Source organism: Stenotrophomonas sp. YJH_SMC_131, from assembly GCF_059367975.1.
In genome coordinates, this window is record NZ_JCAFRJ010000004.1 from 112766 (window position 1) to 336512 (window position 223747).

Genomic DNA, 223747 nt, shown 5'->3' on the forward strand with positions numbered 1-223747 from the left:
TGATCGTCTGCTGGCGTAGGACGCGGGCGCCGGGACCACCGGAGCAGGCCCGGACCCGCCGATTCCATGGCGCCGTAGTCAGTGGATTGCATCATGGCTGTACTCGCGAATGGGTCAAGGAGAGGAATGCCTGCACGGCACGGGTAGACGCCTCTATTGCACCCGCCAGATAGCCCGGGTTGGACGGAGACCATTCACTGCCGGCCCCGAACAATCGCCCCGCCCAAGGCGTGCCTCCGGGTGATAGGTCGGGAATGCAGCCATGCCCGGCGGTCTGGGCGGCGCAGGCCGGCGTAGCGGTGAAAGGCTCGGCGCTCCAGTCCTGGACGGCGTCGGCGAGCGGCTCACGTGCAGCATCGCCAAACAGGCGCGCAAGCTGGCTTCTGCAGCGATGCTTGAGCTCCTCGGCCGGGATACGCGCCCTTTCAGCAGCAGGCAGTGCAAAGAAGCCGAAGAGTGCTGCGTGGCTGTCCGAAGACGCATCATGGATCTCTCCCAGCGGGCCAACCAGGCTGCGTGCCTCGCCTGAAAGGCCGCGATCCCGCCAGAAATTGCTGGGATACACCGCGAGGTACTTGGCGTGTGCAGCCATATGCGTGCCGGTGGACTGCCACGCGTGGTGAGCATCGGCGGGAAGCGGAGGATCGAATGTCAGTGTGGCCACCGCCAAGCGCGGAGGTAGTGCCAGTAGAACACCTCGCGCATGCCACGTGACCGGCACGCCGTTCCTGATTGCGGAGACAATAACCCCATCGGCTTCGGCACGGATCTGAGCGACACGTGTCCCGAGGTGAATCCTCTCCGTCTGGACGGCCGAACCGACAGCCTGAAGCAACTGCCCCATGCCGCCTACGATGCGGAACGATGGCGGCATCGCGGCCATGCCGGCGAAGCGTGCAGTCGGTTCGTGGACGGCACGCTCGAACAGCATGTCGCCGTCCTCTTCCTGGGGGACGACGGGCAGCCCAAGCTGTTGTACCAACATCGCCAGTTCACGCTGGAACCCGGGCCATAGCCAAGTCGCGCCAAGGTCGAAGCCGCCGTTCCCGCCTACGCGACCCCGCAGAGCAGGCTCAAACGCATGGATGCGCCCACCGATGCGTGGGCGGCCTTCAAGCACGGCATAGTCAGTGACGCCTGCCGCTTCCAGCAGTCGAGCGGCATGCAGGCCCGCAAGGCCAGCGCCAACGATGATCACGTCCAAGTTGGTCATGAGAGTGCCTCTGCAGCCGTAAGGTGCGGACGCTCCACAACTGTTCCCTGTTTGACGTAGACAGTGACGCCATGAGCTCCCGCCACCATCGATGCGAGGCAGCGGCTGGCATCAGGCCCACCTGCCCTTAACCAGGTGCCAGCTTCAGCGATTCGTGTCCGGCTATCGACGGTAACCTGCAGCTCGCCATCCAGCACCAGGATTTCAGCGGGGGCCTGCGTCTGAGGAAACAGCGGCCGGCTGGGCTCCACCTGCTCGATACGAACGCGCTCTTCCGGGCTCTCGAATACCCTGCACAATCGACGATCGGTAAGGTGTTCCCATACCTGGGCGGCATTCGTGTCCAGCCTCAGGGTCGCCGTCTCGTTCGCACTCATCTGCCGCAGCTTGACCAGTATCAAGCATCCATTCCGGCTGGCCGGTGCATGCCGTGAACCGGGAGGGTTGCGCAGGTAGGTGCCCGCCGGGCAATCGCCAAGCTCATCGGAGAAGACGCCTTCCAGCACAAGAATCTCCTCGCCGCCAGGATGAGCGTGCGACGGAAATGTCGAACCAGGAGCGTATCGCACCAGGCTGGTTGCCCTGGCCTTCTCCGCACCAATGCGATCAAGCATGACGCGCTGCACCCCGGCCTGTGGCGAGTCAACCCAGATGTAATCATCGGGAGTCACTAACACGATGGAATTGAAGTCGGCATTGATCAGCATGGCTTGGGTCAGGCAAGGGGTTGGCGGAATCGGGGCAACAGCACGGCCCCGGGAGGGTTCCCGGGGCCGTGATTCAGTGTTTTTTAGTCAGACAACGCTGTAGATACGCACGTCCGGATCTGCGGACAGCAGCGGACCAAGTTCGCGTACGACATCGTTCTGGAACATTGCGCTTGCCAGGTAGGCTTTTGCGCCCTGCTCGCTGTCGAAGCCATGCAGCACCTGAACGTCTTCCTTGCGGACAAGGAGATCTTTGGACGTTGCGCCGGGGATAGTGGACAGGAACGGGCCTTTGTACTTGGTGTACACCTCCGCAGCTGCTCCACGGTTGGATTCAGCAATGGTGAGGGTGATTTGCAGATAGACCATGGTGGTTCTCCTGGGGAATGGACCGCTTCAGCCCGCGAGCAGTTGGTCGCGCGCCTCGAGAACGCGCGCCGAATACGTCAGTGCAGCTCCAGCGTTGAGGGCGATAGCCACGCCAAGCGCCTCACTGATTTCTTCAAGCGATGCGCCATGGTCCACGGCCTTCTTGGTGTGCACCGTGATGCAACCGTCGCAGCGGGTGGTCACAGCCACTGCCAGGGCGATCAACTCATGGATCTTCGGTTCAAGATGGCCGCTCTTTGTTGCAGCGCCATCGATCGTTCCCAGACCACGCAGTACATCCGGGTTGACCTTGCCAAACTCCCCGACCTTCTCAATCAGGGACTCACGATAGTTGTTCCAGTCATTCATCATGTCTAAGCACTCTTGCGGTCGGATCCCGCCAGGCCCGCTGCATCGCAATGGGCCTGGCAAAGTTCAAGGTGAGATCAGTTGCGGCCAGCCATCACGCCGCCGTCCACGTCCCAGATGGCGCCGGTAACCCAGCCAGCCTTCTCGGACAGCAAGAACGCGACAACTTCGGCGACATCCTGCGGCGTACCAACACGACCGATCGGGTGGAAGCTGTTGAAACCCTGCAGGGCACTGTGGACCTGGTCCTTGGGGATGAAGCCTTCGTAGATCGGGGTCTGGACCACTGCCGGCGAGACCGCATTGACGCGGATCTTCTGGGGAGCCAGCTCCATGGCCAGGTGCTGGGTCAACGAGTGCAAGCCAGCCTTCGCCATCGAGTAGGCCGAGGACGGCGTCGCGGCGATCGCCTGGCGCGCCCACATCGAACCGATGTTGACGATGGAGCCGGCGAAGTTCTTCGCGATCATGTTGGCCGCAACCTTCTGCGTGATGAAGAAGAAGGCCTTGTTCAGCTGCATGTACTGGTCATAGTCTGCATCGGTGTGCTCCAAGAACGGCTTGGGGAAGAACACACCCGCCGCGTTCACCAGCAGGTCCACATCGGAGTGAGAATTTTCGATGTCTGCAATGAGGCCTTTGAGCCCGCCTTCGGACGTCAGATCGGCGGTGAGGGCGCTTACTGCACCGAACGCAGACAACTCTGCACGCGCTTCCTCGGTTTTGTCGGAGCGGTGACCCACGATGACCGCGCGACCGCCGCCTTCCAGCACCTTGCGCGCAGTCTCCTTGCCCATACCGCTGGTGCCACCGACGACCAGGACCTTGTTGCCTTCGAAGATATTTTTCATGTGATTTTCCAATGTAAGTAGGTGCGCGGCGAATGCCTCGCGTTAGGGGTTCAACGGATGTCTAGAGCAACCAAGAAGCGGGAAACCATGTTGTAGGCCGCGACCGTCGCGACCGCTTCCACAGCCTGGCGCTCCCCCAAGCTCTGCTTGAGCGCCTCAATGACTGTGGCTTCCACCACCACACCTCGCGTCGACTGGTCAGTGAGCTCAATCAGGAGCCTTTCCAATGAGGAAAACTCTGCCCGGGGCTCGGGGTGCTGGAGTGCATTGGCCTTCGCTTCCGTGCCGCCTGCCTGCAGGTAAACCGGGTAATGCACATCCCACTCAAACGAAGCGCCGTTCAGGACCGCGACGCGGAGCATGATCAACTCGAGGTATTCGAGCTTGAGTTCAAACTCGGCACGCACGCGGCGCATCAGGCCGTTCCAGCCTTCCGCCAGAGGGGCGCTGCGCAGCAGGAGGCGATCAATGCCGATAAGACGGCCGTCCGGGCGGCGCGCCTGGATCTCGGCCAGCAGGCTCGCGGGAACTGGGTCTCCGTCCTTCCAGGGGGTAATGCGCGGGCTGTTCATGTGGCGGTTGACTGCCGTGGGTTGCGGGAAGATGGGGAGGATCTTCCGCTCACGTCCCGCCGCCCTCAAATGGTTTATTCTTTAGGTGACGCAAAGAAAAACTATCCCGCGATGAAAACCCACCTGAACTTCACCGCGTTACGGGCAGTCGAGGCCGCTGCAAGACATCAGAGCTTCAGTGGCGCAGCCGCGGAGCTGCACGTGACCCCCGCCGCGATAGGCCAACTTGTGCGGAGCTTGGAAGAGTCACTGGCCGTCGAGCTGTTCGTGCGGGAGCGCAGTGGCAGCCGGCGACTGACGCCCACAGATGCAGCAGAGAGGGCGCTGCCGGATATCCGCGCAGGCTTGGACCGACTTACGCTCGGGCTGTCGCGTCTACAGGAGAGTGCCAGAGGCGGCTTGCTGACAGTGACCACCAGCCCTGCGTTCGCGTCGAAATGGCTGTTGCCACGATTGGAGCGGTTCCAGGCCGCATGCCCTGAAACCGACGTCCGTCTCCACACCGGTCTCAACCTAGTGGATTTCGAACAGGACGCCATCGACATTGGCGTCCGCTATGGCAAGGGACAGTGGCCCGGACTGACCGCTGACAAACTCATGGATGAGGAGATTTTCCCGGTCTGCTCTGCGGGCTGGCTTGAGGCGCACGGGCCCCTGCTGCAACCAGCGCAGCTTGCAGGCCTGCCACTGATTCATGATCTGTCAGTCGATAGCAGAACGGGCTTCATGACGTGGAGTGAATGGCTTCACCGTGCCGCTGCGGACAACGTGGATGCCATACGCGGCATGCAGGTCAACAACTCAGCAGCAGTACTACAGGCAGCGGTGGAAGGAAGGGGTATCGCATTGGCGCGTAGCGTCATGGCGCGCGAGGATGTCACCAGTGGCCGCCTTGTAAGGCTGTTTCCGGAGATTTCTGTTGCCGCGACACTGGCCTACTACATCGTCTATCGCCCTGAGTGTGCATCGCTTCCCAAGGTCATGACGTTCCGGCAGTGGCTGCACTCCGAGGCCCAGGCTTCGGCCTTGGACCAGTAGCCTTCAGTGGCCCAGTAGATGTCCGCTTCCGGCCAGAAGCGGCCGTGCCTGCGTGAATTTATTGGGCATCCCAACTGTACGCTAGGATGCGCCCACTGCCAGGAGTGCGCGCGCGCCTGCCTTGCGCGAAAGCGTGCAGGCGGCAGGCCCGGACCAGCGCGTCTCAGCGAACCGATGCTTGCGGAGCTGGACCAAGCCTCTGGCACTCGGCAGCTGAATCAATACTCAATCAGCGACTTCAGGCGCTTGCGATGTGCTCTCAGTTGGCTGCCAATGACGTTCGATCCTGTCCTGCGCGCCGCCATTTTTGCGTATTTAAGGAAGCTTCGGCCATTCTTGGGCGCGTACTCGGAATAACGATTTAAGAGATTCTTGCGCCGCTGCACGAGTAGAGCGACGCCTCCGTCGGTTCTCTTGGCATCCCGAAACTGTTTAACCCCTCTTCGCATCTTGACATAGAAGCGGGAGATGCCTGAGGCTCGCAGAAAAACTTGAGCGCCGTCATAGGTGAGGCCTAGATACGGGAGCGGCACGGGCCCTTTTCCTGCATCGAAATGACTTTTGACCGTCTTAGTGTCTTGAATTGTAAGCGCCAGTGCAGCCAACTCTGATTCAACCAGCTTACAAATAGCTTCAACATCCGCGCCCGGCACAATTACCAAGATGTCGTCGCAATACCTTCGGTACAACCCTCCAAGACCTTCGATCACCGCTTTCACCTTTTCGTCGAAGGGGAGCATGTAGATATTGGATAGGGCAGCACTGATTGGCGACCCTTGAGGTATTCCTCGATCTTTCGCGTTCACTTCGATCAGATTTCCACCACGGATAGCATTTCGGAATGCGGTAGCGTCACATAGCCGATCAAGACGCCCTAGGCTTGTGCGACTCAAGTCAAGCGCCCGTCTTGCGGCTATAAGCTCGACTGAGGCGTGCCTAGTTAAGGACTTGAACACCGCAAAGTGGTCACCGGGCAGGCTTTGGAAGCCCATCAAAGATGCCCACTGATCCCGAAGCAGCCGGTGATTCAATGAACCAAAAAAGTCCCTGACGTCAAATCCGAGCGCGGTACACGGGCGATGGCAATCGATCCACTCAAACGCTTCTTGCGCGAAATCGACATTGGACTTCTTGAGTGCACGAAAGGCGATGACGTTCTCGCTGAGGCCTCGAGCCTTCAGCTCAACCTCTAGGCGCTCTGTCAACAGAAAGTTGTAGTAGGCGTAAATCGCGGCATCCGCATGAGCCGCGTACCTTATCTCCCGGACCTTCTTGCTTTTCTTTACTAAACCGGGTCCGATCCGCTTGAACTTGTTCCTGACATTGTCATGGCGGATAAAGGGATAAAAAGAGTGTTGCCTAACTGCCTCCGGGTCGCACACAAGCTGCTTGCACGCTAGGCGAGAGAGAGGGGTGTCGAAGTGCACGTACTTCCTGTGCACATATGCAGCTTCGAGAGCTGACTTTGGGATTTCCTTACCCATGCTGAACTGACCTGTTTTCTACAGGGCGGGGCAGGCTGCGGCGACCTTTACCCCCCCTGATTGGTACTGCACAGGTTCCATCTATGGAGACCCTACCCACGCGGCCGGTAACCGCGCTTAACCGCATAGACACAAGATTGTTGTGTAGCCACGTTTCGGAGGAACTTATGGTCACGATTGCGGTCGAACTGATGTCGAGCCTTGTCGCTCACCTCGTCCGGGTGGCGGTCGCAGCATGCTGCGGTCGCTCTCCTGGCGTGCTAAGCACTCCCCCATTCGCAGAAAACTGAATGGGCGTCACATTTTTAGCACTTCATCGACTGGGAATCAACCAGCCGCTTATGCACTGACCAAAGTAAGGCTTCGAGCAAGACCGTCATGCTGTGATATGGGTCCAGCTTGGCAGCGTACGCGCCAGTCTCACGGACGCTGACGAGGAGCCTGAAACAGGTCATGGGCAGTTGTTCGTAGCTCTTCGTGAGTGGCTTGGTGGGGTCGAGAGTGGACGCCAGCACCCGTGGTGGCACCCTCCTGCGTCGGCGCGTCCGCTTTCGGCCAGTAGCGGACATTGTGCAGAAGACCATTGAACGTGGCTGGCGGCATGCGAAGAGCACGAGTGCCGAAATGCCGTTCTCGAAGCACGGCGGAGCATGCACCAGGAGTACACTGATCTGGCCTTCAGATCAGCCCTGGTCTAAACCAAGCTCGCCAGAAGAAGCGGCTCAAGCAGCAGTTAGAAGGTGCACCAGCACTCGCTGATCGCGACGGTGCTTTCGACGACATGGTGGCCGAGCATTATCGCACTCAGCAACCTTCACGTTGGCCCAAGGGGATTACTGCGCTGCACCTTTGCCCGGGCCCCGGTAGCGCGACAGCCAGTAGGCATACGACATCGGCAGCACCTGGGAAGGCTGCGCTTCGCCGAGTTCAAGCGCCATCTGATAGGCGTAATGCGGATTAGCGAGATGCGCCCGGGCAATCAGCACCAGATCCATATGGCCCTCAGCAACCGCTTGCTCTGCCATCTGCGGATCATCGATGCACCAACTCGCAGCAACCGGCATCTGAGTATCCTGTTTGACCCGACCAGCTACCGGAACAAAGAAGCCTGGGCCCCAAGGGGCCTTACCCTTCATCGTTGAGAAGCCGATGCTGGCGTCGATCAGATCCAGCCCGACATCGCGCATTTTGCGCACCAGATCGATAGCTTCCGGGTAGAAGCTCTCGTCGTGCCCATCGAACTCAACGACGCCGAAGCGCGCGGTCAGCGGCAAATGCTCAGGCCATACCTCACGCACCGCCTGCAGCGTTTCCAGCAGGAACCTACCGCGATTTTCAGCAGTGCCGCCGTACTGATCGATGCGCTCGTTGGCGACGGGTGCGAAGAAGCTCTGGGCCAGATACCCGTGTGCAAAGTGTAGTTCCAGCCACTGGAATTCTGCCGACAATGCACGCTTGGCCGCCGCTACGAAGCCTGCTTGCACCTGGGCGATGTCCTTCAGCGTCATCGCCTGCGGCACCTTGGACAAGCCACCGCCAAAGGCGATGGCCGAGGGCGCAAGGGTGGGCCAGCTCCGGCGGTCGTCCTCGGGGATGTGATCATCACCCTCCCAAGGCTTGTTTGCGCTGGCCTTGCGACCCGCATGGGCGATCTGGATGCCTGCAACCGCTCCGGCGGACTTGATGGCCGACGCGACTCGCGCCATGCCTTCCACCTGACCGTCTTCCCAAAGGCCCGTGCAACCTGGGGTAATGCGCCCCTCCGGGGATACGCCAGTGGCCTCAACAATGACTAGGCCAGCACCGCCGCGTGCAAGGCCGGCGTAGTGAACTACGTGCCAGTCGTTCACATACCCCTCGTGAGCACTGACGGAGTCCCGCCGCATCCACTGGCACAGCCAATCTAATCTGAAGCAAGGATCGCAGCGGACCGGTCAGGCCCGGAATCTAACCAACGCATCCGTAGATCCCACCAGCCGCTGAACGGTTACCGCCGAATCCACCGTCACTCAACTTGTTAGCAACCGGGGCGGAGCGGAGTTCATTTCCTTGCCGATGCGCGAGGATCGCTGCATTGTATTGCGATTGCACCACGTTCGGCGCACAGCATTGCAGTTGCACCGACTTAGGTGCATAGCATTGCTGTTGCACCAACTTCTCTGCATTGCGTTGATGGACATCCATGTCCGCTGCATAGCCCTACGCAGCAACATGGTGCGGATGGACTCGCAAGCTGATATGTATCAATGACTTACCATTTCGTCCTCCGGTGCGTGCAACAATCCCCATGATCGCATTGACCTAACCGGCCCTTGGGCCGGTTTCGGATTCCAAGGTGGACACATGTTCACCCCCGAAGGCCATCAGCTTGAGCCATGCGACATGGCCTGGTGGTCCCTGACCTGCAACATTGCGCGCGAATGGCGGCTGATGATGGCTGAGGCGTCTCCCCGAGCTGCAGCTGCCCGGAAGGCGTCAACTGCGGCGAAATCTAGTGTCATCTACCTAGCCGAAGCCCTCAGAATTCGCCGAGAACGGCAGTTCGGCGTGGGCGCGCTCGGTTCCGACGCCGGGGCATCCAATGTTCGAACGAGGCGATCTTTCCGTCAGATGTCGACAACGATCATGATGTCAGCGATTGACGTCGACCACGATGCCGTCAGGTTTGCTCAGCAATCCGTGCCGCAGCTCGCCGTGTTTTTGCCGTGTCGCTTGGCTTCATACAGTGCCTGGTCCGCTCTTGCGAGCCACTCTTCAGCACTGGTCGTCGTGGGCGCGGCGGCAATGCCGATGCTCACGCTCAGGTCCAGCATTGTGGCATCACTGCCCGTATCAGCGTGGAGCAGGCTCCTGATCTTCTCTGCCAGCAGCATGGCCTCAGCCGGCGTCTGCCCAGCGAGCAGAAGCGCGAACTCATCTCCGCCCAGGCGTCCCGGTGTGTCGCCAGGGCGTGACACGCTGCGCAGGACCGCGGCGATACGACGCAGTGCTTCATCGCCAGTGCGATGGCCCAAGGTATCGTTGATGCGCTTGAAATCATCCACGTCCAGCATCAGCAGGCAATCCCTGCGGCCCAGAGCGCGCCCCGCTTCGATCATCTGCTGAGCGCGGTGCATGAGATAGCCGCGATTGGCCAGTTCCACCAGTGGATCCATTCGGCTGAGTCGCTGCAACTGCCGATTCTGTGACCTGACCCGGCGCGCAAGACGCCAACTCAGTGCACTCAATCCGATCCCGTAGACAAACAGGAACGGAAGGCTGAGCAGGAATGTTCGGGAAGAAGTGGCCGGCTGCCAGGGCGTGCCCATAGCAAGCCATGCAGCAAGGAAACCGAGCAGAAGCGCAGCCGTGGCCTTCAGCGCCAGCCGTGTACCGCCGGCCGCGATCTTGTCTGCCACCAGCAGCGCAGCGAAGAGCGCGCTGGGCACAGCGCTGACAGCCATGAAGGCGATCCATGCCCCGCCCAGCAGCGAGTCGACAACCATGCAACGGAATTGCACGACAGCGGGCCGGGCGGCGTGCCGTGTCAGCAGCTGTGCAATGGCCGGCCAGACCAGCGCATTGACCAGAAGAAACACACATGCCGACCTGCCCATGCCGCGCTCCAGACCCACCGATGCAATGGGCAGCGCAGCAAGCGAGGCGCCCACGAAGCGCATCCACCCAATCCGGCGGGCAGCCCCCAGGCCCTCAACCGCAACCTCGTCCGAATCAGTGAAGAATGGCATCGCTTCCCTCACCCGTGTCCATGATGTCCCCAGGCGCCCTTTGCTCCTGCGCAGTCTGTCCCCTTGCTGTCAACGGCAGGTCAACGCAGGCTGCGGCGGCTTGTATCGCTCCCGCCCGAGGTGACAGCGCCCGACCTCAGCGACCCCTCAATCTCGCCGGTGCAGTGCGATACGGACAAACCGCGGCGTTCCTCCAGCCAGGCGGACAGCATGGGCAGCGGCATCGGTGGCGCGAAGAAGTAGCCCTGGAAAGATTCGCAGCCCAGCGAGATCAACAGGTCGCGTTGCTCCGCCGTCTCGACCCCTTCCGCCAGCGCGCTCATGTCCATCACCTGGGAGATCTCAACAATCTTGCCCAGCAGACGTTGAGCACTCTCCTGGGTGGCGACCTCCTGCACGAACTGCCTGTCGATCTTCAGCTTGCGAATGGGCAGGGTCCGCAGTGTGGACAGGGACGAATAGCCCGTGCCGAAATCATCCAGTGCCCAGGTCACGCCCAGTGCCTCAAGATCAAGCATTCGGTCGATCATCTCTGCCGTATCAGTGGATAGTGCGGATTCGGTGAGTTCCAGTTCCAGCAAGGCTGGGTTGATTCCGCTTTGATTGACCAGCTTGGCTACCGAGGGGACGAATGCCTCACCCAAGAGTTGAACCGGACTGATGTTTACGGCCACCCGCATGCCACGCGTATGGACGTGCCCGGACCATCCATCGAGCAGTTCGCAGGCCTGTCGAAGTACCTCCAGCCCTATCTCGTTGATCAATGCGCTTTCTTCGGCCAGCGGTATGAACGAGTCTGGCGATAACAGGCCCGCCGACGGATGCCGCCAGCGAACCAGTGCTTCAACGCCGATCACGTCGGCGTCGACATGCACCTGTGGCTGGTAGTGAACCTCTATCTCACCGTTGCGCACTGCGCGTCCGAGCTCACGCTCCAGGCGCAGGCGCTTGCCGATATCCAGTCGGTAGATGCCGAAGATCGCCGCCAGAAGCACCATGGAGATCGCTGTGTTGAAGCGTGCGCCCCAGTGGCGAACCTCTACTGGCGGTGAGATGCCAGGTGCAATTCGATCGAGTGCCCCCAGCGCAAACGCTGCAAACATTGCCAGGCAAAGCAACGGAAAGACCAGGGAGCCATAGCGTTCGCGCGCTTCGAATGTGAAAGCAGCACCTGCGGCCAAGGGCAGAAGGAACAGGTGAACCGAACGTGGCACGCCTGCAATGGGCGCATCAATGGCCGCAATCGCACACACAGCTGCCAGCACTCCGTGGGCGACGATCAGAATTGATGTGCCGTCACTGCGCTTGCTTCGTAGCAGCGCGAGGATGCCGACGGCTATCAAGCCAACAAACACAATGGATAGTTCGGCCCGACCGAAGTACAGGTAACAGGATGTCCAGGCCAGGCCCAGGCAGATGCAGGAGATTCCTGCGAGGGACAGTATGGCCGACACCTTGTCGCGGCGAGCTGCGCCTTTGAATTTCAGGACCCCAAGCCCAGCGTGTACCGCGCCATCCCTCATCACCAGAGGCTCCTCTGACTGCCCATCCACTAGCCTGAATCCGCCCGTGCTTGGCAATGGCAGCTCAGCCTTTGGAGGGCGTCACGTGCTGGAGCGAGGCGGCATGCCGGAGAATATCAAAGCAACGCAGGACACCCAAATGTCGGTTATTTGGCGCATGCCGCAGCATGTAGGGCAGCAGTGCAGTACACCTGACGGCCCTGCCAGGCGCGGTCACCTGGCAATCAGCTGTCAGTGGCGCCTTGATACGCCTAGCCTGCTGGCCAGCTCACCTTCACCTCAAGCCCGCCCAGTTTCTGAGAGGTGCCCAGTGTCACGCCCGCGCCGTGGGCATCGGCCACCTCCCTGACAATGGACAGCCCCAACCCGCTGCCCTGCACCCGGCTCCCCAGCGTTCGGTAGAAGCGGTCAAAGACGCGATCGCGCTCTTCCTTGGCGATGCCGGGACCGCTGTCGGCGACGATGAGAAACACCCTGCCCTCCTCCTGCATCACGCAGACATTCATGCGACCGCCGACGGGGGTGTAACGCACGGCGTTCTCCAGCAGGTTGCGAACCAGCGCGCTCAGCGCGGCCTCATCACCCCTGATCTCCGCGCTGTCCAGCTTCAGTTCGATGTACTGTCGATTTACGGAAAGGATAGGACGCAGCGCATCCACCTCCATGCCGACCAAGCCATCCAGGCTCAGGCGCACCGAAGTCAATCGGGATACGGCTTCTGCGCGGTTGAGTGTGAGCAGCTGCGAAGCAAGGCGCTCCAGCCGCGCCACTGAGTCGCTGACCATCTCCTGTGCGCGAACCCTTCCTGCATCATCCGGCGCCATGCGTGCATTGTCTGCATGCACTTTCAGCGCACTGATCGGTGTGCGCAACTCGTGTGCGGCATCGGCTACAAACCGCCGCTCACGCGCCAGTGCCTCGTTCAATCGCCCAAGCAGACCGTTCACTGCCTGCACCAGTCCTCGCGCCTCGCGCGGCACGTCAGCCGCGTCCAGTGGCGACATGCGCTCGGGATCACGCCTGCCGATCTGGTCCGAGACGCTCTGCAGCGAGCGGGTCACGTAATTGACGCTCCACCAGATCACCAGCGCCATCAGTGGCAGCGCCAGCAACAACGGCAGCAAGGTGCCTCCTGCAATATCTTCGGCCAACTCTTCGCGGATGTCCGACCGCTCGCCAGACTGGAACCATCGGCCCCCACGGGTCTGCAGCGTGAAGGTGCGCCATTGTTCGCCGTCGATCACGGGACTGGCGTACCCGGCCACCAATGAAGCCAGTGGCCGGGTGGGAGCACTATCCGAGCGGAGCAACAGGCGCTGCTTCGCGTCCCACACCTGGAAGGCAAGCTTGCTCTCGTAGGCATGTCCATCGCTGAACGCAAGCGCGTCGCCCACGCCTTCAGCGTGCCCGTGCCAACCATGCAGCACAATGGGGTCGCCCGGAAACGCAGTCAGATCACTTAGCGGCTCATCTACCAGGCCCATCAGTACCCGCGTGGACTGCACCAGCCGGGCATCGAACATTTCCCCCGCTTCCTGTAGGCCGGCGCGATAGCTGAAGAATCCAGCCACGGCCATCAGAACCGCCAGGGTACTCAGCAGGGTCAGCAGCAGGGTGCGTCGCATCGACCTCATGCATCCGGCTCCGGCGACTGCCCCAGCGCATACCCGATGCCTCGCACGGTACGCACGATCGCAGGGTCGACCTTGCGCCGCAGCTGATGCACATGAACGTCCACCGCGTTGCTGGCGACGTCCTCATCCCAGCCGTAGAGGTGCTTCTGGATCGTTTCTCGCGCCATTGGCCGCCCGTTCTGCTCCATCAACAATCTCAGCAGCGAGAACTCGCGGCGGGTCAGATCCAGCGTCCGTCCTTTCCATCGCGCCTCCAGCGTCGCCGGATCAAGATGGAGGTCACCGGCGTCCAGCGTGGGATGCGAACGTCCGCTGCTGCGCCTGACGAGCGCGCGGACGCGTGCCAGCAGCTCGGCGGTATCGAAGGGCTTCCCGAGGTAGTCATCTGCTCCAACGTCCAGCCCGAGCGTACGGTCGGCCGGGCGTTCACGGGCACTGAGGACCAGAATCGGCACCGGGTTTGCCGCCGCCCGAAGGCGGCGGATCACTTCGATGCCGTCTACCCGTGGCAGACCCAGATCGAGCACCACCAGATCAAAATCCCCATCCTGCGCAGCCAGGAGTGCGGCCGTACCGTCTTCCACCCAGTCCACGGCGAAGGCGCCCCGTCGAAGTGCGGTCCGGATGCCTTCACCCAGGGAGCGGTCGTCTTCGACGAGGAGGATGCGCATGAAGGCAGTGTCCAGTCGCGGACTTCACTTTGCAAGATGGCCCATCACATCGTGCAGCTTGGCTTCGATCTCATGCCGGCGGCCGGCATCGGCCACATCCCTTCCTGGCCGGGCTGGTGCTGCCAGTGCCTTCTGCAGCGCCGCCTGTGCTGGGCCCCACTCCTTCTGATCGCGCAGGAAGTCGCCGTAGAAATAGTTGGCATCGATACCATTGGGGTCGATATCCAGCCCCTTCTTCAGCATCTGCCGCGCCTGATCGTCATCCCCGAAGCCCAGCGGCCACCCCGGAACCTGGTAGTAGAGCGCGCCCAGACTGGTATACGCCGCACCATCCAGGGCCCGGGGATCCAGTTTCAGCGCGGCCTCGAAATCGGCGCGGGCCTGCTTGACCAGGCTGAGTGCGCCCATGCCACCTTTTTCGCCCGCAAGGCTGGACAGCACGATGCCCTCCCAGATCAGCGCACCGGCATCCCTGGGGGCCGCTTGCCGGGCTTGCGCGGCCTGCTTGGACAGGGCCATGAACGCCGCCTCGCGCTGCGGCTTGGGCGTCTGGTAGTTGATCTGGGCCCAGCGGTCACGGATCTGCGCCACCGGCACTGATGGTTCGGCAGCCACAGCGACCCCGATCAATACGGCGGCGGCAATAAGAATGAGATAGAACATGGTCTTACCCTGCGTGCGCTTCATGGGAGGTGTCCTTGCTGGGAGGGGATGCGGAAGAACTCGCTGCGGTGGTGCCACTGCTGGCGTGGCGCCTGACGATGGGTAACTGTTTGCGGAGGCTACGGTCCACCAGCTCGGGCAGCAGGCCGTTCAACCGGGCGAACAGCCGCTCTGGCCAGCCAATCTGCAAGCGCGGATTGCCAGAGCGCAGTGCCTGCAACAAGGCCGTCGCGACCTTCTCGGCCGAGTCGTGGGAAACGCCCAGTTCAGCGTTCATGGCATCCACGGCGCCGCTGTTGAAATCGGTGCGGGTGGCGCGTGGTGAGAGGTACTGGAACTTGACTGTGCTGCCGGCATACTCGCGGCCCAGTCCTTCGACCAGGCCGCGCAATCCGAACTTGCTGGCGCTGTAAGCGGCAAAACCCGGGAAGGCCAGGCTGCCGAACGTCGAGCCGAGAACGGCCACGCTGGCGTGCGACTGCCGCTCCAACAAGGGCAACAAGGCGCGGATCAGCAGCATGGAGCCAACCAGGTTGGTCTGCATCAGCTGCTCCAACGCCTGTTCGGTCTGCGCGCCGAACAGTCCGAAGGCGGCGCTTGCATGGCCTACGACCAGCACCGAAGGCGGCCTGGATAGCGCATCGATTTTCGCCAGCAACGTGCCGCGGCCCGCCGCCGTGCCGATATCGGCAACGACCGGTATGACACCCCCTTCCGGCAACGTGTCGGTGAGCGCCTGCAGCCGATCGCGGCCCCGCCCCACCGCCACGACCTGCGCGCCCTCGCCCACCAGGCCGCCGCAGAGCAACCTTCCGATTCCGCCGCTGGCTCCGGTCAGAACGACCGTACGTCCACGCAGGTCCATCAGGCCGCCTCCGCCATACGCGCACCGCCACTGCGCAGGGTGCGGAAGATATCGCCGTACAGCACGTAGAAGCGGCGTGCCGCGTGGACAACGGCCTGCTGGTCGCCGGGATCATCCAGCCTGTCCATCAGCGATTTGAAGAAGCCGACATGCTCGATATCGAGATCGCCATGCGAAAGCAGATAGCTGAAGGCGTTGCGCGGAAGATCCAACGACGTCTGCAGGGTGTTTGCAGCCTGCGTTGCCAGCGCCACACTGGTGCCCTCCAGCACCAGTACCATGCCAAAGAAGCCCACAGGGTTCCCGCGCTGGATGGTGTCGTAGGCGTAGCTGACCATGAGTTCGGTGGCCAGTGCGGGTTCGGATGTTGCAGCAGCGGACCGATCACCACCGGCAGCTGCAATATCGTCCAGTACCCATTCCTGGTGGCCCATCTCTTCTTCGATGTACTCACCGATCGCGGTCCGCAGCCATTCCAGGCGCGCAGGCAGGCGCGAGCCACAGGCCATCAGCAGCGGTACCGTGTGGCGCACGTGGTGGTACGCCTGCTGCAGGAACGCCAAATAGTCGTCGCGGTCGATGCGGCCCGCCAGTGCATCGCTGATGATGGGAATCTCCAGCAGCGACTGGCGCTCGCTGGCGGTCTGGGCAAGAAGGTGATCGTGGAAGCTCATGCAGGGTCTCCGATGGTGCTGAACGCAGGGCGCCGGTAGGCGGCGTCGATCTCTGCCTGGTAGTGGGCGAGGATGGCCTCGCGACGAATGCGACCATTGGCGGTCAACAGGCCGGCGTTCGCACTGAATGGCGCGACGGTGACGTAGCGCGCGATGCGCGCGTAGTCGGGCAGGCCGGCGTTGATGGTGGACAGCGCCGCGTCGAGCGCGCCGGAGCCCTGCTGCGCGATGCGCGGAACCAGCAATGCCAGGTTGTCGGCCTGCCCTTCCCCCCAGACCAGGGCCTGCGCGATGGCCGGGTGCGAAAGCAGTTCGCTCTCCACCCATTCGGGCGACACGTTGCGGCCAAACGCCGTGATGAAGACGTTCTTGCGCCGCCCAGTCACATGCACGAAGCCGTCGGCATCGATGTGTCCCAGATCACCGGTGTGGATCGGCCCCTCCGGCAGCGACTCGTCGCCCAGATAGCCCAGTGCACGCGCGCCGGACACCACGATTTCTCCGTCCACGATCTGCACCCTCACGTGTGGAAGGGGCCGCCCCACCGTGCCATCGCGCTGGGCACCAGGACGATTCAGGCACACCACCGACCCACACTCGGTCAGGCCGTAGCCTTCGAACACCGGCAACCCCAGGTGCCGTGCCCGCGACAGAAGACCGGGAGAAACCCGGCCTCCCCCAACGGCCAGGTATCGCAGTGATGCTGGCAGTTCAGCGCCCTGCTCTGCCGCCATGACCAGGGCCAGAAGCAGCTGCGGCACGAGGATGATGCTCTCGGGGCGGTAACGATTGAGGCAGCTCAGCAGCATGGGGATATCCAGCCCTGCTGCGCCGGTGTAACCGATCTCCTGCAGGGACGGCAGCGCGATCTCGGCGCCCGACAACAACGCCGCATACAATCCTGCGACGTTCTCCAGGAGCGTCGACAGCGGCATCAGGCACAGATGCCGGCGTGGTGCGATGTCACCTGCGGCGTCTGCCAATGACGCGGCGGTGGCCATCAACGTTCCGGCAGAAAGGCATACGCCGCGCGGGCGCCCTGTGCTGCCCGAGGTGTAGGTCACGCAGGCCGTGCCAAGCGGCAGGGTACTGCCAGCAGGAGCGTCCAGGCCTAAGCCGTGCGCACTCAGTGTCGGCAACGCCATTGGTGCGGCCGTGATCCCGCACGGCGGCGGCGCGCCCTCCGCCAGCACCAGCAGCTGGGCACCGCTGGTCTGCAGTGCGTGCTGCACTTGTTCATCCGAGAAGAAGGTGGGCAACGGTACGTGCACCACTTCGGCAATGCGAAGGGCCAGGTCGAGCACCACCCAGTCGGGGCCGTTGTCCAGGCGACTGGCAACGCAGGTGATACCTGTCCGCTGCAGCCACTGTGTCAGTTCCATTACGCGAGACCGCAGCTCGGACGCACTCATCGTCCCCTGAGCGGTCAGCACTGGCTGGCTATGCTGCTGCAGCAGGCGCAGGACGTGCTGTGCATCAACACTCATCCGGCCACCCCCACGGAACTGGCCGTATCCATTGGGTCTATCGAGCAGGCCTTTCCGCTAAGAAAGGCGATGCCTTCGCGGGTATCGCCGCACATCACGCGCGGTTGCGATTCATAGTAGCGGCCCCAGTCGCCCGCGCTGTCGCCCATGCGCTCGGCACGCGCGGGCACCAGTTCGAGCGGTGCCAGATGCAGACGGACGAACGCGTTGCGCAGCTGTTGCGTCGCCACGAACATCACCCAATCCACATCGGCGGCGCGCAGGACCCAGGCCAGCTGCACGATCAACTCGCGTGCGATGCCCGCCGTCGTGGCCGCAAAGTGGCCCACCTCGACGATCTGTGCTCGTTGAGGCGCACTGGAAAGATGCTGCGCCAGCACGGCCTCGACGGGCGCATCCAGATAGTGCTCCACAAACAGCGGGCCACTGTCTGCGTGTCGAAGCCCGACTGCCGCCACCAGTGCGCCCTGCGAATCGCGGTAGGCCAGCAGCTGTGGCATGAACTCGCGGATCTCCGCGCCGAAGCGCTGACGATAGGTCTCGGCGATGAAGGACTGCACCTGACCACGCAGCGGATGATCAGGCCCGATGAGGGTTGCTTCGGCGAATCTGCCCGGATGCGGGGCCATGGGAATCGGCGCTGGGATCATGTCCATGGGACAGCATCCTGAAGCGCACCGATTAAGGCAGAATTAGGCCGTTGTTAGCCGATTGTTAGTCATTTGATCGGATTTCGTTTTCAGGCTCGGCTGCTAACCGGTCTCTTGATCTAGAGAACCAACGCGAGCGTCAGTGCGACGACCAGGGCCAGCGTCACCAGGAAGGAGCCGAGTACAAAGCCAAATGCCTGGAGGTACCCTGTGCCGTTCAGTGCTACGAAGGTGCGCGTGCGCGCCCACAAGTACCATGCAACTGCCAGCGCTCCGATCCCCACACCCCAGCCATGCGCAATGTCTCCACCAGCAGAGCCCACTGCCTGCGAAACTGCAAGCAGAATCACAAATGGGCACGCAATGAACGCCTGTATCGAAAAAGGCTCCCGCAGCGTGTCGCGGTTGACGGGCAGGCGCTGTCGCCACAGCGTGCTTAGCGCCGCCCCCAGGGCGAAGATGCAGAAGGCAGCTGAACGGGTGAGCAGCAGCCCCTGCTCACTCCCAAACAGCAGCTTGCCTACGGGTCCTGATACCGCGAGGGGGGCGGTGCGCGTAGACATTTCCAATGCGTGCGCCAGCACCACTGACAGAATCAACATCAGCACAGGGCTGATGGCATCGGCGAATCGTTGTTCCGGATCTTTGGAGAACTCTCGGCGCGTGTAGTGCGCTACCTCGCCCGGCTGCACCAGCACCCTCCACAGGGTTCGCGGGTAGAACACCAGCCACCCTACGAGTTCATAGAGGAACTCCTCAAGCGATCGCAGCAGTCTGATGAGATCCATAAGAGCCCCGGGTCAAATGGTTGAAGGTGAGCTTACTCTCCCTGCCGCCCGGGGCCGAATGGAGTTCAGCTGTCGGCCAAACCATTGCGGTAAGCCTTGCTGAGTCGAGTCTCCGCCAGGACATTCGCACCGGCGCCAACGGGTGAAGTCAATTTGAGGATTCTTAACAATTTATCCTGTACGCTGGCCGCACTTGGCTCCTCTTGGGCGCGAATCCTTCGCCTCCGTGTCTAGCCCCTGACCGGCACGACACATGACCTATCCAGCTGCTTTTCGGATCCTGAGGATCCGTCCTTTGCTGCGCCTCAACGGAACGATCGAGCGCGTCGAGACGCTTCAGGCCAAGTGCGGCGCATGTGGGGACGAGTCACGCATGTTTCGGGGATGCGGACTTGTCGATGTAGCGGACTTGTCGATGTAGATGGTGGCGTCGAACTGACTTGCCCAGCCTGTAAGGTGACAGAGACATTGTCTACCGACAGAGCCTGGAACCTCTGGGGGAAGCAGATGAAAAGAGACAGGATCTTGGCGCTGGCGGGGTTGACACCCGAAGATCTAGATTTGACCTAGATCCTGAATCACCGCCTGGTTCTCGCGCAGAACAGTCGCCAAAAGTCGGCCGTCGGCCACCTTGCGTCCTACTTGCCCATTGAGCCAGGCCGCTTGAATCTTGCCAGATGCCAGTACATCGGCAGGAACAAAGCTATCCGGTCTGCCAACCAAGGGCTCTCCAGGGGACGCCAATCCGCCGTCAAGTGGCTGGACTACCGCTGGTCGGTCGTTGCTGCTCTTGGCGTAAGCGGTGGCCATCAGTTGCTGCTCTTGGCGTAAGCGGTGGCCATCATTCGCCTATGTTGGGGCGACCAGCCACCGACCAAGATCTCAGAGCCAAGCTGGCCGAACCAGCCCCACTCCCCTACCCCGCACCCGATCCACGACGCGCCCTCCAACGGCCCCGGGCTGGATCCGAACACCCTCATCGCCCTGCTGCACAGTATCGGCTCGGGCGCCGCCTCCGATGGCCAGCCGTGGCCGGAACGCCATCAGATGCCCGGCCGACGCATCGCCCTGGCAGATACCGATTGCTCTCTGGCGGGCCTTCGGGTGGTGCTGGAGATCCTGCTGGCCGCACAGCGCGCCCGCGAGAACGGCGAGCTGGAGCAGTATGTTGGCCCTCGCGTCATGGAGGGCCTGATCATGGCCGGAATCGGCCTTACCGCACACGCAAGTACCCGACTGCATCCGGAGGGCTGAGTGGCGTGGTGCCGCTGGGCGGCCAACGCGCTCTGTCTTGTGGTGGTGGTTGCGGCACAGGCGCTGTGGCCTGCGACGCCGGTGCCCTCGCCCGTCGCGTTCCAAGGCATCAACGACGATCGATTTTCACAGCTGCGCCGCCAGGCGATGCAGTTCGTGGACTCTCGGCCACGGCAGGGCTTCCAGTTCGTCGAGCGGCGCCGAGATGCCGAGTTCCAGGTTCATTGCCGGGGCATACCCGTGCTGTGGCTGGAGGGGCGCTCGCACCATCTGCTGTTGCAGGTCTCACTGGACGCGGAGCAGCGGGCGCCCGCCGTTCTGCAGCTTGGCACGCTACTTCAATGGCAGCTGGAGCCGGTGGGCTATCTGGAGCAGGTGCTGGCTGACGTGCCGGAACCTGTTCTGTTGGATCGTGTGCTGCAGATTCTTGCTAGTGATGTGCCTGATGGGGCGCGATGTGGCGTGCCGTAGTCGAGCATGGCTCGACTCTACAGGGCTGCGGGCAGCGAGGGTTAGGGCTCCAGCCCTGCCGCTCGTCACCTGCGAGCCAGGCATTGGCCCAGTGATCATGCGGGTCACCTCCCGGCATCGATCCAGCCCGCATCGCGCGCACGCGCAAGATCTTCTGGCGTATCGATATCCAGGGCCAGTTCCGGTGCCTGCACGACATGCACCGTATCGACAGGAAGTTGCCGCAGGCGCGCTCCGAAGCCGCGGTCACCGGCTGCACCGACAGGGGTGAACCAGGCGCGCGGCACGACTGCGGGAACGCCAAGCGCATTTCCGTGGCGGGTGCCCGCGCACGTTGACGCTGCGGCGCGGGCACCGGAAAGCAGCGCCTGCAGATGCGAGCGCTCGATTGCGGGCTGGTCGCATGCCACGACCATCACCGCGGTCACCGTGGGCAGCAGGTGTGCGCCGGCAACCTGCAGACTGCTCGCCAGGCCGCGTTCCCAGTGGGGATTGGTTACCGGCGTGGCATCCAGCCCGGCAATGCTGGATGTCACTGCCTGTGCGTTCGCGCCCACCACGACCAGGACCTGCGCTGGCGCGAGCTCCAGCGCTAGCCGCACTACGCGATGTAACAGGGTCTCGCCCTGCCGGGTCAGAAGCTGCTTGGGCTGGCCAAGTCGGGTGCTCCCGCCGGCAGCAAGCACGATGACCGCATGCGCGTCAGTCACCTGCCGTCCGCGCTTCGCCATTGCTGCAGCTGCGCGGCGATGCTGAGCGAAATCGCCTCCGGCCCTCGGCCGCCGATGTTCAGGCCGACCGGTGACCGAAGTCTCGGGGAAAGGCGGTGGCGCTGATCCGGTGTCAGCAGCTTGAACAGGTCCTCGCGCCTTCGCCGCGGACCCAGCAGTCCAATGAACGCGACGTTGGTATCAGCCAGGGCCACCAGCGTCTCCCGGTCCAGTTCGAAATCGTGATGCATCACCAGTGCCGCGTCGCAACGGTCGCCATGAAGGGCCTCGGCCGGGCTGGTCTGAAGATGCGCATCCGCGCACTGCCCGGCTGAGGCCCAGCGCGCTCGCCGTTCGGCTACGCTGACCCGCCACCCCAGGCCGCGCAGCAGCGGAACCAGGAAGGGCGTTTCGGGACCGCCCCCCAACACCAGGGCCCGCGGAAGCCGGGGCAACGGCAAACGCCACGCACCCTCGCCAAAGGGCTGCGTACCCTCCATCGGATGCAGCTGCCACGCCTGCTCGCGATGGCCCGCACGGAAAACGACCTGCCCCGACGTGCGAAGGTCGCGCTGGAGTGACACGCCCTCGCGCAGCCAAGCCTCAATGACGTCGTCGAGGCCGGCCATGGCACGCAACGGCAGCAGCGCAATCCGAAGCCGGCCGCGGCAGCCGAGCGCGGACCCGCTCAACAGGTCGTCGTCACTGCGGGTGTCGATCTCGATCCAGTCGACCCGCCCTGCCGCGCTCACCTGCTCCGCGCGTCGCGCGAGCTCGGGCTCCAGGCATCCGCCGCTCAGCCAGCCGACCTGGCCGCCGTTGCAGAACAGCACCATGTCGCCGGCACCGGCGTAGGTGGAGCCATCGGTTTCCAGCACCAGCGCGAGCACGGCGTGCTCCCCCGCACGCACGCGCGTCAAGGCCGTCTCGAGCACGCCGCGCGGGCTGCCTTCGGCGAGGAAGCCCGGCGCTGCGGACAGGTCCTCGGCAAGATCGCCGGGCTCCCCTCCGCCTGCGGCGGAGACCTCCAGAGTGGGCGAGGCTACGGGTCGGTCCATGCGCAACGTCAGCCTATGTCGGGCAAGCCGGGCAACAGCTTGTCCAGGGTGATGGGATAGCTGCGCACGCGCACGCCGGTTGCGTTGTAGATCGCATTGGCGATCGCGGCGCCAACCCCGCAGATGCCCAGTTCACCCACACCCTTGGCCTTCATCGGCGAGATCACCGGATCCAGCGTGTCGAGGAAGACCACTTCCTGGTACGGAATGTCGGCGTGCACGGGAACCTCGTAGCCGGCCAGGTCGTGGTTGATGAACAAACCAAGCCGTTTGTCGACCACCAGCTCCTCCATCAGGGTCGCGCCCGCACCCATCACCATCCCGCCGATGACCTGGCTGCGTGCAGACAGCGGATTGAGGATGCGGCCGCCATCGCATACGGCAAGCATGCGGCGAATGCGCGTCTCTCCAGTGTAGGCATGCACGGCGACCTCGCAGAAATGTCCTGCATAGGTGCCGACGTCGTAGCCTTGTTTGAAGTCGCCGAAGGCAATGCCGTCCTCCGCCGACAGGGTTCCCGCCTCCGCCAGCGTGATGGTCCGCCCATCCGCCTGGATGCGGCCATTGGCGAAGTCTGCGGTGTCGCCGTCGAAGCCGAGTTTCTCGCCCACCTTGCGGCGCAGGCTGACGCACGCCGCGTACACGCCCGCGGTGGAGCTTGCCGCGCCCCACTGGCCGCCGGAACCGGCGGAGGCGGGATGACGGGAGTCACCGAGGGTGACCTGGACCTGGTCCAGCGGCACGCCCATGGTCTCGGCTGCCGTCTGCGCGATGATCGTGTAGGAGCCGGTGCCGATGTCGGTCATGTCGGTCTCGACAATCACCCCGCCCTGGCCGTCAAGCCGGACCCGCGCCGCCGACTTCATCGTCGGTGCGCCGCGATAGCCCGCGGACACGCCCATGCCGACCAGCCAATGCCCTTCCCTGACCTGCGCCGGCTTGGCATTGCGCTTGTTCCAGTTGAAGCGCTCCGCGCCTTCGCGCAGGCAGCGCACCAGGTTGCGGTCGGAGAACTTCTTGGACGGATCGCCGGGCACGACCTCGGGCTCGTTGAGGATGCGGAACGCGATCGGATCGAGGCCCAGCTTCTCGGCCATTTCGTCCATCGCCACTTCCAGCGCCATGTGGCCCGGTGCTTCACCCGGTGCGCGCATCGCATTGCCTTCGGGCATGTCGAGCGTGGCGATGTAGTTGGCCACCAGGCGGTTGGCGCCTGCATAGAGCTTGGGCGTCTGCAGGGTGCCGTTTTCGCCATCCTCGCCGTTGATGTTGCCCGACCAGTTCTCATGGGCGATGGCGGAGATCCGGCCATCCTTTCCGCAGCCGATCCGCACGCGCTGGAGGGTGGCGTGCCGGTGCGTGGTGTTGTTGGGCATCAACGGGCGTTGCAGCGCGATCTTCACCGGTCGCCCGACCTGCTTGGCCGACAACGCGGCCAGCACCGCGTCGGCGCGGATGAACAGCTTGCCGCCGAAGCCGCCGCCGATATAGGGCGAGTCCACCCGCACCTTGGCAGGGTCGATGCCGAGGATCGCCGCCATGCCCTGCCTGGCCCAGTCGATCATCTGGTTCGCCGTCCACAGCGTGAGCGTGTCACCCTCCCAGGCGGCGATGGTGGCGTGCGGCTCCATCATCGAATGACTTTCGTCGGAGGTGTGATAAGTCTCGTCGAGCTTGACCGCGGCGCTCGCGTAGGCGGTGTCGAAATCGCCCAGCGCCTGCCGGTCGGGCTTGCCGTCACGCCCCTTTGCCAGCGGCGCGGTCGGTGCCAGGGCCGGGAAATCGAAGCGGCCCTTGCTGCGCTCGTAGCGGGTGCGGATCAGCGCCGCGGCGGCGCGGGCTTGCTCGAAGGTCTCTGCCACCACGCAGGCGATGGCCTGGTGGTAGTGGGCCACTTCGGGTCCGCCGAACAACGGCGCGTTGTTCCAGTTCGATTTGCCGACCGGCTTGGTTTCCGGTGCGGTGATGACCGCCAGTACGCCGGGCGCGGCACGTGCGCGGGAGGCATCCATCGAAATGATGCGCCCCTTGCCGATACCCGCACCGACGATGTAGCCGTAGGCCTGGTTCGGCGCCACGTCGTGGCGCTCGTAGGCATAGGGGGCGGTGCCGGTGGTCTTGCGCGGACCGTCGATGCGCGGCGTCGGTTTGCCGACGACCTTGGCCTTGTCGAACAGGTTGTCGCCGGCGGGGGCGTTGAATTCAAGGGGCATCAGCGCTCTCCTTCCACCAGCACGGCCGCGAGGGTGCGCTCGGCGAGCGCGATCTTGAATGCGTTCTCCGGCGTCGGACGGGCGCCGGCGAACACCTGCCCGGTCGCGGCCTTTACGCCGTCGCGCAGCAGCGGTTCGGCTGCCTCGACGCGCCACGGCTTCGGCGCAACCCCACCGAAGGCGAACCGCGCCGACCCGTCTCGCTGCACGACCGCAGCGACCGACACCAGTGCGAACGCATAGGACGCGCGGTCACGTACCTTGTGGTACACGTGCCGACCGCCCAGGGGCTTCGGCAGCGTGACGTGGGTGATCAGCTCACCGCGCTGCAGCACGTTGTCCTGCTGCGGCCTGTCGCCGGGGGAACGATGGAAATCGGCAATCGGGATGCTGCGCGTACTGCCGTCACCGCTGACGGTCTGGATCGAGGCGTCCAGCACCCGCAGGGCCACCGCCATGTCGCCCGGATAGGTCGCGATGCAGCTGTCCGATGTGCCGATCACGCCCATCTGCCGGGAGAACCCCTCGAGTGCGCCGCAGCCCGACCCGGGCAGGCGCTTGTTGCAGGGCAGATGGGGATCGTAGAAATACGGGCAGCGCGTGCGCTGCAGCAGGTTGCCGCCGGTGGTGGCTTTGTTGCGCAGCTGCCCGGAGGCGCCTGCCACGATCGCGCGGGTCAGCACCGCGTAGTCGCGGCGCACGCGCTCATGCGAGGCCAGCGCGGTATTGGTGACCAGCGTGCCGATGCGCAGGCCGCCCTCGTCGGTGGGTTCGATCCTGTCCAGGCCGATGTCCTGCACATCGACCAGGTGCGCTGGCGTCTCGACCTCCAGCTTCATCAGGTCGAGCAGGTTGGTCCCTCCGGCCAGGAACTTCGCGCCCTCGATACCGGCGACGGCCTTGGCGGCCTCGGCCGGGGATTTCGCGCGTTCGTAACTGAAGGCCCTCATGCGCGCCTCCCTGCAGGGGTCACGCCTGCAACCTCTTCCATCGCCTCGGCAATGTTGGAATAGGCCCCGCAGCGGCAGAGGTTGCCGCTCATGCGTTCGCGCATCTCCATGTTGGTGGCCCGGGGCCGTGCGCTGACGTCTGCCTGCACATGACTGGGGACACCCCGCTTGATCTCGTCCAGTACCGCCACCGCCGAGCAGATCTGCCCCGGCGTGCAGTACCCGCACTGGTAGCCGTCATGCTTGATGAAGGCGGCCTGCATCGGATGCAGGTCATCGGGGGTTCCGAGCCCTTCGATGGTGGTGATGGCATCGCCCTGGTGCTGCACCGCCAGGCTGAGGCAGGCATTGATGCGCTCACCGTTGACCAGCACGGTACAGGCACCGCATTGACCGTGGTCGCAGCCCTTCTTGGTCCCGGTCAGCTTCAGATGTTCGCGCAGGGCATCGAGCAGCGTAGTCCGCGTGTCGAGCTCAAGCTCCCGCCGCTTGCCGTTGACGGTCAACGCCACCGTGCTGATGACCGGCGGCCTGGGCGGCGGGGGCGTCGCCAGTTCGGCGGCGAGCGATGACGCCCCCGGTGCGGCGGACATTGCCACGGTCGTGACGCCGCCGGCGATCACCTGGCGACGCGTCAACTTCATTCCTTCATCACAACTTGGCACAGTGACCTCCTGGCGTTCGGGAAAATCCCGTGGCTGGATGGACGCGCTCACACTACCCAAGGGGCACTATGCCCATCTGCGGGGTACAGGCCTGTGAAGTCGGCGACATGTACGATCCGACCAATGCAGGCAACCGCGACTTTTACTCTTCAGCGCGGCACTCTTGAGCCATGCGTATGCTTCACTGGATGGCTCACAGTTCTGTTTATCCCTCACGGCGCTGGCTTCGAGGGTTCGGGCTCGTGGATAGAGCCCTCCAACAATGCCACGTAGGTATCCAGCCTGGTGCGAAGGCCGATCAGCATCCAGCCCAGCAGGTACAGCAGCACCATGGCGAAGATAAGCAGTGCGCCTAGCAATCCAACATCGAAAGCGCCCGCCCAGTCGCCCCATTTCCATCCGCGGAACTGCAGGTAGAGGGCAATCAACAGCGGGAATGGTCCAAGCCGCTGCAGCCCGCCATACATCATGCCCATGCGCTCAATCATGTTTGTGCGCAGGTGACTGACGTACTTGAGGCGCCGCTCGCGCTGGACGCGCGGGAATCCGCGAAGCTCGGTCACCACCGCTTGCCAGTGCGCGAAATCGCCATCCATCTCCCGCGCGTGCGAGAGCCGAGGCTGACTGAACTGGCGAATGCCCCTGCGGGCGGCCAGGACGCCCCCGACAATGAACCCTCCAATTTCGATTGCCAGGCAGGCAACAACCACCTGGAGCACTACGCCGACAGGCAGCCATCGATCCGGAAGCTGGCCTGTGAGAATGCCGACGATCGCCGCACCCATGCCGATGCGGAACGCCCACGTCTCCACCCTGCCCGCCTTCGGGTAGATGCTGTGCTCAACCAAACCCTGCACCCGCTGATAGAGCCAGTGGAATGTCAGTTCCTGCGAATCGGTCGTTGCCGGCGGATCGACGCCGCCCCCTGCCTGCATGTCCATTGCGCCCCTGCCCCGGCCGGCGCAGATGCCGGCCGCCCCATCGTACCTGAGCGCGCTTCGGAAGGCGCCTCAGCGGGAATCACATACCCAGTTCCGACAACCCCGGATGATCGTCCGGGCGAAGCCCCAACGGCCAATGGAACTTGCGGTCGCTTTCCTTGATCGGCAGGTCGTTGATGCACGAGAAGCGGCGCTGCATCAGGCCATCCTCTCCGAATTCCCAGTTTTCGTTGCCATAGGAACGGAACCAGTTGCCGGAGTCGTCGTGCCATTCGTAGGCATAGCGGACCGCAATGCGGTTTTCGGTAAAAGCCCAGAGCTCCTTGATCAGGCGGTACTCGAGTTCCTTGTTCCATTTGCGTGCCAGGAACTGCCGGGCTTCCTCCCGGCCGTTGGTGAATTCGGCACGGTTACGCCACTGGGTGTCGAGCGAATAGGCAAGCGACACCTTGTCGGCATCGCGGGAATTCCAGCCATCCTCGGCAAGACGCACCTTCTGCATGGCCGATTCAAGGGTGAACGGAGGAAGCGGCGGACGGGGCTGTTCTGCGGACACGGGGAGACCTCCAATCGAAATGGATATACGGGTTGCTTCAAAGGATCTGGCGTACCCAGACGCTAACGCTTGGCCTGTTCCAACAACAGCTTCGCGACATCCTTCGCGGTGTCTGCGGCGCTGTAATCACCCATCACGCGCGACAGGGTGATGGCGCCTTCCATCAGGATCAGCAGCTGACGGGCCAGGTCCGCCGGCTGCTCCACATCCAGTTGTTCGGTAAGTTCCCGCGTGTAATCGAGCAGCTTCTGCTTGTGATTCCGCGCGATTTCCCGGATCGGATCGGCAGGGTCGCCGACCTCCCCTGCGGTATTGATGAAGGCGCAACCGCGATAGCCCTCGGACTGGAACCAGTTCTTGAGCACGGTGAACATGCCGAGGATGCGTGCTTCCGGGCTGTCCGCCTTCTCGCACTCCTGCCGGAACCAGGCGAGCCAGCGCACGTCGCGCGCCTTCAATGCAGCGGCGGCCACGTCGTCCTTGTTCTCGAAGTGGCGGTAGATGCTCTTCCGCGCCACGCCCGAGGTCTTCACCAGAAGGTCCATGCCGGTGGCGTGGATCCCGTTCTGGTAGATCAGCGCCTCGGCCGTGGCCAGGATCTTCTGTTGGGTGTCGGTGGTGAGCTTGCTCATGGCTGCAAGGTAGAACGGTCGTTCTACCTTGTCAACAGGCGATCGCGAGCGATTGGTGTGCGCACATCCATGCAAGACGATCTATCAAGAAATCCGGACACTTCATCACCCGGACGCCTGATTGCAGGCGCAAAGTACGTCTCACCACCCACCCATGAGAGTTTCCGCATGAACACCTTCGCCCGTACCCTGGCCGTTGCCGCCCTTGCCCTCTCGGTCCAGGCCGGCCTGTCCGCGCAGGCCGCCGAACCAGCCAAGCCGGCTCCGGTCACCGCCATCGCGCGCACTGCCAGCTACATCACCACCGCCGACGGCGTGCAGCTGTACTACAAGGACTGGGGCCCGAAGGACGGCCCGGTCGTGACCTTCAGCCATGGCTGGCCGTTGAATTCGGACAGCTGGGAGTCGCAGATGATCTTCCTGGCCAACCATGGCTACCGCGTCATCGCGCATGACCGTCGCGGCCACGGGCGCTCCAGCCAGCCGTGGGACGGCAACGACATGGATCACTACGCCGATGACCTGGCCACGGTGATCAACACACTGGACCTGCACGATGTGACCCTGGTGGGCTTCTCCACCGGTGGTGGCGAAGTGGCGCGCTACATCGGCCGGCATGGCACCGGCCGGGTCAAGAAGGCCGTGCTGATCAGCTCGGTGCCGCCGTTCATGCTGAAAACCGCCGACAACCCCAACGGCCTGCCGATCGAAGTGTTCGATGGCATCCGCAAGGCACAGATGGATAACCGCGCGCAGCTGTACCGGGACATTCCGTCGGGCCCGTTCTATGGCTTCAACCGCCCCGGTGCGAAGGTGTCGCAGGGGCTGATCGATGCGTGGTGGGCGCAGGGCATGCAGGGCGGCCACAAGAACACCTACGATTCGATCGCCGCGTTCTCGGCCACCGATTTCCGCGCCGACCTGAAGAAGTTCGATGTCCCCACCCTGGTGATCCACGGTGACGACGACCAGATCGTGCCGATCGATATCTCTGGCCGCCAGTCAGCGAAACTGATCAAGGGTGCCAGGCTGATTGTCTACCCGGGTGCGCCGCATGGCCTGACCGACACCCACAAGGACAAGGTCAATCAGGATCTGCTGACGTTCCTGCAGGAAAAGTGAGTGGCCAGGGCTCCGGCGCGGTGCCGGAGCCCTTCTGTTGCCTGGCGCCCACCTTCATGGACGCGCCGCGGTCGGCATCTGGAATGTGAACACGGTGCCGTCGCTCTCACTCGACTGCACGTCCAGTGTGCCGCCGTGGGACTTGGCAATTTCCGATGCAATGTAGATGCCCAGGCCAAGCCCTGGCCTGGGCAGCTCGCCCTGCTCACGCGAAAACGGGCTGAAAATCGTCCCCAGCCGCTCAGGCGCAATGCAGCCGGCGTTATGCACATCCAGCGTGAGGCGATGGGATGCGGCCTGAACCCTCAGCGTGACTGGGGCGGAGCGCTCGCCGTGCTGGGCTGCGTTGGTCAGCAGGTTGGCCAGCAGCTGCGACAGCCTGCCGGTGTCGCAGACCACGCCACCTTCGATCCGCATCTGGACGTTGATGTCCTGCCGACCGGTAGCGATCGCCACTTCTTCTGCAACCTGTTCAAGCGCCGCCTGCAAGGTGTGGCTTTCCTGGAGCGAGACCGGAATGCCTCCTCCCAGCCGCCCCCTGGCGAAATCAAGCACATCACCGATGAGGCCATCCATCCGGGTGACGCCGGCGGCGATGTGCGCGAGCATCCGCTGCTGGCGCTCGGAAGTTGCCTCACGTTCCAGTGAATCGGCGGCCACGCTGATGGCCTGCAGCGGGCTGCGGAGGTCATGGCCCAGCACCGCGATGAACTGATCGCGCAGATCGGAAACACGCTGTGCCGTTGAAAGGGCTGTCTCTGCCTCCAGCAGCTGATCCTCTTTGTCGAGGTAGTTGCCAACGAGGTCGGCAAGCAGCTCCATGGATCGTTGGACATGCGCCTCATCGAAGTTGCCCGGCGACGAATCAATGGCACACAGGGTGCCGAAGAAACTGCCATCCGGCCGATGGATCGGCACGGAGGCGTAACTCTCCAGCCCATAGATCCTGGGCGTATGGTGTTTGGAATACAGCGGATGTGCACTGGCGTGCGCGAACACCACGGAGGTCGATGACTGCCTGATCTCGTCACAGAGGGTGGTTTCGAGGACCAGCTGCCCGCCCGGAACGAGCCCGAACCCCAGGGTGTCCAGGGTGGCGCAGGCGGTCCACGTGGTTTCTGTCACCCGGGCAATCGCGGTGAATCTTGAGCCTGTGATATGGGCGACGGTTTCAAGGATGCGCGGCACCGCTTCAATACGGCCGATCTCAGCGATGTCATTCAGCAGGTGGGGATCGGTCAGTGTGTGCATGTAGTGGCAGTCGGGCGCAGTGGTGCATCATCCCATGAATTCAGCCATGAACACTCAGTCCGCCCCGCCCCGTGCGTTGCGCCGCAGCGATTGCGGCGGCTGGCCGAAGGCGCGCAGGAAGGCACGTCGCATGCGTTCGGTATCACCGAAGCCCGTTTCAGTCGCCACTTCATCCATCGTGTAGCGGCTCTGCTCGATCAACACGCGAGCGGCCTCCACCCGCAGGCCCTCCACTGCCTTGGCGGGGGATTGCCCGGTTTCCTCGCGGAACGCGCGACTGAACTGGCGGGTGCTCAGATGCGCGGCCTGCGCCAGTTCTTCAACCGACAAGGTGGCGCGCAGATTGCGGCGTGCAAAGGTCAGCGCGTTCTGGATGCGATCAGACCGGGCATCCAGCTCGAGCAGCACCGAATGCTGGGACTGCCCGCCTCCGCGCCGATGGTAGATCACCAGCTTCCGGGCCACCGCCCTGCACAGATCCGCACCGAAGTCCTGCTCGATCATGCCAAGCGCCAGGTCCAGCCCCGCGCTCATGCCGGCGGAGGTCCAGATCGGGCCATCGGTGATGAAGATGCGATCCTCCTCCACCTGCGCGGCGGGAAAGCGCTGCCTGAGCGCACGTGCGTGGAACCAGTGCGTAGTGGCGCGGCGCCCGTCCAGCAACCCCGCTTCGCCGAGAAGGAACGCGCCGGTGCACACCGACGCGGTCCTGCGCGTGCGTGCGGCCGCGTGACGGATCGGATCGATCAGCGCGCCGCTGGACGGGGCTGGCTCCAGCAGGCCGGCCACGATCATGGTATCCAGCGGCTGCTGCGCAAGCGGCGCTGTCTGCATGGCCATGCCAAGCGAGCTGGGCACCAGCCCGCCCTGTTCGGACAGCATGTGCAGATCGTAAAGGCGCGCGTCTTCGGTGGCATTGGCCAGTTCGAAGGCGGACGCCGCGGCGATCGCCATGGTCTGGAATCCGGCGGGCAGGACAAATCCAACACTGGGCATGACGGTTTTTCAGGGGTGGCCGTAAACGAGGTATATACGACATTTACGACACGTACAAGCCGGCCTAGATTTCCCCTGACCCCGGCGACGTTCGCCGGTTCGGACTGACCTCTGTGAACGACCCTACCCATCACGGCACCGCACTCATCACTGGCGCATCGTCCGGCATCGGGGCGATCTATGCCGATCGCCTGGCCCACGCCGGCCATGACCTGATCCTGGTCGCGCGACGCGCCGACCGCCTGCGCCAACTGGCCGAAGCGCTGGCCCGCAGCACCGGCCGCACGGTGGACATCGTCGCCGCGGACCTGACCACCTCCGACGGGCGTGCCGAAGTTGAAAAGGTCATTCAAGGCCGAGCGGATATCCAGGTGCTGGTCAACAATGCCGGTATCGGCGCTACGGCGCCCCTGCTGCAGTCGGATATCGGCGAGATGGAGCGCATGATCACGCTCAACGTGAACGCCGCGATGCGCCTGGCCTACGCCGCAGCGCCGGTGTTTGTGGCACGTGGCCGGGGCACGATCATCAACATCGCCTCCATCGTCGCGCTGGCACCGGAGCTGCTCAACGGGGTCTACGCGGGAAGCAAGGCGTTCGTGCTGGCGTTCTCGCAGTCGCTCCACCATGAGCTGGCCGACAAGGGCGTGCGCGTCCAGGTCGTCCTGCCGGGTGCCACCGCGACGGACTTCTGGCACCTTTCCGGCCTGCCGGTGGAGCACCTGCCACAGGGCATCGTGATGAGCGCCGAAGACATGGTGGATGCGTCCCTGGCCGGGCTGGCGCAGGGTGAGCTTGTGACCATTCCCGCGCTTCCGGACATCGCTGAGTGGGACGCCTTCGAGCACGCACGCAAGGCGATGGCACCGGGCCTTTCGCTCGCGCAGCCGGCGCCGCGCTATGTGAGCGGCGCCTGATCGGCGAACGGCTTGCAGCTGCCCGGCGTGGTGGAGTGCGATAGCCGGGGATGACGTCGCTACAGCGCCAGTTCCCTGGCAAGGAACGGCGCCGTCCTGCTGTCCTTGGCGCGGGCCACCTGGCGTGGCGTACCCTTCGCCACGATGGTTCCACCTGCGCCGCCTGCGCCCGGGCCGACGTCAATCACCCAGTCGGCCTGTGCGACAGAACGCATGTCGTGCTCGATCATCACCACGGTGTTTCCCGCGTCCACCAGCCGCTGCAACTGCACCAGCAGCCTGTCTGCGTCCAACGCATGCAGGCCGGTGGTGGGTTCGTCCAGTACATAGAGCGTGCGGCCGCGTTGGCTGCGCTGCAGCTCGGTCGCCAGCTTGATGCGTTGCGCCTCGCCCCCTGAAAGCTCCGTGGCCGGCTGGCCGAGCCTGAGATAGCCCAGGCCGATCTCCTGCAGCAGCTGCAGCGGCCGCGCGATGGCTTCCTCACCGGCGAAAAATGCCTGTGCCTGGTCGACCGTCATCTGCAGGACTTCGGCAATGTTGCGGCCGTTCCACAACACCTTCAGCGTGGCCTCGTTGTAGCGGGCGCCATGGCAGGCGGGGCATGGCGCATAGACACTGGGCATGAACAGCAGTTCGACGCATACGAAACCCTCGCCTTCGCAGGTCTCGCACCGGCCCTTGGCTACGTTGAACGAGAAGCGACCTGCATCGAAGCGGCGGCGTCGCGCGTCGGGGGTCGCGGCGAACAGCTTGCGGACGTGATCGAACAGGCCGGTATAGGTGGCCAGGTTGGAGCGTGGCGTGCGGCCGATCGGTTTCTGGTCCACCTGCACCACGCGCTGGATGGCATCCACGGCTCCGGCAAGCTGGCCCCGCGTCGCTTCGATCACGGTTGGCCCGTCCTCGGGCGTACTGTCGGCGCTGTCGTCCACGGGCTCGTGCCCCAGGTGCAGCAGCATCAGCTCGGGCAGCGCCTGCGCCATCAGGCTGGACTTGCCCGATCCGGAAATGCCGGTCACTGCGGTCAGCACTCCCAGCGGCAGCTGCGCGTCCACGCCCTGCAGGTTGTGGCGGTGGATGCCCTTCAGCTCCAGCCAGCGGTCGGCGCTGCGTTGCCGGCTGGCAGGCGCAGGCACCTGGTCGAACAGGTACCGCGCGGTGCGCGAGTCCTCGATGCGGCGCAGGCCGTCGGGCTCGCCACTGTAGAGAACGCGCCCGCCGTGCTCGCCCGCTTGCGGTCCCACGTCCACCAGCCACTGTGCACGTCGCATCAGCTCCAGATCGTGTTCAACGACGAACACCGAGTTGCCGCCATCGCGCAGCCGGTCCAGCGCGTCGTACAGCGCTTGGCTGTCGGCCGGATGCAGGCCGGCCGAGGGCTCATCGAGCACGTACAGCACACCAAACAGCAACGAGCTGAGCTGTGTGGCCAGCCGCAGGCGCTGCAGTTCGCCGGCCGACAGGGTGGGCGTGGCGCGATCCAGCGAGAGATACCCCAGGCCCAGCTCGCGCAGCTGCCGTACCCGCGCCATGACCCCACCCGCCAGTCGCTGCGCGGCCAGGCGTTTTTCCTCCGACAGGGCCGAGGTCAGCCGCACATCGGGCGCGCCCTCGTGGGTCGCACGGCCAGTGGCTGCGCGCTTGGCGCGATCGCGGGGCGTCGCACTCCTGCGGGTGCGTGCGCCGTGGCTGTGTGCACTGAAGTCGCCCTGCGCGATGGGCTCGAGCAGCCCGGCCAGTTGATCCAGCGGCAGCCGCATGAATTCACCGATGTCCACACCGGCAAAGGTGACCGAAAGCGCTTCGGGCTTCAGTCGCTTGCCCTGGCAGGCGGGGCACAGCTTGCCTTCCATGTAGCGCGAGACACGCTTGCGCATCAGCGCGCTCTGAGTGTTGGCGAAGGTGTGCAGCACGTAGCGACGGGCGCCGGTGTAGGTGCCCATGTAACTGGGCTCCAGCTTGCGCTTGAGTGCGGCACGCGTCTCGGCAGGCGTGAAGCCGGCATAGACGGGCACGGTCGGCGTGTCCTCGGTGAACAGGATCCACTCCCGGTCCTTCTTCGGCAGCTTCTTCCACGGCACGTCGATGTCGTAGCCCAGGGTGACCAGGATGTCGCGCAGGTTCTGGCCATGCCAGGCCGGCGGCCAGGAGGCGATGGCGCGCTCGCGGATGCTCAGCGACGGGTCCGGCACCATCAGCGCTTCGGTCACTTCGTAGACGTGGCCCAGCCCATGGCAGGTGCTGCAGGCCCCCTGCGGCGTATTGGGCGAGAAGTCCTCGGCGTACAGCATGGGCTGGTGGGCCGGGTACGCGCCTGCACGCGAATACATCATGCGTACCAGGCTGGACAGCGTGGTCACGCTGCCCACCGATGAACGTGCGTTGCTGGCACCGCGCTGCTGCTGCAGGGCCACCGCCGGCGGCAGGCCGTCGATGGCATCCACGTCGGGCACGCCCGCCTGGTCGATCAGGCGGCGCGCATACGGTGCGACGGATTCGAAGTAGCGCCGCTGGGCCTCGGCGAAGACCGTGCCGAACGCCAGCGAGGATTTGCCCGAACCCGATACCCCGGAGAACACCACCAGCGCATTGCGTGGAATGGAGACGTCGACGTTCTTCAGGTTGTGCTCGCGTGCGCCGCGGACCTCGATGCAGCCGCTGGCCGCGGCTGCGCATGACGACTCGCCAAAGGGGGTGTTGGACATCTTCGCGATCCTGCTGCCAATCAGTGGAATACGTGCATGCGCACACGGGCGGTTATTGTCGCTGTTGCAGGGTGAATGGAGTGAGGGGATGTGTGATTGCGTGCAGCGTCGGAACACCAGGTGGCCGACGCCAACCGCGCCACGCGGCTGATTGTTAACCTGCATTGGCTGAAGGCTTGACGCCACGTTGCCGCACCCTTGATGCAGCCGCTCACAGTGCGGCTCCTATGCTGGGCCCGCCACTACGGCAGTGGGACCCAACCTGGAGATTCACCATGCAACGCGATCAGAAAGACCTGCCCCACCCGGACCCGGAAGCACAGCGCACCGATCCGGTCAGCCCGCTTCAGGCCAAGCTGCATAACCATCGCAATCATGAAGAGGCGTTGCAGGAGACGTTCCCGGCCAGTGACCCGATCTCGCCCTTCGTCGCAGCCCCGACGCCCGACGAGCAGGCCGCGCGCCTGGGTGAGCGGGTCAAACTGCCAGACCGCGAAACGGATGAGGAGGCCGGCGGAGGGGAGCAGTGATCCGGCGCGGCTTTGCACGCGTCGCGGCGGCCACGGCGCGGTTGTCCGGCAGTCTTGGGGCATTCGTCGCGGCACTGGGGGTGATCATCGCCTGGGCCGCCAGCGGGCCGGCCTTCCACTTCAATGACACCTGGCAGCTGGTGGTCAACACGGGCACCACCATCGTGACGTTCCTGATGGTATTCCTGATCCAGCATACCCAGAACGCTGACACCGCTGCGCTGCACATCAAGCTGGATGAGCTGATCCGGGTCAGCAAGGACGCCAACCAGGAGCTGCTGAACCTGGAATCGATGGAGCCGGCCCATCTTGAAGAGATACGCCAGCGCTACGAGGCACTGGCGAAGACCGCTGCAGACATCAAGTCCAAGAAGGAGCGCTGCATGCCCTGCGAAGCGGATGCAACCGCCGAAGCCTGAGGTCACCGCTGCGGCGGCGGCCTACAGCGCCGCCGGTGTGAGGCCCTGCCTGGCGGGGCCCTCCAGCAGGGCCCCGGTGGCGGAAAAGCGGCTGCCGTGGCACGGGCAGTCCCATGTGCGTTCATGGCCATTCCATTGGACGACGCACTTGAGGTGCGGGCACAGCGCCGACATTGCGTGCAGCTGGCCATCATCATCGCGGTAGATCGCGGTGCGCTCTCCGCCCACGTCCAGCAGCGCACCGCACCCGCGGCCCAGCTCGCTGGGAGCGCGCGACCCCGCGGTTTCAAGGCGATCGCCCACCATGTGCCGCGCAACCGTGGCGTTGGTGCGGGCCCAGCCTGCAGCCGAGCGCAGCGGAGTAAAGCGCATGGGGCTGAGCAGCTGCTCGATCTCGCTGGTCGTTCCCGTGATTCCCTCCGTGATCGCGCGCGCGGCCACGCCCGCCCAGGTCAATCCGTCCGGCCCATAGCCGGTAGCGACCCATACATTGTCGTGCGCGCTGCTGCCGATGTAGGGCAGCTGATCCGCGGCCCGGAACTGCTGCGCGGACCAGCACAGCGGCTCGCCCTGCACGCTGAAGTTGCGACGCGCGTCGGCGACCAGATGCTGGGCCGGATCCATCGCCGGGGTTTCGCCAGTGCGATGTGTCTCCCCGACCAGCACCAGCCAGTCGCGGCCATCAGCGCCATGCACCCCGCGCAGCGAGCGGTGCCGGTCGGCGATCCAGTGAATGCCTGCCGCTGGCGGATTGGCCACCGGTACCGCTACGCCGTATTCGCGGTACACCTCCATTTCGGCCTGCACCAGGTTGAATCCTGCTGGCGAGTGGGTGGCCAGCACAAAGTGCCTGGCATGAATGCGGGCACCAGGGGCCGTCGCCACTCCGGCTGAAGCCTCGATGCGGGTGATCCGGGTCCAGTCGTGGATGCGCACGCGGCCCACCAGATGACGGGCCAGTTCCCTGCAGAACGCCGCCGGATGCAACTGCGCCTGGTCGGGAACGCGGAAAGCGTGGGCCAAGGTGAACGGCAGCCCGGATTGGCGGTGCTCGCAATGCAGGCCAACGCGTTGGTAGGCCTGCAGCTCGCGTTCGAACTGCGCCGTGGCCTCGCGCGAACGCTCCTGCACGCCGTACTGCATGGCCACGCGCTCGAAGCCACAGTGCAGATCGTAGCGGTGGACCAGTGTTTCGATGGAACGCAGCGCGTGTTGCCGCCACTGCACGACACGACGTGCCGTGTCACCGCCCCAACGCGCGATCAGGTCTGCCATCCGGGACACGGGAGCGTAAAGATTGCCGGTTGACATCACCGTGTTGCGCCCGCCGATGGGGCCGGCATCCACCACCACCACATCCAGGCCGCTGTCGGCCAAGCGGGCGGCGGTCAACAGGCCGGTCATGCCTGCACCGACCACGAGCACGTCCGCGCGCGTGGCCCCGGCGAGAGGGCGGAAGCCGTGCGGATCGGAGTCAGCTGACCATAAGCTGGCGCGCGGGGACGGGTCGGCCATGAAAAGGATCCTTGCAGATTCATCGGAGAGCCTTCCCTGATACGCCCTGCCGGGTGAAACGACGGTGGCGTGCCCGTGCAGGAAATCCTCACGTGCGTGGCGGTGCCGCGGTGAGGATCAAGACGGGGTGAGTGCCGCATGGACACGATGCCTGCGTCGCCTGTGCGAACCGCGACCCTCTGCTTGCAGCGTGGTTGCTAACGTGGCTGCATGGAGGGCCAGGCAGTGAGCACGCACCTGGAAATCGACCTGATGATCGCGCAACTGGAGGAAATGCTGCCCACCTGGGCGGCGTTCTATCCCGAGCCGCAGTTCATCCGCATGCTCGCCGAGGCGCTGGACTACATCGCTGCCAGTGCTGACCCGGATGCCCGCCTGTACTGCGTGATGCGCACCGGGCACCTCGATTTGTGCAGCGGCGAGATCCCCTGGGCGGCGCGGTATGGAGACCGCTAGGCCGATCGATCACGCCGCGACGGCATAGGGTTCCACCAACCTGGCCAGGACATCCATCGCCGTCTCGGTTGGCGCATCGTCACCGGTCCGCTGGGCGAACCCTGACCAGTCTGCGCGGGCAAGACTCTTCAACTGCTCGGGTTGCGTCGGCAGCCAGCGCATCGGCCAGAACGGGAGACGCCGGTTGCCTACCCTGCCGCGCTGCAGTTCGATCAGTCCCGTGTGGCTTGTAGCACCGAGTACCCGCGAGTACGCCACATTCAAGCCATCTTCGGGTCCTTCCATGTACTGCAGGAAACGGGCGCCATCGAACAGCAGTACGCCGGTAACGCCGGCATTCCGGTTGAAGCGGGAGGCATCATCGACCAGGTCGTCCAGCTTCCCGCTGCGCAGGCCCAAAGGATCACCCGCAACGGCCGGGCCCGCTTCACTTATGTATGCGACTGCCCTGATCGGCATTGGCTGCTCCTGTAGCGAATCCCCCCAGATTCCGTATCGCAAGCATAGGCCAACCGCGCCGACGATATGTTCCGGCCCTGTGTATTCTGCGAATCAGTTGGGTTCGGGCTGACAGACGGTACGCAGCACGGGCCTGGCCTACGGGTCTGCCCGGGCCCATCGGGCGAGATTCTGCTTCACTTCCGCGATGCCGGCCCAAGGGTCCTTGCGGCGACGTCTGAGCTTTGCGGGCACGTCCTTGATCGTGAAGGCGTCGGCGCGCTTGAGTTTCGCCAGATCACCCCAGGCGATCGGCAGTGCCACCGGTGCGCCCGGCCGGGCGCGCAACGAATAGGACGCGACCGCCGTTGCACCGCGCCCATTGCGCAGATAGTCGACGAAGATCCGCTTGTTGCGCAGGCTCTTGGTGGCGGTTGCCAGGAACCGCTGCGGTTCGGACTGTGCCAATGCATCGGCGAAACCCTTCGCAAAACGCTTGGTCAGGTCCCAATCGCACCCTGGGTTGAGCGGCACGACCACGTGCAGGCCCTTGCCGCCGGAGACTCGCAGGAACGATTCCAGCTCCAGCTGCGCCAGCAGTTTCCGGATGTCGGTTGCCGCTTTCTTGACTTCGGCAAAGGGCACATCCGGTCCGGGATCCAGATCGAACACCACCCGGTCGGCCCTGTCGGGCGCCTCGGCGTGGCTGCCCCAAGGGTGGAACTCCAACGCGTTGAACTGCACCAGTTCCAGCAGGCTGGCTGCGTCCCGCACCACCAGGTAATGGGCGTTGATGCCGCTTTCCTCCTTCAGCCTTACCGGATCGACCAGCGCCAGCCCGGCCGTATGGTGTTTCTGGAAGAAGCAGGGCTTTGCGGTGCCACTGGGGCAGCGGATGATCGACAGCGGACGATCCACCACCTCGGGCAGGAGGTGCTCCATCACTGCTGCGTAGTAATCCCACACGTCCTGCTTGGTGTAGCCGTCGCCGGGAAACAGGATCTTGCCTGGGGACGACAGCACGGGGGGCGCGCGATCCGTTGCCGGCGCCCTTTCCACCCGGCGCCCACGCCGCGCGGGCGCTTGCGACCGCGCAGCGGCCGGGGCCGCTCCGGCGCGATCGGAATCGGCGAGGTCGGCGATATCCTTGTCCGCCCGCACCGCCTTCAGCGACGCCTGGCGCAACAGTTGCTGCCCACCGATTCCGCGGTAGAAGACCTCCACCACGAAACGCGGTTCGAACCAGGTCGCAGCGCGCAGATCGGTGTCTTGCGTGGGCACGTACGCGGTTGGCTTGCGGCTGCCGCCGCCCTTGATGCGCTTGCTGATGTCGCCAATCAGTTCATCCGAGAACCCGGACCCGACGCGCCCTGCGTAGAGCCAGCCATGCGTTGCGTCTGGCCGGGCCAGCAGCAGCGAACCAAAGCCGGTGCGGCTGCCTTTGGGTGCGGTGTAGCCCACCACCGCGAACTCGTCGCTGGCCAGCTGCTTCGTCTTGCGCCAGTCCTCGCTGCGGCCGCTGTGGTAGCTGCGATCGGCGCGCTTGGAGATGATGCCCTCGAAGTGCTGCTCACCGGCCAAGCGGTAGGCCTCCTCACCATCTCCCTGCACATGCGAACTGAAGGCCAATGGGCTGCCCTGCCCCTCCAGCACCGATTGCAGCAAGGCCTTGCGCTCAAGCAGGGGCGCATCGGCCACATCCACGCCATCAAGATGCAGCAGATCGAACAGCGCATACGTCAGGACGCCTTGCTTCTCGCCGGAAAGCGTGGCCTGCAGCAGGTTGAAGTCTTCCTTGGTGCCGGCGCCGGCGATCAGCTCGCCGTCCAGTGCCGCCGAAGTCAGGCCCAGGGCCGCGATCGCATCACGTATTTCGGGAAGTTTGGCGGTCCATTCCAGCGCGTTCCGTGACCACAGCTGCACGCTGCCCTCAGCCACCGTAGCAAGGATGCGGTACCCGTCCCATTTGATCTCATGCACCCACTGCCCGCCCTGGGGCGGCGCTTCGCCCAGCTTGGCCAACTGCGGCTCAAACGGCCCGGACGGCGCTGCCGCCCTTTTCGCCTTGCTGAGCGCCAGGGCCTTCTTCGCCCAGTTCTTTCGCCGGGCGCGTCTGGCAGGTACCGCCGTCAGCCGCTTCTTCGCGGCCTTGCCAGCGCCGGCACGCTTCAGATCCTCCGGTGGCGCTTCAGCGACGTCCCCCAGCAGATCGTCTGCCTCGATATCGCTGGCAAATCCGTCGTCGTCCTTGAACAGCAGCCACTGTGGCTGGCGCGCGGGCTTTCCCGACCGGACCAGATGCCAGCCGCCTTTCAACTTGGTACCGAACAGCTCGAAGCGCAGATGGCCCTTGGCGAGCTGGGCTTCCGGATCGCCCTGCGTGGCCCATACACCGTGGTCAAACTGGGCGACATGGCCGCCGCCGTACTGGCCCTTGGGAATATCACCCTCGAACGCCGCGTAGTCCACCGGGTGGTCTTCCACTTCCACCGCCATGCGCTTGACCTTCGGGTCGTAACTGGGGCCTTTGGGCACCGCCCAGCTCTTCAGCGCATCGCCAACCTGCAGGCGGAAGTCATAGTGCCTGCGGCTGGCATGATGCAGCTGCACCACGAAAATGGCGCGCTGGCCTTTCGGCAGCGCCTTGCCCGGCTCGGGCTCCTTGGTCTGGTCAAAACGACGCTTGCGGCGATACTCGACCAGGGACATGGCCAGCTCCGCGCTATTTGCCCAGGTGCTTCCGGACAGCAACCGCCGTGGGCCCGACTGCCGCGACGGCCGCGCGAAGTTCGTCGGCGGACACGCCCAGCGTCGTGGTCCAGTACCGCAGTTCGTAATCCTCATTGACGTTGATGCGGTCCCGGTCCGGGCTGCCGGCGTTGTTCTTGTCATCGCTCATGGGAGTCTCCAGCGTGATCGGGGGTGAACTGACCGTACCGGCCATTCCATGGGCACGGAGCGATGCCACTGTGAAGCCATGGCGAAGGCCGCCGGCACGGCGTCCTGCCGATGCGCGAAAGACGCTGCTTCGTGAAGGCAGCGCGCAGGGTCCGCGTGGGAATTCACATGCCGCCTTCACTCCTTCCCCGCCTGATCGCAACCGGACGGGACCTACTCTCAGCACTCCATTCACAGCGGAGCCCAGCATGGCTATCAAGACGGCGGAAGATCTGTTCATCCACGAGCTCTCGGACATCTACAGCGCCGAGAAGCAGCTGACCAAGGCGCTTCCGCGCCTGGCCCGTGCGGCCGATAATCCGGATCTGGCCGCAGCGTTCGAAACGCACCTGGAAGAAACCCAGGGGCAGATCGAGCGCATCGACCAGGTGGTCGAGGTGCTCGGCATCCGCCTGAAGCGCATCAAGTGCGCGGCGATGGAAGGCCTGGTCGAGGAAGGCAAGGAGGTGATCGACAGCATCGACAAGGGGCCGGTGCGCGATGCTGCCCTGATCGGTGGCGCGCAGAAGGTCGAGCATTATGAAATAGCCTCCTACGGCACCATCGCCGCGCTGGCCAAGCAGCTGGGCTACAAGGATGCCCTGCCGTTGCTGCTGGAGACGCTGGAGGAAGAAAAGGCGACCGATGAGAAGCTGACCCTGCTGGCCAAGGGCGGCGGCAATGCCAAGGCCGCGCAGGCCGCCTGAGTCGAATCGCATGCCCCTCGGCCGCCATGGAAGGCGGCCTCAGGGTGGGTAGAGCACCTGATCGTTTGGGCAGAAGAACGTGCGTCGCCGCGTCGTACCCATGTACAGCTTGCTGATGGGGCCACCGCAGAGCGGGCACACCTTTCGCGTATGCACCTGCCAGTGCTTCTTCAATTCGAAGCGCCGTTTCCATTCCAGGAAGTCGAAGCTGTAGGCACGGGCCTGGTTGATCAGGGCGGTGAGCTTGCGCGGTGGCAGGTCGCCCAGTCGCGTGGCCGGATGCACGCGGATGCGGAACAGCACCTCATTCTTGATGATATTGCCGACGCCCGCGAAGATCGTCTGGTCCAGAAGCGCATCACAGACCAGGGTGTCCGGCAGTGCCTTCAGCTTGCGCCGGGCCAGTTTTGGATCCCAGGCGTCGTTCATCACGTCCGCCCGCCAGTCGTAGACGTCGTCCAACGGCTGGTCGATCAGTCGGACGGAACACGCGTAGAAATTCAGTTCCCCGTTGTCGAATGCCAGCGACACCCGTGCAGGAGCTGGCTTCCGTTCGTCGATGCGCCAGCTGCCGAACATCATCAGATGGATGCGCAGCGTGTTGTGGCTGAACTCCAGCAGGAAGTGCTTGCCCCAGCTGCGAACCGCCTTGACCCTGCGTCCCTGCAGCGGTGACAGGTCGATGCGGCTGTTGCCGGAGACGCCGCGCACGACGTGACCCTTGAAGCGGCTGGCGGCTTCGCGCAGCAGGACAATGGACGGGCCCTCAGGCATGCGCGTTCTCCTGCAGCAGTGCCTGCAGGTGCAGGGCGTTGCCGGTCGCGTGGCCCAGCGCGGTGTTGTCCAGTACGCACCAGGCGCGGCGCTGCGCAGCGGCTTCACGCTGCAGGTGCTGGGCCAGCCCCGCCAGCGCCTGTTCGCTGTAGGGGCTGCGATAGATCTGCGGCTGCCCGTGCCAGCGCCAGTAGCTCCACGTGCGGTCACCGCCCGGGACAGCTGCTGCCGGTACCCGGGCCGGGTCAGCCGCGACCCGTGCGATGCCATGGTCGCTCAGCAGCGTATCGACCTCCGCAGTGAACCAGCTGGGATGGCGCGGTTCGCAGCCGACATCAACCGAGGTGCGTGCGCGCAGTCCGTGCAGGAATGCCTTTACGGTTGCCGGCTCATACGCCAGGCTGGGCGGCAGCTGGAGCAGCAGCGGCCCCAGCCGGTCCCCCAGCGCGATCACGCCATCAAGGAACAGCGCCAGCGGCTGCATCGCGTCGCGCAGCCGGCGTTCATGGCTGATCACGCGCGGCAGTTTCACCGCGAAGCGGAAACCCGCGGGCACGCTCGCCGCCCACCGGGCGTAGGTCGCCGCCTGGTGGGGGCGGTAGAACGAGGAATTGATCTCGACCATCGGCAGGCGGGTGGCATAGCGCTGCAGTACGCTGTCGCCTGCGCCGAACGCCGCCTGCGCCGCGCGCGACAGCGACCAGCCTGCGCAGCCGATCCGTACATGTCCTGGCGTGCCCGGGGCGCCGGCTGCGCTCATCGTGCTACCGGTCCGTCCGGCTCCAGCAACCGGCCATCGCCGGCGCCTGGCGGCGCCTGCGCCACCGATTGCAGTCGATCAAGCGCACTGGTGCCAGGAGCGAGCGCGGAGGCGCTGCGCACGAAGCCGGTCCAGTCGGAGATCGCGATCTTTCCCAGCGCCAGCTCATCCACGCGCACGCTGTGCATGCGCCAGTGCGGGAACTGACGCCGCCCCACCCTGCCCCGGTTGAGTTCGACCAGACCGTTGTGGCTGCCGGCCGCCAGGATGCGGGTGTACGCCGCGCTGACACCGGACTCCGGGCCTTCGAGGTATTGCAGGAAGCGCGTGCCGTCGAACAGGAGGACGCCGGTCACATCAACCGACTCGTTGAACAGCATCGCGTCCGCGACAAGCTGCTGCAGCCGTTCTGCAGTCAGGTTTCGGGTGGCTTCACTTACATATGCAATGGCACGAAGAGGCATGACAGCACCGGGTTGTTGCAGATGGCTCTACCTTAGCGGTGCGGATCAAACGCGCGGTGACACCGGCGTGGAGGCGGCGTTGAACCTGTACGTGCCAACGCCGCGCTGCGTTGACACCCGGCTCGAGCACCACGACCGGCATGCCGTGTCTTCCGCCGATGGATTTGCTTTCGTGGAGAATGCATGAGGAAGCGCGTGCCTGCGCATGACATCACGTTGGCGGTGGTGCCACCGCCGTCTAGCGGCGGATCTGGAAGATGGTCGCTGCCGCCAATCGGGCGGCTCACTCCAAGGAGACTTTCCATGGCCAACCAGAACCAGAACCAGGGCAGCAGCAACCGCGGCTTCGCTTCGATGGACGAAGACAAGCAGCGCGAGATCGCCGCCAAGGGCGGCCGCGCCGCGCATGAGTCGGGCAGCGCCCATGAATTCAGCTCTGAAGAAGCGCGCGAAGCCGGTCGCAAGGGCGGCGAAGCGGTGAGCCAGGATCGCCAGCACATGGCCGACATCGGCCGCGAAGGCGGCCAGAACAGCCATGGCGGCGGCAACCAGGGTGGCAACCAGGGCGGTCGGCAGCAGCAGCAGGAACGTGGTGGCAACAACAACCGCGGTGGCCAGCAGCGTTGATCGAGACTGACCGGTTGCACCCCATGTGGGCGGACAGCGTGTCCGCCCACTTTTTTTTACGCGAAACGTGGGGCGGAGGCCCGCCCCGGCCTGTCCCGCGTCAAGGCTCCCGTGGCGGCAGGTCGAGCGCACCGGCGCCCGGCCCGGCGCCCAGTTCGGCACCGGTTGTCGGCCGTGCTTCGGGATCGGAAAGCGTTCGCAGGGTCATGGCCTGCACCGCCGCCTGCTCGCGTGGGTCCAGGCCCACCGTGGCGCTGCCGTCACCGCCGTCCACAGCGGTCTGGGCCTCGCGGTCGCTGACCCGCTCCCACAGCTCGCCGCTGTTCCAGCTGCCCAGCAGGTCATCGGCACCGTCGCCCTGCGACATGTCCATGTACAGGTCGGTAAAGGCGGGGTCACCCGGCTGCTTGCCCGGTGGGAAGTTGGGCTGGATGCTGTGCAATGCCTTTTCGAAGGACTTCTGGTGGGCGATTTCGCGCGTCATCAGGAAGCGCAGTGCGTCCTTGATGCCTGGATCATCGGTCACCGTGATCAGTCGTTCGTAGACCAGCTTGGCGCGGGCTTCGGCGGCGATGTTCGAGCGCAGGTCGGCGGTGGGCTCCCCGATCGAATCGACGTAGGCCGCCGTCCACGGCACCCCGCTGGAATTGACCAGCGCCGGGCCGCCCCCATACAGGATCTGTTCGGTATGGCTGGTGCTGTTCTGGCCCAGCAGCCGCATGTCCTCGACTTCGGCAAGACCCTCGGACTGGATGGCCTTCGGGCCGCGGTTGAGCATGGCGATGATGGTGCCGATGATCTCCAGGTGGCTGATCTCTTCGGTGGCAATGTCCATCAGCAGGTCCTTGCGGCCCGGATCGCATTCACCGAGTCCCTGGGTGAAGTAACGCATTGCAGCCGCCAGTTCGCCTTGGGGACCGCCAAACTGTTCCAGCATGAGGCTGGCAAGCTGCGGGTTGGATTCGCGCACGCGCACGGTGTACATCAGCTTCTTGTGGTGAAAGAACATGGGACTGTCTCCTGTGTATGGCAGGCGGGACCGGGATCAACGCTTGGCTTGGGCGCCAGGCGTTTCGTCACGGTTGAGGAAGGCGCCGACCAGGCTGTCCTGGTGCTCTTCCAGCCAGCGCGCCATGGCGATCTCTTCCTGCAGGATCTGGCCGCACACGGCCGCGATATCCGGCGCGGCGGCCCGCTCGGCCGCGATCACCAGTGCCCGGTAGGTGGCGATCTCGGTGTTCTCGAAGCCAAAGGAGATGCCGATGCTCTTGACGACCTCGTCCTCCATCAGGGTGTTGCCGGCGGCGTGGATCGCTGCGGTAATGCTCGCGAACAGCCCCTTGGCGGTGGGCACGCTTCCGCCGAGCGCTTCAATGCACTCGCGCAGTGAGGCGGCCTGCTGCTGCGTCTCCAGCACGTGCTGGCCGATGCGTGCGGCAAGATGGGGATAGTTCTGGATGCGCGAAGCCATGGCCTTCATCATGGTCTCCGCCTCCTGCTCCATGGCGTAGGCATCCTGCAGCCATTTCAGCAGGCGCTCGCTGCGGACGGTGTTCTGGTCTGCCATCACGGTCTCCGGTAGTGGGGCGACATGCCTCCGGAGACCATGGTGGCGAGGCAGCAATCACTGCCTCGTCGGCCGGCGTGAGCCGGCGGGCGTGCGCGCTGCACCTGGCGCTGATGCGGTCATAACATCCGCGGGTGACTGGCAACGCCGACCGTACGGTCAGGCGGGCATCGCGCCGGACACTACAGCGCTGCCGGCGTCGCGACGGGGGCTTGCTGCGGGTGCGCGCGCGCCTGCGGACGCCTTCAACGCCTGGATCACCCGGTGCTGCGCACGGTGCGCGCCACCTTCCACGCCCACGACGTAGACAAAGCGGCCATCGAACTTGGCCTGGGCACCCTCCAGCACGTCATCCTCCTGCAGGGCGCGCTTGAGCGACTTCATCCATGCCCGTTCGGGGGTGCGATCCAGCTCCACGACGATCGCAGCGCCGCCGCAATCCAGGGACATGCACTCCACGCGCAATGCGCAGGGGGCGGTGGGGTCGGTGGCGGATCGAGGCATGGTCATGGCTCCAGTGCTGGGGGACGGCGGCAGTATCCATGGCCGCCGCCAACGCGCCGTCAAAAAAGGCGCACCGCCTTCCACGCCGCATCGACGGCATGGAGCACCTGCGCGGGGCGGCTTCGCGCTGGGCTGACACGGCCCACGCGCGCCGTTGATGCAATACAGCACACACTGCAGTTCCCAAGGCAACACAGGCATGCGCGCATGCAATCGGAAATGGACCAGCGCAGGTGCAACCTGCTGCTGGTTGAAGACCAGCTCGACCTGGCTGCACTGATGGAACAGGCGCTGGAAGACGGCGGCGGCCGGGTGACCCACGCCTACAGCGTGTTCGATGCGCTGGGGCTGCTGGATACGCAACGTTTCGATGGCGCGGTTCTGGATGTGGAGCTCCGCGATGGCGTGGTGTTCCCCGTGGCCGATCGACTGGCGGAACTCGGCATTCCCTACCTGTTCGTCTCTGCGGTCTATGACCAGCTGGTGCCGCTGCGCCACCGCCGCGCAACCTTCGTGGCCAAGCCGTTCCACATCGACCAGTTGCAGGAAGCCGTCCAGCAGGTCGTGGGAGACGCCTGCGCGCCCCCTGCCACGCATTGAGCGGCAGACGCCGGGATTACGCCAGGTGTGGGGCTACCACCTGCCCCAGCTGGCGCAGCGCACCACCGCGGGAGAGCCCGCTCCAGTTGCCACGAGCGACGCTGCGGATGTCGGCAGGGTCGGTCCAGAGCAGCCGCATCGACCAATAGGGAAAGAACCGGCCGGACACCCTGCCCCGGCCCAGCTCAAGCAGTTCGCAATGGCTGCGGGCACCGAGGATACGGCTGTACACCACGTTGATGCTGTCTTCCGGCCCCTCGATGTACTGGAGGAAGCGGTGCCCATCGTAAAGAAGCACACCCGTCACGCCTGCTTCGAAGTTGAAGCGGGCAGCGGCCCTGGCGAGGTCGTCCACAGGGTCCATGGAAAGCCCCGGTATCGCCTCACTTGCGTAAGCGATTGCGCGGAGGGGCACGTTGATTCCTTCTGACGCAGGAAGTGTCCTGCCCTTCCATGATGCTGCCCTTGCCGTAGAGCCAAATGAGGCGGTTCACAACCTGCCTCGCTCCATCCTCTCCCCTGCGGCACACTGCAGTAACAGGTTTCCGGCTCAGGCGGCCTTTGCGTAGGGCTCGACAATCAGCAGCAGCTTGTCCATCGCCGTGGCATCGGCCTGTCCGGTCGCTGCCCGCTGGATGAAGCTGGTCCAGTCGGCACAGGCGATCTCGCGCAGCTCATCTGCAGTGACGGACAGGCAACGCATGGGCCAGAACGGCAGCCGCCGCTGGCCGACACGCCCCCGCGCAAGTTCGATCAGGTGGATGTGACTGCTGGCGCCGGCGACACGGGAGAAGGCCACATCCAGTCCATCGGCAGGGCCCTCCATGTACTGCAGGAAGCGTTCGCCGTCGAACAGCAGCACCCCGGTCACCCCTGCGCCCCGATTGAAGCGCGCGGCATCGTCCATCAGCGCTTTCAGACGTTCCGGCGAGAATCCACTGACGGCCTCGCTGACGTAGGCGATGGCTCGATTCGGCATGGTGCCACTCCTGCTCTTCCAGCGCTTCACTCTAGGACGGGCATCGTGGCGAAACCGTAAACGCCAGCCGGGAAAACATCACATCATGCCCAATTCAGCGTGGTTTCCGAGGCGCTTCCAGGTACCGCCATCCGCCGATCTGCCGCCGTGGCAGGGCGCGCACCCTCCATTCCGGCCAGGTAGGCCGAGAACCCTCCGGTCGCGCGTCCCACCAGGCGGGCACTGGTCATGACGATGGGAGCACCGGCCCACCTTACGTCAGCGCCGAGGCGTTGCAGCCTCCTCACCAGTGCAACATCCTCTCCACAGCGCAGGGGAGCAAATCCCCCTGCCGCCAGATAGGCCTGGGCGGAGACGCCGAAATTGGCACCGTGGATGCGCCCATGATCGTCGCCCCACTGCTGCCGTTTCTGGAACGCGCGTCGCAGGCGCTTCTCCGTCCTGGAGGTGGTTGCTATGTCCACCAGTCCGCAGAAGGCGTCGCACCGGCCCTCAAGCTGGGCAACCAGCCATTCGGGAGGTACCTCGCTGTCGGCATCGGTGCTCGCCAGCCATCTCGCACCGCGTCCGAGCAGCTCAGCGGCGGCCGCTGCCCTGGCAACGCCGACGCAGCGTGCTTCCAGGCGCACCGTATCGACCCGCTGCTGCTGGCAGATGGACGCGGTGGCATCCGAGCAGCTGTCCAGTGCAACCACCACCTGCACTGCTTCGCCGTGCAGCTCGGGATGCAGGGCTGCCCTTCGGATCGATTGCAGGCAGCGCTCCACGCTGGCTGCCTCGTCATGGGCCGGAACCAGGATGCCGATCATCGCAGGCCCTCGTTGCGGGCCAGCGATAGTGCGCTGCGCGTCCAGCCCTGCAGCACGAAGTCCGCATCACGATAGTGGAAGGCTTCGTGCAGGCCTTGGCCAAGGCACCGATGCACGACGTCGGTGCGACTTGCGCGCCCCTGGAACGAAGGCAACCAATGGCAGGCGACCAGCAGTCCGTCGTCGCGAAGGGCCGAATCGATGCCGGCGCGCAGCTCGTGCAGCGCTGCTGCACCCAGGTAGTAGCCCATTTCCCCGCAGACGATCAGGTCGAAGCGGCCCGGCGGCCATTGCTCGGGATGGCTGGCGCAATGGACCTGCACATGCGGCAGGTGGGCCAGATTGCGGCGGGCCCGGAACGCTGCGCGTGGGCTGATGTCGGTGGCCAGCAGGCGCTCGCAGCGGGCGGCCAAGGCCTCGGTCAGCACGCCGTTGGAGCATCCCAGCTCCCAGCCCCGAGTGAACTGGCGCTGGCTCAGGCTGGCCAGCAGCAGCGCACGCTTGCGTTCTTCATACCACCGGCTGCGATAGCCGAAGGGATCCTCCTGCTCATGCAGTTCATCGAAGTACGGTTGCGCGCTCATGCCAGGAATACCTCGTAGTTCCGGAAGAATCGGGTCAGTACATGTGCGGGCAGCACCGGCGGGCTGTTCAGTTCCGGCACCTCGCCGGTCTGGGTCCGGAAGTGCGCGATGGCGTTTCGTTTTGCGGCGGCCACTGCTGAAATGTCGATCAGCCTGGGAACCTCCCACGCCATATGTGCGCAGGCGGGGTCAAGCCAGTGCCAGCCCCACACCGGGTACTCCAGGCGTCGGCAGCCCACTGCCCGCACCGCCCTGCAGGCAGCACGCCCTGCGGCTTCATGATCGGGATGCCCATCAAAGCGCCAGGGTGCCAGGACCAGGTCGCTCGGCTGGAGGTGCTGCTGCAGCCAGTCTTCCAGGCCCTGTTCGTGCGCACTGACCGCGCCGTCGGCGATGCCGAGATGAAACGCGGATCCAGGGCGGATACCGAGTTCGCCCAGCGCTGCGGCAAGCTCGGCGCGTCGCGCCGAGCGCAGGCGTTCTGGCGTCCACCAGTGCTCGTCCGGATAGCACGCTTCGCCATCGGTCACGGCGACGACGCGTACCTCCATGCCCTGCTCCGCAGCGTGACGGAGCAGTCCACCACAGCCGAGGATCTCGTCGTCTGGATGGGGTGCGACCACCACGACGCGATCACGGCCGGCGCACAGGGCATTGGCCGATGTTGCCGGCCGCTGCCACAGCCAATCGCAGCGCAGCCATGCCTGCTCCTGCGTTCCTTCCCCCTGCAGGGGTGTCCTGGCTACAGCGCCCATGTCGCCTCCTGGCTCGCCCGCTGGCCGCCCAGCCATTCCCAATCGCGATCTGCGTGGTTCTGCCGAAGGAACACGGTCAGGTCCGCGCAGCGACGGGCGTGGGCATCTTCCAGGCACATCGGCGCCGGGCCCAGTGCGCGCCCCGCCAGATCCAGGACACGCGTCGCCGCGCGCTCGACCACGCAGCGCAGGCGCACGACCTCTTCGCGGTGCGCCGATTCCGGCGCGGCGTCGATGCGTGCCGCCACTTCGCGAAGCAGCGCCGCCGCCGGGCCCAAGGCGAGGTCCACTTCACCCAGTAATCGCGCGCGATTTCCCTCGGTGCAGGCTGGCCGCATGCGCTCGGCCAAGGCGGCCGCCGCGCCGAACCAGACTGCCGCGATGCCCGCACCGCCGTGCCAGAAACCCGGTCGCTGCAGGTACTCATCGCGCGTTCCCAGAAGCGCCATCGGTGCGCCGTCGAACCGCACCGTGGTGGACGGAACGCCGGCCATGCCAACGGCCGGCCAGGGCTCATCTGCAAGCGTGCGCCAGTGTTTCGCCGCGACCTGGCACAGCCACACGCCCTGCGCGTTGCGGACGGTTACCAATGCCGCATCCACCCACGCGCTGCCGGAACACCAGGGCTTGTCACCATGGAGCTGGCCGTGGGCATCGAAGCGGAGTGTGTTGGCTGGACCTTCCGCGGCCCAGACCGCCAGTAGCTGGCCTTCAGCCAGTTCGGGCGCGTTCAGTTCGGCGATGATCGCCTGGGCGTCGTAGTGCGCCTCAAGCACTTTGGCCAGGCACAGGTCTTCCGCCCCCCATGCCGCCAGCGCCTGCCACCGCCGCAGCGTGCGGCCGCTTCCGGGCAATGGCAGGTCGGGCCGCTGGACCACTACCTCGCGAGCGCGGCCCTCCAGCGGGGACGGCGACGTCACATGCTGCATGAAGGAGCCTGAAATGGAGAGACATGTCGAACGTAGGCGGCAAGCGGTCACATCGCTGTCTGGGAGGCGTAGCCGGCGCATGAATTCTCTGCGCGATGATCCTCACGCGCTCGCTTGCCCGCGCTGCCGTCGTGCGCGCAGGCACTGCCGCAGCTCCCACAACCATGGCAGCACGACCACGCCCAGCGCCGGCAGCAGGACCAGCCACCAGACGCCCGGTGCTGCAGGCTTCACGTCGAGCGACCACCGGGGGTGGACCTGCCAGCCCACCCAGCCCAGCAGGACCCACGGCGCGGCATCGAGCACGCTGTGCGCATGCTGCTCTGCCGGGCTGATGCGTCGTCTGCCGTCCGCGCTGACGGTGTCGAAGTAGCCGGCGATTGCGTGCGCGAGGACCAGAAGTGCCAGAAACGTGACGAGCGACAGCGTGTTTTCCAGCAGGAGCCATGCGAGCACCCCGCTGCCGATCAGCAGCAACTGCACCCCATGCAACAGGCTTTCGCGCATCGCGGAGGTGTGTGGAAGGTCGGTCCGCCGGTGAAAATGGAAGTCCAGCCAGCCGGCAGCCAGCCACAGTGCGTAGACACCGGCGGCAATCGCGCTCATGGCAGCATGCTCAGGGTGTCAGCACGATCTTGCGGCAGTCGTCATCCTTGGCATCGAATATCGCGTAGCCCTGCGCAGCGTCGGCCAGGCGCATCCGGTGCGAGATGATGTCACCCGGATCCAGCTTTCCTTCCATGATTGCGTCGAGCAGTTCCGGCATCAGCCCCTGCACATGGGTCTGGCCCATCTTGAATGTCAGTCCTTTGTCGAACGCATCACCCAGCAGAAAACCATGGATGAAGCCGGCATAGACGCCTGGAATGCTGACCACGCCGCCACGGCGCGTTGCCGCGATGCATTGCCGTATCGCCACGCCACTGCTGCCTTCCAGCTTTACAGCGGTCAACGCTGACTCCAGCGCACTGCCCTCGGCCTCGAAGCCTACGGCCTCGATGCAGGCGTCTACGCCCCGCCCACTGGTCTGGGTAAGGATGTAATCGGCCGGGTCTTCGATCTCCTTGAAGTCGATGGGGGTCACGCCGTAAGCACGGCGTGCATAGTCCAGGCGGTAACGGAGGTGGTCGACCATGAAGATGGTCTCTGCTCCCAGCAGCCGGCAACAGGCCGCGCTCATCAGCCCAACCGGACCGGCGCCGAAGATGGCCACCGTCGAGCCGGGCTTCACACCCGCGTTCAGCGCGGCCTGATAGCCGGTCGGGAGAATGTCAGACAGGAACAGCACCTGCTCATCGGCCACGCCTTCCGGAATGCGCAACGGGCCCACGTTGGCCTTCGGCACGCGTACGAATTCGGCTTGGCCACCGGCTACGCCGCCATACAGATGGCTGTATCCGAACAAAGCAGCTGGAGGCAGCAGCCCTTTCTGGTTCAGCGCCGCGCCCTTGCCAGGATTGGTGGTCTCGCATGCGGCATATTCGGCCAGCCTGCAGTGGAAACACTCGCCACAGGCGATCACGAAGGGAATCACCACGCGATCGCCCGGCTTCACCTGGGTCACGCCGCTGCCGACCTCTTCCACCACGCCCATGAATTCGTGGCCCAGTACATCGCCATCGTGCAGATCAGGAATCTTGCCGCGGTAGAGGTGCAGGTCTGAACCGCAGATGGCGGTGGCGGTCACCCGCAGTATCAGATCGTCATCCGCCGCCAGTACCGGGTCGGGCACAGTCTCGACGCGCACAACCCTGCGGCCGTGATAGGTCAATGCCTGCATCGTGCTGCTCCAGGAGCTCGGGCCTTCAGCATCGCAAGGCCGCCATCCGGCTGCAGTGACATCCCGGTGTGCGCGGCGTTCATTCTGCAGCGTCGTGGCGTTAACCCGGCGCGGCGCAGGCTTCACTCTCTCGCCGCAGGAGCTGCCCATGAACGACAAACTGCCCTTCAATCCAACGACGGATGTGGACGATCAGTCAAAGGCGCACACGCCGGACAAACGGCGCAATGATCGAGCCAGATGGAAGGAGCACGACATGCCCGACGACGGCGATGGCCCCAAGGCGGTACCGGAGGACTACGAGCGCCCTGATCCCGATCCGACGGGGAAGCGTTGAGTCCGCCTCACATTCCGGATGCGCAGCAATCACGAGGCATGGCTCTTTGTCGGCGCAAGCTTCATGGACGGTCTTTGGAGCAGCCTCAACGAGGTCTTGCATGTGGAAACGCAACGGTCTCTCGCTGGTGCTGCTTGCGCTCACGTTGGTGTTCATTGTGGGGCAGGCAGTTGCGGGGCATCACGTGCACAACCAGGAACTGGTCGAGCACGGACGCATGCCGATCGATTTCTCGCACTACCTGGCTACCGGGCACTTCGTCAGCGCTACGTTCGAGAACTGGGAGAGCGAATTCCTGCAGATGGGGATGTACGTTCTGCTGACGGTCAGCCTGCGCCAGCGCGGTTCGGCCGAATCGCGGCCGCTGGACCCCGCGCAGGAACAGAATCGCATCGAACCCGGCCGCACGCCCTGGCCGGTCAGGCGCGGTGGCCTGTGGAAGGTTCTTTACGGTCATTCGCTGGCGATTGCGTTCGGGCTGTTGTTCCTGTTCAGCTTTACGCTGCATGCATTGGGAAGCTGGCGCGCCGAGGAGGCCGAACAGCAGTTGAAGGGATTGCCGCCACCAGGCTTTGTGGAGCACCTCGCCAGCAGCACATTCTGGTTCGAATCCATGCAGAACTGGCAAAGCGAGTTCCTGGCCGTGCTGTCTCTGGTGGTGCTGACGATCTTCCTGCGCCAGAAAGATTCGCCGCAGTCCAAGCCGGTCGAGGCGCCGCATACCCAGACAGGAGATTGAACCATGGCAGATGATCCGTCGACGGCCTTGCTGATCATCGACATGTTCAGCCGTTTCGATTTCCCGGGCGCGCAGGAGCTGGCGCCCGCGGCAGAGCGGGCGGCCCGGCAGATCCGGCGCCTGAGGGATCACTTCGACGAACGCGGGTGGCCGGTCATCTACGCCAATGACAATTTCTCGGATTGGAAGCGCGATTTCCGCCAGCAGGTGGAACAGTGCCGGCGCGACGGCGGTCCGGCGGGACGAATTGCCAGCCTTCTCTCGCCCTTGCCCGGTCATTACTTCGTGCTCAAGCCCAAGCACTCGGCGTTCCTGGCCAGTCCCTTGCCGATTCTGCTGGCCAAACTGGGCGTGCGCCGCCTGTGCCTGAGTGGCATGACGGCCGATTCGTGCGTTCTGGCCACCGCGCTGGATGCCAACGCCAGAGAGTTCGACGTCGTGCTGGCATCGGAGGTCGTGGCGGGGCTGCCATCCCGGAAGCGGCGCGCACTGGCGCTGCTGGCTGATTCGGGTGCAGCCCGGATCGCGCGGCTTTCTTCGCTTGTCTCTGGGCAGGAAGCAGGAGGGCGCTGAAGGCAGCTCAGGCCCGGTCGGCTATACCCTGTACGCCGGCATGACCGGCGCAATGTGCACAGCAGAAGATCTGGCCATTTCCTTCAACGCCATGCCCAATGACGGCGCATTTGCAGTGTGCGCAGCGGGGTGCGAATGCGTGGATCGCGCACTCGAACGAATCGAACGTGCCGCTGCGCCCGCCCTGCTGCAGGGTAAAGCTCTTGTCGTAGTTGTTGCCGCAGACATCACAGGTAGCCATGGGGCACCTCGTGCTGTGGAAGGAACATGCAGTGTGGCGAGCGCGAATGTCGGTGGCCGTGAATGCACCGTGTCGCGAGGGTGTAGGACGTCCGCATCGTCGCCAAGCGGGCGCGGCGTGCTTCATTGGTCATTGCCGGGCTCGGCACTGTTGCCACGTGGTGTGCCGCGACCACAGGGAAACGCCGTGCGCAGCCCTTCGACAACCAGTGGCGACGCATCCTGCTGCAATCGCTCGCGGGGCAGTTGCCGGAGATGGGAAGACACATGGTCGACCAGTTCATGCGGAAGGATCTGGCGCTGCCCGCACCACTGTCCGCGGCTGGCATCGGCGACGCCCAGGATATAGCCGCTGGCGCGAGCGCTGGACAGGCTCCGGCACTGTTCGCCGTCGCAGAACCCGTCATCGCCTTTCCCCTGCAGGAGGGTAATGAGTTCCGTGCCGCTGACAAGCCAGGTCCGTACCGGCTGCATTGTTCCGGCCAAAGCGGACCCAGCCAGCGCGCAGAGGCCAAGTGCGAGGAGCCGACGCATGACGCGGCGCGCCTGGGGTTGGTGATGTCTCTTCATGTTGAGGCCCTGGCTGTTGCTTTCATGGACGCCACGCGGCAGAGGTCAAAGCCGATCAAGCTGCTTGCGCGGACGAAACTCCGGGTCGTCCTCGGCTTCCAGCATGGCCTCCACCAATGTTTCGAAGGGCTCGGTGGCGGCATCCAGGTCTGCGGATGACAGGAATCCGGATTCCCCGGGGCCGGCCAGCCCAATCGCAGCAACCGTCTCCTGCTCACCTTCCTCGGCCCAGAGATAGTCGTGGATCAGTGCCACGCCTTCGTCGCCCCCCTTCAGGAAGTCGGCGGCGCCTCGTGCCACGGCAAGAAACGCGATGAGATCGTAAAGGCTCTCCGAATACGTCAGCGATCCTGCGACAAAGTGCGTAGCAGTGCGGTCATAGGCGGCAATCTGGATATTCCCGGCCTGTGCAGAGGCAAGGAAAGCCTTCAATGCGGCGCGATTGTCGGGGTAGCGGGCCAACAGCGCCTGGCAATCCGCGAGCAGGTGGTCCAACGCCTCGTCGCTGCACGAGGCAAGGTATTGACCGTTTTCCATGCGCCACTGCCCGGAGATGCCTCGCCAGTCGGACCAACGGGATGATGAAGGCACGGGCGCTGCCAGCCATCTGGAAAGATCGTGGTGGGAAATCTTCAGGCGGAGCAGTGCTGAATAGGGCTCTGACAAGGCGATCCTCCACTGTGTCTGCGTACAGTTGGCTTGTAGCAGACAACGCATGACCCGCCAACATCTGGCGGCTGCCGCAGGGCGGTGCCGGACTATCGCCCAGCCGTCGACCCTCTCACCACGCACCTTCCCGTCATCACCAGCCTGCGCACGGGCAGCTCCGGCATGCGCAGGCGTTCCAGCAACAGCGACATCGCAGCGCGCCCCATGTCTTCAACCGGCTGCTCGACCACGGTAATGCCAGGTTCGACCAGCTCGGTCCAGCGCTCGTTGTCGAACCCTGCCAGCGCCAGCTCTCCTGGAATGGCGAGACCGGCGCTGCGTGCCGCCTTCAATGCACCCATGAGCAGCAGGCTGTTGCTGGTGACCAGCGCGTCGGGACGCGAAGGGCCGGCCAGCCATTGGTCGACCGTTGCGATGGCGGCCTCGGCCGTTGGCTCGACTTCACGGTAATCCGGCTCCAATCCGTGCGTGCGCATCGCAGCAAGATAGCCGTCGCGGCGCTCGGCCGCCGTGGTGCTGGTGCTGCCGAACAGGCCGCCGATGCGGCGATAGCCACGCTCGACGAGATGCTCGACTAGGGCGCCCATCGCCGCGGGATTGTCCAGCACCACGCTGTCGATCGACCCGCTGGCCGCGGCGCGGTCCACCAGTACCGTCGGGAAGTCCAGCGTGAGCCGTTCCAGCCGCCCCACCGTGGTCCGTGTGGGCGCAAAGATCAGTCCACTGATGCGCTCCTCGTGCATCAACTGCAGGTACAGCGCCTCGCGCTCGGGGTCTTCGTCGGTGTTGCAGAGCGTGACGCGCAGGCCTTCGCGATAGGCGACCTCCTCCACCGCACGGATAAGCGCAGTGAAGAACGGGTTGCGGATATCCGCAACGATCAACCCGATGATGCCGGTGTGCCGGGAGCGCAGCCGCCTTGCCTGCAGGTTCGGCCGATAGCCGGTCTGGCGGATCGCCACCTCGACCCGGCCGCGAACCTCTTCGCTGACCGGGCCGCCCCCGAGCACCCGCGACACGGTGGACTTGGATACCCCCGCTACACGCGCGACGTCATTGATGCTGATACTCATTGGAAACGTTCCCGGAAAAGTGCGCCTGCCATGGCCCGGCGGCTGTTCAGGACAATGCTAACGCCAAAGAGCTATTGGCATTTTGTGCAGTGCACATTGAAATAGGCGGTGGGAACGTTCCCAATATGCCCAGCCATCCTTTTGCCGGAGCCGCCCTTTGTCGCCCCAGACCTTCCCCTCCCCCGTCAGCCGGGAACTGATCCGCCTGGACGCGCGGGCGCAGGACAAGACCGATGCGATCGCCCAGGTCGCGCAGATGCTGGTCGCGGCCGGCTGCGTGGCGCCGGGGTACGAGGCCAGCATGGGACGGCGCGAAGCGCTGGCCAACACCTTCCTCGGCCATGGCGTGGCAATCCCGCACGGGCTTGGCGAGGACCGCCATCTGGTGCGCCGCGATGGCATTGCCGTGCTGCAGTTGCCGGAAGGCGTGGAATGGAATCCGGGGCAGGTCACCCGTCTGGTGGTTGGCATCGCTGCCCAGTCCGATACCCACATTACCCTGCTGCGCCGCCTGACCCGGCTGATCCAGGATGAGGCAACGCTGCAGCGCCTGTTTGCGACCACCGATGCGGGTGAGATCGTCAACGCGCTGACCGGCGACATTGCGATCACGACCGCCCAGGTACCGGCCACCGATCTGGCCGAGCGCTTTGACTGGACCATTGCCTACCCCAGCGGCCTGCACGCGCGCCCGGCCACGCGCTGGGCAGAGACGGCGCGCCGCTTTGCGGCCCGCGCCCAGGTGCGTGCCGGCGACCAGGCAGCGGACGCCAAGAGTCTGGTCGCGCTGCTGCAACTTGGCCTGCGTCATGGCGATGCCGTCAGCGTGTCTGCCGAGGGGGCGGATGCCCCTGCCCTGCTGACCGCGCTGCGCAGGGTCATGGAGGACCTGGTGGCACAGGAAAAGGCCGACGCCGAACGCGCAGCACAACGCAAGGCCACGCCGGTGGCAGGCTGGAATCCGCCCGAGGCACAGGCTGCCATCGTCGGCATCGGTGCCAGCCCTGGGCTGGCAATCGGCCCGGTGCATGTATTGGCCAGCACGCAGGCCGAGGTCGCCGATCGCCCGGCCCCGCTCGGCGAAGGCGGGGCGCGTCTGCAGGACGCGCTCGCACGTACCCGCCAGCAGTTGGCCGCGCTGCAGGATGACACCCAGCGCCGGCTTGGCGCCTCGGACGCCGCCATCTTCAAGGCCCATGCCGCGCTGTTGGACGACACCGACCTGATTACCCGTACCTGCCAGCTGATGGTCGAAGGCCATGGCGTCGCATGGTCCTGGCACCAGGCCATCGAACACATCGCCTCGGGCCTGGCCGCGCTGGGCAACCCGGTGCTGGCCGGGCGCGCCGCCGACCTGCGTGACGTTGGCCGCCGAGTGCTGGCGCAGCTTGATCCGTCGGCCGCCGGTGGCGGCCTGGCCGACCTGCCCGCGCACCCGTGCATCCTGATCGCGGCGGACCTGTCGCCGTCCGACACGGCCAACCTCGACACTACCCGCGTGATTGGCCTGGCCACCGCGCAGGGCGGGCCGACCTCGCACACCGCCATCCTCTCGCGCACCCTCGGCCTGCCGGCGCTGGTCGCCGGGGGGGGCGAGCTGCTCGCGATCAGCGCCGGTCGCGAGGCGATCATCGACGGCAGCAGCGGGCGGCTCTACCTGTCTCCGTCCGAGGCCGACCTCGCCTCGGCGCGCGCGTGGATCGCCGAACAGCAGCAGATCCGCGAGCGTGAAGCGGCGCAACGCGCGCAGCCGGCACAGACGCCGGACGGCCACCGCATCGACATCGGCGCCAACGTCAACCTGCCCGAGCAGGTGCCGCTGGCACTGGAGCAAGGCGCGGAAGGCGTCGGCCTGATGCGCACCGAATTCCTGTTCCTTGAACGTGGCAGTACGCCCAGCGAGGATGAGCAGTACACCACGTATGTGGCGATGGCCAAGGCACTCGGCGGCCGCCCACTGATCGTGCGTGCGCTCGATATCGGTGGCGACAAGCAGGTGGCGCACCTGGAGCTGCCGCATGAAGAAAACCCGTTCCTGGGCGTGCGCGGCGCGCGCCTGCTGCTGCGCCGGCCGGACCTGCTGGAACCGCAGCTGCGTGCGCTGTACCGCGCGGCGAAAGACGGCGCGCGCCTGTCCATCATGTTCCCGATGATCACCTCGGTGAGCGAGCTGGTCGCACTGCGCGCCATCTGCGAGCGCCAGCGCGCAGCACTGCAGGCGCCCGGGGTACCGATCGGCATCATGATCGAAGTGCCGGCCGCTGCGGCGCAGAGCGATGTGCTGGCCCGCCACGCCGACTTCTTCTCGATCGGTACCAACGACCTGACCCAGTACGTGCTGGCGATCGACCGCCAGAATCCGGAGCTGGCCGCCGAGGCCGACAGCCTGCATCCGGCCGTGCTGCGCGCGATCCGCGCCACGGTGGAAGGCGCACGATTGCATGGGCGCTGGGTGGGCGTCTGTGGCGGGCTGGCCGGCGATCCGTTCGGCGCACTGCTGTTGGCCGGCCTGGGCGTGGACGAACTGTCGATGACCCCGAACGACATCCCGGCCGTGAAAGCACGCCTGCGTGGCAGCGCGCTGGCCGATCTGCGAACGCTGGCTGCGACGGCGCTGGACTGCGAAACCGCTGAGCAGGTGCGTGCCCTCGATGGAGTGCGCGCATGAGCGCCCGCGCCGTCACCATTACCCTGAACCCGGCAATCGACCAGACCGTGCGGCTGGCGCACCTGCAACCGGGTCACGTGCATCGCGCCCGCAGTTCCCGCGACGACGCCGGCGGCAAAGGCATCAACGTGGCCGCCTGCCTGGCAGACTGGGGCGTGCCGACCACTGCGCTGGGCGTGCTCGGCGATGGCAACGACGGCGTGTTCAGCGCACTGTTTTCCGATCGGGGCATCGCAGACGCGTGTCTGCGCATTCCGGGCCGTACCCGCACCAACATCAAGCTGGTGGAAGATGCCAACGGCGAGACCACCGACATCAACCTGCCCGGCCTGTCACTGTGCGACGCCGATCTGGACGCGGTATCGCGCCGACTCGACGCACTGCTCCAGCCGCAGCTGCCGGTGGTGCTGTCCGGCAGCCTTCCGTCCGGGCTGCAAGCCGATGCATGGGCCCGACTGCAGGCGCAGGTGCGCGCCGCCGGCGCGCGCGTACTGCTGGATACCAGTGGCGACGCGCTTGCCGCCGCGTTGAGTGGTGCACAGGGTGCACTGCCCTACGCGGTCAAGCCCAACCGCCATGAACTGGAGGCCTGGGCCGGCACGCCGCTGCTGGATCGCAGCGCCCTGCGCGCCGCGGGCCGGGCCCTGGTCGAGCGCGGAGTTGCACTCGTAGCGATCTCGATGGGCGCCGACGGCGCGCTGTTCATTGATCGCAGCGGCGCCCTGGTTGCACGGCCGGCGCGACTGGCGCAGGGCAGTACGGTCGGTGCCGGCGACGCCATGGTCGCCGGCATCGCCGCCGCCTTGTTGGAGCCCTCCCCCGACCTGGCCGGTTGTGCGCGACTGGCCACGGCGTTCTCGATGAGCTGGCTGGAGAGTGGCGACGCGCGACGGCTGGACCCGGCGCAGGTGCGCGCGTGGACCGGCGATGTACTGATCGAGCGGTTGGATTGAAACCCCTGCAGAGGGGGCTGCGGCTGGCCTTGGGCCACCGATGGCCCCTGCTGCAAGGACGAACCCGAAGAATTCCAGGAGTTGCCATGCAAGCTTCCACCGTAGTCATCGCCGCTGGCGAACGCAGCATCGAGGCCGTTCTTGCCGCCGAAGCGCTGCGCCGCGCCGCACGCCAGCAAAGGGTCGAATTGGCGATCGAAATCCGCAGCAATCAGGGCGTGACCGGGGCACTGTCCGACGCGCAGGCTGCCGCCGCAACGCAGCTGCTGCTGGTGGGTGACGGCGAGGCGGACAGCGCCCGCTTCGGCAATGCCCAGATCGTGCGCGCCGGCCTCGGTGAAGTGCTGGACGACCCGCTCGCCGTGCTGGCGCAGCTCGCCGCAGCATCGGCCCCCCTTTCCAGGGATGACGCGGGCAAGCGCATCGTCGCCGTCACCTCCTGCCCGACCGGCATCGCCCACACGTTCATGGCGGCCGAAGGCCTGCAGCAGGCGGCCAAGGCACTGGGCCACGCGATCCGGGTGGAAACCCAGGGCTCGGTCGGCGCGCAGGATGCGTTGAGCGACGGCGAAATCGCTGCCGCCGACCTGGTGCTGATCGCCGCCGACCGCGAAGTCGATCTGTCGCGCTTTGCTGGCAAACGCCTGTTCAGGAGCGGCACCAAGCCGGCGATCAATGACGGCCAGAACCTGATCCGCAAGGCGCTGGCCGAGGCTGGCGTGCAGACCGGCACGGTGGCTTCAGGTCGCACCACCGAGAAGGCCAGGGTCACCGGCCCCTACAAGCACCTGATGACCGGCGTGTCGTTCATGCTGCCGTTCGTCACTGCCGGCGGCCTGCTGATCGCACTGGCGTTCGCGCTCGGCGGCATCTATGCCTTCGACGATGCACACAAGGGCACGCTGGCCTGGTCGCTGTTCCAGATCGGCGCCAAGTCCGGCTTCATGCTGATGGTGCCGGCACTGGCCGGCTACATCGCCTACTCCATCGCCGATCGCCCGGGCATCGCCCCGGGCATGATCGGGGGATTGGTGGCAGTCAACATGGATGCGGGCTTCATCGGCGGCATCCTGGCCGGTTTCATCGCCGGCTACGGCGTGCATTGGATCAACCGTGCGCTGCGGCTGCCGCGCAGCCTGGAAGGCCTCAAGCCGGTGCTGATCCTGCCGGTGCTGGGCACGCTGCTGGTCGGCCTGTTGATGATGTATGTAATCGGTACGCCGGTGGCTGGGCTGCTGGCCTGGCTGACCGACTGGCTGCGCGGCATGCAAGGCAGCAGCGCGATCCTGCTTGGCCTGCTGCTGGGCGGCATGATGGCGGTGGACATGGGCGGACCCGTCAACAAGGCGTCCTACGCCTTCTCCACCGCATTGATTTCCAGCCAGGTCTACACGCCGATGGCGGCGACGATGATTGGCGGCATGACGCCGCCGCTGGGTATCGCACTGGCGACATGGCTGTTCAGTAGCCGCTTCACTGCCGAGGAGCGTGGCACGGCCGGTGCCGCTGGCGTGCTTGGCCTCAGTTTCGTGACCGAAGGCGCGATCCCCTATGCCGCGCGTGATCCGCTGCGCACCATTCCGGCGCTGATCCTTGGTTCTGCCGTGGCCGGTGCGATTTCGATGGCCGCAGGCGTCGAACTGAAGGTGCCGCATGGCGGCGTGTTCGTGCTGCCGATCCCGAACGCAGTCACCCACCTTGGCATCTACCTGCTGGCACTCGTGGCCGGCGTGGCCGTCACCGCGGTCGCGCTGCGCGTGCTCAAGAAGCCGGTCACGGCTCCCACCCTGTAAAAGGAACCCGCCCATGACCTCCCCTTCCCGCCGCCTGCTGCCGACAGTGATCCTGCTGGCCCTGCCATCACTGGCCGCAGCGGCCGACGCGAGCGACGTCTTCGCTCCGAAGCTCGCCTACACCGGCGAAGCGGCCGCCACGCTCGACGGTGGCAAGCGCAGCGGCACGGCCTATGCCGGCCAACTGATGTTCGGTGCCGACGTGGACCTGGACGCGGCGTTTGGCTGGCGAGGTGCGACGGTCAAGGCCTACGGCATCAACCGCCATGGCACCAATCTCGCCAACAGCAGTACGGGCAACAGCACCTCGGTGCAGGAAATCTACGGCGGCCAGGGCACGCGCCTGGCCAACCTGACCCTCGAACAGAAGTTCTTCAACGACCGGTTGGTGCTGGAAGCAGGGCGCAGCGTCGCCAACATCCATCACCTGGGTTCGGACCTGTGCCGGTACTTCCAGGGCAACTCGGCCTGTGGCAACCCGACCTACGTATTCCGCACCAGCAGTTTCACCTGGTGGCCGGTGTCGAGCTGGATGGCCGATGCCACGGCCTGGGTGACGCCCGATGTCTATGTCCGCGTCGGCGCCTACCAGGTTGATCCCAGCCAGGCCGAGGATGGCCAGCATGGCCTGAAGTGGAATACGAACCAGGCCACCGGCTGGATCGTGCCCTACACGATCGGCTGGCGCAGCCCTGCTTCGGCACGACTGAAAGCCCGCTACGAACTCGGTGGTTGGCAGGACAACTCGACCTATCGCGATCCGCTGCGCGATGCCAACGGCATTCCCGCGCTGCTCAGTGGCCAGGAATACGCGACGCGTCACGGTCGCTCAGGCGCGTTCGCCCGCTTCGAGCAGCAACTCACCAGTGATGGTGCCGGCCGCGGCCTGACCCTTTTCGGTGCGGCGCTCAAGGGCACCTCCGGCCAGTTGATCGAGGATCATTTCCTGCAGGCCGGCCTGGTGCAGAAAGGCACGTTCGCCCGGCGGCCGCAGGACAGCATCGCTTTCGTCGTGACCCAGCAGAAGTACAGCAGCATCGCGCTGGAAGACCTGCGCCTCGCCCGCGCCGCAGCCGGTGGCAGCGGCACCCCGCACGGGAGCCAGGTGATGATGGAGCTGAGCTATGGCATCCAGCTCACCCCGCAGCTTCGTGTTGCACCGAACCTGCACTACATCGTGCACCCCGACCAGTTCAATGAGCCCGCACGCCAGCATGACCTGCCGGATGCGCTGATCGCCGGCATGCGGATCGACTGGAACCTGTAGGAAATGTCAGGTGGTCCTGGCGCGCGGCCGGTGTCAGGCACCGGGTCCACGGCCGGTCCGGGCGGCGTACCGACCGCCCGGCACCCGGGTGATCGACTGCCCTGGCCGGGGTTTCAGGTGCTGTCCGCCGCCCACGCCAGTTCGAATGTCAACGCGAGGCGCTGGCCGGGCTCCAGCCGGTGCGGTGCCAGGGTGTAGCCATCTGGCGGGCCGCTCTGCGGTTCGACACAGGTGGCGTGCGGCGTACCATCGTAGACCACCCAGTGGTCGTGGTCCGACCTCAGCCGCAGGTGCTGGCCTTCGCGTATCAGCGTGACGTCACCGTCGGCGATGAAGCAGTCATCCCAGGGGCCGGTGGTGGGCTCCACGCGGGGCAGCGTGGCAATACCTTCCCTGTCCCGCGGATACATCGAGCGAGGACTGAACAGCAGTCGTTCCGGCTTCCGGAACCAGGGGTGCCAGCCCAGCACCGCCGGCATCGCCTGGCCGCCGGCCTGGACCGAGAGGTCCATCTGCAGGCTGTGAGCCTGCAACTGCAGGTCCAGCACGGCAGCGCCACCGAAAGGCCAGTAGCCGTCGCTCGGCAGCTCCAGCGACAACCGGGCTGCCGCCGCGTCCAAGCGGTCGATCCGCCAGGGTCGCGAGAAACCCACCCCATGGATGGCGTGCCCGTCGAAGTTGAGCGGCAGCCGATGCGGCCTGCCGTCAAAATGGAACTGTCCACGGCGGATGCGCCCGGCCCACGGTACCATCGGGTAGCAGCCCCACGCGATCGCCGCCGGGCCTGCCTGCTGCGCATCCACCAGCCATTCCACGCCCTGGTAGCGCAGGTGCGCCACGCGCCCGCCCGCCCCTGCGGCGAACGCAACCTCCAGTTCGCCGCACCTCAGCCAGTGCAGCTCGCCGGCTGGCAGCGGAGCCAGCGCATCATCCACCGGTAGCATCCGCTCAGGCCCCATACGGGTTGATCGTGCGGATGCTTCCGTCCGGCTCCATGTGCAGCGGCGTGCACTTGGCCGAGCGCAGGTGGGTGATGCCGCCGGACATCAGTGCATCGTGATAGAACAGGTACCACTGTCCTTCGAACTGGCAGATGGAGTGGTGGGTGGTCCAACCGACCACGGGGGTGAGGATCACGCCAGCGTAGGTGAACGGTCCATACGGGCTGTCGCCGATGGCGTAGCACAGCTGGTGGGTGTTGCCAGTGGAGTACGACAGGTAGTAGCGACCCTGGTACCTGTGCAGCCACGGACCTTCGAAGAAGCGGCGCGCATGGTCGTCCGCGCGCAGCGGCTGGCCATGCTCATCCAGGATCTGCACTTCGCGGGTGGGTTCGGCCAGCTCGGTCATGCCGGCATCCAGGCGGCCCACGCGCGGGCCCAGCGCCGGTGCGCTGCCCTCGGGCTCCTCGTGGGCCTCGCTGTACTGGTTGTCACGATACTTCTGCAGCTGCCCGCCCCATATGCCGCCGAAGTACAGGTAGTGGCTGCCATCCTCGTCTTCGAACACGGCCGGGTCGATCGAGTACGCACCCTTGATCGGCTCCGGCTGGGGCACGAACGGGCCCTCCGGCCGCGCACCGATCGCCACGCCGATGCGGAACCGGCCCTCGGCATCCTTGGCCGGGAAGTAGAGGTAGTAGCGGCCATCACGGCAGGCGGCATCGGGGGCCCACATCTGTTTCCGGGCCCAGGGCACATCGCGCACATGCAACGCCATGCCGCAATCGACGGCCGTGCCGTCGGGCGTATCCATCTTCAGCACATGATAATCCTGCATGCCGAAGTGGCCACCTTCGTCGTCGAATGGCTGGCCGCCGTCGATGTCGTGCGACGGATAGATGTACAGGCGCCCCTCGAACACATGCGCCGAAGGGTCGGCGGTATAGATGTGGGTCACCAGCGGTTGCGAAATGGCGTGCGCGGTGAGCTGCGCAAGACGGGCTTCGCTGGCCTGGCCGTCTTCGCCGGCAGAGAGGTCGATCATGGTCGTCATCTTGGAGTTACACGGAGGCGTCGGCGGAACGGCGACGCAGGTGGAGGTCCTGCTCGATGCGGGTTTCGGTGCGCTTGTCGATCCTGTAGAAGACCAGCAGCGCCACGGCGAGCAGGAAAGGAAGGGAGCAGTAGACGCTTACGGTCAGGCGGATGCCCTGCACCACGGCCTCAGGCTGCTGCGCCAGGCCGGCCTGGTAGCCGTAGTGGGCGAGGATCGCGGCGACCAGCGCGCCGCCCACGCTGAGGCCGATCTTCAGCCCGCACAGCATCGCCGAGAAGATGATCGCGGTTGCCCGCCGATGGTTCTTCCACTCCGAGTAGTCCGCGACGTCGGCGATCATCGCCCACAGCAACGGGATGGTGATGCCGTAGCAGAAGCCATGCAGCATGAAGGCGCCGAACGCCACCGCCACCGCCGTGGGTGGAAACAGGTAGAAGGCAAGCAGGAACAGGGTCGAGACAAATAGGGCGCCACCGAAGACGTCGCGCTTGCCGAAGCGGTCCGCCAGCCGTCGCGATGCGCCGATACCCAGGATCATGCAGAGGATGCCGCACGCGTTGAACAGGCTGAACGCCGAGGTGGCCGCGTCCTTCGGCCAGGTGAACGCCGCGAAGCCGGCGCTGGCCAGCGCAGCATTCAACGCGCTGACCAGGCCGTTGAACCCCGAGTTTTCAAGGAAGCCGGCCAGCGCCGCTTCACTCATGTAGTACTGGAAGTAGTAGATGTAGGTACCGCCTTTCAATGCCAGGTTGATGAACACCAGCACGGTCAGGGCCAGCATCACCTGCCACGGGCGGTTGTGCAGCAGGTCCGACAGGTCCTGCACTATGCCGCCGGTCTGTTCACGCGTCGGCACGATGCGTTCGCGGGTGGTGGCGAACGTGATCAGGAAGAACGCCGTGCCGATGATGGCGAATGCGGTCATGACCTGCTCGAAGCCGCGCACCCGGTCGCCGTCACCCAGGATCAGCACCAGCGGCATCAGCAGCACCTGGATGATGAACTGCGCGATCATCACGGCCACGAAGCGGTAGGCCGAAAGGCTGTTGCGCTGGGCCATGCTGCCGGTCAGCACGCCGCTCAGCGCCGAGTACGGCAGGTTGTTCGCTGCGTACACGCACACCAGCAGCGCGTAGGTGGCCAGTGCATAGATCACCTTTCCGCGCTCGCCCAGGTCCGGCGTGCTGAACGCCAGCAGGGACAGTACGCCAAAAGGAATGGCCGTCCACAGGATCCACGGCCGGAAGCGGCCCCAACGGGTGGTCGTCCGGTCAGCCGCGATGCCGATCAACGGCGTGAACACGAACGCACCCAGCAGGCCCACCACGAAGATGATCGTGGCCGCGGTCGCAGCTGGCAGGCGGTAGACGTCGGTGTAGAAGAACGCCAGGTAGGTGATCAGGGTCTGGAAGATCAGGTTGGCGGCGAGATCGCCCAGGCTGTAGCCGAGCTTCTCGCGTACCGATAGCGCGTGTTCAGTGCTTGCCATGCAGCGGACGTCCTGGAAAAGGGATCTGGGCGGAGGGAAATCGATGCCGGCGAGAGCGATCAGTCATGCGCGGACACCACCGTGAACCTGCCCTGCGCGCGTGCATCGGCACTGGACGCCCCCACCCTGACCTCGTAGGCACCGGGCCGCACCTCATACGCGGCGCGCGCTTCGTCATAGTGGCGCAGGGCCTGCGCTGCCTCCAGGGTGAACGTCACCGTGCGGTGTTCGCCCGGGGCCAGATGGATCCGCTGGAAGCCACGCAGCTCCTGCACGGCATCGCCGCTGCCAGCGTGCTCGCGCCGCACGTACAGCTGCACCACTTCGTCACCGCTGCGCGTGCCTGCGTTGGTCACATCGACCGCAACGCCCAGGCGGCCATCGGCCCGGAGCCTGGCTGCATCGAGGCGGAGCGTTCCATAGTCGAACCGCGTATACGACAGGCCGTGACCGAACGGATAAAGTGGCGTGCCGCGGAAGTAGCGATAGGTGCGGCCCTCCATGGCGTAGTCGTCGAATGCCGGCAACGCTTCGCTGGCCTTGTAGAACGTCACTGGCAACCGGCCGGCGGGATTGATGTCGCCGAACAGCGCCTGGCCGACGGCGGTGCCGCCGCGCTGCCCGGGGTACCAGCTCATCAGGATCGCCGGCAGATGCGACTGCGCCCAGTCCACGGCAATGGCCGAGCCGCCGGTGAGCACCATCACCACCGGCTTGCCGGTAGCGTGCAGGGCCTCCAGCAGGGTGCGCTGCGGCGCGGGCAACCGCAGGTCGGTACGGTCGCCACCGGCAAAGCCTGGATAGTTGACCGTCATTTCCTCGCCTTCGACATCGCCGGTAAGGCCACCGACGAACACCACCACATCGGCTTCGCGTGCGGCATCGAGCGCTTCATCGAACGGCGCCTTGGCGCCGGGCATGCGCCAGCCCAGGCGCACGCCGGCATCGCGCTCGTCGTCGTAGTACTCCAGCGTCAGCGCGTAGGCACGCCCGGCCTGCAGCTCCAGTTCGATGCCCTCGGCATGCAGGCGATCTGTGTTCACCCAGTGATCGATCACGCGCTTCCCGTCCAGGTACAGGCGGTAGCCATCATCGCCGGCCACCTCCAGCCGGTAGCGGCCGGACACGGGTGGCAGCAGTTGGCCGCTCCAGCGGATGCTGAAGCGGTCGTTCGGGATCCCCTGCCCCGGTGCCGCTTCGCCGCGTGCCAGCAGGTTGTCGGTCGGCGAGCCGCGGTCCCAGCGGAAGCCGATCTGCGCGTCGGTACGCACCAGGGCCGGCGTACCGGACAGGTCGGGCGTGCGGAAGTACTCGCCACGCAGGCCACGCTCGGGCGAGTCCGCCGAAGGCCGCAGGAAGGTCGGCTCGATCAACGGCGTGGCACCGGGATCGTCGCGGCCCTCCACCAGGTCCACGCCGCGGGCATAGCGAACCTCGACGCCCTTGGCCGCCTCGCGTATGCCCTGCAGGATCGTGACCGGCGCGGCCGGTGTGCCGAAGTAGTTGCCGAGCAGCGCCATGGTGTCGTCGGCAGTGGGTCCGACCACGGCAATGCGCTTGATGTCGCGTGACAGCGGCAGGATGCCGTCGTTCTTCAGCAGCACCAGCGACGCCTGCGCGGCCTTGAGCGCCAGCGCATCATGGGCCGGGGCCTGGTTCACCGAGGCCGGAATGCGCGCCCAGCGCACCCGCTCCGGCGGGTCGAACATGCCCAGGCGCATCCGTGCGGTGAACAGACGGGTCACCGCATCGTCGATCTCCGCTTCGCTGATCAAACCCTGACGCACGGCCGACGGAAGCGTGGCGTACTCCTGGCCGCATTCCAGCTCGGTGCCATTCCTGACCGCCAGCGCCGCAGCGGCTTCGCGCGTGGTCACGATATGGTGGTGCTTCCAGATGTCGACGATGGCCCAGCAGTCCGAGACCACGTAGCCCTTGAAGCCCCAGTCGCGTCGCAGCACATCGCGCAGCAGGAAACGGCTGGCACTGGCGGACTCGCCGTACACGCGGTTGTAGGCGCCCATCACAGCATCGACGTCGCCCTCCTTGACCAGCGCCTCGAATGCCGGCAGGTAGGTGTCATACAGGTCGCGCCGGCTGGGCCGTGCATCGAAGTGATGGCGGTCGGCCTCCGGCCCGCTGTGCACGGCCAGATGCTTGGCGGTGGCGTCCAGCTTGCGGTAGACGGGGTCGTCGCCCTGCAGGCCACGTACGAAGGCCACGCCCATGCGCGCGGTGAGGTACGGGTCCTCGCCATAGGTTTCCTGTCCGCGGCCCCAGCGCGGGTCGCGGAAGATGTTGACGTTCGGCGACCAGAAGGTCAGCCCCTGGTAACGGCCGTGCGCGCCTTCGCGGAGGAACTGGTGGTGCTTTGCGCGGGCCTCATCGCTGATCGTCGTGGCCACCTGCCCCATCAACGGCACATCGAAGGTCGCGGCCAGGCCGATCGCCTGCGGAAAGACCGTGGCCTGCCCTGCCCGTGCCACGCCATGCAGTCCCTCATTCCACCAGTCGTAGGCGGGCACACCCAGGCGTTCGATTGCCGGCGCGGCGTTCTGCATCTGCGCGGCTTTCTCTTCCAGCGTCATCTGCGCGACGAGTGAGGCAGCCCGTTGCTCGAAGCTGGCCGAAACGTCCAGCCAGGGCCGCGGCGCGGCTGCGGATGCGGCCGCCGCGATGCAGGTCAGAACGAACACAGTGAGCCCGCGGCGCAACGTGCGGCGACGGGCGTTGGACGACAGCGACAGCCTCATTTGCTTCTCCCGGTGCGCTCATCGCGCGCGAAGGGACCCAGCAGTGCGCCTACGAAGCCGCCCGCCCGGTCCGTGCTCAGAACGGTGCCATCCACCTTGCCTGCAAGCAGTTGCCAGCCCTGCCCGTCGCCGGTATCGAACGAGAACGCGTAGTCGCCCTCGTTGCCGTCGATCTTCAGGCGCAACGCGTCCGGTGCCCGCACCTCGCGGGTCGCCACGATGCGCGTACTGCCACCGCCATCACGAACTTCCAGGAAGAGCGAAAGTCGCTCGTCCGGAAGGCTGCGAACGCCAAGGAAGTACCAGTACGCCTCGCTCTGGAACGCCGCCAGGCCGGCCGCCACGCCAGGCCCCGGCCGGCTCATCGCGGCGCTCGCCTCGAAGCGCAGGTGCTGCTGGCGTCGGCCAAGGAACGCGGGATTGCGCAGCGTGTCCAGATCCTCGGCAAGCGGGTGCACGGCCAGCATTCCCGGGCGCGTGGCCAGGTCGGCCCAGGCGTGCTTGGGCACCCGCACGCGCAGCCACTGGCGATCGAGCCTCGGTCCATCGAAGTTGTCGCGCTCGACGAAGTTGCCGGTCGAGGGGGCCTGGGATGCCTCGCCCTGCATCCACGACGGCGCCTTGACCACGTAGGGGATGGGCTGGTCGGCCGGCAGGATCCGTGGCCAGCCGTCCTGCCAGCGCACCGGCAGCAGATAGGTCTCGCGCCCGGTGTTGTAGTGCCGCGTCTGATAGTTGCGGCTGGCCAGGAACACCGCCCACCACGAACCGTCCGGGCCTTCGACCAGGTCGGCATGGCCGGCATTGGTGATCGGTAGCGGTCGGTCGTCGGGCAGCTCGCGCTGGGTCAGGATCGGATTGCCCGCGTAGGGGTCATACGGGCCCCACACGGCGCGGCTGCGCAGCACCACCTGGGAGTGCTGCGGCCCGGTGCCCCCTTCGGCATCGGACAGGTAATACCAGCCCTGGCGCTTGTAGATGTGGGGTCCTTCGATCCAGATCGGGTTCTTCGCCGGCTCCACGCCCGCGTCGACCAGCACCCGGCGCGGCCCGACCGGCTTGAAGGCAGCCAGATCGATCTGCTGCATCCAGATGGCGCGGTGCCCGTCGTAGCGCGGCGGGCCGGGCGGTGCATCGTTGTTGACCAGGTACACCTTGCCGTCGTCATCGAAGAACAGTGATGGATCGATGCCATCGATGCCGGGCAGCCAGTGCGGATCGGACCACGGACCGGCCGGGTCGCGCGCGGTGGCAATGAAGTTGCCGCCACTGTCGGTGGCCGTGGTCACCACGTAGAAGACCCCATCGTGGTATTCGATGGTGGGCGCGAAGATGCCGCGCGAGACGCTCAGTCCGTCGAAATCCAGCTGCGTGGCGCGGTCGATCACGTTGCCGATCTGCTTCCAGTGAACCAGGTCGGCACTCTCGAACACCGGAATGCCCGGGAAATAGGTGAAGCTGGAATTGACCAGGTAGAACCGGCCGTTCGCGCTCACGATGCTGGGATCGGCATGGAAGCCGGCCAGCACCGGATTGCGGTAGTGGCCGGCCGGCAGCGGCGTGTCGAAGGCCGCGTCGTGGCCGCGGTATTCGAACCAGTCGAAGTACACCGGCGGTGCGTCCGGCGGCGCGCTGGCCGGGCTGGTTGCGGCCGACAGCAGGAGTGCCGCCGCCAGCAGGTGGCGCGCCATCGACCTCAGGCCGGCCCTGTCGCGGACCGGAGGGGACTGCTTGGACAACGTCATCATCGTCGCGTCTCGGCTTCGGCAATGGGAAGTTCGAACGGGCCTGCCGGTGCCCCGCTGCGGTCGCGTAGCGTGCACACCGGGCCATCGGCCCAGCAATAGCGGACATGCGTTGCGTGCGTCGACAGCGGGCCGCGCAGCAGGATCCGGCGCCCATCCAGTTCGGCGTCGCCGTAGTCGCAGTGGCGGGTATCACCCCTGGTCCCGCACAGTTCAAAACCAATCGGACGCAGCGCGCCGGTCGCGGTGAGCACGCCTTCGACATCCTCGAACGCAATGGCCACGCCAGCGGGCGTCCGCACGGCCGTTACCGCTCGCGGACCCGACGGCGCCACGTCCTGCTTGCCGTACACCACGTGGCGCGCCACGCGCGCCAGGCGGCGCCCGAGCTCCTGCTTGTTCGGCGGATGGATGTCGTAGGCGTCGCCGATGTCGATGGCAATGGCGAGCCCGCTCCGCGCATCCTCGGCGGCGACGCGCCGCTGCGCCTCACGCACCTGCGCCCAACCGCTGGCGGCGGGCACCACCGGCGGCTGGCCGTAGCCGGCCAGCTGCACCAGCAGCAGTTGCGTGCGCGCACCGAACTGCCGCCGCCAGTCCTCGCGCAGCGCACGCAACCGCATCGCATACGCCGCACCATCGCTGGTGTTCGATTCACCTTGATACCAGAGCATGCCGCGCAGCCCGAAGCCCCCGAGCGGTGCGATCATCCCGTTGTACAGCGTCGACAGCCCGGTGGCGGCCTGCCATGGCGCGAAAGGCGGCGCCTGCTGGCCCGCCGCCACCCGGTATTTCCAGAGGCCCTGCAGTGCCACGCGCTCGCCGTTGTCGAACTGCAGGCCGTATGCCGTTGAGGGGCCGGCCAGGCCGCCTTCGCCGTAGGTGTCCAGCACGTTGACCGCAATGCTGTTGGATCCCGCCTTCAACAGGCCACTCGGCAACGGATAGCGCCTCTGGCCGGCGCCGTACTGGCTGCCGACGGCGACCCCGTTCACCCAGGTCACGTCCACCTCGTCGGCCGATGCCAGCTCCAGGGTCGCGCCGCGTGCAGCCTGTTCAGCGCTCAGCACCACCTGCGTGCGATACCAGACCATGCCGTTGTAATCGGCAAGCGCGGGCTCGTTCCACCGCTCCCATGCGCCCAGTGTGGCCGGTGCGTGCGACCATGCGCGGTCATCGGTATCCGCGCGCCAAGGTGCGTCGCCCGGCAGCGCCCCTTCGCGCGTCTCCCACCAGTGCTGCCAGTGGCGGCCCCAGGCTGCGCGTGCCTCCAGCGGATCACGGGCAGAGCGCGCGAGAATATCGAGGGCCTCGTCCATGCCACCTTGCCCGCGCAGGGCATCGGTACTGGTCCAGGCCTCGATCCGCGAGCCGCCCCACGCTGCCTGGATCAGCCCCATCGGTACGGCAACCGTGCGCTGCAGTTCGCGGGCGAAATAGAAGCAGGCTGCAGAGAAACCGCGCACCGAATCGGGCGTTGCCCGCGTCCATCCAGGGTCACCCTTGAAGCTCTCCTGCGCCTGCACGGCCGCGTCCTTCGGCACGCTGAACAGCCGGATCCGTGGCAGCGTGGCCGAGGCGATCTCGCTGGCTGCGTTGAGCGAGCGCCAGACCGGCAGCTCCATGTTCGACTGCCCCGCGCACAACCAGACGTCGCCGACCAGAAGATCCCGCGCCGTCTCACGCCGGGTCCCGGCGGTTGCCTCGAGGGTGTACGGGCCGCCTGCGGCGATGGCGGGGAACATGGCCTGCCAGCGGCCTGCCCTATCGGCCTGTGTGGCCACCGCCTGGCCCGCGAAGATGGCCGATACCGCCTGCCCAGGGCTTGCCTGGCCCCAGACGGTGATCGGCCGGTCGCGCTGCAGGACCGCATGGTCCTGGAACAGCGGGTGCAGCAAACCCGTCGTTTCGCCGGCCGCCACCGGTGCGGCAAGCCACGCCAGCACCATCAACGCCGCCGCGCGCGCGGACCATCCGAACCGGTTCATCGCCCATCTCCGGGTGCGAAAGGAAACTGCAACGCCTGGTAGTACGACAACGGCTGTGGCGGTGGCCGTTCTCCCGCCGGCAGCGGTCGGCCGCTGACTGACTGGAAGTACGCCACACTGGCATCGCGCCACCACTGCGCTTCCTCGCGCTGGATCTGCAGGAACGCCGCCACCTGCTGGTGCCGCTGCGGATCGATCCGATCGCGCAGGCCCGCCCAGGTCGCCTGCATCGACTGCACCTGGCGCACACCCCGCGAATAGCGCCCGACCAGTTCGTCCCACAGCGTCCTGCCCGAGCGCATGCGGCGGTCCCACGGCACGTGATGGAACCACAGCAGCAGCGACTCGGGCACCCGCGCCGGATCGCCATAAACCCCGGCAACCGGCGGGAAGTACTGCCCCACGGCGTTGCTTCCGCTTGCGCTGCGGTCAAAACCGATGCCGTTGCGGTCTGCACGGTGGTAGTAGACCGACGTCCAGTCCGCACGCGGGCCGCCGTCCACCCAGGGGCCGGGACCGTAGTGATGGCCGCGTGCCATGAGGTGATGCAACCCAAGCGGCGTCATGTAGTCCACTGCCGCCTCGCGCGAGTCCATCATCATCCGCACGATCGGGCCGGTCACCTGCGGGTCGGGCGAGAAGGTCAGCGCGGCCCAGTCCTCGGCAATGCCGCGCGCGGACTGCTGCGGATTCCATGCCAGTCGCCCGAACGCGTACCAGTTGGCCTGGTCGAAATGCGAGCCGCTCCAGGTGCGGTCTACGCCAATGTTCGCAACGCCGGCGATGCCGGTCAGTGCATGACCTTCCAACGAGCCGTCGATCACGCGGGCGACCGTGGAGCCCTCGCCACGTGCATGGGTGTCGGCCTGCAGCACTTCTTCGTAAAGCGTTCCCAGGTACACCAGGTGCGTCGCAAAACCCAGGTACTCCTTGGTGATCTGCAGTTCCATCATCAGCGGCGTGCGTGGCATGGCGCCGAACAGCGGATGGAACGGCTCGCGCGGCTGGAAGTCGATGGGACCGTTCTTCACCTGCACGATCACGTTGGGGCGGAAGGCACCGTCCAGCCCGACAAACTCGCTGTACGCCTGCTTGGCGCGATCTTCGGGAACCTGGTGCGAGTACACGAAGGCGCGCCACATCACTACGCCGTTGTAGGGCGCCAGTGCCTCGGCCAGCAGGTTGGCGCCGTCGGCATGGGAACGACCGTAATCCTGCGGGCCGGGTTGCCCCTCCGAGTTCGCCTTGACCAGGAAACCGCCGAAATCCGGAATGCGCGCATGGATCTCATCGACCTTGTCGCGCCACCAGCGCCGCACAGCCGGATCCAGCGGATCAGCCGTTGCCAGGCCGCCAAGCTCGATGGGCGCACTGAAGCGCGCGCTCAGGTAGACCCGGATGCCATAGGGCCGGAACAGGTCGGCCAGCGCGGCGGCCTTGGCCAGATAGGCCGGCGACAGGCTCAGCGCACTGGCATTGACGTTGTTGAGGACGGTGCCGTTGATGCCGAGCGAGGCGTTGGCACGGGCGTAGTCGGTGTAGCGCGGGTCACGCCACTGCGGCAACGTCTGCCAGTCCCACAGCGAGCTGCCTGCATAGCCACGCTCGACGTAACGATCCAGGTCGTCCCAATGGTTGAGCACACGCAGTGCGACCTGCGGCGACTCATGCACATCCAGCGCCTGCAGTGGGGTGCCACGCTGCATCAGCCGCAGCAGATGGAACATGCCATACAGCACGCCGACATCCTGGCGTGCCGCCACAAGCAGCACATCGCGCGCCTCGATCCGGACCCGGCGGATCAGGAAGCCCTCGTCGCCCAACGTGGCGATCTCGTTGCCGTACGCGGCGACGAGTGTCGAAGATTGCGGCGTGCCCAGCACCAGGGCACGCTCGGTACTGATTGCCGTTCGCATTGGCGGCGACGCTCCCAGCAATCCAGGGAGGCTGCGCGCAAGCTCGTCGCGGGTGGCGCGCTGCATTGGCGTGCGATCCGGGGCCACCACTTCGGCCAGTTGCCGCCGGTAATCGGCAGCGACCGTTGCGGCAACCGGCTGGTAGCGCATCCACAGCGCATAGCCATCCTCCGCCCGTGCCCCGCCAACACAGGCCAGCAGCACGAGCAGGGCCCACAGGTGCGTGCCGACAGCGCGCAACAACGGCGTTAACATGCGCCTTTGTAGACTACGTCCGGGCCCGGGGCAGCGCATCATCGTCCTTCGCACCCGCGCGGCAGCGCCACCAAGAACAAAGGGATCGTGCATTGGACAAGCCGAAGAAATCGGTTCGCCGCAGAACCGCAGGCGTGACGATCGACGAGGTTGCGGCCCTTGCCGGCGTTTCGCCGATGACCGTGTCGCGGGTAATCAACCAGGGCAAGGTGCGCGACGTCACCCGCGAGCGCGTGCTGCGCGCCGTGCGTGAGCTGGGCTATACGCCCAATCTTGCCGCCAGTTCGCTGGCCGCTGCACAGCACACGCGCATTGCGCTGATCTACACCAACCCCAGCGGCGCCTACCTGCGCGAACTGCTGGTGGGCCTGCTGCGCGTTGCCTCCAGTTCCGCCATCCAGCTGGTCATCGACTACTGGGACAACCTGGATGCCGAATCCGAACGCAGGGCGGCGCGTGCGCTCGCCGGACGCGTCGACGGGGTGATCCTGCCGCCGCCGCTGTGCGAATCGCAGGCCGCCGTAAGCGAACTGGTCAAGGCTGGCATTCCGGTGGTGGCCATCGCATCGGGTCGCCTGAGCGAGGCCCTGTCCTGCGTCCGCATCGACGATTTCAGTGCGGGCAGGGAAATGACCGATCACCTGCTCCGGCAGGGACACACCCGCATCGGTTTCATCCGTGGGCGCGATGACCTGAGCGCAAGTGCACTCCGCTACGACGGCTTCGTCACCGCCCTGCGCGAGGCCGGGCTGGCGGTGGAGCCCGGCCTGGTCCAGCACGGTGACTACACCTACCGGTCCGGCCTGGCCGCGGCCGAGAAGCTGCTGTCCCAGCGCCGGCCACCGACCGCGATTTTCGCCAGCAACGACGACATGGGCGCCGCCGCCATCTCCGTGGCGCATCGGCGCGGGCTGGAAGTGCCACGCGACCTGTCGGTGGTGGGTTTCGATGACACCTCGGCCGCCACCACCGTGTGGCCGGAACTGACCACGATCCACCAGCCCATCGCCTCGATGGCCAACGCGGCCATCGACATCCTGCTGCGCACCATCCGCCGGCCTGCGGGGGACGCAACGGTGCTGCGCGAACATGTGATGCCGCATCGGCTGATCGCACGCGGTTCGGTAGCCGCACCGCCCACGCGCCGGTAGCGAAGGCCCCGCCCTCATGCCTGCGCCTGCGCAGTAGGCGGCAGGGTGCCGGTCAGGCCGGCAGCAATCATGCGCCGCATCCAAGGGCGACCTCGGCTTCGTTCAGTGCGCCCAGCGCGACGCGTGACACGGAGATCGTCATCGCATCAGCCGTCACCACCGACCACGGTCGGTCGATCGCGTCCAGCTTTGCACCCGCCTTGGCCAGGCACTTCAGCGGCACGCCAACGCGCTTCCACTGGCCTTGTGGAAGGGCCGCCAGCGACGGCCCGATGGCGATGCGTGCCGAGCAGCCCACGCCGCAACCGACCGACAGCCACGCCTCACCCTCCGGCGCAGCGTCCACGCGCAGCGTGGTCAGCAGCATCAGGTCACCGTTGGATTCGCGCTGCAGGTCCAGCGCCGTGTGCGACTGCAGTGCAGCAACGGCCTCGCCCTTGCCCGACCAGGCCAGGCGTCGCCCATCCTCCTGCGCCAGATGATCCACGCCGGTGATCTTCAGCCGATCATCGGGCAACGCGTCCGGCACGCGGGTCACGGTCAGGCCCTGGCCTGCGGCCTGCTCAAGGCGCAGCGCCATGCCGGGGCCTGCATCACCGCGCGCGAAGAACACGCCGGTCGCGCCCTCGTTGCCGGTCACGCCCGATGCCTCCGGCAGCGCGGCCAGGTCGCCGTTGTCGGCGTAGGTCAGGCCGAAGCCGAACGCAAACAACGGATCGTAGTCCTTCTGGCCGACGTTGTTGGCGTACTGGGTGGCGGTGCGCGGCCAGCTGAAACTGAGCTTGCCCTTGAAATCGTGCTGCACCCCGCCATCGCTTCCGCGCAGCAGTACATCGGCAATGCCGGCGCCTTCCGAGCCCGGCAGCCACGCGGCCACGAAGGCATCGGCGGCATTGATTTCCCGGTTCACCCAGAGCGGCCGCCCGCTCAGGAAGACCGCGACGACCGGTATGCCATCGGCCTTGAGTCGCTTGAGCAGCGCCAGATCCGTTTCGTTGCCCGGCTTGTAGGCCAAGGTGGGCCGGTCCCCCTGGAACTCGGCATAGGGGTCTTCGCCAAACACCACCACCGCCACGTCGGGTTTCACTGCATAGCGACCGTCAACGGCAAGCACGGCTTCACCACCGGCCGCCCTGGCCTGGCGCGCGATGCCCTCGTAGATGGAGTCCGCATTGGGGAAGTCCTTGCGCGTGGTGCCGGTGCCCTGCCAGTTGAGCGTCCAGCCACCGGCCTGCTTGCCGACATCGTTGGCGCCGTCGCCGGCCACGAGGATCCGCTGCTTCGGCGACAGCGGCAGGACGCCGTTCTGGTTCTTCAGCAGGACCAGCGATTCGCGCACGGCCTGCCGGGCCACCGCGCGATGTGCCGGCGCGCCGATCAGTGCGAACTGCCCGCCAACGGCCCGCGTGGACGGCCTGCCGGCCTCGAACAACCCCAGGCGGAACTTGACCCGCAGGATCCGGTGCACCGCATCGTCCAGGCGCTGCGGCGTTATCCGGCCGTCCTTCACCGCAGCCAGCGTCGTCTCGTAGAAGCCTTTCCAGCTGTCCGAGGCCATCGCCATGTCCAGGCCCGCGTTGATCGTGGCCGGGCAGTCCGTGGTGGTGCAGCCCTTGACCTGGCCATGACCATTCCAGTCGCCCACCACGAAGCCACCGAAGTTCATGCGTCCCTTGAGCACATCGGTGAGGTAGTGCCGGTGCCCGTGCATCTTTTCACCGTTGACGCTGTTGAACGATGCCATCGCGGTCTGCGCGCCGGCGGCGATGGCCGGCGGGTATCCGGCGGCGTGGATGCGCACCAGGTCCGGCTCACTGATGCGGGTGTCGCCCTGGTCCTTGCCGTCGGTGGTGCCGCCATCACCGAGAAAGTGCTTCACCGAGGCGATCACATGGCGGCCATCGAGGAACTCCGGTGTTCCCACCCTGCCCTGCAATCCCTCCACCATGGCGCCGGCATAGCTGGTCACCACCTCGGGCGATTCCGAGTAGCCCTCGTAGCTGCGGCCCCAGCGATCATCCTGGGGTACCGCAACGGTCGGCGCGAACGTCCACTCCATGCCGGTGACGCGGGTTTCCAGCGCGGTGATGCCACCGATCTGCCGCAGCAGCTCCGGATTGCGTGTGGCGCCCAGCCCGATGTTGTGCGGGAACAACGTGGCGCCAATGATGTTGCTCTGCCCATGCACGGCATCGATGCCGAACAGCAGCGGGATGGCCTTGCCGCCATTCGACGTGTCCATGGACGCGTCGTAGAAGGCGTCTGCCAGCGCCAGCCACTCGGCTGGCGACGCATCGTAGCGGCCACCGGGGTCGGAATTGCCACCGGCCAGGATCGAACCAAGGCGGTAGCGCCGCACGTCATCGGGGGTGAGGCTGGCAATGTCGCCCTGCACGAGCTGGCCGACCTTTTCCTCCACCGTCATGCCGGCCATCAGGTCGGTGATCCGCTTCTCCAGAGCAGGATCCGCGGCCAGTGGCCAGGTGACCTGCGGCCACGGGTCGCTGGCGGCTCCCGCAGTGGCGGCGGGCCGGTCCTGGCCGTGGCAGCCCAGCAACGCCAGCGTCAGCACGGCGACCAGCACGCCGCTGCGGGATACGGAGGTCTGCGATGTCATGGCGCTCATCCTTCCATCTGCTCCAGTTCCTTGCCCTTGGTCTCGTGCACATGCCGGACCACGAAAATCACCGAGATGATCGCCGCCACCAGGTAGATGCCGTAGGTGGCCGCCAGCCCGGCCGCGGCCAGCAGCATCGGGAACGTCACCGTGACCACGAAGTTGGAGGTCCATTGCGCTGCGCCGGCGACCGCCAGTGCCGAACCGCGGATCTGGTTCGGAAACATCTCGCCCAGCATCACCCACATCACCGGCCCCCACGACAGGTTGAAGAACACGACATAGGCATTGGCCGCCACCAGCGCCAGCGTGCCCATGCGCCCGGGTAGCTGCAGATGCCCGTCGGCCAGTGAACCACTTGCAAACGCGACCACCACCAGTGCAAGCGACAGCGACATCCCGGCCGAGCCGAACCACAGCAGGGGCTTGCGGCCGATCCGGTCGATCAGCAGCACCGTGACCACGCAGGCGCCGATGCTCAGCGCGCCGGACAGCACGTTGATCAGCAGCGCGTCGTTTTCGGAAAAGCCGACCGCCTGCCACAGCACGGCGCCGTAGTAGAACACCACGTTGATGCCGACCAGCTGCTGGAAGCAGGCCAGTCCGACGCCGACCCACACAATCGGGCGGATCCGCCCGGTCGCCCGGCTCTTCAGATCGGACAGGCGCGGGCGATGGTGGTCGTTGGACAGCGAGGCATCGATCTCTTCGAGCGTGGCGCGGGCCTTGTCGTTGCCGAGCAGCCGGGTCAGCACGCGCAGCGCGTCGTCCTTGCGCCGCTTCACCACCAGGTAGCGCGGGCTCTCAGGAATGGTCAGCAACAGCAGCAGGAACACCAGCGATGGCGCGGCCTGCATCCAGAACATCCAGCGCCAGGCAGCCTGCCCGGCCCACAGCGGCTCGGTCGACGCGCCCGCTGCGGCCGCCAGCAGGTAGTTGGACAGGAAGGCAGCGGTGAGCCCGGTGATGATCGCGATCTGCTGCACCGTGGCCAGGCGGCCGCGATAGCGGGCCGGAGCGACCTCAGCAATGTAGGCCGGCGAGATTACGCTCGCCGCGCCTACCGCGAACCCACCCATCACCCGCGCCGCAATGAACCAGCCCGACGAGGCCGCCGCCCCGGCACCGAGTGCCGACAGCAGGAACATCACCGCCGACAGGATCAGCACGTTGCGACGGCCGAGGCGGTCGGCCAGGCGGCCGGCACTGAACGCGCCCACCGCACAGCCCAGCAGCATCGACGCGATCTCGAACCCCTGCATCCATTCACCGGACCGGAACGCCTGGTGCAGGCCGTCCTGGGTGCCGTTGATCACGCCGCTGTCGAAGCCGAACAGAAAACCGCCAATCGTCGCTACCACGCTGATCAGTACGATCAGCCGGGTGTTCTCACCGCTGCCTGCTGCCTGGTTCATTCCCGTCCCCTCGAGTGCACCGTTGCCGCGCTCAGCGCAGCAGGTACTGGTTGAGCAGGTTTTCGTAACGCTCCTGCTTGCCGCTGGCCTGGTGCGGTTCGCCGAGGCGGGCGGCCAGGCCCGCCAGGTCCGGCAGGCTGAGCGCGCCACGCTCGAACTCCTGGCCGGCGCCGCTGTCGAAACTCGCGTAGCGCTCCTTGCGCCATTGCTCCCAGGGCGACTCGGTCAGCAGTGCATGGGCAACCTCCAGCCCGCGTGCGAACGCATCCATGCCGCCGATATGGGCAATGAACAGATCCTCAAGGTCGGTCGACTCACGGCGCACTTTGGCATCGAAGTTCAACCCGCCCTCCAGCCCGCTCTGGCGCAGCACGACCAGCATCGCACCCACCGTGTCGTACAGATCGCTGGGGAACTGATCGGTGTCCCAGCCGTTCTGCGCGTTGCCGCGGTTGGCATCGATGCTGCCGAGCAGGCCATGGTCGGACGCAACCTGCAGGTCGTGCTCGAAGGTGTGCCCGGACAACGTGGCGTGGTTGGCTTCGATGTTGAGCTTGAAGTCCTTGTCCAGCCCATGCTCCTTCAGGAAGCCCACCACCGTGGCACTGTCGAAGTCGTACTGGTGTTTCATCGGCTCCATCGGCTTGGGCTCGATCAGGAAGTTGCCCTTCAGGCCGATGCTGCGGCCGTAGTCGCGGGCCATGGTGAGGAAGCGCGCGAAATGTTCGATCTCGCGCTTCATCTGGGTATTGGCCAGCGACGCATAACCTTCGCGTCCGCCCCAGAACACGTAGTGCTCGCCGCCGAGTTCGACCGTGGCCTCCAGCGCGGCCTTGACCTGCACCGCTGCGCGCGCGACCACCGCGAAGTCGGGGTTGGTCGATGCGCCGTTCATGTAGCGCGGGTGCGAGAACAGGTTGGCCGTGCCCCACAGCAGCTTGACGCCGGTGGCCTCCTGGCGCGCCTTGGCCAGGGCCACCATATGCGAGAGGTTCTTCTGGTACTGGCCGATGTCGTCGGCATCCGGCGCCAGGTCGATATCATGGAAGCACCAGTACGGCACGCCCAGCTTGGTGAAGAACTCGAACGCCGCGTCCACCTTCGCTTCGGCCGTGGCCAGTGGCGAGGCTGCCTCCCACGGGAACTGCCGGGTACCCGGGCCGAACGGATCGTGCCCGGCATTGCAGAAGGTGTGCCAGTAGCACACGGCGAAGCGCAGATGCTCCTGCATGGTCTTGCCACCGATGACCCGGTTTGCATCGTAGACCTTGAAGGCAAGCGGATTGTCCGAGCCCTTGCCCTCGAACGGAATGCGGCCGACGCCGGGGAAGTACTCCTTGGCGCCGATGAAGGGCTGCGTGCTCATGGTGCGTGCTCCTGTCGTTGTACGGGGTGTCGTGGAGGAGCCATCAGCCGCGCTGCAGCGGCGTGATGGCATCAAGATGGCTGAGGAAGCGTGCGTAGGCCCGTGCATAGGCATCGCTGCGGGCCGGATCCGGCCGTGCGGACAGCGCGGGATCGACGGTGACGTGGCGCGCGGTGATGTCGCTGATCGAGGTGGCGTCTCCCTGCGCCCGGGCGAGCGCCCACAGCGCCTGCAGTGCCGCACCAAACGCCGCGCCTTCGGCCTGCACCGGGACGTCCACCGGCAGGCCGAACACATCAGCCACCAGCTGACGCCAGGCCGCGCTGTTGCTGCCGCCGCCGGTGAGCACGATGCGATCGAACTGCATGCCCGCGCGGACGAAGGCGTCGTAGCCGTACTTCAGGCTGTAGGTCGCGCCCTCCATGGCGGCGCGGTAGAGGTGCGCCGGGGTGAAATTGGCGATGTCCAGGCCTGCCAGCACGCCCTTGCCCAGCGGCAGGTCGGGGGTACGTTCGCCATTGAGGAACGGCAGCATCACCAGCCCCCCTGCGCCCGGCGGCGTCGCGTGGAGGTGCGCATCGCCGTCGCGGGTGCTGAAACCGAAGGCGCTGGCCACGCGTTCGGTGGCCACGGTGCAGTTCATGGTGCAGATCAGCGGCAGCCAGCCCCCCGTGGACGAGCAGAACGCCGCCCACGCGCCGTCCGGATCGATCACCGGCGAGCCGGAATAGGCGAACAGCGTTCCGGAGGTTCCCAGGCTCATCGCCAGCCGCCCTTCCGTGACGCAGCCGGTGCCGATTGCCGCCATCATGTTGTCGCCGCCACCTACGGCAATCTTCACGGCCGCCGGCAGCCCCAACTCGGCCGCTGCCTTCGGCGCGATATCGAACAGGGCATCGGGTGCTGCGATCGGCGGCAGGCAGGCGGCAAGATCACGATCAGGATCGGTGGCGCGCAGCAGTTCCTGCGACCAGGTGCGTGTGCGCACGTCCAGCCAGCCGGTTCCGGACGCATCGCCAAGCTCGCAGAACCGCTGCCCGGTCAACACGAAATTCAGGTAGTCGTGTGGCAGCAGGATGGTCGCCAGCCGCGCATAGGCGTCGGCACGGTGGATCCGGGTCCAGGGCAGCTTGGACGCTGTGTAGCCGGCCAGGATCGGGTTGCCCGCCAGCGCGATGGTCCGTTGGAACCCGCCCACGGCGTCCATGATCTGGATGCATTCGGCCGAGGTGCTGGTGTCGCACCACAGCTTGGCCGGCGCCAGTACCTCGCCAGCATCATCAACCGGCACGAACCCATGCTGCTGCCCCGATACCGCCAGTGCGACGATGCGAGCGCGCAGCGAGGGGCCGATCCTGGCAAAGCAGTCGCGCAGGGCCGACACCCAGTCGGCAGGCGCCTGTTCACGGCTGCCGTCGGCACCGCTGTCCAGCGCGAGCGGCACGCTGGCCGAGGCCACCACCGCCTGCGTCCGCGGGTCATAGACCAGCACCTTCAGGCTCTGCGTCCCTGCATCGATCCCTGCAACCAGACCCATCGAAACCGCCTCCGATCAAAAAGGTAGCGCTAACATTCCGTGGACTCAAAAAGGGGGCGTGGTGTCCGGCCCCCTCGTTGCCACCGCGCGCGTCATCGCCAGCGGTGTTGCCGCACTGTAACCAGCTGCAGCGGAAAAAGCGTGCTGCAACGCAAAACCCTGCTACGCGCTTGCTGCCGTCGAACGCCACACGTCCACGCCGGACCTGCAGTACTGCGCGATGAACTCCGCCTGCGCCGGCATCTGCGCGGCAGCCTGCTGCACGGGCTGTTGGATGCCCTTCAACAGGGTGCGCAGATCGGCGTCGCTCACGGCCCGCGCCAGCGGGTGGGCGGGACCGGGCGCGATGCCCTGCCCGAGCAGCACGCTGGTCCAGGATTCCACGCGGAAAACCTCGCCGGGGTCCTGCCACGCATGTGCACGCTCGCGCCACGCGCTCAGCCGCTGCTGCAGCGATTCGGGCACGCGCATTTCGCGACACGCCTTCCACATCGGTTCGGTGCGCTGCGTTGCGTGGTAGTGCAGGATGATGAAGTCGCGCACGTGCTCCATTTCCTGGCGGCTGACATCGTTGTACAGCTTCACCAGCGACGCACTGATGCCGTCGAACGGGAACAGCTGGATCAGGCGCACTACCGCGCTGATCGTCAGATGGATGCTGGTCGACTCCAGCGGTTCGATGAAGCCGCTGGCCAGCCCGAGCGACACCACGTTCCTGTTCCAGGCCTTCAGCCGACGCCCGCTGCGGAACGGCACCTTCCATGGATCGCGCAAGGGTGGAGCCCCGGCATCGCGCAGCAGCTTCGCTGCGGCCTCGTCATCGGACAGGTGGCGGCTGTCATACACCAGCCCGCAGCCAACGCGGTGCTGCAGCGCGATGTGCCAGCGCCACCCCGCTTCGTGGGCGATCGCCCGGGTATAGGGCACCGGCGGCGCCACCGCTTCGGTCTGCACCGCCACGGCACGGTCGCACGGCAGCCATTCGTGCCAGTCCTCGTAGCCGGTGCCCAGCGTCTGCTCGATCAGCAGGCCACGGAAGCCGGTGCAGTCGATGAACAGATCGCCCTCGATCACCTGGCCGTCGTCCAGTACCAGCGCCTGCACCGAACCGTCGTGCGCGTGCTGCCTGACCTGGGCGATCCTGCCTTCGATCCGGCGCAGGCCGTGGGCCTCGGCCCTGCGGCGCAGGAACCGCGCATACAGGCTGGCATCGAAATGATACGCATAGCTGGCCTGCGGCTGGGTGTGCAGCGAGAAGCGGTCGCCATGCGATGCGATGCTCTCCAGGCTGAAGTCGCCCAGCTCCGAGGGCATGCCGCGGCGCAGGCTGTCCAGCCAGAAGTGATGGAAGGGTGCCGCCCAGGTGCCGTGGCCGATGGTGCCGAACGGATGGAAGAAGCGATCCCCCGGCAGGCGCCAGTTCTCGAACGAGATCGACAGCTTGAAGGTGCCGGCCACCGCGCGCAGGAACTCCTGCTCGTCAATCTGCAGGAAGCGATGGAAGGTGCGGATCGGCGGCACGGTGGACTCACCGACGCCGACCGTGCCGATCTGCTCGGACTCGACCAGCGTGATCTGCAGCTGGTCACGGAACTGATGCGCCAGCGCGCAGCCGGCCAGCCATCCCGCCGTACCGCCACCGGCAATGACCACCTTGCGGATGCGCTCTGCAGGCGTGCTCTGGGTATCCAACACGGTGCCCTCTCTCAACGGTTGAGCCTGCCCAGCAGCATCGCGCGCATGCGGCGGGCGCGCTGCTCGTCGAACGGTGCCAGATCCCCGCGCGCCGTCTCAGGCAGGTGCTGACCGGCGCGCTCGCCGGGGCCGAATACGTAGTAACGGAAGAGCCCTTCCCAGGCCTGCTTCTCACGCGCTGGCAGGTCGCGCACGGACCACATCGCGTGCTGCAGCGCCGCCAGCGGCGACCCCAGCCAGGCCGGTGAGCTTCGCCACCAGTAGTTCACCAGCACGTTGAACGGTTCCAGGCTGCGTACATGGTGCCACCACATGCTGGGAATGAAGATCGCATCGCCGGGCCCAAGTACCGCGCTGCGTGCATGCGCCAGCGCCTCGCGGAAACGTGGATGCCGATCGAAGTCGGGGCGCTCGAAGTCCACCACGCTGACCACCTGTCCGCCCGGCGTGGGATCGAGCGGGCCCGGATACAGGTTGTCGACCTGGGCGGGCGGGAACAGCGTGAACTCGCGCTGCCCCACCGCACAGCAGGCGAGGTTGTCGGGTGTGTCGAAATGGCACGAGGCCGTCACCCGGTTGCCGATCCAGATGCTGGCGGTGGCGTCGATGCCCTGCTTCGCCAGCCCGGCATCGTTGGCCTGCGCGAATGCCGGCAGCAGTGCCCGCGTGATCGGCAGCGAGGCCACGTAATAGGTTGGCGGCCGCGGCGCATGCAGCGTCGCGGCGATCTCTTCCAGCACCTGGGCGAGCACGCCACGCCGCACTTCGAAATTCAGCCGGGTGAAGTCCGCGCTGTAGAACGGGCGGCCCGCGATCTCGGCGCCGCCGAACGAGTACTGGATGGGCGCACCCGCATCGACGCTGCACAGGTACGCCATCGCGTCACGCACGCCGCCCAGTCCGGCCTGGACCAGTGGCCAACCGCTGGCGATGCCGCGCAGTACGACCGGCTCACCGGCCTCCACCAGGGCGGCCAATTGCAAGGCAGCAGGATCGATGCCTTCCAGGATCCGTATCGGCAGGCGGGCTTGCACCGGTCAGTTCCTGACCGCCTGCGCGGTGCCGTCCTGGACGCGGAGACGGCGCTGCTTCTCGGCGATCAGGCGGCGCATGTTATGCAGCGACGCAAGCATCAGGTACGCACCTTCCAGGTAACCGGCGCGGTTCAACGCCGCCAGGCGTGAACTGTCCAGCGCCGCCAGTCGCTCGCGGTCGATGCCGTGCAATCCGCTCACGCCCACGCGGTGATGCGGCGCGAGCTGCACATCAAGCGTGACCGGCTGGATGAGGCCACAGTCGTCGAGCATCGTGAACATGCCGGCCGCGAAGGCACTGCCCTCGTGGATGCCGCGCAGCACGCCAGCGATGTGGTCCAGGTAAGGCGTGTTTCCACCCTGCGGCAGGAACACCGGCTCACCGGCGCCGGAGGTGACACGCGGATGGTCCAGGTCGACGTGCATCACCGCGTCCTGGGTGAGCAGGCCGTCCACGTAGTGCTCCTGGAAGCCGATCAGGAACGGCCCTTTTGCGGCCGCGCCGGGCAGGTAGGAGGCATTCCAGCGTCCGTCCTGCAGGTACAGGTTCTCGTGCTGCTCGAAACCCAGCAGGGCCACGGACTGCCACGCCCCGGTCCCGGCCTCCCGGCGCAGGAAGATCGGATACTCGCGCTGCAGTTCGGCGAACTCGCTGGGATAGGCCGGCACCATGCCCACCGCATCGCCGAACTGCGGCCCGAATCCGATGGCGACCTTCAGGTCCCGATGCGCGATGTTGTTGAGCATTTCATAGCGGGCCATCGAGGTATCCAGTCCAGTGCGGGGTGGCTGGCCAGCAGGGTAGCGCAGGCGCGGCAGGTGCGGCGACACCGTCCCGGCACGGCACCGCTGGCGGGCAGCGGTACCGTGCCGGACGCATCGGCAACCAGGCTCAGAACTTGTAGCGGACGCCCAGCATGTAGCGCGGGCTCTGGTCGGCCAGCTTGACGATCATCTGCGAGGTGCGCGAGCGCCACCGCACATCCTCGCCGGTCAGGTTGATCGCCTCCAGGCTGAAGGACCAGTGGTCATCCAGCGCGTAGTTGACGCTGAGATCCCACTGCTCGTACGGCTCCACGTAGTACGGATTGCGGCTGGAGCCCTGGTTGGCCAGGATCAGGTACTGGTCGCGCCAGTTCCATGCCAGGCGCACCGACCACCCGTACTTCTCGTACATCAGCATGGCGTTGGCAGTGTCGCTCAGGCCGGTGAGCGAGAACTGGTCGATACCCGGATCGCCGCCATTGTTGTAGCCGACATCACCTTTGACCACGGTGTAGTTGGCCAGCACGCCGAAGCCGGTGTCACCGAAGAAGTACTGGCCGCCCAGTTCCCAGCCATGCAGCTTGGACTTGTTCTGGTTGATCGGGCGATTGACGTTGAACTGGTACAGCGGGTCGTTGGCCTGCCCATACAGATCGTAGGCCGCTTCGGTGGCCAGTACCTGCGCATCGGTGCCGTTGTAGGCGCCCAGGCCAGCTGGATTGTTGCGCAGCAGCGCCAGTGCGGTGAACAGCGAGGTGTCGTTGGCTGAGCAGGCGGCCGCATTGGCCGGCCCGACCTGGGCCACGCAGGCGCCGCTGGTCAGGAAGTCCAACGCCGCCCGCGCATCCGGCCCGGAGGTCGGGTCGGTGAGGCTGTACAGGCTTTCCTGGACGACCGTGTTGCCGATGAAGTTGCTGACCGACTTGTTCCAGTAGGTCAATGACACATAGCTGGCGTCGGCGAAGTACCACTCCAGCCCCAGGTCGAGGTTGTCCGATTCCAGCGGCTTCAAGCTCGGGTTCTGCGAATTGCCGCTGGCGCGCGACGAGGGATCGATCAGCACCGAGCCGAACGGCTGCTGGGCACCGGGCCCTGCATACAGGTTGCCGTACGGCGCTCGGGCAATGCTCTTGCCGAACGAAACGCGACCCTTCAGTTCCTCGGTGAGGTCGATGCTGAAATCAAGGTTGGGCAGGATGTAGCTGTACCTGGCCTTCTCGGTGAAGGGCTGCTGCTCATCGGACAGCACGATGCGGAAATCGTTGTTGGCCTGCCACTCGATGGACTCGGGAACGGCAATGACCGAGGTCGACACCACGTCGGTGGTTTCATAGCGCACGCCCAGGCGGGTATTGGTGCGCATGCCGCCCAGCTCCCCGTCCAGCTCCACCTGGAAGTACGCCGCCTTGGTCTTCTCTTCCACGAAGTTGTCGGCCGCGCGTTGCGGATCCACGCCCAGGCCGACGCCGTACTCGCGCGACGCCCATTGCGCGAGCTGCCCGGCATTGCCGCGCCAGGCCGGCCAGCTGTTGGCACTGTAGTCATCGAACAGGCCGACGATGCTGACCGGCTGCAGCAGGTCCATCAGGCCGGCGGCAGTATCCCGGTCCACGTTGGCCACGCCCCAGTCGCCCAGTGTCGAATAGGCCTCGGCGGCCTGGATGCGGTGGGTGGTGGACTTGTTCGTATCCACGCCGAACTGGAAGCGGCCGTGGTCGAAGTTCCATTCGCCGTCGACACGCGCCTGCTTGATCTTGCTGATCTGGGTCTGCGCGTTGACGCGCAGCACCTGGGTGCCGATCTCGCCTTCCTGGAAGCCCGGATTGACCACGCCATTGGTCCCGGCGATCGCATCGGCAGTACTGGGATACCAGACCTGGGTGCCGACCGGCAGGCCATTGTTGAAGTTCAACTCCTGTACCCAGGAGCCACCGCAATGCGGGCCACGGGTGCAGTTGTTGGTGCCGGCAATGCTCATGAAGATGGAGCCGCCGCCGGTCAGTGGGTCATTGGGGCGGCTTTCATTCTTCGAATTGTGCGCATCGAAGCTGAGCTTGAAACGGTCGCTGACATTCCAGACCGCGTTGAAGCCCAGCGAGCCCAGCTTGTACTCCTGCATGCTGCGCTGCTGTTCCAGCCCGAAGTCCTTGGTGCCGGCGATCTCGCGGATGTAGACCGGGGTGGCGACCGCACCGGAGGTGTCGAACTGGACATTGGTGTAGTTGCTGTTCTGCAGCCACATGCCCTGCTCGCCACGATTCTCGGTGATCTCGTTGGTCGAGTAGGTGTAATCCATGGTCAGGGTCAGGCTGTCCGTCGGTGCGAACTGCAGCACGGCCTGCCCATTGACTCGCTCGCGCTCGAATTCGGAGAACGCGTAGCGCAGGTCGTTGGGCCGCGCATAGAGCTGGCCGACGGCCGGGGCGTTCACCACGGTCGGGTTGCCCGGCATCGACCCCGTCCAGGGCTGCACGTTCCAGTAGTTCTCCGTGGCCTGCACCGAGCCGCCCTTGCGCTTCTGCTGGCTCGCGCTGAGGCTGACGCCAAAGGTCTTTTCCGGATTGCTGTAACTGAAGATGCCCGACAGCTCCGGCGTCAGGTCGTTGTCGAACGGCTGGCTCTGGTCGGAGACCAGCTTTGCCCCGGCATTGGCCACGATGCCGGCGTGGTCGAGCGGGCGCGAGGTCAGGATGTTGATCGTCGCGCCGATGCCACCGCTGGGCACCTGTGCCTGGCTGGTCTTGTAGACCTCGATGCCATTGATGGCCTCGGCGGCCAGCTGCGCGAAATTGAAGGCGCGAGTGCCGCCGTCGACACCGCCGATGGCCACCTGCCCGGAGGCACCGAATGCATCGGCGCCGGGCATCTGGCGACCATTGAGCGTGACCATGTTGAACTGCGGACCAAAGCCACGCGCGGTCACCTGCGCGCCCTCGCCGTCACGGCGCTCGATGGAGATGCCGGTGATGCGCTGCAACGACTCGGCAAGATTGGTATCGGGGAACTTGCCGATGTCCTCGGCGCTGATCGCGTCGACCACGCCCGCCGAGTCGCGCTTGATGTCCATGGCCTGGCTCAGGCTGTTGCGTATGCCCGTGACCTGCACTGCATCGAGCTGGGTGGGCTGCGACTGGCTCTGCGGCTGCTGCCCGGTTGCCGTTGCTGCGTCCTGCGCAAACGCAGGATTGATGACCAGGGCGCCACCCACGAAGGTGAACATGGCCCGGGACCGGAACTTCGCCAACGCGCGGCTCATGAACCGGACCTCGGGCCCGGGGTGCCTCGGAAACTGCAAGTGCTCATGAAAGTCCCCTCTGACATACGATCGAATGGATGTACCGCCCCCTCCCAGGGGCACGCACGGGCGTGGCCCGCATTCCAAACCGAACAGCACGGCTGCTGGAGCACGCCGCGACTTACACTTGCTTTTCAAGCCTGCCAGGACAAACACGCGGCAAAGAAGGCAGCCCCTGGACCCTGGATCCCCGTCCGACTGGTAGCGCTACCATCGCGTTGCAGCGGAGAGTAATCACCCGGGTTCGCGCTTGTCACCATGCAGCGCAGCAAATCGGCAGCGCGCGTAGCGGCGCTGGAATCACCCCGCTACTGATGACCGGGCTGCTGCTGCATCCGGTCACCGCTCACCCGCCGCAGGAAAGATGCCCGCGCCTGCGGGTCATCCAGAAAGGAACGCACCGTGAACGCTCTCCAGCGCATCGCCGCCGCAGTCGGCTCGCCGTACTCGTTCCGTCCGGCTCCGCCGTTTCCGCGGCCAACGCCGTGATCGTGGACGGAGCAGATGAGCCGCTCACCGTGGTGCTACGCAGGGGCTACCACTCCGGTCCCAGCAGCTTCATCACTTCGGCCTCCAGTTTCTGCGCGGCCTCGTCCTGGGAGGCGACCTTGATGCACAGCCCCGACTGCGCCGGCCCGGGCATCAGCTGGTATCGGTTGATGGTGCCGCCCCCGTCGCCGTCCAGCGCCACGCGCGCCACCACCGTGCGCCCATTGGCGTGGAAGGTCCAGTCCTGGTAATCAAACATGCTTCAGTATCCCGGCGGCCAAGGGGTCATCCCACCTTAGGCGGCACGACAGTGAAGAAGGCTCCAGGAAGTTGTTCAGAGCGCGTGGACATGATGATGGCAGCACCTACTGCAGTGCCCGCGCCAATTGCAGGACATCGGCGAAGAAGGACGCGTAGTCGTCCTGTGGGGCGTGGTGGCTCTCGCGCCGATGGATCAGGCGCACTGCGACGACGCGTTGTTCCGGAACGATCATCAGGTATTGGCCCAGGTAGCCGTTGGCGGCAAAGCCGACGACCGGTCCCCGTGTGATGTCGTAGAGATCGGCGAGCTTCAGGCCGCGCGCGGCGATCTGGCTGGCGTAACGCTGCGGCCCGTCCGCACCCAACCGTTCGGTGAGGAATGCGATCAACTGCCCCCGGCTGTCGAACGTGCGCCCCGCGCTGGCCTGCACGGCGCGGCGCACGTCATCGTCAACGCCGTGCCCGGCCAGCAGGTCATCCAGCCGGGGTTTGAGCTGATAGCGTTCCCACGCTGGTATCCGCCACCACAACAGGCCCACGTCAGGCGAACGGGCACTTTCAGCAGTGATCAATGCCACTGACCGTTCACTCAACAGTCGTTTGCCATCCGGCGCCACGCCTCCATCCAGCAACAGTTGCCCGATGGCGGCAAGATCGGCGGCACGAAGGGACAGGCCCGCCATTCCCAGCGGAGTGCCTGCCTCATCCTTCATCCAGGTGTGGTGGGCAATGCCCAGCGGCTTGAACAGGCGCGCATCCAGGTAGGCATCCAGCGGCTCGCCCGCCAGGCGCTCGACAATGCCGGGCAGCAGGTTGGTGGCCTTGTTGTTGTAGGAAAACACGGCGCCCGGGTCGTCACTCAGCTCGGCTGCCAGTGCCAGTTTGACCAGGTCCGGGGCCCCTTCCAGTTCGGCGCCCGCGTTGGCCACGTTCTGCAGGCCGGAGGTGTGGTCCAGCAGCATGCGCACGGTGATGCGGCTCTTCCTGCCCTGTTTCCATTCCGGATAGATCTGGCTGACCGGTACGTCGATCGAAGCCAGCTTCCCTTCGTCCAGCAGCAACGCAATGCCCAGCGCGACGACGGACTTGGTTGCCGACATCAGGTGCACGGATTCCTGCGCTGGGGCGGGCTTCAGCTCAAGCAGCGTGTCCCGGTCGTGCATCACGAGCACCGCATCGGTATGCGAAGCACGCGCGTTGCGCTCGATCGTGGCGAGGGCGTCGGCACGCGGCGTCGCATGGGTGGGCCCCGCGATGCCGATCACGAGGGCCAGGGCGCAGGACAACCAGCAGGACGTTGGCATTGCGTTCTCTTCCAGTGAGTGTGCCCGCAGTTTGACTACACATGTAGTCAAACTGCAGTGCCTGAAGTCATACCGCGCTTGATTGCCCATCCGCACTGGACGCCGGGTTCGTCACTAACCCGCCCGGCCCCCCAGCAGTCGCCATGCCAGTGCGCACGGTATGATGCGGCGATCCCGGAACCTGCGATGATTGCAGCGGCCGCCCATCCGCTGATCGCGTGCGCCAGGAGCACCTGCGCCGGGGTCGCTGCCGGTGCCGCTGAAGCCCCCACTCCATGCTCGCCCCCCATTCCCCCCTCGTGATCTGGGCAGCGGTCGCCGTTGCCACCATCGGCCTGCTGTTCCGTCCCTTCCGCATCCCCGAGTATGTGTGGGCGCTGGGTGCTGCCGCCCTGTTGCCGCTGCTGGGCGCGGTATCGCTGCAGACCGCATGGGGCGCGGTAGCCGAAGGCCGCGACGTCTACCTGTTCCTGGTCGGCATGATGGTGCTGGCCGAACTGGCGCGGCGCGAAGGCCTGTTCGATTGGCTGGCGTTGTACGCGGTGCGGCATGCGGGCGGATCGGGGCGACGCCTGTTCGACCTGGTGTTCCTGGTCGGCACGCTGGTGACGGTGTTCCTGTCCAACGATGCAACGGCCGTGGTGCTGACACCGGCGGTCTACGCGGCCTGCAAGGCGGCGCGCGCCAATCCCCTGCCCTACCTGTTCGTCTGCGCCTTCATTGCCAATGCTGCCAGCTTCGTGCTGCCCATCTCCAACCCGGCCAACCTGGTGGTGTACGGCCAGCACATGCCGCCACTGCTGCAGTGGCTGGCGCAGTTCGCGCTGCCGTCGGCGGCGGCGATTGGTGCCACCTACCTGGTGCTGCGCTGGGTACACCGGCGCGAAATCGCGCAGCCGCTGGTCGCCGCACCGGAACATCGCCCGCTGACCGAGGGTGGCCGACTGAGTGCATTGGGCGTGCTGTTCACCGGCAGCGTACTGCTGGTGACGTCCGCGCTGAACGGACCGCTGGGCCTGGCCACGTTCTGCGCCGGCGCGCTGAGCGTGGCGGTCGTGGTGATACGCCAGCGCCATAGCCCGCTGCCGCTGCTGCGGCATGTCGCCTGGGGCGTGCTGCCGCTGGTGGCCGGTCTGTTCGTGCTGGTGGAGGCGGTGGCGCAGACCGGCGTCATCCAGACTGCGGCAAGCGCGCTGCAGGCCATGGCGCAGGCTTCTCCCCACCAGGCCAGCTGGCTGGCCGGTGGCGCCGCTGCACTGCTGAGCAACGTAGCCAACAATCTGCCGGTCGGCCTGGCCGCCGGTTCGCTGGGCCAGATGGCTGAACTGCCCGCACAGACCCGTGCCGCACTGCTGATCGGCGTGGACCTGGGCCCGAACCTGTCGGTGACCGGCTCACTGGCCACGATGCTGTGGCTGGTGGCGCTGCGCCGCGAGGGCGAGCATGTCAGCGCGCTCGACTTCCTGCGCGTCGGCGCGCTGGTGATGCCGCCTGCACTCATCGCTGCGTTGTTGCTGCTGTGACCAGAATGCAGGCGGCGGCCCGGCCCTAGAAGGCCAGCTGCAGACGGGTATTGAAGGTGGTGCCTTCATCCCTGCCCGCAGCACTGCCGCTGCGGTGGCGGGTCTGCCAACGCACGGCTTCGAACATCACCCGGCTGAAATCGTTGAGGTACCAGTTCGCGCCCAGTGTCCACGCGTGACCGGTACCACCACTGGGCAGTTCGGCATAGTCCACGTCCTCATAGCGGCCCTTCAGCTCCCACGCACCGCTGCCGCCGCGCGTCACCGGATCGGCCACCTTCACCTTGCCCCACGTGCCGGCCTTGCCCGAGTAGGACGGCAGCGCGCCCGCCAGGAACCAGCCGGCCGAGATCGCCCACGCTTCGTGGTCGCGATCATAGCGCCCGCTGGCATCGGCCCCGCGCAGGCTTCGCGTACCCCACTCGCCGGTTGCCCACGCCGGGCCGAAGAAGCCGGCCAGTTCCGCGCCGTAGGCGGTGCTGCGCTCGGCGCCCACCAGCGTGCCCGGTGTGATCCTGACCAGATCGTTGAAATGCCCCGCGATGGCCGAACTGCGCACCACGCCGCTGGCCCCGGCGGGAATCTTCTCGTGGAAGGCCCATGCGCCCAGATGCACCGTGGCGTCGGCGGTGTCCAGCGGATTCCAGTGGACGCGGGTGGCCCAGGTCTGGCTGTCGTTGTCGGTGCCGGCGTTGTTGAGGTCGTTGCCGGCCACCGACAGGCTGGCATGCCAGCCCCTTCCATACACCCGCTCGGTGAGCCCGATACCAAACAGGCCGCGCTGCGGCAGCAGCAGCGTGCCGACCACGTTGCGTTCCTGGAACGGCGTGTTGGACGTGCTGCTTGAGCCATCGATACCGCGATCGTTCAAGCGGTTGCCGATCGTGAGATCGGCCGGCAGGCCGAACAGCGTGTGGTCCAGCGTGGCGTAGACCGACTTCCACGCCACCGCGTTGTCGGCGAAGTCGCCCTCCACGACCCAGCCCAGGGTGCCGTAGCGCCCCTCGGCCCCCAGGCGCACCGAACGGACCTCGGTACCCGAAACGTTGCGGCCGGCGACCGCCGAACCGTCGGTGCTGGAGGCATCGACGAACAGGCGGCCACGGGGGCGGAACACCGTCGTGCCGTCGGCACTGCTGAACTCCGGTGCACCCTTGGCCCAGGAGACCTTCGGCAGCCTGGACTGGCTGGTTTCCAGTGCGGCCACCCGCGTTTCCAGCGCAGGCGCGGGCGGCGTTGACGGTGCCCCCGCACTGCCCTGCCCGCCCTCGACGGCGCGGAGGCGTGCTTCCAGTTGCTGGATCTGCAGTGCCTGCTGCTGCACCAGGCGTGACAGCTCGGCCTGGCTCAGCGGCGCGGGCAGCGACGACGTGGACTGTGCGTCGGCATGGCCACTGGCCAACAGCAGGCCGAGCGCGACCGACAGCGCTGCCCGCGGCAGCACGTTGGAATGGTTCATGGGCTCTCTCCGGCCAGCCGGCCCCCTGGCCTGGCGCTGGCCCGTTGCGGTGGTGCGGGGGAAGATCGGGGAAGGAAGCGCGCGCCGCCGGATCGGCCCGGCGGCGCGGCAGGCGGGCTCAGCCCGTCCGGGTCAGCTGGTGGCCTGTGCCTGGGCGTTGGGACGCCAGGTGATCAGCTTGTTCTCGACCACGTCCAGCAGCGCGTCGATGACCAGCACGAAGGCGGCCAGGATGATGATGCCGGCGAACACGCCCACAGCGTTGAAGTTGCCTTCTGCCTGCGCGATCAGGTAGCCCAGGCCCGCCGAGGCGCCGAGGTATTCGCCGATGATCGCACCGACCACGGCAAAGCCGACCGAAGTACGCAGCGAAGACAGGATCCAGCTCGCCGCTGCGGGGAAGTAGACATGGCGCAGCAGGTCACTGCGGCTCGCCCCCAGGATGCGGGCATTGGCCAGCACCACCGGATTCACCTCGCGCACGCCCTGCATGGCATTGAAGAACGTGGTGAAGAACACCAGCGTGACCGCCAGCGCCACCTTCGACCACAGCCCCAGGCCCAGCCACAGCACGAAAATCGGCGCCAGCACCACGCGCGGAATCGCGTTGAAGCCCTTGATGAAGGGATCGAGGATGCGTGCCGAGCGGCGGCTCAGGCCGAGCCAGACGCCGCCGGCCACACCCAGGCCGGTGCCGATGATGTAGCCCAGCGCGGTTTCGGTCAGCGTGATGTAGACATGCTGATAGAACGACGTATCGGACAGCCAGGTCCAGGCCTGCTGCACGATGGCGGTTGGCGATGGGAAGAAGAACGGATCGATCACGCCCAGCGCGATGCCGCCTTCCCAGCCACCGAACACGGCGACCACCAGCGCGAGCTGGATGAACTTGTCAGTCTTGGCGTGCATAGCTCTTCTCCACTTCGCCGCGCAGGCATGCCCAGATGTCGCGGTACAGGTCGGTGAAACGGTCATCCAGCTTGATTTCGGCCACGTTCCTCGGCCGTTCCAGATCCACATCGAAACTGCGCACCACGCGGCTGGCCGGGCCGGAGGACAGCACCACCACGCGGTCGCCCAGGGCGATCGCTTCTTCCAGATCGTGGGTGATCAGGATCACCGAGCGCCGGTCTTCCTGCCACAACCTCAGCAGCTCGTTCTGCATGAGGTGGCGGGTATGGATGTCCAGCGCCGAGAACGGCTCATCCATCAGGATCACCTTCGGCTCGACGATCAACGCCTGGGCCATCTGCACGCGCTTGCGCTGGCCACCGGACAGCTGGTGCGGGTAGCGATGCTCGAAGCCGGCCAGGCCGACCTTGGCCAGCCACGCGTTGGCCTTGGCCTTGCGTTCGGCCTCGGGCACACCACGGAAGCGCAGGCCGAGTTCAACATTCTGGTACGCGGTCTTCCACGGCAGCAGCGCGTCCTGCTGGAACAGGTAGCCGACCGACTCCTGCACGCCGCTGACGGCACGGCCATCGATGCTGACCTGGCCCGACGACGGCTTCAGCAGGCCCGCCACGGAATTGAGGATGGTGCTCTTGCCGCAGCCGGTGGGTCCGACGATGGCAAGGAACTCGCCGTCACCCACCTGGATGTCGACATCGCGTACGGCGGTGAATTCGCCGAAGGACATGGTCACCTTGTTGATGGCGACCATGGTCTGTGCAGGCTCCAGCTGCGGCGCGCCATTGAACTGGCGCACGGTGGCATTGAGGGCCATGGTTTACCTCCGCTTACGGTTGGGCAGCCGGCGCCGCAGCGTTGGCACGCTCGACGAAGGCATTGGTATAGGTCCGGGACAGATCGATATCGGCCTTGGCGACATCCGTGTTGAACTCACGCAGCACCTTCAGCGGTGTTTCCAGATCGGCAGGCGTGAAGTGACCGTCCCGGGTGAAGATCGCGCGCGCGTTCTCCACCGCGCGGGCATAGGTGGCGCGGTCACCGGAGACGTAGCTGTCCGGCAGCGCGGCCACGATGTCTTCAGCACTGTTGTCGGCGATGAACTTCAAGGCCATCTGCTCGGCGCGGGCGATCTTCTCGGCCGCTTCGGGACGCGTGTCCAGGAAGCTCTGGTTGGCGTACATCACCGAGGTCGGGTACAGGCCGCCATAGACCTGGCGGGCGCCGTCGTCGCTGCGCGCGTCGAGGATGATCCTGCCGACCTTGCGCTCGGTGATCAGGGTGGCGGCAGGATCATAGTTGACGAGCAGGTCGATCTTGCCCTGCTCGAGCGCGGCCACCGCTGCGGCGCCCGAGCCGACGCCGATCAACGAGATGCTGTCGGCCGGAATATCGTGCTGGGCGAGGAAGTGACGGACGAAGAAGTCGGACGAGGAGCCCGGCGCGGTGATCCCGACCTTCTGGCCCTTGATGGTCTCCGGGCGCGCCGGATCGAAGGTGGCATCCTCGCGGCCGGCCATCACCAGGCCGGAGTTGCGCGAGAGCAGTACGAAGGCCACCACGTCCTTGCCCTTGGCCTGCATCTGGATGGTGTGGTCGTAGAAGCCGACGGCCACGTCGGTGGAATTGGCCACCAGCGCCTGCAATACCTTGGAGCCGCCCTGGGCGAAGTTCTCGGTCTTCACCTGCAGGCCGACGTCCTTGAAGTACCCCTTGGCGTCGGCGATGAAGAACGGCAGGTTGTTGAGGTTGTAGGAGCCGACGCTGATGCGTACCGGGGCATTGTCGCCACCGCCGGCGGATGCGCCTTCGCTGCGCCCGCTGTTGCTGCATCCGGCCGCGGCCAGACCGGCCGCGCACAGCGCGGCCAAGAAGAACTGCTTGTACATCATCCCTCCCAGGAGTGAAGCATCTACGTTGTAATGGCGGGCATGCGCGTCTACGCAGGCCCGTCCGGGTTCAGATCATGCCGCTGACGTCCATTGGCGGGCTTGGGTGGCACTGGCCGTGGCGGGCGCGGGCGCGGGCGAAGTCGCGTACACGCGCCCCTCGAACAAGCGGCGTGCGGTGCGGACCACGCTGGCAATCACCGGCGAATCGCCCGAGCTGCGACTGAGGCCCACCTCCAGGGCCCCACTCGGATGTTCGAGGGTAATGCTGCCGGGAACGGACCGGCATCCGACCAAAGTGTGGGCCAGCGTGCCCGGCGTGACGGCGGCGGTGGCCAGGCCGACCGCACCGGTAATGGCCAGTGCGGTGTGGCATTGGTGCGGCATGAAATAGCGCACCTGCAGATCGCCGCCCTGTTGCGGCGCCGACAGCAGCACCGGCTTGGGAATGACCTTGTTGCCGGCGTCGGCGATGCCCATGCGGGCGCCCGCCTCGATGCGCAGCGCTTCCAGCCGGCGCATGAACGCCGCGTCCGCGTTCAGTTCGGCGGGCGAGGCATCACCGCGCACGCCCAGGTCTTCGGCACGCACCAGCATCATCGGCATGGCGCAGTCCACCAGGCTGGCCGGCACGCCATTGATGGTTTCCTGCGCATGCCCGCTGGGCAGCAGCTTGCCGGTGCGGGCGCCTGCCGCATCAAGGAAGGAGAGCCTGACCGGCGCGGCTGCGCCCGGCGCGCCGGCAATGCGCGTATCACCGCGGTAGGCCACAGTGCCGCCCGGCGTTTCCACCGTGGCGATGATCAGCTTGCCGGTGTTGACGTTGTGGATGCGCACCTCGGTCTGCGGATCCTGCGCCTGCACCAGCCCACGCTCGATGGCATACGGGCCCACGGCCGCCAGCATGTTGCCGCAGTTGGGCGAGGTATCCACCACCTGCTGCTCCACCCGGACCTGGGCGAACAGGTAGTCCACGTCGGCGTCCGCCCGGCTCGAGCGGTCGATGATCGCCACCTTGCTGGTCAGTGCGTTGCCACCGCCGATGCCGTCGATCTGCAACGGATGGCCCGAGCCCATCACTTCCAGCAGCAGGCGATCCCGTTCGGCGGTGTCCGCCGGCAGGTCGCTGGCCAGGAAGAACGGGCCCTTGGAGGTGCCGCCGCGCATGAGCACGCAGGGAATGCTGAGCAGATCGTTGGACATACGTGTGCTAGATTGATGCGTATAGGGGATGAATGACCCCTCTGTGATTCGATACTGGCATGACCCTAATTGATCTGTGAATTGCTGATTTTTGGATGATTGATACCCAATGAGCATCAATTGCGAAATCCTGGATCTACGCGCGTTCCTGCTGGTATCGGAGACACGCAGCTTCCATCGCGCCGCTGAAATCCTGCACGTCTCCCAGCCGGCGCTCAGCCGACGGATACAGAAGCTGGAGCAGGCCGTGGGTTCGCCGCTGCTGGAGCGCACCACGCGCAGCGTCAGTACCACCGCTGTCGGCGAGAACCTGCTGCCACTGGTGCGCCGCATGCTGGAGGAATTCGATGGCTCGCTGTTCTCGCTGCGCGGCCGCGAAGACACCCGCGGCGCCACCGTGACCATCGCGTGCCTGCCGACGGCGGCGTTCTACTTCCTGCCCAGCGTGATGGCGCGTTTCCACGAAGCACACCCGAACGTGCGCTTCCGCATTCTGGATATCCCGGCCACGGAGGGTCTGCAGGCAGTGGAACGTGGTGAAGTCGAGTTCGGCATCAACTTCATGGGCGCCAACGATCCGAATCTCGACTTCGACGTGCTGGCCGAGGACCCCTTCGTCCTCGCCTGCCGGCGCGATCATCCGCTGGCCCGCAAGCGCAAAGTGGAATGGGCTGATCTGGCCGAGCACCAGCTGATCACCGTGCATCGCACCAGCGGTAACCGCACGCTGCTGGACGGCGCGCTGGCGCGCGAGAACCTCAAGTTGAGCTGGCACTACGAGGTGACGCACCTGTCGACGTCACTGGGCATGGTCGAGGCCGGCATCGGCGTGTCGGTGCTACCGAAGATGGCCACGCCGGACGGGGATCACCCCACCCTGGTGACGCGCGCGATCGGCAACCCGGTGGTGTCGCGCACGATCGGCATCGTCCGCCGACGGGGTGCCCTGCTCTCGCCCACCGCAGAGCGATTCCTTCAGATGCTGATGAGCCAGTGGCGTGGGGAGGCGTGAGCAACCGCGCGGTTCACGCGCTTGTGCTGTCCTGACTCCAGGCGAATGTGCTGCTGCCACCCATCAATCGGGCCGTCTGCATCGACCATTCCTGCAGAAGCTGCCGCGCGCCTGATTCGCCACCTCGCCCGATTGCCTCCAGCATCCTGTCCAGTCTTCCGCGGATCGCGCTGGACACCGGCAGTGCGAGCAGATTCTTCAGTGCAGCGTCTGCGGCCGGGAAATCGCCCAGGCGAATGGTGGACAGGTACTTCACCCATTGGCAGTAATCGCCCTCGAAACCGGCCTCTTCAACATACATCAGAAGGTCCGCAGCTGTTCTCACCCCTTCGAGCATTGCGAGGTGAGCCTCGTGCGTGCCGCGGAAAAAGTCCTTTGGATCTTCCGGGCAAGCGACCCTCTGGCCGAGAGACATATGCAGGTGTGGCAGGCCGTCATAGACCGGAAGTGCGAAGGTCCATACATAGATGGAGGACGGCGCTGGGTCCATGGCAAACCCGGAGATCACATCGCGTGTGTACGAAACAATCAGAAAGTTACCAACCACCCGCAACCCAGCCTTCCTGGCGTTCCGTTTCATTGTCCACAGATCAATGGATCTCATGCGTGCGCCCGACGGTTGGCGACGGCATAGGACTTTCAATGTTCAACTGGATGCCCTGCACCATTCGCCTTCCGTCGCGCAGGACAACAAGGGCTCGATCCAGATCGCGCCTTGCAATGGAAATCGATCTCAGACCAAGCGATTGAGCGACCTCGCACTGCGAAAAGAAGATGTCATAGGTCTCCATCAACTCGGCATGAAACAGCTGATTGGGGGCGCTGTCGATCACCCTGGAGAGGTCCGTCATGAAATTCCATGCATCCACGACCTCGCCGGGGTCGACCTCCCGCCCTGAATCTACAGACGAGATCAGCGAGTCGAGGTCAATGACGGACTCTCCTTCCCAGTCCAGGACTCGGCCGCGCGCGGCAACCTGACCCTCCAGCCCTTCCTTGCTGCTATCGCAGACAGGCCTTCCATTGCTGGACATCACCCGATCATGGTCACCTGATACCCAGGCAAACCAGATGATCCGCATCCCCCCTGCAACGCCGACCGGATATATCGCTTCCACTATCGATTCCTGCTCAGATGGTTCCATCCATCCCGGGCTCTCACGGGAGGTGCAGCCGCTCCGATGGTAACGCCAAACTCGATTGCCGATGACCTGCGGAGCCTCCAGCGACCGGCACTACCAGGTCAATCAACCTGCGGTTTCCAGTCCCTTCCCCGCCGCATCCATCCGCAGCGAGGCCAGGTAGCGACAGTACTTGCCCACGAAGACGCCAGTGAACCCGCCGGTCAGCAGCAGGTAGGCGGCGCTGAAGCCGGCACTGGCGGTCAGCGTCGGCGACACCGCAAATGCGACCTCGAAGCCGTACTTCACCAGGAAGGTGACCAGCAGCAGCGGCAGCAGGCTGAAGTCCGCGCTGCGCCAGAGCTTGCCGGTGCTGCGGTCCAGCGTCAGCTTCAATCGACTCAACAGCAGCCAGGCAAGCGCGGCCCCCGTGGCGATGCCGGCCAGCCACTCGCTCCAGGCGATCAGCGACGCGCCGAAACGATGGCTGATCGACCACGCACCCCAGACGGCAAACAGGCCGGGCACGATCGCCAGCTTCTGCAGCGAGGTCTGGGCCGGCTTCATGGCGGCAATGCCACGGGTGACCAGGAAGGCCAGGAGCAGCCAGACCCAGATCGGCGTCTGCGAGGCGAGTTGCTGGAGCATGTTCATGAGCGGTCCCCCTGGTGAGTGGTGGCTGAGTGGTGGCGAGGTGTCCTCGCCTTGGCGCTCACTATTCGCTTCCGCCCGGGTTGCAGCCAGTGACAGCTGTCAGCCATCGCCGGTTACGCCGTGGCGAGCACGCCCTGGCCTGACCCGGCCGGGGCGGGCCGGGCCGGGCACATGCTGTTGACGGCCCTGCCCTATGCTGGGGGCCTCATTGGAGACCTGCCAGGTACGAACCATGACGAAGCTGCACACCCTGATACTGACCGGCGGCCTGCTTGTGCTGAGCCCGCTGGCCTCGGCAGAGACCGTGAATCTGACCAACAGTGCCGAGGGTGCCAACCGCGATGCCGGCATCACTGCGGTCAAGAAGAAGCTGCAGGACGCGTGTACCGAGCGCAAGGGCTCGGCCGACACCGCCTCGTTCGAGGTGGTCTTCGAGAAGACCAACCCGAACCCGAGCGTGCCCAAGCCCTACTACGTGGACGGAAAGATGAAGTGCGACCTGCCGGGCTGAGGCGATTCAACCATCGGTGCCGGAAATGCGCCGCCGGTACTGCGCCACCCACTCCAGCGACGGCGCAACGCCGCCGAACGGGAAGAAATGCGGGCTGACCTGGCCATGGGCGCGGGTCAGCCCCTTCACCAGGCAATCGACGAACACCTCCGGCCCTGCCGTGCCGAGCAGCCGGCCGATCGAGATGCCATACCGGGCCAGCATCGATGCACTGGCGCCCACGCCGCACATCGCGGCGTAGCGCAGCAGGCGAGAGACGCTGGCCGGGCCCGGCACGCCGACCAGCACCGGGACGCTGATGCCACGCGCGCGCAGTGCATCCAGCCAGGCCAGCACGGCATCGGCATCGAAGGCGAACTGGGTGACGATCAAGGGGGCCATGCCGCGCGCTTCGATGCTCTGGCATTTACGCTCAAGCGCCTGCCAGCGTTCGTCACTGCTCATTACCGGATGCCCTTCCGGGTGTCCGCCGATACCAACGACCTTGATCCCGGAGTGCTCCAGAAGACCGGTCTGGATGATCGAAGCACTGTCGGCAAACGGTCCGGCGGGCGTGGCCAGGTCGCCCGCGATCAGCAGGCAACGCGCGACCCCGGCGTCGCCGGCCGCACGCTCCAGGAAGCGCGCAAGCGATGCGGCTGACCGGATGCGGCGGGCAGAGAGATGCGGCATCGGCTCGAATCCGAGCGCGCGCACGGTGCGCACGGCGGCCAGGCGGGCGTCGTCATCCTCGCTGGCCAGCCAGGGAATGGAGATGACCGTACCGCGCGGGATCCGATCCGCCTCGGCGCGCAGCGCAGGCATGGCCTTCGCGCTGACTTCCAGTGAAAAGGCGTTGATGAAGGCTTCCGCCCGCGGTGACAGGCCTGCCGACATCAACGCGCTCCGCCCACATTGCCGGCAAGCGGCGAGCTGTTGCGGGCCAGTTCGATGAAGGCCTGCAGGTAGTCGATACCGGTATCGGCCTCGCGCGCACCCAGGTAGATCTGCTTGGGGATGCCCTTGGCGCCCAGCCGTACGGGCACCACGTCCATGCGCGTGGCGTACTCCTCCACCAGCCAGCGCGGCATGGCAGCCACGCCGCGGCCGCTGGCCACCATCTGCATCATGATGTCGGTGGTTTCGATGGCCTTGTGGCGCCGCGGGGTGATGCCGGCCGGCAGCAGGAACTGGTTGTAGATGTCCAGGCGCTCGAACGGCACCGGGTAGCTGATCAGCACTTCCTGGCCGAGCTGGCGCGGCTTTACGTGGTCCACCTTGGCCAGGGCGTGGTTGCTGGCGACCACCAGCACCTGCTCGTAATCGAACACGGGGATGAACTTCAGGCCCGGCTTCAGCAGTGGATCGGGCGTGACCAGCAGGTCGATCTCGTAACCGAACAATGCGCCGATGCCACCGAACTGGAACTTCTGCTTGACGTCCACATCCACGTCCGGCCACGCCGCCAGGTAGGGAGAGACGATCTTCAGCAGCCACTGGTAGCACGGATGGCATTCCATGCCGATGCGCAGCGCGCCGCGCTCGCCCTGCGCGAACTGGCCCAACCGCTCCTCGGCCAGGTCCAGCTGCGGCAGTACCCGGTTGGCGACCGCCAGCAGGTACTGCCCGGCCTGGGTCAGGCGCAGGCTGCGGCCTTCGCGCAGCCAGACATCGGTGCCCAGCTGCTGCTCCAGCTTTTTCATGCTGTGGCTGAGCGCCGACTGGGTCAGGTTGAGCACCCCGGCGGCCGCGGTGAGCGAGCCCTGCTGTTCGACCTGCTGCACGATGCTGAGGTGGATCCGTTCCAACATGACGATGAATCTCATTCATGGATTGGTGAAGTAATACCATTTTACGTCATGAAAGGGCATGGCTAGGATCGGGTCATGCCTTCGGTTGCCTGCCAGCCTGCTGACCCAGCCGGCCTGCAGGGCTGCGCACCTGCAGATGCCCGAAGGCGCTCCCCTCCCCCGCTGATAGCGAACAGATGACCCGCCCCCTCCGTATCGTCGCCGTTTCCGGCGGACTGCAACGCCCCTCCCGGGCCGCCGCCCTGGCCGAGCATCTGCTGGACCTGATCGGCGAGGACATCCACAGCGAACAGCAGCTGATCGAACTCGGTGAGCTGGCACCGCAGCTGGCCGGTGCGCTGTGGCGCTCGCAGCTGCCCGAGGCCGTGGAGCGGCAGCTGGTTGCGGTTGAACAGGCCGACGTCCTGGTGGTGGCCACGCCGGTCTACCGCGGCTCCTACACCGGCCTGTTCAAGCACTTCTTCGACTTCATCGACCAGGATGCGCTGGTCGACACCCCGATCCTGCTGGCCGCCACCGGCGGCAGCGAGCGCCACGCCCTTGTGATCGACCACCAGCTGCGCCCGCTCTTCAGCTTCTTCCAGGCCCGCACCCTGCCCCTGGGCGTCTACGCCACCGACCGCGATTTCGCCGAGGGCCGCGTGCACAACGACGCACTGATCCAGCGTGCGCGACTGGCCGTGCAGCGGGCGATGCCCCTGCTGGCGCTGTCCCATCGCGCCGCGCCTCCCGCTACCGCAGAGGCCACCGCAACGCTTTGAATGCCAGACGCCGCCGACCTGCATCTGGATGTCACCCCGCAACCCGGAACGCCGCCATGACGACCGATACCTTCACCTTCAGCATCACGCACATCCCCTTCAACGAGGATTACCAGCCGGCCGAGGGCACGCGCATCACCACCAACTTCGCCAACCTGGCCCGTGGCGCGTCGCGGCGGGAGAACCTGCGCAACACGATCAGCATGATCAACAACCGCTTCAACGACCTGGCACATTGGGACAACCCGAATGCGGACCGCTATGCGGTCGAGCTGGACATCATCACCGTGGAGATGCACATCGACGGCGCCGACGGCAGCGATCCGTTCCCGTTGATCGAAGTGCTGCGGCCGACCATCGTCGATACGCAGACCGGCGTGCGTAGCGAGGGCATCGTTGGCAACAACTTCTCGTCCTACGTGCGCGACTACGACTTCAGCGTCGTGCTGCCGGCCAGCAACGAGGGCAAGGACACCTTCGGCATTCCGGAGGGCTTTGGCGACCTGCACGGCAAGCTGTTCCAGCACTTCCTGCGCTCGGACGCCTACCGCGCCAACTTCAGCAAGGGGCCGGTGATCTGCATCAGTGTTTCCAGCAGCAGGACCTACCACCGCACCGAGAACCATCACCCGATTCTGGGCGTGGAATACCGCCAGGGTGAGTTCTCCCCCACCGACCAGTACTTCGACAAGATGGGCCTGCAGGTGCGCTATTTCATGCCACCGGGCAGCGTCGCGCCGCTGGCGTTCTACTTCCAGGGCGACCTGCTGGGCGATTACTCGAACCTGGAACTGATCGGCACCATCAGCACCATGGAAGCCTTCCAGAAGATCTACCGCCCGGAGATCTACAACGCCAATTCCGTGGCCGGCAAGGTCTACCAGCCCAGTCTAAAGCACCAGGACTACTCCTCCACCCGCATCGTCTACGACCGCGAAGAGCGCAGCCAGCTGGCGGTCAAGCAGGGCAGGTTCACCGAAGAGCACTTCATCAAGCCGTACCGCGCCGTGCTTGAGCAGTGGGCCGCCCGCTGATCCATCGATTTACCAACCGCCCCAGGACACACGACACAATGCCGACGAAGACGCTGCTCCCCACCTCCACTGCAGGCAGCCTGCCCAAACCCTCCTGGCTGGCAGAGCCCGAAACACTCTGGTCACCCTGGAAGCTGCAGGACGAAGCGCTGCTTGAAGGCAAGCAGGACGCCCTTCGCCTGTCCCTGCAGGAACAGCAGCACGCCGGCATTGATATCGTCAGCGACGGCGAGCAGACCCGGCAGCATTTCGTCACCACCTTCATCGAGCATCTCAGCGGCGTCGACTTCGAGAAGCGCGAAACCGTGCGCATCCGCAACCGCTACGACGCCAGCGTGCCGACCGTGGTTGGCGCGGTGAGCCGCCCGAAGCCGGTGTTCGTGGAGGATGCGAAGTTCCTGCGCCGCCAGACCACGCAGCCGATCAAGTGGGCGCTGCCGGGCCCGATGACGATGATCGACACGCTGTACGACGCGCACTACAGGAGCCGCGAAAAGCTGGCCTGGGAGTTCGCGAAGATCCTCAATGAGGAAGCGAAGGAACTGGAGGCCGCCGGCGTTGACATCATCCAGTTCGATGAGCCGGCCTTCAATGTGTTCTTCGACGAGGTGAACGACTGGGGCGTGGCCGCCCTGGAGCGTGCGATCGAAGGGCTGAAGTGCGAGACGGCGGTGCACATCTGCTACGGCTACGGCATCAAGGCCAACACCGACTGGAAGCAGACGCTGGGTTCGGAATGGCGCCAGTACGAGGAGTCGTTCCCGAAGCTGCAGACCTCCAGCCTCGACATCATCTCGCTGGAATGCCACAACTCCCATGTGCCGATCGACCTGATCGAGCTGGTGCGCGGCAAGAAGGTGATGGTCGGTGCCATCGACGTGGCCTCCACCACGGTGGAAACCCCGGAGGACGTGGCCAACACCCTGCGCAGGGCGCTGCAGTTCGTGGACGCCGACAAGCTCTACCCGAGCACCAACTGTGGCATGGCGCCACTGGCGCGCGACGTGGCCAGGGGCAAGCTGCGCGCACTCAGCGCGGGAGCGAGGATCGTTCGCGAAGAACTCTCGGCATAACCCTGGCTGGGGAGGAATTGTCGTTCGAATGTCGGTTTGACGGAGCCTGGCCGGGTATCGACCAGGCTCCACCCCGCCCCTGCACTTCCGGTCGGGTCTTCATCGCGGGCTGTCGCGGCGCCAGTGCCTGCTTGATCCGTACCACCTCCCCCGCCCCGGCCTCGGCCAGGCGGCGGGCCTGCTGCCGTTGTTCCCGCGAAAGCGCGGGCGACGGCGCAGCGCCTGCTTCCGGCGCTACGTCCACCAGGCGCGCCACTGCCTCGCGCAGCCGCAGCTGTGGGAAGAGCCGCGCAGCACACCAGCGCTCGGCGTAGCGCCTGGCCTGCCGCACATTCGTGGCGGCCACCACCTTGGTCTGGGACATCCTGCGTGCATCCAGGTAGACCCGGAAGCCAAGTTCGGCATGCGGCACGATGTTGGCCACCGAGCGCCCGTTCCACCACAGGTCCCAGCGCTCGCCGCTCCGTACCCAGCCGGAGGGCCGGGTGACCGTCATGAACTCTGGAAGATCGAAGGGAGGACTCATGTCGGGAAGGATACGAGCGCCCGTCGCACCGGCTGAGATCCGCACCGTGCGCTTGTTCGAGACCATGAATCGTTAAGGCGCGCTTGCTTCCGCTACGCCTGCTCCGCACCGCCGGGCTACGGGAACAAGAACTAAAGTGACGCGTCACGCTCGATGATGCTTTCGATCCAGTCGATGTAGCGGGACACACGCACGTTGTAGACCACCTGCCCATAGAAACCCGCTTCCAGCGCATGCTCGGGTACGGCGGTGATCCAGGAACCGAGGCCCACCAGCTGCCAGGCCCCATCTTTCTCGATCACCAGCGGGCCGCCGCTGTCGCCGTTGCCGAGCACGCCTTCAAGGGGAAGGCCCTGCGGAGGCGGATCAAACCGGTACCAGAGATAGCGCGTGTTGCCGCCTGTGATCGCGTTGCAGGCCCGCCGCAGCGTTGTACGATGCGGCCCGCCGGGCATCAGGCCAGTCGCACCATTGCCGGTGGCGCCTCTCCCTATCAGGGCGGCGACCTGCGTGACCTCGTCGGCGCCCCGGTAGAGTGCGACCGGCGGCACATCGCTCACCGGTGCGGCAAGTCTGATCAACGCAATGTCATCCGATGCTGCCAGGAACGCGTGGATTTTCGACGCGCTCCCGGTTGCCATCGCTTCCTTGCCCAGCGCCTCGGGCATCTTCCGGTAGCCGGGGTGCAGGAAGACACGCTCGACGCCGTAGCCGTTCCCATTGATGGTGATGGTGGCGCCCCTCCCTTCCATCGGCGCGGCATGCGCGGCGGTCAGCACCCAGCGCGGCGCGATCAGGACGCCGTGCCCCTCGCCCGGCATGTCGGCCAGCGCGGGGAAGGCCGATGCATCGATCTGATACCGGGCGTCGTCCACATCATCACGGATGACCACGGCACCGGCAGTGAACGGGAGCGTGGCCAATGCCAGGAAAATCCAGCGGTTCATGGTTGCTTGCATCCCAGCAGTTCAATCCCAACAGCCTAGGGCATGGCCCTGCCATACGGGGAGATCGTGCGACCGATCCCCGGCGATTGCCGACGAATGCGGGGAAACGGGAGTTGAAGCCAGGCGGGCCATGCCCTACCTGCGGCCGCGATAGGGTTCGCAGCCCACGCCATCATTGTCACGATCGAGGTGCGGGCCATAGCCCGGATCACCACGCCGTACCGGCGCCGCCCCGGCGGCGCGGGCCTCCGCGCAGTTGGCAAACACCCGGGAACTGCGCGCGGGCGCGGGGGCGAAACTGCTGCGCGGAGTGTCGACGTATCGAGGTGCCGCTGGAGCGCCTCGATGACAGTGATACTCACCCGTTTTCCGGTTGGTGTGGCACCCCTGCTTGTCGAGCCCGCCCGGATGCGCGAGCGCATTGGCGGACAGTGCCAGTGCGAGCATGCCGGATGCAGTCAATACGCTGGAAACGCGGCGTCGTGTGTCCATGCCTTCCCCCTGTCAGGCACTCCTCTGCCGAGGGGAAGGCTAGCATGGTGTCTCGACCGCCAGGCTTGACGCTGCAGCGGCTGCCACTCAACGCAGGTAGTGCTTCAGGAACAGCCAGGTGATCAGCGTCGGCAAGATCAACAAGAAGAAGCTGCGCGTGCTGCACGCCCCGGAGGCAGGCGCCGGCAGTCGCTGATCCCTGAGCGGCCACGGGCTCTGCGCCAATGCGGGGAAATCAATGCACCCGCGCTCCTGTTCCGTCGGTTCCGCCGCATACATCGTGGCTGGCGCCGATCCTCCCTCGCCCCTCGCTCCTACAGTGGATTCGCGGCGACGCACGGCCTGCACCCCCGATGGCAACGCCGCCGCCCCCACTTTTCGAGCCCACAGGAGCGAGACATGGCATGCCTTTCCCGGACTATCGCTGGCACAGCGGCAATGCGCCCAGCCCCCTCCACGCAGGTTGAACGGAGGGGTGCACCATGAACCAGGTCTACGTCGCAGTCTGGGATGGAGCCCACTATCTGGTCGTCCGCAAACGGGTGCTCAACAGCTGGTGGGGCAGCAATTCCGTGGTCGTACTTTCTGCCGAGGCGATGGCCGCTGTGCTGGCCATCCGCAACGCGTCCGGCGGTGGCACAGAGCAGGACTGGGATCTGGTGAAGAAGCTGCTTTCCGGCGCCTGGCGCGCCGCAGGGTCAGTCGCCTACCGCGGCGAACGCACGCTGCCCCGCACCATGGACGCACTGGACCGGGCGCTTGAAAGCGCCGAACGCACGCATCCGCAAACCGATGACATCGCCATGGAGACGCTGGCCGCTCTGCAGAGCCTGTTCCGCGAGGACGCAAGAACCCCTCCCCCGTTCAGCGCTGCGCGAGCAACCTTGCGGGAGCTCTCCATCGCGTTGCCGCCGCCCACCCGGGGTGCGCCGAACTGGGCCGCTGCGTTGATACTGGCACAACGCCTGGTGGCGGAAGTCGGGGCGTGGTCGGATGGCCTGCCCCCGGCGCTGGTGAACCAGGCGGGGCAATGGGCCCTGCCCGGCGGCGGCCGCCTGAACAACGAACGCAAGGAGCGCGCCGCGCGCCGCGAGTTCGAGGAGGAGCTTGGCATCTGGCTTGGGCAGGGACGCGCCGCATGCGATCTGCGTGCCCGGCTGTTTCCGGATGGGGGAGGCAGCTTCTCCCTGGTTCGCTTCCGCACCACGGCCGAGGAGCTTCTGCGGATGGCGCAGGAGGCCGAGAACAACGTCCAGGCCAGTGCCAGCAGCCCTGCGCGCCCCCAGTCCTGCCTGGTGACCGACTGGGAGGTGGCGAGCATCGGACGGGTACCGGTGACCGAACTGCGCAACATCCTGGGAGCAAGGGTGGAGGTTCCGGGCGCAGGAACACCGGAGGTTGACGAGGCCCTGGCCGGCGCCAGGCCCGGTAGCCAGGAGATCGACTGGTACCGGGAGATCGCCGCTCTGCTGTCACCCGCCTGAGCCTCCAGCGCGAACCCATGTGATCCCCTGCAAGCCCAGCGAGGCCCACCATGAAAGAGAGCACGCCCGAGCGCGAGGCCCGGCGCCACATCAGCAAGCAGCTCACCGCGCAGATCAACAACGCGCAGGCGTATCCCGACGTCCGCTCGGTCGTGGTGAAGGCCCTGTCGGACATCAAGGACCAGCTGCGCAGCCTGTCCAGCAAGGTACGGCGCGACTACAGCCTGAAGCCCGACGAGCCGCTGATGTTCTTCTACGTCAAGGGCGGCAACGCACTGGACGCACTGCTTGAACGCCCGGCCCAGCCGCCACCGACGCTGTTCGATTTCGGCCGGTCCGACTGGGATACGCAGGTGGTGATCAATCCCTGGATTCCGATCCCGGCCCAGGACGCCCTGCACGGCGGCGTGGAGGACATCGTGATCGAGGTGATGCTCGGCGCCGGCCTCAACATCGCATTGGAGATCAGTGTCTTCCCACCCAACCAGAATCCGCTGGCCGGCCAAGTGGTGGATCTTGCACCGGTGGACATCCATGTGCCGCCCGGCCAGCAGTGCCTGGTGACCTGTGACACTCCGCAGGCGTTCCGGAAGGTCTACCAGCGTGACCGCGCGGGCCTGCATCTGTTCACCAGCGAACCGCTGAAGGGCATCGGCACCTCCACGGCCTTGGCCAGCCCGTCCGTGCTGCCCCCGCCGCAGCCGCCACTGCCCGTGCAGCCGCCCCCTGCCCCTCCGCCGCCACCCGGCATCATCCTCAACGACGGCATCAAGCCGTTCGTGCTGTACCGCATGGGCTACACCTGGCACGCGCGATGGGTGAAGGATCCGAAGGCGCCTGCCGGCGACGACCCGGTGACGCCACGGCCGATCCTGATGGAACTGATCGATGTGACCACGCCGCGCCGCGATACCGTGGAGGCCGTGACAGTGTGGTCGGACATCATCCGCAACCATCTGGTGATTGCCGAGGATGCCGGCGCGGAAGAGCGCTGGCGGCTGCCCCTGCCCAGCATGGAGTACCACCTGTGGGAAGGACTGACCATGCTGTGCGAGATCGCCGCCTATCCGGGCTGGCCGGGTGCGGACAAGCTGGAGAAGCGTCGCCGCAATGTGCAGCGCATCCACGACTGGTACCGCGACCAGCAGGGCGACCTGGCGACGTTCGGCAGGGTGATCGATGGCATCTCGGCCGCGCCGGTGTTCGCCGATGACAGGGACTGCATGCAGCAGGTCGATGCCTGCATGCGTGAGGTCAAAATGCGCATGCAGGCGTCATCTTCGGGATTCGATCACGGCGCCCTGTCGGCCACCCACACGCATCGCCTGCGGCAGGGGCGGCAGTGGGTCGCGCAGCGGGTCGCAACGCTGCTGCAACGCCTGCAGACATCTGCCGCATCCTGTGGCTACAGCGACGATCTGGCGTTGATCGGGACGCTGGCACAGAACCCCTACCTGGATGTCACCCAGGTACCGATCTCCGACGTCGACTGCGCGATGATCATCCGCACCGACCCTGCAACGCTGCGCAGGGCGACGGCGGCCAACTGCTTGAATGCGCTTGCCGAGGATCTCGGCGCGCACATGACCATCGAGGATTCCCTGCACTCGACCGTACGTGCGACGGGTATCAGTTACGAGCGAACGCTGGTGATCTTCGATGCGCGGCGTTCGCCGTCGGCGCGCGTGGCCAAGGCGATCCTGACATTCACCACGGCTGGCCCGGTCGGTTGCCCGTTCCGGGACAGCCCCGACGGTTCCGGGCAGGCCATCGCGCCGTTGCTGGACATGGACAACCAGCGCAAGGTGGCAGCCTCGATCGTCCAGGGTTTCGTGCAACGGGCGAATCTGTCCAGGCAGCACGAGATGATCCGGGTGCTGTTGCCGCAGGGGGAATGATCCTCCATCAGCGCAGCGCGGGCGGCGGGTTCCGATCAGGTCCGATCAGTCCCTGCCCTCCAGGATCCATGCCTCCAGCGCCTGCGTGTCCCGCATGTCCCCCGCGTAGCGGCGATCCGGCACGTAGGGCTCGTTCGAACCGCGCCCGCGACCGCGGTAGACCTTCATGGGCACCGAAATCCGGCTCAGCCCACTGGGCAATGGCTGAGGCCTGATATCCATGTAGACACTGAGGGCGCCGTCCATCTGGGCGACGAAGCCGGGATTGTGCGGGTCAACCACCCCGGGATGGCTGTCGCGCAGGGCCGCGTCAGCAGCCTCCAGATCCATCAACAGCGTGCTCGGCCAATCTGTGGCAGAGCCTTGGGTGCCTGCTGCCACTACCGCACCGACCAGCAACGATGCGAGCGCCATCGATTCACCTCTCTACTGGATTGCGTTCCAGGCTGGCAGCTTTCAGGTCTGTCGTGCCGCGCCCGCCGCAACGGGCGCGGCGCCACTTCAATGCAGGGGCACCTTCAGCACCGAAGGCGCGTTGGCCGGTGAGCTGAAGGTCACCGCACCGCCCAGCTGGCTGATGCCTGCATAGCGCAGGTCCACGGTATCGACCACCAGGGTCAGGCGGCTGCCGGCCGGGAGGTTCCAGCTGCTGGCTTCCAGGCGGAGATCGATTGTTTTCGGCTGGCCGGGCGTGGCCCCGCGCAGGGTGTAGGGCTTGTGGCTGACCAGCTGGCCGTTGCCCAGCGCGTCTTCGGCATACAGGTAGGCATACAGCGTGGTATTGGCGCGGCTGGGCGTCACCGTCACCCGCACCTCCGGTGCGCCATCCAGGCGACGTGCGCTCCAGTAGATCGGGCCCTGCCAGACGCCGGCGGCGTTGCGGCCGACTAACGGTACATAGGCGCCGGGCGGCAGGTTGATCATCTGCAGTGCACCGGAGGCCATCACCACGCCGGAATTGGCAGCCGTCAGCAGCCCGCTGCCGATGCGGTAGCTCCAGCCGGTAGCGCCACCGTTCTCCGCCAGGCCGCCGGTGGGCAGCAGCAAACCGGAGGGTGCGGTCAGGCCGTAGCTGACGGCGCCCGCATTGGTGGCCTGCCAGTCCGGATAGCGGCTCCAGCTGCCCTTCTGCGACTTCAGCTGCACCGCTGCCTGGCGATCGATGCCATTGTCCACGCCCTTCAGGTAGTGGTCGAACCAGTCGCCCACGGCGGCATAGACCTCATTGGGAATGCCGAACGCACCGAAGGCCTCGTTGAGGGCATGGTCGCCGTGGCGCAACTGCAGCTGCTTGGGCCCCTTCAGGCGGTTGAAGAAATCGACCAGCTGGCCCGGCGGGAACAGGCTGTCATTGAAGGCATTGGCGAGGAATACCGCCGGCTGGTTGGCGTTGATCTCTTCAAGGCCGCTGGCCGGGCTGCGCTGTGCGGCCACCGGCAGCAGCGAGTCCACCGCCCCTTGGTAATTGCCGACCAGCACATTGCGGTTGATGGTGGCCAGCTCCGCGCCGGGGCGGCCGGTCGCCAGGCCCGCCGCCACCAGCAGGGCGATGCCCTGGGCGCTGGGTGTGTCATGGCTGTACAGCGACGCCTGCAGGTCGGCCCAGCCACTGAGTGCGGCAACGGCCTTGATGCGGGGATCGCGCGCCGCCGCCAGCAGGCTGGTGCCGGCGCCATAGGAGATGCCCGAGACCCCGATCCTGGCCGGATCGGCGCGGGTGTTGTCCAGCGCCCAGTCGATCAGCGCGCTGACATCCTCGACCGTGGCGGGCCCGGCGATGTCGATGCTGCCACCCGACTCCCAGAAGCCGCGCGAGCTGTAGCTGATGACCACATAGCCGCGCTGCGCCAGCGACTGTGCCACGCCCACGTACTCCACGCTGGGCACCGCCCAGCTGCTGGGCATGACCAGCAGCGGATAGCGCCCGCTGCCGGCATCCTGCGGTTCGATGACGAAGGCCCCGAGAGGCGTGCCATCCCAGCTGGGAATGGTGCGATGGGTGGTCTTGACCGTGGCGGCCCAGGCGGTGGGCGCCAGGCCGGTCAGCAGGATCAACAGCAGCAAAAGCTTGCGCATCGTCGTCTCTCCCCCTCGGTGGTGGTGCAACGGGTCGGACCGTACCAGTGCGAATGGTGGCTGGCACCTTGCGACGCAGCATGGCGCAAAGCGCACCTTGGTATGCTTCGCGGCACTGCGGTCCTCCGCAGGCTCCCATCAATGCAAGGATGCCCCCCCGATGCGCAGTCGGCACGGCGCGGCAGGAGGTGGAGGCCTGGAACCGCTGGTCGGCCTGGGCGGCGCGCTGGGTTCAGCATGCGCCGAAGTCGCCGGCAGCCCACCTGATGACTGCACGGATTCCGCTCAACCTGGCCTGGAGCTACCGCGGAAATGGTTACGCCAACACCGTCAATGCCGAAGACTGGGCTCAGTTCCATGAGTACAACGCGGCTTCGCAGGCCTACCTGCAATCGCATGAGGGCGTTGCCGGCGGCGACCCGTTCTGGCACGAGATGAGCGTGCTGATCGCGCTGCGCGAGGGCGCGGATGACGAAGAACTACTGACGCTCGTCGACCGTGCAGCGAAGGCCTTCCCCGACTACGAGCCGCTGCACTTCATTGCCCTGCAGCACTTCACGCCGGCCTGGGGCGGCAGCGCACAGAAGATGGAAGCCTTCGCACGGCGCTCGATGGCCAGTATCCCGAAGAAAAAGCGGGCCATGCGCTACGCACGGCTGTACTGGTCAGCCACCGCGTATTCGGCCGATCACTTCCGCGCGGCGACACCCGATTGGCCGCTGATGCGCTAGGGGCTGGACGAAATCGCACAGCGCTACCCGACCATCGACAATCTGGAGACCATTACACGCTACGCCTGTTGGGCGCGTGACGGCGATGCCCTGGATCGGTGGAATCGCCTGTACTTGAGCCGAAGTGGTTTCAGCGAGGCGGTCATTGCGGACTCGAGCGAGCAAAGCAGGGCCGCCTGCCTGGCGCCGGATGCTGGGCAAGAGGCTTCCTTGTAGAGCCAATCGGTGCGGAACCGGGCCGCGGAGGATGCGCGGTCCAGCATGCACTTCACACCTGCAGGGTGCTTAGCACGTACGCATGTCAGCCACGGACCGCGTGATCTGACACATCACCAGTGCTTGCACCCGGTCACAGCTTCGCGTTCTCGTCGTTGACCAAAAGACGACAGCTTGTGACGCTTGCGACACCGCGCGGCCCTCCGGGCCTCCTCATCGCGGCCTCGCTCTACTGCACTCCGCATCACCCGTATCCGCAACGCCTTCACATGACACAGGCCCGGCCTGGTCGTGGCGGGCAGCTGCGTCCTGAACTCTTTGCTGGAGAATCGCAATGCGCCTTGCAAGCTTCGTCTTTGCCTTCGTCCTCAGCGCCTTTGCCGGCGCAGCCCAGGCCCAGGTAGTCACCCTCAACAAGGGCGGCTTCGTGCTCACCTACGACTGCGGCATCCACAGCGCCACCCGTTACGAGTACACGCTCACCGCCGATACCGGTTCGGCCGCACGGCCGTCCAGCTTCTACAAGGACCCGGACCTGCCGGCCGGTTGCTTGGGCCAGACCAGCACCGCGTCCTACGCCAGCATCAAATCCGGCTATGACCGTGGCCATCTGGTCACGTCCAACCACATGGATTACGACGCGACCTACATCCGTCGCGCCAACTACATGACCAACATCGTGCCGCAGGTGTCCAGCTTCAACCAGGGCATCTGGGTGAAGGCCGAGAACGTGGCCGAGTGCTACCGCGACATCGCGCCGGTGGACGTCTACGGTGGCGTGGTCTACGGCGATGCCGCCAACGATTATTTCCTGGCCAGCCATGGCATTCCGACGCCGGAGTTCTTCTGGAAGACGATCATCACCCGCGACCCTAACACCGGAACCGCCAAGGCGATCAGCTGGATCATCCCCAACGAGGCCAACCTGGGCAGCCTGGACAACTACCTGGTGACGATTGCGGATCTGGAGGAACTGCTGGGCGCCAGCTACGTGGCGATCAACGCGCCGGCCTCGCTGAAAAACATGCTGCCGGCCACCACCTGGCCGCAGCCGGCCGGGTGTGACCTGGGCTGATCGGGGGGCAGAGGAACGTCACGATGCCTGTGCGCGCAGCCATCGTGACGCCAGCACTCTGGCCAGCAGGAACTGCACTGCGGCGCCGACGACGGTGGCAACGACAGGCCCGCGACCTGTCGTCGGCGCCCCAGCGGACAGCGCTCGCAGAAGATAAGCCATGCTGGCCAGGATGATCAGCAGCGCCGTGGCAAGCAGGATCAGCGACACCACCATCGTGCGCGCCGTCGATGCGGGTTCCGGCGACGGCGCGCCGGCCCATAGGCCGGCAAACGTGGCCAGCGCGCAGGCCACCAGCAGGATCAGGCTCGCAATCTGCAGCTGCGCGGCGCCGTCGGCAACGGGCATGATGAACTCGCCGGGCGAGAATCCCACCGGCAGCTGCGCCACCAGGATGGGAAGCAGGCAGCTGCCGGCCACCAGCGTCACCGCGCCGGCGATGCTGGCACTGATGAGGTGATGGTGCCCGCCCTCGGCAGGAATGCGCCGCTGCATCAGCAGCGCCGGCACCAAGGCCAGCAGCGTGAGGACCAGTGCATGCGCAAGCGGCATCAGACTGATGGCTGCGACGCTGTAGACTGGAAACGGCAACTGCGCCATCGGAATGCGCATGGCGCGATCCAGCACGACGAGCAACCCGAAAAAGGCGATCGAAGCGATCACCGGGTGGCGGATCCGCAGCGCGCCGCGACGCCCGAACAGCAGCATCGACACCAGTACCGCCGCTCCGGCAGACAGACTCAGGTGGAAACCGAGCTCAGCCAGCGCGTAGCCGATTTCACCTGAGGCCTCGGGCGGGCCCAGACGGCGCCCGAATTCGACCAGGCGGAGGGCTACGGGCAGATACAGACAGAGCACGTAAAGCTTGGCGGCCATCGCGAACTGGATGGGGTACGCACTGAAGAATGATCGCAATCGGTTCAAGGCGTATTCCCGTGCAGGCGCTGGGCGGGCTGACCTGGCAGTCTAGCGTTCCTGTGGCCCGCGTGCCCCGCCCGACCCGCTATGGGAAAATGGCGGGCACGTCGCCCCTTTGGCTGTTCCCGGAGTAGTAGATGTCCCGTTTCCCCTTCGATGCCGTGCTGTTCGACTGCGACGGCGTACTGGTCGATTCCGAGCCGCTGGTGGCCCGTGTGCTCTCGGAAATGCTGACCGCACGCGGCTGGCCGCTGACCCCGGCGCAGGCGGGCGAGGTCTTCCTCGGTCAATCCGTGGCTCATCTGGCCGGGCTGATCGCAGAGCGCACCGGCAAGCCGTTCACCGAGCAATGGCTGGAGGAATTCCGCCAGCAGCGCAACCGTGCGCTGGAGCAGGACCTTGAGGCGATCCAGGGGGCGCCCGAGGCCGTGCGTGCGATTGCCGCGGCCACCGGCGGGCGGATTGCCTGCGCCTCCGGTGCCGACCTGTTCAAGGTGAAGCTGCAGCTGGGCAAGGTCGGCATCCTTGATGCCTTCGGTGCCCATGTGTTCAGTGGCCAGGACATGCCGAACACCAAGCCTCACCCGGATGTCTATCTGGCCGCCGCCGCAGCGCTGGGCGTGGACCCGAAGCGCTGCGCGGTGATCGAAGACACCGTGACCGGCGCCACCGCCGGCGTCGCGGCAGGTGCGACCGTGTTTGGTTTCAGCGAGGGCGGCCCGCACCACAGCACGCCGGAGGCCCTGCGCGCTGCGGGCGCGAAGGTGATCTTCCAGCGCATGGAGCAGCTGCCGGCAGTGCTGGCGGCCTACGCCGCCGACGCAGCCGCCTGAGGCGGCCTCAGCCCGCAGCGCCCAGCGCGGCGCCGCGGCGTTTCCCGGCGTAATGCAGCACGAACAGGTACAGGCCGGTGAACAGCTGCAGGAACAGTGGCGGCAGCGGCGAATAGGTGATCCACGCTGCAGGCTCGCCCTGCCCCAGCCCGCGGACGACGAAGTTGGCGATCACCGCCAGGGTGAAGACGATCGAGGTCCAGCGATGTACGGGCCGCGCCCAGCCACCGCGGCTCATTGACGGCGCCTCGCTTCGGAGCGCGCTTCGATCATCTTCCAGCCATTGCCGGACGGGTCGCGGAACCCCGCATCGATGGCGCCGTAGCGTTCGACCGGCGCCTGGGTGAACTCCACGCCCTGCGCCAGCCATTGCGTGTAGCGCGCCTGGCAGTCATCCACGGCCAGCACCAGCGGCGGCATTGCGCCCTTGGCCACCAGCTGCTGCAGCGCCTGCGCGGTGGCCGCATCGTGGGTGGGCGGACCGGGCACGAACAGGCCCAGCTGGAATCCGTCCTGGCCGGGGCTGCGCACCGTCAGCCAGCGGTAGCTGCCATTGCGCACGTCGGTATGCACTTCGAAGCCGAGCGTGCCGACGTAGAACGCGAGCGCCTCATCCTGGTCGCGCACATACAGGCCGACCGTGTTCACAGTGTTTGTCATGGGACCTCCCTCAGGTGGGATCCACGTTAGCAACCGCCTCGCGGCGGCGCTTCTCCAAAACTGCGATGTTCAGGTCCGGTCGCTGCGCGGCACGTGCGTGGCATTCCGGCACGCTGGCCGGCGTCGCCTCGCCGGCGCGCTCGCGCTGGCGCACATTGCCCGGGCTGTCGCCGGTGATGTCACGGAAGATGCGCCCGAACGTGCCCAGGCTGCTCCAGCCGGTCTGCGCGGCGATCTCGGTGACCGGCAGCTCGGTGTCACGCAGCATCGCCACGGCCCGTTCGATGCGGCGGCTGAGCAGGTAGCGGTGCGGCGGCAGGCCGAATGCCTGCTTGAACGAACGCGCGAAATGCGCAGGCGATACCGCACTGACCTCGGCCAGGCGGGCCACCGGCCAGTCCTCGTGACTGGCGTGGTCCATCCGGTCCTTGGCACGCAGCAGGCGCCGCAACAGTTCCGGGCTCTGGTTCATGGCGTCACCGCGTGTGCCAGATGATGTCGCGACGCACGCCTGGCCTGCGCGGCCTGCTCGCCCAGCCAGTCACCGAATGCGATGACCTTGGTGCTGCGGCTGCGCGCCGTCGGTGCCACGAACCAGAAACCACGCCCGTCGCTGGCCACACCGGGATGTGCCTGCACCAGGCGCCCACTGTCCAGTTCGGCCTGGAACAGGATCGGCGAGCCGATGGCGATGCCCTGCCCGGCAATGGCAGCACCGACATCCAGATGCTCCATCGCAAAGGGGGTGACGAAGCTCTCCGGGTCCGGTGGCGGAACAGCACCATGTGCGGAAAACCACAGTGCCCACCAGTCAGGCCTGCCGAGCAGTGGAACCTCCAACGCCCGCCGACCGAGCCCGTCTGCCGCCGGCAGCAGCGCTGGCGCGCACAGCGGAGTGAAAATGCTGGGGAACAGGGGCGTGGCCTGCAGCCCGGGCCACGCACCATGCCCGTTGCGGATGGCGGCATCGAAACGCCCGGCGGCCAGGTCCTGCGGCTCTGCCGACAGGTCCAGTTCCAGCACGATGCTTGGATGGCGCGCGCGGAAACTGCCCAGGCGCGGCGTCAACCAGCTGGTGCCCAGCGTCGGTAGAACGGACAGGCGCAGTCGTGCCGCATCCATGTCAGCGGCGCGCATGAAACTGGCGCGCAGCGCGTCGAAGGCCCGGGTGGCCTCCACTGCGACGCTCGCACCGGCGGCGGTCAATTCCACATGCTGGGCGTGGCGCAGGAACAGGCAGGTACCGGTCTGGGCCTCCAGCCGGCGCACGTGGTAACTCACCGATGCCGCACTGGTGTCGAGCTCATCGGCGGCGCGGGCGAAGCTGCCCAGCCGTGCCGCCGCCTCGAAGGCGCGGATGGCGACAAGCGATGGCAGCTGGCGTTGGGTCACCATAAGTGTGGCTTAGCCTGAGCCCCGATTTCCGCGTGGTCAATCCCCCTCGCACGCGCAACGATGGAGGCACCTCCGGCACGGGATAACGCACATGGATCGACGGCAGTTCCTGGCCACCCTGGCCGCCACGGCCGCCACGGCCGCCACGGCCGCCACGGCAGCGTCCACCGCCCTGCCCTCCGGGTGGGCCCTGGCCAGCCCCAGCGCAGACTGGAAATGGTTGCAGGGCAACTGGCAGGTCCGGCACCAACGCCTGAAGGAGCGCCTGGTGGGCGATACCCGCTGGGACGCCTTCACCGGCGCCAGCGCGGTCTGGCTCACCCTGGGCGGGCTCGGCACCATCGATGACAACGTCATGGCACTGCCTTCGGGCCCCTACAGGGGCTTGGGCGTGCGTGCCTTCGATCCGGTGTCTTCCACCTGGTCGATCTGGTGGATCGATGGGCGCACCCCTGCCCATATCGAAGCGCCCGTGCGCGGCGCCTTCGCAGGCGATGGCGGCAGCTTCCGTGGTCGCGATGACTTCAAGGGACGCCCCATCGAGGTCTGGTTCCGCTGGCATGACATCCACGGCGATGAGCCGTGGTGGGAGCAGGCGTTCTCCGACGATGCCGGTGCCCATTGGGAAGTGAACTGGCGCAACTGGTTCCGCCGCACTGCTGCGATCCCCACTCCGCTTCCGAAGCTGCCGGATGCACCGGGCGATTTTGATTTCCTGGTGGGCCATTGGAACGTGCGCCATCGCCGCCTGCGCGCTCGGCTGGCAGGCAGCGATGCGTGGGACGCCTTCAACGGCACCCTGCACAACTGGCCGGTACTGGGCGGATTCGGCAACGTGGGCGACAACCTGATGGACGTGCCTGGAGCACCGCTGCGCGGCATGGGCATCCGCGCCTGGAATGCGGCCGAGCGGCACTGGCTCAGCTGGTGGCTGGATGGCCGCGCGCCGACCCGGATCGGCGAGCCACTGCGTGGGGGATTCGAGGCCGGTGTCGGCCGCTTCTTCGGCGAGGACCAGCACGAGGGACGGGCGATCCAGACGCGGGTGATCTGGTCACGCATCACCCCGCGTTCGGCGCGCTGGGAACAGGCGGCCTCCGCCGATGGTGGACGCAGTTGGGAAACTAACTGGGTCAGCGACTTCGAGCGACAGGCATGAAGGCGCTGCTGGCCGTGATGCTGCTGGCATCGGCATTGCCCGTGCCCTCCCCGCCCGTGGTGCTGCGGATCATCGGTCCCGCCGAGCGCTTCGCCCCCGGCATTGCCTCCACACAGCATGACGAGATCCGGCTGACCCTGAGTCCGGACGGCAATACCGCCCTGTGGTTCAGCCGCAACCGGCCGGGGGGGCCTGGGGGCTACGACATCTGGATCTCGCACCGCGAAGGTGACCGCTGGCGGCCGGCCACGCCAGTGCCGTTCAACACGCCGGGGCGCGACTTCGATCCCGCATTTTCCGCAGATGGGCGCGTGGTGTATTTCTGCTCGGACCGCGCAGGCGGCCAGGGCGGTGACGATCTGTATCGGGTCAGCATGGGGAGCGACGGTCGATTCGGGGAGCCAGTCAATCTTGGCCCCGCAGTGAACAGCGCGGCCGATGAGTTCGCGCCGATGCTCTCGCCCGACGGTCGTACGCTGTTGTTCTCCAGCGATCGTGCGGGCGGTGCTGGCGGCCATGACCTCTACAGCGCGGCGATGATCGGCGGCGTCGCGCAGCCGGCACGGCCGCTGGCGGGAGACCTCAATACCGCAGCGCAGGAGTTCGATGCCACCTTCCTGGGCGACGGCCGAACGGTGGTATTTGCCCGCGCCCAGGACTTCGGCAGTGCACCGGTGCGCCAGTTCATTGCCTACGAACGTGGAGGCCGCTATGACGCAGGGCATGCTTTGCCATCGCCCGTGAACGCGCCCAGCGGCGACAGCTACGGCGCGATGCTGGATGGCTCGCGCCGCGACACGCTGACCTACTCGGCGCGACGCGCCGGTGGTGAGGGACTGGACCTGTACCGCGTCCGCTACCGGATGATGCCGCCCTGAAGGCAGTGGGTGTCGATTTCCCACGCGCCCGTTCGTCGAGAGGTTGAGTACCCCAGGAGAAAATGCAGATGCCTTCCCAACAGTCCCTTGCCTGCGCCTGCGGCCAGGTCCGCCTGACCACCACCGGCAGCCCCATCGCCAGCGTCGAATGCTGCTGCGACAGCTGCCGCAGGGCCGGCGTCCGGATGCAGGCGATGCCCGGCGTACCGCAGGTGCTGGGGCCTCAGGGCCAGACGCATTTCGTAATGCAGCGCAAGGATCGCGTCCGCATCGATGCCGGGCATTCCCGGCTGCACGCGTGGCGGTTGTCCAGCACGGCCGGCAGCCGCCGCGTCGTGGCGGGCTGCTGCAATACGCCGCTCTTCCTGGAGTTCAGCGGTGGCCATTGGCTGAGCCTGTATGGGCTGTTGTGGCCGGACGCGATACGCCCCGCCGTGGAGATGCGGACGATGGTCAACGATCTTCCCGACGCGTCTGTCCTTCCCGGCGACGTGCCCAACCTGAAGACCCACTCGCTGCGGTTCCATGCCCGGCTGTTGAAGGCGTGGATCTCCATGGGCTTCCGCAGCCCACGCATCGAGATCACGGGAGACAGCCATGCCTGAGCCCGAGCGGATCGAGATCGAGAGCATCACCACGCCCGGGCACATCCAGCGCGTGGATCGCGCCAAGTACATGGCCATGCGCGCGGCCCTGCTGCGTGCCTTGCCCAGGCAACCTCCCGGGATGACGGTGGCGCAGGCGAAGCAGGCGCTGTTGCCGCACCTGCCCGCATCGCTGTTTCCGCAAGGCGCCACGGCCGGTTGGTGGCTGAAAGCCGTGCAGCTGGACCTGGAGGCCAAGGGCGTGATCGAGCGTCTTCCAGGCACGCCATTGCGCCTGTTCAAGCACGTGCCGGCCGGCTGATCAGCGCTGCGCCGGCAGCTCCAGCCGATGCTTGCGGCACAGCCGATACACGGTTACCCGCGAGATCTGCATCTGCCGCGCGCACTCGGAGACGTTGTAGCCGGTCTGCCGCAGCGTCTGCAGCAGCACATCACGTTCGGCCTGGCCGCGGGCATCGTGCAGCATCGCCCCCGGCGGCGCATGCACGGGCCCTCCCAGTTCGAGGTCACGCTCGCTGATCAGCTCGCCTTCGGCCATGATCGCCGCCCGCTGCACCCGGTTCAGCAGTTCGCGCACGTTGCCGGGCCATTCGAAACGCCGCATCGCCTGCAGCGCAGCGGGTGCAAAGCCACGTGCACGCACGCTGTGGCGCAGGCGGAAGCAGCGCAGGAAATGCTCGGCCAGCAGCTGCACATCAGCGCCGCGCTCGCGCAGCGGTGGCATCACCAGGCGCAGCACGTTGAGGCGATAGTAGAGATCGCTGCGGAACCGCCCCTGCGCCACCGCGTGCTCCAGTTCCACATGGGTGGCAGCCAGTACACGCACGTCCGCCCGCAGCGGCTGGCTGCTGCCGACCCGCTCGAACGTACCTTCCTGCAGCACGCGCAACAGGCTGGTCTGCGCTTCGGCCGGCAGGTCGCCCACCTCGTCAAGGAACACGGTGCCGCCGGATGCGGCTTCGAATACGCCGATCTGGCGCTTGTCGGCACCGGTGAACGAGCCACGCTCGTGGCCGAACAGCTCCGACTGCACCAGGTTCGCAGGGATGGCACCGCAGTTGACCGCGATGAACGGCTTGCCTGCACGGCCGGACAACGCGTGCAGTGCATGTGCAGCCAACTCCTTGCCGGTGCCGGTCTCGCCGGTGACCAGCACCGGCAGATCGACCGGCGCGAACTTGTGCAGTACGGTGCGCACCGCATGCAGCGCAGGACTCTCGCCGATCAATGCGCGCGGCCCCTGCCCGCTGCACACTTCGTCGGCAGACGTATCCTCCGCGTCGAACTGCTGGCGCATCGCCGCCACCAGGTCCTGCAGGCCGAAAGGCAGCGTGAACCGCGAGATGCAACGCTGCAACAAGGGCAGCCACGCGGCAGGCGTGGGCCCTGCGCCAGGCGGCAGCACCGCCAGCCACGTCAGATGCGCGTGCTGTTCGATCCACGGCGCCAGCAATTGCAGGGCCGGTGCATCCAGATGGCGAAGATCCAGCACGGCGAGCAGCCGGTCGCGCCCGCGCAGGCCGATGGCCATCGCCGGGTCGGGATGGATGCGACGCACGTACCAGCCTGCGGCCGCCAGCGCGCTGCGCTCGTTCGCCAGCGGCTCGCCGAACCAGAGCACGCATCGTGACGCAGAAGCCTCCGGGACCGCTGCCATGCTTCCCCCAGCATCCGGACACCGTCGGCGGACTGTCAGGCAATCACCGGCGTGCCGCCCCTCCGCCGGGACCTCTACGGCCACCGCGGCGGCCTTTGTTGCGCGGATCCTAGCGCTGCGCTAAACGGCGGCGCAATGAGCGGCGCGTCAAGAAGGCACTGGCTGAAGCGGCATCGTTACAGTCCGCGGCGGCACCTGTAACACCCATGCGACAGTCGGGCGCCTGCCTTGCCCTACGGCGCTTGGCGCTGCGCAATCCCAACATTTTTCCCACGCCGCTGTAACGACGCGGCAGCAACGCCCCACACCCGCCAGTGCCCACCCCCCTGGCTGCCAAGCCTTTCAGGGTTGGCACGGTTGATGCGTGGTTCCGCCGCACCCATCACGGGAGATCGGCATGGACGGCATCACCCCCATTCGCGGCCTGCTGGCAATGCTGGCCGTGGCCCTGCTGTCGGGCGCCGCGGGCGCCTCTGCCTCCGGTGCCCGCCAGGGCGTGAAGGCACAACCGGGCGAAATCGTCCTGTTGCGGGATGTGGCCGCGCGGCCGGCCTATCGCATGGCGCCCCCGGGCATGGCGCTGATCGCCGACCCGAAACCACAGCGCGAGATTGCGACGGCGCTCGGTGCGGGTACCCCGGCAAACGCGATGGACGAGCTGAGCGATGAGGACTATGCCGGCATGGGGGCGGGGCACACGGCTGCGACCGCGACCCCCACGGGCACCACCGTCGGACGGGTCGCCCAGCAGGCCCTGGGCGGCACGCCGGGACGCAGCAGTGACGGCATGCTCGGCAGCAGCCTCGGTGGCGCACTGGGTGGCCCACTGGGCGCGGTCGGGAACAGCACCCGCGGCATCGGCGATACCGTGCGCGGCGCGCTCGCCCAGTTCCCGTTGCAGGGCCCGGCCCCGGCAGGTGGCAAGTGAAGCGGGCACGTTGGCTGCTGCTGGTCCTGTTTGCCACGCCGTTGATGGCGCAGGCCGACGACTACAGCGGCATGCTCGCCTACCTCGACGTGGCCCGCATCGACGGTCACGCCCTGGCGGGTGCAAACGGCGCCATCGCGTTGAACCAGGCGGCCGGTGACCTCAACCTGCAGGCCAACCTGCATGGCATCGCCACCGGCGAACGCGCCGACGTGTTGATCGGCAACCGGCAACTGCGGGCCGGCAACCGCGTGCTGAGCGCACCGGCGCACGCCACCGCCGTCATCGACGGCAACGCGCTGGCCGGTGCCAGCGGCATCGCATCCATCAACCAGGCCAGCGGCATCGCCAACACGACGCTCAACGTCGTCAGCGCGACGCTGGCCAGACAGGGCATACGCGAATCCGACGATACGGCCTTGGCCGCCGAAGGTTCCGCGTTGGCAGGGGGGCGGGACGACGCCGGTCGCGGCGTCGCGACCGGCACCCGCAGCGCCGGTGTCACCAGCACCGCGCTGCGGGGATTCGACGGGGTCCTGCAACTCAATCAGATCGCGGGCAGCGGCAACGACACGGCCAATGTGCTGGGCCTGGTCGTGCAGGACCGCCCGTGACAACCACCCAACCGATGCACCACCCGATGAGAGAGAGGGCACCATGAAAGCGACCGTCAAACGGACCATGCTCGCCATGGCGATTGCCACTGCCTCGACCGCCGCTGCGGCCAATGGCTGGGACAACCAGAACGCCAACGCGAACATCAACCACAACCACACCGTCAGCGAAACCCGCAACGACACCCACAACCACACCGACAACGACGTACGCAACCGCACCGTCAACGTCAATGTTCAGAAGCACAGCACCATCCAGGCCGACGAGCGCAAGGAAAAGAACAACCACGGCGTCGACGTGAACCTGGAGAAGGACCTGCGCCTCAGCACCGACGTCAATTTCTCCGGCGACCCCACCATCACCGGCGACATCGACCTCGACTCGGCGGCCATTGCGGTGATCGACAACCGCCAGTCGATCAGCAACAACGCCACCAGCAACAGCCTGGTCACCAACAGTGCGTCCATCGGTGACAGCGTGGGTGCCGGCGCCTCCGGCAACCTCGGCTTCAACGTGGTATCGGGGGACAACAACGCCCAGGACAATGCCGCGTCATTGTCCGCTGCCGATGCGTCCTTCAGCTTCGGCATGGCCGACGCCGAGGTGTTCGTCAACCAGGCCGGCTTCGGCAACGCGACCATGAACTCCGGCGTCACCAATGCCGCAGGTCTCGGTGGCAATGCCTTCGGCGGTGCGTCAGGCAACATCGGTGTCAACATTGCTTCGGGCAACAACAACGAGCAGAAGAACGCGCTCGCGGCCTCGGTCGCAACCACGGCGGTGGCGCAGTCGAGCATCAGCTCCAACCAGGTCTCCACCGGCAACACGGTCAGCAATGCCGGCTTCGTGCAGTCCTACACCGATACCGTGCAGGTCGGCCTGCATGGCGGCGTCAGCGGCCTGACGTGGGGCTATGGCGCCGGCACCTACCGCGGCACCGGCAATGCCTACCAGATGGCCAACTATTACCTGGATACGTGGAACGGCGCACTGCCGCACCCGGGTGGCAACAGTACCGGCCACATCGACCTGGACAACCAGATCCAGAACGCCACGATGAACCCCAACCGGCCGGGGGTGGGCGGCCTGGGCTTCGATACGCGTGAAAGCGGCACCAGCCAGTTCGTCGAACTGGGCGTGGCCGATCTGTACGCCAGCCTGAGCGGCACGGTCAGCACCACGCGCTGGGTGAACGTCAACGCCACCAACACGTCGGCCTTGTCCGGCAGTGCCTTCTCCGGCGCCTCCGGCAACATCGGCGTGAACGTGGCGGCGGGCACCGGCAACCTGCAGGCCAACAGCCTGGCCCTGGCCGTAGCCCAGCCCAGCACCGGCGGTGGTGGCGGCAACGGCGAGTAAGTGCACCACCCCGGCCGTCCGCCAATGGCCGGGTTCCCGGGAGCCCCTGTTCCTCCTCCCCCTTGGGGCAGGGGCTCCCTCCTGCTGCTGGAGAACGTGATGATCGGCCACCGTCTCTCGATATGCCTGCTGGCCTGCCTGCTGTTGCTGGGCGGTGCATCGGCGCGGGCGGGCGACGTCGGCTTCGCCAGCGTGCTACCCAATGGCGCACTGCTGCAGCAGAAGGTGGAAAGCATGCAGGAACGGCGCTACCGCAACGTGGTGCGCCAGCACACCGATTACAGCTGCGGGGCGGCCGCACTGGCAACCATCCTGCGCCATGCCTATCACCTGCAGACCGACGAAGCGACGGTGATCGAAGGAATGATGGGGGTGTCCGATCCAGCACTGGTGGCCGAGCGTGGTTTCTCGCTGCTCGACATCAAGCGCTACGTGGAATCGCTGGGCATGCGCGGGCGCGGCTATCGTATCGATGAAACACGCCTGCGCACGCTTCGCGTTCCCGGTCTTGTGCTGATGGACGTGCGCGGCTTCCGCCACTTCGTGGTGCTCAAGCAGGTGCGCGACGGTGTGGTCGAGGTGGCTGATCCCATCCTCGGCAACCGCAGCCTGGCGCTGCCTGAATTCCTCGCTGCGTGGCCATCGCGTGCCGTCTTCGTGGTGATCGGCAGCGATTTCGATCGCAACACGGTTCTGCTGCAACCCAGCGAACGGCCCAGTGCCCGCGCGCTCTACGCGCGACAGGGGCCGATCACCGATGCCGAACTGGTCGACTTCGGCTTCAGCCACGCCGACCTGTTCTGAAGGAGGTTCCGCCATGTTCCGTCACCGCCTGTTGATGGTCCTGCTGCTGGCCTGCCCCGCCCTGCCCCTGCAGGCGGCGGACGCGGCGCCCGGGCGCGGCCTGAAGGAAATCCCGGATCCCGAACTGAACCTGATGCGGGGCCGTTACACCGTGGGCGGCAATACTGTCGCCTGGTTCGGGGTGACGATGGTCTCGCAGTGGCAGGCCAGCAACGGAAGCGTGTTGCAGGGTGCGTTGACCCTGGGCATGGACTTCCGCGGCGGGGGCAGCCCGAAACTGAGCTTCCAGCCCAGCGTGCACGTCACCGCCGCAGATGCGCCGCTGCCGGACACGCAGGGTCGCCGCATCGACAGCAGCGGCCTGGCCAACGCCAGCGGCGTGGTGCAAAGCGTGCAGGTGGCCGGCGATGGCAACGTCGCCCGCAATGCGACCACGCTGGTGGTACGCAATGGCGCGGTGCCGGCCCTGCCGGGTGACGGTGCCCATTCGATCAGCGCACAGGCCGAAGGCGTCTCGGCCTCCGCGGTGCTCGACGGCAACCAGGCACGCCTGCTGTTGCAGGTAGATGGCCAGGGCCTGGTCCAGCAATGGATACGCAACGGCAGCGTCGGCCAGGGCATCGCCCTGGCCGGTGACGGCCAGATCGCCAGCAACCAGCTGCGGCTGGAGCTGGTGCGGGATACCGCGGGCGGCAACCTGCCGTTGAGCCAGAACGTGGCCCAGGCGATTGCGATGAACCGCGGCATGGGGCCGGGCCGGTAGTACCACGGCACGGCGTTGGGGGAAGCGTTCCACAACGCAGGACACGAACATGCACACCCTGATGAGGATCACCCCGTTGGCGCTGGCGGCGCTGGCGGGCACCGCCTTCGCCGCGCCACCCGCGGCGGATGATGGCGCCGACGTGCAGGCGCTGGCCAACCAGCTGGAGCAGCTCAAATCCAACTACGCGCAGGAAGTGCGGCGGCTGCGCGAACTGGACATGCAGGTGCAGGCGATGCAGGCGCGCCTGAGTGGGAAGGTTGGCCCGATGGCCCCGTCTACGGCTGCGCCCGTCGAGCATGGCTCGCCCCTGCAGACGTCACCGGGCAGCGAAGGCTATGCCAGCAGTGCCGCCGAGGCGCAGCAGGCAAAGCAGGAATCGCGGCGCAGCGTGGATGATGTGAAACAGCAGCAGTCGGCGCTGTTCTCGCGCCGCTTCACCGTCGAGAACAGCCTCACCTACGCCCGCTACGACCGCAAGCAGCTCACCCTCAATGGCTTCCTGGCGCTGGATGCGATCTTCCTCGGCAACATCGCCATCGAGAACGTCGAGTCCGATTCGCTCACCTACAATCTGGCCGCGCGCTGGGGCGTCAGCCCGAACCTGACGCTCAACCTGGACGTGCCATACCTGGCGCGGCGCACCGTCTACCAGAAGGGCGGTGCCGGCGGTGCGGCGGCCGCGATCGCGCAGGAAGAGACCAATGGCAACGGCCTGGGCGATATCGGCCTGAGTGCGAATTACCGCTTGTTCGGCGAGCGCGGCTGGCGCCCGGAAGCCGTACTCACCGCCGGAGTGACCGCGCCCACCGGGCGTGCGCCTTACGGCCTGGACTGGAAAGTGATCGAGCGCGATGACGATGACTACATCCGCTTCGCCGTGCCCAAGGAACAACCGACCGGCAATGGCGTGTGGCAGGCCAACGTCGGGCTGTCGATGGTCAAGACAGCCGATCCGGCGATCCTGTTCGCCAACCTCGGCTACGTGCATTCGTTCCCGCGTGGTTTCAGTGACATCGACAGCAACCCCGACACGGTCAACCCAGGTGACGTGAAGCTCGGCGGCTCGGTCTACTTCGGCGCCGGCGTGGCCTTTGCGTTCAACGAGCGCACCAGTCTCAGCCTGTCCTTCAGCGACCGCATCAGCGCCCGCGCTTCCACCCGTTTCCAGGGCGGGAAGTGGATGAAAGTGATTGGCAGCGACGCCAACGCGGCGTCACTGAATCTGGGTGTGACGTATGCGCTCAACCAGCACACCACGCTGGTGACCCTGCTGGGCATCGGGCTGACCCCGGATGCACCGGACTTCACGCTGGCGTTCAAGATCCCTTACATGCTCTGACCCGCCCGATCCGGCGACGCTGTGGCCGACAGCCCCTCGCCGCCGGATCGCGCTGCCCACGCGCAGGCCCTGTGTGTGCTCCAGGGCAACGCGCCAGCGCTGGCGACGACGGCGATGATCATCAGTTCCGCCGTATTCACGCCGCACCTTCACGGTGATCCCACCGCATTCTCCGTCGATTCCGCCAATCCGGCGGCGGCGCCATTTCCTACTCTGGCCCCACGGTGAAGCCCAGGCCGCTGCAGGCAACGCACCGTGACACTGGATACCACGCACTTCCACCCTTTCGCAGGAGCAGGACATGGCATTTCCAACCGCGGTAAACGACCAGATCACCGATTCGGTCACCCAGGCCAACACCAAGGTGCTGGGCGACGCGCCCGCCGTGGCAGTGGGCAATCTGTACCAGGCCACCGCACAGGCGCTGGCCAATGCCGCCCACAACGCCACCAACGCGCAGCAGCAGTCCTACGTCACCGCGCAGTCGGCCACCACCATGGGCGTGGCCACTCTGTACTCGATCGATACCGCCACCACGGCGGTAGCGAGCAAGGAAATCCTCAGCACCCGCGTCCGCGGCCTGGGCTCCTGATCTGTCGTTCCATCGCTGACCCGCCAACCTCAAGGAGATCGACATGGCATTCCCGACCGCTGTAAACGACCAGATCACCGATTCGGTCACCCAGGCCAACACCAAGGTGCTGGGCGACGCGCCCGCCGTGGCCATGGGCAATCTGTACCAGGCCACTGCGCAGGCGCTGGCCAACGCCGCCCACAACGCCACCAATGCGCAGCAGCAGTCCTATGTGACGGCGCAGGCGGCCACCACCATGGGCGTGGCCACGCTGTACTCGATCGACACCGCCACCACCGGCGTGGCCACCAAGCAGATCCTCGGCGCGTGATGCGCCGGCAGGCAAGGAGCTGAGCCATGGCATTTCCCACGGCCGTCAACGACCAGATCACCGACTCGGTCAGCCAGGCCAACCTGCAGGTGCTGGGCGTGGCGCCTGCCACGGCAATGGGCACGCTGTACCAGGCCACCGCGCAGGCGCTGGCCAATGCCGCCCACAACGCGACGCTCGCCCAGCAGCAGATGTATGTCACGGCGCAGGCCGCGACCACGATGGGCGTCGCGCTGCTCTACGCCGTCGATACCGGCGCCACCGGCGCCGCCACCCGGAAGATTCTCGGCTGATTCCATTGAGTGCCGGCAATCTCCGTTCCTGTAGTGCTGTCCACCCTAGGAGCTTCCACCATGGCATTTCCCACCGCCGTCAACAGCCAGATCACCGATTCGGTCTCGCAGGTCAACACCAAGGTGCTTGGCGATGCGCCGGCCATCGCAATGGGCAACCTGTTCGTGGCCACCAGCCAGGCGCTGTCCAACGCCGCGCACAACGCCACCAACAACCAGCAGCAGTCCTACGTGACCATGCAGGCGTCGACCACCCAGGGGGTGTCCACGCTGTATGCGATCGACACCGCCTCCAACGGCGTGGCCACCCGCGAAATCCTGGGCCTGCGCTGACGTGTCGGCCCGGCGTGACGCCAACCACCGCGCCCCCGCCCAGGGCGGCGTCACGTCGGGCCCCTGATCGATGGCCGCATCGCCCGCCACCGGCTACCTGCTGGCAACCACCAGCGCCGGATCCGGTGTGGCGATCGCCCTTGCCCCCTCGTTCGCGATGTCCGCCACCTACCTGGCGATGGCCGACAGCCTCGGCCTGGCAATGCAGAACGCGGTGGCCAACCAGCAACGCGGCCAGGTGACCGCCGGCGCAAGCCTGGCCCAGGTCCTGGCCCTGATCATCCAGAAGGGAGCCGTTCCGTCATGAGCAGTGAGAACACCGTCAACAGCCAGATCGTCGACAGCGTCAGCGCCGCCTCGACGTTGCTGGTAGCCCAGGGTCCGGCGCAGTCCTTCAGCATGCTGGACATGGTGATGCTGGAGACGCTGGGCACCGCCATGCACAACGCCGTCGCGCGCCAGCAGGGTGCAGGCATGGTCAGCAACGCAGCGGTCACCGCCACCTGCGCGAAGATGATCAACGCTCCCTGGCCGGTGCCGCCACCCGCTCCGGAACCCCCTCCGCCGCCACCACCGCAGGTCATCCCCCTGCCCGGCCCGGTGCCGGCGCCCCCTTCGCCTGCGGCGGTGATCGCCGCGGCCACCGCAGAAGGAAAGACCGCCATCAGCGTCCTGCAGGCACAGACCCACGGTGCCACTGCCGACGCTGCGGCCGCTACCAGCAGCCTGCATGCACTCCAAACGCTTGCAGGCAATGCGGCAGCGCCCGCGCCCGGTCCTGCGCCCGACCCCGCGTCCGGTCCGGATCCGGACGCAGGTCCCGCCCAGGATCCCGCGCCAGACTCCTCTTCCCCTTCCCCTTCCCCGGCAGACGACGCTGACGCCGGGGCCTGACAGACTGCAGGCCGCCTGCGGCCCCACCCGCCCATCAAGGAGCCCGTATGGACCCGAGCAACGTCAACGCCCAGATCATCGATGTGATCAACCAGGTGCAGACGGCCACCATGTCAGCGACCGTCGTGACGACCAGTGGTGCCGGCAAGGCCTACCAGTCGGTGGCCCAGTCTGCGGCGATCGCCGTACAGGATGCCGCCGACGCCCTGCGCAATGTCTCAACCATCGCGACCACCGCGGCCGGCGTGGCCATGGCCCAGTACCTGGCGACGGGGGACGAAAAGTATGCAAGGGTGCTCACGCAGGCGCAGAACATGATGCAGGGGGCCACCGCCGACTTCAACCGCGTCGGCAATGCCGCTGCGACCGTCCTCAAGGAATTTCCGGCCCAGTGAGGCCGCCAGGAGATCCACGCATGAGCATTTTCATTGCCGGTCGTTCCATCCCCCAGGCCAACCTGATCAGTCAATCCTGCAGGCATGTCCTTCAGTTCATCGACGGCGGCGAGCACTGGTTGAAGTGGGCCATGGAATCGCATGAGCACCGCTACGCCTTCTCCGACGAGGGCACGATGCTCGATGGGGTGCAACAGGGCCTGCACGGTTCGCGCATGACATGGTTGCCGCGCACCGGGTTGCAGATCGGCCCGGTCAAGCTGCTCAGCCTTGGTGCCAGCGACCTCGGTGCCCTGCGCAACATGGAGTTTGATGACGAGACACGCCTGTCGCACAACGAGGCACAGCGAGTGCTGGAAAAACACCGGCTGCTGACCAACGCCGAGCTCGGCGCCTCGCGCGCGTTCCTGGCTTCGATCGGCGCGGCCGACGCACCCCTGCTGCAGCAGCTGGACTTTCGCGAATCGGTGGCGCTCCACCAGCTGGCCGGTGAGGTGGGCATGTCCGCCGCAGGGCGCGACGACCTGGCCGACGCTGCCGGCTTCGCGCTGCTGCACGCGCGCAGGCCCATCGAGTTTGCCGACTACTTCCGCTTCTACCAGCGGGTGAGCACAGGAGGTGGCAGCCGCGAACATCGGCTGACGCGTGCCACCCGTGCGTTGCAGCAGGTGCTGCCGATCCTGTTCGGCTTCCTGGACGGGCCGCAGCTGCCACAGTTGCCGTCGCCAGAGCAGGTGCGCGAGGCGATCGACGCAAGCCTGGCCGCGCACCGGCAGATCGGCTATGCCCGCATCTCGCTGGCCGCCCAGCAGATGGCGGCCTGCTTCGACGACGAACCCGAACTGCTGCAGGATGACAGCCGGTTGCGCGAGGCCGCGCGGTGGCAGCTGCGCGATGCGCAGGAATTCCTCAACGAACATCCGGTTTCCCGTGGCCGGCTGGGCCAGGACGGTGCCAGCGTGCAGTTCGCGATCGATGGTTCCAGAGCGAAGGCGCTGATACAGGTGGAGGACAATGTGATCACCCTGCAGGATTACCGCCGAACCCGCCGCCACCTGGGCGATGAAGCGCGGGTGGATTATCAGAAGGATGCAGTGTGAACCCGGCTCCGGCGCCAGATGGCGATGGCGTGCAGGCAGCAACAGAGGCCTTTGCTTCGGCAGCCGGCGCGGCCGTTGCTGCCGGACGCCTGGCGGCCCGGCAACAGGCGCAGAAGATCCTGGCCGATGCCCAGGCGGCATTGCGCCACATCCTGGGGGAGCGCAGTGACGGTGTTCCCCCCTCATCCCCAGCAGGAGCACCGACGATGACCTTCCCGACCCCGCTTCCCGGCAAGCCCACTCCCGCCCATCCGGCGGGCAGAACCCCGATGGAGATCGCCCAGGAACTGGCGGACGCCGCAATGGCTGCCAGTGAAGAAGGCATCCGCGCCGCGATGAAGGTTTCGCAACGCGCGGTCGAGGCCGCCGCCGAGGCCGCGCGACGCGCGGACGAAGCGGCCGAACATGCCGTGCAGCGCGCTGCGGAAGCCAACGCGCGCTGACGCCGCATCTGCCATCCCAACGCCCCGGGCAGGCCCGCGCCTGCACCGGGGCAATGTTTTTACTGGTGCGGGCTTCGCCGGTAGCTGCGCGGGCTGACCCCTACCGCGCGCCGGAAGCTCTTTTCGAAGTGGCTCAGGTCACCGAAGCCGACCTGCAGTGCGACATCGGTAATGCGCAGGCGCTGCCCATCCCGCAGCAGCTGCTTGGCGTGCTCGATGCGCAGTTGCTGCAGCAGCAGCTTGAACGTCGTGCCCAGCTCGCTGCGGAACAGGAATCCCAGGTGTGACTGGCTCACATGGGCCTGACGGGCAAGGTCGCCCAGCGTGAGCGGCTCTGCGGCATGGTCCTTCAGGTAGGCCAGGGCGCGTTTCAGACCGTCGTGCAGGCCTTCATGCGCTGCCCGCGGCGTATCCGGCTGCGCGGGCGCAGGACCGACGGTCTGCTCAACCGCGGGCAGCCGTTGCGGGGCGCGCCCGGCATCGCTGGCAACGTGGCCTGCAGCCAGATCCGGCGCGTGGCGTGCAAGATCCTCACGACGGATGCATCGGCCACCGGTCATCACCGCCAGCCGGACCACCACCCGCTCCATTTCCAGCAGATTGCCGGGCCAGTCGTGCGCGCACAGGGCTTCCAGCACATCGTCGCCCAGCACGCGGGGATTGAATCCATGCAGCTCCAGCGAACGCGCCGCCAGCGCGCCGATGTCCTCCACCCGTTCGCGCAGCGGTGGAATATCCACGGTCAGGAACTCCAGCCCAGCCAGCAGGGCGCGCGAGAACTGCTTCTCTCTCACCCGTTGTTCCAGGTCCGCGCTGGTCGACGCGATCACCCGTATCGGGCCGGCCGCCAGCGCGTCAGCTTGAGCGGCAGGCAGCCCACGCATGCGATGTGACAGCTGCCCCTGCAGCGGCACCGGCAGTTCGTCGACTTCGTGGAAGTACAGCGTCCCGCCCTGTGCGCGCGCGAACCAGTCGCTGGCTTCGCCCAGCGGGTGAACACAGTTCACTTCCACAAACGGGCCCTGCCGGGAAGGGCCGCCACTGTGCAGGGCGGCGGCCAGCTCCATCTTCTCGGTACCAAACTCGCCGCGCAGCAGGACCGGCAACGGGCTGGCCGCCGCGCGCTCCACGAATTCATCCATCTGCTTCAGCGCCTCGCCGGCGCCGACCAGCAACAGCGGCCGGCTCAATGCCTGTTCGGCCCAGGCCTTGGCTTCGTAGCGCTTGATCAGATGCGCGCAACGCTGGGCAAACTGCTCCCCCAGCGCCAGGGCACTGCCATCCAGCCGGCCCTTCTCGCCCTCCAGGTGCAGCTCACCCAACACCTCGCCGCCATAGCGGATGGGAACCCGCTGCAAGGAAACCTCTTGCCCGGACGCAGCTGGCAACCCCGCAGCTGCCCCTGCCACCGCACCACGCAACCGCACGTGGCCACCCCGCATCACCTTGTGCTGGGACAGCTCCTTCACGAACGCGCCCAGCAGCTCGGGCAATGACGGATAGGGCCGATAAGCGCGCTGCAGCATCTCACTGACTTGCCTGTGCATCGAAACTCCCCTTTGGAATGGCGACCCGATGCATCTGCAACGGGCGATCTCGCGATGCAGGCCCTCCGGCATCATCGCGGGATGCTGCGACGTCCACGCCGCATGCCGTACCCGCTGGTCGCACCGCTGGTGCCGTGCACGCTGCCCGCTCCCGCAGTGCCGGGAACTGCCATCGCTGCTGGAGGTCGGCAAGGCGGACGTCGTCCAGGCCGGGGGCGTGCGCCACAGGGCGGCACTGCCTGTGACGCGGCGCTCCCTGTGTTCCGGCCATCGCGTCCCTGGATTATGGGAAACGAGTTTCCAAAAAATAAGCATGATAATGACGTGAATATCCGCACCGGATATTTGTCGCCCGCGTTTCCGTGCACCGCGCACCGCAAAGCAGGTGAAGGCAAGGCGCCGGGATTCCATCCACGCTGATGATCAACGCGTCTGAGCGAACCAGGGACGGGCACGTATTGCGCCGCCGTGACGGCTGCACCGCCTGCTCGCCCAGGCCCGCAGGCCACCGCGCCTACCTGCCGCGGCGCCGCCCCCGATCAATGACCCATCGACCAGCAGAAGATTGCGCACCACGCACGGGTGGCATGCCTTCCGCTGCACCTGGCCTGTCGGCATACTCGCGCTCCCGACCGCAGCACGATCAAGGAGATCGACCGCATGGACCGCACCCCGCCACCCGTGCCCCCCAGGAACTACCTGATGTGGGCCATCCTGAGCATCATCGCCGGCTTCTGGCCGTTCGGCATCGTCGCCACCGTCTACGCCAACCGCAGCACGTCACTGGTCGCCAGCGGCCAGATCGGCGCGGCCACCGAGGCTTCGCGCAAGGCGCTGCGCTGGATGATCGCCTCCTTCCTCACCCTGCCACTGTGCCTGGCACTGATGATCGGCTATGCCCTGATCGCGCGCGGCATGGCCTGAAAGCCTGCCGTCGCCGTCGCGCCATGATGAATGGCAGGCGCGCGCGGCGGTGGCGGCGGCCCATCCCGCTCCTCTATAGTCAGTCCAGCTCGGCAGGCATGGTGCCTGCCCTCGAATCACAGGGAGTTGGACATGGGTCTGGTACAGGCGGTGAAGGGTGCGGTGGGTGGTGTGCTGGCCGACCAGTGGAAGGACTTCTACACCGTGCCCACGGGCCTGCCCTCGACGGCGGCCCTGTTCGCGGCGGTACCGCGCGGCACCAATGCCGGCCGCGGCTCCAATACCAGCGGCTCGTCCAACATCATCACCAACGGCTCGAAGATCATCGTGCCGGAGGGCTACGGCCTGCTGCTGTTCCAGGACGGCGCGATCACCGCGTTCGTCGCCGAACCGGGTGGCTACGAGTGGCGTTCGGACGATCTGAACTCGCAGTCGATCTTCGCCGGCGACGGCCTGGTCAGCACGTTCATCAAGCAGAGCTGGGAGCGCTTCAAGTTCGGCGGCCAGCCGGGTTCGCAGCAGGCGGCGTATTTCGTGTCGCTGAAGGAACTGCCGGACAACCGCTTCGGTACCCAGTCGGAAATCTACTGGGACGACGGCTTCCTCAACACCCAGGTGGGTGCGGTCACGCGCGGCTCCTACACGCTGAAGATCGTCGACCCGATCCTGTTCGTGAAGAACTTCGTGCCGGCCAGCTACCTGCAGCCGGGCCAGGTGTTCGACTTCACCGACCTGGACAACGCCGCCGCCAGCCAGCTGTTCAATGAAGTGGTCGGTTCGCTGGCCCCGGCCTTCAGCCTGTACACGAACGACCCGGGCAAGGGCAACCGCATCACCAAGCTGCAGCAGGATTCGCTGGGCTTTGCACAGAGCCTGTCTGCCGCCGTCGAGCAGGGCTACCAGTGGAAGTCCGACCGCGGCCTGGCCATCGTCAAGACCGCCATCGTCTCGATCGAGTACGACGCCAACACCCGCGAACTGCTGAAGACCGTGCAGCGCGCCGATGCCCTGTCGGGTTCGCGCGGCAATTCCAACCTGCAGGCCAGCGTCGCCCAAGGCATCCAGTCGGCCGGCGAGAACGGCGGAGCGGCTGGCCTGGTCGGTGTCGGCATGGCCTCGGGCATGTTCGGTGTCGGCGGCATGCAGCAGCCGGTCGCCCCGGCTGCCGACGACCCGGTGGCCAAGCTGAAGAAGGCCAAGGAAATGCTGGATCTGGGCCTGATCACCCAGGGCGACTATGACGCCCTGAAGGCCAAGGCACTGGGCCTGTAACAGCAGGACGCACAACGAACATGTCCGATCCCCGAAACGGCCCGCCGCCGCTGCCCGGATCCGCGCCCGCGACGCCGCCGCCCTTGCCGGCGGCGTCGTTGGATGGGCCCGGTTCGCCGCAGGACGTCCCTCCCCTGCCCGGCAGCTTCCCGCTGGACACCTCGAAACTGCCACAGGCCATCCGTGATGAAGTGGAAGCGCCCGACCCGGTGGCCATCGATACGTCGGCCAGCGAGCTGAAGGACGGCCTCAACCGCTGCCCGAAGTGCGGTGCCACCGACATCCGGCCCAAGGCCGGCACCGACATCCTGGTCTGCCTGTACTGCCGTCACGAATGGCGTGGCGCACGCGTCGAGGAAGAGTTCGGCCTGGGCGAGGCCATCGACCAGCTGCGCGGTACGGTCATTGCCTCTGGCGCACGTGACGTCGACGCCGACACCTCGGCACTGATGACGTTCAAATGCACCGGGTGCGGTGCTGAAGTCACGGTCAATACCGAGAGTACGATGACGGCGCGCTGCCACTGGTGCCGCCATGTGTTCGGCGTCAACGAGCAGATCGCCAACGGCGCGGTGCCCGATGCAGTGCTGCCCTTCCATATCAGGAAGGACGATGCGGTCGCGCGCATCCGCCAGTTCGTCGACAAGCGCCGCATGTTCGCGCTGAAGGCATTCAAGGACCAGTTCACCCCGGAAAACGTGGTGGGCGTGTTCCTGCCCTACATGATCGTCGACAGCAATGTCAGCGCGGCCGTGGCCGGCAAGGGTGAGATCCAGACCCGGCAGTACACCGTGGGCAGCGAGAAGAACAAGCGCACCCTGTACGACGCCGATGTCTACCAGGTCGAGCGCCAGGTCGACTTCACGGTCGATGACCTGCCACTGGAATCCTCGGCCGAGCGCGGGAATCTCGATACCCGCGCCAACACCAACAACATCATCAACACCATCCTGCCGTTCGATACCAAGAACGCGGTGAAATGGAACGCCTCGTACCTGGCCGGCTTCACCTCCGAAAAGCGCAACCTGGATGTGGAAAAGCTGCGGCCGCGGCTGGAAGACCAGCTGCTGTCGATCGCCCGCGCACAGGTGGAAGGTTCGGTGAAGCGCTACAACCGTGGCGTGCGCTGGGAACAGGAGCAGCTGGAGGTGCATGGCACCCGCTGGGTGTCGATGTACCTGCCGGTGTGGTTGTACTCCTACCACCAGCCCGGCAAGAACGGCGGCATGCTGCACTACATCGCGGTGAACGGCCGTACCGGCGAAACCATGGGCAGCGTGCCCGTGCAGCAATGGAAGATGCTGCTGGCGGCACTGGCCACCGGCACCGTCATTGAAGCCCTCGCAATTGCCTTCCTGGTGGCATCGACATGAGCGACGACAGTGGCCTCTGGCTGTTGGCGGCAGGTCCGGCCGGCGCAACCGCGCTGTACTGGGCGCTGTACCGCTATTACCGCAACACCGACAAATCGCACTCCTTCGAGCACGAGACCGCCATCGAGGCCAAGCCGGTCACCGGCTCGGACCAGCAGGTAGGCCGGGTTACCGGCACCGAGGAAAAGCGTATCCGCGGTGACAATGTGTATGAGTACCGGAAACGGGTGGTGCGGGTAAAGCCCGACCCGTAGCGCCAGGCCCTGCCTGGCTGCGGGTAGTGCCGGCCGCTGGCCGGCATTCCTTCGGTTCCTGGGCGCCAAGTGGGAGCCGGCCAGCGGCCGGCACTACCCTTCGCTGGGCTGCCGCCGCGCACACCCTCACACCGTCTCCCGCCCCACCGGTTCGATACTCGCGCGGTCCACCCTTCCGAGGATGCTGCAATGGCTGCCGTGCTCGCCCGTACCTGCCTGTCCGCGTTGTGCTGCCTGGCCCTGCCCGCCCTGGCCCAGGACGCCTCGTTCGGCTTCGGCGAACAGACCACCCACACCGACCAGACCACGCAATCCAGCAGCACCCGGACCCAGAGCAGTGGCGCGGTGACCACCCAGACCACCACCAGCGGCAGCTCGCAGTCCGGGTCACGCAGCGAAAGCAAAGAGATCGACGTGGGCTTCGGTTTCCACGACGACAACGACGACTGGGGCCGCGACCGCCACCGTGGCGGCCGCGATGTGCGCGACAGCGATCTGTTCGGCAGCTGGACGCTGGGCCAGGAGAACGGCAACACCTGCTCCATCGAGCTGAAGAACATCGAGTGGTTCGGCGGCTACAGTGCCTACGTGCCCGCCGGCTGCCCGGATGGCTTCTTCTCGGCCAACCGTTGGGTACTGTCGGGCAACCAGCTGCTGCTCACCGACACCAGCAACACCGTGTTCGGGCGCTTCCGCGCGTCAGGCGGTGGGCGCTGGACGGGCTACCGTGAATCGGATGGGGCGCGTTTGTACCTCAATCCCAAGGGGCACTGATCGCGCCGTGCACGCAATGGGCACGCGCTGATCGGGAAGATCAGGCGTCCGCCCCGCCCCGCCGCCGAAATGTCCGCTCCCACCGGTTCCCGTCTGGTCATCTATGCCGCCCTCGCGGGCAACCTGGCCATTGCCATCGCAAAGTTCATCGCTGCCGGCATCTCCGGCAGCTCGGCCATGCTCAGCGAGGGCGTGCATTCGCTGGTCGACACATTGAATGAACTCCTGCTGCTGTATGGGCTGCGCCGTGCCGGCAAGGCGCCAGACCCGGTACATCCATTCGGCTATGGCCGCGAGCTGTACTTCTGGAGCTTCATCGTCGCCCTGCTGGTGTTCGCCGCTGGCGCCGGCGTCTCGGCGTACGAGGGCATCCAGCACATCCGCCGGCCGGAGCCGGCCACCAACCACGCGTTGAGCTACAGCGTGCTGGGCATATCCATCCTGTTCGAGGGGGCCTCCTGGTGGGTGGCGCTGCGCGAGTTCCGGCGTACCAAAGGCAAACTTGGCTACTTCGAAGCCTTCCGCCGCAGCAAGGATCCGTCCACCTTCACCGTACTGCTGGAAGACAGCGCTGCGTTGCTCGGGCTGGGCTTCGCGTTGATCGGCCTGGTGGCCGCGCAGGTGCTGGATATGCCGGTGCTTGATGGTGTGGCGTCGCTGTGCATCGCCGGCGTGCTGGCCGCAACCGCCTTCCTCCTGGCCCGTGAAACCAAGGGCCTGCTGGTTGGAGAGCCTGCCCACCCTGCGGTGGCCGAGCGGATCATGGCGGTGGCCGAAACCGATCCGGATCTGCGTCGCGCGAACGGCGTGACCACCATGCAGATGGGACCGGAACAGGTCGTGGCCATGCTCAGCGCCGAGTTCGAGGACGATCGGCAGACCCCACAGATTGAAGCCTGCATCACCCGCATCGAAACGGCGGTAAAGCGCGAGTATCCGGAGCTGGTGGCACTGTTCATCAAGCCGCAGACGCCCGAGGTCTACGCCGCCCGGCGCGCCACGCTGGCGGCACCGCCCGCGCCGGAATGACGCTGCGTCTGCGCCCGTTTCACCAGTCCAATGCCACAGTGCCACCAACATCTGCCCGAACCTGCCTCTACCGTGCCGGATTGGTTGCCCGCCTCTCTCCAGATCCTCCCGCGCAGCTTCTACCGGCGCCCGCCCGTCGAGGTTGCGCCCGAGCTGCTCAACAAACTTCTGGTCCGTGACGATGGCCGAACGGGTCGCATCGTTGAAGTCGAAGCGTACGCAGGCAGCGTCGATCCGGCGGCGCACTCCTATCGCGGGCAGACGCCGCGCACGGCCAGCATGTTCGGTGAGGCCGGCCACCTGTATGTCTATTTCACCTACGGCATGCACTGGGGCAGCAACGTGGTCTGCGGAGAGGTCGGTGAAGGCGTGGCGGTGCTGCTGCGGGCCATCGAGCCGCTGGCGGGCCTTGAGCGCATGCACGAGCTGCGCCCCGCCGCGCGCCGGGATCACGATCTGGCCAGCGGCCCCGGCAAGCTCTCGCAGGCATTCGGACTGGACCGCAGTTTCGACGGCGCCGACCTGGTGACTGGCAGCCATGGCATCGTGATCGCAAGCGATGGGACCCCGCCTCCGTCCGACCCGCTAATTGGTCCACGCATCGGCATCACCCGCGCTGTCGATTTCCCTTGGCGCTGGCACATCCGTGACAATCGTCACGTATCGATTCAGCCACGGCGTACTCCCGCCCCTGCGAGGAAACGATGATGACCCCGCTCGACAAACCACTGCGACGCGAACTGGACATCGATGGCCGGCCCCATACCCTCACCGTGGACCCCGAAGGCCTCAAGCTGGTCGAAAAGGGGCGACGCAAGGGCATCACGCTACGCTGGCAGGACCTGGTATCCGGTGATGCCGCACTGGCCACCGCCCTGCAGGCATCGCTCCAGCAACACTGAGCGGGCGCGGCCACCTCACATCGGCATCACTCTGCCATGGCGATACATAACGCCGTGCGCACTAGCGTAGCGCCAGCCAGCTGCCGCAACCGCCCTCGCTACCCAGCCCTGAAAAGCGCCATGGACGAAGCCGAACGTCTGCTCGAAATCGAACGACTGCACCTGCTGGATACGCCTCCCGAGCCGGTGTTCGATGCCATCGTCGCCGCCGCCCGCGCCGCGACCGGCATGACCATGGGGCTGATCACCGTGGTGGCCGAAGACCGGCAGTGGTTCAAGGCCAATATCGGGCTGGAGGCCGTCACCGGAACGGCCCGCGAGATCTCCTTCTGCACGCATGCGATCCGCCACGACGAGCTGTTCGAGATACCCGACGCGCGCCAGGACCCTCGCTTCTCGACCAATCCCCTGGTGACCGCCGGGCCGCGCATCCGGCATTACGCCGGCATCCCGCTGGGCTCGGCCCATGGTGCACGCATTGGCACGCTGTGCCTGCTCGACCCGATGCCCGGCGTGCTGTCCCCCTCCCAGCGCGAACTGATGGTGCATCTGGCGCGGGTCACCACCCAGGTGCTGGAACAGCGCAGTACCCTGATGGCGCAGGTTGGCCAGGCGAAAGCGCTGCATCGCGAGCTGAAACGCAGCGAAGACTTCCTGGAGCGGACCAACCGCGCCGCCCGGGTGGGCGGCTGGGAGATGGACCTGGTCACCAACGAAGTGCGCTGGACCCGCGAGACCAAACAGCTGCACGGCGTGCGCAGCAACTTTGAACCGACGCTCGACACCGCGCTGTCGTTCTACCGCGAAGACAGCCGCAACATCATCCGCGCGGCCGTGCAGCGTTGCATCGACGAAGGCACGTCCTGGGAGGTGCAGCTGCCAATGACCACCGCCGACGGGCGCGCGATCTGGACCCGGGTGGTCGGCAGCCGGCAACAGGTCGACGGCCATCCGCGCCTGGTCGGGGCGATCCAGGACATCACGGACGAGCGAGCCGCGCTCGACGCGCTGGAAGCGAGCGAGACCCGCTACCGGCGGCTGTTCCACTACAGCCTGGGCCTGATCTGCACCCACACGCTGGACGGGACATTGACCTCGGTGAATCCCGCGGCGGTGCAGTCGCTGGGCTTCGAGGAAAGCCAGATGGTCGGGCGCAGCCTGTGCGACCTGATGCCACCGGAAAAACGCGAGGGCTTCAAGGCCTACCTCGCTCGGATCCAGGCAAACCACACCGACGCTGGCGTGATCGAGCTGATTGCCGCCGACGGTACGCGCCACTACTGGGCGTACCACAACGTGCTCGACAGCGAGGCCAGCCCGCCCTACGTGCTGGGGCATGCACAGGACGTCACCGCGCTGAGGATGCAGGAGCAGCAGCTGCGCGAAATGTCCTTCAAGGATCCCCTCACGCAGTGCTACAACCGGCGTTATCTGCACCGGCTGGATGAACTGATTGATGAGCGCTGGGCCTGCGTGATGTTCGATCTGGACCACTTCAAGCACATCAACGACACCCAGGGCCACCGCCGCGGCGACGCCGTCCTGGTCGAGTTCGCCACCTTCCTGCGCTCGCCGCTGGGCAAGGAGGAGACGGTGGTGCGGCTGGGCGGCGACGAATTCATGGTGGTACTGGTCGCGCCCGCGGATGGCCGGTTGAGCGAACTGGAGCACTGGTACCAGGACCACGCTGCGCTGTCGCCCAGCGCTTTCTCGATGGGTGCAGCCATCAACACGGCCGGTGAGCCTGTGGCCGACACCATCCAGAAGGCGGACAGCCGCCTCTACCGGACCCGCGCGCGCGTGCGCCGCGAGCGGCGCGAAGGCCCCGCCGTGCGTTGATCACGCCGCCCGCACCGTCACCCACGTCGGCGCGTGGTCGCTGGCCTTCTCCTGCAGACGCACCCAACGGTCGACGCCAGCGTCCTTCAGTCGCTCCGCCAGTACGGGATTCAACAGCAGATGATCGATGCGCAGCCCACGGTCGCGCTCGGCATGTTGGCGGAAATAGTCCCAGAAGGTGTAGATCGTGGCGTCGCCGTGCACCTTCCGCAGCGCATCGGTCCAGCCCTGCGCAAGCAGCCGCTCGAAGGCATCGCGAACCTCGGGCTGGAACAGCGCATCGCGGCGCCAGGCCTTGGGGTCGTAGACGTCGGCTTCGGTGGGAATCACGTTGAAATCACCCAGCAGCAACGCCGGGTGCGGCAGTTCGACCAGGCTGCGCGCGTGCCGGATCAGGCGCTCCATCCAGCGCAGCTTGTAGTCGAACCTGGGCCCGGGCTGCGGGTTTCCGTTGGGCAGGTAGAGGGCACCCACGATGACCCCGTGCACCGCCGCCTCCAGGTAGCGGCTCTGCGTGTCGCTGGGCTCGCCGGGCAATCGGCGGCGGCTCTCGACCGGCGTGGTCCCGCGAGCCAGCAACGCCACGCCGTTCCAGCGCGCCTCACCTTGCCAGAGCGCACCGTACCCAGCCTCCTCCAACGACGCAGCCGGAAACGCCGCGTCGGTCGCCTTCAGTTCCTGCAGGGCAACCACGTCCGGCGATTCCCTGTGCAGCCAGTCCAGCAGCTGTGGCAGGCGCGTGCCGATGCCGTTGACGTTGAACGTGGCAATACGAAGCGTCTTGCGTCGGGCCATGCAGGAAGCCTCCTCGGTGCCGGGAATGAGCATTCACTCTGCGCGCCCGCGCATGCACGGGCCGTGGATGCCACGTCATGATGCGGTGCCATTCGTTTCACGAACCGCTGCCACGCGCGACAGCAGGCTGGTCATCCGTGAACAGTGCCGGAGAAGCCCATGGCGGTGCGTCCGCTGCGCGCCATCTACCAGATCGACCCCTACCTGTTCCGCGACAGCGACGGCCGCGGCTGGGGCACGCTGGATGGCATCACGGAAAAGCTGGACTACCTGCAGTGGCTTGGCATCAGCCATGTCTGGCTGCTGCCGTTCTACTGCAACGCCGGCCGCGATGGTGGCTACGATGTCACCGATCACTACCGTATCGATCCACGCCTGGGCGACCAGGCCGCGTTCCAGCGCCTGGTCGATGCCGCCGACGCATGTGGCATCGGCATCATCGTCGAACTGGTGATGCAGCACACCGCCAGCGCGCACCCGTGGTTCGTCGCCGCGCAGCAGGGTGACCCGGCCTGGCGCCGCTGGTACCTGTGGAGCGACCACATGCCTGACGACGGCCTGCAGCCGATGTTCCCGCCGATCGAGGCCTCTGTCTGGACCTGGGATGCCGAGGCCGGCGCGTTCAACCGGCACATGTTCTACCGGCACGAGCCAGACCTCGACCTGGCCCATGCGCCGGTACGCGAGGAACTGCTGCAGGTAATGACGTTCTGGCTGCAGCGCGGCGTGGCCGGCTTCCGCGTCGACGCGGTCCCGTACATGGTCGAGCGCGCGCGCCACGCGGACCCGCGCGACGACGGGCTGTGGCTGCTGGAGGCGATGCGCGCCACGGCAGACGCACAGCAGCCAGGGCTGCCGTTGATCGGCGAAGCGGATGTCCGCGCGTCCCGCTACGGTGACTTCCTGTGCCAGGGGCGGCGGCTTTCGCACCTGCTCGATTTCCACCTCAACAATCACTTCTTCCTGGCACTGGCACGCGGCGATGCCAGCGAAGTGGCGCGGGTCATGGCCGAGTACGGCCCGCACGCGCCGCCGGACACACGCATTGCCTGGCTGCGCAACAATGATGAACTGGACCTGGAGCAGCTGGAGCCGGATGAGCGCGAAGCGGTGATGGAACGTTTCGCTCCTGAGCGTGGCATGCGCATCTATGGCCGTGGCGTCCGCCGCCGGCTGGCACCGATGCTGGACGGCGACATCGCATGGCAGGCAATGGCCTGGGCGGCGCTGCTGTCGCTGGGCCAGGTGCCGGTGATCCGCTATGGCGAAGAGATCGGCCTCGGTGATTGCCTGGAGCTGCCCGAACGCAATGCTGTGCGCATGCCGATGCACTGGCATGACGGCCCAGGGGCTGGGTTCACCGACCAATCGCGGCATGCCTGGCGCGCGCCACCGGCGGACGGCCCCTACGGTTACGGCACGGTGAATGTCGAGGCGCAACGCGCGATGCCGGACTCACTGCTGCTGCGGGTGCGCGAGCTGCTGCAGCAACGCAATGCCCATCCCGTGCTGCAGCAGGGGCCACACACGCTCGACCCACCCTCACCCGCGCTGCTGATGCTCCGCTTCGGTGAGGCACCCCATCAGGCACTGGCACTGATCAACTTCGGCGACAACCCGGTTGAGGTGGACGTACCCCTGCACGGCCCGCTGCACACGCTGGTGGGCCACGGCGCCAAACTGCAGGGTCGTCGCTGCTACCTGCAGGGCCATGGCTATACGTGGCTGGCTGCCGAGGGTGCCTGAGTGCGCAGCGCAGGCAGTACGTGTTCGGCGAAGTCGTCGATGAAGCGTTCCTGCTCGCGGTTCACGTTGTGCAGGTAGATGCGATCGAACCCCAGGGACTGCAGCTCCTGCAGCCAGGCCCGATGCTGGCCCAGGTCTGCCGAGACATGCACGTGCTCGCGCACCACCTCGGCGCTGACCGATCGGGCCTGTGCTTCGAACTGTTCGGGCTGGTCCAGGCCTTCGGCCAGTTCCGGCGGCAGCACGTTGGCGCTCCACTGCTCCATCGCGCCTTCCAGCGCCGCCTGTTCGGCGCGCGCGTAGGAGAGCTTGGCCTGCAGGTACATCGGCTTGCCCCTGCCGCCGCCGTCCTCGAACGCCGCCACCACACGCCGCAACTGCGCCAGTGGCTGGCTGATGGTGATCAGGCCATCGGCCCAGCCCCCCATCCAGCGTGCGGTTTCCTCGGTGACGGCCGCCCCCAGCAGCGGCAGGGGAAGCGCCGGGCGACTGTAGAGCCGTGCCTGGCGCACCCGGAAGCCACCGTCGTGGTCGACCTGCTCGCCGCCCCACAGCCGCCGCATCACCTCGGCCGCATCGCGCAATGCCTTCTGCCGCTCGCGCTTGGCTGGCCACGGCTGGCCGGTGATGCGCTCGTTCAGGGCCTCGCCGGTACCCAGCGCCAGCCAGATCCGGCCCGGCGCCAACTGCTCCAGCGTCGCCGCTGCCTGTGCCACCAATGCCGGGTGCTGGCGCAGCATCGGGCAGGTCACCATGCCCAGGGTCAATGCGCTCTGCACCGCCAGCGCGCCGGCCCATACCCAGCTGTGGCCGGACTGCCCTTGCGCAGTCGTCCACGGGTGGAAATGGTCCGAGCACATCAAAGCCTCGAATCCCGCCTGTTCGGCGCGCAGCGCCAGGCCCAGCAAGGTGGCGGGCGGGAACTGCTCATGCGATGCGTGGTAGCCGATGGTCATCACGGATTCCGTGCGGGGACTGGACACGATGGCAACACCCCTCCAGCTAAAACGGCGTCATGGAAACGAACACCTCCTGCATCGGGCATCGACGCTGGGCTATCGCCGAAGGCTACATTCCAGCCTGGAGCAACGGCCCGTCGCCGGAGATGCAGAGTCACGAAACCTGCTGCGTCCTCAATGCGGGCAACGAGGACGCGCATGTCACGCTGACCCTCTACTTCGAGGACCGCGATCCTGTCGGTCCCTACCGGATCACCGTGCCAGCACGACGCACCTGCCACCTGCGCTTCAACGACCTGCAGGATCCGGCGCAGGTGCCACGCGGCACCGGCTTCGCCACCCTCATCGAATCCGACCAGCCGATCATCGTGCAGCACACGCGGCTGGATTCACGGCAGCCGGCCAACAGCATCATGACCACGATCGCCCATCCGTTGTGAAGCACCGTGCGCAGTCGTCCACGCTGCCACGACACCGCGCCCTCCGGCCGTTTACCCGCGCCGAGCGAGACTGCCGCCAGGTTCCCTTTCGGAGAGTGACGATGGCCCTGCCCGACTACCCACGTCCGCCCTTCCCGGCGCAGCAGCAATCCTTCCCCGGCAAGACCGCGCAGATGCAGCCCCGGCCGGACCACGGCGAGGACAGCTACCGCGGCCATGGCCTGCTGCAGGGCAAGAAGGCACTGATCACCGGCGGTGACAGCGGCATCGGCGCAGCGGTGGCCATCGCTTTCGCGCGCGAGGGTGCCGACGTCGCCATCGCCTTTCTTGATGGCGAGCAGGACGACGCCCGCCATGTGCAGCAGCAGATCGAACAGGCCGGGCGCAAGGCCGTGCTGGTACCGTGTGACATCAGCGACCCGGCGCAGGCGCGCTCGCTGGTCGACCGCGTGGCCAGCGAGCTGGACGGTCTCGACATCCTGGTCAACAACGCGGCCTACCAGCGCTACTACGAGCACTTCGACGACATCACCCTGGATGACTGGAAGCGGACGTTCGATACCAATGTCCATGCCGTGTTCAATCTGACGCGGTTGTGCGTGCCACACCTGCGCGGTGGCGGCGCGATCATCAACACCGCATCGGTCAATTCCAAGCGACCGACCCCGAACATCCTTCCGTACTCTGCGACCAAGGGCGCCGTCGCCAACCTGACGCTGGGGCTGGCGGGCCTGCTGGCCGAGCACCAGATACGCGTCAACGCCGTGCTGCCCGGCCCGATCTGGACACCGTTCATTCCGGCAGGCATGGCCTCCGAAGAGGTCGAGCAATTCGGCTCGCAGACGCCGTTCGGCCGCCCCGGGCAGCCCGCGGAACTGGCCTCGGCCTACGTGATGCTGGCTTCGGACAGCGCCAGTTATACCTCCGGTGCCTTGCTGACCATCTCCGGCGGCGCGGCAACGCTGTGACCGCCCATGGCCGGACTGCCTGGCTGGATCGCGGATTGGCTGCTGGTGGTGGTACCGGTGGCCGAGGTGCTGGTCATTCTCGGGGTGGCCTGGCTGATGGTGCGTGCACTGGCGTGGCTGCTCGTGCAGGCCCGGCAGCGCGGCAGGCTGGCTCCAGAGCTTCATGTGGGCCTGCGCCGCGGCGGTGCATTGCTGCTGTATCTGGCGGCCACGCTGCTGATACTGGAGCGGCTGGGCGTTTCGCGCTCGGTGCTGTGGACCGCGCTGACCGGGTTCATGGCGGTCGGTGCGGTGGCGTTCTTTGCCGCGTGGAGCGTGTTGTCCAACCTGTTCTGTTCGTTCCTGATCGTGGCTACGCGACCGTTCCGCATCAACGACACGATCGAAGTGCTGGAAAGCGTGGACAAGCCGGGCCTGTGCGGCCAGGTGGTGGACATCAACCTGATCTACACCACGCTGAGTGACCGTGGCGAAGGCGCGCGCGGTTGCCTGCTGCGCGTGCCGAACTCGTTGTTCTTCCAGCGCATCACCCGGCACTGGGGTGACAGCGGCTATTCGCAGCTGCCGGGCAGCCTGCCGATAAAGGGCAAGGTACGCTGAGTCGCTGTAGAGCCGAGCCCATGCTCGGCTCGCTGCGCGCAGCGCAGGGTGCGTCGCGGCCGAACGGAGCGCAGCCGAGCGTGGGCTCGGCTCAAGGTGCCACAGCGGGCGACCCTACTCCGCTGCCAATGCCTGGATCGGGTCCAGCCGTGCGGCGTTGCGTGCCGGGAAGTAGCCGAAACCGAGCCCGGTCGCAGACGAACATGCCAGCGCGGCGAGCACCGGCCCTGGCGTGAACAGGAAGGGCACCCCCAGCGACAGCAGGCTGGACAGCGCACCCACGGCGAAGGCCAGCAGTACGCCCAGCACGCCACCGGACAGGCAGATCAGCACCGCCTCGATCAGGAACTGGCGCAGGATGTCGCCCTGCCTCGCCCCCACCGCCAGCCGCACGCCGATCTCGCGCACGCGCTCCTTCACCGACACCAGCATGATGTTCATCACGCCCACGCCGCCAACCACCAGCGCCACCGCCGCGATCGCCGAAACCAGCGCCGCCATGGTCTGGCTGGATTTCATCACCGCCTTGCGGATCTGGTCCGAGTTGTAGATGAAGAAATCGCGACGACCATGCAGGCGCTCCAGCTCGGCGCCCAGCGAGGCCTCGGCGGCATTGGTGGGTACGTTGTCGCGTACGCGCACGGTGATGCTCTCCAGGCGCTGGCTGCCCAGCAGCCGGGAGGCAGCCGACGTATAGGGAACGTAGACGGTTGGCGTGGCCCCACCGGCGAATGCATTGGCACCCACCACGCCGATCACCTCGACCGGCATGCCGCCCAGCAGCACCGTGCTGCCGACGGGGTTGCCAGTGAACAGTGCCTTCGCTGCCTTCTGGTCGACCACGCCCACTGCCCGATGCGCCTCCACCTCGGCATCGGTGAAGAACCGGCCGGCCTTCAGGCGAAGCCCGCGCACGCGCGGCAGATCGGCACCGGCGCCCAGCACCTGCGTATTGGCTCGTCGGCCGCCCTGCAGTGCTGCTACCGAACCGCTGAGGTTGGGGCTGACACTGTCCACGTAACTCAGGGCGGCCAGGTGATCGGCATCGCCTACCACCAGCGTTTCGATCTCCGCCGAGCGCGGGTCACCGAAATCGGCGCCCGGGAAGATCTCCAGCGTGCTGGCGCCCAGCGCGTTTATCTGCGCCTCGACCTGCGCCTGCGCGCCTTTGCCCAGCGCAACCACGGTCACCACCGCGGCCACGCCGATGATGATGCCGAGCATGGTCAGCAGGGTGCGCAGGCGATGGGCCAGCATCGAACGCACCGCCATGCGCGTCGCCTCGCGCACGGCATCGATGCGGGCGCGCCGCTCGGTAGCCGCCGTGGGTGTGCGCCCCGGTTCGTCCGCACGCCGCCGCACCGAAGGGCCGCGCTCCTGGCGATCCGCCACCACACGCCCATCGGCGATCTCGATCACCCGTGACGCGTGGGCAGCAATCGCCGCATCGTGGGTGACCAGGATCACGGTATGGCCCTGCGCATGCAGGCGCTTGAGCTCCGCCATCACCTGCCTGCCACTGGCATGATCCAGCGCGCCGGTCGGCTCATCGGCCAGCACGATCGCGCCGCCGTTCATCAGCGAGCGTGCGATGGAGACGCGCTGCTGCTGGCCGCCGGACAACTGGCTGGGCCGGTTCGCGGTCCGCTCGCCCAGGCCGAGCGTTTCCAGCAGCAGGCGGGCACGCGTGGTGCGCGCATCGGCCTCCACCCCGGCATAGACGGCGGGCAAGGCCACGTTCTCGGTGGCACTGAGGTTCTCCATCAGGTTGTAGCGCTGGAAGATGAAGCCGAAGTGCTCGCGGCGCAGGCGCGCCAGCTGGTCAGGCGACATCTGCTCGGTCGCAGCCCCCTCCACGCGGTAGCTGCCTTCGGTCGGCCGATCCAGGCAGCCCAGGATGTTCATCAGCGTGGACTTGCCCGAACCCGAGGGGCCGATGATGGCGATGAACTCGCCGGCATCGATGCGCAGCGAGACCTCCTTCAGCACCACCACCTCGCCGGCGGCCGAGCGATAGGCGCGCGATACGCCCTTCAATTCCAGCAGTGCGTCGGCCATGCTCACATCCCCAGCAGGCTGGTGGGTTCGGCATCGCCACCGCTGGGCGCCTGGCCGACCACCACGTTCTCGCCCGCTTCCAGGCCAGAGAGGATCTGCACGGCGGTGGCGGTGCGCAGGCCGGTAGTCACAGCGCGCTCGTGGGCGCGGCCTTTCGCATCGACTACCCGCACGGTTGCGCCGTTGCCGTTCTTGTCGTCGGACTCGCTCAGGGCGGTCAGCGGCACCTGCAGTGCATTGGCCACGCGTGCCAGCTGGATCGTCACTTTCACCGTCATCGAAGGCTTCAGCATCAAGCCCGGATTGGCCACGTCGAACAGCCCCGCGTAGTACACCGCTTTCGGCGTCTGCGCCGATCCGCCGCTGTTGCCGCTGGACGCGTCGGCAATCGACGACGGCGCTGGCTCAAGCTGCTGCAGGTGCGATTCATAGCGGCGCCCGCTCGGTCCCAGCGTCGAGAACCACAACGGTTGGCCGGGTGCGATCAGTTCCACGTCAGCCTCGGCGATCTCGGCGCGCACCGTCATCGTGTCCATCTGTGCCAGCATCACGATGGTCGGCGTGGTCTGCATCGAGTTCAGCGTCTGCCCCGCCTTGGTGACGATGGCCACGATGTAGCCCTCGGACGGCGACACGATACGCGTGTAGCCCAGGTTGATGCGGGCGGTTTCCACCTGGGTCACCGCTTGGTCGATCTGCGCCTGCAACGCAGCGGCATCCGCACGCGCCGCATCGCGCGCCACACGTGCCGCTTCGAAGCCTTCCTGCGAGACCAGCCGCGACGCCACCAGCTGCGACTGGCGATCGTACGTGCGAAGGGCCTGGCGGTAGCGCGCCTGGCTGGCCGCATGTTGCGCACGCAGCGCGTTGGCGGCGGCTTCGGCACTGCGCAGGGCAATGCGCTGCGGTTGTGAATCCACTTCGGCAATCAGGTCGCCGGCCCGCACGTGCTGGCCCAGCACCACATGCAGGCGCGTGACCTGCCCCGAGACCTGCGCGCCCACGGCCACCAGTTCTTTCGGATTGACCCGGCCGACCGCCTGCACGGTCTTTTCCAGACCGGCGACCCTTGCCGGTGCGGTGATCAACGCGGCATCCTCGCCATCGGCAAACGCCCACCAGCAACCGCCGCCGGCAAGAACGGCCAGCGTTGCGGCAATGATCCAGGTCCTGCGGTTGTTCATCGAAACTTCCGGGGGTGCGTGCAGTCGCCCGGTGCGACCGCCAGGGCCGCAGTCTGGAAGCCCCAGGTGGATGTTTCTTGGAGCGGCTGTGGAGATTGGATGGAGACGCGACCGCCGTTCAGGGACCGCGTCGGCCGCTGAATCCATGGCGCGGCTCCACGCAATCTCGACACAATCTCGACCAAGTCTCCATCAACGGTCGCTAGCCTCGGCGGCCTCGCCGACTGCCAGCCTGCCGTGCCCCTTTCCTACCCGGACCTGCCACCCCTCGATGTGCGCCGTGCCTACTTGGCGTGGTGTGCGCCTTCGCCGTGGTTGATCGCACTGGTGCTGGCATCGACCAGCACATGGATGTGGGTCGCACCGTATCCGCGACTGCCGTTGCTGGCCGGCTTCGGGGCCGCCGCCCTGCTGGGGTTCCGCAGTGACGGGCCCGGACGCACCCGCCGCTCCGGGTCGCTCGCATCGCTGGCCTTGATCGGCCTGGCGTTCTGGTCGGCAACACCTCCGGCCGCCAACGTCAACCTGCATCTGCTGCTTGCGCCCGCCACCGCCGTGGTCGCCGCCCTGCTGGCAGTGCGCCTGCGCGCCATCGTGGGCATGGCCTCGCGGCTGCAGGCCCGGGTGAACGCCACCCCCATGGCCTTGCGCTGGAACGCGCTGCCTGCCGCGGTGTCTACCCTGACGCTGCAGCAGCTGCGCGGCGCGGGTTCGGTGGACCCCAGCCTGCAGCGCTCGCTGGTGCTGGCCACGCTGGCCTGGGCGGCCAACGAAGAGGCGCAGGCCGGGGAACGCCGACGATGACCCTGCCCCTGATCCGGCCCCTGCCCGCCCTGGCATCGAACCCGCCGTACGCCATGAAATACGAACCCCGTAACCGACAGCCCCCCTTGGTGCTGATTGCCGAAGATGAGAGCGAGATCGCCGACATCCTCGGTGCCTACCTGGCCCGTTCGGGCCTGCGCAGCGCACGCGCCGCCGACGGCGAGGCGGCGCTTGCCAGCCACCGCCAGCTGCACCCGGACCTGGTACTGCTGGATGTGCAGATGCCCAAGCTGGATGGCTGGCAGGTGCTGAGCGAACTGCGGCGTCGCGGCAACACGCCGGTGATCATGCTCACCGCGCTCGACCAGGACGTGGACAAGCTGACCGGCCTGCGTGTGGGCGCTGACGACTACGTGGCCAAACCATTCAATCCCGCTGAGATCGTTGCACGCATCCAGGCCGTGCTGCGCCGCAGTGCCCGCAGCGTGGCCGAAGAACCCACCGGGCTGATCCGCCAGGGCCCGTTCGAGATCGACCTGCGCAGCCACGAAGTGACGGTCCGCAACGGCGAGCAGGCGCACGCACTGAACTTCACCCTCACCGAATTCCGGCTGTTGGTGCACATGGCGCGCGCGCCGCGCCAGGTGCATGCGCGGGTGGACCTGCTGCACGCCTGCCTGCCCGAGGGCGATGCGCAGGAGCGCACCGTCGACAGCCACGTCAGCAAGCTGCGGCGCAAGCTCGAGGATGTCGGCGTGATCGGCATTCCCGCCACCATCCGTGGCGTCGGCTACCGCTTCCTGGACTGAATGATGAACCCCAAAGGCAAGAGCATCGGGCGCCAGATCACGCTGTCCATCACGGTGGCCTCGCTGTGTTCGACCGTGCTGTCGATCAGCGGTTTCTACCTGTTCTACTACCTGCTGGAGGTGTTCTATCCGCGCTGGTATGACGAGCCGAAGTCCATGATGCCCTCCGGGCTGGAGTGGCTGTGGATCGGCCTGACCGCCACCGTGGTGGTGGCGTTGGCCACCCTGATCGCGTCTCGCCTGACCCGGCGCATCATCACCCCGTTGAATTCGGTGGCCGCAAGCCTGCGTCGCGTGGCCAGCGGTGACCTGGAGGCGCGCGCGCGCGGCGGCGACACCTCGATGGCCGAGGCCGCCACGCTGGTCAACGACTTCAATTCCATGGCCGAGCGGCTCAGCCGGATGTCCGAGAACCGTGTGTTCTGGAACGCGGCCATCGCACACGAACTGCGCACGCCGATGACCATCCTGCGTGGCCGCCTGCAAGGCATCGCCGAAGGTGTATTCGAGCCGGGCCCCGAGCAGTTCAACAGCATGCTCACCCAGCTGGAGGGACTGACCCGCATCATCGAGGACCTGCGCGTGGTCAGCCTGGCCGAGAGTGGCCACCTGGATCTGCGCCTGCAACGCAGCGACGTCAGCGTGCAGGTGGCGGCGGTGGTGGAGGCGATGTCCGAGGCGCTGACCGAAAGTGGCTTCTCGGTGAGCCTGGATGCGCGGCCGTCGCTGGCGGACTGCGATCCGGCCCGCATCCGCCAGGCGGTGCTGGCATTGCTGGAGAACGCCCGTCGCCATGCCATCCCCTGCCCGCTGCGGGTGCGCGTCACCCTCGCTGAGGGGCAGTGCGCGGTGGCCGTGGAAGATGGTGGCCCCGGCGTGCCGGACGACCTGCGCGACAGCATTTTCGAAGCCTTCCAGCGCACCGATGTGTCGCGCTCACGGCAGAGTGGGGGCTCAGGTCTCGGCCTGGCGGTCGTGCGTGCGATTGCCGTGGCCCATCACGGAACGGCGCAGTGCCGAGCTACCGAGCGTGGCGGCAGTTCGTTCGAGATCCGCTGGCCGGTGCACGTGCGCCGTTGAGGCCGTAGACGCTGCCCTGGTAGCAGCCCACCTTGGTGGGCACCACGCGCGTGGCTGAACGCCGCCGATTTCTCCACGCAATCTCCATCATCCCTCCATGCCCGCTCCAAAGGGCTGCAGATACTGGGCGCTACCCGGCAGATGGCAGGCATCCGTCCCCTGCCCTGTCCCCGAACCCCCCAGGCATCCCATGCAACACCCCCACGATCCAGCGGCCGCCGCCGGCAGCATCGGCCAGCAGAATGCGGCCGCCACGCTCAAGGCCATCCTGCGCACCTACCCCTGGCAGCTGACCGGCACGTTCTCGCTGGTGGCGCTGGAGAACACCCTGCTGCTGGCCTATCCGTTGTTCGCCGGCTTCGCGGTAGACGCGATCATCAGCGGCAACATCGGCCATGCCATCTCCTATGCCGGCGTGGTACTGCTGTTCTGGCTGGTGGGTGCCGCCCGTCGGGCGGTGGATACGCGCACCTTCACCCGCATCTATGCCGATCTGGCAGTGAGCGTGGTGCAGGCGCAGCGCCGGTTGGGCCAGGCGACGTCCACTTCGGCGGCACGCGTGGTGCTGGCCCGCGAGTTCGTCGACTTCTTTGAAAAGCACGTGCCGATCATCGCCACCGCGCTGGCATCGATGTTCGGTGCAGTGGCCATGCTGCTGGCGATCGAGCCGATGGTCGGTGCCGCTGGCCTGGCCACCCTGCTCGGCGCCCTGCTGGTGCTGCCCTGGTTCGCACGTCGCAACGAGCAGTTGCACGGCCGACTGAACAACCGCCTGGAACACGAAATCCGGCTGGTCGACCGGGTCAGCCCCTCGGTGCTGCGCCGCCACTACACCACGCTGTCGCGCCTGCGCATCCTGCTGTCCGACCGCGAAGCCGGCGCCTATGTGGTGATCGGGCTGGCTGCCGCGGCATTGTTCGCGCTGACCATCGGCCGCCTTGCCACCAGTGAAGGCGTTACACCGGGCCACGTCTACGCGGTGATGACCTACCTGTGGACCTTCGTCGGCAGCCTGGACGATGCGCCTTCAATGGTGGATCAGCTTGCGCGGCTGAAGGATATCGGCCGCCGTGTCAGCCCCGGCATGGACGATGCGGACCACAAGGGCGCCGCTTGACCGGTCGCTGCCCACCTTGGTGGGCACCGATGAAAGCCAGCGCCAACCAAGGTTGGCGGCTACCGGGCCTGAGCAGTGTTGCTCTGGTAGCTGCCCACCTTGGTGGGCACCGATGGGAGCCAGCGCCAACCAAGGTGGGCGGCTACCGGGCCTGAGCAGTGTTGCTCTGGTAGCTGCCCACCTTGGTGGGCACCGATGGGAGCCAGCGCCAACCAAGGTGGGCGGCTACCGGGCCTGAGCGGTGTTGCCCTGGTAGCTGCCCACCTTGGCGCGCACCGACGGGAGCCAGCGCCAACCAAGGTTGGCGGCTACCAGGGCTGAGCGGTGTTGCTCTGGTAGCTGCCCACCTTGGTGGGCACCGATGGAAGCCAGCGCCAACCCAGGTTGGTGGCTACCAGGCCTGAGCGGTGTTGCTCTGGTAGCTGCCCACCTTGGTGGGCACCGATGGGAGCCAGCGCCAACCCAGGTTGGCGGCTACCGGGATCGATAGATACCCATGCGCCGCTTGGCGCTACAGGAACTCTGCCATGCGCTGCAGCTCGTCGTCCAGCGCGCCACGAAATACCTTGTCGCGGGCCAGCGACTTGCCTGCATAGCCCACGCTCGACACCAACTCACCCTCGCGCACGCTCAAGTTGGCCCAGCCCACCACCTGCTCATGCCACAACACCGGCAGTGCGTAGTAGCCGTACTGGCGTTTCGGTGCAGGCGTGTAGGCCTCGAACTTGTACACCCAATCCCACAACAGCTCGAAGCGGCGGCGGTCCCACACCACCGGGTCGAACGGCGCCAGCAGGCGCACCTGCTCATCCGGTGCATGGCGGCGCGAGCGCGGATTCTCGTCCGCCGGCCAGTACCAGGTGGTGCCTTCCAGCGTGCAGCTGGCCAGTTGTTGCTTGGCCAGCGCCAATGCCTTGCGGGTCTGCTCGGCCAGGTGCGGCGCGCCATAGCCCAGCAGGCGCACCAGATAGGTCAGGCTGGCCGAGGGCAGCGGCGCGTACTTGCGCACCACCAGGTCGATCAGGGCGGCGGCACGTTCGATCTGCGCCTGTTCGCTGGAGTCGGGCTCGGCATGATCGGCCACCGCATAGATGCGCGTACCGCTGTCGCGCCGTTGCACCCGCAGCAGGCCGCGGTAGTGCATGCCATCCAGCAGATGCGTGCTGGCGTTGCTGGTGCCGCCCCAGTAGTTGGTCACCCGCCCATGCGCAAAGGCCTGGTCGACCTCGCGCGGGTGCACGCTGCCACGCTCGCGCACAAAGGCCAGCACGTCGGCCGCACGGCGATGGGTCTCGGCATCCCACTCGCGCTTGGAAACCCGTGGGTGCATCAGCGCCAGATGCTCGCGCGGCAGGAAGCCGTAGTTCACCAGGCAATCCTCTTCCACCGGCAGACGCGTGTAGCGGCGCTCAAGATCGCCCGCGCGGTAGTCCTTCACCCGGTGGCGCAGGGTCAGGTCCTGCGCGCGAGCGGGTGCGCGGATCGGGTCGGCCTGCACGAAGCCCAACCGCCGGATCGCGCTCAGCAGCGTGGTCGGCTTGAACAAGGTGCGCGCCACCGCGTAGCGGCGAAGGTCATCGAGAGTGGGCGTGGCAGGCATGGCCGCATTGTATTCTCGACACTACGCGATCCGTCCAGTAGAGCCAGGCCACGCCTGGCTGGCGTCATGGTGAACGGCCGCGATCATCCACGCATGGCGTGCATCTACCGAAGCCGCGATACCTCCAGCGAACCGATCACCAGGGCCCGCATGCCCTGCTTGAACTCGGTGATCACCTGCCCTTCTTCGTCATCCGCAATCGCGTAGATGGTGTCGGCACCGGCGATGCAGTAGAACGCGATCGTGGCCAGCAGCCAGCGCGCCTTGTCCACCGGCAGGCCGAACACCTCGGCCACGTGCGCCTGGTGCGAGGCGATCTTTTCCAGCATCGGCGCGGTCGCCACCGTGCGCCGCAGCAGGTAGGGCGGTAGCCCGGGATGCGCCTTCACCACTTCGCACAGCGACTCCACGAACCCCATCAGATAGGCCTCCAGCCCACCCGGTGCGTCGACCGACGCGCGCGGAATCTGCCAGCGCTGGAACACCGCCTCCGCCACTAGGCGCTTCAACGCCTCCAGGTTGGCCACGCGCTTGTACAGCGCTGCCTGGGTCACCGCCAGTTCGGCGGCCACGTTGGCCATGGTCAGGTTGGGCAGGCCCAGGCGGATGCCGATGTCGGCCAGACGCTCCGGGGTGATGGTGGGCGGGCGGCCACGGGTCGGCGCCGTTGGATCGGGGTGCGTGCTCATACGGTGCCTGCTCTTACGGTGCGCGTCCATACCCTGCTGAGGGTGCCAGCAAAGGGACCCTCTTGTCCGCTTCGATTGATTTAGTTTAATTTACTCAACTAATTCGGAAGGCGTCCAGCACGCTGCCCGTGATCGAGCCCATGGCTCACCTCCCGCCAGGTCCCCACCCAGCCAACAACCCTGCGCTGCGCCCTTTCCCCGTGCTTGCCGTCGGCAGCGCGCCAGGCGCGCTCGCGCCTGCGATTCACAGGACTCTGGCATGACCGTTTTCAACTTCACTTCTGCACAGCATCGCGCTGCCGCCGCATCCTCCGGCCTGATGTATTCGCCGGGCATGGTCCGGCGCTACCGGGTGTCCGCCCTCGCGCTGGGGCTGCTGGCCTCGTTCGCCGCGCTGGCCGACGCCGCGCCGTCCACCCTTCCGTCGGTACAGGTGCAGGAACAACGCCGGGTCACTGCAGACTATGCGGGCGGGCAAGTGGCTGCCGGCAGCCGCGTCGGCCTGCTCGGCGACAAGGATTTCATGGACACGCCGTTCAATACGGTCAGCTACACCGAGTCCTTCATCCGCGATCGCCAGGCCAAGGACCTGACCGACGTCATTGCCGCCACCGACCCCACGGTGTTCAGCAACGGCGTCACCGGTGCATGGAGCGAGAACTACGCGATCCGCGGCTTTGCCTCCAACACCAGCGACACCACGTTCAATGGCCTCAGCGGCATGGCGCCCTACTACCGCACCTCGCCGGAAATGTTCGAGCGCATCGAGGTGCTGAAGGGACCGTCTGCGCTGCTCAACGGCATGCCGCCGGGCGGCTCGGTCGGTGGCAGCGTCAACCTGGTGCCCAAGCGCGCAAGCGAGCAACCGCTGCTGCGGGTCAGTGCCAACTTCGCCTCCGATGCGCAGTTCGGCACTCACGTGGATATGGGCCGTCGCCTCGGCGCCGACAGGCAGTTCGGCATCCGCTTCAACGGTGCCTACCGTGATGGTGACGGCGCCGTCGGCAAGCAGCGCAAGAAGGTACAGCTCGGTTCGCTGGCACTGGACTGGCGCGGCGAACGTATGCGGCTGTCGGCCGATCTGTACAGCGCCGACGACCGCGTTGACGGCCCGGCGCGTGGCGTCGGCCTGGCACCGGGCGTGGCCATTCCGCGCCCGCCACGCGGCGATACGCTGATCAACCCGGATTGGGCCTACGTGGACAGCCAGGACAAGGGCGCGATGGTGCGCGGAGAACTGGATGTCAACGATAGCCTGATGGCCTACCTCGCGTACGGCACCAGCAGGACCGACTACCGCTACAACGGTTCGATCAGCGCGCAGATCCTCAATCCAGCCGGCAACTTCACCACGGTGATCGGCCAGCTCGCCTTCGACATCAGGAAGCAGTCCGCAGATGCCGGCCTGCGCGGTTCCTTCCACACCGGCAACGTCGGCCACCAGTGGGCCGCCAACGTGACCCACTACCAGCACACCCAGAACGACTACGGCCGGCGCAGCGTACCCGGCTGGGACTGGACCACCAATCTGTACAACCCAGTGTGGGGCCCGGCGGCGCCGTTCGTGGCACCGCACATCTCGCATACCGAGCTGACGCTGGACAGCCTCGGCTTCGCCGACACCCTCGCCTTCGCCGATGACCGCGTGCAGCTGACGCTGGGCGTGCGCCGCCAGCAGGTGGTCAGCGAGACCTTCAACGTGTCCACGGGTGCACGCACCTCGCGCTACGACGAGAGCGCCACCACGCCGGCAGCGGCCCTGCTGGTGAAGGCCACCGACGCGATCTCCCTCTACACCAACTACATCGAAGGCCTCAGCCAGGGCGCCACCGCGCCGATGACCGCCGCCAATGCCGGCGATGTGTTCGCACCGTTCCGCACCAGGCAGAAGGAGCTGGGCCTGAAGCTGGACCTGGGCAGCTTCGCGCACACCTTCAGCGTGTACGAGATCAAGCGACCGAACAGCTACACCGACCCGGTCACGAATATCTTCTCGTTTGGCGGCGAGCAACGTAACCGGGGCGTGGAATGGGGCTTCTTCGGCGCACCAATGGACGGCGTGCGCCTGCTCGGTGGAGCGGCCTATGTGCAGCCGAAGCTGACCCGCACGGCCGGTGGCGTGAATGAAGGACGCATCGCCACCGCCGTGGCGCAGCGGCAGGCCAAGCTGGGCGTGGAATGGGATGTGCCGACCTTGCAGGGCCTGACCCTGACCGGCAATGCCACGGCGATGTCGAGGCAGTACATCAGTGCCGACAATAGCCTGTCGGTGCCGGGGCGTACGTTGTTCGACGTGGGGGCGCGCTACAGCACCACCGTGGCGGGTCGATCGCTTGCGCTGCGGGCCAGCGTGAACAACGTGACCAACAAGTCGTATTGGGGCATGCCGTTGTTGTCGAGCCTGGCGCTGGGTGCACCGAGGACGGTGCTGGTGTCGGCAACGATGGATTTCTAAGCTGGCGTGGAACCCCTGTAGAGCCGAGCCATGCTCGGCTCCGTTTCGTCCGCTGAGCCGAGCATAGGCTCGGCTCTACAGGACGTCGGGCAATCCGCGAACGGCATCCACGCACGGCGTGGATCTACGTGTCATTCCGGATGCAGGCGATAGATGGCGTGGCTGGTCAACGCCAATGCCGCCAGCTTCAGCCCTTCCATTACGCGATCGCCCACGTACTGTTCCGGGCCGCCATTCTGGCGGGCGCGTTCGGCCGCCAGCAGGATCTCCTGCACGATACGCAGCCCGGCCAGTGCACCGTCGGCGTCGGCCAACGCCAGGCACCGGCCCGGCAGCTGATGGCGCTCGGGCCAGGGCTGGCCGTCGGCAGCCGCGCCCAACCCGATGCGATGCAGCAGGGCCGTCAGGTTGTTGGGATCGGGCGGGATGTCGTGCCCCTCATCGGCATTGGCCGGGGCGCGCTGATGGGGAAACTCCGATGCGTTCATGGCAGGTCTCCGTGCAAGGCATGCGGGACCATCACCCTTAAAAATCAAGGCGGCGGACGGTGCGTGGCTGGAAATCCCGTGAGTCAGTGCTATACCCGGGCGGTGGGCTTGCGCCCACCTCCACGCACCGCCCGCCATGGAACGCGAACGGAATGCCAGCCGACGCCGCGCAAGGCGACGCCGGCTGGCAAGCGTAAACAGCACTTACTCAACGGGGTTTCCAGGCCCCGGCCACCCTTTTTCGGTGGCACCCCATCATGTGCACAACGGGGTGGCAGGCGCCAACAACCCAAGTGCAAAGACAGCAACGTTCACGCAGTGGCCGCATTGTCGCATATCGACAATCGAGCCGAAGATTCAACAACTTGCGCCACGCCAACGGCGGCGTTCCCCACCCGCATCGGCACCACGCGTTCCTTGACCGCATCCGGCTTTCAAGACGCGCGACACGCCAGTTCCGACATTACACAAGCAGATGGGCAATCAACGCCAGCACCGCCAGATGTCCCACGTAGTACCCATAGAACACCCAGCGCCAGCGCGGCAGTTGCCACGGCACCCGCGTCGCCAGCACGACCACCGGAACGGCCAGCAGTGCCCAGCCGTTGTGGTTGGCCCAGCACGCCGCCGCAAGCGCGACCAGCAGCGGCCACCACGCCCGATGCCGGAACGCGATCCAGGCCAGCAGCACGGCGCCAACGCCGGCCCACTGGTAGTCCACGAACATCGGCAGCACACCGGCAGCCAGCAACAGCAGCACAGGCCGATGGCTCGCAAGCGCATGCACGGCCACCGCCGCCAAGGTGAAGGTGAGCAGGATGTTGAGCGGCAGCCAGGAACCGAACGCGAAGGCGTGCAACGGCTGCGCGATCAGCCCCCATAGCGCGAGCCGGCGCATCGATTTGCGCAGGTCGGCGCCCGGCTGGGCCAGGTTGCAGGCCATCACCAGCGCGAACAGCGGGAAGGCGATACGCCCCAGTTCGCTGACCACCGGCACGTAGCCCCCGAACACCACCTTGGCCACGTGGTCGCCGGTCATGGCCAGCAGCGCGATCCACTTCAACAGCTCGCGCGCGCCGCTGCCGAGGCTGAGGTTGAACGTGGACGTCCCGGTCGTGGTCGCTTGCATCGCGGAAGCTTATGCGCATCGGCCAGCGCATTTCCAGCGCCGCGCAGGAGCCCGCCACTGCAAGCCGTAGATGGCGGCGCTATGCTGGCCGCCCCTGCTTGTGAGACACCCGCCATGCGCACCCTGTACCCGGCCATCGAGCCCTACCGCGAATTCGCCCTGCCGGTGAGCGATCTGCACACGCTGCATATCGAAGAGTGCGGCACGCCGGAGGGCATTCCGGTGGTGTACCTGCACGGTGGCCCGGGCGCCGGTATCTCGCCGACCCATCGGCGCTTCTTCGACCCGGCGCGCTACCACATCGTGCTGATCGACCAGCGCGGCAGCGGCCGTTCCACGCCGTTCGGCGAGCTGCGCGACAACACCACGCAGGACCTGGTGGCGGACATCGAAAAGGTGCGTGAGCACCTGGGCATCGAGCGCTGGCTGGTCTATGGCGGCTCCTGGGGCTCCACGCTGTCGCTGGCCTACGCGCAGGCGCATCCGGAACGCGCCACCGGCCTGATCGTGCGTGGCGTGTTCCTCGGTCGTGAGATCGAGAACCGCTGGTTCGCCGAGGCCGATGGCGGTGCGCGCTGGATCTTCCCGGAGCGCTGGGACCGCTACGAGGCTTATATCCCGGAAGCCGAGCGTGGCGACATGATCGCGGCCTACTGGGCGCGCATGGATGGCCCGGATCAAGCAACCCGTATCGAAGCCGCGCAGGCCTGGTTGGGCTGGGAAGACAATGCGGCCACCCTGCAGCACGACGTGGATGCCGAATCCACCGATGATCCGCTGGATACCCTGGCGAAGGCCCGCATCGAAGCGCACTACTTCCGCAACGGCATCTTCCTGGAGCCGGACCAGCTGCTGCGCAACATCGATCGCATCCGCCACCTGCCCGGCGTGATCGTGCAGGGGCGCTACGACATCATCTGCCCGCCGCGCAGCGCGTGGGACCTGGCCAAGGCTTGGCCGGAAGCGCGCCTGGAGATGGTGACCTCCGGCCACAGCGCCAACGAGCCGGCCACGGTCGATGCGCTGGTGCGGGCGACGGATGCCTTTGCCGACCGGTTCTGAACGCCTGGGATAGTGCCGGCCGCTGGCCGGCACCCCGCAACACACTCCCGCGTGCGACTACGGGTTGGCGTCAAACACCACGGTCATGTTGCCCTCCCAATGCGAGCCTGGCGCCTTCAGCATCTCTGTTACGGCGTCCCGCCCTGCGGTGAACCGCAAGGTCGACCGCCGCTGCATCAGATAGCCATCCGGTGTGAAGCGCGGCGCCTGTGCGTCGTCGGGCGACAGCGGTGTATCCTGCGCCGGGCGCCCATCGCGCAGATTGCGCATGCCGGGCAGGGTGACGTCCACATCCACCGGTACAACCTCCCCAAGCGCGTGGTTGCGAATGCCGCAGCGATTGCCTGCGTCGTGCTCACAGCGCAGCTTCATGCTGAAGTCCATCGAGCTGGTCAGATGGAATGGCAGCTCCTGATAGAGGCGTGTCGGGGCACGGCCCTGATCGGTCCACTGCGCCCAACCTGCCTCCGGCGCCAGGTGCACCTGCGGATTGTCGCTGGGGAACCGTACCTGGAACTGGTGCGACACCGTGAAGCGGAACTTCAACGTGATCGGCTCGGTCGTGACGTCATCACCAAAGTCGATATCGCTGCCCGCGCCTCCCGCACTGTAGGTCAATTCTCCTTCATACACACCGTCGTTCAGCGACAATGGCGACGGCGCGGTTATGAGAAGGCCCAGACCAATCCAGGGCATCGCATAGTTGGCCGGCTGTGATAGCGGGTTATCTCCCTGAGAGTTGCACGGCTGCGGCATCTCAGGATTCTTCACTGTCCAGCCGAACCTGATATATGACCCGTAGCTGACGGTTTGAACGTAGCTGCATCCTCCACGCACCGTTCGAGTGAACACTGGATTGGTAACGCCTCCCGGTGTCATTTGACCACTGACGGTAGCAATCGTGATGCGGACCTCCGCTTCGCCACCCGTGGTGGTGTTTTGCAACATGACGTTGCGAGGGGCAGGCAAGCCAAGATAGAAGCGCTTGCGGACGTCGCCGTTATACTCGTAGGTCTTGTTCCACGACATCGGGACATCGACAGAGTAGGCACCATCCTCCGTGCAGAATTCTGGACGCCACGAACAGTAGATGCCAGGCGGCGTCGTGTTCCGGAAGACCATCCGGCCCGGGTCCAGGGCTGACGGGGCAAACTCTGCCGTGACCAGCACTTCTGCCGCACATGCACTTGCGGCCGCGCCAAGCCCAATCACGACCAGCCCTGCGCCTCGCAGCGCCGCCATCAGCGAGCGGATTCTCATTTCGTATGCTCCTCGGTTCTCGCGATCGACGGCGGGCATCCCGTCGCCCCCACCATCAACACATCTCCTTCCCTGGGGTAGCGCCCCTCCTCCATCGTCAGCGTGCAGCTGACCAGGTTGGGGTAGCGCAACTCCACCACCGGCGCACGGGCGCTCAGTTCAAGGGTAAAGAATCCATCCTCCTGGCTGACGCTGCGGCCGGCGTGGTTGATCACCTGCACGCCGCGCACACCGTTGCCGTCTGCATCCAGTACCTGGCCCATGACGGTGAAGGTGCGCAGCACGTCCAGCGTGGCATGCATCACGCCCCCCTTGTTGAGGTGATAGCTGACGACCGAGGGCTGCAGCGTTGCCGACGGCGCATGCCGCCCCTGGAAGTCGAACTGCACGTGGCCTGCGCGATACGCGGCCACCGGAACGAAGTTGCGGCCCGGGCGCAGCGCAACGCCGCCGCCGTGGCTGTCGTCCGCACGCAGGGCAAGATCGGGATAATCGCTGCGGACATCGACAATCAGCCCGGTGTCGGCGCTTCTGCCGCGCCCCTGCCCCAGCACGGCGGCGCGCCCACCGCCAATGACCACGGTGCTGTCGAGGTTGGCGGTGCCGCTGATGCGGCCCGACGCCGCGCCGCGGTAGACCTGCATGTCACCCTCCACAAACGCGCCCTGCAGCGAGGCACCCGCGCCTGCGCCCAGCCCGCCGCGTTCGGCGGTGACCGTGCCATTCACGCTCTGCAGTACGGCGCCGTCCACGCGCTGTGTGGAGGAGGCGGTCACATAGGTATCGCGGCGACCGGCATCGCCGGTGCGGCTGCCCAGGCTGCCGCTGTAGCTGCGTCGATCGCTGCCCAGCGAGACGCTCACCGTCAGGTCGATCCCGCGTTGCCGCCGATAGCCCGTGTAGCGGGCGCCGGGGCGGTCATAGGCGGAAACGCGCCAGTTGACATCGTGCTTGCCGAACACCGTCTCCCGGCGCCCGTAAGAGACATCGATGCCGGTCCCGCGGGTGAAGCCCGAACTGCGGGCCACGCGCAGGCTGGCAGTATCACGGTGCCCGAAACGATGCGTGATCGAGACGGCCGTCGTGTCCTGCCAGCCGCCGCGGGTCTCCCAGCGTGGGGCGCCGCTGTCGTCTGCCACGACGCGCTCGCGCTGCTCCACCCAACCGCGCGCATGGTTGGCCACCACCGAGCCGGCACGATAGCGGTACAGGCCCTGCAGGTCCACGCCGCGCCCGGCGTCGCTGGAGGTATAGACATTGGTGTACGTGCTGAAGCGGTCACTGGCCTGCCAGTCCATCGACACACCCGCCGCATGCCGCGCGCCGATCCGCTGCACGGTGGCCCCGGCCACCGCACGGGAATGCAACAGGTAATTGACCACGGCACCGGCCGCGGCGCCGCCCTCGCGGGCGCTTCCGGCGCTGGCCAGCAACCCGCGCTGCTGCCCTGCGAACGCGCTGTAGCGCCACCGCCGGCTGGGATCCTGCCAGCGGCTGGGCTTGTGGATGGAGGCGCTTTCGCGGGACGCTTCGCGGCCGTCCTGGACCACCCGCAGTTCCACATCGTAGATCCCGCCGGGTAGCCGGCGCGTATCGATTTCCTGGATGCCGGGTTTGACGGCCTGCGTGGACAGCAGGTTCCCGTCACGATAGATCTCCACCACGCCTTCGCCACTGGCGGTGACATAGACGGGATAGACACTGGGGCTTCGCGTATCGGCCAGCAGTACGTCCGAGGATCCGAACATCAGGCCCAGCGCCGTATCGTTCTGCGTACCCGGTGCCCGGGGCTGGCGCACAATGCCCTCGAAGGTGGGCAGGAAGTAGCCGGCGCGAACGAAATGATCGCCCAGTTCGCGCTGGGCATACAGGGCACTGAGGTAGTGCTCGCTGCTGCCGGGCTGGGCGTAGTACTGGTAGCTGCCAACCGTGCTCCAGTGGCCGGCACTGCCGCGCAGTTCAGCGCTGTAGCGCACGGTGGCCTGCTGTTCCTGGCCGCCGTGCACGGCAAGACTGTTGCGCACGATCAGCCCCCGGCTGCCCGCGTCCGGCAAGGCGATGTGGCGCCCCTCCTTCTGCGCGCCGGCAGGCGTCAGTACACTCAGCAGCGAGTTGGACAGACTGTAGTGCAGCGCTGCCATGCCCCGGCACTGATGCCTGCATACGCCCAGCGCCATCGGTTCAGCGAGTTGCTCGCCCCAACGGGCACGCTCGGTCTGTGCCAACCGGCTTTCGTGGCTGTCGCCAAAGCCGATCACCTGCACCCGGTTGTCTTCGTGCAGCAGAACCTCGGCGTCACCCAGATACTGCCCATCCAGCTCCACGCGCACGGTGAGCGGGTTGCCAAACAGGTGCTCGCGGAATTCGGCCGGCATGCGTTCGCGCTGCTGCAGCAGGCTGGGCAGCTCGCCCGGCGCGAGGCCGGCCGCCTGCGTTGACGTGGCAAGGACCACGGCACCGATCGCGGTCGCGAGCTGGGCCAGGCGGAATCGACGTTGGTTGGAGGACGAGAGCATGGGCGCTGTTCCGGCGTCCCCGCCGCGTCATTGGATGCGACGGGGCGCCTGAAAGGACTCAGGGAGTGATGTCGCTTTCGAAGATCATGTGGAACTGGCCACCGTAGCTGCCCTGCTTGTAGCCACCCGACGGCGCGGTCGGCGCGATGGCGAAGGCCAGCGACTTGCCCGCGGCGGCCTGGGCCGCGTTGGCAACGGTGATCTTGGCGGCGGCGGTTGCCGGAACCTCCACGTTGTCCAGCTTCACCACCAGGTCCACGACGTCTGCGGCCGACGCCATCTGTGCCGGCGACGTCAGGTAGGCGGTGATGGCAGCCGGCGACTTGATGTTGATGACGCGCCCGGTCAGTTCGCCCAGCGTTTCGCGCGCGGTGTCCCACGGCAGGTTCTGCGGCAGGCCTTCCCAGCCGTCAGGCGTGGACACCTGCAGGCCAGCGGTGTTCGGGACGTCGGCGGTCACGTTGACGGTGATCGACTTGGATTCGGTGGCTGCCAGGCTGACAGCCGGTGCGATGAGGGCTGCAGCGGCTGCAGCCAGGGCGTACTTCTTCAGGGACATGGAAATGCTCCGGGATCGGTGGATGGATACGATGGGATACGACGCCAGGACGAAGACACAGCCTCCCCGCCGGGCGCCTGGCGAACCCGGTGGGGACGTTGCAGAAAGGGGAGATGGGCGGACGATCAGCGGCGCGAGTCGATGCTGCGGCGGTCGTCGCCCTCCCTCAGGTCGTAGCGGGCGAACCGGCTGTCGTCGGCCTGCAGCGCATAGGTTCGCCCGGGCCGGACATGGACGATGATGCCGGGCGTGCAGGCATCCGGACTGTTTCGCTCGCAGTACCGCAGGTTGTCCAGCACCACCGTGGCGTTGCCACCGTTGTGCACGTGACCGTCCTGCACACGGGTGTCATAGCGCGTGTTCCGCGGTGCCACGAACAGGATGGTGCCGTAGCCGGTGAACACGCGAACTGCCGAGGTCAGCCCGGTGATCTCCTGCACCTGCGCATCGCTGAGTGAGAATTCCTCGGCGCTGGGCACCACCGGAATGAAGCGGAGCCGGTAGTAGCGCTCCTCATCACGGTCACCGCGATAGACCAGGCGCGTCGCCTGTTGGCCGTTGGCGGCAATGATCAGGCGGCTGGGGCTGGCGATCACCCCGTGCGCGCCAGGTGCATTGCGTACCAGCGCCACGGTGTCCACTGGCGTTTCGACAACCTTGCCGTCTGCATCGAAGTGCATCTGGGTGACCTCAACGCGCACGTATGCGGTCACATCACCGGTATTGCGTATGCGCTTGAGCAGGTTGCTGTGCGCGGGCGCAAGATGATCGAACAGGAGACCCACATTGATCTGTGGTGTCGTGGCATGAGCGCTGCTGGCGAACAGGGCCAGCAGGAGGAGAAGGAGTGCGCGTTGCATGACGAACCCGCGGGGAGAGGCGAGCGGCTAGTTTCACGGCAGATTTGCAATCAGGCCATGCAACAACTTGCAAAAAGGTCAGATATTTCCGACCTCGCAAAGTGGCTCCGCCCAGGTCAACCCGGAAATCCTGTCCGCGCACTCGGCCGCGGCGGTCTGGCCCGTTGCACATCGCGGCGGCACGCCCTGGAACAGCATCGACGGCCGGTACACGCATGGGGCGTGCGGGTGAACGGTGGCCCACCGCCATCTGGCGACCCGGTCGGTTCTTCGCAGCTCGCTTACAGATCCGGGCCGAATATCCGGCCGTGGCCATCCAGACCCATGGCCCGCGTCCCCACTTCTGGAGCCTGTCATGACCGGTATTCGCTACGTTCCTGCTGTCCTCGTCATCACCATCGGCCTGCTGCTGGGCGCCTGTTCCAGAACCCAGGAGGCGAGCAAGGCCACCGCCGCCGAGGACGTCACCGAAGTGAAGCTGATACCGCCGTATGAGTCGCTGGACAAGAACAAGGACGGCATCGTCACGCTGGCCGAAGTGGATGCCGTGGCACCCGACTGGGCCGAGCGCCTGCATGCCTGCGATACCGACCGTGACAAGACGTTGACCCGTGGCGAGTACGACGTCTGCAAGCAGACCAGCGGCGCGCATTGACCCACCACAGAACCCTCGATCGGCACCGCATACGCCCGGCTATACCAAGGTATAGCCGGGCTAACCCACGGGCCTCTAGGACTACCCCATTCAGGGGCGGACAATAGCGCCACTGGCCAGGGCAACCCTGGCTGGCACCCTCCCCTCATGGAGACGCAGATGGACCCCGACCCTGCCGGGCGCACCGCGCCCCGGATGACCGCTTGTTGCCTGTTCCTGGCGCCTGCCCGCCGGTCCCTGCCTGCCTGAGTGACGGGGGATCGCCAGGCGCCGCCTGCCTGGAGATCACCCCCATGTCCTACAAGATCCTCTACATCACCCTGCGCCGCCTGATTGGCGAGCGCGATGTTGCCGCCCTGCGCAGCCAGCTGCTGCAGCACGGCCCGGTCATGTTCGCCCGTTCGCTGTCGCTCGGTTCGCCGCGCGTGGTGGCTGACGCGCTGTCGCTGCTGCCGATCAGCGAGCGCATCACCGTGCTGCGCCATCTGCCCTACCCGCTGCGCGATGCGATGAAGCCGCTATGCATCGGCGGCAGCCAGCGCCTGCACATGCAGCCGTGGTCGCCGGCGGTGCTGGCCATGCGCCACGCCTGATCTGTCTCACCCATTCCGTTCGTGTTCCGGCTGCGGCCGGCTCTGACATTCGAGGAGCGTCCCATGAGCCTGCTCAACGCCTGGTTCAACGCCTTCCTGCGCAGCCGTCGCGCAGGCAACCTGTTCCGCCGTCGTGCGATGCCCGAAGCCGGCTTTGGCCCGGGCAGCGCCGAAGCGGCGCCGTTCGCGCTTACCACCGGCCTGGTCACCCTTGCCCAGCAGGAAGAAGCCGAGCTGCTGGCCACGCTGGAGTCGCATGCCGATGGCCTGAGCCCGCATGAAGCCGAGGAGCGGCTGGCCACGCTCGGCCCCAACGAGGTGGATCACGAAAAGCCGCTGCCGTGGTGGCGGCACCTGTGGCAGTGCTACCGCAATCCGTTCAACCTGCTGCTGACCGTACTGGCGGCGGTGTCCTGGCTGACCGAGGACATCAAGGCCACGATCGTGATTGGTGCGATGGTACTGCTGTCCACGCTGATCCGCTTCGTGCAGGAAGGCCGCTCCAACCGCGCCGCCGAGCGGCTGAAGGCGCTGGTCGGCAACACCGCGCGCGTGCTGCGCCGCAATCCGGGCACCGAGGCCGCCGATGTGGCCGACCAGTACTTCGGCGCGCACCTGCACAGCCGTCGTCCGGCTCGCCTGCTGGACCTGCCGATCCGTGAGCTGGTGCCCGGTGACCACATCGTGCTGTCGGCCGGCGACATGATTCCGGCCGATTGCCGCGTACTGACCGCCAAGGACCTGTTCGTGGCACAGGCCGCAATGACCGGCGAGTCGCTGCCGGTGGAAAAGTTCGCGCACCCCGGCGACGGCCTGGCTGGCCTGCTGGAGCAGCACAACCTGCTGTTCATGGGCACCAACGTGGTGTCAGGCACCGCCACCGCCGTGGTGCTGGCCACCGGCAACCGCACCTACTTCGGCACGCTGGCCCAGCGCAGCACCGCCACCGACCGTGCGCCCACCGCGTTCCAGGCCGGCGTCAACAGTGTCAGCTGGCTGCTGATCCGCTTCGCGCTGGTGATGGTGCCGTTCGTCCTGCTGATCAACGGCTGGACCAAGGGCGACTGGACCGAGGCGTTCCTGTTCGCGCTGTCGGTGGCGGTGGGCTTGACGCCGGAAATGCTGCCGATGATCGTCACCTCCACCCTGGCCAAGGGCGCGGTGCTGCTGTCGCGGCGCAAGGTGATCGTCAAGCGCCTGGATGCGATCCAGAACTTCGGCGCGATGGAAGTGCTGTGCACCGACAAGACCGGCACGCTCACCCAGGACAGGATCGCGCTGGAGCGCCACACCGATGTGTTCGGTCACGATTCGGAAGACGTGCTGAAGTTCGCTTACCTCAACAGCCACTTCCAGACCGGGCTGATCAACCTGCTGGACCGCGCGGTGCTGGAGCACGTGGAGCTGCAGAGTTCGCTGCGGCTGTCGCAGGACTACCACAAGGTGGACGAGATTCCGTTCGACTTCGAGCGCCGCCGCATGTCGGTGGTGGTGTCCGAGCGCGAGGACCACCATGAGCTGATCTGCAAGGGCGCGGTGGAAGAGATGCTGGCGGTGTGCAGCACCGTGCGCGAGAACGGCCAGGACATGCCACTGGACGAGCGCCGCCTGGCGCGGGTGCGGCAGACCACCGAGGAACTGAACGAACAGGGCCTGCGCGTGGTGGCGGTGGCGATGAAGGAGACCGCGGCCAGTCAGAGCGCCTACTCGCAAGCGGACGAGTGTGGTTTGACGCTGGTCGGCTACGTGGCCTTCCTGGACCCGCCGAAGGAGTCGGCTGCGCAGGCGCTGCAGGCGCTGGCCGCACACGGTGTCGAGGTCAAGGTCTTCACTGGCGACAACGAACTGGTGACCGCCCGTGTCTGCGCACAGGTGGGGCTGGACGCGGACACCATCCTGACCGGCCCGCAGATCGAGCGCATGGACGACGGCGCGCTGTCGCGGGCGCTGCACCACCATCGCGTGTTTGCCCGGCTGACGCCGCTGCACAAGGAGCGGCTGGTACGCGAGCTGCGGGCGCAGGGCAAGGTGGTCGGCTTCCTCGGTGACGGCATCAACGATGCGCCGGCGCTGCGCGCAGCCGATATCGGCATCAGCGTGGACAGCGCGGTGGACATCGCCAAGGAGGCGGCCGACATCATCCTGCTGGAAAAGAACCTGATGGTGCTGGAGGAAGGCGTCATCCAGGGCCGGCGCACGTTCAACAACATGCTGAAGTACATCCGCATGACCGCCAGCTCCAACTTCGGCAATGTGTTCTCGGTGCTGGTGGCCTCGGCCTTCCTGCCGTTCCTGCCGATGCTGCCGCTCCAGCTGCTGGTGCAGAACCTGCTGTATGACATCTCGCAGATCGCCATTCCGTTCGACAACGTGGATGAGGAACTGGTACGCAAGCCGCTGAAGTGGAACCCGGCGGACATCGGCCGCTTCATGGTGTTCTTCGGGCCGATCAGCTCGCTCTTCGACCTGAGCTGTTTCGCGCTGATGTGGTACGTGTTCGATGCACGCACGCCGGCCGACCAGGGCCTGTTCCAGTCCGGCTGGTTCGTGGTCGGCCTGCTGACCCAGACCCTGATCGTGCACATGATCCGCACGCCGAAGGTGCCGTTCCTGCAGAGCATCGCCGCGCCGCCACTGCTGCTGATGACCGGCCTGATCATGGCCATCGGCGTGGCCCTGCCGATGAGCCCGCTGGCCGGCTACTTCAAGCTTCAGGCCCTGCCGGCCGGCTACTGGCCGTTCCTGGTGGCGATCCTGTTCGGCTATGCGGTGCTGACCACCGCGCTGAAGAAGTTCTACATCCGTCGTTACGGCTGGCAGTAAGCGCCCGCCGCTTGTCCAGGGAGAAACACAATGGACATCAATCCGAACCTGCCGGCGTTCAACGCCGGCGCCACGCTCAGCTCGCTGATCAGCCTGTCGGTGGCGTTCGTGCTGGGCACGGTCATCGGCCTGGAGCGGCAGCTGCGGCAACGCACCGCCGGCCTGCGTACCAACACGCTGGTGGCGGTGGGTGCGGCAGTGTTCGTTGATCTGGCGGTGCGCTTCCATGACCTGTACGGCGGACCACCCTCGCCGCTGCATGTGGTGGCCTATGTGATCTCCGGCGTCGGCTTCCTCGGCGCCGGCGCGATCATGAAGGACGGCGCGCAGGTGTCCGGCCTGAACACCGCCGCCACCCTGTGGGGATCGGCGGCGGTGGGAGCATGTGCAGGTATCAAGCTGCTGCCGGAAGCGGTGCTGGCCGCCGTCTTCGTGCTGGCCGCCAATACCCTGCTGCGGCCGGTGGTGAACCGCATCCAGCGGCAGCCGCTGCCGGAAGCGTTCAGCGAGGCGACCTATGCGATCAACGTGGTCTGCCAGCGCGAGCAGCAGGCCGAGGTGCTGGACCAGCTGTTGCTGCTGCTTGAGCAGGCGCAGTACCCGGTGCGCGCGGTGGACCAGCGCCCGTTCGGTGAGCGCGATGTGGAGATCGAAGCGGTGCTGTATGCCACCACGGTGGATGCCGGCGAACTGGACGCCGTACTTGCGACGCTGGCGACCACGCCCGGTGTGCTGCAGGGATTCTGGAACGCCAGCCTGGAGGAGTAGTGCCGGCCGCTGGCCGGCAACACCGTGCACCGCTTTGGTAGGTGCCGACCTTGGTCGGCAGAGAACCTTCAGAGACCGTGTCCATCCCTGCGCTAGTGCCGGCCGCTGGCCGGCAACCTCATGAGCTCCGGCAACACCGTGCAGTTGCCGGCCAGCGGCCGGCACTACCAGGCATCGTTCTGGCTTGTGCCGACCAACGGTCGGCACCCACAGCAAAAGAGCCTGCCGACCAAGATCGGCATCTGCCGATGGCGGCTTTGCTATCCTTTCACCCCACGCCAGGGAGCCGTCCCGATGCCATCGCTGTCGCCCCGCCGCCCGCTGGTGCTGCTGGCCCTGATCGTCGTGATGGCCGCGATCTTCCTGATCGACACCGTCACCGATTACGCGGTTGCTGCTGCCTGCTTCTACGCAGCGGTCATCCTCGCGGCATCGCGCGTGCTGGGTGCGCGCGGGCTGATCTCCCTGGCCATCGCCTGCATCGCGCTGACCGGGCTGAGTTTCTTCCTGACCCGCTTCGGCACCTACCGCATCGGCCTGGTCAATTCGGTGATCGGCATGCTGGTGATCGGCATCACCACCTACCTCGCCCTGAACATGGAAGCGGCCAAGGCCGCCGTGCAGGAAGCACAGGGTCGCCTGCTGAGGGTAGCGCGCGCCTCCACCGTGGGCGAGCTGACCACCTCCATCGCCCACGAAGTGAACCAGCCGCTGGCGGCCATCGCCAGCAGCGCCGAAGCCTGCCAACGCTGGCTGGCGCAGGACCCGCCGAACGTGGACAAGGCCCGGCAGACCGTAGCCCGCATCCTGGCAGACGCGCACCGCGCCGGTGACGTGATCGCCCGCATCCGCGGCCTGACCCAGGGCGCGGCACCGGAACGGCGCGCCTTCGACCTGAACCAGGCGGTGGAGGAAATGCTGGCGTTGTCGCGCAGCGAACTGGACCAGCATGGCGTGGCCGTGGCCCTGCTGCTGGACGCCGACCTGCCGCCGGTGCAGGCCGATCGCGTACAGGTGCAGCAGGTGATCGGCAACCTGATCCTCAATGCGGTGGATGCAATGGAAGCCGTACCCGCAGGCGACCGGCGTCTGTCGCTGCTGACCCGGCGTGAGGGCCAACGGGTCAGCCTCAGCGTACGCGATCGTGGCGTCGGCCTGCCCGCCGAGCATCCCGAGCGCGTGTTCGACGCGTTCTGGACCACCAAGTCACACGGGTTGGGGCTGGGCCTCAGCCTGAGCCGCTCGATGATCGAGGCCAACGACGGCCAGATCCGCGCCGAACGACCGGCAGGCGGGGGTGCCTGCTTCGTCTTCGACCTGCCCGTCGCCACGGATGTCCACCATGCGTAAGCCCACTGCACCCATCGCCGATCCGGCGCCCATTGTCTATGTGGTCGACGACGATCCGTCGGTGCGCGCGGCGCTGGAAGACCTGCTGGCCTCGATGGGCCTGCAGGTGCGGGCCTTCGCCTCCACCCAGGCCTTCCTCGAACACGACCTGGAAGACGCGCCGGCCTGCCTGGTGCTGGACGTGCGCATGCCCGGCCAGAGCGGTCTTGAATTCCATCGCACGATGGGCAGCCATGGCCTGCAGCTCCCCGTGGTGTTCATCACCGGCCACGGCGACATCGCGATGGGTGTCAACGCGATCAAGGACGGTGCCATCGAATTCCTGACCAAGCCCTTTCGCGACCAGGAACTGCTGGATGCGATCCACAAGGGCATCGAGATCGACCGCCAGCGCCGCCGCGAGGGCGAGGCGCTCGATGCCCTGCAGCAGCGCTGGAACACGCTCAACGCGGGTGAGCGCGAGGTGGTCGATGGCGTGGTGCGTGGCCGCCTCAACAAGCAGATCGCCGGCGACCTCGGCGTCAGTGAGATCACGGTGAAGGTGCGCCGCGCACAGGTGATGCGCAAGATGGGCGCGCGCACCCTGGTCGATCTGGTGCGCATGTACGACCGCCTGCAGGCGGGGACGCCATGAACGTCCACGTCGCCTTGCTGCGCGCGGTCAACGTCGGCGGCACCGGCAGGCTGCCGATGCGCGAACTGGTGGCGATGTGCGAGGACGCAGGCTTCGCCGATGTCCGCACGTACATCGCCAGCGGCAATGTGGTGTTGCGCAGCTCGCTCGACGAAACGGGCGTGCGCCAGGCCCTCGGCCAGCGGCTCCAGGAATATGCCGGCAAGCCGGTGGGCGTACTGGTGCGTTCGGCCAGCGAGATCGCAGGCGTGGTGGCACGCAATCCGTTTCCGGATGCCGCCGGCAACCGTGTGGTCGCCCTGTTCCTCGACGGCAGCCTGCCTGCCGACCCGCTTGATGGCGTGACCGGCCGGCGCGACGAACAGCTTGCACTCGGCACGCGCGAGATCTTCATCCACTACGGCGCCGGCATGGCCGACTCGCGCCTGCGCATTCCCGGCTCGGCACAGGGCACGGCGCGCAATCTCAATACCGTCGCCCGGCTCGCGGCGATGGCAGCGGAACTCCGCTAGATCTCGTCCGGCAGGCTGTAGACCAGCCGGTAGTCATGGCGGCCCTCGCTGATGGTGATCTCCAGCGTGCCGCTCAGGCCGAGCAGTCCTTCACTGCCCGAATCGGGCACCACCACAACGCTCAGCTCCGGCCTGCCCCGGGTCATCAGTCCGTTGTGCTGCAGGGTGAACCCACCCTGGCGCCCGGCCAGCGTGGCCGTTACCCGCTCCATCGCCACGTAGCCGGCCGAGCCCTGTACCGGCGTGCGGAAGGCCAGCATCTGGCCGACGCTGCTGCCGTGCAGGTCGCCGGCGAAGGTCTTGTTGATCGACATCACCGCAATCGGGCCGTCATTGCCACCGATCGGCCGCAGATCCACTTCAAACGTACCGTGTGCTTCGCCCTGCATCCTGCTCTCCCCTCTGGTCGGTTCAACGCTGCTACTTCTTCGTGGCCAGCACGATCACCCCGGCCAGCACCAGGCCGATGCCGCTCCACTCCCGCAGGCTGGGCCGCTCGCCCAGCAGAAGATAGGCCAGCACGATCACCAGCACCACGCTGAACTTGTCTACCACGGCCACCTTGGCCAGCTCACCGCGCTGTAGTGCGCGGAAGTAGAACAGCCACGACGCACCGGTGGCCAGCGCCGACAGCACCAGGAACAGCTGGGTGCGCCCCGGCAGCAGCAACGGGTTGGACCATTTGCCGGTGACCACCACCAGCGGCAGGATCACCGCCGCCACCACCAGGGTACGGATGGCCATGGCCAGGTCCGGGTCGACACCCTTGACGCCGACCTTGGCGAACAGCGCGGTCAGCGCTGCGAACACGGCGGACAGTCCCGCCCAGAGCAACCATTGCGGTACGTTCTGCACGAAGCCCTCGCTTGCCGCAACCGATGAGCGTGCGCCAACGCTACTCCACCCTGCCATCGGTGGGGCTTCACCTGCCCATCACCGCCGCTACAATGGGACGGAATCGCCAGGGGGGCGATCTGCAGGGAATGCGCCATGCTTGAACAGGACACCACCCTCGCCCAAACCGGGCCGTCGGCCCTTGACCGGGCCCACCTGTCGTGCGCCGCACGGCTGCCGCTCCCCTTCCCCTTCGTTTCGCAGCAACCTGCCCGTTCCGCGCGGCAGGTTCCTCATTGCCTGCCCTGACCGGAGCCGTCGAAATGTCCGAGAACACCCTCCTTGCCACGCCGGCCGCTACCGCGCCGATCAAGTACCTCGACCGCGCCATGGCCACGCTGCGCAGCCTGGGCCTGGCCGCTCCCCAGGACAACAACGCACCGGCCATCGCGCTGGTCTCGCAGCTGTCCACCCTTGACCAGGGCCGCGTGGTGGCCATTGCCCGCGTGCTGCAGCAGTCCGGGCATTTCAATGCCGTGATGCGTGATGAAATCAGCTCGGCCAAAGTGTCCGACCGCTATACCGAGATCATCCGCGCCTTCGACAGCATCCGTGACGATGCCAGCACCATGGTCGAGCAGGTGCGCGACGGCAGGATCGACATGGGCGAGCGCCTGCAGAACCTGTGGATGAAGGTCACCCGCGGCGACATCCCGAGCCGGTTCGAGAAGATCCGCCGCACATTCCTGGAAGTCAGCCGCGATTCGGCCGAGCAGCTGCAGCGCGAGTCGCGCGTGCTGGAGATGTACGGCGACTTCCGCCTGTCGATCAAGGATGCCGAGATCCAGGCCCATGAGCTGTTGAAGCTGCAGGAGCAGGCGCTGGCCGATGCCCGCGAGGCGCTGAAGCAGGCGCAGCAGCGCGTGGAGTCGACCGATCCGGCCGCCGATGCTGCCGACACCGGCCGCCTGGTCATGGCCCGCGACGAGGCCCTGCGCAACAACCAGGCCGAGGAGTCGCGCTACCAGCTGGCCAAGGACCTGGCCGAGAACCTGCAGGTGAACTACGCCACCTCCGAGGCGATCATGCTGCGCGTGCACCAGTCGCACGAGATCAAGCGCCGCGTCAACGAGCGCTCGGTGGTGTTCTTCTCCACCAATGAAACCAGCTTCACCGCCTTGAACCTGGCCTTCACCACGCAGATGGGCCTGCACGAGTCCACGCAGGCGCTCAATGCGATGACCGAGGGCACCTCCAAGGGCCTGGAAGCGGTGGCCAACATTGGCGATGACGTGCTGCACGAGGGCCTGAAGGCCGGCTACGGCGCCACCATCGGCGTCGATTCGGTGCGCAAGCTGGTCGATGCGGTGGTGCGCTTCCAGGAGACCTCGCTGCAGGAGATCGAGCAGCTGCGCGGCCAGGCGACCCGCGACTCGGCCGAGATCGCCGAGTATGTCGAACAGGGCAAGCAGCGCTTCGCCGCCCTGCTGCAGGCGCCGCCGAGCCCGGAGCCGCGCTGAGGTGAGTGCGACGATGGCCCCTGCCGAGCTGCAGGATGCGCTGCTGACCATGGATGTGGTCGACCAGCTGCGCTACCGCAACGCCGAAATGAAGGCGCTGGCCGACAGCGGCCACGACAAGGCGACGCTGAAGCAGCGCCTGCTTGAGCTGTACCGCTCGCAGGGTATCGAGGTCTCCGACGAGATCCTCGAGGCCGGCATCCAGGCCCAGCGCGAGCAGCGCTACCTCTACACCGCGCCGCGTGGCTGGAAGGCGTGGCTGGCGCGGCGCTGGATTGATCGGGCCCGCCTGTTGAAGTGGGCGCTGCTGGCGGCCTTCCTGCTGCTGGTGCTCGGCATGCTGCTGTTCATGGCGCGCAGCTTCGGAGCGTTCGTGCACGAGAGCAACGTGCAGAAGAACGTGCAGGTGCTGAACGACAAGGTGGCCGCGCAGCAACAGGAGGCTGCTGCAGCGCGCGCCCTGCTGGCGGCACAGGAACAGGCCCTGCAGGGGCTGCTGCCACGTGCCACGGCCAGCGGTGGGCGCCTGCAGCCACTGGCCGAAGGCGCACAGGCCGCGCTGGCCGAAGCACAGCGGCGCTTCGCCGGGGTTCCCGCCGCACTGGCCGCACAGCCGACCCTTGTGCGCAAGGACAAGCTCACCCGGCTCAGCAGTGGTGGCAGTGCCACCGGCGAGCAGGCGGCCGCGCAGGTTGAGCAGCATCGGCAGGCCGCCGCGCAGCTGCTGGCGAATGCCAGGGAAACCCTGCCGCCGCTGACCGAGCGGGTGAACATTCTCGGCCAGGCGATCGAGGCCAGCGAGCTGCTGGATACCACCAACGCCGCCGCAAAGGCGGCACGCCTCGCGCCGGATGCAGAGCAGGCGCGCGCACGCGCCTACACCGGCGGCGACGTGGCACTGCGCGCGGGCGACATCGCCGCGGCCGGCCAGGCGGTAGCGACCCTGAAGGAGCTGATCGGCAGCGCCGACACGCTGGCCGCGCTCAACGAGCGGTTGGCCCAGCTCAAGGCCGACGGCCTCGCCACCGGTGTCGCCGGCGAAGACCGCAAGCGCTTCGAACGTGCGCTGGAGCAGGCCGCCCGCCTGATCCGGGTCGAGACGCTGGCCGAAGCCGGGCCGGCCCTGGACGAGGTCAGCCAGCTGGTGGGGCTGCTGTCGCAGACCCTGGTCTACCGCATCGTCAACCGTGACGATGAACGCACCGGCGTCTGGCGCTACAACGAGAAGGCCAATGGTGGCCGCAACTACTATCTGGTGACCGAAGCGCTGGACGAGGCCGGCAATGCTGCCGAACTGCCGATCCGCAACGAGGAAACCGGCAAGGAGGAACGGGTCTCGGTGTTTGCCGTACGCGTGCCCGAGGCCACCTACAACCGGGTTGCCGCCGACAAGCAGGACAACGGCATCATCGAAGACGACCAGATCGGCAGCAAGCCGCGCGGCAGCCTGTCGCCGCGGTTCCGCATGCCCGCCACCGGTGGCTACATCACCCAATGGTGATGGGTAAGGAACTGACATGAGAGACCTGAACGACGCGATTGCCGATGTCGAAACCGATATCGGCCAGGTGCAGGCACAACTGGCCGCGCGTGGCGACCAGTGCCGGGAGCTGATCAAGGAACAGGAAGCGCTGCACGGGCGGGTCCGCGACGACTTCAACGCCCTGGCGCGCCTGCAGGCCGAGGCCGCAAACGATGCGCCGCCGATGCTGGCCCGGGACCTGCTGCAGCAGTCCAGCGCCGATCTGCAGCGCCGTGACCGCAAAGCGGCGGTGCTGGACGACGAACTGCAGGCGCTGCTGGACATCGAGCAGTCGTTGCAGCAGCGGTCGCAGGAGGCCGTTGCCGCACGCGACGCCGCCGGCGGACGCTGGCAGGCCCTGCAGGACCAGGTGGACACCACGCTGGAAGCGGAACCTACCTACAGGGCGCTGCAGGACGACCTGCAGCTGGCCGTGGCGCGTGCCGACACGGTCGAGCGCATGGCTTCCTCTGCCCAATCGGAGCATGACGCCAAGGCCGGCGCCTATCAGGCCGACCCGATCTTCATGTACCTGCACCGGCGCAGCTACGGCAGCACGGCCTACCGCGGCTGGCCACTGGTGCGCACCGTCGACGGCTGGCTGGCCGAACTGTGCGGCTTTGACCGTGCCCGTCGCGAGTACGCCACGCTGGTCGAGCTTCCGCCCTATCTGCAGGAACATGCCCGACGCGCCCGCGACGACGTGGAGGCGGCCCGCCAACCGGTACAGCAGGCCCGCGATGCCGCCCTCGCCCGCGCCGGTGGCGACCCGCTGCGCCAGCAGCTGCAGACGGCACAGGGCGCAGTAGCGCAGGCGCTGCTGGCCGAGCAGCTGCATCGTCAGACCGTGGATGCCAAGCAGGCACAGATCGACGGCTTCCGCAGTTGGACCGATGCCGAAGGCAGCGCCCTGCTCACCGCGCTGGCGCGCACGCTGTCGGCCAAGAGCATGGACGACCTGTACCGGCGCGTGGCCGCCACCGCCTCCGGCGAGGACGATGCCGTGCTCGGGCGCATCCATCGCAGTCGCCTGCGCCTGGGCGAGATCGATGGGATGGTAGGCGAGCACACCCGCGAAATGGCCGTGCTGAAAAAGCGCCTGGACAGCCTGCAGGCGGCGCGGAGGAGCTACCAGGCGGCAGCAGACATCGAGCGCCAGGCCTACGAGGCGCCGAGCTACCGGGCCGCCGCGCCGGCCACCGTCGCCGCATCCTTCTTCAGCACCACCAGCAGCCGAAGCACCACCCGCTCCTCTGGCGGCCTGTTCGACCTGCTTTCGGGCGGTTCCAGCAGTTCCGGCTCGGGTTCGAGCTCCAGTTCGAGCTCCAGCTCCAGCTCCAGCTCCAGTTCCAGCGGCAGCAGCTTCCACAGCGGCGGTGGTATCAGCGGCGGCGGTGACTTCAAGACCGGCGGCGGGTTCTAGCCCGGCAACGGCCGGGTGCGCCGCTTCAGCCGCGCATCCAGCAACCCCACGCCCAGCAGCACCAGGCTGGTCAGCCATCCGGCGGCCAGCAGGTGCATCCAGGGCAACACCAGGCCCAGCATCAGTAGTGCGGCGGCGCCCAGCAGGTGCGAGGGCGGCGCGCGCCCATAGACCACGTGCTTGTACAGGGCACTGCCCAGCAGATAGATCAGCGGGCCCGCCACCATCACCGTGGCGTACACCGTGGTGACGGCCGCCGCCGGATGGTCCATGACCAGATCGTTGCCCACCGCGGTGGCGATGATGCCGGCGATCAGCAGGGCATGCACGTAATGGAAATTGGCGCCCATCCGGCCCGGGTCTTCGGCGTGGGTGATGGCCTCTGTGGCATCGCGGCTGGAGATGCCGAAGTACAGCCACCACATGGCAATCGTGCCAGCGAAGGTGGCCAGCACCGCCGAGATCACCTGCAGGCTCCAGTGCTCGACGTCGCTGAGCACGCCCCCGGTGGCCAGCAACGTCTCGCCCAGTGCGACGATGACGAACAGCTGGCAGCGTTCGGCCAGGTGACCGCCCTCGATGGTCCAGTCGCGGGTGTGCGACCGGCCCATGCCCGGGAACGCGAAGCCGAACATCGGCGAGATGTATTCGCAGGCCGCCGCCATCGCCCACAGTGCCAGCCGCAGGTGGCCCTCGGCCGCCGCGCCGGCCAGCCAGAAGCAGGCCGACACGCTGACCCAGGCCAGCATGCGGCGGAAATTCGGCGCCAACGTATGGTTGCGGCCGACTTCCAGCAGCACGAACGCGGTGCGTCCGACCTGCATCGTGGCGTACGCCCCGGCGAAGATCCACGCACGATCGGCGAACGCCTCGGGAATGGACGAGGACATCAACAACGCCAGCAGCATGGTGGCGAACATCAGGCCCCGGATGCGCGGCGCCTCCGGGTCGAACCAGTTGCTGACCCAGCACGCGTACTGCCAGCCGAGCCAGACCGCGAACCACAGCACCAGGGTCTGCAGCACGCCGGCCAGATCCAGGTGGTGCAGCAGATGGTGGCTGAGCTGGGTGACCGCGAACACGTAGACCAGGTCGAAGAACAGTTCTTCGTAGGTCACGCGGGCATGATGGCCATCGCGGTGGCGCAGCGCGGGCAGGCGCAGTCGGGTACTCATGGAACTCCTTCAGCGCGCCAGGCGCCAGTACAGGAAACCGGCAAGTAGCGCCGGCACGGCGAATACCAGCAACAGGATCGGCAGCTCCTCGCGTACCGCGTAGCCGGCCTTGCTGACCCCTACCCACATGTTGGCCACGGCCACCAGCAGCCAGGTGGCGATGAAGGCGATCAGTGCCGTGGGCAGCTGCGAGGTGCCCGTGCTCCAGAGATGGCCAAACAGCACGAATACCCCCAGCAGCAGTACGCCACCCAGCATCACCATGAGCACGTGCATGGTCCACCTCCTTGAGCCTGGTAGCAGGCTAGCCCCGGCCGATTCTGCGCTCCAGCCCGTGGAGGTGGATTCACAATCCATGGCCAGCGAACAATCCCTGGGCAGGCTGCGGCGCACCTTATCGCAGCCATGAATTATTCGCGAAACGGTCCGCCCGGCCCGCGTGGTAGTTTCATCCGACCCTGCCCAGACACCTCTCCGCCATGCGCCTTTGCCTGACGACCCTTGCCCTGACTGCCACACTTGCCTTTGATGTGACTGCCGCCGACGCACCGCTGCCGCAGCTGCAGGCCTACACCGTGGACGCCTCGTGGCTGCAGCCGATGGCACCGCTGCAAATTGCCGACCACACTTGGCAGATCGGCACCGAGGACCTGACCGCGCTGCTGGTGCAGACCGCCGACGGTGCGGTACTGCTCGACGGCGGCATGCCGCAGATGGCCGGTCACCTGCTGGACAACATGAAGGCACGCGGGGTGGCAGCACAGGATCTACGGCTGATCCTGCTCAGCCACGCACACGCCGACCATGCCGGGCCAGTGGCGGAGCTGAAGCGCCGTACCGGCGCCAGCGTAGCGGCCAACGCCGAATCGGCCGTGCTGCTGGCGCGCGGTGGCAGCAACGACCTGCACTTTGGCGACAGCATCACCTTTCCGCCGGCCAGCGCCGACCGCATCATCATGGATGGCGAAGGGGTCACCGTAGGCGGCATCGCGTTCACCGCGCACTTCATGCCGGGGCACACCCCAGGCAGCACCGCCTGGACCTGGACCGATACCCGCGATGGCCAGCCGGTGCGCATCGCCTACGCCGACAGCCTGAGTGCGCCGGGCTACCAGCTGCAGGGCAACGCCCGTTATCCCCGCCTGGTCGAGGACTACCGGCGCAGCTTCGCTACGGTGCGCGGCCTGCCCTGCGACCTGCTGCTGACGCCGCATCCGGGCGCCAGCAACTGGAACTATGCCGCGGGTGCAGAGGCCGGAGCCAACGCCCTGACCTGCAAGGCCTACGCGGATGCGGCCGAGAAGAAGTTCGACGCACAGCTGGCCAAGGAAACGGCCGGAGCCCGCTGATCCTGTAGAGCCGAGCCCATGCTCGGCTTGCCGGCCAAACACAGCCGAGCATAAGCTCGGCTCTACACAAGACGCGTCGAAGGGTGCCGGTCAGGACGACCGGCACCCGCCTTCCATCAGCCACCCTGCCCGTGCTGGGCAAACGGCTCGGTGCTGCCGTCGGTCCGCACCAGCTCGACGGTGTACGACTGCACGTAACCATCCGGCATTTCCATGCCCGGCGAACCGGCCAGCATGCCGGGCAGCACCAGCCCGCGTGCGGCCGGGCGTTCGGCCAGCAGGCGCTTGATGTCCTCGGCCGGGATGTGGCCTTCGACCACATAACCGCCGATCTCGGCGGTATGGCAGGAGGCCTTGCCGACCGGCACGCCCAGGCGGACCTTGATCGGATTCATGTCATCGGTATCGCGCACGTCCACCTGGAAGCCCGCGGCCTTCAGATGGTCGACCCAGATACCGCAACAGCCACAGCTGGCGGTCTTGTGCACGATGGCCACCGGCAGGGCCGGATCGACCTTGGCCGGGCTGGCCTGGATCGGTGCCACCGGAGCCTTGCTGGCGACCGGTGCGGCGGCGGATTCTTCGGCGGCACGTGCACAGGCGGTGGTGGCCAGCACGGTGCCCAGCAGCAGGCCGAGGGAGAGAGAACGGTTCATTGAGTGATTCCTTTGCTGAGGCGGGCAACGCGGCCCGCCGCCCGCGCATCGAAGGCGCAGGCAGAGGCGAGAAAGAGCCGAACAGTCATGGCAGGCGCTTGAGCGCCTGCAGGACATCACACGATGGGGGGACGCAACGGGTCCGGCATCGGCGGCGATGCGCGTTGCTGGGAACGGGCAGCTACAGGCGCCTCACGCCACGGCGAGGCGGGCGTTCCACTCAACGTGGCCAGCATGCCAAGGCAGGCTGGCGGGCATTCGCACTCACCGCTCTGGCAGGCCGCCCGGGCCGCATCATCGCAGCAGCCGGCTGCCGCCAGCGCAGCCGCGTGCGGTGCAGCGCAGTGATCCTGGTTGGCCGACCCGCCGTACGAAGACGAGCCAAGCGCCAGCGCCGGTGCATTCAGCACCAGGGCAACGAGCAGCATCCATCGCAGCAGCAGGCCAGGCAGGTTCACCCGCCGATGATAGCCGATGCGCGTCACGCAATCGCCGCCGCCATCGCCCGCATCCGCACCGGGATCGACTTCGCTGCGGGTGTGCCGCTGATCCGGTCGTAGTAGTCCAGCGGCAGCAACGGGTTCAGTTCCGGGTAGTAACCGGCCAGCGCGCCGCGCGGCATTGGGTAGTCCAGCACCGTCAGGCCCTCGATGCGGCGCTGCACGCCATCGCCGCTGATCGTCTCCAGGCTGACCAGCGCTTCCTTCTCCAGCCCGCGCGCCAGCCGGTCCTCGATATTCATGAACAGCACCATGCGATCGTTGTACACGCCGCGATAGCGATCGTTGTAGCTGTAGATGGTGGTGTTGTACTGATCATGCGAGCGTACCGTGGCCAACCGCAGCATGTCCGGATCGTGCACCGGATCGTCCACGTCCAGGCCGGGCATCACCAGGATGTTGGCCTTGCCATTGGGCGTGGGCCACACCCGGCGGCGCGGCGGAATGTCCAGATGGAAACCGTGTGGCTGCTGGATGCGCTCGTTGAAGCCGGTGTAGATCTCCGGATACACCGCGGCAATCAGCTCGCGGATGGGCGCGTAGTCGTGCATGCAGCCGGCCCAGTCAACCCTGCTGTCGGGCAGCGTGGCCAGTGCCATCCGGCAGACGATCTCGACCTCGGGCAACACCTCGGCACTGACCGGCTCCAGTACCCCGCGCGACGCGGTGACATTCGACATCGCGTCTTCGATGGTGACGAACTGCTCGCCGGCGGGCGTAACGATGCGCTCCGAGCGCGCCACCACCGGCAGGATCAGTGCATCGCGGCCATGGACCAGGTGCCCGCGGTTGAGCTTGGTGGCAATGCCCACGGTGAGCTCCAGGCCACGCATTGCCTCATACGCACGCGGGGTATCGGGCACGGCATGGATGAAGTTGCCACCCAGGCCGATGAACACCTTGGCGCTGCCGTCCAGCATCGCCTCGATGGATTCGACCACATGGTGGCCATGCTCGCGCGGCGGGTCGAAGCCGAACACCTGCTGCACGCGGTCCAGATAGGCCGGCTTGGGCTTCTCGTCGATGCCGACGGTGCGGTCGCCCTGCACATTGGAATGCCCACGGATCGGTCCGATGCCGGCGCCGGGCTTGCCGAAGTTGCCACGCAGCAACAGCAGGTTGGCGACCTGCTGCAGCAGGCGCGAGCCGTACTGGTGCTGGGTCAGCCCCATGCCGTAGCAGATCACGGTGGCCTTGGAACGGATGTAGATCTCCGCACAGCGGCGGATCTGCGCCTGCGAAATGCCGGACACCTGCACGATCTGGTCCCAGTCCTGCGCCATCACGTCTTCGCGCAGCGCCTCCAGGCCCACCGTGTGTTCCGACAGGAAATCATGGTCGAGCACGCGCTCGCCCTGTGCCTCACGCTCGAACATCACCTTCATCATGCCCTTGATCAGGGCCAGGTCGCCGCCGATGCGGATATGCACGAACTCGCTGGTGATCTCGGTCGAACCGAACGTGGCCATCTGCACCACGTCCTGCGGCTCGGCGAAGCGGATCAGCGCACGCTCGGGCATCGGATTGACCGCCACGATCGGGATGCCGCGTTTACGCGCCTCGACCAGGTTGCTCATCATCCGCGGTGAATTGGTGCCGGTATTCTGGCCGATCACGAAGATCGCCTCGGCATGCTCGAAGTCCTGCAGCACGATGGTGCCCTTGCCCACCCCGATGGCCGGCGGCAGGCCACGGCTGGTCGGCTCGTGGCACATGTTCGAGCAGTCCGGGAAATTATTGGTGCCGAACTCGCGCACGAAGATCGAATACAGGAACGCGGCTTCATTGGGCGTGCGGCCGGAGGTGTAGAACTCGGCCTGGTGCGGGCTGTCCAGCGCCTGCAGGTGGCGGCCGATCAGCGCGAAGGCATCGTCCCAGCTGCACGGCACGTAGTGGTCGGTGGCTGCGTCGTAGCGCATCGGCTCGGTCAGCCGGCCCTGCATCTCCAGCCAGTAGTCGGTCTGCGCCATCAGTTCGGTCACGGTGTACCGGGCGAACAGTTCGCGGCCGGCGCGGAACTGGGTGGCTTCCCAGGCCAGTGCCTTCGCGCCGTTCTCGCAGAACTCCAGCTTCTTGCGTTCGTCGGCATCGGGGAACGCGCAGCTGGGGCACTTGAAGCCACCGGGCTGGTTCATCGCCAGCAATGCCTTCGATCCCTTGCCGATCACACTCTGCTGCAGCAGCACCTTGGCCGTGGCGCCGGCGGCACCCCAGCCTCCGGCGGGCTGGTTGTAGGGCTTGTAACGCGGCGGTTTCTGCTCGGACATGTTCGGGAACCTGGCAGTAGGAACACAACAACGAACGGCACAACGCGGTCCGGCGGTGCATTCAGTGGCACGACCAGCCGCACAGTCAAGCACGGCCCACGGCGCTTCGCCAGAGGGCACAGGCTGATTTCAGCACAACCTGCCATGGCAACGGTTACAGCCGCGTCTGCGCGCGACCACTGCGCTATCCTCGAAACCGCAGGCGGTGGCCCGCCCGCGTTTCTCCCTTGTCCGGACGCGCTGCATGCCTGATTCGATCCCGCCGCACACCCCGCCTGCCGGCACCGCCCAACGCCCGTTGCAGCGCTGGCGCGGCGGCACGCAACAGCAGCAGGTCGACGTGGTGGCCGAGGAAGTGCCGATGGCGCTGCGCTACAACGATGCCGCCTTTGCCGTGATGATGGCCACACCCTGTGATCTGGAGGACTTCGCACTCGGATTTTCGCTCAGCGAAGGCCTGATCAGCGCGCCCTCGCAGCTGCTGTCGATCGATATCCACCCACAGCTCGAAGGCATCGAGCTGCAGATGACCGTGGACGAGGCTGCGCCCGGCGCAAACCTCGACCCCGACAAGGGACGCCTGCTGCCCGGCCGTGGTGGCTGTGGCCTGTGCGGCACGCGCCAGCTGGAAGAAGTGCTGCGCCCACTGCCGCAGATCCGCGAGCGCCGCAGCTATTCCGCCACCGCCCTGCAGCGGGCGTTGGCCAGCTTGGCGCAGCACCAGCCGATGAATGCGGCAAGCGGCTCGATCCATGCCGCGGCCTGGGCCGACGCCAGTGGGCGCATCGGCTGGGTACGCGAGGACGTCGGCCGCCACAATGCACTGGACAAGCTGATCGGCGCCCTGCACCACAACGAACACGCCATCGAAGGCGGCCTGCTGGTGATTTCCAGCCGGGCCAGCTACGAGATGGTGAGCAAGGCAGTGCGCGCCGGCGCCAGCGTGCTGGCGGCAGTGTCCGCGCCGACCGCGCTGGCGATCGATCTGGCCCGCAGCGCCGGCCTGTGCCTGGTCGGGTTCGCGCGGGAAAGCGGGTTCAATGTGTATACCCATCCGGAGCGGCTGCAGGCGCACGACGGCCACGCCCGCTGAGGATGGCCGGGAGCACTGCGTCCCCCGGCCCGGTACACCTCAGCGCAGCGCGACCTTCGGGAAGTCCACCGGCACGTCGAACGCTACGTTGACGTAGTTGGTGAACAGGTTGAGCGCGACGTGGGCGAGGATCTCAACGATCTGCTCATCATCGAAGCCAGCCTCACGCAACGCCTGCACATCGCCGTCGGCAATCTGCGCACGCTGCTCGACCACCTTCAGCGCGAAGTCCAGTGCAGCGGCGGTAGCCGGATCGCTGGACTGGCCGATCTGCGCGGCGGCCATCTGCTCGCCGCTGGCGCCGGCCTTGCGGCCCAGCGCGGTGTGCGCGGCCAGGCAGTACTCGCAGGCATTGCGGTTGGCGATGGCCACGGCGATCTGCTCGCCCAGCAGCGGCGACAGTCGACCGCCGCCCAGCGCGCCGAACGCACCCCACATGCTCTGCAGGGCGGCCGGCGAGTTGGCTACGGCACGGAACATGGCCGGGGTGGCGCCGAAGGCGGCGTGGACCTGGCCCAGCAGGGCCTGACGGTCGGCGGTGGTGTTGGCGGCATCGATCAGGGGGACACGGGACATGGTGGATCTCCTTGGGAAAGCGCCCGGGATTGGACGACCCGCTCATCCTAGGTAGAATCCATGGACGAACCAGACGCAATAAACCACACATGTTGTCCATTCATCCATGAACGTGTCCGCCGACACTTCCGCACCCGACCGCCTCTCCTCTCTGCTGGAACGCTTCCGGGTGCAGGCCGCGCTGTTCCACAGTGGTCCGCTGTGCGGGCGCCACGTCTTCGAGCCGCAGCCCGGTCGTGCCTTCCTGCACATCCTGCGCCAGGGTGAAATGGAGGTCCGTCATCCCGGGGGCGATATCGCGCTGCCCCGGTTGAAGATCGACACACCCAGCCTGCTGCTGTATCCGCAGCCGCTGCACCATGTGTTCTTCAACGCACCGCTGGATGGCCCGGATTTCACCTGCGCCACGCTGGACTTCGATGGCGGCGCGCGCAATCCGATCGTGCAGTCGCTGCCACCGGTGATGGTGGTGCCGCTGGCGGCGATCGGCGAACTGGATGACACCCTGCACCTGCTGTTCGCCGAGGCCGATCGCCAGCGCTGCGGTTCCCGGCTGCTGACCAACCGCCTGTTCGAGGTGGCGCTGATCCAGATCCTGCGCTGGGTGGTGGACCACCCGGATGCGGCGGGCGTCAGCCATGGGCTGATGCGCGGGCTGTCCGATGCGCGGCTGGCCCGTACGCTGGTGGCGATGCACCAGGCGCCGCAGGACGATTGGACGCTGCCGCGCATGGCTGCGACTGCCGGCATGTCGCGCAGCGCGTTCGCGGCCGTGTTCAAGGACGTGATGCAGGCAACGCCAGCCAGCTACCTGCTGGACTGGCGGCTGAGCCTGGCCTGCGCGCAGCTGCGGGCCGGCGTGGCGGTCAAGCAGGTGGCGATCGAGGTGGGGTTTGCCGATACCGCATCGTTGTCGAAGGCGTTCCGCAAGCGGTTGGGGGCTTCGCCGAGGGCGTGGCTGGCCGCGGGCGCCGCGCAGGCTGGGTAAATGGATGAGGGGTAGAGTCGACCGCTGGTCGACCATCGCGCGACGCGCGGGATTTTCGTTGTCCGACCGAAGGGCAGTCGACTAACGATCGACTCTACCGATGCGGCATTTTCGTGATCTGACCGAAGAGCAGCCGACCAGCGGTCGGCTCTACCACGGGCGATCGAAGCGGCATTTTCGTGATCTGACCGAAGGGCAGCCGACCAGCGGTCGGCTCTACCACGGGCGATCGAAGCGGCATTTCCGTGGCCTGACCGAAGGACAGCCGACCGGCGGTCGGCTCTACCACGGGCGATGTCGGCGCGCCGGCTGCCCGCTCAACTGGACGTTCCATCGGGCTTCGCCAGCAGCCCGGCGATCCGTTCGGCCACCTGGGCGCGCACGCTTTCATCCAGCTGCCCCTCGTACATCGCCTCGTAGATCCACAGGCCGTCGGCGGCCAGCCGTGCCACGAAATTGTCGAGCGCGGCCGGGTCGCTCTGCCCGGCCGACGGCGGCAGCGGCGCCCAACGCCGTACCGCCGGGCCCCACGGGCGCTCATCGGCGTCCGGGTCGGCCGATTCGAGCATGAACATCAGCTCGGCACGGGTAGCGCTCTGCGCCGAGACGCGCACGAAGGTCTGGTAACGCTCCAGCGCCGAGGCTTCGTCTGCACGCTTGCCCAGCAGCGTTTCCATCGACGTCTCCCAGGCCTGCACCAGGTGCTCGTCGATGCCGCGCAGCAGCGCCTCGCGCGAGGGGAAGTGGTACAGCAGGCCGCCGCGGGTCAGCTTGGCCTCGGCCGCCACCGACTCGAAGGTCACTGCGCGCACGCCATCACGATTGATCACGTTGACGGCGGCGTCGAGGATGCGGTCGCGCTTGCTGGTTCTCATCGCGTCATTTTACGCGATCGGCCGCACCCACGCGGCCGCCGACGCGCCCGCGCAGCAGGCGCGCGATGATCGAAGCGCCCAGCGCCAGCACCACCGTGATCACCAGCAGCACGATCTGGTAGCCGCGGTCATACGCGGCCGTGGCCAGTGCGAACCACTCGCCCTGCCCGCTTTCACGTGCCACGTGCAGCGCCTGGGTGAAGCCTTCCCGTGCAAGCGCGGGCATGTCGGCCGAGACCGGCAGGAATGCGCCATACACCGCCGCGCTCAAGCTGCCCAGCATCGCCACCGCCAGCAGGCCACCGAACTCGTAGGACACCTCTTCCACCGACGAGGCCATGCCCGCACGGTGCGCCGGTACGTTGTTGAGGATGGCGGTGGACGCCACCGAGATGGCCGAACCCATGCCGAAGCCGGTGATCGCCATGCCGGCGACCACCCAACCGAGGCCGTGCGGGAAGCCGAATGCCACCACGCCGACACCCAGCGCACCTGCGGCCAGGCCGCCACAGATCAGCGGGCGCAGGCCCACCCGGTGCAGGATGCTGCCGCCCAGCAGCGCACTGGGCAGGCTGCCCAGCGCGGCCACCGACACCAGCAGGCCCGCCTGCAGCGGAGAAAAGCCCGCCACCAGCTGGAAGCGCTGGGTAGTGACCAGCTGCAGGCCGGCCATCGCAAACAGGGTGAACACCGCCGACAGCGTGCCGGCCAGGAACGCCGGATTGCGGAAGATCGCGAAGTCCAGCAGCGGGTGCGGCAGCTGCTGCTGGCGGCGCGCGAACGCCGCACCACTGATGGCGGCCAGCAGCAGCGCGCCTGCACCCAGCGCATACGACGGCGGCGTAGCGATCAGTGACTTGATCGCCAGCACCAGGCCGGACAGTGCAGCCAGAGCCAGCAGCGACGAAACCAGGTCCCACGGTCGCGAGGGGTCGCGCTGGCCTTCCGGTGCCAGCAGCAGCGTGGCCACGAACGCGACCACGACCACCGGCACGTTGATCAGGAACACCGAGCCCCACCAGAAATGCTGCAGCAGCCAGCCACCAATGATCGGGCCAAGTGCCGCACCGACGATCGCCACCGAACCCCAGATCGCGATGGCGATGTTGCGTTCGCGCGCTTCGTGGAAGCTCAGGCCGATCAGCGCCAGCGTGGCCGGCATCATCGCGGCCGCGCCGACCGCCAGCAAGGCGCGCGCGGCAATCAGCTGCCCTGCGGTGTCGGCGAACGCCGCTGCCAACGATGCCACGCCGAACACCACCAGGCCGATCAGGAACATGCGGCGGTGGCCGATGCGGTCGCCCAGCGTGCCCGCACCCAGCAGCAGGCCGGCCATCACCAGCGGATAGGCGTTGATGATCCACAGCGCCTGGCCGGCACTGGCCGAGAGTTCTTCGGTCAGCGTGGGCAGGGCGGTGTAGAGCACGGAGTTGTCGAGCGTGACCAGCAGCAGGCCGGCGGCGACGGTGAACAACAGTGCCCAGCGACGGGCACGCGACAGGGCCGGAGCACCGGCCAAGGGCTGGGACGAAGCCATGGGAGAACCTGGTGGGGTGGATTACGGCGATAACTATACAGGATGTCCTGTATAGTTATGAAGGCGGCGACAGCGGCTCAGATTGCGGTCCGGGCAATGTTCATGTTGCCGTGCCCCTCATGCCCGGTCTTGGCTGGTGTCCGGGATCATCACCGGCAGTCTTCCGGCAGCGCAGCAATCGCCGCTACCACCGCCGCCTGCATGCCCTGCCCCACGGCCATGTCCAGCTCCCCGCCCGTTGCCCCGTGCTGGCGCCGCAGCTCGTCCTCGCACAGGCCGCGCACCCGCGCGCGGGCATTCGCGCGCAGGCTGCTGCACCGCCAGTCGGTGCCACCCAGCGGCAGCACCGAATACACCACGCTGTTGCAGGCGTTGCCAGCGCGCTGCTGCAACGACCGGCCACCAAAATCCCGGGGTTCACTGCTGCGCTGCGGGTCGAAGTAGCTGTCCGGGAATGTGCGCGCGTACTGTTCGATGTCCAACGCCATGCTGCGCCCAGCGGCCAACGGCATCTGCAGCGGCTGCCCGCACCGCGTCGCATCGGCGCGATGCTGGATGTACTGGTAGATCGGCCGGTCCAGCGATGGATCCTGCTGGGTCACCGCGCTGACTCCCGCCAGCACCGGCAGCGATGCACGATTGGCCATGCGCGCCAGCAGCCCCGCCTGCGCTGGCTGGCAGCGGTCGCGCACTGTTGCCGCAAGCAGGAACAGCACGTCGTTGCGGAACGCGTGGTCGTCACCCAAACGCTGTTCGATGCGCTGGCTGGCGTCGGACGCCGGTGCTGGAAACGCGACCACCGGCGGCGCGGTGGGTGCGCGCTGCCGCTGCCACCACACCAGCAGCACGACTGCGCTCACCAGCACCCCGGCAGCCAGGATCCAGCGCATGCGCATCAGTCGTGGATCGCCGTCAGCGTGGCCGCTGCGGCATCGTAGGACGCGCTGGCAATGTCCGCATCGAAGCGCTTCACCTGCAGGCGGCCGGCCAACCGGTACGGGTCCCAAAGATCGCCCAGCGCGATCGGCGTGGCCAGGGTCACATGGATGATCTGGTTCGGTGGCGGCGGCGGCACGTGGATGCACGCACCGTAGAACGGCACGAACAGCAGCTCATCGACCAGGCCGGCATCATTGGTGCCCAGCGGTACCACGTAGCCATCCAGATCCACCGCGCGACCGTCGACAGCGTCGACCACGCGCGAAGAGCCGAACTGCTTGGCGCGATCCGGGCTGGAATGGTCGATTTCCTGCCCCGGTGGCGTGCCCGAGCCGGTGTCGTCGATCAGGCCGCCCACCCCGTCCATGCCATTGCGTGACAAGCCGATCTGCGGGGGCGGGCGCTGATAGGTCACTTCGTCCGGCCGCAGCGCGTCCCAGCGGTCGATAGGCGTTTCGGGCGCGGCGGAGGGCAACGGCTTGTCGCGCGGCGTGGCCACCACGGCATCACCGCCCGGTGACGTGCAGCCTGCCAACCAGACGCATCCAAGCAGCAACACAGCGCTACGGTTCATAGGGCCTCAACTGTGCATCACGCATGGTGTAGGCGGAACCGGCCAGATCATCATCCAGCCGCTCGGCACGCAGGGTGCCGGCCAGGAAGAACGGCGAGTACATGTCCGGCATGGCGATCGGGCGCGGCAGCACCACGTGCACGATCTGGTTCGGTGGCGGCGGTGGTACGTGGATGCAGGCGCCGTAGTACGGCACGAACAGGAATTCGGTCAGGCGCCCGTCCTGCGCAGTGGCCAGCGGCACCACGTAGCCGGGCAGGCGCACCGGACGCTGCAGCACCGTATCCACGGTACGGAACGTGCCGAACTGCGGCATGCGCCGGTTGCCGTTGTGCTCCACCTCCGGGCCCTCTCCGCGCTCCAGCGCGGCCAGCTCGTCCTTGGGCATCATCTGCAACCAGTCCAGTTCCTGCTCCGCCGCATCCGCAGCGCCAGCGTGGTCGACAACCGGCGAAGGTGGCAACGCCTGCACACCGGTATCCACCGGCCGCTCGCAGGCTGCCAGCGCCAGTACCATCGGCAATGACAGCATCCAGCGCATGCTCAGCCTCCCGGCGACAGACCATCGGCCAAGGTGCGCCGGTAGGCCAGCAACGCCGGCACCAGCCCGGCCACCGCGCTGATCGCCAACACACCCGCCACCCAGCCCAGCTCGCGGCCATCCGGCCAGACATGGGTGATGGACAGGCCGAACGTGGCCAGGGCCCAGCCGCGTCCGGCCATGCTGGCGGCCACCAGCAGCCCCAACGCCAGCACGCAGGCCACGGCACTGGTTGCCACCGCTTCCACTACCAGCAGGCCGGCGATGTAACCCGGCCGCGCGCCGGTCGCACGCAGGATCGCCATCTCGCGCCGCCGCTGCTGCAGCGTCGAGACCAGCAACGCCACCAGCGAGACCATGCCCAGCAACACCACCAACGCGCTGATCAGCTGCAGGGCGCGCTCGGCCGTGCCCAGCGACTGCCACAGCTGCTGCAGCGTCACCCCGGGCAGGATCGCCAGCATCGCCTCTTCGGGATACTCGTTGATCCTGCGCTGCACCGAAAAGGTGGCGATGCGCGAGTTAAGGCCGAGCATGAAAGCGGTGATGCTGGTCGGGGTCAGATCGAGGTGGCGCGCCTGCTCAGCACTGACGCTCTGGCTGCGCAGCTGCACACCCGAGCGCCAGTCGACGTGGATGGCCTCGATCGCCGGCAGCGAGACCAGCAGCGACGAATCCACTGGCGTGCCGGTGCGCTGCAGGATGCCGGAGACCCGGAACGGCTTGTCGGCATGCGTGGCCAGCGTGACCGCGCCGGTGCCGTGCGCCAGCACGATCTCGTCGCCGAGGCCGACCTTCTGCGCGCGTGCCACCTCCGCACCGATCACCGCGTCATACAGATCATCAAAGGGCCGCCCCTGTGCAAAAGCAAGCGCGTGACCGGAACCATAACGATAGTGTTCAAAGTAGCCGCCAGTGGTACCCACTACCCGGTAGCCGCGCCAGGAATCGCCCAGCGACAGCGGCACCGCCCACTTCACCTGCGGCATTGCGGACAGCGCCTGGTAGGACTGCCAGGACACGTTGTTGGTGGGGTCACCGATATGGAACACCGCGTACAGCAGCAGGTTCACCGGCCCCGAACGCGCACCGACAATCAGGTCCGTGCCCGACACCGTGCTGGCGAAGCCTTCGTGCGCCTGCGTGCGCACACGCTCGACACCCAGCAACAGCACCACGCTGAGGGTGATGACCAGCACGGTCAGGCCCACGCTCAACGCGCGGCTGCGCAGGCTGGCCCAGGCAAGCTCAAGCATGGTCGGCACCTGCCTGGTTGATCTGAGACAGGGCAATCGTGCGGTCGAACAACGGCTGCAGGCTGTCGTCATGGCTGACCACCAGCACCGTGGTGCCGGCCGCCTCGCATTGCGCCGACATCAGCTTCAGGAACGCGGTCGCCGCGTCGCGGTCGAGCGCCGAGGTCGGCTCATCAGCCAGCAGCAACGCCGGGCGGCCGATCAGCGCGCGTGCCGCCGCCACGCGTTGTTGCTGGCCGACGCTGAGCGTGCCGGCGCGGCGCTGCATCAGCCCGGGGTCCAGCTGCAGGGCCTGCAGCAGTCGCGCGATCTCGGCATTCAACGGCCCGCTGATGCGCGCACTGCGAAGGCGCGAGAAGCGCAGGCCCAGTGCGATGTTGTCGCGCACGCTGAGAAACGGCAGCAGGTTGAACTGCTGGAAGATCACGCCCAGGTGGTCGGCGCGGAAGCGATCCCGCGCGGCACCACGCATCGCCTGCAGCGCGTGGCCGGCGACCTCGATGCGGCCGTTGCCGGGCAGCAGCACGCCCGCCAGCAGGCCGAGCAGCGTGCTCTTGCCACCGCCACTGATTCCGCGCAGCAGCACGCTGCTGCCCTGCTCGATCCATAGCCGCGGCACGTCCAGCACCAGCCGCCGGCCATAGCCGAACTGCACGCCATCCAGCACGATCACCGGTCGCATGCTCACGGTGCCAGCACCACGCGCAGATTGTCCGCAGTCAACACGCTGCGGTTCTGGCCATGGGCGGTGGTGCTGTTGACGATCACTTCGTGCAGGCCCGGGAATACTGCGGGCAGGCGCACGACGATGGCCCGCAACCCGGCAGGCTTGGTGCACTGGTACCGCAGCGTTGCGCTGAACCCTGCGTGGCGATGCTGACCGGGCGGCGGCGCGGCAGCCATCGCATCGAAGCCCTCGGCCCTGGCATCGTTCGCGATAAGGCGGCAGCCCGCGGCGGTGGGCAAGGTGACCCAGCTGCCGCTTTGCAGCAGCGCAATCGCACGCGCCAGCGCGGCCTGCTCGGTTGCATTGGCCGACGGCCGCTCGAAATCAAGGATGCCGATGCCGGGCGCCTGCAGGGCGAATTCCAGCGTCTGCTGGTCAAGCGCAAGATCAACGGTGGCCTGGCCGTGTACGTGCGCACCGAGCTGGCGGACATCATGGGCCTGTGCAGCGCTGGCAGCCAGCAGCAGGAAAAGAGCAGCAGAACGCTTCATGGGAGAGGCTCCAATTGTTACTATGTAACATTATGGACCACATCCCCACGACGCCTGCAAGGGCCCTGGCCCAGCCGCCAGCTTCGGCACGCTGGCACCCCCGCTTCGATCTAGCCGGGGCCTGGCTGTCCCTGGCCTGCGCCGCCCATTGCATCGCCCTGCCCCTGCTGTTGGCCTTCGTGCCGGCAGCGATGATGGCGCTGCGCTCGTTCCAGCACCCCGGCCATGGCGCGATGACGGTGCTGCTGATGATGTCGCGCTGGGAATGGGTGTTTGCGCTGCTGGCCTCGTCGCTGGCCTTGGCGAGCACCTTGGCCGGGGTTCACCGGCATGGGCGCTGGCGACCTGCAAGGCTGGCCTGCGTCGGCGCCCTCCTGCTGTTGCCGGCCTCGCTATACCTGCCGCTGAAGGAATCACTGCTCTGGCATGGCGTGGCGACAGCTGGTGGTGGCGTGCTGCTGGCATGCGCGCACATCGGCAACCGGCGCGCGCTGCACAACCGCCGGTAGTGCCGGCCGCTGGCCGGCAGCTGCGGGATCCCGGCAGCCGGCCAACGGCCGGCTCTACCCCCTGCATGCATGGGCCATGCATCAGGGGATACGCAGCTGGTAGTGCCGGCCGCTGGCCGGCAGCCTCAGGGACCCGTCAGCCGGCCAGCGGCCGGCTCTACCCATCCGTACATGGGCCACGCAACAGGTGACGCTCAGTCGGTAGTGCCGGCCGCTGGCCGGCAGCCCCAGAGACCCGGCAGCCGGCCAGCGCCCGGCGCTACGCCGCCTTATTCGTCAAACGGACGCTGGCCGAGCGTCTGCGTCACGTGGTCGACGAAACAGGTGATGCGCGCGGCCAGCGCGGTGTTGCGGTAGTACACCGCGTTGATCGGCTGGCGCACCTCCTGCGTCTGCTTGGCGAACAACTGCACCAGGCGGCCGTCACGCCGGTCCTGGCGGGTCAGGAAGTCGGACAGGCAGGCGATGCCCAGCCCGGTCACCGCCATCTGCCGCAGTGTCTCGCCACTGGACGAAGCAATCGCCGGCTCGATCACGAAAGGGCCGCCATCGGCATCCTGCAGCGGCCATTCGTTCAACGAACTGGGCTGGGTGAAGCCAAGCAGGTCGTGCTCGCGCAGCTGCTCCACCCGCGTGGGCGTGCCACGCCGGCGCAGGTACTCGGGGCTGGCCACCACGCGGATGCGGCTGTGGCCGATGGGCCGCGCATGCAGGGTGGAATCGCGCAGCACGCCAATGCGGAACGCTACGTCGGTGCGCTTCTCGATCAGGTCGGTGATGCCTTCATTGGAATTCAGCTCCAGCTCCACCTGCGGGTAGCGCTCGCGGAAGCCCTCCAGCAACGGCACGATGACGTGCAGCATGAACGGCGTGGCGGCGTCTACGCGCAGGCGCCCGACCGGCTGCAGCCGCCGCGCGGCCATCTGTTCCTCGGCCTCGTCCACCGTGGCCAGGATCGTGCGCGCGTACTCCAGGAATGCGGCTCCCTCCTCGGTCAGCTCCAGCCGCCGCGTGGTCCGCCGCAGCAGCGTGGTCTGCAGCTTGTCCTCCAGCCGCGCCAGGGTGCGGCTGGTGGCGGAGATGGTCAGCTCCAGCTCTTCGGCCGCGGCAGTGATCGAACCGCTGTCGACCACGGCCACGAAGGCCTTCAGCTCATCCAGGGTGGTTTTCATTTTTTACCTCGGCGCAAAAGCATTTCCCATATACACAGCTTAATAAACAAATGTAAAGCGCCCACACTTCGCCCTGTCCCGAGCCCACCGGCTCTCAACGAAGTCCCTGGAGTCCATCATGAGCGTTCCTTCCTTTGGCGTCGGCACCTTCCGCCTGACCGGCCAGACCGTCATCGATTCGGTGCGCAACGCCCTCGACGTCGGCTACCGTGCGGTCGATACCGCGCAGATCTACGGCAACGAAGCCGACGTCGGCCAGGCCATCGCCGAATCCGGCGTCCCGCGCGACGAGCTGTTCCTGACCACCAAGATCTGGGTGGACAACTACGCCGCAGACAAGCTGATCCCGAGCCTGCGCGACAGCCTGGCCAAGCTGCGCACCGGGTACGTCGACCTGCTGCTGATCCACTGGCCGGCGCCGGGCAATGGCGTTGAACTGCGCGAGTACATGACCGCGCTGGCCGAAGCCAAATCGCTGGGCCTGACCCGTCAGATCGGTGTGTCCAACTTCAACATCGAACTGACCCGGCAGGCCATCGAGGTGGTCGGCGCCGGCGAGATCGCCACCAACCAGATCGAACTGAGCCCCTACCTGCAGAACCCTGCATTGACTGCCTTCCTGCAGGAACAAGGCATCATCGTCACCTCCTACATGACCCTGGCCTACGGCAAGGTGCTGAAGGACCCGGTGCTGGCCGCCATCGCCGACAAGCACCAGGCCACCGTCGCCCAGGTCGCGCTGGCGTGGGCGCTGCAGCGGGGTTACTCGGTCATCCCGTCCTCGACCAAGCGCGAGAACCTGGCCAGCAACCTGCTTGCCCAGGACCTGCACCTGGATGCCGATGACATGGCCGCGATCGCCGCGCTTGACCGCAACGGCCGCGAAGTCGATCCGCCCGGCCTGGCCCCGGCCTGGGACTGAGGAGCCTCGCCATGGGCAGTGCGTTGACGCGGCTGCAGGCCGGTGGTTTCAGCATCGGCATCGAAGCACCGCTGGACAATGACTGGACGCCGCTGGGCGAACAGGCACGACGCGCCGCGCGACGCCTGCCCGGCGAACCGGACCTGCAGCGCCATGCGGAGCTGGCACGGCTGGCCGACCGCCTTGGCTTCCGTGCGCTGTGGGTACGCGACGTGCCCGTGTACGACCCGGCCTTCGGCGATGCCGCACAGGTGTTCGAGGTGTTCAGTTACCTCGGCTACCTGGCCGGCATCACCGAGCACATCCTGCTGGGTACCGGCGCGGTGGTGCTGCCGATCCGCGAGCCGTTGCTGACCCTGAAGTCGGCACGCAGCGTGCAGCGGCTGAGCGGTGACCGCCTGCTGCTGGGCGTGGCCAGTGGCGACCGCCCGGTGGAGTACCCGCTGTTCGGCCGCGACTTCGACAGCCGTGGCAGCCGCTTCCGCGAGCAGATCGCACTGCTGCGCGAAGGCGCCGCCGCGCACCTGCCGCAGGGCCTGGACGTGCTGCCCGCGGATGGCCCGGCCCCGCCGCTGTTCGTGGCAGGCCTGGCCCAGCAGCAACCGGCGTGGATCGGCCAGCACATGGATGGCTGCCTGGCCTACCCGGGCACGCCGCAGGACCATGTACAACGCGTGGCGGCCTGGCGCGCCGTGGCCGGTAACAAGCCCTATGCCAGCTTCATCCACCTGGACCTGGTGGCCGATGCCGATGCTCCTCTGCAGCGCTGGCGCTTCGGCCTGCGCGGCGGCCGCAACGCCCTGCTGGCCGAGCTGCACGCCATGCGGGCGGCCGGTGTCGACCACATCGGCCTGCAGTTCCGCCGCAACGAACGGCCGTTGGCCGAAACCTTCCACGAAATCGCCGAGTACGTGCTGCCGCACTTCCCGGCCCACGCCGGCGCCGCTGCGCCGCATGCCCCGCTTGCCGCCCCCGCGACGGCCTGACAGTTACCGGAGCTTTGCCATGAAGATGAAGACCCTGGCCGCGCTAGCGCTGGCTACCCTGCCGCTGTCCTTCCAGGCCACTGCCGAGGACTGGTACCCCTCTGCCTACGGCGCCAACGACGAGATCGGCGCGGCCAACCTGCTGACCGCCGACGTGGTCAAGCACGCGGTCTCGCTGGTCAGGACCGGCAAGACCTATCCGCTGGCGGTGCCGGTGGACAAGAACCTGCCCGCGTTCCGCCACCGCAGCTTCCGCCTGTACAACGTGCAGGTCGGCCAGCAGGCTGGCAAGTCGCTGGGCCCCAACAAGTTCACCTTCAACGATGAACTGGTGAACGCCTGGACCGGCGTTGGTACCCAGCTCAACGGCATCGGCCATATCGGCATCGACAACGTCTACTACAACGGCAACAAGGCCGCCGACTTCGTCACCGTGGACGGGGTGCGCAAGCTCGGCGTCGAGAAGGTGCCGCCGATGGTCACCCGTGGCGTCGTGCTGGACATGACCACGTACTACGGCAAGGCGATCGTGCCCGGCGGCACCGAGTTCACCGTGGCCGACATCCAGGCCGTGCTGAAGAAGCAGGGGCTGCGCCTGCGCAAGGGCGACGTGGTGCTGTTCAACACCGGCTGGCTGGAACTGATCGGCAAGGACGACAAACAGTTCCTGGAAGTGGAACCGGGTATCGGCATGGAGGCGGCGAAGTGGCTGGCCGACCAGGGCATCGTCGCCTTCGGTGGCGACACCTGGGCCTCGGAGGTCTACCCGAACCCGAACGGTGCCGAGGAGTTCCCGATCAACCAGTACATGCTGGCCAAGCGTGGCATCTACAACCTGGAGCTGATCGACAGCCGTGCCCTGGTGCGCGACAAGGCCTGGGAATTCCTGTTCGTACTCGGCCAGCCGCTGTACGTCGGTTCGACCCAGGTCAACATCAACCCGGTGGCGATCCGATGAACACTGCCCCCGCCTTGCCGTTGTTCGCCGGCCGCCGCTTCCGCGTCAGCTATGACGGCCTGGCCGCCGACAATGTCTACAGCGCCGATGGCCGCCACGTGCAGTACGCCATCGTCTCCGGCGCCTATGCCGGTGCGCGGGGCGAAGCCGCCTGTGAATGGCAGCGGATCAGCGACGGGGTCTATGCCATTTCGTGGCAGGAAGCCGATGGCGCCACGGTCGTGCATGTCGATGACTTCGCGGGCGGGCATTCGCTGGCCTGGTTCACCGCCACCGATGGCAGTTTCCATCGCATGCAGGGGCCGCTGCACGCGCTGTGATGCGGGCCAGCGGCCGGCACTACCCCCTGCGGTCGGACAGCTTCGCGTGCCGCTCCGGTAGTGCCGGCCGCTGGCCGGCACCCCCGGCCTGCTCGAACACCCCGGCCACCCAGTCGATGAACACCCGCAAGCGTGGGGACGGCGTGCGGTTGCGCGGGTAGACCAGGCTCAACGGGCTTGGGGTCGGCGGCGCGTCCGGCAACAGCTCCACCAGCTGCCCGCGCGCGATATACGGGTCCATCCGGTAGCGCGGAGCCTGGATGATGCCCAGGCCCGCCAGCGCGGCGCCGAGGAACGCATCCGCACCGGACACACGCACCCGCACCGGCAGCGGCACGTAGCGCACCTGTCCGCCCTGCTGGAACTCCAGCGGAATCAGCTGGCCGGTGGCGCTGGAGCGATAGCCCACCATTTCATGGCCGCCCAGCAGGGACTCGATGCTGCCTGGCACGCCCTTGGCCTGCAGGTAGCCCGGCGCGGCCACCGTGACCTCGCGCAGCATCGCCAACCGGCGCGCCGCCAGATCGCTGTCGGCCAGCGTCCCCACCCGCAGCGCCGCATCCACGCCTTCGCGCAGCAGATCGACATAGCGGTCGCCTTCGCTGACCTCCAGTTCGATCTCCGGGTAGCGCTGCAGGAACTCCGGCAGATGGGGAAACAGCAGGTGCCGGCCCAGCGTGCCATGCACCTCAATGCGCAAGGGGCCGCGCGGCGGCGCGTCACGGAAGGCGGCCTCGGCGTCGTCCATGTCGGCGATCAGGCGCAGGCAACGGCCATAGAAGGCCTCGCCTTCCAGCGTCGGCACCACCAGCCGCGTGGTCCGGTGCAGCAGGCGCACGCCCAGCCGCTGTTCCAGCGCCTTGATCGCGTCGGTCACCGTGGCCCGCGGCAGGCCCAGGTCCTCGGAGGCCCGGGTGAAGCTGCGGCGCTCGACGATACGGACGAAGGCGCGCATGGCCGTGAAGCGGTCCATTGTTCGGCTATCCGGATGATGTTGGCGGATTATGCAGGATTATCCGAAATCGCGATTTCGCGAAGATGGCGCTGCGCCACTTCGGCGTGTCCCCGTGGAAGCCACCATGACCCTCTCCCCCGCCCGCTCTGTCGCCTTGGTCACCGGCGGATCCCGTGGCATCGGTGCCGCCATCTCGCGTCGGCTCGCCGCCAATGGCCACGCGGTCGCGATCAACTATGCGGGCCGCCGCGACGACGCCGAAGCCTTGGCGGCCGAACTGAACGCCGCCGGCGCGCAGGCCATCGCGCTGCAGGCCGATGTGTCCGATCCGCAGGCGGTGCGCCAGCTCTTCGACGCCATCGAAGCCCGTTTCGGCGGCATCGACGTGGTGGTCAACAGCGCCGGGGTGCTGCAGCTGGCACCACTGGCCGATACCGACGACGCCCTGTTCGAGCGGGTGATCGGCATCAACCTCAGGGGCGCCTTCAACGTGCTGCGCGAAAGCGCGCGACGGGTGCGCGACGGTGGCCGGCTGATCACCCTGTCCACCAGCGTGGTCGGCATCCGGCTGGAGAACTACAGCGTGTATGCGGCCAGCAAGGCGGCGGTGGAGACGATGGGCGCAATCCTCAGCAAGGAGCTGCGCGGGCGCAACATCACCGTGAACGCCGTGGCGCCCGGACCGACCGCCACCGATCTGTTCCTGGATGGAAAATCGCCCGAGCTGATCGAGCGGCTGGCGAAGATGAACCCCCTGGAGCGGCTGGGCATGCCGGAGGACATCGCCGGCGCGGTGGGGTTCCTGGCAGGTGCCGATGGCGGATGGATCAACGGCCAGGTGCTGCGCGCCAACGGCGGGATGGTATAGATCGCACAGGTGGCATCCACGCATGGCGCGACGCCCTTGTAGAGCCGAGCCCATGCTCGGCTGCTCTTCGCGCAAAGGCCAGAAGCAGCCGAGCGTTGGCTCGGCTCTACAGGTAGGTCACGCGATGCGCGCCTCGCGGTGGCGATGCACCCAGTAGTACAGCGTCGGCAACACCAGCAGGGTCAGCAGCATCGCCGACAGCAGACCACCGATCACCACCACCGCCAGCGGCTTCTGGGTCTCGGCACCGATCGCGTGCGAGGTGGCCATCGGCAGCAGGCCGAACATCGCCAGTAGTGCGGTCATCAGCACCGTGCGCAGGCGCTGCAGCGAACCCTGCACCACCGACTGCAGCAGGTCCATGCCCTGCTCGCGCAACTGGGCGAAGCGGCTGAGCATCACCACGCCGTTCAGCACCGCTTGCCCGAACAATGCAATGAAGCCGATTGCCGCCGACACCGACAGCGGAATGCCGGTCAGCCACAGGGCCAGGATGCCGCCGATCATCGCCAGTGGCACGTTGGCCAGGATCAGCGCGGCGCTGCTGATGTCCTTGAAGGCATCGAACAGCAGCACGAAGATGATCAGCACCGACAGCGGAATCACCCAGCCCAGCCGCTTCATCGCACGCTGCTGGTTCTCGAACTCGCCGGACCACTCCAGCCGATAGCCTTCCGGCAGCTGTACGCTGGCATCCACGCGCTTGCGCATGTCAGCCACCACGCTGCCCATGTCGCGGCCGGCGATGAAGATGCTCACCGCCTTCACCCGTTGGGCGTTCTCGCGCGAGATGTTGATCGCGCCGCTGGCCATGCGGAAGTCGGCCACGTCGGACAGCGTCACCGTGTGGCCATCGCCGATGCCAACCGGCACCGTACGCAGCCGCTGCAGGTCACGATCGGCATCGTCCAGGCGCAGGGTGATGGGGAATCTGCGGTCACCCTCCCACAGCTCGCCGACCTGGCGCCCGCCCAGTGCGGTCTCGATCACTTCGTCGACGTCGCGTACGTTCAGGCCATAGCGCGCGGCGCGGTCGCGGTCGATCTCGATCTGCAGCTGCGGCAATGACCCGTCGCGGTCGATGAAGGCGCTCTCCACGCCCTCCACGCCGCGTACCTGGCCGAGGATCGCCTGCGCCTGCTGGTTCAACACGTCCAGATCCGAGCCGCTGACCTTGATCACCACCTGGCCCTTGATCTGCGAGATGCTCTCCAGGATGTTGTCGCGCACGGGCTGCGAAATCGAGAACTCGGGGCCCGGAATGCGCTGCTCCAGCGTGCGCTGCAGATCGCTCACCAGCTGTCGCTTGCCCACGCCTTTCGGCCATTCCTTCTCCGGCTTCAACGCCACCAGCGCCTCGATCTGGTTGGCGCCCTTGGCATCGGAGCCGTCTTCCGGGCGTCCCAGCTTGGCCACCACCGTCGATACCTGCGGAAAGCTGCCGACCAGCTCACGGATGCGCCGCGACTGCTGCTGCGCTTCGCCCAGGCTGGTGCTCGGGTCGAGCGTGGCCGTCAGCCAGATCGATCCTTCGTCCAGCTCGGGCAGGAACTCCGAACCCAGCCGCGTGCCCAATGCCAGCGTGCCGACCAGCAGCGCAATCGCGGTCAGCACTACCGCACGCGGGCGGGCCAGTGCGCGCTCCAGGACCGGCCGGTACCAGCCGGTCAGGCGGTCCATCAGCGGATTGCCGTCGCGCATGCGGTCGCGCCGCAGCCACCAGTAGCAGAACAACGGCACCACGGTCAGCGCCAGGATCAGCGCGCCGATCAATGCCGAGGTCACCGAGTACGCCATCGGCGCGAACATGCGGCCTTCCTGGCGCTGCAGGGTGAAGATCGGGATGTGCGCGGCGATGATGATCAGCATCGAGAAGAACGTCGGCCGCCCCACTTCCGACGCTGCCGAAAGAATGGTCGAGAACCGTGTCTTACGGTCGGCCGCAGGTGGCAGCTTCGACAATCGCGAGACGATGTGCTCGGTCACGATCACCGCGCCATCGATGATGATGCCGAAGTCCATCGCACCCAACGACAGCAGGTTGGCCGGCACGCCCCACAGATGCAGGCCAAGGAAGGTCGACAGCAGCGCAAGCGGCATCATCGCCGCCACGATCAGCGCGGCACGGGCGTTGTACAGGAACAGCCACAGCACCAGGAACACCAGCACCGCGCCTTCCAGCAGGTTGCTGAAGACGGTTTTCAGCGTGGTCGAGACCAGCCACGAGCGGTCGTAGAACGGCTCGATGCTGACCCCGGCCGGCAGCTGGTTCGCTTCGATCTCGGCGATGCGCGCATGCAGGGCGTCGAGCACGTCGGACGGGTTCTCGCCCTTGCGCATCAGCACCATGCCGAACACCGCATCGTCGTTGTCATCCTGGCCGACCAGGCCCTGCCGGGGCAGGCCGGTATCGGCGATGCCGGCCAGGTCGCGCACCAGGATCGGCGTGCCACTGCGCTGCGCGACCACCACGTTGCCGATGTCGGCCGGCGAACGCATCAGACCGACGCCGCGGATCAGGAACTGCTGCTGGCCACGTTCCACGTAGCCGCCGCCTGCGTTCGAGCTGCCCTTCTCCAGCGCCTCGGCGAACTCAGCCAGGCTGATGCCGCGGTCACGCAGCTTGTCCAGGTCCGGCTTGACCTGGAAAGTACGCGCGAAGCCGCCGAAACTGATCACATCGGCTACGCCCGGCACGGTGCGCAGGCTGCGCTCCATCGTCCATTCCTGCACGGTGCGCAGCTGGGTCGGTGTCAGGTGCGGGCCTTTCAGCACGTACCGGTAGATCTCGCCCACCGCCGAGCTCATCGCCTCCAGCTCCGGCGTCACCCCTTCGGGCAGCTCCACGCCCTGCAGGCGTTCCAGCACCTGCTGGCGCGCGAAGTAATCGTCGGCCTTGTCGTCGAAGGTCAGGATGATCATCGACAGGCCGAATTGCGTATGCGAGAACACCCGCACCGAATGCGGGATGCCGGACAGTGCCACTTCCAGCGGCATCGTCACCTCGCGCTCCACCTCCTCCGCGGCCCGGCCCGGGTGCAGCGATACCACCGTCACCTGGGTGTCGGACACATCCGGAAAGGCTTCCACCGGCAGCACGCGGAACGCGGCAATGCCAGCGCCGATGAACAGCAGCAGCGCCAGCATCACCATCAGCGGCTGGCGCAGGCAATAGGCAATCAGGCGATCGATCATGGCGCGGCATGCCCCGTCCCGGTGCTGGCGGCTGCGGGCGCACTGTCGACCAGCTGCTGCAGCAACAGGCCCCCTTCGACCACCACCCTGGCGCCCTGGGCCAGGCCCTCGCGCACCCACAGGCGGCCATCGCCCAGTTCCTCGGCACGCACGGCGCGGCGCGCGAAGCGGCCCTTGGCCTCCTCCACGAACACCACCTGCTTGCCGTCGATGAGCAGTACCGCAGCATCGGGCAGCGAGACACCGCCCCCGGCCGGCACTGCCACCTGCGCACGCACGTACTGGCCCGCCTTGAAACCGCGCGCACGGTTGTCCAGTTCGGCGCGCGCCTGCACCACGCGGCGTTCGCTGTCGACGAAGTCATCCACGTGCTGCAGGGTCGCCTGCTGCGGCTGCCCATCGGCGCCGGGCACGCTCACCTGCATGCCCGCCTTCAAGCGTCCGGCCAGGCTCTCCGGTACATCCAGCAGCAACCACAGGCGGTCAGGATCGCCAATCATCGCCAGCGGCTGTTCGCTGTCGGGGCTGACTGCCATGCCCGGGCTCATCCGCCGCTCCACCAGCACGCCATCAATGGGTGCTCGCAGCGGCAGCCGTTGGTCGACGTGCTGGCCGTTGCCATACGCCCTGGCGAAGGCGGTCGCGCGCGCGTGATCGGCCTGGCTGCCGGCGAAGCTGGCCTCGGCCTCGTCCAGTTCACGGCCCGACGCCACCCCTGCCGCGTGCAGTTCGCGGGTGCGGTCCAGTTCCCGGCGTGCCAGCTGCAGCTCGGCACGGCCACGCACGCCCTCCGCCTGCGCCTGGCCGAACTCGGGCGAGGTGATCCAGGCGATCACCTGGCCGGCCTTCACCTTCTGCCCCGGTTGTGCCTCGATGCGCGCCACCTGCCCCGCCAGCGGGGTGCGCAGCGCGCTGGAGCGGGTCTCGTCCCAGACCACCCGGCCCGGCAGCTGCAGGCTGGCGCTGGCACCGGCGGTCACCAGCTCGCTGCGCAGCACATCCAGCTGGCGGCTGCCGGCCGGAAACAGGATCTGGCGGGCACTGACCTGCGGCGCATCCTCGGTATACGACGCCGGTTCGCGACCGCAGCCGCCCAGCAGGGCCAGCGCCAGCAGGGCCGGCAGCATGGCATGTCGCGCCCGCGGGCGATGGGCGACGGTGGACTTCATCGGGACTCTCCTTCAGCAACGGATGTGGCCGCTTCCCAGCGCGCCAAGGCAATGGCATGGTCGGCACGCGCATCAATCAGCGCGGCCTCGAACTCGCGCCAGCTGCGGCGCGCGTCGAGCAGATCGGTCAGGCTGGCGGCGCCACGGCGATAGGCCAGTTCGATGCCCTCCACCGCCTTGCGCGCAGCGTCGGACTGCAGCCCCTCGTAATCGCTGCGGCGCTGCGCGGCGGACTGCACGCTGGCCTGCAGCTGGTCCAGTTCAGCGTGTGCTTCGCGCCGCAGCAGCTGCAGTTCCAGCGCGGCGCTGTCCCGGTCGGCCTCGGCACGCTGGATCGCGCCGCGTGCGCGCGACGGGCCGCCCAGCGGAATGGTCAACGACACGCCCCAGGTGACACCGCTGATATCGGTGGGCTCGCGCTCGGCCTCCACACCCAGCTGGATGTCGCGGTGGCGCTCGCTACGTGCCAGGGCCACGCCAGCGTCGGCGACGGCCAGGCGCGAGCGTGCCGCGCGCAGATCGGCACGCTGCTGCGGATCGAACGCGCGCACCTTGGCCACGCTGCTGGCATCCGGCCAGGGGTCATCGGCACTGAGGTCGCGGCTGTCATCGCTGCCGAGCAGCAGGCCCAGCGCATGCCGCGCGTCACGCAGATCCAGGGCCGCCTCGCGCGCCGCATCGGCCACCGCCAGATGGTCCACCGCCATCCGCGCGCGATCCACCGGCGCCATCGCCCCGGTGGCCACCTGCTTGTCGGCCGCCGCCATCTGTTCGGCCGAACTCTGGCGGTTGGCCTCGGCAATCTGCGCCCGCTCCTGCGCGCCCTTCAGGCCGAAATAGGCTTCATGCAGTGCCACCTGCTGCCGGCGCCGGGTATCGAGCATGTCCAGCCCGGCCACTTCCAGCAGCGCGTCCGCCCGGCGGATGCGCAATGCGCGCTTGCCGCCGCGCTCCCAGGTCCAGCCCAGGCCCAGCGTGCTGTCCACCCGCTTGTCCTGCCAGCGCCCCGGGCCGATGCCGTGCTTCGGGCTGATCTTGCTGCTGCCGATCGACAGCTCGGCCGCTGGCCGCAACGCAGCGGTCAGCGCATCGCCCTGCACCCCACGCAGTTCCAATGCCGCCGCGCGCAGGTCCGGGTTGTGCGCTTCCATTGCACGCTGTGCATCCTGCAAGGACAGCGCCGAAGCCGCAGGCGCGCACGAAAGGGCGGCCAGCAGGGCCGCAAGACGACGGGAGAAATTCATGCACGTCACGGTAAGGTGACGCACTTGCGCCAAACTTGCCCCAACCTTGCACGAAGCTTGCAATGCGAATCCTGCTGATCGAAGACGACGCCGCCCTGGCCGATGGACTGATCCGCGCCCTGCAGGGCGCCGGCCATCTGTGCGACCACCTTTCGCGCGGGCTACACGCGCCGGCTGCACTGGCCAGCGCGCCGTATGACGTGATGGTGCTCGATCTTTCATTGCCCGACGTCGATGGCCTCGACCTGCTCTCGCGCCTGCGCAACGACGGCGTCACACTGCCGGTGCTGATCCTCACGGCGCGCGATGGCGTGGAGGACCGCATCCTCGGCCTTGACCGCGGTGGCGACGACTATCTCGCCAAGCCGTTTGCACTGGGGGAACTGGAAGCCCGCCTGCGTGCGCTGTCGCGTCGCCGCAGCGACGCACCGGCGCAGAAGCGGTTGGGCCGGTTGTGCTTCGACAGCATCCGCAATGAAGTGCAGGTGGAAGGCCAGCGCATCGAACTGACCGCGCGCGAGCTGTCGCTGGTCGAGGCACTGATGCAGCATCCTGGCCGCACCGTCACCAAGCAGCGCCTGTTCGACGCGCTGTACAGCTGGGATCACGAGGCCAACCTGTCAGTGATCGAAGTGCATGTCAGCCGCCTGCGCCGCAAGCTGGAACAGGCGCGCGCCGGCGTCGGCATCCGCATGCTGCGTGGCCTGGGCTATCGGCTGGAAGCCGGTGGTGACTGAGCGTGTGCACAGCCTGCGTGGCCTGCTGCTGCGCCGCCTGTGGCTGCCCCTGCTGGTGCTGCTGCTGTGCAGCGCGATCGGTTCATTCGCGTTGGCCCGCTTCTATGCCGGCCAGGTCTATGACCGCTGGTTGCTGGACTCGGCGATGTCGTTGTCCGAGCTGGTGAAGGTGCAGGACGGGCGTGCCTCGATCGAGATCACGCCCGCGGTGTCGCGCATGTTCACCTGGGATACCGCTGACGAAGTGCATGGCGAAGTGGTCGACGCTGCGGGCGGGCGCCTGTATGGGGACCTGCCCGAAGCGCTGCCCCGCCCCGCGATCGCTGCCGGCAGCGACGATGCCGTCTACTACGACGCGCGCCTGCGTGGGCAGCCGGTGCGCATGGTCGAGGTCGTGGTCAGCGCTGGGCCGGGCCACGATATCCGCCTGCGCGTGGCCGAGACGCTGCGCAAGCGGCACCGGCTGGAGCGCAAGCTGCTGCTGGCCAGCATCCCGTTCCAGGCCGCGATCCTGGCGCTGGCCGCGTGGCTGGCCTGGTCCGGTACCGGCGCGGCTGCACGCCATGCCAACCAGGTGGCGCGGCGGCTGGCCAGCCCGCGTCCGGACCCGCTGGCGCCACTGGAGCCCGCGCAGGAAGCCCCACGCGAACTGTGGCCGGCGGTCGAAGCCTACAACGCACTGCTGCAACGGCTGGACGCGATGCAGGCCGCGCAACGGCGCTTCGTCAGCAATGCGGCGCACCAGCTGCGCACGCCGCTGGCGGCAATGCAGGTGGAGCTGGAGAGCTCACTCCGCCAACAGGATCCGCAGGCCCAGCAGCTGGCGCTGTCCGGCACGCTGGCCGGGCTGGCACGGCTGCAGCACCTGGTCAACCAGCTGCTGATGCTCAGCCGTTCGGAAGATCCCCATGGCAGCGTACTGCCGCTGCAGTCGCTGGACCTGGCCGCGCTGGCGCGGGGCGTGGTCGAGCGCTACGCCGACCGTGCGTTGGTGGCGGGCGTGGACCTGGGTTACGACGGACCCGACGACGGCGTGAAGGTACAGGGTGATCCGCAGTTGCTGCGCGAGGCGCTGGGCAACCTGCTGGACAACGCGCTGCGCTACGGCGCCGTGCCCGGTGTGATCACCCTGGGACTACAGCGGGATGCCGAGGGCGTGCAGGTGTGGGTGGACGATGACGGTACAGGTATCGCCGAAGCCGAGCGCGCGCGCGTCACGGAACGGTTCTACCGGGCCAGCAGCGAGGGAGATGGCTGCGGGCTGGGGCTGGCGATCGTGGCCGAGATCGCGCAGCGGCATGGCGCGATATTGATGATCGAAACGGCCCCGCTCGGTGGCGCGCGCGTCGGGTTGCATTTCCGTTGACCTTTGTCGAATTGCCCTTGTAGAGCCGAGCCCATGCTCGGCTAAGGCACCGTGCCAAAAGCAGCCGAGCATGGGCTCGGCCCTACAGGTTCCAGGTCACCCGTGAAGCGTGCCGGCCAAGGTCGGCACCGTGCGCATCACCGGCTCATCGAGTACGGCGCCTGCGCGTCCTGCCCCGGCCAGTCCTTGTTCGGCTCGGCCTGCATGCTGAAGCGCAGTTCGCCGCCGGCCAGGATCTCGTCATGGCGCAGGAAGGTGCGCTGCAACGGCTTGCCGTTGAGGCTCACGCTGCCCACATAGGTGTGCTTGTCATCCAGGCCCTCGGCCACGATGGTGAACGTCTTGCCGTTCGGCAGACGCATCGCGGTCTTCGGCAGGAACGGACGGCCCAGGATGTACTCGCCCGAGCCCGGCGCCACCGGGTAGAAGCCCAGCGCGGTGAACACATACCAGGCCGACATCTGGCCAACGTCATCATTGCCGGCCAGGCCATCGGGGCGGTCGGCGTACTGGGTGTCCATGATCTGCTTCAGCCGCGCCTGGGTGCGCCATGGCTGGCCCGCGTACGAATAGAGGTAGGCCACGTGGTGGCTGGGCTCGTTGCCGTGCGCGTACCAGCCGATCAGGCCGGTGATGTCTTCCATGTGCTCGAAGATCGATGGATCCACCTTGGCGTTGAACACCTCGTCCAGGCGCGCGAGCAGCTTGTCGCTGCCACCGTGGGCTGCCGCCAGGCCGGCAACGTCCTGCGGCACGTACCACGAGTACTGCCAGGCGTTGCCCTCGGTGTAGTCGGTGCCGTAGCCGCTGGCGCTGGGGTCGAACGGCGTACGGAAGCTGCCATCGCGCTTGCGCGCGCGCATGAAGCCGGTGTCCTTGTCGAACGCGTTGCGCCAGTTACCCGCGCGTTTGTCGAAGGTGGCCGCGATATCGGCCTTGCCCATCGCCTGCGCCATGCGTGCGATGGTCCAGTCATCAAAGGCGTACTCCAGCGTCTTGCTGGCCGCTTCGCCTTCCTCGTCGATCGGCACATAGCCCAGCTCACGGTACTGCGCGATACCGTCATACGGGCCGTAGTTGGCGGTCTCGACCATCGCCTTCAATGCCTTGTCGGCGTCGAAGCCACGAATGCCCTTCACGTAGGCATCGGCGATCACCGGCACTGCGTGGTAGCCGATCATGCACCAGTCTTCCAGGCCATGGAACGACCACACCGGCAGCATGCCGTACGGACTCTGCTCATGGTGGGCCAGCATCGAATTGACGAAGTCGCTGTTGCGCTTCTCCGGCTGCACCAGCGTCAGCAGCGGGTGCAGCGCGCGGTAGGTGTCCCACAGCGAGAACGTCGAATAATGCGTGAAGCCGTCGGCCCTGTGCACCGCGTTGTCCGAACCGCGGTACTGGCCATCGGCGTCCATGAACAGCGTCGGCCCCAGCATCGTGTGGTACAGCGCGGTATAGGCACTGCGCCGCGCATGCTCGGGGGCATCGATATCGAGTACCGACAGCGCCTGCGTCCAGTCCTGCTTCGCCTGCGCACGCACCCGATCGAAGTCGAAGTCGGCCACTTCCGCGTCGAGGTTGGCGATCGCGCCGGCCTCACTGACCGGCGAGATGGCCACCTTCACCACCAGCGGTGCGTCCAGCTTGCCGAAGTTGAAGGTGCCGACCAGCTGCCGGCCTTCGATCTGGGCGCGCTGGGCCGGATCCTTCTCGCCCGGCGGCGGGAAGCCCTTGTAGACGATGTCCTGCTCGGTGTTGTGCAGTTCATGGCCAGCCAGCGGGCGCGAAAAGCGCATCGCGAAGAACAGCTGCCGGCCCGGCGCCCAGCCGCGCGTCTCGCGGAAGCCGGTCACCGTGCCATCGGCGCGCACCCGCACCCGCGACCACAGCACCTTGCCCGGGTAGTCGTACATGCTGGTACGCATGTCCAGCAGCACCTTGGCGTCGGCACCTTTGGGGAAGGCATAGCGGTGCACGCCCACGCGCGCACTGGTGGTCAGCTCGGCACGCACCTTGTAGTCGTCCAGGGTGACCGCGTAGTAGCCCGGCTCGGCCTTCTCGTCAGCGTGGCGGAACCGTGAGGCGTAACCGCTGCGCGGCTTCTCCGGATCGCCGCGCTCCAGCCCGGGGTTGCCGGTGAACGGCATCAGCAGGATGTCGCCCAGGTCCGAATGACCGGTGCCGGAAAAATGCGTGTGCGAGAAACCGACGATGCTGCTGTCGTCGTAACGGTAGCCCGCTGCCCAGCCATAGGCCTTTTCGCGCGGCTGGATGCGCGTGTCCGGGCTGAGCTGGACCATGCCGAACGGCACCGTCGCCCCCGGGTAGGTATGGCCTTCCCCGCCGGTACCGATGAATGGGTCGACCGAGCCATAGGCGCGTTCGGCGGCGGATTTCGACGGAGCCGCCAGCACCGCCCCGGAGGCAAGCATGGCGGTCGCGACGAAAGCGATCAGGAGACGACGGTCCAGCGTGGGCATCGGCATTTGGATCGATTCAGGTGGTAGTCGGATCCTAGCACCGGCCCTGCCCTGTCGCATGCTGCAGTGCGGCCGCCGGAACCGGCACGATGCTTTGCACGTAATTGCATGGCCGCACGACGAATCACCTCATAGCCTTCCGGTCTCCCGCGTCCCGATCGGTGCCGATACGGCAATGGATGTCCAGACATGCACTTCTGAAAGACCGCGCCTTCCGAACGGGACAAAGCGAGACAAACCATCAATTGGTGCGCAGCGCCTCGATCTGCCCAGGATTGCGCCGCAGCGGACATCCCGCTGCCGGGATTGGAACCCCCGGATGAAACTGAAGATCTGCCTGTCATGACTATGGCGGGCGCTGCGTGTGGCCGTCTGGCCATCGGAGTTCTTCTTCAGTCTCTCCGGGTTCCAAGCACGCATCGCCCGCCACCCTTGCGGTGGCCCTCGCACCCAAGGAGTTCCCGCATGAAACACACGCGTCCGCTCAGCCCGGCCATGGAGTCGCTCTTCCAGCGCATCGAACACGCCCTCAACAGTGCAGAAGGCATGGCCATCCTCATCGGTGAACAGTACGGCCCCGAGCCGAAGCCGCCCGCACCGATGGGCTACAACGCCAGAGAGATCGCCAATGCGATGGTAATGCTGAGCCAGCATGGCCGGTCGTTGTTGCAGAAGCTGCGTGCGGAAGCGGAAAAGGTGACCTATCACTAGCCCGCCCTGCAGCCGAACCCGCTCGGCGCCGTGCGCACCGCACGCAGTGATTGCTGCCCTCAATCTGGCAATGCGCCCTGCAAGGTGACGAGGTCGGCGCTGTCGACCGGCCTCACCACGCGCGCCACTTCCTGGCCGTCATGCAGCAGCACCACGGTGGGCCACAGTTTTACCTTGAACGCACGCCCCAGCGGCTTTCCCTTGCCATCCTCGATCTTCCAATGCACAAGATCGTGGGCGTCCACAAACGCCTGGAGTGCGGGCTGCGCGGCCTGGCAATGGCCACACCAGGGTGCACCGAACTCCAGCAGCTGCCAGCCCGCCTGAGCTTCCACGTCCGCGCCCGCAGGCTCCGCCGCCGGGTAGTCACGCATGAACGGCATGCCGGTTACGCCGCCAGCGCTTTCTGGATATCCGCCAGCGGGGCGTTGGTCAGGTCCTTGGCGATATCGCCCAGCAGACGCGCCTGGACCTCCTTGTGCAGCAGCGGGCGGATACGGCCCAGCGTGGTCGGGTCTGCCACCAGCACCAGGTGTGCATAGCGGTTGTTGAGCGCATCTTCGTTCAACTGCTCCGCTACCTGCTTCGCAAACGTCGCCTCGTTGAGCTGCGCAATGGACATGTCCTTCGGCACCGCGCCGGCCGGGCCCTGACCGGAGACGCCCTGCTCGCTGACGTCCTGCAGGCGCAGCTCACCTTCCTGCTTCAACGCCAGTTGATGTTCGCTGCCGACGTTGGTGAACACGCGGGCCGAACCGCCATCGGCGACGATGATCAACGTGCCTTCGGGAATGCGACGGGTCATGCGATGCTCCTTCTCGATTGCGTTCAGCGCTACCGTAGACAGCGTCGCGTGAGCGCTGCGGCCAGAGTTCGTTCAACACTTGTCATTGCATGCCACGCGGATGAACAGGCGCGATGGAACACAGCGTGCAGATCAGTCCGCTTCGCTGCATGCTCACGCCGATGCCGCTATGATGAACGAATGATCGACACGACCCACTACGTGACGGGCGCACCTGTTACGTGGGAAGCACTGCCGACCGGCGCTTCGCTTGCCACGATGGCTCCCGCCCTGCCGTTCCACCGCCTCGCGCTGGATCCTGGCGGATGACGCCCGCAGGCCCTCGGCCTGCACTCCCCACGCTGCTGTGACCGCCGGCCGCTGATTGCGCGACCGCTGTGATTCCGTTGCTGCGTTTCCGCCATTGCGGCGGTGCTTTGTCGTGCGCGTGGCGTCGTGCCTGCACACATTCCCCGGCCCCCACGCCACTCACCGATGCCCCTGCGCCACCTGCGCCTGCATCGCCGTTTCCGATTTCCGGGACCTACCTCACCGCTCATTTCCCCTCTTCTGCCTACAAGGGAGCCCCCATGCAGGACACCCCCGATGCACATGCCCATTTCGGCTGGTTCAAACGCCGCCGCCACCTGAAGGTCGATGAGATCACCGTCGTCGACAAGCCCATGCTCAAGCGCGCCGTCGGCGCGGCCGCACTCGGCAATGCCATGGAGTGGTTCGACTTCGGTGTCTACGGCTATCTGGCCGTCACCATCGGCCAGGTGTTCTTCCCCTCCAGCAACCCCACCGCGCAGGTGATCGCTGCGTTCGCCACCTTCACCGTGGCGTTCCTGGTGCGGCCACTGGGCGGCCTGGTATTCGGCCCCCTGGGTGATCGCTACGGCCGCCAGAAAGTGCTGGCGTTCACCATGATCCTGATGGCGCTGGGCACGTTTGCCATCGGCCTGATTCCCGCCTACGAGCGCATCGGCATCTGGGCACCGGTGCTGTTGCTGCTGGCGCGCGTGGTGCAGGGCTTCTCCACCGGCGGCGAATACGGGGGCGCGGCCACCTTCATCGCCGAGTATTCCACCGACCGCAACCGCGGCCTGATGGGCAGCTGGCTGGAGTTCGGCACGCTGGGCGGCTACATCGCCGGCGCCGGCACCGTCACCGCGCTGCACATGCTGCTGAGCAGCGAGCAGATGCTGGACTGGGGCTGGCGCATTCCGTTCCTGGTGGCCGGCCCGCTGGGCCTGCTCGGCCTGTACATGCGCATGAAGCTGGAGGAAACCCCGGCGTTCCGCGCCTTCGCCGAGGAAGCCGAGAAGCGTGAGCACGAGCGGCCGGGGCTGGGCGCGCTGTTCCAGGTGCATGGCCGCCAGCTGCTGGTGTGCATGGGCCTGGTGCTGGTGTTCAACGTGACCGATTACATGCTGCTGACCTACATGCCCAGCTACCTCAGCGTCACGATGGGCTATGCCGAGAGCAAGGGCCTGCTGCTGATCATCATCGTGATGCTGGTGATGATGCCGCTGAACATCGTCGGCGGGTTGTTCAGTGACAGGCTGGGCCGGCGCCCGATGATCATCGGTGCGTGCATCGCGCTGCTGGTGCTGGCCATTCCGTGCCTGCTGCTGGTCGGTAGCGGCAACGACGGGCTGATCTTCCTCGGCCTGATGCTGCTGGGGCTGGCGCTGGTGTGCTTCACCAGCTCGATGCCGTCCACGCTGCCGGCGTTGTTCTACACCCCGGTGCGCTACAGCGCGCTGTCGATCGCGTTCAATGTTTCGGTGTCGCTGTTCGGTGGCACCACGCCGCTGGTGACCGCGTGGCTGGTGGAGCGTACCGGCGACCCGCTGGTGCCGGCCTATTACCTGATGGGCGCGGCGGTGATCGGCCTGGTAACCATGCTGTTCGTGAAGGAAACCGCCGGCCTGCCGCTGCGCGGTTCACCGCCAGCGGTTGGCAGCGACAAGGAAGCAGCCGCGCTGTTGAAGAGCGATGTGCCGGTGACGGTGGACCCGACCTTGCCGCCGCTGCCGGACGTTGCCGAGCCCGAGCAGGCGAAGCCGGCGTTGTAGAGCCGAGCCCGTGCTCGGCTGACTTCCAGGGGATCAGCCGAGCATGGGTTCGACTCCGCACCCCGTGCGGCATCAATCACCCGGGGTGTCCAATTCCATCGCGCGCATCACGATGGGCTTGGCCCAGCCCGGCGTGTGCAACAGGTCGGCCACTGCGACCGGGTAATGCAGCTGGCCTGCAGCCATGGCCAATACCGGCAGCGGCACCACGCAGCCGTCGGCATCGGCCGGCGCGCTGTTGTCGTAGACATGCAGCTCGGCCAGGTGCGGCAGCAGCTCCAGCAGATTTGCGCGCGCCGAATCGAAACGCGCGTGGATCTTCTCCACCGGAATATCGTGGCCACCGGCGGCCACCCGCGCGGCCACACGGGCGACGTGCAGCCCGACATCGGCCAGCCCACAGAACCAGATCGCCACCTGGTGCCGCTCGCAGGCCTCACGCAGCAGACGCGGAATGGTGTTGCCACCGAGCGTGGTCTCGAAGGCGAAGTCGGTGCCATCGGCCATGGCCTGGCGCAGGCGGCGGGTGCCTTCCTGCCAGGCCTCGGCATTGGCGTCCGGCAGCGGCCAGCCGGCGTCGACCAGGCGGCGGGTGAACGAGTCCGGGTTGAACCAGCTCAGCCCTTCGGCGTCCAGCCAGGTGCCCAGCAGCGAACTCTTGCCGGCGCCATTGACACCGGCCAACGCCAGGATGCGTCCCATCGATCAGAGCGGACGGCCAAGGGTGACCTTGCGGCCGCGCCGGATCGGCTGGCCCAGCACCTTGCCCAGCCCTTCCCCGCGCTGCAGCCCGGCCAGGGTCTGGTCGAACTCGCTGCGCAGGCGCTGCAGCTCCTCGCTGCGCTCACCGGCATCACCGCCGGCGGCCTTGGCCAGCAGTTCCTGGTAGGTGCGGATGTCCACGATCACCGCTTCCGGGTGGTTGTGGTTGGTGATGACCAGCGCCTGCTTTTCGCGCACGGTGCGCATCAGGCTCGGCCAGCCCCGGGTCTTCACCGACGAGGCCGGGGCCTTCTCGAGGCCAGGCAGATCCAGCGGCAGGGTCATGGCACGGCTCCAGGCGGGGTGGATGAGCGACACTATACCCAATTTGGCCAAATTGGGGATAAATCCCCTTTTACCGCAGGGGCGCGGTGTCCGGAGCGTCGGTCTGCAGCAGGCTGTCGCGTTCGCGCAGCGGGAAGCGGATCCACGCATCCAGCCCCTGTGGGCCAAAGTGCAGCTCGCCGCTGCCAGCCAGCTCGTAGGGCACGCGCTGCTCGATCAGCGCCCGGCCCAGGCCGCGCTGGCGTGGCATTTCCCAGCCCTCCACGTCGGCATGGCGCTCGCACCAGTGCAGGCCCAGCCACGGTTCGGCGTCCTGCACCTGCAGATGCCAGGACACCTCGATCCGCCCCGCCGCGCGCGCGGCCGCGCCATAGCGCAGCGCGTTGCTCGCCAGCTCATGGATGGCCAACGACAGCACCTCGGCCGCTTTCGGTGGCAGCAGCACGTCCTCACCGTGCAGCTCGCACAGGCCCGTGCCCGGCATCTGCGCCGACACTTCCTCTTCGATCATCCCGCGCAGGCAGACCCCGGCATTGCCGCCGCGGGTCAGCAGGCTCTGCGTGCGCGCCAGCGACATCAACCGCCCGCACAGCCGCTCGGCGTACTCGTCCACGCTGGCCACGGTACTGCGCGTCCGCCAGGCAAGGGCATGGATGGTGGACATGATGTTGCGGACCCGGTGCTGCAGTTCGGCCAGCAGCACCGCCTGGCGCTCGGTGGCGCGCTTGAGGTCGTCGATATCCACCGCAATGGCGAACACCCCGGTCACCTCGCCGTCTGCATCGCGCAGCGGCGCAGCGGCGACGCGTGTCCAGCGGGCGCGCCCGTCGTCATGGATGAACTGGAACTCCAGGCCAGGGACCACCGTCTCCCCCCGCAGGGCGCGGGCGATGGCGAAATCATGGGGCTCGATGCGCGAGCCGTCGGGGTGCCATCCCTGCCAGCGGTAGTGGTTGGGACGATCGGTGGACGGCACCTTGCCGGTGGGCAGATAGGTCCGCATCCGGTCATTGGACAGTTGCAGTCGGCCTTCGGCATCGACAATGCAGACGCCCACCGGCAGCACCTTGAATGCCAGCGCCAGGCGCCGGTCGCTCTCACGGCGCTTCTGCTCCTCGCGCTCGCGGGCCGCCTGCGCGACATGCGCGGCGGTCGTTTCGAACATGGTGACAAGCACACCGTTGATGCGCCCTTCCTCACCGCGGATGGGGCTGTAGGTGATGGTGAACCAGACATCCTCCAGCCGCCCCCGCCGCGCCAGCGGATAGAGCTTGTCCTCGTAGGTGATGGTCTCGCCCTGCCACACCCGCTGGTAGATCGGGCCGTTGATGTGCCAGACCTCAGGCCAGCACTCGCGGGTGGGCTGGCCAAGCCCGCCCGGATGCTTGTCGGCGAGGATCTCGGCATAGCCATCGTTGTAGAGCTGCACCAGCTGCTCGCCCCACAGCACGATCATCGGGAAGCCGTGGGCCAGCATCAGGTCGACAGTGGCGCGCAGGTGCGGCGGCCATCGCTCGATCGCACCCAGTGGCGTGCCTGACCAGTCGTGGCGGGCAATACGGGCGGCCATGCCGTCATGGCGCGCATGCGCCTGCAGCGGCGGCGGCATGCCCGCCGGGCGCTCAACGGCCGGGAGACCCTGGATGCGGTGTGACATGCCGCGCAATCAGGCGATGCCCGCAGCAGCCTGCGGGCCTGCCACCAGCCGTGCCAGCTGCTGCACCAGTGCCTCGATGTGATAGGGCTTGGTACAGCGGGGCGCGCCAGCGAAGCGGCTGGGCAGATTGTCATCGTAGCCGGAGGTCAACATGAACGGCGTGCCGGCGTCCGCCAAGCGGTCGGCCAAGGGGTAGACCAGTTCACCCCCCAGGTTGATGTCCAGCAGGGCGACATCGATGGGGTTCTCATCGACCAGACGCCCCAGCGCCTGCAGGTCACCGGCCGGTCCCACCACCTGCGCCCCCTTCAGTTCCAGATAGTCCACCAGGAACATCGCGATGGCGAATTCATCTTCCGCCACCAGCACCCGCAGCCCTTTCAGGCCCTCTGGCTTGTTGCCCGCTTCCAGCACGACCCGCGCTCCTCGATACACGCGGCGCACCTCTGCCGCAACGCCTGCAGGATGCGCGAAACGGGCTACAAGGGCGCGTGATGATCGATGAAGATCGCCGCCACGGCCCGTTCACCCGGGCATTGCAGCGGCGCGTTCAGAACACACGCTCCCACTTCAGGCTGAGTAGGCTGCGGTCGTGGCTGTACAGCCAGCCGACGTTGCTGTCGATGCGGGCGTAGCGCAGGCCCAGGCTGGGCACCAGCCCGGCCACCGCCAGCCGCTCGCTGCGCACGATGGCGATCAGGTTCTGTTCGTCGTCCTGCCTGCGCGCCTCCAGCAATGGACTCCAGGCGTCGTAGTCGCGGCGGCGCAGCGACACGAACACCGTGGCCGTGGTGCCGCTCCACTGCCGCGCCGCGCCCAGCCGCAAGCCGCGCTGGCGGTAGCCGTTGGCCGGGTCGGCAGCGCTGCTGCCGG

Annotated in this window: 220 protein-coding genes and 2 pseudogenes (1 of these 222 only partly in view); 92 read left to right on the forward strand and 130 right to left on the reverse strand. The window is 66.7% G+C overall.

Translation table 11 applies throughout. The annotated features are described in order from the left end of the window. Positions 1-91: 91 nt before the first annotated feature. From AC5P56_RS10100 to AC5P56_RS10125, 6 genes are all read right to left on the reverse strand, one after another. The gene (locus tag AC5P56_RS10100) at positions 92-1213 is read right to left on the reverse strand and encodes a flavin monoamine oxidase family protein (RefSeq protein WP_495231596.1); all 1122 of its coding nucleotides are present in this window, start codon (positions 1211-1213) and stop codon (positions 92-94) included. Then, entirely contained in the window at positions 1210-1920 is a 711-nt protein-coding gene (locus tag AC5P56_RS10105; protein WP_495231597.1) for a cupin domain-containing protein, read from the reverse strand. The genes AC5P56_RS10100 and AC5P56_RS10105 overlap by 4 nt, the downstream gene beginning before the upstream one ends. Positions 1921-2007: 87 nt before the next feature. Further along, positions 2008-2289, reverse strand: a complete 282-nt coding sequence (locus AC5P56_RS10110; protein ID WP_495231598.1) for a hypothetical protein — start codon at positions 2287-2289, stop codon at positions 2008-2010. Positions 2290-2316: 27 nt separating this feature from the next. Continuing rightward, complete coding sequence (locus tag AC5P56_RS10115; protein WP_197587313.1) at positions 2317-2658, reverse strand: carboxymuconolactone decarboxylase family protein; 342 nt, start codon at positions 2656-2658, stop codon at positions 2317-2319. 77 nt (positions 2659-2735) lie between these two features. Then, complete coding sequence (locus tag AC5P56_RS10120) at positions 2736-3509, reverse strand: SDR family NAD(P)-dependent oxidoreductase (protein WP_495231599.1); 774 nt, start codon at positions 3507-3509, stop codon at positions 2736-2738. A gap of 50 nt (positions 3510-3559) precedes the next feature. Continuing rightward, positions 3560-4081 (reverse strand): carboxymuconolactone decarboxylase family protein, encoded by a 522-nt coding sequence (locus AC5P56_RS10125; RefSeq protein ID WP_495231600.1) that lies wholly within the window; start codon positions 4079-4081, stop codon positions 3560-3562. 111 nt (positions 4082-4192) lie between these two features. On the opposite strand from AC5P56_RS10125, the gene gcvA reads away from it, so the two are divergent. After that, positions 4193-5119, forward strand: a complete 927-nt coding sequence (gcvA, locus tag AC5P56_RS10130) for a transcriptional regulator GcvA (RefSeq protein ID WP_495231601.1) — start codon at positions 4193-4195, stop codon at positions 5117-5119. A gap of 218 nt (positions 5120-5337) precedes the next feature. Here gcvA and drt2 read toward each other — a convergent pair whose 3' ends face one another. Beyond that, positions 5338-6603 carry an antiviral reverse transcriptase Drt2 gene (drt2, locus tag AC5P56_RS10135; protein WP_495231602.1) on the reverse strand — a complete coding sequence of 422 codons (1266 nt, stop codon included), beginning with the start codon at positions 6601-6603 and terminating at the stop codon, positions 5338-5340. 833 nt (positions 6604-7436) lie between these two features. Then, positions 7437-8489, reverse strand: coding sequence for an oxidoreductase (locus tag AC5P56_RS10140; protein WP_495231603.1), 1053 nt, complete (start codon positions 8487-8489; stop codon positions 7437-7439). A gap of 370 nt (positions 8490-8859) precedes the next feature. Between AC5P56_RS10140 and AC5P56_RS10145 the strand changes: the two are divergent. Further along, positions 8860-9210 (forward strand): annotated as a pseudogene (locus tag AC5P56_RS10145) (DUF3653 domain-containing protein); the annotation flags it as partial. Positions 9211-9272: 62 nt separating this feature from the next. Here AC5P56_RS10145 and AC5P56_RS10150 read toward each other — a convergent pair. The 10 genes from AC5P56_RS10150 to AC5P56_RS10195 form a co-directional block, all read right to left on the reverse strand. Continuing rightward, positions 9273-10262 (reverse strand): GGDEF domain-containing protein, encoded by a 990-nt coding sequence (locus AC5P56_RS10150; RefSeq protein ID WP_239507146.1) that lies wholly within the window; start codon positions 10260-10262, stop codon positions 9273-9275. A gap of 149 nt (positions 10263-10411) precedes the next feature. Further along, on the reverse strand, positions 10412-11854 hold the full coding sequence (locus AC5P56_RS10155; protein ID WP_241886830.1) for an EAL domain-containing protein: 1443 nt from the start codon (positions 11852-11854) through the stop codon (positions 10412-10414). A 251-nt stretch (positions 11855-12105) separates the two neighbouring features. Beyond that, on the reverse strand, positions 12106-13467 hold the full coding sequence (locus tag AC5P56_RS10160; RefSeq protein WP_329767911.1) for an ATP-binding protein: 1362 nt from the start codon (positions 13465-13467) through the stop codon (positions 12106-12108). Between the two features lie 17 nt (positions 13468-13484). Next, positions 13485-14159, reverse strand: a complete 675-nt coding sequence (locus tag AC5P56_RS10165) for a response regulator transcription factor (protein ID WP_049455266.1) — start codon at positions 14157-14159, stop codon at positions 13485-13487. Positions 14160-14183: 24 nt separating this feature from the next. After that, a complete protein-coding gene (locus AC5P56_RS10170) occupies positions 14184-14846 on the reverse strand; it encodes a tetratricopeptide repeat protein (protein ID WP_495231604.1) in 663 nt (220 codons plus the stop codon). Further along, positions 14827-15687 (reverse strand): SDR family oxidoreductase, encoded by an 861-nt coding sequence (locus AC5P56_RS10175; protein ID WP_133050544.1) that lies wholly within the window; start codon positions 15685-15687, stop codon positions 14827-14829. The genes AC5P56_RS10170 and AC5P56_RS10175 overlap by 20 nt, the downstream gene beginning before the upstream one ends. After that, entirely contained in the window at positions 15687-16361 is a 675-nt protein-coding gene (locus AC5P56_RS10180; protein WP_329767783.1) for an iron-containing redox enzyme family protein, read from the reverse strand. Before AC5P56_RS10180 ends, AC5P56_RS10175 begins: the two co-directional genes overlap by 1 nt. Beyond that, a complete protein-coding gene (locus AC5P56_RS10185; RefSeq protein ID WP_425604358.1) occupies positions 16358-17848 on the reverse strand; it encodes an AMP-binding protein in 1491 nt (496 codons plus the stop codon). The genes AC5P56_RS10180 and AC5P56_RS10185 overlap by 4 nt, the downstream gene beginning before the upstream one ends. Next, a complete protein-coding gene (locus tag AC5P56_RS10190; protein WP_329767785.1) occupies positions 17845-18504 on the reverse strand; it encodes a thermostable hemolysin in 660 nt (219 codons plus the stop codon). Before AC5P56_RS10190 ends, AC5P56_RS10185 begins: the two co-directional genes overlap by 4 nt. A gap of 113 nt (positions 18505-18617) precedes the next feature. Beyond that, on the reverse strand, positions 18618-19286 hold the full coding sequence (locus AC5P56_RS10195; RefSeq protein WP_108762001.1) for a hypothetical protein: 669 nt from the start codon (positions 19284-19286) through the stop codon (positions 18618-18620). An 879-nt stretch (positions 19287-20165) separates the two neighbouring features. Between AC5P56_RS10195 and AC5P56_RS10200 the strand changes: the two genes are divergently transcribed. Next, the gene (locus AC5P56_RS10200; protein ID WP_495202685.1) at positions 20166-20540 is read left to right on the forward strand and encodes a hypothetical protein; all 375 of its coding nucleotides are present in this window, start codon (positions 20166-20168) and stop codon (positions 20538-20540) included. After that, entirely contained in the window at positions 20541-21011 is a 471-nt protein-coding gene (locus tag AC5P56_RS10205; protein WP_495231605.1) for a hypothetical protein, read from the forward strand. Between the two features lie 104 nt (positions 21012-21115). On the opposite strand, the gene AC5P56_RS10210 is transcribed toward AC5P56_RS10205, so the two are convergent. From AC5P56_RS10210 to AC5P56_RS10245, 8 genes are all read right to left on the reverse strand, one after another. Then, a complete protein-coding gene (locus AC5P56_RS10210; RefSeq protein ID WP_495228389.1) occupies positions 21116-21742 on the reverse strand; it encodes a nucleotidyltransferase family protein in 627 nt (208 codons plus the stop codon). Beyond that, positions 21718-22779: an XdhC family protein gene (locus AC5P56_RS10215; RefSeq protein ID WP_495228387.1), complete on the reverse strand. Its 1062-nt coding sequence runs from the start codon at positions 22777-22779 to the stop codon at positions 21718-21720. Before AC5P56_RS10215 ends, AC5P56_RS10210 begins: the two co-directional genes overlap by 25 nt. A gap of 8 nt (positions 22780-22787) precedes the next feature. Further along, entirely contained in the window at positions 22788-24992 is a 2205-nt protein-coding gene (gene paoC, locus AC5P56_RS10220; RefSeq protein WP_495228428.1) for an aldehyde oxidoreductase molybdenum-binding subunit PaoC, read from the reverse strand. Next, positions 24992-25942, reverse strand: coding sequence for an FAD binding domain-containing protein (locus AC5P56_RS10225; protein ID WP_197556534.1), 951 nt, complete (start codon positions 25940-25942; stop codon positions 24992-24994). The genes paoC and AC5P56_RS10225 overlap by 1 nt, the downstream gene beginning before the upstream one ends. Then, the gene (gene paoA, locus AC5P56_RS10230; RefSeq protein ID WP_111205747.1) at positions 25939-26586 is read right to left on the reverse strand and encodes an aldehyde dehydrogenase iron-sulfur subunit PaoA; all 648 of its coding nucleotides are present in this window, start codon (positions 26584-26586) and stop codon (positions 25939-25941) included. Before paoA ends, AC5P56_RS10225 begins: the two co-directional genes overlap by 4 nt. A gap of 233 nt (positions 26587-26819) precedes the next feature. Next, positions 26820-27548, reverse strand: a complete 729-nt coding sequence (locus tag AC5P56_RS10235) for a hypothetical protein (protein ID WP_262093945.1) — start codon at positions 27546-27548, stop codon at positions 26820-26822. Between the two features lie 79 nt (positions 27549-27627). After that, positions 27628-28050 carry a nuclear transport factor 2 family protein gene (locus AC5P56_RS10240; protein WP_229653775.1) on the reverse strand — a complete coding sequence of 141 codons (423 nt, stop codon included), beginning with the start codon at positions 28048-28050 and terminating at the stop codon, positions 27628-27630. Positions 28051-28166: 116 nt separating this feature from the next. Further along, positions 28167-28736, reverse strand: a complete 570-nt coding sequence (locus tag AC5P56_RS10245) for a TetR/AcrR family transcriptional regulator (RefSeq protein ID WP_478440469.1) — start codon at positions 28734-28736, stop codon at positions 28167-28169. 168 nt (positions 28737-28904) lie between these two features. On the opposite strand from AC5P56_RS10245, the gene AC5P56_RS10250 reads away from it, so the two are divergent. Next, positions 28905-29858: an alpha/beta fold hydrolase gene (locus tag AC5P56_RS10250; protein WP_049407332.1), complete on the forward strand. Its 954-nt coding sequence runs from the start codon at positions 28905-28907 to the stop codon at positions 29856-29858. Positions 29859-29912: 54 nt separating this feature from the next. Here AC5P56_RS10250 and AC5P56_RS10255 read toward each other — a convergent pair whose 3' ends face one another. Continuing rightward, positions 29913-31109 carry a GAF domain-containing sensor histidine kinase gene (locus tag AC5P56_RS10255; protein WP_134808863.1) on the reverse strand — a complete coding sequence of 399 codons (1197 nt, stop codon included), beginning with the start codon at positions 31107-31109 and terminating at the stop codon, positions 29913-29915. A gap of 54 nt (positions 31110-31163) precedes the next feature. Continuing rightward, positions 31164-32063 (reverse strand): GlxA family transcriptional regulator, encoded by a 900-nt coding sequence (locus AC5P56_RS10260; protein ID WP_495231606.1) that lies wholly within the window; start codon positions 32061-32063, stop codon positions 31164-31166. A 155-nt stretch (positions 32064-32218) separates the two neighbouring features. On the opposite strand from AC5P56_RS10260, the gene AC5P56_RS10265 reads away from it, so the two are divergent. Beyond that, a complete protein-coding gene (locus AC5P56_RS10265) occupies positions 32219-33022 on the forward strand; it encodes an SDR family NAD(P)-dependent oxidoreductase (protein ID WP_227863779.1) in 804 nt (267 codons plus the stop codon). Positions 33023-33081: 59 nt separating this feature from the next. Here AC5P56_RS10265 and AC5P56_RS10270 read toward each other — a convergent pair whose 3' ends face one another. Beyond that, positions 33082-35727, reverse strand: a complete 2646-nt coding sequence (locus tag AC5P56_RS10270) for an excinuclease ABC subunit UvrA (RefSeq protein WP_495231607.1) — start codon at positions 35725-35727, stop codon at positions 33082-33084. Positions 35728-36002: 275 nt separating this feature from the next. Here AC5P56_RS10270 and AC5P56_RS10275 point away from each other — a divergent pair, with 275 nt between their 5' ends. Together AC5P56_RS10275 and AC5P56_RS10280 are read left to right on the forward strand one after the other, a co-directional pair. After that, on the forward strand, positions 36003-36257 hold the full coding sequence (locus AC5P56_RS10275; RefSeq protein WP_014647163.1) for a hypothetical protein: 255 nt from the start codon (positions 36003-36005) through the stop codon (positions 36255-36257). Further along, positions 36254-36676, forward strand: a complete 423-nt coding sequence (locus AC5P56_RS10280; RefSeq protein WP_014647164.1) for a low affinity iron permease family protein — start codon at positions 36254-36256, stop codon at positions 36674-36676. Before AC5P56_RS10275 ends, AC5P56_RS10280 begins: the two co-directional genes overlap by 4 nt. Before the next feature lie 21 nt (positions 36677-36697). Here AC5P56_RS10280 and AC5P56_RS10285 read toward each other — a convergent pair whose 3' ends face one another. Next, positions 36698-38191, reverse strand: a complete 1494-nt coding sequence (locus AC5P56_RS10285) for an FAD-dependent oxidoreductase (RefSeq protein WP_495231608.1) — start codon at positions 38189-38191, stop codon at positions 36698-36700. A 225-nt stretch (positions 38192-38416) separates the two neighbouring features. Between AC5P56_RS10285 and AC5P56_RS10290 the strand changes: the two genes are divergently transcribed. After that, positions 38417-38647 carry a hypothetical protein gene (locus tag AC5P56_RS10290; RefSeq protein ID WP_241886836.1) on the forward strand — a complete coding sequence of 77 codons (231 nt, stop codon included), beginning with the start codon at positions 38417-38419 and terminating at the stop codon, positions 38645-38647. A gap of 9 nt (positions 38648-38656) precedes the next feature. On the opposite strand, the gene AC5P56_RS10295 is transcribed toward AC5P56_RS10290, so the two are convergent. From AC5P56_RS10295 to AC5P56_RS10305, 3 genes are all read right to left on the reverse strand, one after another. Further along, positions 38657-39106 carry a BLUF domain-containing protein gene (locus AC5P56_RS10295; protein WP_126412216.1) on the reverse strand — a complete coding sequence of 150 codons (450 nt, stop codon included), beginning with the start codon at positions 39104-39106 and terminating at the stop codon, positions 38657-38659. 138 nt (positions 39107-39244) lie between these two features. Beyond that, positions 39245-41794 carry a DNA ligase D gene (gene ligD / locus AC5P56_RS10300; protein ID WP_495231609.1) on the reverse strand — a complete coding sequence of 850 codons (2550 nt, stop codon included), beginning with the start codon at positions 41792-41794 and terminating at the stop codon, positions 39245-39247. Between the two features lie 13 nt (positions 41795-41807). Continuing rightward, the gene (locus AC5P56_RS10305; protein WP_014647169.1) at positions 41808-41984 is read right to left on the reverse strand and encodes a DUF3606 domain-containing protein; all 177 of its coding nucleotides are present in this window, start codon (positions 41982-41984) and stop codon (positions 41808-41810) included. Between the two features lie 247 nt (positions 41985-42231). Between AC5P56_RS10305 and AC5P56_RS10310 the strand changes: the two genes are divergently transcribed. After that, positions 42232-42729 carry a YciE/YciF ferroxidase family protein gene (locus AC5P56_RS10310; protein WP_180834663.1) on the forward strand — a complete coding sequence of 166 codons (498 nt, stop codon included), beginning with the start codon at positions 42232-42234 and terminating at the stop codon, positions 42727-42729. Between the two features lie 39 nt (positions 42730-42768). Here the strand turns inward: AC5P56_RS10310 and AC5P56_RS10315 are convergent, their stop codons facing one another. From AC5P56_RS10315 to AC5P56_RS10325, 3 genes are read right to left on the reverse strand one after another with little or no spacing between them, the layout of a single operon-like run. Continuing rightward, a complete protein-coding gene (locus AC5P56_RS10315) occupies positions 42769-43503 on the reverse strand; it encodes a DNA-formamidopyrimidine glycosylase family protein (protein WP_495231610.1) in 735 nt (244 codons plus the stop codon). Then, complete coding sequence (locus AC5P56_RS10320; protein WP_495231611.1) at positions 43496-44263, reverse strand: DUF72 domain-containing protein; 768 nt, start codon at positions 44261-44263, stop codon at positions 43496-43498. The genes AC5P56_RS10315 and AC5P56_RS10320 overlap by 8 nt, the downstream gene beginning before the upstream one ends. Next, on the reverse strand, positions 44260-44727 hold the full coding sequence (locus AC5P56_RS10325; protein ID WP_014647173.1) for a BLUF domain-containing protein: 468 nt from the start codon (positions 44725-44727) through the stop codon (positions 44260-44262). Before AC5P56_RS10325 ends, AC5P56_RS10320 begins: the two co-directional genes overlap by 4 nt. 303 nt (positions 44728-45030) lie before the next feature. On the opposite strand from AC5P56_RS10325, the gene AC5P56_RS10330 reads away from it, so the two are divergent. After that, positions 45031-45354: a KGG domain-containing protein gene (locus AC5P56_RS10330; protein ID WP_495231612.1), complete on the forward strand. Its 324-nt coding sequence runs from the start codon at positions 45031-45033 to the stop codon at positions 45352-45354. Between the two features lie 100 nt (positions 45355-45454). Here the strand turns inward: AC5P56_RS10330 and AC5P56_RS10335 are convergent, their stop codons facing one another. The 3 genes from AC5P56_RS10335 to AC5P56_RS10345 all read right to left on the reverse strand — a co-directional run bounded on the left by AC5P56_RS10335 (position 45455) and on the right by AC5P56_RS10345 (position 47425). Next, the gene (locus AC5P56_RS10335; protein WP_495231613.1) at positions 45455-46363 is read right to left on the reverse strand and encodes a manganese catalase family protein; all 909 of its coding nucleotides are present in this window, start codon (positions 46361-46363) and stop codon (positions 45455-45457) included. A gap of 36 nt (positions 46364-46399) precedes the next feature. After that, on the reverse strand, positions 46400-46921 hold the full coding sequence (locus tag AC5P56_RS10340; RefSeq protein ID WP_495231614.1) for a ferritin-like domain-containing protein: 522 nt from the start codon (positions 46919-46921) through the stop codon (positions 46400-46402). Positions 46922-47080: 159 nt separating this feature from the next. Then, positions 47081-47425, reverse strand: a complete 345-nt coding sequence (locus AC5P56_RS10345) for a hypothetical protein (RefSeq protein ID WP_100450505.1) — start codon at positions 47423-47425, stop codon at positions 47081-47083. Positions 47426-47632: 207 nt separating this feature from the next. Here AC5P56_RS10345 and AC5P56_RS10350 point away from each other — a divergent pair, with 207 nt between their 5' ends. After that, entirely contained in the window at positions 47633-48025 is a 393-nt protein-coding gene (locus AC5P56_RS10350; protein ID WP_014647178.1) for a response regulator, read from the forward strand. A gap of 16 nt (positions 48026-48041) precedes the next feature. On the opposite strand, the gene AC5P56_RS10355 is transcribed toward AC5P56_RS10350, so the two are convergent. The 8 genes from AC5P56_RS10355 to AC5P56_RS10390 all read right to left on the reverse strand — a co-directional run bounded on the left by AC5P56_RS10355 (position 48042) and on the right by AC5P56_RS10390 (position 53861). Beyond that, a complete protein-coding gene (locus AC5P56_RS10355; RefSeq protein WP_032955963.1) occupies positions 48042-48440 on the reverse strand; it encodes a BLUF domain-containing protein in 399 nt (132 codons plus the stop codon). Positions 48441-48575: 135 nt separating this feature from the next. Next, positions 48576-49004: a BLUF domain-containing protein gene (locus AC5P56_RS10360; protein WP_126412222.1), complete on the reverse strand. Its 429-nt coding sequence runs from the start codon at positions 49002-49004 to the stop codon at positions 48576-48578. Positions 49005-49087: 83 nt separating this feature from the next. Next, positions 49088-49813 carry a glycosyltransferase family 2 protein gene (locus tag AC5P56_RS10365; RefSeq protein WP_126412224.1) on the reverse strand — a complete coding sequence of 242 codons (726 nt, stop codon included), beginning with the start codon at positions 49811-49813 and terminating at the stop codon, positions 49088-49090. Further along, positions 49810-50397: an SAM-dependent methyltransferase gene (locus tag AC5P56_RS10370; protein WP_197620850.1), complete on the reverse strand. Its 588-nt coding sequence runs from the start codon at positions 50395-50397 to the stop codon at positions 49810-49812. The genes AC5P56_RS10365 and AC5P56_RS10370 overlap by 4 nt, the downstream gene beginning before the upstream one ends. After that, the gene (locus AC5P56_RS10375) at positions 50394-51152 is read right to left on the reverse strand and encodes a PIG-L deacetylase family protein (RefSeq protein WP_495231615.1); all 759 of its coding nucleotides are present in this window, start codon (positions 51150-51152) and stop codon (positions 50394-50396) included. The genes AC5P56_RS10370 and AC5P56_RS10375 overlap by 4 nt, the downstream gene beginning before the upstream one ends. Then, positions 51140-52081 (reverse strand): acyl-CoA dehydrogenase, encoded by a 942-nt coding sequence (locus tag AC5P56_RS10380; protein WP_495231616.1) that lies wholly within the window; start codon positions 52079-52081, stop codon positions 51140-51142. Before AC5P56_RS10380 ends, AC5P56_RS10375 begins: the two co-directional genes overlap by 13 nt. 102 nt (positions 52082-52183) lie before the next feature. Beyond that, positions 52184-52687 carry a hypothetical protein gene (locus AC5P56_RS10385; RefSeq protein ID WP_495231617.1) on the reverse strand — a complete coding sequence of 168 codons (504 nt, stop codon included), beginning with the start codon at positions 52685-52687 and terminating at the stop codon, positions 52184-52186. Between the two features lie 10 nt (positions 52688-52697). Continuing rightward, complete coding sequence (locus AC5P56_RS10390; RefSeq protein WP_495231662.1) at positions 52698-53861, reverse strand: zinc-dependent alcohol dehydrogenase; 1164 nt, start codon at positions 53859-53861, stop codon at positions 52698-52700. 148 nt (positions 53862-54009) lie between these two features. Between AC5P56_RS10390 and AC5P56_RS10395 the strand changes: the two genes are divergently transcribed. The 3 genes from AC5P56_RS10395 to AC5P56_RS10405 all read left to right on the forward strand — a co-directional run bounded on the left by AC5P56_RS10395 (position 54010) and on the right by AC5P56_RS10405 (position 55510). Beyond that, the gene (locus AC5P56_RS10395; protein ID WP_014647187.1) at positions 54010-54198 is read left to right on the forward strand and encodes a hypothetical protein; all 189 of its coding nucleotides are present in this window, start codon (positions 54010-54012) and stop codon (positions 54196-54198) included. 100 nt (positions 54199-54298) lie between these two features. Beyond that, positions 54299-54937: a DUF6766 family protein gene (locus AC5P56_RS10400; RefSeq protein WP_014647188.1), complete on the forward strand. Its 639-nt coding sequence runs from the start codon at positions 54299-54301 to the stop codon at positions 54935-54937. 3 nt (positions 54938-54940) lie between these two features. Beyond that, on the forward strand, positions 54941-55510 hold the full coding sequence (locus tag AC5P56_RS10405) for a cysteine hydrolase family protein (RefSeq protein ID WP_227863765.1): 570 nt from the start codon (positions 54941-54943) through the stop codon (positions 55508-55510). 7 nt (positions 55511-55517) lie between these two features. Here AC5P56_RS10405 and AC5P56_RS10410 read toward each other — a convergent pair whose 3' ends face one another. The 4 genes from AC5P56_RS10410 to AC5P56_RS10425 form a co-directional block, all read right to left on the reverse strand. Further along, positions 55518-55751, reverse strand: a complete 234-nt coding sequence (locus tag AC5P56_RS10410; RefSeq protein ID WP_014647190.1) for a metallothionein — start codon at positions 55749-55751, stop codon at positions 55518-55520. A gap of 122 nt (positions 55752-55873) precedes the next feature. Further along, positions 55874-56284 (reverse strand): Rap1a/Tai family immunity protein, encoded by a 411-nt coding sequence (locus tag AC5P56_RS10415; protein ID WP_049439705.1) that lies wholly within the window; start codon positions 56282-56284, stop codon positions 55874-55876. Positions 56285-56365: 81 nt separating this feature from the next. Further along, a complete protein-coding gene (locus AC5P56_RS10420) occupies positions 56366-56986 on the reverse strand; it encodes a hypothetical protein (protein ID WP_445391669.1) in 621 nt (206 codons plus the stop codon). A gap of 92 nt (positions 56987-57078) precedes the next feature. Then, positions 57079-58062 carry a LacI family DNA-binding transcriptional regulator gene (locus AC5P56_RS10425; RefSeq protein WP_014647193.1) on the reverse strand — a complete coding sequence of 328 codons (984 nt, stop codon included), beginning with the start codon at positions 58060-58062 and terminating at the stop codon, positions 57079-57081. 157 nt (positions 58063-58219) lie between these two features. Here AC5P56_RS10425 and ptsP point away from each other — a divergent pair, with 157 nt between their 5' ends. The 4 genes from ptsP (at position 58220) to AC5P56_RS10445 (ending at position 64743) form a co-directional block, all read left to right on the forward strand. After that, positions 58220-60730 (forward strand): phosphoenolpyruvate--protein phosphotransferase, encoded by a 2511-nt coding sequence (gene ptsP / locus AC5P56_RS10430; RefSeq protein WP_262225117.1) that lies wholly within the window; start codon positions 58220-58222, stop codon positions 60728-60730. Then, positions 60727-61683, forward strand: a complete 957-nt coding sequence (locus AC5P56_RS10435; protein WP_495231618.1) for a 1-phosphofructokinase family hexose kinase — start codon at positions 60727-60729, stop codon at positions 61681-61683. The genes ptsP and AC5P56_RS10435 overlap by 4 nt, the downstream gene beginning before the upstream one ends. A gap of 86 nt (positions 61684-61769) precedes the next feature. Continuing rightward, positions 61770-63476 (forward strand): PTS fructose transporter subunit IIC, encoded by a 1707-nt coding sequence (locus AC5P56_RS10440; RefSeq protein WP_445391671.1) that lies wholly within the window; start codon positions 61770-61772, stop codon positions 63474-63476. Positions 63477-63489: 13 nt separating this feature from the next. Then, entirely contained in the window at positions 63490-64743 is a 1254-nt protein-coding gene (locus AC5P56_RS10445; protein ID WP_049439696.1) for a carbohydrate porin, read from the forward strand. Between the two features lie 113 nt (positions 64744-64856). On the opposite strand, the gene AC5P56_RS10450 is transcribed toward AC5P56_RS10445, so the two are convergent. The 7 genes from AC5P56_RS10450 to AC5P56_RS10480 are packed head-to-tail and all read right to left on the reverse strand — an operon-like array spanning position 64857 to position 76887. Further along, positions 64857-65702: an aldose epimerase family protein gene (locus AC5P56_RS10450; protein ID WP_041863456.1), complete on the reverse strand. Its 846-nt coding sequence runs from the start codon at positions 65700-65702 to the stop codon at positions 64857-64859. Next, positions 65692-66729: a glycoside hydrolase family 43 protein gene (locus AC5P56_RS10455; protein WP_049439693.1), complete on the reverse strand. Its 1038-nt coding sequence runs from the start codon at positions 66727-66729 to the stop codon at positions 65692-65694. Before AC5P56_RS10455 ends, AC5P56_RS10450 begins: the two co-directional genes overlap by 11 nt. A gap of 16 nt (positions 66730-66745) precedes the next feature. After that, the gene (locus AC5P56_RS10460; RefSeq protein WP_049439691.1) at positions 66746-68230 is read right to left on the reverse strand and encodes an MFS transporter; all 1485 of its coding nucleotides are present in this window, start codon (positions 68228-68230) and stop codon (positions 66746-66748) included. 59 nt (positions 68231-68289) lie between these two features. Next, entirely contained in the window at positions 68290-70983 is a 2694-nt protein-coding gene (locus AC5P56_RS10465; RefSeq protein WP_495231619.1) for a glycoside hydrolase family 3 protein, read from the reverse strand. Then, positions 70980-72674, reverse strand: a complete 1695-nt coding sequence (locus AC5P56_RS10470) for a glycoside hydrolase family 43 protein (RefSeq protein WP_075076925.1) — start codon at positions 72672-72674, stop codon at positions 70980-70982. Before AC5P56_RS10470 ends, AC5P56_RS10465 begins: the two co-directional genes overlap by 4 nt. Positions 72675-72727: 53 nt before the next feature. After that, a complete protein-coding gene (locus AC5P56_RS10475; RefSeq protein ID WP_495231620.1) occupies positions 72728-74716 on the reverse strand; it encodes a sialate O-acetylesterase in 1989 nt (662 codons plus the stop codon). After that, positions 74713-76887 (reverse strand): alpha-glucuronidase family glycosyl hydrolase, encoded by a 2175-nt coding sequence (locus AC5P56_RS10480; protein ID WP_495228358.1) that lies wholly within the window; start codon positions 76885-76887, stop codon positions 74713-74715. Before AC5P56_RS10480 ends, AC5P56_RS10475 begins: the two co-directional genes overlap by 4 nt. Before the next feature lie 92 nt (positions 76888-76979). Between AC5P56_RS10480 and AC5P56_RS10485 the strand changes: the two genes are divergently transcribed. Next, on the forward strand, positions 76980-78038 hold the full coding sequence (locus tag AC5P56_RS10485; RefSeq protein ID WP_014647205.1) for a LacI family DNA-binding transcriptional regulator: 1059 nt from the start codon (positions 76980-76982) through the stop codon (positions 78036-78038). A 67-nt stretch (positions 78039-78105) separates the two neighbouring features. Here the strand turns inward: AC5P56_RS10485 and AC5P56_RS10490 are convergent, their stop codons facing one another. The 10 genes from AC5P56_RS10490 to AC5P56_RS10535 all read right to left on the reverse strand — a co-directional run bounded on the left by AC5P56_RS10490 (position 78106) and on the right by AC5P56_RS10535 (position 93798). Next, positions 78106-80664 (reverse strand): glycoside hydrolase family 3 protein, encoded by a 2559-nt coding sequence (locus tag AC5P56_RS10490; RefSeq protein ID WP_495231621.1) that lies wholly within the window; start codon positions 80662-80664, stop codon positions 78106-78108. Next, positions 80661-82070, reverse strand: coding sequence for a sugar porter family MFS transporter (locus tag AC5P56_RS10495; RefSeq protein WP_495231622.1), 1410 nt, complete (start codon positions 82068-82070; stop codon positions 80661-80663). Before AC5P56_RS10495 ends, AC5P56_RS10490 begins: the two co-directional genes overlap by 4 nt. Positions 82071-82101: 31 nt before the next feature. Next, the gene (gene xylA / locus AC5P56_RS10500) at positions 82102-83436 is read right to left on the reverse strand and encodes a xylose isomerase (RefSeq protein WP_495231623.1); all 1335 of its coding nucleotides are present in this window, start codon (positions 83434-83436) and stop codon (positions 82102-82104) included. A gap of 43 nt (positions 83437-83479) precedes the next feature. Then, positions 83480-84973: a xylulokinase gene (gene xylB / locus AC5P56_RS10505; RefSeq protein ID WP_197574213.1), complete on the reverse strand. Its 1494-nt coding sequence runs from the start codon at positions 84971-84973 to the stop codon at positions 83480-83482. A gap of 162 nt (positions 84974-85135) precedes the next feature. Then, positions 85136-86668: a tryptophan halogenase family protein gene (locus AC5P56_RS10510; RefSeq protein WP_495231624.1), complete on the reverse strand. Its 1533-nt coding sequence runs from the start codon at positions 86666-86668 to the stop codon at positions 85136-85138. Positions 86669-86679: 11 nt separating this feature from the next. After that, a complete protein-coding gene (locus AC5P56_RS10515) occupies positions 86680-87702 on the reverse strand; it encodes a cupin-like domain-containing protein (RefSeq protein WP_495231625.1) in 1023 nt (340 codons plus the stop codon). 3 nt (positions 87703-87705) lie between these two features. Next, positions 87706-88464 carry a SapC family protein gene (locus AC5P56_RS10520; RefSeq protein WP_049439668.1) on the reverse strand — a complete coding sequence of 253 codons (759 nt, stop codon included), beginning with the start codon at positions 88462-88464 and terminating at the stop codon, positions 87706-87708. Positions 88465-88594: 130 nt separating this feature from the next. Then, positions 88595-91723, reverse strand: coding sequence for a TonB-dependent receptor (locus AC5P56_RS10525; protein ID WP_495231626.1), 3129 nt, complete (start codon positions 91721-91723; stop codon positions 88595-88597). 574 nt (positions 91724-92297) lie between these two features. Continuing rightward, positions 92298-92510 carry a hypothetical protein gene (locus tag AC5P56_RS10530; protein WP_046430752.1) on the reverse strand — a complete coding sequence of 71 codons (213 nt, stop codon included), beginning with the start codon at positions 92508-92510 and terminating at the stop codon, positions 92298-92300. A 106-nt stretch (positions 92511-92616) separates the two neighbouring features. After that, the gene (locus AC5P56_RS10535; RefSeq protein ID WP_111205713.1) at positions 92617-93798 is read right to left on the reverse strand and encodes a serine hydrolase domain-containing protein; all 1182 of its coding nucleotides are present in this window, start codon (positions 93796-93798) and stop codon (positions 92617-92619) included. A 293-nt stretch (positions 93799-94091) separates the two neighbouring features. Here AC5P56_RS10535 and AC5P56_RS10540 point away from each other — a divergent pair, with 293 nt between their 5' ends. Continuing rightward, positions 94092-95339, forward strand: coding sequence for an arsenic transporter (locus tag AC5P56_RS10540; protein ID WP_041863460.1), 1248 nt, complete (start codon positions 94092-94094; stop codon positions 95337-95339). Positions 95340-95364: 25 nt separating this feature from the next. Here AC5P56_RS10540 and AC5P56_RS10545 read toward each other — a convergent pair whose 3' ends face one another. From AC5P56_RS10545 to AC5P56_RS10565, 5 genes are all read right to left on the reverse strand, one after another. Then, entirely contained in the window at positions 95365-96798 is a 1434-nt protein-coding gene (locus tag AC5P56_RS10545) for an OprO/OprP family phosphate-selective porin (protein WP_495231627.1), read from the reverse strand. A 132-nt stretch (positions 96799-96930) separates the two neighbouring features. Further along, on the reverse strand, positions 96931-97707 hold the full coding sequence (locus AC5P56_RS10550; RefSeq protein ID WP_005409726.1) for an ABC transporter permease: 777 nt from the start codon (positions 97705-97707) through the stop codon (positions 96931-96933). Continuing rightward, positions 97691-98524 carry an ABC transporter ATP-binding protein gene (locus tag AC5P56_RS10555; protein ID WP_014647218.1) on the reverse strand — a complete coding sequence of 278 codons (834 nt, stop codon included), beginning with the start codon at positions 98522-98524 and terminating at the stop codon, positions 97691-97693. Before AC5P56_RS10555 ends, AC5P56_RS10550 begins: the two co-directional genes overlap by 17 nt. 13 nt (positions 98525-98537) lie before the next feature. Continuing rightward, a complete protein-coding gene (locus AC5P56_RS10560) occupies positions 98538-99596 on the reverse strand; it encodes an ABC transporter substrate-binding protein (RefSeq protein ID WP_041864185.1) in 1059 nt (352 codons plus the stop codon). 75 nt (positions 99597-99671) lie between these two features. Continuing rightward, positions 99672-100799: a 4-oxalomesaconate tautomerase gene (locus AC5P56_RS10565; protein ID WP_495231663.1), complete on the reverse strand. Its 1128-nt coding sequence runs from the start codon at positions 100797-100799 to the stop codon at positions 99672-99674. A 109-nt stretch (positions 100800-100908) separates the two neighbouring features. On the opposite strand from AC5P56_RS10565, the gene AC5P56_RS10570 reads away from it, so the two are divergent. Further along, complete coding sequence (locus tag AC5P56_RS10570; protein ID WP_010485668.1) at positions 100909-101811, forward strand: LysR family transcriptional regulator; 903 nt, start codon at positions 100909-100911, stop codon at positions 101809-101811. A 13-nt stretch (positions 101812-101824) separates the two neighbouring features. On the opposite strand, the gene AC5P56_RS10575 is transcribed toward AC5P56_RS10570, so the two are convergent. The 3 genes from AC5P56_RS10575 to AC5P56_RS10585 all read right to left on the reverse strand — a co-directional run bounded on the left by AC5P56_RS10575 (position 101825) and on the right by AC5P56_RS10585 (position 103586). Further along, positions 101825-102391, reverse strand: a complete 567-nt coding sequence (locus AC5P56_RS10575) for a hypothetical protein (protein ID WP_032958916.1) — start codon at positions 102389-102391, stop codon at positions 101825-101827. Between the two features lie 10 nt (positions 102392-102401). Continuing rightward, positions 102402-102929: a hypothetical protein gene (locus tag AC5P56_RS10580; RefSeq protein WP_212577328.1), complete on the reverse strand. Its 528-nt coding sequence runs from the start codon at positions 102927-102929 to the stop codon at positions 102402-102404. Positions 102930-103058: 129 nt separating this feature from the next. Next, positions 103059-103586, reverse strand: coding sequence for a DUF6622 family protein (locus AC5P56_RS10585; RefSeq protein ID WP_075076936.1), 528 nt, complete (start codon positions 103584-103586; stop codon positions 103059-103061). A 232-nt stretch (positions 103587-103818) separates the two neighbouring features. On the opposite strand from AC5P56_RS10585, the gene AC5P56_RS10590 reads away from it, so the two are divergent. After that, entirely contained in the window at positions 103819-104097 is a 279-nt protein-coding gene (locus tag AC5P56_RS10590) for a hypothetical protein (protein WP_197604628.1), read from the forward strand. Between the two features lie 6 nt (positions 104098-104103). Here the strand turns inward: AC5P56_RS10590 and AC5P56_RS10595 are convergent, their stop codons facing one another. Continuing rightward, positions 104104-104973 carry a methylenetetrahydrofolate reductase gene (locus AC5P56_RS10595; protein WP_495231628.1) on the reverse strand — a complete coding sequence of 290 codons (870 nt, stop codon included), beginning with the start codon at positions 104971-104973 and terminating at the stop codon, positions 104104-104106. Further along, positions 104973-105887: a LysR family transcriptional regulator gene (locus tag AC5P56_RS10600; protein ID WP_032958925.1), complete on the reverse strand. Its 915-nt coding sequence runs from the start codon at positions 105885-105887 to the stop codon at positions 104973-104975. The genes AC5P56_RS10595 and AC5P56_RS10600 overlap by 1 nt, the downstream gene beginning before the upstream one ends. 176 nt (positions 105888-106063) lie before the next feature. On the opposite strand from AC5P56_RS10600, the gene msuE reads away from it, so the two are divergent. Genes msuE through AC5P56_RS10615 form a run of 3 tightly spaced genes read left to right on the forward strand, consistent with a single transcriptional unit; the run spans position 106064 to position 108755 of the window. Next, entirely contained in the window at positions 106064-106648 is a 585-nt protein-coding gene (gene msuE, locus AC5P56_RS10605) for an FMN reductase (RefSeq protein ID WP_041863466.1), read from the forward strand. Positions 106649-106704: 56 nt separating this feature from the next. Then, on the forward strand, positions 106705-107682 hold the full coding sequence (locus tag AC5P56_RS10610) for a DUF1852 domain-containing protein (RefSeq protein ID WP_014647228.1): 978 nt from the start codon (positions 106705-106707) through the stop codon (positions 107680-107682). A gap of 38 nt (positions 107683-107720) precedes the next feature. Next, on the forward strand, positions 107721-108755 hold the full coding sequence (locus tag AC5P56_RS10615; protein ID WP_014647229.1) for a methionine synthase: 1035 nt from the start codon (positions 107721-107723) through the stop codon (positions 108753-108755). Here the strand turns inward: AC5P56_RS10615 and AC5P56_RS10620 are convergent. The 3 genes from AC5P56_RS10620 to AC5P56_RS10630 all read right to left on the reverse strand — a co-directional run bounded on the left by AC5P56_RS10620 (position 108712) and on the right by AC5P56_RS10630 (position 110720). Then, positions 108712-109347, reverse strand: coding sequence for a hypothetical protein (locus AC5P56_RS10620; RefSeq protein WP_495231629.1), 636 nt, complete (start codon positions 109345-109347; stop codon positions 108712-108714). The two genes, AC5P56_RS10615 and AC5P56_RS10620, sit on opposite strands and share 44 nt — an antisense overlap. A 65-nt stretch (positions 109348-109412) precedes the next feature. Continuing rightward, positions 109413-110228 carry a S1 family peptidase gene (locus AC5P56_RS10625; protein ID WP_111206848.1) on the reverse strand — a complete coding sequence of 272 codons (816 nt, stop codon included), beginning with the start codon at positions 110226-110228 and terminating at the stop codon, positions 109413-109415. A gap of 135 nt (positions 110229-110363) precedes the next feature. After that, complete coding sequence (locus tag AC5P56_RS10630) at positions 110364-110720, reverse strand: excalibur calcium-binding domain-containing protein (RefSeq protein ID WP_111206845.1); 357 nt, start codon at positions 110718-110720, stop codon at positions 110364-110366. Between the two features lie 482 nt (positions 110721-111202). On the opposite strand from AC5P56_RS10630, the gene AC5P56_RS10635 reads away from it, so the two are divergent. Then, complete coding sequence (locus AC5P56_RS10635; protein WP_495220278.1) at positions 111203-112204, forward strand: NUDIX domain-containing protein; 1002 nt, start codon at positions 111203-111205, stop codon at positions 112202-112204. A 50-nt stretch (positions 112205-112254) separates the two neighbouring features. Next, positions 112255-114102, forward strand: a complete 1848-nt coding sequence (locus AC5P56_RS10640) for a hypothetical protein (protein WP_495231630.1) — start codon at positions 112255-112257, stop codon at positions 114100-114102. A gap of 45 nt (positions 114103-114147) precedes the next feature. Here AC5P56_RS10640 and AC5P56_RS10645 read toward each other — a convergent pair. Next, positions 114148-114333: pseudogene (locus tag AC5P56_RS10645) on the reverse strand (S41 family peptidase); the annotation flags it as partial. Between the two features lie 270 nt (positions 114334-114603). Continuing rightward, complete coding sequence (locus AC5P56_RS10650; RefSeq protein ID WP_495231631.1) at positions 114604-116178, reverse strand: S15 peptidase family protein; 1575 nt, start codon at positions 116176-116178, stop codon at positions 114604-114606. 266 nt (positions 116179-116444) lie between these two features. On the opposite strand from AC5P56_RS10650, the gene AC5P56_RS10655 reads away from it, so the two are divergent. Both AC5P56_RS10655 and AC5P56_RS10660 read left to right on the forward strand, forming a co-directional pair. Beyond that, positions 116445-116909 (forward strand): hypothetical protein, encoded by a 465-nt coding sequence (locus AC5P56_RS10655; RefSeq protein ID WP_495231632.1) that lies wholly within the window; start codon positions 116445-116447, stop codon positions 116907-116909. Between the two features lie 550 nt (positions 116910-117459). Next, positions 117460-118200, forward strand: a complete 741-nt coding sequence (locus AC5P56_RS10660; protein WP_032957559.1) for a DNA/RNA non-specific endonuclease — start codon at positions 117460-117462, stop codon at positions 118198-118200. Between the two features lie 18 nt (positions 118201-118218). Here AC5P56_RS10660 and AC5P56_RS10665 read toward each other — a convergent pair whose 3' ends face one another. Further along, positions 118219-119124, reverse strand: coding sequence for a hypothetical protein (locus tag AC5P56_RS10665; protein ID WP_445978932.1), 906 nt, complete (start codon positions 119122-119124; stop codon positions 118219-118221). Positions 119125-119255: 131 nt separating this feature from the next. On the opposite strand from AC5P56_RS10665, the gene AC5P56_RS10670 reads away from it, so the two are divergent. Beyond that, positions 119256-119951 (forward strand): HAD family hydrolase, encoded by a 696-nt coding sequence (locus tag AC5P56_RS10670; RefSeq protein WP_014647239.1) that lies wholly within the window; start codon positions 119256-119258, stop codon positions 119949-119951. A gap of 7 nt (positions 119952-119958) precedes the next feature. Here AC5P56_RS10670 and AC5P56_RS10675 read toward each other — a convergent pair whose 3' ends face one another. From AC5P56_RS10675 to AC5P56_RS10690, 4 genes are read right to left on the reverse strand one after another with little or no spacing between them, the layout of a single operon-like run. Next, positions 119959-120189 (reverse strand): hypothetical protein, encoded by a 231-nt coding sequence (locus tag AC5P56_RS10675; protein WP_032957563.1) that lies wholly within the window; start codon positions 120187-120189, stop codon positions 119959-119961. After that, entirely contained in the window at positions 120186-120611 is a 426-nt protein-coding gene (locus tag AC5P56_RS10680; RefSeq protein ID WP_075076944.1) for a VOC family protein, read from the reverse strand. The genes AC5P56_RS10675 and AC5P56_RS10680 overlap by 4 nt, the downstream gene beginning before the upstream one ends. 10 nt (positions 120612-120621) lie before the next feature. Further along, entirely contained in the window at positions 120622-121083 is a 462-nt protein-coding gene (locus AC5P56_RS10685; protein WP_014647242.1) for a helix-turn-helix domain-containing protein, read from the reverse strand. Then, positions 121080-122006 (reverse strand): LysR substrate-binding domain-containing protein, encoded by a 927-nt coding sequence (locus AC5P56_RS10690; protein ID WP_481452565.1) that lies wholly within the window; start codon positions 122004-122006, stop codon positions 121080-121082. Before AC5P56_RS10690 ends, AC5P56_RS10685 begins: the two co-directional genes overlap by 4 nt. Positions 122007-122097: 91 nt before the next feature. On the opposite strand from AC5P56_RS10690, the gene AC5P56_RS10695 reads away from it, so the two are divergent. The 4 genes from AC5P56_RS10695 to AC5P56_RS10710 all read left to right on the forward strand — a co-directional run bounded on the left by AC5P56_RS10695 (position 122098) and on the right by AC5P56_RS10710 (position 124949). Beyond that, entirely contained in the window at positions 122098-123165 is a 1068-nt protein-coding gene (locus tag AC5P56_RS10695; protein WP_495231633.1) for a hypothetical protein, read from the forward strand. Further along, positions 123162-124043: a TolB family protein gene (locus AC5P56_RS10700; RefSeq protein ID WP_046430791.1), complete on the forward strand. Its 882-nt coding sequence runs from the start codon at positions 123162-123164 to the stop codon at positions 124041-124043. The genes AC5P56_RS10695 and AC5P56_RS10700 overlap by 4 nt, the downstream gene beginning before the upstream one ends. 62 nt (positions 124044-124105) lie before the next feature. Next, positions 124106-124648 carry a GFA family protein gene (locus tag AC5P56_RS10705; RefSeq protein ID WP_041863476.1) on the forward strand — a complete coding sequence of 181 codons (543 nt, stop codon included), beginning with the start codon at positions 124106-124108 and terminating at the stop codon, positions 124646-124648. After that, positions 124641-124949, forward strand: a complete 309-nt coding sequence (locus AC5P56_RS10710) for a DUF6958 family protein (RefSeq protein WP_014647247.1) — start codon at positions 124641-124643, stop codon at positions 124947-124949. The genes AC5P56_RS10705 and AC5P56_RS10710 overlap by 8 nt, the downstream gene beginning before the upstream one ends. On the opposite strand, the gene AC5P56_RS10715 is transcribed toward AC5P56_RS10710, so the two are convergent. Next, complete coding sequence (locus AC5P56_RS10715) at positions 124950-126305, reverse strand: sigma-54 interaction domain-containing protein (RefSeq protein ID WP_049439629.1); 1356 nt, start codon at positions 126303-126305, stop codon at positions 124950-124952. It lies immediately after the preceding gene. A gap of 397 nt (positions 126306-126702) precedes the next feature. On the opposite strand from AC5P56_RS10715, the gene AC5P56_RS10720 reads away from it, so the two are divergent. The 15 genes from AC5P56_RS10720 to AC5P56_RS10790 all read left to right on the forward strand — a co-directional run bounded on the left by AC5P56_RS10720 (position 126703) and on the right by AC5P56_RS10790 (position 136479). Next, a complete protein-coding gene (locus AC5P56_RS10720; RefSeq protein WP_495231634.1) occupies positions 126703-127233 on the forward strand; it encodes a FapA family amyloid fibril periplasmic chaperone in 531 nt (176 codons plus the stop codon). A 44-nt stretch (positions 127234-127277) separates the two neighbouring features. After that, positions 127278-127847, forward strand: a complete 570-nt coding sequence (locus tag AC5P56_RS10725) for a FapB/FapC family functional amyloid domain-containing protein (protein WP_049439918.1) — start codon at positions 127278-127280, stop codon at positions 127845-127847. Positions 127848-127890: 43 nt separating this feature from the next. Further along, complete coding sequence (locus AC5P56_RS10730) at positions 127891-129207, forward strand: FapB/FapC family functional amyloid domain-containing protein (protein WP_126412290.1); 1317 nt, start codon at positions 127891-127893, stop codon at positions 129205-129207. A gap of 99 nt (positions 129208-129306) precedes the next feature. After that, positions 129307-130011 carry a C39 family peptidase gene (locus AC5P56_RS10735; RefSeq protein WP_046430798.1) on the forward strand — a complete coding sequence of 235 codons (705 nt, stop codon included), beginning with the start codon at positions 129307-129309 and terminating at the stop codon, positions 130009-130011. 13 nt (positions 130012-130024) lie between these two features. Beyond that, positions 130025-130774, forward strand: coding sequence for a hypothetical protein (locus AC5P56_RS10740; protein ID WP_111207017.1), 750 nt, complete (start codon positions 130025-130027; stop codon positions 130772-130774). 49 nt (positions 130775-130823) lie between these two features. After that, a complete protein-coding gene (locus tag AC5P56_RS10745; protein ID WP_197604642.1) occupies positions 130824-132116 on the forward strand; it encodes a transporter in 1293 nt (430 codons plus the stop codon). Between the two features lie 301 nt (positions 132117-132417). Further along, complete coding sequence (locus AC5P56_RS10750) at positions 132418-132708, forward strand: RebB family R body protein (RefSeq protein WP_005416648.1); 291 nt, start codon at positions 132418-132420, stop codon at positions 132706-132708. A gap of 43 nt (positions 132709-132751) precedes the next feature. Then, a complete protein-coding gene (locus AC5P56_RS10755; RefSeq protein ID WP_005416649.1) occupies positions 132752-133021 on the forward strand; it encodes a RebB family R body protein in 270 nt (89 codons plus the stop codon). Between the two features lie 26 nt (positions 133022-133047). Next, positions 133048-133314: a RebB family R body protein gene (locus AC5P56_RS10760; RefSeq protein WP_006446865.1), complete on the forward strand. Its 267-nt coding sequence runs from the start codon at positions 133048-133050 to the stop codon at positions 133312-133314. Between the two features lie 60 nt (positions 133315-133374). Next, the gene (locus AC5P56_RS10765) at positions 133375-133647 is read left to right on the forward strand and encodes a RebB family R body protein (RefSeq protein ID WP_005416651.1); all 273 of its coding nucleotides are present in this window, start codon (positions 133375-133377) and stop codon (positions 133645-133647) included. Between the two features lie 70 nt (positions 133648-133717). Next, positions 133718-133954 carry a RebB family R body protein gene (locus AC5P56_RS10770; RefSeq protein ID WP_032957589.1) on the forward strand — a complete coding sequence of 79 codons (237 nt, stop codon included), beginning with the start codon at positions 133718-133720 and terminating at the stop codon, positions 133952-133954. Next, entirely contained in the window at positions 133951-134541 is a 591-nt protein-coding gene (locus AC5P56_RS10775) for a RebB family R body protein (protein ID WP_049420461.1), read from the forward strand. Before AC5P56_RS10770 ends, AC5P56_RS10775 begins: the two co-directional genes overlap by 4 nt. 47 nt (positions 134542-134588) lie before the next feature. Then, positions 134589-134936 carry a hypothetical protein gene (locus AC5P56_RS10780; RefSeq protein WP_046430815.1) on the forward strand — a complete coding sequence of 116 codons (348 nt, stop codon included), beginning with the start codon at positions 134589-134591 and terminating at the stop codon, positions 134934-134936. 20 nt (positions 134937-134956) lie between these two features. Then, a complete protein-coding gene (locus AC5P56_RS10785) occupies positions 134957-136036 on the forward strand; it encodes a hypothetical protein (protein WP_495220286.1) in 1080 nt (359 codons plus the stop codon). Beyond that, positions 136033-136479, forward strand: coding sequence for a hypothetical protein (locus tag AC5P56_RS10790; RefSeq protein WP_239683796.1), 447 nt, complete (start codon positions 136033-136035; stop codon positions 136477-136479). Before AC5P56_RS10785 ends, AC5P56_RS10790 begins: the two co-directional genes overlap by 4 nt. Before the next feature lie 59 nt (positions 136480-136538). Here the strand turns inward: AC5P56_RS10790 and AC5P56_RS10795 are convergent, their stop codons facing one another. Beyond that, complete coding sequence (locus AC5P56_RS10795) at positions 136539-138026, reverse strand: AraC family transcriptional regulator (RefSeq protein ID WP_288496120.1); 1488 nt, start codon at positions 138024-138026, stop codon at positions 136539-136541. 660 nt (positions 138027-138686) lie between these two features. Between AC5P56_RS10795 and AC5P56_RS10800 the strand changes: the two genes are divergently transcribed. From AC5P56_RS10800 to AC5P56_RS10840, 9 genes are all read left to right on the forward strand, one after another. After that, entirely contained in the window at positions 138687-138950 is a 264-nt protein-coding gene (locus AC5P56_RS10800) for a CD225/dispanin family protein (RefSeq protein WP_041863485.1), read from the forward strand. Positions 138951-139082: 132 nt separating this feature from the next. Beyond that, the gene (locus tag AC5P56_RS10805; RefSeq protein WP_014647262.1) at positions 139083-140222 is read left to right on the forward strand and encodes an SPFH domain-containing protein; all 1140 of its coding nucleotides are present in this window, start codon (positions 139083-139085) and stop codon (positions 140220-140222) included. A 20-nt stretch (positions 140223-140242) separates the two neighbouring features. Beyond that, positions 140243-141595: a TFIIB-type zinc ribbon-containing protein gene (locus tag AC5P56_RS10810; protein WP_495231635.1), complete on the forward strand. Its 1353-nt coding sequence runs from the start codon at positions 140243-140245 to the stop codon at positions 141593-141595. Beyond that, complete coding sequence (locus AC5P56_RS10815; protein ID WP_014647264.1) at positions 141592-141849, forward strand: hypothetical protein; 258 nt, start codon at positions 141592-141594, stop codon at positions 141847-141849. Before AC5P56_RS10810 ends, AC5P56_RS10815 begins: the two co-directional genes overlap by 4 nt. 189 nt (positions 141850-142038) lie before the next feature. Next, positions 142039-142623: an AprI/Inh family metalloprotease inhibitor gene (locus AC5P56_RS10820; protein WP_134808907.1), complete on the forward strand. Its 585-nt coding sequence runs from the start codon at positions 142039-142041 to the stop codon at positions 142621-142623. A gap of 69 nt (positions 142624-142692) precedes the next feature. Continuing rightward, entirely contained in the window at positions 142693-143652 is a 960-nt protein-coding gene (locus AC5P56_RS10825) for a cation diffusion facilitator family transporter (protein WP_049439609.1), read from the forward strand. A gap of 72 nt (positions 143653-143724) precedes the next feature. Then, positions 143725-144360: a DNA-3-methyladenine glycosylase gene (locus AC5P56_RS10830; RefSeq protein WP_049439916.1), complete on the forward strand. Its 636-nt coding sequence runs from the start codon at positions 143725-143727 to the stop codon at positions 144358-144360. Then, positions 144360-144554 carry a hypothetical protein gene (locus AC5P56_RS10835; protein WP_014647268.1) on the forward strand — a complete coding sequence of 65 codons (195 nt, stop codon included), beginning with the start codon at positions 144360-144362 and terminating at the stop codon, positions 144552-144554. Before AC5P56_RS10830 ends, AC5P56_RS10835 begins: the two co-directional genes overlap by 1 nt. Positions 144555-144674: 120 nt before the next feature. Further along, the gene (locus AC5P56_RS10840) at positions 144675-146393 is read left to right on the forward strand and encodes a sensor domain-containing diguanylate cyclase (protein WP_126412308.1); all 1719 of its coding nucleotides are present in this window, start codon (positions 144675-144677) and stop codon (positions 146391-146393) included. Here the strand turns inward: AC5P56_RS10840 and xth are convergent, their stop codons facing one another. Then, positions 146394-147188, reverse strand: a complete 795-nt coding sequence (xth, locus tag AC5P56_RS10845) for an exodeoxyribonuclease III (RefSeq protein WP_014647270.1) — start codon at positions 147186-147188, stop codon at positions 146394-146396. 159 nt (positions 147189-147347) lie between these two features. On the opposite strand from xth, the gene AC5P56_RS10850 reads away from it, so the two are divergent. Beyond that, entirely contained in the window at positions 147348-148934 is a 1587-nt protein-coding gene (locus AC5P56_RS10850) for an alpha-amylase family protein (protein WP_495231636.1), read from the forward strand. On the opposite strand, the gene AC5P56_RS10855 is transcribed toward AC5P56_RS10850, so the two are convergent. Next, positions 148904-149890, reverse strand: coding sequence for a TIGR03885 family FMN-dependent LLM class oxidoreductase (locus AC5P56_RS10855; protein WP_049406852.1), 987 nt, complete (start codon positions 149888-149890; stop codon positions 148904-148906). The genes AC5P56_RS10850 and AC5P56_RS10855 overlap by 31 nt on opposite strands. Positions 149891-149949: 59 nt before the next feature. Between AC5P56_RS10855 and AC5P56_RS10860 the strand changes: the two genes are divergently transcribed. The 3 genes from AC5P56_RS10860 to AC5P56_RS10870 all read left to right on the forward strand — a co-directional run bounded on the left by AC5P56_RS10860 (position 149950) and on the right by AC5P56_RS10870 (position 151901). After that, on the forward strand, positions 149950-150333 hold the full coding sequence (locus AC5P56_RS10860) for a sensory rhodopsin transducer (RefSeq protein ID WP_111206933.1): 384 nt from the start codon (positions 149950-149952) through the stop codon (positions 150331-150333). A gap of 101 nt (positions 150334-150434) precedes the next feature. Then, positions 150435-151301 (forward strand): glucose 1-dehydrogenase, encoded by an 867-nt coding sequence (locus AC5P56_RS10865; RefSeq protein ID WP_032962699.1) that lies wholly within the window; start codon positions 150435-150437, stop codon positions 151299-151301. Between the two features lie 6 nt (positions 151302-151307). Next, on the forward strand, positions 151308-151901 hold the full coding sequence (locus AC5P56_RS10870) for a mechanosensitive ion channel domain-containing protein (protein ID WP_111206931.1): 594 nt from the start codon (positions 151308-151310) through the stop codon (positions 151899-151901). Positions 151902-152015: 114 nt separating this feature from the next. Here AC5P56_RS10870 and AC5P56_RS10875 read toward each other — a convergent pair whose 3' ends face one another. After that, the gene (locus tag AC5P56_RS10875; RefSeq protein WP_495231637.1) at positions 152016-153959 is read right to left on the reverse strand and encodes a MacB family efflux pump subunit; all 1944 of its coding nucleotides are present in this window, start codon (positions 153957-153959) and stop codon (positions 152016-152018) included. 2 nt (positions 153960-153961) lie between these two features. Then, a complete protein-coding gene (locus AC5P56_RS10880) occupies positions 153962-155143 on the reverse strand; it encodes an efflux RND transporter periplasmic adaptor subunit (protein WP_049439599.1) in 1182 nt (393 codons plus the stop codon). Between the two features lie 237 nt (positions 155144-155380). Between AC5P56_RS10880 and AC5P56_RS10885 the strand changes: the two genes are divergently transcribed. The 4 genes from AC5P56_RS10885 to AC5P56_RS10900 all read left to right on the forward strand — a co-directional run bounded on the left by AC5P56_RS10885 (position 155381) and on the right by AC5P56_RS10900 (position 158914). Next, a complete protein-coding gene (locus tag AC5P56_RS10885) occupies positions 155381-155947 on the forward strand; it encodes a hypothetical protein (protein WP_495231638.1) in 567 nt (188 codons plus the stop codon). Positions 155948-156000: 53 nt separating this feature from the next. After that, positions 156001-156717 carry a response regulator gene (locus AC5P56_RS10890; RefSeq protein ID WP_049439912.1) on the forward strand — a complete coding sequence of 239 codons (717 nt, stop codon included), beginning with the start codon at positions 156001-156003 and terminating at the stop codon, positions 156715-156717. 3 nt (positions 156718-156720) lie between these two features. Then, entirely contained in the window at positions 156721-157797 is a 1077-nt protein-coding gene (locus AC5P56_RS10895; RefSeq protein WP_346601051.1) for an ATP-binding protein, read from the forward strand. A 190-nt stretch (positions 157798-157987) separates the two neighbouring features. Further along, positions 157988-158914 (forward strand): ABC transporter six-transmembrane domain-containing protein, encoded by a 927-nt coding sequence (locus AC5P56_RS10900; protein ID WP_111206928.1) that lies wholly within the window; start codon positions 157988-157990, stop codon positions 158912-158914. Between the two features lie 511 nt (positions 158915-159425). Here AC5P56_RS10900 and AC5P56_RS10905 read toward each other — a convergent pair. Both AC5P56_RS10905 and AC5P56_RS10910 read right to left on the reverse strand, forming a co-directional pair. Beyond that, on the reverse strand, positions 159426-160514 hold the full coding sequence (locus tag AC5P56_RS10905) for a DNA glycosylase AlkZ-like family protein (RefSeq protein ID WP_495231639.1): 1089 nt from the start codon (positions 160512-160514) through the stop codon (positions 159426-159428). 104 nt (positions 160515-160618) lie between these two features. Next, positions 160619-161203, reverse strand: a complete 585-nt coding sequence (locus AC5P56_RS10910) for a TetR/AcrR family transcriptional regulator (RefSeq protein ID WP_014647283.1) — start codon at positions 161201-161203, stop codon at positions 160619-160621. A gap of 259 nt (positions 161204-161462) precedes the next feature. Here AC5P56_RS10910 and AC5P56_RS10915 point away from each other — a divergent pair, with 259 nt between their 5' ends. After that, on the forward strand, positions 161463-163658 hold the full coding sequence (locus tag AC5P56_RS10915; RefSeq protein WP_046430832.1) for a TonB-dependent receptor: 2196 nt from the start codon (positions 161463-161465) through the stop codon (positions 163656-163658). Positions 163659-163789: 131 nt separating this feature from the next. Here AC5P56_RS10915 and AC5P56_RS10920 read toward each other — a convergent pair whose 3' ends face one another. Then, positions 163790-164146, reverse strand: coding sequence for a hypothetical protein (locus tag AC5P56_RS10920; RefSeq protein WP_032962681.1), 357 nt, complete (start codon positions 164144-164146; stop codon positions 163790-163792). 463 nt (positions 164147-164609) lie between these two features. Further along, positions 164610-165275 carry a TraX family protein gene (locus AC5P56_RS10925; protein WP_495231640.1) on the reverse strand — a complete coding sequence of 222 codons (666 nt, stop codon included), beginning with the start codon at positions 165273-165275 and terminating at the stop codon, positions 164610-164612. A 114-nt stretch (positions 165276-165389) separates the two neighbouring features. Here AC5P56_RS10925 and pip point away from each other — a divergent pair, with 114 nt between their 5' ends. After that, positions 165390-166337: a prolyl aminopeptidase gene (pip, locus tag AC5P56_RS10930; protein WP_445978919.1), complete on the forward strand. Its 948-nt coding sequence runs from the start codon at positions 165390-165392 to the stop codon at positions 166335-166337. Positions 166338-166394: 57 nt separating this feature from the next. Here pip and AC5P56_RS10935 read toward each other — a convergent pair whose 3' ends face one another. The 4 genes from AC5P56_RS10935 to AC5P56_RS10950 form a co-directional block, all read right to left on the reverse strand. Then, a complete protein-coding gene (locus tag AC5P56_RS10935) occupies positions 166395-167597 on the reverse strand; it encodes a hypothetical protein (RefSeq protein WP_197604659.1) in 1203 nt (400 codons plus the stop codon). Beyond that, positions 167594-170113, reverse strand: coding sequence for a TcfC E-set like domain-containing protein (locus tag AC5P56_RS10940; RefSeq protein ID WP_197604661.1), 2520 nt, complete (start codon positions 170111-170113; stop codon positions 167594-167596). Before AC5P56_RS10940 ends, AC5P56_RS10935 begins: the two co-directional genes overlap by 4 nt. 58 nt (positions 170114-170171) lie before the next feature. Beyond that, the gene (locus AC5P56_RS10945; RefSeq protein ID WP_046430838.1) at positions 170172-170672 is read right to left on the reverse strand and encodes a CS1 type fimbrial major subunit; all 501 of its coding nucleotides are present in this window, start codon (positions 170670-170672) and stop codon (positions 170172-170174) included. Positions 170673-170797: 125 nt separating this feature from the next. Beyond that, positions 170798-171532 (reverse strand): CS1 fimbrial subunit B flags: Precursor, encoded by a 735-nt coding sequence (locus tag AC5P56_RS10950; protein ID WP_329767855.1) that lies wholly within the window; start codon positions 171530-171532, stop codon positions 170798-170800. Between the two features lie 355 nt (positions 171533-171887). Between AC5P56_RS10950 and AC5P56_RS10955 the strand changes: the two genes are divergently transcribed. The 7 genes from AC5P56_RS10955 (at position 171888) to AC5P56_RS10985 (ending at position 178867) form a co-directional block, all read left to right on the forward strand. Continuing rightward, the gene (locus tag AC5P56_RS10955) at positions 171888-172187 is read left to right on the forward strand and encodes an EF-hand domain-containing protein (protein WP_049439579.1); all 300 of its coding nucleotides are present in this window, start codon (positions 171888-171890) and stop codon (positions 172185-172187) included. Between the two features lie 293 nt (positions 172188-172480). Further along, positions 172481-172780, forward strand: coding sequence for a hypothetical protein (locus tag AC5P56_RS10960; protein WP_005413574.1), 300 nt, complete (start codon positions 172481-172483; stop codon positions 172778-172780). Positions 172781-172843: 63 nt separating this feature from the next. Next, the gene (gene mgtA, locus AC5P56_RS10965; protein ID WP_049439576.1) at positions 172844-175603 is read left to right on the forward strand and encodes a magnesium-translocating P-type ATPase; all 2760 of its coding nucleotides are present in this window, start codon (positions 172844-172846) and stop codon (positions 175601-175603) included. Between the two features lie 30 nt (positions 175604-175633). Continuing rightward, positions 175634-176371, forward strand: coding sequence for an MgtC/SapB family protein (locus AC5P56_RS10970; RefSeq protein WP_005416700.1), 738 nt, complete (start codon positions 175634-175636; stop codon positions 176369-176371). A 294-nt stretch (positions 176372-176665) separates the two neighbouring features. After that, entirely contained in the window at positions 176666-177721 is a 1056-nt protein-coding gene (locus AC5P56_RS10975; RefSeq protein WP_197604665.1) for an ATP-binding protein, read from the forward strand. Beyond that, complete coding sequence (locus AC5P56_RS10980) at positions 177714-178355, forward strand: response regulator transcription factor (protein WP_014647295.1); 642 nt, start codon at positions 177714-177716, stop codon at positions 178353-178355. Before AC5P56_RS10975 ends, AC5P56_RS10980 begins: the two co-directional genes overlap by 8 nt. Next, entirely contained in the window at positions 178352-178867 is a 516-nt protein-coding gene (locus AC5P56_RS10985) for a DUF1697 domain-containing protein (RefSeq protein WP_197604667.1), read from the forward strand. Before AC5P56_RS10980 ends, AC5P56_RS10985 begins: the two co-directional genes overlap by 4 nt. On the opposite strand, the gene AC5P56_RS10990 is transcribed toward AC5P56_RS10985, so the two are convergent. Then, complete coding sequence (locus tag AC5P56_RS10990) at positions 178864-179256, reverse strand: DUF3224 domain-containing protein (RefSeq protein WP_126412339.1); 393 nt, start codon at positions 179254-179256, stop codon at positions 178864-178866. The genes AC5P56_RS10985 and AC5P56_RS10990 overlap by 4 nt on opposite strands. Before the next feature lie 31 nt (positions 179257-179287). Further along, complete coding sequence (locus tag AC5P56_RS10995) at positions 179288-179722, reverse strand: EamA family transporter (protein WP_126412341.1); 435 nt, start codon at positions 179720-179722, stop codon at positions 179288-179290. 302 nt (positions 179723-180024) lie between these two features. Between AC5P56_RS10995 and AC5P56_RS11000 the strand changes: the two genes are divergently transcribed. From AC5P56_RS11000 to AC5P56_RS11010, 3 genes are read left to right on the forward strand one after another with little or no spacing between them, the layout of a single operon-like run. Continuing rightward, a complete protein-coding gene (locus tag AC5P56_RS11000; RefSeq protein ID WP_241886888.1) occupies positions 180025-181221 on the forward strand; it encodes a cell surface protein in 1197 nt (398 codons plus the stop codon). A gap of 13 nt (positions 181222-181234) precedes the next feature. Further along, on the forward strand, positions 181235-182722 hold the full coding sequence (locus tag AC5P56_RS11005; protein WP_495231641.1) for a DUF6384 family protein: 1488 nt from the start codon (positions 181235-181237) through the stop codon (positions 182720-182722). Between the two features lie 16 nt (positions 182723-182738). Next, complete coding sequence (locus tag AC5P56_RS11010) at positions 182739-184166, forward strand: coiled-coil domain-containing protein (protein WP_495231642.1); 1428 nt, start codon at positions 182739-182741, stop codon at positions 184164-184166. Here AC5P56_RS11010 and AC5P56_RS11015 read toward each other — a convergent pair. Both AC5P56_RS11015 and AC5P56_RS11020 read right to left on the reverse strand, forming a co-directional pair. Next, positions 184163-185341: a low temperature requirement protein A gene (locus tag AC5P56_RS11015; protein WP_164077891.1), complete on the reverse strand. Its 1179-nt coding sequence runs from the start codon at positions 185339-185341 to the stop codon at positions 184163-184165. The genes AC5P56_RS11010 and AC5P56_RS11015 overlap by 4 nt on opposite strands. A 9-nt stretch (positions 185342-185350) precedes the next feature. Then, positions 185351-185617: a hypothetical protein gene (locus AC5P56_RS11020; RefSeq protein ID WP_014647303.1), complete on the reverse strand. Its 267-nt coding sequence runs from the start codon at positions 185615-185617 to the stop codon at positions 185351-185353. 203 nt (positions 185618-185820) lie between these two features. Between AC5P56_RS11020 and blaL1 the strand changes: the two genes are divergently transcribed. Further along, a complete protein-coding gene (gene blaL1, locus AC5P56_RS11025) occupies positions 185821-186690 on the forward strand; it encodes a L1 family subclass B3 metallo-beta-lactamase (RefSeq protein ID WP_481452604.1) in 870 nt (289 codons plus the stop codon). Between the two features lie 116 nt (positions 186691-186806). On the opposite strand, the gene AC5P56_RS11030 is transcribed toward blaL1, so the two are convergent. Beyond that, positions 186807-187346 (reverse strand): DUF411 domain-containing protein, encoded by a 540-nt coding sequence (locus tag AC5P56_RS11030; protein WP_495231643.1) that lies wholly within the window; start codon positions 187344-187346, stop codon positions 186807-186809. 481 nt (positions 187347-187827) lie between these two features. Further along, on the reverse strand, positions 187828-190113 hold the full coding sequence (locus AC5P56_RS11035) for an FdhF/YdeP family oxidoreductase (RefSeq protein WP_014647307.1): 2286 nt from the start codon (positions 190111-190113) through the stop codon (positions 187828-187830). Positions 190114-190357: 244 nt separating this feature from the next. On the opposite strand from AC5P56_RS11035, the gene fdhD reads away from it, so the two are divergent. Beyond that, complete coding sequence (gene fdhD / locus AC5P56_RS11040) at positions 190358-191206, forward strand: formate dehydrogenase accessory sulfurtransferase FdhD (protein ID WP_014647308.1); 849 nt, start codon at positions 190358-190360, stop codon at positions 191204-191206. 39 nt (positions 191207-191245) lie between these two features. Here the strand turns inward: fdhD and AC5P56_RS11045 are convergent, their stop codons facing one another. Beyond that, a complete protein-coding gene (locus AC5P56_RS11045) occupies positions 191246-191782 on the reverse strand; it encodes a carboxymuconolactone decarboxylase family protein (RefSeq protein WP_461291097.1) in 537 nt (178 codons plus the stop codon). A 106-nt stretch (positions 191783-191888) separates the two neighbouring features. On the opposite strand from AC5P56_RS11045, the gene AC5P56_RS11050 reads away from it, so the two are divergent. Further along, complete coding sequence (locus tag AC5P56_RS11050; RefSeq protein ID WP_495231644.1) at positions 191889-192770, forward strand: AraC family transcriptional regulator; 882 nt, start codon at positions 191889-191891, stop codon at positions 192768-192770. 317 nt (positions 192771-193087) lie between these two features. Here AC5P56_RS11050 and AC5P56_RS11055 read toward each other — a convergent pair whose 3' ends face one another. The 8 genes from AC5P56_RS11055 to AC5P56_RS11090 form a co-directional block, all read right to left on the reverse strand. Continuing rightward, positions 193088-193645, reverse strand: coding sequence for a TetR/AcrR family transcriptional regulator (locus AC5P56_RS11055; protein ID WP_049420776.1), 558 nt, complete (start codon positions 193643-193645; stop codon positions 193088-193090). Between the two features lie 4 nt (positions 193646-193649). After that, positions 193650-195182 (reverse strand): MFS transporter, encoded by a 1533-nt coding sequence (locus AC5P56_RS11060; RefSeq protein WP_495231645.1) that lies wholly within the window; start codon positions 195180-195182, stop codon positions 193650-193652. A gap of 149 nt (positions 195183-195331) precedes the next feature. Then, a complete protein-coding gene (locus tag AC5P56_RS11065; protein WP_401746961.1) occupies positions 195332-196078 on the reverse strand; it encodes a hypothetical protein in 747 nt (248 codons plus the stop codon). Beyond that, positions 196078-196695: a DUF3299 domain-containing protein gene (locus AC5P56_RS11070; RefSeq protein WP_046430871.1), complete on the reverse strand. Its 618-nt coding sequence runs from the start codon at positions 196693-196695 to the stop codon at positions 196078-196080. Before AC5P56_RS11070 ends, AC5P56_RS11065 begins: the two co-directional genes overlap by 1 nt. Continuing rightward, on the reverse strand, positions 196685-197236 hold the full coding sequence (locus tag AC5P56_RS11075) for a DUF3299 domain-containing protein (protein WP_014647315.1): 552 nt from the start codon (positions 197234-197236) through the stop codon (positions 196685-196687). The genes AC5P56_RS11070 and AC5P56_RS11075 overlap by 11 nt, the downstream gene beginning before the upstream one ends. Before the next feature lie 2 nt (positions 197237-197238). After that, complete coding sequence (locus tag AC5P56_RS11080) at positions 197239-198492, reverse strand: ABC transporter permease (RefSeq protein WP_495231646.1); 1254 nt, start codon at positions 198490-198492, stop codon at positions 197239-197241. Beyond that, entirely contained in the window at positions 198485-199180 is a 696-nt protein-coding gene (locus AC5P56_RS11085; RefSeq protein ID WP_032962640.1) for an ABC transporter ATP-binding protein, read from the reverse strand. The genes AC5P56_RS11080 and AC5P56_RS11085 overlap by 8 nt, the downstream gene beginning before the upstream one ends. Continuing rightward, complete coding sequence (locus AC5P56_RS11090) at positions 199177-199710, reverse strand: ZrgA family zinc uptake protein (RefSeq protein ID WP_046430878.1); 534 nt, start codon at positions 199708-199710, stop codon at positions 199177-199179. Before AC5P56_RS11090 ends, AC5P56_RS11085 begins: the two co-directional genes overlap by 4 nt. Positions 199711-199742: 32 nt before the next feature. Between AC5P56_RS11090 and AC5P56_RS11095 the strand changes: the two genes are divergently transcribed. After that, entirely contained in the window at positions 199743-200219 is a 477-nt protein-coding gene (locus AC5P56_RS11095) for a MerC domain-containing protein (RefSeq protein ID WP_134808932.1), read from the forward strand. Positions 200220-200488: 269 nt separating this feature from the next. Here the strand turns inward: AC5P56_RS11095 and AC5P56_RS11100 are convergent, their stop codons facing one another. Continuing rightward, positions 200489-201391 (reverse strand): LysR family transcriptional regulator, encoded by a 903-nt coding sequence (locus AC5P56_RS11100; RefSeq protein ID WP_111206306.1) that lies wholly within the window; start codon positions 201389-201391, stop codon positions 200489-200491. Between the two features lie 118 nt (positions 201392-201509). Here AC5P56_RS11100 and dkgB point away from each other — a divergent pair, with 118 nt between their 5' ends. From dkgB to AC5P56_RS11120, 4 genes are read left to right on the forward strand one after another with little or no spacing between them, the layout of a single operon-like run. Further along, positions 201510-202313, forward strand: a complete 804-nt coding sequence (dkgB, locus tag AC5P56_RS11105; protein WP_241886902.1) for a 2,5-didehydrogluconate reductase DkgB — start codon at positions 201510-201512, stop codon at positions 202311-202313. A gap of 11 nt (positions 202314-202324) precedes the next feature. Then, positions 202325-203299 (forward strand): TIGR03571 family LLM class oxidoreductase, encoded by a 975-nt coding sequence (locus AC5P56_RS11110; RefSeq protein ID WP_049439535.1) that lies wholly within the window; start codon positions 202325-202327, stop codon positions 203297-203299. A 19-nt stretch (positions 203300-203318) separates the two neighbouring features. After that, positions 203319-204257: a cyclase family protein gene (locus tag AC5P56_RS11115; RefSeq protein ID WP_126412369.1), complete on the forward strand. Its 939-nt coding sequence runs from the start codon at positions 203319-203321 to the stop codon at positions 204255-204257. Next, positions 204254-204577: a MoaF-related domain-containing protein gene (locus AC5P56_RS11120; protein ID WP_142234818.1), complete on the forward strand. Its 324-nt coding sequence runs from the start codon at positions 204254-204256 to the stop codon at positions 204575-204577. The genes AC5P56_RS11115 and AC5P56_RS11120 overlap by 4 nt, the downstream gene beginning before the upstream one ends. Before the next feature lie 19 nt (positions 204578-204596). Here AC5P56_RS11120 and AC5P56_RS11125 read toward each other — a convergent pair whose 3' ends face one another. Then, positions 204597-205550 carry a LysR family transcriptional regulator gene (locus tag AC5P56_RS11125; protein ID WP_111206316.1) on the reverse strand — a complete coding sequence of 318 codons (954 nt, stop codon included), beginning with the start codon at positions 205548-205550 and terminating at the stop codon, positions 204597-204599. A gap of 106 nt (positions 205551-205656) precedes the next feature. On the opposite strand from AC5P56_RS11125, the gene AC5P56_RS11130 reads away from it, so the two are divergent. Next, positions 205657-206400: an SDR family oxidoreductase gene (locus AC5P56_RS11130; protein ID WP_014647330.1), complete on the forward strand. Its 744-nt coding sequence runs from the start codon at positions 205657-205659 to the stop codon at positions 206398-206400. Between the two features lie 117 nt (positions 206401-206517). Here the strand turns inward: AC5P56_RS11130 and AC5P56_RS11135 are convergent, their stop codons facing one another. The 3 genes from AC5P56_RS11135 to AC5P56_RS11145 are packed head-to-tail and all read right to left on the reverse strand — an operon-like array spanning position 206518 to position 212008. Beyond that, positions 206518-209595 carry an efflux RND transporter permease subunit gene (locus tag AC5P56_RS11135; RefSeq protein ID WP_262093855.1) on the reverse strand — a complete coding sequence of 1026 codons (3078 nt, stop codon included), beginning with the start codon at positions 209593-209595 and terminating at the stop codon, positions 206518-206520. Beyond that, a complete protein-coding gene (locus tag AC5P56_RS11140; protein WP_495231647.1) occupies positions 209592-210764 on the reverse strand; it encodes an efflux RND transporter periplasmic adaptor subunit in 1173 nt (390 codons plus the stop codon). The genes AC5P56_RS11135 and AC5P56_RS11140 overlap by 4 nt, the downstream gene beginning before the upstream one ends. Beyond that, complete coding sequence (locus AC5P56_RS11145) at positions 210761-212008, reverse strand: TolC family protein (protein WP_495231648.1); 1248 nt, start codon at positions 212006-212008, stop codon at positions 210761-210763. Before AC5P56_RS11145 ends, AC5P56_RS11140 begins: the two co-directional genes overlap by 4 nt. 62 nt (positions 212009-212070) lie before the next feature. Between AC5P56_RS11145 and AC5P56_RS11150 the strand changes: the two genes are divergently transcribed. Continuing rightward, positions 212071-212745, forward strand: a complete 675-nt coding sequence (locus AC5P56_RS11150; protein ID WP_032962610.1) for a response regulator — start codon at positions 212071-212073, stop codon at positions 212743-212745. Beyond that, positions 212738-214111 (forward strand): sensor histidine kinase, encoded by a 1374-nt coding sequence (locus AC5P56_RS11155; protein ID WP_495231649.1) that lies wholly within the window; start codon positions 212738-212740, stop codon positions 214109-214111. Before AC5P56_RS11150 ends, AC5P56_RS11155 begins: the two co-directional genes overlap by 8 nt. 137 nt (positions 214112-214248) lie before the next feature. On the opposite strand, the gene AC5P56_RS11160 is transcribed toward AC5P56_RS11155, so the two are convergent. Continuing rightward, on the reverse strand, positions 214249-216600 hold the full coding sequence (locus AC5P56_RS11160) for a GH92 family glycosyl hydrolase (protein ID WP_495231650.1): 2352 nt from the start codon (positions 216598-216600) through the stop codon (positions 214249-214251). A gap of 459 nt (positions 216601-217059) precedes the next feature. On the opposite strand from AC5P56_RS11160, the gene AC5P56_RS11165 reads away from it, so the two are divergent. Continuing rightward, a complete protein-coding gene (locus AC5P56_RS11165; protein ID WP_014647337.1) occupies positions 217060-217305 on the forward strand; it encodes a hypothetical protein in 246 nt (81 codons plus the stop codon). 59 nt (positions 217306-217364) lie between these two features. On the opposite strand, the gene AC5P56_RS11170 is transcribed toward AC5P56_RS11165, so the two are convergent. Together AC5P56_RS11170 and AC5P56_RS11175 are read right to left on the reverse strand one after the other, a co-directional pair. After that, positions 217365-217688 carry a thioredoxin family protein gene (locus AC5P56_RS11170; protein ID WP_014647338.1) on the reverse strand — a complete coding sequence of 108 codons (324 nt, stop codon included), beginning with the start codon at positions 217686-217688 and terminating at the stop codon, positions 217365-217367. A gap of 5 nt (positions 217689-217693) precedes the next feature. Then, positions 217694-218110: a host attachment family protein gene (locus tag AC5P56_RS11175; RefSeq protein ID WP_495231651.1), complete on the reverse strand. Its 417-nt coding sequence runs from the start codon at positions 218108-218110 to the stop codon at positions 217694-217696. A gap of 569 nt (positions 218111-218679) precedes the next feature. On the opposite strand from AC5P56_RS11175, the gene proP reads away from it, so the two are divergent. Continuing rightward, the gene (gene proP, locus AC5P56_RS11180; protein WP_046430926.1) at positions 218680-220170 is read left to right on the forward strand and encodes a glycine betaine/L-proline transporter ProP; all 1491 of its coding nucleotides are present in this window, start codon (positions 218680-218682) and stop codon (positions 220168-220170) included. A 72-nt stretch (positions 220171-220242) separates the two neighbouring features. Here proP and AC5P56_RS11185 read toward each other — a convergent pair whose 3' ends face one another. The 5 genes from AC5P56_RS11185 to AC5P56_RS11205 all read right to left on the reverse strand — a co-directional run. Beyond that, the gene (locus AC5P56_RS11185; protein WP_014647342.1) at positions 220243-220872 is read right to left on the reverse strand and encodes an ATPase; all 630 of its coding nucleotides are present in this window, start codon (positions 220870-220872) and stop codon (positions 220243-220245) included. 3 nt (positions 220873-220875) lie between these two features. Continuing rightward, positions 220876-221217, reverse strand: coding sequence for a type II toxin-antitoxin system prevent-host-death family antitoxin (locus AC5P56_RS11190; RefSeq protein ID WP_014647343.1), 342 nt, complete (start codon positions 221215-221217; stop codon positions 220876-220878). Positions 221218-221287: 70 nt separating this feature from the next. Further along, complete coding sequence (locus AC5P56_RS11195) at positions 221288-222874, reverse strand: sensor histidine kinase (RefSeq protein WP_329767871.1); 1587 nt, start codon at positions 222872-222874, stop codon at positions 221288-221290. A gap of 9 nt (positions 222875-222883) precedes the next feature. Next, the gene (locus AC5P56_RS11200) at positions 222884-223288 is read right to left on the reverse strand and encodes a response regulator (RefSeq protein WP_014647345.1); all 405 of its coding nucleotides are present in this window, start codon (positions 223286-223288) and stop codon (positions 222884-222886) included. Positions 223289-223424: 136 nt separating this feature from the next. Next, positions 223425-223747 carry the 3' end of a surface lipoprotein assembly modifier gene (locus AC5P56_RS11205; protein WP_481453577.1) on the reverse strand. 1132 nt of this gene lie beyond the right edge of the window, so the window shows 323 of its 1455 coding nt (coding positions 1133-1455); its start codon lies off the right edge, out of view; it ends in the stop codon at positions 223425-223427.

Excerpts from the sequence above, each read along its gene's own strand:
- AC5P56_RS10100 (WP_495231596.1), bottom strand. The coding sequence starts at position 1,213 with ATGACCAACTTGGACGTGATCATCGTTGGCGCTGGCCTTGCGGGCCTG.
- AC5P56_RS10105 (WP_495231597.1), bottom strand. The coding sequence starts at position 1,920 with ATGCTGATCAATGCCGACTTCAATTCCATCGTGTTAGTGACTCCCGAT.
- AC5P56_RS10110 (WP_495231598.1), bottom strand. The coding sequence starts at position 2,289 with ATGGTCTATCTGCAAATCACCCTCACCATTGCTGAATCCAACCGTGGA.
- AC5P56_RS10115 (WP_197587313.1), bottom strand. The coding sequence starts at position 2,658 with ATGAATGACTGGAACAACTATCGTGAGTCCCTGATTGAGAAGGTCGGG.
- AC5P56_RS10120 (WP_495231599.1), bottom strand. The coding sequence starts at position 3,509 with ATGAAAAATATCTTCGAAGGCAACAAGGTCCTGGTCGTCGGTGGCACC.
- AC5P56_RS10125 (WP_495231600.1), bottom strand. The coding sequence starts at position 4,081 with ATGAACAGCCCGCGCATTACCCCCTGGAAGGACGGAGACCCAGTTCCC.
- gcvA (WP_495231601.1), top strand. The coding sequence starts at position 4,193 with ATGAAAACCCACCTGAACTTCACCGCGTTACGGGCAGTCGAGGCCGCT.
- drt2 (WP_495231602.1), bottom strand. The coding sequence starts at position 6,603 with ATGGGTAAGGAAATCCCAAAGTCAGCTCTCGAAGCTGCATATGTGCAC.
- AC5P56_RS10140 (WP_495231603.1), bottom strand. The coding sequence starts at position 8,489 with ATGCGGCGGGACTCCGTCAGTGCTCACGAGGGGTATGTGAACGACTGG.
- AC5P56_RS10150 (WP_239507146.1), bottom strand. The coding sequence starts at position 10,262 with ATGCGCTTCGTGGGCGCCTCGCTTGCTGCGCTGCCCATTGCATCGGTG.
- AC5P56_RS10155 (WP_241886830.1), bottom strand. The coding sequence starts at position 11,854 with ATGAGGGATGGCGCGGTACACGCTGGGCTTGGGGTCCTGAAATTCAAA.
- AC5P56_RS10165 (WP_049455266.1), bottom strand. The coding sequence starts at position 14,159 with ATGCGCATCCTCCTCGTCGAAGACGACCGCTCCCTGGGTGAAGGCATC.
- AC5P56_RS10170 (WP_495231604.1), bottom strand. The coding sequence starts at position 14,846 with ATGAAGCGCACGCAGGGTAAGACCATGTTCTATCTCATTCTTATTGCC.
- AC5P56_RS10175 (WP_133050544.1), bottom strand. The coding sequence starts at position 15,687 with ATGGACCTGCGTGGACGTACGGTCGTTCTGACCGGAGCCAGCGGCGGA.
- AC5P56_RS10180 (WP_329767783.1), bottom strand. The coding sequence starts at position 16,361 with ATGAGCTTCCACGATCACCTTCTTGCCCAGACCGCCAGCGAGCGCCAG.
- AC5P56_RS10185 (WP_425604358.1), bottom strand. The coding sequence starts at position 17,848 with ATGAGTGTTGATGCACAGCACGTCCTGCGCCTGCTGCAGCAGCATAGC.
- AC5P56_RS10190 (WP_329767785.1), bottom strand. The coding sequence starts at position 18,504 with ATGGACATGATCCCAGCGCCGATTCCCATGGCCCCGCATCCGGGCAGA.
- AC5P56_RS10195 (WP_108762001.1), bottom strand. The coding sequence starts at position 19,286 with ATGGATCTCATCAGACTGCTGCGATCGCTTGAGGAGTTCCTCTATGAA.
- AC5P56_RS10210 (WP_495228389.1), bottom strand. The coding sequence starts at position 21,742 with ATGGCGAAGCGCGGACGGCAGGTGACTGACGCGCATGCGGTCATCGTG.
- AC5P56_RS10215 (WP_495228387.1), bottom strand. The coding sequence starts at position 22,779 with ATGGACCGACCCGTAGCCTCGCCCACTCTGGAGGTCTCCGCCGCAGGC.
- paoC (WP_495228428.1), bottom strand. The coding sequence starts at position 24,992 with ATGCCCCTTGAATTCAACGCCCCCGCCGGCGACAACCTGTTCGACAAG.
- AC5P56_RS10225 (WP_197556534.1), bottom strand. The coding sequence starts at position 25,942 with ATGAGGGCCTTCAGTTACGAACGCGCGAAATCCCCGGCCGAGGCCGCC.
- paoA (WP_111205747.1), bottom strand. The coding sequence starts at position 26,586 with ATGAAGTTGACGCGTCGCCAGGTGATCGCCGGCGGCGTCACGACCGTG.
- AC5P56_RS10235 (WP_262093945.1), bottom strand. The coding sequence starts at position 27,548 with ATGGACATGCAGGCAGGGGGCGGCGTCGATCCGCCGGCAACGACCGAT.
- AC5P56_RS10240 (WP_229653775.1), bottom strand. The coding sequence starts at position 28,050 with ATGCAGAAGGTGCGTCTTGCCGAGGATGGCTGGAATTCCCGCGATGCC.
- AC5P56_RS10245 (WP_478440469.1), bottom strand. The coding sequence starts at position 28,736 with ATGAGCAAGCTCACCACCGACACCCAACAGAAGATCCTGGCCACGGCC.
- AC5P56_RS10250 (WP_049407332.1), top strand. The coding sequence starts at position 28,905 with ATGAACACCTTCGCCCGTACCCTGGCCGTTGCCGCCCTTGCCCTCTCG.
- AC5P56_RS10255 (WP_134808863.1), bottom strand. The coding sequence starts at position 31,109 with ATGCACACACTGACCGATCCCCACCTGCTGAATGACATCGCTGAGATC.
- AC5P56_RS10260 (WP_495231606.1), bottom strand. The coding sequence starts at position 32,063 with ATGGCGATCGCCGCGGCGTCCGCCTTCGAACTGGCCAATGCCACCGAA.
- AC5P56_RS10270 (WP_495231607.1), bottom strand. The coding sequence starts at position 35,727 with ATGTCCAACACCCCCTTTGGCGAGTCGTCATGCGCAGCCGCGGCCAGC.
- AC5P56_RS10275 (WP_014647163.1), top strand. The coding sequence starts at position 36,003 with ATGCAACGCGATCAGAAAGACCTGCCCCACCCGGACCCGGAAGCACAG.
- AC5P56_RS10285 (WP_495231608.1), bottom strand. The coding sequence starts at position 38,191 with ATGGCCGACCCGTCCCCGCGCGCCAGCTTATGGTCAGCTGACTCCGAT.
- AC5P56_RS10295 (WP_126412216.1), bottom strand. The coding sequence starts at position 39,106 with ATGCCGATCAGGGCAGTCGCATACATAAGTGAAGCGGGCCCGGCCGTT.
- ligD (WP_495231609.1), bottom strand. The coding sequence starts at position 41,794 with ATGTCCCTGGTCGAGTATCGCCGCAAGCGTCGTTTTGACCAGACCAAG.
- AC5P56_RS10305 (WP_014647169.1), bottom strand. The coding sequence starts at position 41,984 with ATGAGCGATGACAAGAACAACGCCGGCAGCCCGGACCGGGACCGCATC.
- AC5P56_RS10310 (WP_180834663.1), top strand. The coding sequence starts at position 42,232 with ATGGCTATCAAGACGGCGGAAGATCTGTTCATCCACGAGCTCTCGGAC.
- AC5P56_RS10315 (WP_495231610.1), bottom strand. The coding sequence starts at position 43,503 with ATGCCTGAGGGCCCGTCCATTGTCCTGCTGCGCGAAGCCGCCAGCCGC.
- AC5P56_RS10320 (WP_495231611.1), bottom strand. The coding sequence starts at position 44,263 with ATGAGCGCAGCCGGCGCCCCGGGCACGCCAGGACATGTACGGATCGGC.
- AC5P56_RS10325 (WP_014647173.1), bottom strand. The coding sequence starts at position 44,727 with ATGCCTCTTCGTGCCATTGCATATGTAAGTGAAGCCACCCGAAACCTG.
- AC5P56_RS10330 (WP_495231612.1), top strand. The coding sequence starts at position 45,031 with ATGGCCAACCAGAACCAGAACCAGGGCAGCAGCAACCGCGGCTTCGCT.
- AC5P56_RS10335 (WP_495231613.1), bottom strand. The coding sequence starts at position 46,363 with ATGTTCTTTCACCACAAGAAGCTGATGTACACCGTGCGCGTGCGCGAA.
- AC5P56_RS10340 (WP_495231614.1), bottom strand. The coding sequence starts at position 46,921 with ATGGCAGACCAGAACACCGTCCGCAGCGAGCGCCTGCTGAAATGGCTG.
- AC5P56_RS10345 (WP_100450505.1), bottom strand. The coding sequence starts at position 47,425 with ATGCCTCGATCCGCCACCGACCCCACCGCCCCCTGCGCATTGCGCGTG.
- AC5P56_RS10350 (WP_014647178.1), top strand. The coding sequence starts at position 47,633 with ATGCAATCGGAAATGGACCAGCGCAGGTGCAACCTGCTGCTGGTTGAA.
- AC5P56_RS10360 (WP_126412222.1), bottom strand. The coding sequence starts at position 49,004 with ATGCCGAATCGAGCCATCGCCTACGTCAGCGAGGCCGTCAGTGGATTC.
- AC5P56_RS10365 (WP_126412224.1), bottom strand. The coding sequence starts at position 49,813 with ATGATCGGCATCCTGGTTCCGGCCCATGACGAGGCAGCCAGCGTGGAG.
- AC5P56_RS10370 (WP_197620850.1), bottom strand. The coding sequence starts at position 50,397 with ATGAGCGCGCAACCGTACTTCGATGAACTGCATGAGCAGGAGGATCCC.
- AC5P56_RS10375 (WP_495231615.1), bottom strand. The coding sequence starts at position 51,152 with ATGGGCGCTGTAGCCAGGACACCCCTGCAGGGGGAAGGAACGCAGGAG.
- AC5P56_RS10380 (WP_495231616.1), bottom strand. The coding sequence starts at position 52,081 with ATGCAGCATGTGACGTCGCCGTCCCCGCTGGAGGGCCGCGCTCGCGAG.
- AC5P56_RS10385 (WP_495231617.1), bottom strand. The coding sequence starts at position 52,687 with ATGAGCGCGATTGCCGCCGGTGTCTACGCACTGTGGCTGGCTGCCGGC.
- AC5P56_RS10390 (WP_495231662.1), bottom strand. The coding sequence starts at position 53,861 with ATGCAGGCATTGACCTATCACGGCCGCAGGGTTGTGCGCGTCGAGACT.
- AC5P56_RS10395 (WP_014647187.1), top strand. The coding sequence starts at position 54,010 with ATGAACGACAAACTGCCCTTCAATCCAACGACGGATGTGGACGATCAG.
- AC5P56_RS10400 (WP_014647188.1), top strand. The coding sequence starts at position 54,299 with ATGTGGAAACGCAACGGTCTCTCGCTGGTGCTGCTTGCGCTCACGTTG.
- AC5P56_RS10405 (WP_227863765.1), top strand. The coding sequence starts at position 54,941 with ATGGCAGATGATCCGTCGACGGCCTTGCTGATCATCGACATGTTCAGC.
- AC5P56_RS10410 (WP_014647190.1), bottom strand. The coding sequence starts at position 55,751 with ATGGCTACCTGTGATGTCTGCGGCAACAACTACGACAAGAGCTTTACC.
- AC5P56_RS10415 (WP_049439705.1), bottom strand. The coding sequence starts at position 56,284 with ATGCGTCGGCTCCTCGCACTTGGCCTCTGCGCGCTGGCTGGGTCCGCT.
- AC5P56_RS10425 (WP_014647193.1), bottom strand. The coding sequence starts at position 58,062 with ATGAGTATCAGCATCAATGACGTCGCGCGTGTAGCGGGGGTATCCAAG.
- AC5P56_RS10435 (WP_495231618.1), top strand. The coding sequence starts at position 60,727 with ATGAGCGCCCGCGCCGTCACCATTACCCTGAACCCGGCAATCGACCAG.
- AC5P56_RS10440 (WP_445391671.1), top strand. The coding sequence starts at position 61,770 with ATGCAAGCTTCCACCGTAGTCATCGCCGCTGGCGAACGCAGCATCGAG.
- AC5P56_RS10445 (WP_049439696.1), top strand. The coding sequence starts at position 63,490 with ATGACCTCCCCTTCCCGCCGCCTGCTGCCGACAGTGATCCTGCTGGCC.
- AC5P56_RS10450 (WP_041863456.1), bottom strand. The coding sequence starts at position 65,702 with ATGGGGCCTGAGCGGATGCTACCGGTGGATGATGCGCTGGCTCCGCTG.
- AC5P56_RS10455 (WP_049439693.1), bottom strand. The coding sequence starts at position 66,729 with ATGATCGACCTCTCTGCCGGCGAAGACGGCCAGGCCAGCGAAGCCCGT.
- AC5P56_RS10460 (WP_049439691.1), bottom strand. The coding sequence starts at position 68,230 with ATGGCAAGCACTGAACACGCGCTATCGGTACGCGAGAAGCTCGGCTAC.
- AC5P56_RS10465 (WP_495231619.1), bottom strand. The coding sequence starts at position 70,983 with ATGAGGCTGTCGCTGTCGTCCAACGCCCGTCGCCGCACGTTGCGCCGC.
- AC5P56_RS10470 (WP_075076925.1), bottom strand. The coding sequence starts at position 72,674 with ATGGCGCGCCACCTGCTGGCGGCGGCACTCCTGCTGTCGGCCGCAACC.
- AC5P56_RS10475 (WP_495231620.1), bottom strand. The coding sequence starts at position 74,716 with ATGAACCGGTTCGGATGGTCCGCGCGCGCGGCGGCGTTGATGGTGCTG.
- AC5P56_RS10480 (WP_495228358.1), bottom strand. The coding sequence starts at position 76,887 with ATGTTAACGCCGTTGTTGCGCGCTGTCGGCACGCACCTGTGGGCCCTG.
- AC5P56_RS10490 (WP_495231621.1), bottom strand. The coding sequence starts at position 80,664 with ATGAGCGCCATGACATCGCAGACCTCCGTATCCCGCAGCGGCGTGCTG.
- AC5P56_RS10495 (WP_495231622.1), bottom strand. The coding sequence starts at position 82,070 with ATGAACCAGGCAGCAGGCAGCGGTGAGAACACCCGGCTGATCGTACTG.
- xylA (WP_495231623.1), bottom strand. The coding sequence starts at position 83,436 with ATGAGCACGCAGCCCTTCATCGGCGCCAAGGAGTACTTCCCCGGCGTC.
- xylB (WP_197574213.1), bottom strand. The coding sequence starts at position 84,973 with ATGGGTCTGGTTGCAGGGATCGATGCAGGGACGCAGAGCCTGAAGGTG.
- AC5P56_RS10520 (WP_049439668.1), bottom strand. The coding sequence starts at position 88,464 with ATGGCCCGCTATGAAATGCTCAACAACATCGCGCATCGGGACCTGAAG.
- AC5P56_RS10525 (WP_495231626.1), bottom strand. The coding sequence starts at position 91,723 with ATGAGCCGCGCGTTGGCGAAGTTCCGGTCCCGGGCCATGTTCACCTTC.
- AC5P56_RS10530 (WP_046430752.1), bottom strand. The coding sequence starts at position 92,510 with ATGTTTGATTACCAGGACTGGACCTTCCACGCCAATGGGCGCACGGTG.
- AC5P56_RS10540 (WP_041863460.1), top strand. The coding sequence starts at position 94,092 with ATGCTCGCCCCCCATTCCCCCCTCGTGATCTGGGCAGCGGTCGCCGTT.
- AC5P56_RS10545 (WP_495231627.1), bottom strand. The coding sequence starts at position 96,798 with ATGAACCATTCCAACGTGCTGCCGCGGGCAGCGCTGTCGGTCGCGCTC.
- AC5P56_RS10550 (WP_005409726.1), bottom strand. The coding sequence starts at position 97,707 with ATGCACGCCAAGACTGACAAGTTCATCCAGCTCGCGCTGGTGGTCGCC.
- AC5P56_RS10555 (WP_014647218.1), bottom strand. The coding sequence starts at position 98,524 with ATGGCCCTCAATGCCACCGTGCGCCAGTTCAATGGCGCGCCGCAGCTG.
- AC5P56_RS10560 (WP_041864185.1), bottom strand. The coding sequence starts at position 99,596 with ATGTACAAGCAGTTCTTCTTGGCCGCGCTGTGCGCGGCCGGTCTGGCC.
- AC5P56_RS10565 (WP_495231663.1), bottom strand. The coding sequence starts at position 100,799 with ATGTCCAACGATCTGCTCAGCATTCCCTGCGTGCTCATGCGCGGCGGC.
- AC5P56_RS10570 (WP_010485668.1), top strand. The coding sequence starts at position 100,909 with ATGAGCATCAATTGCGAAATCCTGGATCTACGCGCGTTCCTGCTGGTA.
- AC5P56_RS10575 (WP_032958916.1), bottom strand. The coding sequence starts at position 102,391 with ATGAAACGGAACGCCAGGAAGGCTGGGTTGCGGGTGGTTGGTAACTTT.
- AC5P56_RS10585 (WP_075076936.1), bottom strand. The coding sequence starts at position 103,586 with ATGAACATGCTCCAGCAACTCGCCTCGCAGACGCCGATCTGGGTCTGG.
- AC5P56_RS10590 (WP_197604628.1), top strand. The coding sequence starts at position 103,819 with ATGACGAAGCTGCACACCCTGATACTGACCGGCGGCCTGCTTGTGCTG.
- AC5P56_RS10595 (WP_495231628.1), bottom strand. The coding sequence starts at position 104,973 with ATGTCGGCAGGCCTGTCACCGCGGGCGGAAGCCTTCATCAACGCCTTT.
- AC5P56_RS10600 (WP_032958925.1), bottom strand. The coding sequence starts at position 105,887 with ATGTTGGAACGGATCCACCTCAGCATCGTGCAGCAGGTCGAACAGCAG.
- msuE (WP_041863466.1), top strand. The coding sequence starts at position 106,064 with ATGACCCGCCCCCTCCGTATCGTCGCCGTTTCCGGCGGACTGCAACGC.
- AC5P56_RS10610 (WP_014647228.1), top strand. The coding sequence starts at position 106,705 with ATGACGACCGATACCTTCACCTTCAGCATCACGCACATCCCCTTCAAC.
- AC5P56_RS10615 (WP_014647229.1), top strand. The coding sequence starts at position 107,721 with ATGCCGACGAAGACGCTGCTCCCCACCTCCACTGCAGGCAGCCTGCCC.
- AC5P56_RS10620 (WP_495231629.1), bottom strand. The coding sequence starts at position 109,347 with ATGGTCTCGAACAAGCGCACGGTGCGGATCTCAGCCGGTGCGACGGGC.
- AC5P56_RS10625 (WP_111206848.1), bottom strand. The coding sequence starts at position 110,228 with ATGAACCGCTGGATTTTCCTGGCATTGGCCACGCTCCCGTTCACTGCC.
- AC5P56_RS10630 (WP_111206845.1), bottom strand. The coding sequence starts at position 110,720 with ATGGACACACGACGCCGCGTTTCCAGCGTATTGACTGCATCCGGCATG.
- AC5P56_RS10635 (WP_495220278.1), top strand. The coding sequence starts at position 111,203 with ATGAACCAGGTCTACGTCGCAGTCTGGGATGGAGCCCACTATCTGGTC.
- AC5P56_RS10640 (WP_495231630.1), top strand. The coding sequence starts at position 112,255 with ATGAAAGAGAGCACGCCCGAGCGCGAGGCCCGGCGCCACATCAGCAAG.
- AC5P56_RS10650 (WP_495231631.1), bottom strand. The coding sequence starts at position 116,178 with ATGCGCAAGCTTTTGCTGCTGTTGATCCTGCTGACCGGCCTGGCGCCC.
- AC5P56_RS10655 (WP_495231632.1), top strand. The coding sequence starts at position 116,445 with ATGACTGCACGGATTCCGCTCAACCTGGCCTGGAGCTACCGCGGAAAT.
- AC5P56_RS10660 (WP_032957559.1), top strand. The coding sequence starts at position 117,460 with ATGCGCCTTGCAAGCTTCGTCTTTGCCTTCGTCCTCAGCGCCTTTGCC.
- AC5P56_RS10670 (WP_014647239.1), top strand. The coding sequence starts at position 119,256 with ATGTCCCGTTTCCCCTTCGATGCCGTGCTGTTCGACTGCGACGGCGTA.
- AC5P56_RS10675 (WP_032957563.1), bottom strand. The coding sequence starts at position 120,189 with ATGAGCCGCGGTGGCTGGGCGCGGCCCGTACATCGCTGGACCTCGATC.
- AC5P56_RS10680 (WP_075076944.1), bottom strand. The coding sequence starts at position 120,611 with ATGACAAACACTGTGAACACGGTCGGCCTGTATGTGCGCGACCAGGAT.
- AC5P56_RS10685 (WP_014647242.1), bottom strand. The coding sequence starts at position 121,083 with ATGAACCAGAGCCCGGAACTGTTGCGGCGCCTGCTGCGTGCCAAGGAC.
- AC5P56_RS10690 (WP_481452565.1), bottom strand. The coding sequence starts at position 122,006 with ATGGTGACCCAACGCCAGCTGCCATCGCTTGTCGCCATCCGCGCCTTC.
- AC5P56_RS10695 (WP_495231633.1), top strand. The coding sequence starts at position 122,098 with ATGGATCGACGGCAGTTCCTGGCCACCCTGGCCGCCACGGCCGCCACG.
- AC5P56_RS10700 (WP_046430791.1), top strand. The coding sequence starts at position 123,162 with ATGAAGGCGCTGCTGGCCGTGATGCTGCTGGCATCGGCATTGCCCGTG.
- AC5P56_RS10705 (WP_041863476.1), top strand. The coding sequence starts at position 124,106 with ATGCAGATGCCTTCCCAACAGTCCCTTGCCTGCGCCTGCGGCCAGGTC.
- AC5P56_RS10710 (WP_014647247.1), top strand. The coding sequence starts at position 124,641 with ATGCCTGAGCCCGAGCGGATCGAGATCGAGAGCATCACCACGCCCGGG.
- AC5P56_RS10715 (WP_049439629.1), bottom strand. The coding sequence starts at position 126,305 with ATGGCAGCGGTCCCGGAGGCTTCTGCGTCACGATGCGTGCTCTGGTTC.
- AC5P56_RS10720 (WP_495231634.1), top strand. The coding sequence starts at position 126,703 with ATGGACGGCATCACCCCCATTCGCGGCCTGCTGGCAATGCTGGCCGTG.
- AC5P56_RS10725 (WP_049439918.1), top strand. The coding sequence starts at position 127,278 with ATGGCGCAGGCCGACGACTACAGCGGCATGCTCGCCTACCTCGACGTG.
- AC5P56_RS10730 (WP_126412290.1), top strand. The coding sequence starts at position 127,891 with ATGAAAGCGACCGTCAAACGGACCATGCTCGCCATGGCGATTGCCACT.
- AC5P56_RS10735 (WP_046430798.1), top strand. The coding sequence starts at position 129,307 with ATGATCGGCCACCGTCTCTCGATATGCCTGCTGGCCTGCCTGCTGTTG.
- AC5P56_RS10740 (WP_111207017.1), top strand. The coding sequence starts at position 130,025 with ATGTTCCGTCACCGCCTGTTGATGGTCCTGCTGCTGGCCTGCCCCGCC.
- AC5P56_RS10745 (WP_197604642.1), top strand. The coding sequence starts at position 130,824 with ATGCACACCCTGATGAGGATCACCCCGTTGGCGCTGGCGGCGCTGGCG.
- AC5P56_RS10750 (WP_005416648.1), top strand. The coding sequence starts at position 132,418 with ATGGCATTTCCAACCGCGGTAAACGACCAGATCACCGATTCGGTCACC.
- AC5P56_RS10755 (WP_005416649.1), top strand. The coding sequence starts at position 132,752 with ATGGCATTCCCGACCGCTGTAAACGACCAGATCACCGATTCGGTCACC.
- AC5P56_RS10760 (WP_006446865.1), top strand. The coding sequence starts at position 133,048 with ATGGCATTTCCCACGGCCGTCAACGACCAGATCACCGACTCGGTCAGC.
- AC5P56_RS10765 (WP_005416651.1), top strand. The coding sequence starts at position 133,375 with ATGGCATTTCCCACCGCCGTCAACAGCCAGATCACCGATTCGGTCTCG.
- AC5P56_RS10770 (WP_032957589.1), top strand. The coding sequence starts at position 133,718 with ATGGCCGCATCGCCCGCCACCGGCTACCTGCTGGCAACCACCAGCGCC.
- AC5P56_RS10775 (WP_049420461.1), top strand. The coding sequence starts at position 133,951 with ATGAGCAGTGAGAACACCGTCAACAGCCAGATCGTCGACAGCGTCAGC.
- AC5P56_RS10780 (WP_046430815.1), top strand. The coding sequence starts at position 134,589 with ATGGACCCGAGCAACGTCAACGCCCAGATCATCGATGTGATCAACCAG.
- AC5P56_RS10785 (WP_495220286.1), top strand. The coding sequence starts at position 134,957 with ATGAGCATTTTCATTGCCGGTCGTTCCATCCCCCAGGCCAACCTGATC.
- AC5P56_RS10795 (WP_288496120.1), bottom strand. The coding sequence starts at position 138,026 with ATGCACAGGCAAGTCAGTGAGATGCTGCAGCGCGCTTATCGGCCCTAT.
- AC5P56_RS10800 (WP_041863485.1), top strand. The coding sequence starts at position 138,687 with ATGGACCGCACCCCGCCACCCGTGCCCCCCAGGAACTACCTGATGTGG.
- AC5P56_RS10805 (WP_014647262.1), top strand. The coding sequence starts at position 139,083 with ATGGGTCTGGTACAGGCGGTGAAGGGTGCGGTGGGTGGTGTGCTGGCC.
- AC5P56_RS10810 (WP_495231635.1), top strand. The coding sequence starts at position 140,243 with ATGTCCGATCCCCGAAACGGCCCGCCGCCGCTGCCCGGATCCGCGCCC.
- AC5P56_RS10815 (WP_014647264.1), top strand. The coding sequence starts at position 141,592 with ATGAGCGACGACAGTGGCCTCTGGCTGTTGGCGGCAGGTCCGGCCGGC.
- AC5P56_RS10820 (WP_134808907.1), top strand. The coding sequence starts at position 142,039 with ATGGCTGCCGTGCTCGCCCGTACCTGCCTGTCCGCGTTGTGCTGCCTG.
- AC5P56_RS10825 (WP_049439609.1), top strand. The coding sequence starts at position 142,693 with ATGTCCGCTCCCACCGGTTCCCGTCTGGTCATCTATGCCGCCCTCGCG.
- AC5P56_RS10835 (WP_014647268.1), top strand. The coding sequence starts at position 144,360 with ATGACCCCGCTCGACAAACCACTGCGACGCGAACTGGACATCGATGGC.
- AC5P56_RS10840 (WP_126412308.1), top strand. The coding sequence starts at position 144,675 with ATGGACGAAGCCGAACGTCTGCTCGAAATCGAACGACTGCACCTGCTG.
- xth (WP_014647270.1), bottom strand. The coding sequence starts at position 147,188 with ATGGCCCGACGCAAGACGCTTCGTATTGCCACGTTCAACGTCAACGGC.
- AC5P56_RS10850 (WP_495231636.1), top strand. The coding sequence starts at position 147,348 with ATGGCGGTGCGTCCGCTGCGCGCCATCTACCAGATCGACCCCTACCTG.
- AC5P56_RS10855 (WP_049406852.1), bottom strand. The coding sequence starts at position 149,890 with ATGACCATCGGCTACCACGCATCGCATGAGCAGTTCCCGCCCGCCACC.
- AC5P56_RS10860 (WP_111206933.1), top strand. The coding sequence starts at position 149,950 with ATGGAAACGAACACCTCCTGCATCGGGCATCGACGCTGGGCTATCGCC.
- AC5P56_RS10865 (WP_032962699.1), top strand. The coding sequence starts at position 150,435 with ATGGCCCTGCCCGACTACCCACGTCCGCCCTTCCCGGCGCAGCAGCAA.
- AC5P56_RS10870 (WP_111206931.1), top strand. The coding sequence starts at position 151,308 with ATGGCCGGACTGCCTGGCTGGATCGCGGATTGGCTGCTGGTGGTGGTA.
- AC5P56_RS10875 (WP_495231637.1), bottom strand. The coding sequence starts at position 153,959 with ATGGCCGACGCACTGCTGGAATTGAAGGGCGTATCGCGCGCCTATCGC.
- AC5P56_RS10880 (WP_049439599.1), bottom strand. The coding sequence starts at position 155,143 with ATGAACAACCGCAGGACCTGGATCATTGCCGCAACGCTGGCCGTTCTT.
- AC5P56_RS10890 (WP_049439912.1), top strand. The coding sequence starts at position 156,001 with ATGAAATACGAACCCCGTAACCGACAGCCCCCCTTGGTGCTGATTGCC.
- AC5P56_RS10895 (WP_346601051.1), top strand. The coding sequence starts at position 156,721 with ATGAACCCCAAAGGCAAGAGCATCGGGCGCCAGATCACGCTGTCCATC.
- AC5P56_RS10900 (WP_111206928.1), top strand. The coding sequence starts at position 157,988 with ATGCAACACCCCCACGATCCAGCGGCCGCCGCCGGCAGCATCGGCCAG.
- AC5P56_RS10905 (WP_495231639.1), bottom strand. The coding sequence starts at position 160,514 with ATGCCTGCCACGCCCACTCTCGATGACCTTCGCCGCTACGCGGTGGCG.
- AC5P56_RS10910 (WP_014647283.1), bottom strand. The coding sequence starts at position 161,203 with ATGAGCACGCACCCCGATCCAACGGCGCCGACCCGTGGCCGCCCGCCC.
- AC5P56_RS10915 (WP_046430832.1), top strand. The coding sequence starts at position 161,463 with ATGACCGTTTTCAACTTCACTTCTGCACAGCATCGCGCTGCCGCCGCA.
- AC5P56_RS10920 (WP_032962681.1), bottom strand. The coding sequence starts at position 164,146 with ATGAACGCATCGGAGTTTCCCCATCAGCGCGCCCCGGCCAATGCCGAT.
- AC5P56_RS10925 (WP_495231640.1), bottom strand. The coding sequence starts at position 165,275 with ATGCAAGCGACCACGACCGGGACGTCCACGTTCAACCTCAGCCTCGGC.
- pip (WP_445978919.1), top strand. The coding sequence starts at position 165,390 with ATGCGCACCCTGTACCCGGCCATCGAGCCCTACCGCGAATTCGCCCTG.
- AC5P56_RS10935 (WP_197604659.1), bottom strand. The coding sequence starts at position 167,597 with ATGAGAATCCGCTCGCTGATGGCGGCGCTGCGAGGCGCAGGGCTGGTC.
- AC5P56_RS10940 (WP_197604661.1), bottom strand. The coding sequence starts at position 170,113 with ATGCTCTCGTCCTCCAACCAACGTCGATTCCGCCTGGCCCAGCTCGCG.
- AC5P56_RS10945 (WP_046430838.1), bottom strand. The coding sequence starts at position 170,672 with ATGTCCCTGAAGAAGTACGCCCTGGCTGCAGCCGCTGCAGCCCTCATC.
- AC5P56_RS10950 (WP_329767855.1), bottom strand. The coding sequence starts at position 171,532 with ATGCAACGCGCACTCCTTCTCCTCCTGCTGGCCCTGTTCGCCAGCAGC.
- AC5P56_RS10955 (WP_049439579.1), top strand. The coding sequence starts at position 171,888 with ATGACCGGTATTCGCTACGTTCCTGCTGTCCTCGTCATCACCATCGGC.
- AC5P56_RS10960 (WP_005413574.1), top strand. The coding sequence starts at position 172,481 with ATGTCCTACAAGATCCTCTACATCACCCTGCGCCGCCTGATTGGCGAG.
- mgtA (WP_049439576.1), top strand. The coding sequence starts at position 172,844 with ATGAGCCTGCTCAACGCCTGGTTCAACGCCTTCCTGCGCAGCCGTCGC.
- AC5P56_RS10970 (WP_005416700.1), top strand. The coding sequence starts at position 175,634 with ATGGACATCAATCCGAACCTGCCGGCGTTCAACGCCGGCGCCACGCTC.
- AC5P56_RS10975 (WP_197604665.1), top strand. The coding sequence starts at position 176,666 with ATGCCATCGCTGTCGCCCCGCCGCCCGCTGGTGCTGCTGGCCCTGATC.
- AC5P56_RS10980 (WP_014647295.1), top strand. The coding sequence starts at position 177,714 with ATGCGTAAGCCCACTGCACCCATCGCCGATCCGGCGCCCATTGTCTAT.
- AC5P56_RS10985 (WP_197604667.1), top strand. The coding sequence starts at position 178,352 with ATGAACGTCCACGTCGCCTTGCTGCGCGCGGTCAACGTCGGCGGCACC.
- AC5P56_RS10990 (WP_126412339.1), bottom strand. The coding sequence starts at position 179,256 with ATGCAGGGCGAAGCACACGGTACGTTTGAAGTGGATCTGCGGCCGATC.
- AC5P56_RS11000 (WP_241886888.1), top strand. The coding sequence starts at position 180,025 with ATGTCCGAGAACACCCTCCTTGCCACGCCGGCCGCTACCGCGCCGATC.
- AC5P56_RS11005 (WP_495231641.1), top strand. The coding sequence starts at position 181,235 with ATGGCCCCTGCCGAGCTGCAGGATGCGCTGCTGACCATGGATGTGGTC.
- AC5P56_RS11010 (WP_495231642.1), top strand. The coding sequence starts at position 182,739 with ATGAGAGACCTGAACGACGCGATTGCCGATGTCGAAACCGATATCGGC.
- AC5P56_RS11015 (WP_164077891.1), bottom strand. The coding sequence starts at position 185,341 with ATGAGTACCCGACTGCGCCTGCCCGCGCTGCGCCACCGCGATGGCCAT.
- AC5P56_RS11020 (WP_014647303.1), bottom strand. The coding sequence starts at position 185,617 with ATGCACGTGCTCATGGTGATGCTGGGTGGCGTACTGCTGCTGGGGGTA.
- blaL1 (WP_481452604.1), top strand. The coding sequence starts at position 185,821 with ATGCGCCTTTGCCTGACGACCCTTGCCCTGACTGCCACACTTGCCTTT.
- AC5P56_RS11030 (WP_495231643.1), bottom strand. The coding sequence starts at position 187,346 with ATGAACCGTTCTCTCTCCCTCGGCCTGCTGCTGGGCACCGTGCTGGCC.
- AC5P56_RS11035 (WP_014647307.1), bottom strand. The coding sequence starts at position 190,113 with ATGTCCGAGCAGAAACCGCCGCGTTACAAGCCCTACAACCAGCCCGCC.
- fdhD (WP_014647308.1), top strand. The coding sequence starts at position 190,358 with ATGCCTGATTCGATCCCGCCGCACACCCCGCCTGCCGGCACCGCCCAA.
- AC5P56_RS11045 (WP_461291097.1), bottom strand. The coding sequence starts at position 191,782 with ATGTCCCGTGTCCCCCTGATCGATGCCGCCAACACCACCGCCGACCGT.
- AC5P56_RS11050 (WP_495231644.1), top strand. The coding sequence starts at position 191,889 with ATGAACGTGTCCGCCGACACTTCCGCACCCGACCGCCTCTCCTCTCTG.
- AC5P56_RS11055 (WP_049420776.1), bottom strand. The coding sequence starts at position 193,645 with ATGAGAACCAGCAAGCGCGACCGCATCCTCGACGCCGCCGTCAACGTG.
- AC5P56_RS11060 (WP_495231645.1), bottom strand. The coding sequence starts at position 195,182 with ATGGCTTCGTCCCAGCCCTTGGCCGGTGCTCCGGCCCTGTCGCGTGCC.
- AC5P56_RS11065 (WP_401746961.1), bottom strand. The coding sequence starts at position 196,078 with ATGCGCATGCGCTGGATCCTGGCTGCCGGGGTGCTGGTGAGCGCAGTC.
- AC5P56_RS11070 (WP_046430871.1), bottom strand. The coding sequence starts at position 196,695 with ATGAACCGTAGCGCTGTGTTGCTGCTTGGATGCGTCTGGTTGGCAGGC.
- AC5P56_RS11075 (WP_014647315.1), bottom strand. The coding sequence starts at position 197,236 with ATGCGCTGGATGCTGTCATTGCCGATGGTACTGGCGCTGGCAGCCTGC.
- AC5P56_RS11080 (WP_495231646.1), bottom strand. The coding sequence starts at position 198,492 with ATGCTTGAGCTTGCCTGGGCCAGCCTGCGCAGCCGCGCGTTGAGCGTG.
- AC5P56_RS11090 (WP_046430878.1), bottom strand. The coding sequence starts at position 199,710 with ATGAAGCGTTCTGCTGCTCTTTTCCTGCTGCTGGCTGCCAGCGCTGCA.
- AC5P56_RS11095 (WP_134808932.1), top strand. The coding sequence starts at position 199,743 with ATGGACCACATCCCCACGACGCCTGCAAGGGCCCTGGCCCAGCCGCCA.
- AC5P56_RS11100 (WP_111206306.1), bottom strand. The coding sequence starts at position 201,391 with ATGAAAACCACCCTGGATGAGCTGAAGGCCTTCGTGGCCGTGGTCGAC.
- dkgB (WP_241886902.1), top strand. The coding sequence starts at position 201,510 with ATGAGCGTTCCTTCCTTTGGCGTCGGCACCTTCCGCCTGACCGGCCAG.
- AC5P56_RS11110 (WP_049439535.1), top strand. The coding sequence starts at position 202,325 with ATGGGCAGTGCGTTGACGCGGCTGCAGGCCGGTGGTTTCAGCATCGGC.
- AC5P56_RS11115 (WP_126412369.1), top strand. The coding sequence starts at position 203,319 with ATGAAGATGAAGACCCTGGCCGCGCTAGCGCTGGCTACCCTGCCGCTG.
- AC5P56_RS11120 (WP_142234818.1), top strand. The coding sequence starts at position 204,254 with ATGAACACTGCCCCCGCCTTGCCGTTGTTCGCCGGCCGCCGCTTCCGC.
- AC5P56_RS11125 (WP_111206316.1), bottom strand. The coding sequence starts at position 205,550 with ATGGACCGCTTCACGGCCATGCGCGCCTTCGTCCGTATCGTCGAGCGC.
- AC5P56_RS11130 (WP_014647330.1), top strand. The coding sequence starts at position 205,657 with ATGACCCTCTCCCCCGCCCGCTCTGTCGCCTTGGTCACCGGCGGATCC.
- AC5P56_RS11135 (WP_262093855.1), bottom strand. The coding sequence starts at position 209,595 with ATGATCGATCGCCTGATTGCCTATTGCCTGCGCCAGCCGCTGATGGTG.
- AC5P56_RS11140 (WP_495231647.1), bottom strand. The coding sequence starts at position 210,764 with ATGAAGTCCACCGTCGCCCATCGCCCGCGGGCGCGACATGCCATGCTG.
- AC5P56_RS11145 (WP_495231648.1), bottom strand. The coding sequence starts at position 212,008 with ATGAATTTCTCCCGTCGTCTTGCGGCCCTGCTGGCCGCCCTTTCGTGC.
- AC5P56_RS11150 (WP_032962610.1), top strand. The coding sequence starts at position 212,071 with ATGCGAATCCTGCTGATCGAAGACGACGCCGCCCTGGCCGATGGACTG.
- AC5P56_RS11160 (WP_495231650.1), bottom strand. The coding sequence starts at position 216,600 with ATGCCGATGCCCACGCTGGACCGTCGTCTCCTGATCGCTTTCGTCGCG.
- AC5P56_RS11165 (WP_014647337.1), top strand. The coding sequence starts at position 217,060 with ATGAAACACACGCGTCCGCTCAGCCCGGCCATGGAGTCGCTCTTCCAG.
- AC5P56_RS11170 (WP_014647338.1), bottom strand. The coding sequence starts at position 217,688 with ATGCCGTTCATGCGTGACTACCCGGCGGCGGAGCCTGCGGGCGCGGAC.
- AC5P56_RS11175 (WP_495231651.1), bottom strand. The coding sequence starts at position 218,110 with ATGACCCGTCGCATTCCCGAAGGCACGTTGATCATCGTCGCCGATGGC.
- proP (WP_046430926.1), top strand. The coding sequence starts at position 218,680 with ATGCAGGACACCCCCGATGCACATGCCCATTTCGGCTGGTTCAAACGC.
- AC5P56_RS11185 (WP_014647342.1), bottom strand. The coding sequence starts at position 220,872 with ATGGGACGCATCCTGGCGTTGGCCGGTGTCAATGGCGCCGGCAAGAGT.
- AC5P56_RS11190 (WP_014647343.1), bottom strand. The coding sequence starts at position 221,217 with ATGACCCTGCCGCTGGATCTGCCTGGCCTCGAGAAGGCCCCGGCCTCG.
- AC5P56_RS11195 (WP_329767871.1), bottom strand. The coding sequence starts at position 222,874 with ATGTCACACCGCATCCAGGGTCTCCCGGCCGTTGAGCGCCCGGCGGGC.